The organism is Actinomycetospora sp. C-140 (genome assembly GCF_054796175.1).
In genome coordinates this window covers 1-226,927 of sequence record NZ_JBTWNF010000002.1, presented here as the reverse complement: position 1 = coordinate 226,927, position 226,927 = coordinate 1, and the positions used below count along the sequence as shown (strand labels likewise).

The window sequence follows — 226,927 nt, the reverse complement described above, 5'->3', positions numbered from 1 at the left end:
CACCGGCGGCCTCGGGTCGGGCCAGCCCCGCGCGTAGCGTGCGCGCCGTGGTGAACCCCGGTCCCGACCGCGCCGGCCGTCGCGGGCGTCTCGCGCTCAGCGCCGCCTTCAGCGGGATCCTCGGTGGCGCGGGCGTGATGTACGGGATCGTGAACTCGCAGACGGGGAGCACCGTCGTCGGCCTGATCCTGCTCGCGACGACGCTGTACTGCCTCATCGTGCTGCGTCGCCTGATGCGGAACGACCTCTAGCCGGTGCGTCGCCGCCGGTCCTCGACCTTGTCGGCGAGCAGGCCCAGCGGGATCGCCAGCGCCCAGCTGGCCCGCGCCCACTCGGGCGAGACGTAGGCGAGCGGCAGGGACGGCAGGAACCCGACGACCAGGGCCGCCGTCCCGAGGTACTTCGCGCGACCCCAGCGCCGGGCGCGCTCACCGTCGAGCAGACCCTGGCGCTCGGCGGTCCACCAGAGCCCCAGCGAGCTCACCGACGTCGCCATGATCGCCAGCGCGTAGACGATCGTCGCCGTCGTGCTGGTGCCGTCGCCGAGCAGGGCGGTCGGGAACGGCAACATGACCACGAAGAACAGGAACACCAGGTTGGCGATGAGCAACGGCCGGCTGACGGCCCGCATCGCCGCCAGGTCGTCGTGGTGCATCAGCCAGAAGCCGCCGATCACCGCGAAGCTCAGCAGGAGCGCGAGGAACTGGTGCCCGAGCGCCGTCAGGTCCTCGAGGACGTGGCCGTCGCGGATCGGGGCGTCGGTCAGCGGCAGGATCAGCAACGTGATCGCGATGGCGAACACGCCGTCGCTGAACGCCGAGACGCGGTCGAGGTTCGGCAGTGGCGGCCGGTCGTCCTCGTCCGCCACCGCCGCCTCCTGGTTCAGCCGCTGATCTCGTAGGTCGGGGTGATGATCGCGCGCCCGATGCTGTGGAAGAAGAGGTTGAACCCGAGGAACGCCGGCGTGGCGTCGGCGCCGACCCCGAGGTCCTCGACGTCGACGGCGTGGACGACGAAGAAGTAGCGGTGCTCGCCGTGCCCGGGCGGCGGCGCGGCGCCGATGTAGCGCTTGGCGCCGGCGTCGTTGGCCAGGGTGATCGCTCCCTGCGGCAGCAGGCCCTTGTCGGGGTCGCCGGCGTCGGTGTCCAGGCTCGTGGTGGACGCGGGGATGCCGGTGACGGCCCAGTGCCAGAACCCGCTGGCGGTGGGGGCGTCGGGGTCGAAGCAGGTCAGCGCGTAGCTCTTGGTGCCCTCGGGCGCGCCGGACCAGCTCAGCTGTGGTGTGACGTCCTGGCCCCCGGCGCCCATGATCCCGCTGACCTGCGCGTTCGGGAGCGTCTGCCCGTCGCTGACGTCGGTGCTGGTGACGGTGAACGATGCGACGTCGGGAAGGAACTCGTAGGGGTCGGGCGGCTGGTGGGACACGGTCGTGGCCTCCTTGGTGCGCGTGTCTTGCTCGCCGCGCCAGGTACCCCCGAGTCGCGGACGTCCATGCGTTCCGGACGGACGTCGAGCACGGGACTCACCCCCTCAATTCAGGGGCCACCGTGATCTGCCAGAGGGCGACGACGTGTTCACGGTCGTGGACGACGAAGAGGGCGAGACCGCGACCGTCGGGGCCGAACGTCGCCGTCTGCGACCCGCGTGGGTTGCTCGCGACGTAGGGACGTCCGGCGGCCCACGGATCGTCGCCGAGAGCCGCTCGCAGAGTCCGGAAGCCCGCGACGAACTCCGGCGGCAGCGACTCGATGGCCGCATCGATGTCGCTGCCGACCGTCTCGACCCGGTACACGGGCGCCCTACATGCCGGCGTGCGCTCGGGTGATCTCGAAGGGCTCGTCGTCCGGTACGGGCTCGCCGGTGATGAGCTCAGCGGCCCGGCGCACCGCGCGCCGGAAGGCGTCGGGGTCGGACTGCAGGACAGCACGGCGGCGCCACTCCTCGAGGACGTCGTGGACCGGTGCGAGGTGCAACGTCGACCGGGCCTTCTCGAGAGCGGCGTCGTACGCCGCGAGGAAGGCCGCGCGGTCCTCGGGGAAGAGACCGGAGTGGATCGCCGCCGGCGATGCCCCGAAGGCGAGCGAGCGGTCGTCCGGGTGCTCTCGAGGCGCCGGAGCGGTCATGCCGATGACGGTAGCGGGCCCGTCCGACATCGAGGGTCGGTATCGACCGGCCGCCGGTCTCGTTCAGCCCGGATGTGCGATCACCCGGTGCGGTCGAGATCGAGTTCCGTCTCCCCGGGCCTCGCGGTGCTCGCGGCCTCCTCGAGGTGCACCAGGAAGAGCTGCCACGCCGCGTCGACCGGCAGGATGGGTCCGAGGCATCCGACGCCACGGATCGCAGGTGGCGGCCGAAGCTCGCTGACGTGAGGTGGAGACGGAAGGGAGTCGCGAGAGGTCGGTGATCGAATTTGGTCAGAACCAGCAGACTGCCGTCGCTGTCCTCCTCTGAGCGCGAAGCCGACGCGTTACCCGGATGCTCGTCAGTCGTACGCCGAGGCGATGAGGGCGCCGAGCGCCGTTGCGAGCTTGACCGGAACGGCGTTTCCGATCTGACGCGCGATGGAGACCTTCGGCCCACACCATTGGTAGTCCATGGGGAACGTCTGGAGTACCGCCGCCTCGGCGTGAGTGAGCGGTCTCGGCTCACTGTAGTGCAGATAGCGTCCTTTCTCCGGCTTCACGAACTCGGTCCTGATGGTTACGGACGGGCGATCCTTTCGAAGTCGACCCATTACGTCCAGGGAACCAGAAGTGTGACCACGCCAGCAAGGCGCCTGTAGATGGAAGGGTATGTCGAGACGATTTCCGCCCTCCGGGATCGTCGCGATGCGGTCTTGTGAGATCTTCTCGAGGCGACGGGTGATGTGGAGTTCGGAGGTCTTAAACGCGCCCGGCAGATCGCCGTGGAAGTCGTAGACGCCCTCCGGGAGATCGATCTTCTCCTGGGGCACGTGCTCGGGTAGTTCGGCGAGCGCGGCTCCCACGGTCGGGAACCGTTCGGCCGGCTCGACACGTATCGAGGCCGGGTCCGGTAGGTGCGGCCGCCCGCGGCGGCGGCCGATGACGACGGCACGCTTGCGCACCTGCGGCACGCCGAACTCCGCCGCATTGAGGATGTGGGGGTACAACTCGTAGTCGTGCAGCGGGTTCCCGTCTTGCACCGCGAGCTGGAGAAGGCCCCACTGTGGCGACCTGAAAAACGCTGCCACGTTCTCGATGAGGAAGTAGTCGGGCTGGATCAGCTCGACCGTCCGTGCGTACTCTCGCCACAGCCGGTTCCGTTTGTCCATGGGATCGCGCTTGCCGAGATTGGAGAAACCTTGGCACGGCGGCCCGCCGACCACGACATCGGCATCTGGGATTTCTGCGGGCTTCCAATTCTCGATCTCGAGATTGAACAAATGGTCCCGGCCGAAATTGGCGGCGTACGTCGCCGCCGCCGCACGATCGGATTCGACGGAGGCGACGACGTCGAACTCGGAGGGGATCGACGCGTCGTGGTTGACGTCGAGAAATCCGCGCGTCAGACCGCCGCATCCCGCGAACAGGTCGACCAAGGCCAAGCGTGCCACGCTGGTAATTTAGCTCGGCGCCCCGACAGTCCGGTGGACCCGGGCCGGGGCAGGTGGCGAGGCGTCGCACGGTCTCACCGCCGACCTGCGCCGAAGGAAGAGCGAAGCTTGTCCGCTGACCGCCCGACGCCGTCCAGCGCAGGCGTGTCCGCCCGCATGAGTCGTGCGCGGCGCAGGGACACCGCGCCGGAGATGCTCATCCGTCGCGAGGCGCACCGTCGCGGCCTCAGATACAGGGTCGATGCACCCTTGCCCGGCCTGCCTCGCCGTCGCGCCGACCTTGTGTTCCCCCGCAGCCGGGTGGCGGTCTTCGTCGACGGATGCTTCTGGCATTCGTGTCCCGAGCACGTCAGCATCCCGCGGGCCAATCGGGAGTGGTGGGTCCGGAAGCTCGACACCAACAGGATGCGCGACCGTCAGACGGACGCCCACCTGGAGGCCCTGGGCTGGACCGTCCTGCGCTTCTGGGAGCACGAGGACCCGGACGAGGCCGTCGACCGACTCGAAAAGGTCGTGCGGGATCGTCAGGGCCGGCCTGGGCCGTCTGCTCCCGGCCCGTAGCCGCGCACGGCCAGCTCGTCGACCGACCTCTCGGCCTCTTGGCGGACGAGACCGCGAAGCTCGTCCCCGTCCAACGCGTCGAACTCGAGTACCGCCGCCACCCGCAGCAGTCGCTTCAGGAGATCACGCAGGACGAGTCGGCTCGGCAGGCCGCCCCGGTCGATGCTCGGCCAGATGTCGGCGACGGTTCGGATCAGGGACCGACTCCCGCCGAGGAGCGCACGGCGCGCGTAGATCTGATCGAAGTCGGCCTCGCCGAAGGTGTCGAGAAGGCGGTATCTGTCCCCTGGACCCTCGGGCAGCACGAGAAGGTGGGCCCGCCACCACAGACGGCCCCAGACGTGTCGGGTGATGTCGGTGGCGAGAACCCGATCCCCGGGGGGATCGGGGAACCTCCAGTAGGAGACGTCCGGAGTCACGACGAGGGCGAGGAAGGCCCAGATCGGACGAATCGCCGCCTCCGCGGCGACGAGACCGCACTTCTCGTGCAGTAGCCGCGCGACCCGTTTGTCGAAGTCGGAGTGATCACGGCGCCGACCGCCTCCGGGAAAGCCTTCTTCCTCGGCGGCGCCGACGATGCTCCCTCGCAACTCCTCGAGCTGCGGCACCGGGACACGGTGTCCTCCGGTCGCAGTGAACACCGCGGACGGATGTGTGAAGGCGAAGTGCCCGCGGAGTTCCTCGACCGCGAGCTTCGAGTACCGGGCGTGAAGATCCCTCGCCGCTCCGTCGAGCAGGCGCGGGTAGAGGACGCTGCTCAAGGCTCGGCCAGCAGCTCGGTCGCGTTCTGGACCCGGGTCGTGAAGAGGATCGGCTCGTGGGCCCGGTCCCGCCGCAGGGCCTCCAGCGGTCTGTCGGGGAAGGAGCGGCGAACGACCGCGGCGAGCAGAGCACCGATCGATCCGGTCGGGTAGTCCTCCTCGAGGTCGAAGTCCTCGTCCGTGACCGCCCTCTCGATCAATGCGCGTGTCACGTCGGTCCGGATCACGGACAGCACCCGCCGATCCGCGTCGGTGGGACTCGCGGCGGCCTCCAGGGCGCTCCTCACCATTTCCCGTCGTTTGTTCGCCAGCAGCAGGATGGAACCCAGCGCCTGTGCCTCGAGGTCGTGACCGAGTTCGAGGTGCCATGCCGCGCCGGTCGGGTAGGGCAGCTGCTCGAAGTCCACCAACGCCAGCGGGAAGAGCACGGCGTCGCCTTGGAGCAGCACCCCGCGGTTGTCACGCCACAACACGCTGCCCGGACGCCGTGGCGCACTGGCGCCTTCGGCGTTCCCCGGAGCGCGCAGGGTCACGACCGTCTCGAGATCGAGCCGCCCGCCGAGGTCTCCGCCCTCGAGCTCGAAGTCGATCTCGAGGTCGAGATCGTCCTCAGGGGGCACCTCCATGTGCCAGGCCCTCCCACGAAGCCCCGAAGTTGCTGCCGCCCACACCACGGAGACGGTCACTGCGGCGTCGTCGCCGAGCCCACACGAACGACGGGCTCGCAGGCCGTCGACCCGGAGCGGCCGGCGCAGGCGGAGGACGGACTCGTAGTCCCAGTCCGGCAGCTCTCCCGGGAGCTCACGGACCGAGGTCTCCCCGTTCTGAAGCCAGGGCCCGGTCACCACCACATCCGCCGCGGGCCTGCGATAGGGATAGGCACGGCTCATGGCGCCGTCGATTCCTCGTACAGCGTGCCGACGACCGAGATGTCGGTCATGGTGTCGGGAACGGGGAGCACGACGAGGTCGATCTCGACGGGCGGGTCGACCACGCAGGTGTCGCCGTCGATGTCGCCCGTCGGTGTCGACCAGACCAGGACGCGCGGGTGTTCTGCCCCCGCGGGCGCCTCGTCCTCCTTCGAGCGCTCACCGAGCCCGACGGAGAGTCTGGCCTCGAGGTGTGTGCGGTTCGATCCGCCGACCGCGAAACGTTGAACGAGAACGGCGTGACCGTCCCGTTCGTCGATGCCCGGCTCGGCGAGTGCCGCGACACGGACCCGGTTCGTCGACCCGGCGTTCCCGGTCCGGCGGGCCCCTGCGCCTGCGCCTGCGCGAGAGACTCCCTCGACCTCGCCGACGGGTACTCCACCGCGGGTCTCGGCGCCGGAGGCGAACGCTGCGGCCACAATGCCGCCGAGGAAGTTGCTCGCCGCTCCCAGCGAGACACCACTCTCCGCGCCCGTCGTCGAGATCTCGACCTTCTTCAGCTCGTCGACCTCGTCCTTGATGCGACGGAAGGTGACGCGGATGAACGTCTGGTCGTGACCGGTGAGCTGCTCGTGTACCCAGTTGTCGTGGGTGGGTGGCTCGGCGGCCGCGTAGACGTCATCGAGTTCATCGAGAGCGCGGAAGACACCCGCGTAGGCACGGTTGACCGAGCCGGTCTCGGCCTGACGCAGGTATCTCACGACGAGCTCGGGGGATCGCATCAGGCAGATGTGGTGGGGGTCGGCGGGCACTCCCGCGCAGGCGGCGGCGAGGGTCGCCGTGTCGGGGGCCATCGGGCTAACGAACTCCTGCTCCAGGGCGAAGCGGCCCAGCTCCCTCCGTGGACTCTTGCACCACAACGTGGTGCCGTTGCCGTCGCGCTGCGTCCGATACGCGGCCACGAACATCTCGAGCGGATACGTGGCCGCAGGATCGGGCACCGGGAAGGAGACCCCGCCCGCGTTGACCTCCGGAACGAGTCGATCATCGCCCCGCTCGGGCAACATGATCGGCCACAGTTGCCAGGCCATTGTCTGCGCGAGGTGGTCCGCCACCCGGTCCACATCGTCATCGAACTCGTCGAGGTCGGGATCGAGGACCGTCAATGTCGTCCCGGACTCGTGCTCCGCGAAGGGGCGCAGGCCCAGGCTGCCGGCGACGCTGTCGGCCTCGGCCCCTCGCAGCGGTTCGACATGGTCGTCGGCCACGTCTCCCCACCAGTGCCGGCCCGTGAACGGCCTGAAATCGGCGTCGACGCGATCGCCGCTCGTGAACGACTCGCCCAGGGCGATGCCGATCAGACGGGACGAGAGCCCGAGGCCCGGCTCCTCCGTGCGCGTGTAGACCAGGATCGTCCCGACCTTGGACATCCGGTAGAGCACGGCCTTGCCGTAGCCGTACGTGCCGCCGCCCTGGTCGGTGTCCCGCTTCTCCCCGACATTGAGCACGAACGAGACCCAGTCCCGCCGCTCGTCGGCCACCTCGTCGGCGCGTGTCGGGCCCCCGAGGCCTTTGGTTCCCCGGTCCACCACGGACAGGAGCCGGAGGTTGGGCGTTCGGACGACCCGTCCGACCCCGAGGTGCCTGTCGGTGCCGGCCGGCGGACTCAGCAGTCGTTGCCAGTTCGGTCGATGCGTCGGTGCGACGGTCGTCAGCTCGAGGCGGTAGGTCGTCGGTTCCACGCGCAGCCGCGCGTCCCACGAGTTCTGGGCCGTTTCCCGGACGAAGACCGTGAGCGGATCGACGGGAGGCCGGCCCAGCTGATTGCGGATGCCCTCCGACGCGATCGCCCCGGTGGGGGGAAACGGCTGGGACCACCATCGAGGGGGCGTCACGGGCGTTCCATGAAGGCTTGCGCGGGGTCCACCTCGATGAGCGCCGCGTGGGCGGGAGCACTGTCGAGGTCGAGGTCGTAGTGGATGTCGTCGACCCCCGCCATTCCTGCATCGCCGGTCAGGCCGGAGGGGGTGATGCGCGGGAATCCGGGTCCGACCTCGTATGTCCGCTGTTCGGCGACGTCGAAGGTCCGGAGGGTGTACGCGTCGCGCTCCGCCGTCCGATAGCCGGCGTCGAGGAGGGCGGTAAGGAAGCCGTGCTCGTCGTCGGTCGCGGCGAGAATCTCGTCCACCAGGTCCGGCACAGACCGACCGGAGCCGGGGCTCAGGCGAAACCAGGTCAAGAGGAGGCGCCCGGTGCCGGCGCCGTCGAGCTGGCCGACCCCGTGGATGCGAACCACGCGTCCCTCCGGCGAGGCCGTCGCCTTGACCTCCAGAGCGGTCGAGCCGCGGTGGAAGTCCTGGGCGGTGCGTGAGTGGCCGGTCCAGAAACCGACGGCCCCGGGGTCGAGCGCGACGAGCGTCTGGAGCACCGTCAGTTCGCCGAACAAGCCGGCGAGCTCGGAGGGGCCCAGGGTTCGGCCCGAGCCGGACAGCAGCGAACGCCAGTCGACGAGGGTCCTGCGGAGAGCTGAGACGGCACGCCGAGGTGTCTCGGTGATCCTGACGAGGACCTCGGAGCACAGCGCCGTGAAGAGCTCCTTCTGGTTCTCGTCGATCAGCGCGAGCGCCGCGTAGGTCCGGTAGCTGCCTTCGTCCTCGAGGACGCGCCTGCGCAATGTGACCGCTCGACCGTCGAGGTCTTCTCGGAGCGTGTGCTTGGCATCGATCGGGACGAGCAGGTGGCGCACGCCGTCGCTCTGTACCGCGGCGAGTACGGGTCCGTGCGGCGTCTCGACCCCCGTCGACGCGCTGCGGAACGTTGCGTCCGCAGGCCGCGCCTGCGCGGCCGACCAGAGTCCTTCGAGGTGGGAGCCGTTCGGAGTCACTCGTCGTCGTCCTGCTCGAGGATCGAGTCGTCCTCCTCCTCGACGGCGACCTTCGAGAGATCGGCGCTCCAGTACTCGACCTTGGAGTCGACGCCCTTGGGCTCGGGGAAGACGAGAGCGGCGCCCATGACGACGTCGTCCGTGTGCGCGGCGAGCGCCACACGGTTCTTGGTGCTCGGCTCCGACCGGGGTTCGATCGGGTAGAGCAGCAGAAGCCCTTCGGTCGGCCTCTGCGCTCGTCGAAGAGAGACAAGCTCCTTGCGGGTCAGGGAGCTGGCTCGGTCGGTGTCGAGGTCGAGTGCTTCGTCGCGGCGGCTGGTCAGCGTCTTGATGTCGGCGACCCCGTCGAACTGGCCCTCGGAGTCGTAGTTGAGGCGAGCGCGCCGAACCATTCGGACGTCGACTCCGTTCCCGAGGTCGCATCGCTTCGTGTCGGCGTTCGCGAGCGAGTTGCCGACGACGCCGACGCTCCAACGCCCGAGCGATCCGCTCCGGACCCGCTGTCGAATGTAGTCCGCCATTCGTCCTCCGCCGCCGTCGGACGAGCGATCGTGGAAGGAGTACGCCTCCAGGAACTCGAGCACGTCTTCGTGGGGGACCTGTGTGAAGAGCGCCGACTCGGAGTGGGACGGGACAGCGATGCCGTCGTTCGCCGCCCGAGCGACCAGGTGTCGCGCGGCTCGGGCGTTGTTCTCCAACCATCGACCGCCCTCGGGCGAGACGTCGAAGAAACGAGATTCCACCAGTTGGCCGCCGAAGGCCGCGGTGGCGCGCACCGCGCTCGTCATCTTTGCCTTGGTGGTGATGCTCATCTTCGGGTGGTCCCGCAGCCGGACGGCGAAGTTCAACGGTGTCACCGACGGATTCATGTATCTGTTGATGTCCTGTCGCATCTCCGCCTCGACGGTGGCCAAGTGGCTGAACCACTGCGCGAGCTCGTCGGTCATCCAGATACGGGGTAGGTCGCCGTAGTGGCTGCGGTAGCCGAACCATCGGCCCATCTGCAGGAGCGTGTCGTAGGCGGACACAGCACGCACGAAAAGGCTCGAGATGAGACCTTCGAGGGTGAGACCGCGGGACAACGTGTTGCCGCCCACGGCGATGGCGGTCACCGGTCCCGACTCGTAGTCGAGGCGGTCGGTGCTGCGATAGTTGTCGATCACGACCTTGGTGTCGTGAACCACGTCGTGCAGCTTCGGGAGTAGCTCGTCGAAGGTGACGGGCAGCTCGCCGAAATCGGCCGCGGGCACCCGGGCCGTCTCCTTCTCCCAGGTCGTGCGGAGCCGAGCCAGCAAGGTCGGGCCCTGGCGGTCGAGATCACGGAGGGCCCGGGACCGTAGGTCGAGGAGAGGGTCCTTGAACCGCTCGTGTGTCGTGGTGTCGGTCGTGGTGTGAACGAGCATCGTGGAGTGGCGGTTGCCGCCACCTCGTATTCTTCGGGCTGCGGTCGCCAGCCAGAACCATTCGACGGCCCGCCGGAGCGAGGGGGCCATGCCCGGATAGAAGTCGGCGGCCTCCTTCTTGCTGCGAGGCTTGAGCTCGTCGACCTCGTCGTCGGGGACGCTCCGGATCATGTCGTACCCGCCGTCGAGCATGGAGGCGTCCTCGCCCGGGAGGAGCTCGCGACCGAACAGGACTTCTGTGCCGTGGTAGCCCGTGGGCTGCGGCAGGTTGACGATGAAGTCCCGCGGGTAGAAGTCGTTGTCGTCGGCCGGGTTGATCAGGAGGTTGGCGAACGGCGTTGCGGTGTAGCCGATGTATCCGACCTTCGGGAACTTGTCGAGGACCCCGAAGAGGAGTGGGTTGATCTCGTTGGTGGCGACGGTCGACTGGTCGGCCTCGTCGTCGATGATCAGGGTGGGGCACTTCTCGAGGTATTCACCCGCCGACGACAGCCATGCAGAGAGTTTGCGCAACACCGGAGCATTCTTCTTCACGACGAGAAGGAGGTGCTGATCCTTCGATGCGAAGAACGCCTTCGCGTTTCCCTGGGGAACGAAGTCCTGCTTCTCGGTGGTGACCTCGTGCCACTTTCCCGGGTTCGCAAGAACGAGGTCCCCGGCGAGCCGAATCTGGGTCTGCCGCCGCAGGGTGTTGTGGATACCCGACAGTACGATGAACAGCTTGTAGCCGCGGTCGGCGGCTTTCGCCATGACGGCCGTGAAGTTGGTGGTCTTACCCGACTGGACGAATCCGACCACGAGCCCACGGGTGCGGAAATGGTCTTGCTTCGGATGGTCGAGCAGGGACACCACCTTGGTCGACGAGGCGTCGACGGACTCGATGTTGGCCGACCCGAAGCCCTTCTTCTCCATCGCCGACTTGATGGCGGGCCAGTTCTTGTCCTTGGCCATGTCTGGGCCGAGGTACCAGGTCACGCGACCGTCGCGCCAGACCGACGGCGGCTCTTCGAGGTTCCGGATGCGGATCGTCTCGGACTCGTGCTTCTCCCGGATCCGGTTGATCATCTCCGGTGGCTGCCCCATGAGCTGCAGGTCGTCCAGCGCCTCTTGTGGAGAGCTCGAGTCCGCGTACTTCAGGAAGACCTTGTAGATCTTCTCGACCTGCTCCTCGGTCACGCCGTCAGCCACACTGCGCCCTTCGCCACGCTGCTTCCGCGGTCTTGAGGCTACCGAGATCCGTCTGCGGTCCGTGACCGGGCCGCTCCTTCAGGTGACCGCCAGCCGGGTCGACAGTCGTGCTCGCATCACTCCCGTCGCCGTGATCAGGGAGAACGGTGGCGGGCCCGGTCGGAAGGCCGACGCATCACACGACGCTAGCGGAGCGAATCCGCTGGGGTCGGGGATCGAGCCGAGAGCGCTGCCCGGTCGGGCCGAGGGTTGTCGGCGGCCCGGCTTCTCCGTCGGGTCGGGAAGGGGGTGCGATCGTCGGGGTCCTCGCCGCGAGGGTTCGCTCCGTTGGAGCGTGACGCGCCCGCATCGGTCGTGCTGTACGTATAGCCAGAGCCAGCGGACAAGCGGGGTTCCCCCGGCGCAAGCGCCGACCCATGCCGCGCGACCCGCCGAGCGCGGGACCACCCGACACCGGCTGCGCCAAGAGGTGCAGAACCTCGAACCCTCCGCGCTTCGGGGCAATCACGAGACGGCTTGGTCGGAGGCCGTCCATCATGTTCGTCAGTGTTCTGCTCTGCGTCGGCGGCCGCTGTGCGGCTGGGCGTGCAGGCGGTTGGGGGAATCAGGCGGCGACGTCGCCCGCGCGCACGGCGCGGACGCCGCCGTCGACGAGCACGAGGTGGTCGTGCCCCGGCTCGCGGACCAGGATCGCCTCCTCGATCTGCGCGAGCAGCGACTGCAGCGAGGCGGCTTCGGCGTCGTCGAGCGCGTCGGGGTCGTCGTCGAGCGACGGGCGGGCGCTCGGGGCCACACCCTCGTCGTCGCTGACGTGCTCGGCGAGGCGGCGCGGGCAGACGTGCAGGCGCACAGCCGGGTCGACGGGCTCGCCGTCGAGGTCGGTCAGGTCCACGCCGTCGGCCGGGGCCGTCCCGTCCAGGTTGGCGCGGAAAGCAAGGGCGGAGAGGAATCGGTCGTAGCGTTCCTGGTCGTTCATCGGCGGTACCTCCTTGGTCGGGCCCCGATGGTGCGAGGAGGAAGCGGCACCCTGCCACATCGGAGAGGTGTGACCCTCGCCGGACGGGCAGTGACGTGCCTCGCTGATGCCGCTGCTCTCCTACTGATGGGGGAAGCGTTCCCCGACGGGAGCCAACTCGAACGGCTGGTGGGGCTCCGCTTGGTACCAGTAGGCGACCGACGACCAGTCGTCGCTGCGGCGGTTCGCGTGCCCGTGCTCGATGCTCACGCGGATCGAGCGCTGGAAGACCACCGGGTCCTCGATGTGGAAGCGGTACAGGCTCACCGGACCGCGCCAGTTCTTGCCGCCGGCCAGCGTGACGCCGTGGTACGGCGCCGAGTAGGTCTGGGTCGGGCACCAGGCGGTGTTGACGTAGTCCTCGGTGCCGGTCCCGTGCAGCGTCGGCGGCCAGACGTCGCCGTCGATGAAGATCATGTCGTCGCCCTCGCCGTACCAGTTCCAGCGGCGGGTGCGTCGCCGGTTCTGGATGTTGAGCACGCAGCCGACGTAGTGCCCGTGGCCCTCGGCTTCGAGGATCGTGTAGTTGTCATTTCCTGTCAGGTTGGTGCCGCCGAACTGGTAGTGCGCGTTGGACGGCCCCGGTCGGACGCCCTGGGTGAGCTGCCGGCGCCACTGCGCGTGGAAGCGCCCGACGTCGTCGGCGACCTCGTCCAGCTCCTCGTAGTCGACGTAGAAGTAGACGAGGACGTCGGCGTCCTCGACCTCGCTCGTGATCTCCATTCGCGCGCCGGCGCCGAACGGCATCGCGAACCAGCAGTTGAACGCCTTGCCGTCCTCCGGGCTCATCTGCAGCGGCAGCGAGACGAAGTTGGTGGTGCGGCCGTGCCCGACGCCGAAGAAGTCGCCGAGCGGCACGGCGACGCTCGGGTGCTCCTCGCCGTCCCACCAGGCCCGCAGGACGAGGCGGCGCAGGAGGTCGTCCGCCTTCCCGCGGGGGTTCCGGATGCCGCGCGACGCCGCGACCGTGACCCAGACGTGGGTGACGACGCCGGCGCCGGCGACGTCGAGCATCGTCGCGGTCTCGCCGGGGCGCAGCGTCGCGCGGTCGTCGTTGCCGCCGGTGCGGTCCCAGCTCGACTGCCGGCGGCGACGGGTGCGACGCAGCCGGGGCAGGTCGCGCAGGCTCGATCCGTGGGGGCCGTAGTCGACGGTCATGGGTTCAGCGTGCCCACCAGGTCGAGAGTCGATGGAACCGCTAGGCCTTCGAGGGAGTCAAAGCCTGATGACGACCCCGAGGGCGATGGGAGGCGGTGGAGATGTCGACGGCGGAAGAGCTGGACGAGACTCCCCTGCTCGGTCGGGTGAGGGCGCAGATCTTCGCGCTCGAACTGATGGAGGAGGGTCTGATTCCAGCGATGGCGGCGGGTGACGTGCGTGAGCTCGCCGTGTCGGTCGATGACTGGAACGTGGTGGAGGTCCCCGACAACGGCATGGAGTACCTGATCACGAAAGATGACTGCTGGTCGGTGACGCGAGGATTCCTCCGCCAACACTCGGGGGGCGGGCCACGGGACGGCCAGATGCGGGTCGACACCTGTGGCCAGGGCTTCCTGCTCAGCGGGAGCGCGAGGGAGTACCCGCCGCCCGATCGGCCGGTCTACATCGAGGGATTCCTGTATGTGGAGTCGATGAGGTTTCCGATGCTCGGCTTCGACAATCCGCAGGCCTGGCCGATGCGGCGCCCGTGGAAGGTCGTCGCGCTGCATCGCGAGATCCGGCCGCGTGGCGAGGAGGGAGGGCGAAAGCCGGCGACACCCATCGAGCGGCTGCCGGACCCTTCGGACGTCGACACGGGTAGCTACTACTTCGCGGACCTCGTCCTTGCCTGACGGTCAGCGACCTGCCGCAGTGATCCGGTCGAGCCACTCCCGAAGCACCCCAAGCTCAGCCGGGCTCAGGGCGTCGACGTCCGGCAGTGCCGCGCGCAGCGCCGAGGCCGCGGGTACCGGGCCGGGCGACGGGAGTGCGGGCGCGTCGGTGGTGATCGCGGCGATGACCGCCTCGCGGGCCGTGACCGCGAGCTGGGGGTCGCGGTGCTCCTCCGGCGTGGCGATGAGCGTCAGCGTGGTCCCCTCGCCGACGGCGCGGATCAGGGCGACGGCGCGCTCCTCGGGGACGCGGAGCCGGCCGGCCTCCGCGATCCGTCCGATGCGTTTGGCCAGGACGCTTGCGGCGGCCTCCATCGCCGGCGAGCCGGGGCGGGTGCGGGCGTACATGAGGTCGTAGAGCGCGGGGTGGGCGAGCCCCATCGCGATGTGCTCGTCCCAGCTCTCGCGCAGCTCCTCGACGGGGTCGGGGTGCGGGTCGCCCGCCGTCTTGCTGGCGGTGTAGGCCGCGAAGCCCCGGGTGGCGACGGCGTCGAGGAGGCCCTGCTTGTCGCCGAAGAGCCGATAGATGGTCGGTGCCTGGACGCCGGCGGCGGCGCTGACCGCGCGCGTCGACACCGCCTCCGCGCCGCCCTCCTCGAGCAGGCGCAGCGCGGCCGCGACGATCCGTCCGCGCGGCTCGTCCTCGCTAGCCATGTTCACGACGATAGCGCTGAGACGCTTCCACCGCTAACAACGGTGCTACCGTCGAGGCGTTACCACTGGAAACGGAGATGGCATGATCATCGTGACCGGGGCGAGCGGCCAGCTGGGCCGCGCCGTCCTCGAGCGGTTGGCCGACCGCCTACCCGCCGGGCAGGTCGGCGCGAGCGTCCGCGACCCGGAGAAGGTCCGGGACCTCGCCGAGCGCGGCGTGCGGGTGCGCCGCGGCGACTACACCGACCCGGCGAGCCTCGCCGAGGCGTTCGAGGGCGCGTCCCAGGTGCTGGTCATGTCCGCCAACGTGCTCGGCGAGGAGGCCCTGCGCCAGCACCGGACGGCGATCGAGGCGGCCGTCGCGGCCGGCGCCGACCGCGTGCTCTACACGGCGCACATGGGCGCGAGCCCGACCTCGCCGATGCCGCCGATGCCCGACCACTTCGCCACCGAGGCGATCCTCCGCGACTGCGGAGTCGCCTGGACGTCGTTGCGCAACGGCTTCTACGCCTCGACCGTGCCGATGCTGCTCCAGAGCGCCTGGCACACCGGCGAGTTCCGCACGCCCGAGGCCGGGACGGTCGCGTGGACCACCCACGGAGACCTCGCCGACATCACGGCCCTGGCGCTCACCACCGACACGTTCGACGGCCTCACCCCGCCGCTCACGGGGCCGGAGGCGCTGTCGATGGAACAGGTCGCGGCACTGGCGTCGGACGCGGCCGGGCGCACGATCCGGCACGTGACGGTGTCCGACGACGACTACCGCGCCGACCTCGTCGGGCACGGCGTGCCGGAGGTGGCGGCCGACATGCTGCTGACCATGTTCGCCGCGAGCCGCCGCGGCGACTTCGCGCCGGCCGACCCGACACTCGCCCGCCTGCTCGGCCGTCCGGCGACGCCGCTGTCGGCGGTGCTCGAGTCGGCGGTGCCGGCTCAGGCGTAGTCGTCGTTGGTGCGGCCGGTGAGCACCGAGGTGTTCTCGGTGGCGGCGGGGTCACGGTCCGGCTCGGCGGCGTCGTCGCGGGTCTTGACCAGGATCCAGTCGTCGCCGCCGGTGCGCGTGAGGGCGTAGCCACCGGTCAGCTTGACGCCGTCCAGCACGACGGAGAGGTGCCCGGCCGCGAGCGCCTCGGCAGCCGTGGTGTCGTCGTGGCGCATCGCGTAGGTGCCGGTGTCCCAGACGATCACGGTGCCGGAGCCGAGCCGGCCCTCGACGTCGATGTGGTCGAGGGCGTGGTCGTCCACGCGGCGGGCGAGTCGGCGCTGCGCCGGGTCGGTCGACGGGCCCTTGGGCACCGCCCACGACACGAGCACACCGTCGATCTCGAGCCGGAGGTCGAAGTGCAGCGTCGACGCGTGGTGGCGCTGGATGACGAACCGGTCGGGCACGGCGCCACCTCCTTCGGGGGTCCTGCCTACCCGCTCGGGCGGAGATCGGCGACGAGAGGCCGGTGGTCTGAGGCCGTGGTGTCCGGGGCGTCGGGCGGGTCAACGGGGGTCAGGCCGCGCAGGAAGACGTAATCGATCTTCCCCTCGGCGGTGGTGGTGTGCTCGGCGCCGGGGTCGACCTCGGTGAACCCCGCGCGCAGGGGCGCGAGCTCGGGATCGGTGGGGCCGATGTTGAGGTCGCCGAGGACCACCGCAGGTCGGGCGGTCGCCGCGTCCGCCAAGCGACGGACCTGGTCGACGCCGACGCCGTTCAGGCCGAGGTGGGTGTTGTAGACCGCGACCGTCGCGCCCGCGCTCGTGGTCACCCGCAGGCTCATGAACCCGCGCTGCTCGTCGCGGCGGTCCGGCGGGTAGGTCGTGATCCTCGGGTCGCTCACGGGGAGCCGGGAGAGCACGGCGAGCCCGAAGGCGACGTCGTCCGGGCCGGTGCCGCACGCCGGGCCGAGCGCCTCGTTGACCGGCGCGCGGGCCTCGTCGGCCGTCGGCGGTCGGATGGGGCCGGGCACCGACCGGTAGGCCAGGCCGTGGTCGCGCCGCAGGATCGCGGCGAGCTCGTCGGCCTCGCCGGCGCAGATCTCCTGGAGGGCGAGGACGTCGGGGTGCTGCTCGGCGATCACGTCGGCCCAGTCGGACGGGTCGTGGGCGTGCGTCTCGACGTTCCAGGTCATGACGCGCAGGGCGGCGGGGTCCGACGGGGGTGGCGCGGCCGGTGCCGAGCAAGCCCCCAGCACCACGAGGGCCAGGCCCAGCAGGACACGCCGCACGCCACCATCGTCGTCGCCGGCTCGGAGCCGTCGAGCGGCACCCTCACCCGAAGCGTTCGGTCGTGATGGCGCGGGCCGGCACGCCGAGGCCCACGAGCCCCTGCAGCGCCGCGCCGACGAGCGGCGGGGGCCCGCAGACGAAGTACTGGTGACTCGCCGGCACGCCTCCCGGCATGACGGCGCTGAGCATCGCCGGGTCGAGGCGCTGCCCGCCGGTGCGCAGCACGGCGAGGTCGAGGCGGTGGGACAGCGCGCGGATCTCGGACGAGAAGAGCGCCTCGCCCTCGGTCTCGGCGAGCAGGAGGGCGTGCGCCCTCGGGTCGGCGGCCGCGGCGTGGGCGCGCAGGATGCTCATGATCGGCGTGACGCCCACCCCGCCCGCGATCAGCACGAGGCCGCCGTCGCCGCGGACCGCGACCTCGGTGGGCACGAACGCGCCGTGCGGACCGTCCAGCCACACCGGTCGGCCGAGCGGGAGGTCGTGCAGACCGCCGCTGAACGGGCCCTGGTCGCGGACGGTCAGCTCGAGCAGCCCCGAGCGCGTCGACGCGGCGATGGTGAACGGGTGCTCCTCGATGAGCGGGACGCGGCGCAGGCGCAGCCAGACGAACTGGCCGGGCTCCGGCGGCGGGTCGAGCGCGCGCCCGCGCGGGCTCAGCACGACGGTCGAGGTGCTCGACGACTCCGGCCGCACGGCGCTGACGAGGTAGGCCCCGCGTCCGAGCAGCGGCGCGACGAGCCAGCGCCGGGCCAGCAGGGCGAGCACGACGGCGCCGAGGATCGCCAGCAGCACACCGATCAGCGGGTTCTCGGCGAGGTGGCCGAACAGCGCCACGTGGGCGGCGACGAGCACGGCCACGAGCGCCCCGAACACCGCGTGCACCCGCGCCACGAGCCCGTAGCGACGGACGGCCTTGCGCGGGAGCACGACGGCCGCGACGAGGATGACGCCCAGCGCGGCGATGCCCGCCTTGATCGGCGGGCCCACGGCGACGATGTTCAGCAGCCCCAGGCCCCGGGGCGAGTGCAGGGTCGCGGCCACGACGTGCGCCAGCACGAAGCCGGCCGCGGCGGCGCCGAGGCGGCGGTGGGTCCGCGTCCCGAGCTCGACACCGAGCAGCCGGGTCAGCCCGCGCACCCGGGAGGCGAGGACGACGGCCGCCGCCATCAGCACGGCGGCGATCAGCCCGAACGCGCTGGTCCAGCTCACGGTCTCGCCGAGCGCCGGCGACGCGAACGAGAGCGCCAGGGCCACGAGCGGCATCACCAGCACGAGTCCCAGGCCCATCAGCCACGCCCGTCCGCGCTCGGTCATGGCTGCGGACGCTAGGTAGGGCCAACGAGGTCGCGGTGGCGGTTCCGAGACGCCGTCACTCATTCGTTACCGTCGATCGGCACGCCGGTGACGAGGGGGATCACATGAGGGACGACGCGACCGTGCCGATGGCCGTCTCGGAGGGCCAAGTCGTGGCCTGGGCCGAGGATGGACGCTTCCTCATCACCGGCGACGACGCAGCGGTCGACCGATTCGTCGAGGAGCTCGAGCCGCGCCGCCGGCTCCGCCTGACCGACCTGCGTCCGGCGGCCGATGCGCTGGCGGTGCTCTCGTCGGTGATCGGGTTGCGGCACGCGGGCGGCACCTTCGTCCAGGTGGACCCGGTCAAGTGGTCGCAGCTGTTGCGACAGGGGGTGCCCGATGGCTCGGGAGCGTTCCTCCCAGCCCTGCGGGACGTGAACGGCCGCTTCGTGCACAACCTGCGCCTGCGTCCGGTCAATGGCATCCAGCTGGCCAGCATGCAGACCACTCTGATGATGTCTGCGCTGAGGCTTGCGATCGAGGAGACCCTCGAGGCCGTCGAGGCGATCGCCGCCGACGTCAGCGATCTCAAGCGGATGGCCGAGGCCGCCGACATCGGAGATCTCGCCGGGCTCTACCGCGTGCTGGCCAACACTCGTAGGCAGGTGGACGACGCAGGTTCGATCTCGCAGGCGGGATGGGATGCGATCGCCCCGCACGAGGTCACGGCGCAGCAGGCCGCCGACCGGCTCCGGGTGCTGCTGCATCGGCGTATTCAGGATCTCCCTCTCCACGAGGACGCGGCGACCCGGCTCGAGCAGGCGGAACGCCTGCTGGCCGACGAGTTCTTCAGCCGCAACCTGCGCCTGCTCGTCCTCGCTGAGCAGTGCCGCCTGCTGTGGCGGTCGCTCAAGCTCGATCAGGTTCGTCGGACTGAGCCGGACGCGCTGGTCGGCGAGGCGATGGCGGCCAAGTCTCTACTGGAGGAGAACGCGGCTTCAGATCAGCGGCTCATCGTCGACCTCCGTGATGCCCTGGTGCGGCTCGGCAAGCTCGGGCCCCTCGACGGTTTCCGCGTCTTCACCCGCAGCGGGCTGCCGGAGACCGTGAAGAAGCTCCGGGCTCATGTGGAGGACTTCGCGAGCACACGCCAGCAGCAGATCGACTCCTGGGTACCGGACCCGACCCCGACGATCGGCGACGCCTTCTCCGAGCTGGGAATGCGCGCGGGGGCGGCGGCGGTCGACGTTCGTCGGACCGTGGGCTCGTGGCTCGTCGACCTCGGCGGGGCGATGGCGAAGGAGCCGGAACCGCGCGTCAAGGAACCGGTCGACGCGGCGGACGTTCCCGACCTCGCAGCGGACAGCTCCGACGTCTCGGCCAATGCTGCGCAGACGGCGCCGGTCCAGGTCCGCGGGCGCTGACCGCCTTGGCGACCGACGACCCCGAAAAGCTCGCGACGCTGCTCTCCGCAGCGCAGGTCTTCGTCGACCGAGGACTCCGCTCCGACGACTCAGCCTTCGCGCCGGGTAGCTCCGTCTGGACGGCGGAGCACGCCGAGGAACTGATGCACCACTATGTCGGCGACCTAGACGCCGGCGGCCGCAGCTTCTTCGACAAACTCAAGGACCAGCTCGCTTCGGTCAGCGATGGCGCGGTCCAACTCATGGCCGAGCTCCTGTACCTGAACATGCTGCCGCTCGCCGACTTCCGGGCCACCACGAAAAAGGCGAACGTCGAACGCGTCCTTGCGATGATGGGACGTCCTGTCGACATTCCTTCGGAACTCCTTGACGCGATGGACGCAGGCGCCTTCGCCGGCGGTGTGGCGTTCAAGACGTCTCGATGGGCCCAGCTCGCGCTGCTCGTTCAATTCGTTGCGTGGTGGAAGGGTCAGGATGCGGCTCGCCGCGCGGCCCTGCTCGAGGACCCCTACGGTTTCCGCGACGCCGTGAGTGAGCTGCCCGGCCTAAGGGCCCAGTCGCAGCGGGCCGCGCTGGTCTACCTCTTGTTCCCAGAGACCTTCGAACCGATCGTCAGCGCCGATCACAAGCGATGGATCCGGAACGCGTTCGTCGATGAGATCGGCGGCTCGACCGGTGACCTTGACCGCGATCTTGTCGCCATCCGCGAGAGTCTGAGCGCCCGCGCGGGGGAGCGGATCGACTTCTATCGCCCGCCGTACCGAGAGCAGTGGAAGCCGACGGAGGCCCCGGGCAAGCCGGAGCCGGTCCGACGCGCGTGGTTCGTACGGTCCGGCGAAGGCGACGAGGTCGTCGAGCGATGGGTTGCGGAGGGCTGGGTCAGCCGGCCCGCGACGCACCTCGAGGGGCTCGACGCCGAGGCCGACCGCGAGAGCATCCGAATTGCGCTCGAAGCGGGCCACACTGCCGTGTCGGTATCCGCGCGGTCAGAGAAGGTCGACGAGGTCGAGGCGTTCCTCCATCGCGTCCGTCCCTCCGACCTCGTGGCCGCCCTCGTCGGCGACGTCGTACACCTCGGTGAGGTCAGCGGGCCGGCAACCATCGTGACGGAACGGGGGGATCGGACACGCCTGCGGCGCGAGGCGCAGTGGCGACACGCGGTGCCGCTCACTGCCCTCCCGCCTGCGCTCGCAGCTCGACTCGGCGCTCGCGGACTCCTTGACATCTCCGAATATCTCGACGCCATCGAGTCCCTGCTCGTCGGCGGTGACGAGGGCGCCGGCGAGGGCACCGCTGTTGTCCTGGATCCAGCATCCGACGAGCTTGCTGACCAACTACTGGTGCCGCGCGCCTGGCTGCAGGAGTGCATCGATCTTCTCGATGAACAACGCCAGTTGATTTTCTACGGCCCACCGGGCACCGGAAAGACCTACCTTGGCCGCGAGCTTGCCCATCACCTCGCTGGACGGGCTCGGACGACCCTTGTCCAGTTCCATCCGGCGTACAGCTACGAGGACTTCTTCGAGGGCTACCGCCCGAGCGAGCCACGCGAGGGCGTCGTCGGCTTCACCCTGACCGCAGGCCCTTTTCGGCGACTCGTCGATCAGGCACGGGAGAATCCAGCCGAGCCCCACGTCCTGATCATCGACGAGATCAATCGCGGGAACCTCGCGAAGATTTTCGGCGAGCTGTACTTTCTGCTCGAGTATCGCGGTGAGGCCATTGACTTGCTGTACGGCGGAGCCGAAGGCCAGTCGTTCACCCTGCCGCCCAACGTCTTCCTCATCGGCACGATGAACACGGCCGACCGGTCCATCGCCCTGGTCGACGCCGCTATGCGTCGTCGCTTCGCCTTCGTGCCGCTGCGTCCGTCTGAGGAGCCGACGGACGGCCTGCTACGGCGCTGGGTCACCCAGCGCGGCCTACCAGAGGGCGTCGCCGACCTGCATGAGCGGCTCAACGAGCTGATCGACGACCCCGATCTCGAGATCGGCCCGTCCTACTTCATGCGGCCGGCGGTTCACCGCGATCCGGCGGCACTGGAACGGGTGTGGCGAACGTCGATCCTGCCGTTGCTCGAGGAGCATCACTACGGCGACGGTGTCGACGTGCGGGAGCGCTACGGGCTCGAGGCGTTGCGAGGCACCACGGGGTGACGGTTCTCGATCTCGTCGAGAACGGGCCAGTCCAGGAAGTCGCGCTGCCCGACGCGGTCATCGCGGGTTTGGTCGAGAGCGGCGCAATCTCCGCAACGCCCACCCGGCGTCCTGGGCGATGGTTGGTGGCCGCCCGCCGAGTCGGGGTGGTCGCCGTTGATGGTGTCCAGGTCCGCGTCGAGCCCAAGGTCCCCGTTCGCCGACTCCTGTTCCTGCTCGGCTACGCGCGCGACCCGCGTGTCTGGCGCGACCCGTCGGTCGACCTGGGCACCGTCGATGAGCTCCTCCCGGCCCTCGCGCACGGTTTCGTCCACCAGACCGAGCGGGCGCTGCGCCGCGGAGTGCTGCACGGATACGTGGAGCGGCAGGACTCGCTGACGGTGCTTCGTGGCCGGCTGCGCACTGCAGACCAGCTCGCCCAGCGACACGGTCTGCCGTTGCCACTCGAGGTGCGCTACGACGAGTTCGTCGACGACATCGCCGAGAACCGACTGCTACGCACCGCGGCGCAAGTTCTGGCCGGCGTGCCTCGGGTCCCCCGCCCTCTTGTCGTGCGCTTGCGCCGTCTCGTATCGCGACTCGAGGGCGCCACCATCCTGAGCCGTCGAGAGGGCCGACCGTCCTGGAACCCGACTCGCTTGAACGCGCGCTATGTGCCCGCGCTGCGTCTCGCTGAGCTCGTCCTCGACGGGGCGTCGGTCGAGCACACTCGAGGCGGGACCGCCATCACCGGGTTCCTCGTCGAGCCCTGGCGGGTCTTCGAGGACTTCATGGGCGTCGCCCTTCGCGAGGCACTCGCCCCTGAGGGGGGCTCGCTTGATCTCCAGAGCACTCGCGATCACCTCGATGTCGCCCGCTGCGTGAACCTGAGACCCGACATGGTCTGGCGCCGCCGCGGCGAGACGCTGGCCGTCCTCGACGCGAAGTACAAGGTCGAGACCGTGCGCGGTGTGCCTGATGGCGACCTCTATCAGATGCTCGCCTACTGCACGGCCCTCGGACTCGACCGCGGCTACCTCCTCTACGCCCGAGGGCTCGGACCGACGCGCGAGCACGTCGTTCGCCGTGCGGGCGTTGTCCTTGCCTGCCGTGCGATCGACTTGGATCAGGAGCCGTCCTCGCTCTTGGCGGACATCGGCGGCTTCGCGGCGGGGTTGGCCGACGAGGTAGCCAGCAGGACGAGTGAATGACCGCCATCGAGGCCATCGCCCGCGCCGTCGTCCGTCGCGGGGACCACGTCCTGCTCGTGCAGGAGATCGCCGCGGGCTACTGGTTCTTCCCCGGCGGACACGTCGAGGCCGGGGCGAGCCCGCACGACGCGGCGGTGCGCGAGCTGCGGGAGGAGCTCGACGTCGGGGCCACGGTCGACGAGGTCCTCGGCGAGGTGCCGAACGTTTGGGTGCACGACGGCGTCGAGCACCGCGAGGTCAACCACGTTTTCGCCGTCCGCGTCGACGCCGCCGATCCCGTGAGCCAGGAGCCGCACCTCGCCGCGGGCTGGCACCGCCTCGACCAGTTGGCGACCACCGACGTGCGTCCTCGGGTGCTCGCGGAGCTCGTGGTGGGCCTGAGGCGCTGACCTCGGCGTGTCACGCCGGCGAGCGTGTGGCGATCCTGGCGTCTCACGCCAGCAAAGCCGCATTGCTCGAACAGGGCGCGAGGGTTTGTCCCCGCCGCGGTCGAGGCCAATGCTGGGGGCATGGCCGACCTGACCGTCGCCGGGGTGAAGGTGACCCACCCGGACAAGGTGCTGCTGCCCGCCCGCGAGGGCGGCGAGGACGTCACGAAGGCCGACCTCGCGCGGTACTGGGAGGCCGTCGCGGCGACGGTCCTGCCGCACCTGCGCGATCGACCCCTCACGCTGCAGCGCTTCCCCGACGGCCTCGACGCCGGCGGGTTCGTGCAGCAGGACGCCGGGCAGCGGGCGCCGAAGGGCCTGCACACCGTGGACACGCCGCGGCGCGACGCGAAGAAGGGCGCCGACGACGTCGTCCACCACCCCGAGGTCGAGGAGACCGCCGATCTCCTCCGGCTCGTCCAGTACGGGACCGTCACGCTGCACGGCTGGAACGCCGTCGCCGGATCGCTCGAGCGGCCCGACCGGCTCATCGTCGACATCGACCCCGGCGAGACCGCCGACCTCGCCGGCATCCGCGACGTCGCCCGCGCCGTGCGAGCGGCGGTCGAGGGGCGGGGGCTGGTCGCGTTCCTGCAGAGCACGGGCAGCCGCGGGTACCACGTCGTGGCCCCGCTCGACGGGTCCGCGAGCCACGACCAGGTCCGCGCCGCGGCTGAGGAGATCGCCGAGGCCGTCGCCGCCGACCACCCCGACGAGCTGACGACGGCGGTGCGCAAGGACGCCCGCGGCGGCCGGACCTTCCTCGACATCGGCCGCAACGCCTACGGCCAGACCGCGGTCATGCCCTACTCGCCGCGCGCCCGTCCCGGCGGCCCCACGGCGACGCCCCTCGACTGGGACGAGCTCGGCCGCGTCGGCCCCGACCAGCACGACGTCCGGTCGATCCCGCGCCGGCTCGCCCGCAAGACCGATCCCTGGGCCGACTTGCCGCAGCACGCTCGGGCGCTCTCCTGAGCCGCCGATCGCGGAGAGCCGAACAGGATGTTCCGGTCGGCGGATGAGCGAATCCTCAGTGACCGGAGCACCATCGGAGGGCGAGGCCCATCGCCGTCGACGGGAGGATCGCGATGACCGACCAGGTGACGCACGAGAGCCAGGCGTGGACCGGCGAGGTGGCCGCGCAGCGCGACGGGTTCACGCTGCTGCCCGAGGTCGAGGCGCTGCGCGCATCCGGGGAGACCGCGCGGGTGGCGACACCGTTCGGGCACGAGGCGACGATGTTCAGCCGCTACGCCGACGTCCGCGAGCTGCACGGCGACCCGTCGCGCTTCCGCCTGGACGGGGTCGGGGCCCCACCGGCGCTCATCGCGGCCGGCCGGGACAACGCCGAGTTCCGCCGCCGCCAGGCCGGCAACCTGCTCGGCCAGGACCCGCCCGACCACACCCGGCTGCGCCGCATGCTCACCGGCGAGTTCACCGTCAAGCGGATGAAGCGGCTGGCGCCGCGCGTCGAGGAGATCGTCACCGAGCACCTCGACGCGATGGAGCAGGCCGGGCGCGCCGAGCTCGTCACCGACTTCGCGCTCCCGGTGCCGTCGATGGTGATCTGCGAGCTCCTCGGCGTGCCCTACGACGACCGCGACGACTTCACCGAGCGCAGCGCCCTCTCCCTCGACAGCACGATCTCCGCGCCGGAGCGGATGCGGCTGGCCGACGAGTCCCGCGCGTACATGACCTCGCTGGTCGACCGCCACCGCGCCGACCCCGGCGAGGACCTGCTCGGCATGCTCATCCGCGAGCACTCCGACGACATCACCGACGACGAGCTCATCGGCATCGGCAACCTGCTGCTCGTCGCGGGCCACGAGACGACGTCGAACATGCTGTCGCTGGGCACGCTCGCGCTGCTCGAGCACCCCGACCAGCTCGCCCGCGTCCGCGACGACCCGTCCGCGGTCGACGGGGCGGTCGAGGAGCTGCTGCGCTGGCTGACGGTCGTGCACGGCGGCTTCCCGCGCGCGGTCGTCGAGGACACGACGATCGGCGGGCACCCGGTGGCGGCCGGCGAGCTGGTGATCTCCTCGCTCGCCGCGGCGAACCGCGACCCCGAGGCCGTCGACGACGGCGACCGCCTCGACATCACCCGCGCCCCGGCCCCGCACCTCGCCTTCGGCCACGGCATCCACCACTGCCTCGGCGCCCCGCTGGCCCGCATCGAGATGCGGGTGGCGTTCCCGGCCCTGCTCAACCGGTTCCCGGACCTGCACCTCGCCGGCGAGCCCGAGTTCCGCCACCGCACCCTGATCTACGGGCTGCACCGCTTGCCGCTGGCCTGGTGAGGTGCCCTCCGGGCATGTGAGCACTTCGGAGTGCTCCAGCACTCCGAACTGCTCACGAGCGCGGAGCGCACCGTGATCGGGCACGAGCTCCATCGCGGGGTCGCCGAGAACTACCGGCGGTTCGGCCTGCGCGAGGCCCGGGGACGCAGTCTGCTCTACGAGGCGCTGACGCTGGGCGTCGCCGGCGACCCGTCGCTGGTGGCGTTCCTCGAGGAGCTCCCGCCCGGCAAGCGCCAGCCGAACCTGCTGCTGGCGACGGTCCGGTTCCTCGCGGGCGTCCAGCCCGACTACCCGGCGTTCCGTGACGTGGTGCTGGACCGGCGGGACGAGGTCGCGGCGACGATGCTCGCCCGCCGGACGCAGACGAACGAGCCCGCCCGCTGCGCCACTCTCCTGCCGGCGTTGGCGCAGATCGACGGGCCGTTGGCGCTCCTCGAGGTCGGGGCGAGTGCTGGCCTGTGCCTCTACCCCGACCGCTACGGGTACCGCTTCCCGCCCACCGATGTCGTCCTGCCCGGCGAGCCGGTGCTGACCTGTGACGTCCGGGGTCCTGCGCCGCTGCCGAGGGTGCCGCCGACGGTCGTGTGGCGGGCCGGGATCGACCTCAACCCGCTCGACGTCGCCGACCCGGACGACCTGCGCTGGCTGCACTGCTTGATCTGGCCCGGCGAGGAGGGTCGCGCCGAGCGCCTCGACGCGGCCGCCGCGGTCGCCCGCGCCGACCCGCCGCGCATCGTGCGGGGCGACCTCGTCGACGACCTCCCCGCCCTGGCCGCCGAGGCACCGTCGGACGCGACGCTGGTGGTCGTCCACTCGGCGGTGCTGGCCTACGTGCCGGCGGAGCGTCGCGCGGCGTTCGCGGAGGTCGTGACGCAACTCGGTGCGGTGTGGCTGGGCAACGAGTCGACGACCGTCCTCGCCGACCTCCCCGCTCCGCCCCCGACCGACCTCCCGGCCCCGCCGTCCGGCCCGACGCCGTCGCTGCTGGTCCGCGACGGCCACCGCCCCCTGGCCTGGGTCGACGGGCACGGCACCTGGCTGGAGTGGATCGCCGCGAGCTGAGGGGAGGTCGCGAAGCCGAGCGGGATGCTTCGGATTTCGAAGCATCTCCACGAGATTCGACGGGTCGACTCCGCCGTCACTGCCGCCGGCGGACACCCCATACGACCGCTCCGGCCACGACCACTACCCCGACCGCACCCAGACCGATCGCCATCGTCTGCGGGGTCGGGCGACGCGCCGTGGCCGCCAGGTCGGGCCTGCTGCCCCACGGCGGGAGCGCGGGCTCGTCGGCCGCGATCTCGGCGGCGACATCGGCCACCGCGAGCTCGGCGGCGAGGTCCTCGGCGGCCAGCTCCTGCGCCGCGATCGCCGCCAGCTCGCCACCGACGACCTCGGACACCTCGGCCAGCTCCATCAGGCGCGTCCAGACCTCGGGCGGCACGGCGGCCGCGCCGCGGGAGAAGGACGACTTGAGCGCCGGCCACTCCGCCACGACCGGGTCGGCCTTGAGGTCCGCGAGAGGGATGGGGCGGTCGAAGCGCTCGAGCACCTCGACCGTGCAGGCATGGGTCTGACCAGGGCCGGGGCGCTCGTCCTCGGGCAGCTCGTAGGCGTCGCCGACGGCCCGGAGGCGGTAGGCGATGTCCTTGGCCTCGCGCGAGCGGTACAGCACGGCGAGGTCGCCGGCGCGGGTGTCGCGGTGACAGCTCCACGAGGTGCCACCGGAGGCCGGGTCGAGGTCGGGGTGCTCGCCGCCGTCCCCGGTGCCGTACCGATCGGGCGTCGCCACCCACACCCAGTACTGCCGTTCGTCCGTCCCGCTCATCTGCAGCCCCCGATCTCTGCGCAGTTCGGGTGAGGCTGTCACATCGTCGCAGCGCACCTATCGTCGGCAGTCGTGGCGCTCGTGCTCGGGATCGACATCGGGACGTCGTCGTCGAAGGGTGTGCTCGTCGACGACGAGGGACGGGTGGTGGCGCGCGCCGAGCGCGAGCACGCGACGTCGTTCCCGCACCCGGGGTGGGTGGAGCACGACGCCGAGGGCGTCTGGTGGGCGGACGTCGGCGCGATCACCGCCGAGCTCCTCGCCCACGGCACGCCCGACGCGGTCGGTGTCAGCGGGATCGGGCCGGTGCTGCTGCCCGCTGACGCCGAGGGCCGGCCGCTGCGTCCGGCGATCCTCTACGGCGTCGACACCCGGGCGACGCGCGAGATCGCGGAGCTGACCGACGAGCTCGGTGCGGACGCGATCGTCGCGCGCGGCGGGACACCGTTGTCGAGCCAGGCGGTCGGTCCCAAGTGGCGATGGCTGCAGCGCCACGAACCCGAGGTCTGGGCCGCCACGCGGCTGTTCCTCATGGCGAGCTCGTTCCTCGTGCACCGCCTGACCGGCGAGTACGTCCTCGACCACCACTCGGCGAGCCAGTGCGACCCGATGTACGACCTAGAGGCCGCCGACTGGGCGCCCGACTGGTCCGAGCTCGTCGCGCCCGGGCTCGCGCTGCCGCGGCTGCTCTGGCCGGGCGAGGTCGCCGGCACGGTGACCGCGGCGGCCGCCCGGACGACGGGCCTGCGCGAGGGCACGCCCGTCGTCGCCGGGACCGTCGACGCGTGGGCCGAGGCCGCGAGCGTCGGCGTCCGGGACACGGGCGACACGATGGTCATGTACGGCACGACGATGTTCCTGGTGCAGGTCACGGACGCGGCCGTGCGGCACCCGGCGCTGTGGGCCACCCGCGGCGTCGCGCCCGGCTCGTTCAGCACGGCCGCCGGGATGGCGACGTCGGGGGCGATCACCGGCTGGCTGCGCGACCTCGTCGGCGCCGACTACGCGACCCTCGTCGACGAGGCCGCGGACGTCCCGCCCGGCGCCCGCGGCCTGCTCCTGCTGCCCTACTTTGCCGGGGAGCGCACGCCGATCTTCGACCCCGACGCCCGTGGGCTCGTCCTCGGCCTGACCACGAGCCACGGGCGCGCCGACCTCTACCGCGCCGCGCTCGAGGGCATCGCCCACGGCGTGCGGCACAACCTCGAGGCGTTCCGCGACGCCGGCGGCCCGGAGCCCCGGCTGGTCGCCGTCGGCGGCGGCACGCGGGGCGGGCTGTGGACGCAGATCGTCAGCGACGTGACCGGCCACGAACAGCAGGTCCCCGCCGACACCACGGGCGCCGCGCTCGGCGACGCGCTGCTGGCGGCGCAGGCGATCGGGCTCGACGCCGACCCCCGCACGTGGAACCCGATCGTCGCCACCGTGACGCCCGACGCCGAGAAGACCGCCCGCTACGACGCCTTCCACGCGCACTACCGCGCGCTCTACCCCGCGACCGCCGACGCCGCCCACTTCCTGGCGCAGGAGCAGCGCACGGCGGACGGCTGACGGTCAGCGCGTCGGCACCGTGTCCTCGAAGTCCACATCCTTCGTCTCCGGCCCCGCCGCCGCGCCGACGGCGCCCAGGACTCCGCCGAACGCCAGCAGGACGAGGACCGCCGCGGCGTAGGGCATGACCCCGCCGAGGCCCTCGAGGAAGAACGCGTAGAACGACGGGATCACGACCGACACGCTGAAGCCGAGCCCGAAGCCCGAGGCCCGGACGTCCGTGCGGAACCGCTCGGTGATGTAGGGCAGCACGACGCCCCACGGCGCGGTCACGACCACCGAGAACACCGCCACGACCAGCACGATCAGCCCGAACGGCAGGCCCTTGCCGTTGACGAGCACCGCCATGAGCGCGACGCCGACCGTCGCGATGGCCGCGCCCCCGATCATGAAGAAGCGCCGCCGCCCGATGCGCTGACCTATCACGCCGGCGCCGATGTAGCTGCCGACGAGGCAGACGTACGCGACGAGCAGGGCGAGCGTGAGCTGGTTGTTCGAGAGCCCGACGAGGTTGCGCAGCACGGTGGTCGGGAGGAACAGCGTCACGAGGTTCTGGGTCAGCCAGAAGCCCGTCATCATCGCGAAGACCTGCAGGAACGTGGAGCTGCGCAGCACTGCGAGCAGTGGGCGTCCGGCGCCGCCCTGCGAGGTGCCCTCGGACTTCGCGGCGGCGGCCGCCTCCCAAATCTCCGACTCGGACACGCTGCGCACGTAGTAGATCGCCAGCACGAAGGCGAGCAGCGCGCCGAGCACGAACGGGACGCGCCAGCCCCACACCGCGTACGGGGAGTCCGCGCCGCTGAGCGGGAAGAGGGCGAACGACGCCAGCCCGAGCAGCGTGATCACGACGTAGGCCAGCGGGAACGCCGAGAGGATGATCCCGCCGAGCAGCCCGCGTCCGCTCTTGCGCGAGTACTCCATCGCCAGCGGGAGCGCGCCGGTGTAGCCGCCGCCGAGGCAGATCCCGTCGAGGAACCGCAGCAGGATCAGGATCCAGTACGACGCGATGCCGAGCGTCGCGTAGCCCGGGATCAGCGCGATGAGCAGCGTGATCACACCGAACCCGGTGACCGAGATGATCGTGCTGCGGCGTCGGCCGACCCGGTCGGCGAGCGCGCCGAACACCGCGGCGCCGATCGGCCGGCCCACCAGCGTCGTCGCGAACACGAGCGACGTGAAGATCGCGGCCGTGCCGGGGTCGAGCTTGCCCGGCGGCTGGAAGTAGAGCAGCGCCGGCGTGAGGATCACGGTCGGCAGGTAGATGTCGAACATGTCGACGAACTCGGCGAAGAACGCGCCGCGCGTCGCCGACCTCCGCTTCGCCGCGCGCTCCGGGCTCTCCGTCGCCGCGGCCGTGGTCACCGACCCGGCCTGCTCGGGGCTCGTCATCGAGACCACTCCTCATGTCTGGCTGTCAGACAATCGGCAACGTAGGGTCGGGCCGCAGCCGGTGTCAACGACGACCAGCCGACGACGAGGAGGCGCGGGATGGGTCCGGACGAGCAGCAGGTCACCGCGAGGCTCACCGACGACCTGCTCCGCGGCCTCCCGCCCGGCCCCGACTGGAGCCTGCTGCTGGAGATCGGATCGCGGCGCCACCTCGTCCGTGTCGTCGACGGCTCGCTCCAGCACGAGGGGGCGCCGGGGATCAACGCGACCTGGGACGTCGGGTTCGCGGTGTCCGAGCAGGAATGGGCGGAGTTCTGCGCCGACCCGCCGCCGCGCGGCGCGACGTCGGCGCAGGCGCTCGTCGCGACCCGCGGCGCGGAGCGCGTCACCGGCCGCCGCGAGGTGTGGGCACGGGCGGCGCCGGCGATCGACCGGTTCCTCGAGGCCCTGCGTCCCGGCGAGCGCAAGCCCCGCCCCGACCCGGCCCCACCACGGCCGGGCTTCGGACCGAGCGTGGGGCGCTACCTGCACCTCGACGACGGGCGACGCATCTTCGTCGAGACGGCGGGCGACGGCCCGCCGCTGCTCTGCCTGCACACCGCCGGGGCCGACTCGCGCCAGTTCCGCGGGCTGCTCGAGGACCCCCGCGTCACCGACCACCACCGGGTCGTCGCCTTCGACATGCCCTGGCACGGGCGCTCCGACCCGCCCGACGACTGGCAGCAGCGCACCTACCGCCTCGACACCGCGACCTACGCGTCGACGGTGCTCGCCGTCGCCGACGCGCTGGAGCTCGACCGGCCGGTGCTGCTCGGCTGCTCGATGGGCGGGGCGATCGCGCTCTACCTCGCCGCCGAGCACGGCGACCGCTTCGCCGGGGTCTGCGCGCTGGAGGGCGGGCTCGGTAGCCCGGGCCGATTCGTCGAGTGGACCCACCGCGCCGACGTCGACCACTCCGGCTTCCTGGCCAGCTGGGTCGGCGGGCTGATCGCACCGGCCAGCCCTGACGGCCCGCGCGCGCAGACGCTGTGGGGCTACGCCAGCAACGGCCCCGGCATCTACCAGGGCGACACGGCCTTCTACTCGATCGACTTCCCCCCGATCGCCGCCGGGCTCGGCCGCGCGACGTGCCCGCTCTACGTCTTCAGCGGCGAGTACGACTACTCGGCCACCACCGAGATGAGCCGCAACGCGGCCGACCGGCTCGGCGGCGAGCTGGTCGTCATGCCCGGCCGGGGCCACTTCCCGATGTCCGAGGACCCCGAGGGACTGCTCGAGTACCTGCTCCCCGTGCTGGAGGGACTCCGATGAACGAGGTGCTCGCCGTCCGCTACGGCACCCGCGTCACCACCCGGGGCGAGGCGTACCTCAACTGGCACGTCTACGGTGAGCCCGACGAGTCCTTCCGCATGGACTACTTCTTCTGGGTCGTCCGCGGCGGGGGACGTACGACGGTCGTCGACTGCGGCTTCGATCCCGAGGTGGGCGCGCGCCGCGGGCGCGAGACGCTCGTCGACCCGGTGGACGCCCTGCGCGCGCTCGGCGTCGAGCCCGCGACGGTCGACCGGCTGGTGGTCAGCCACGCGCACTACGACCACATCGGCAACCTCGCGCACTTCCCGGCCGCCGAGATCGTCCTGACGGCCCGCGAGCTCGCGTTCTGGACCGGACCGCACGCCGGGCGCGTCCAGTTCGCGCACTCCACCGAGGCCGCCGAGATCGCCGCGCTCGTGAAGGCCCGCGACGAGGGGCGGGTGACGACGTTCAGCGGGCGCTGCGAGGTGGGCGACGGGTTCGCGCTCGTCGAGGTCGGCGGACACACCCCGGGCCAGCTCATCGGCCGGGTCGCCGTCGAGGGCGGGGAGGTTGTGCTCGCCGCCGACGCGCTGCACTTCTACGACGAGCTCACCCGGGACCGCCCGTTCTTCGTGGTCGCCGACCTCGAGGCCATGTACGCGGGTTTCGACACGCTGCGCGAGCTCACGGAACGCCCGGGCCGCGCGCTCGTCGCCGGGCACGACGCCGACGTCGGCCGCCGCTTCCCCGGCCGCGCGGAGGGCACCGGCATCGATGACCTCGTCATCCGCCTCGACGTCCGGGAGGAGATCCGATGACACCGGTCGGCATGATCGGTCTGGGCAACATGGGCGGGCGCATGACCCGCCGGCTGGTCGACGCGGGGATCGAGGTCGTCGGCCACGACCCGGTCGCGGGCCGGGCCGAGGAGGCCGGCGCGGCGCCCGCGGCGTATCCGGCCGAGGTCGCGCGCCGCTGCCCGACCGTCCTGCTCTCGCTGCCGGACTCGACGGTCGTCGAGCCCGTGGTCCGCGACCTGCTGGGTGCCGCGCGCGCCGGGACGACGATCGTCGACCTGTCCACCGCCTCGCCCGAGTCCACGGTCGCGCTGGCCGCCGAGGCCGCCGCCCACGAGGTCACCTACCTCGACGCCGGCATCTCCGGCGGCGCCGCGGCCGCGGAGAAGGGCACGTTGACCATCATGGCGGGCGGGGACGCGGCGGCCGTCGACGCGATCCGTCCCGTCCTGGCGCCGATCGCCGCGACCGTGCACCACCTCGGTCCGGTCGGCGCGGGGCACACGGCGAAGCTGCTCAACAACTTCCTCAACGCGGTCACGCTCGCCGCGACCGCCGAGGTCATGGTGGCCGGGCAGCGGGCCGGGCTGGACCTGCGGACGCTGCTCGCGGCGGTCAACGGCGGCAGCGGGCAGTCGTTCGCGTCGAGCAACCGCTTCCCGCGCATCGTCGAGGGCGACTACCTCGAGGGCGGTCTCACCAGCCGCCTGATGACCAAGGACGTCACGCTCTACACCGAGCTGCTCGGGCGGCTCGGCGTGCCGTCGCTCAACGCGGCCGGCCCGCTGGCGTCGTTCGGCCTGGCCGCGCACCTCGGCTACGGCGACGTCATCTCCAACCGCGTCGTGGACGCCCTCGGCGACCTCGCCGGCGGGGTCCGGATCCAGCAGCCCACCAGCCAGGAGGTCTCGTGAAGATCGTCCACGGGCGCGCCGAGGGCGCGGTCACCGAGGCGCGCGGCGCCACGTTCACCGGCACCGTCTGGGGCGACCCGGTGCTGCCGACCACCGACGGCACCACGATCAACTCGGTGACGTTCACGCCGGGCGCGCGCACGTTCTGGCACCACCACGAGGGCGGGCAGATCCTCGTCGTGACCGCGGGCACCGGGTGGGTCTGCACCCATGGGGAGACGCCGCAGCCGCTGACCGTCGGCGACGTCGTCTGGGTGCCGCCGGGGGAGCGGCACTGGCACGGGGCCGGGCCCGGCTCGATCATGACGCATCTCGCGACGTCGCTGGGCACGACGACGTGGCTCGACGAGGTGTCCGCCGACGAGTACGGGCAGGTCGCGTCGTGAGCGGCACCAACGGGAGCGATCCGCGGTTCGAGCGTGGCCTCGCCGTGCGCAAGGAGGTCGTCGGCGAGGCGCACGTCGAGCGCTCGATGGCGAACGTCAGCGACTTCTCCCGCCCGATCCAGGAGTGGGTCACGCGGGCCTGCTGGGGCGAGGTCTGGGACCGGCCCGGCCTCGACCGGCGCACGCGGAGCCTGCTCAACCTCGTCATGCTCACCGCGCTGGGCCGCTCCCACGAGCTGGCGGTGCACGTCCGCGGCGCGGTGACCAACGGGTGCACGACCGAGGAGATCCAGGAGGCCCTGCTCCAGGCCGCCGTGTACTGCGGGGCGCCGGCGGGCCTGGAGGCGTTCCGGGTCGCGGAGAAGGTGCTGGACGAGGAGGGGGCCTCGTGATCGGCACCGTCGGGTTCGTCGGTCTCGGGCACATGGGCACGCCGATGGCGTCGCGTCTCGTCGACGCCGGCGTGACCGTCCGGGCCTACGACGCGGCGGCGGACGCGCGGGGGGCGTTCGCCGCCGCGGTGCCCGGCGCGGTGGTCGTCGACGACGCGGCCGACACCGCCGCCGGCGCCGACGCGGTGCTGCTGTGCCTGCCGAACTCGGACGTCGTCGAGTCCGTGGTGGCCGAGCTCGACGCCGCGCGCGTGATCGTCGACATGAGCTCGTCGGAGCCGCTGCGGACCCGCGCCCTCGCCGCCCAGCTGGCCGAGAACGGCCGCGTGCTGGTCGACGCGCCGGTCTCGGGCGGCGTCTCCGGCGCCCGGGCGGGGACGCTCGCGGTGATGGTCGGCGGGCCGGACGACGTCGTCGCCGACCTCGAGCCGGTGCTCGCCGCGATCGGGCGCCCGCGCCACGTCGGGCCGGTCGGCGCGGGGCACGCGCTCAAGGCGTTGAACAACCTCATGTCGGCCGCGCACCTCGTCGCGAGCTCCGAGGCCGTGCTCGTCGGCGAGGAGTTCGGGCTCGACCCGGCGGTGATGCTCGAGGTCGTCAACGGCTCGTCGGGACGCAGCGGCTCGACCGAGAACAAGTGGCCCAACCACATCCTGCCCGGCACCTACGGCGCCGGCTTCGGTATCGGGCTCATGGTCAAGGACATCCACATCGCCCTCGACCTCGCCGGGAGCACGAGCGTCCCCACCCGGCACGCCGCGGCGACCGTCGCGCTGTGGGACGAGGCCCTCGCCGCGCTGGGACCGGGCGCCGACCACACGGAGATCGCCCGCTGGCTGCGGGAGAAGGGGCCGTCATGACGCTCACCGACGAGCAGCAGGCGATCAAGGACGAGTTCGTGCGCGTGCGCGGGACGTGGGGCGAGTCCTGGCAGCACATGCTCGAGCTCGACCCCGCGTTCGTGCGCGCCTATCTCGACTTCTCCGCCGTGCCGTGGCGCCGCTCGCCCGGAGCCCTGAGCCCGAAGGTGCGCGAGCTGCTCTCCATCGCGGTCGACGCTGCCGCGACCCACCTCTACACGCCGGGCGTGCGCCAGCACGTCGCCGCCGCGCTCGACGCCGGGGCGACGCCAGGGGAGATCATGGAGGTCCTCGAGCTCACGAGCACGCTGGGCATCCACGCGGCCAACATCGGGGTCCCGCTGCTGGTCGAGGTGCTCGTCGAGGAGGGGCTGCGCGAGGGGCCGGCCCCCCTCGACGAGCGCCAGGAGCGGCTCAAGGCCGAGTTCACGGCGACCCGCGGGTACTGGCACTCGTTCTGGGACGAGATCCTCGAGCTGGACCCGGACCTGTTCGAGGCCTACGTCGCGTTCTCGTCCGTGCCGTGGCACACCGGCACGCTCGAGCCGAAGGTCAAGGAGCTCGTCTACTGCGCCTTCGACGCCTCGGCGACCCACCTGTACGTGCCGGGTCTCAAGCTGCACCTGCGCAACGCGCTGGGTCACGGCGCGACGGTCGCGGAGATCCTGGAGATGTTCGAGATCGCGAGCGTCGTCGGCATCCACGCCGCGACCACCGCGGCCCCGATCCTCGCCGAGCTGGCGGACGGTCGCTGATCGGCGCGGGTGGGACCATGGACGTCGTGTCGTCCTCCGTCTGGGGCCCGGAGCCGCTGCCGCGGGTCGCCGCGCCGTTGCGGGAGCAGGTGACCGACCGGGTGCGCGCGGCGATCCTCGACCTGCGGCTGCGCCCCGGCGAGCGGCTCATCGAGCGGGAGCTCACCGAGAACCTCGGGGTCTCCCGGGCCACGGTCCGCGAGGTGATCCGCCAGCTCGCGGCCGAGGGGCTGGTCACGGTCGTGCCGCAGCGCGGCGCCGAGGTGACATCGCTGTCGGCGTCCGACGCGGCCGACATCTACGAGATGCGGGCGTCGCTGGAAGCCCTGGCGGTCCGGCGCTTCGTCCAGCGTGCCGGCGACGACCAGGTCCACGCGCTGCGCGAGGCCGTCGACGAGATCGCGCGCAGCGCCGAGGCGGCCGGCGACCACCTCGCGGCGAAGGACCGCTTCTACGAGGTGCTCATGGAGGGCTCGGCGAGCGGGCCGCTCCAGCAGACCCTCGCCGGCCTGCAGGCGCGGGTGCGGCTGCTGCGCGCCACCTCGCTGTCCGCGCCGGGCCGGCCCGCGCAGGCCGCCCAGGAGCTGAGCGCCGTCGTCGACGCGGTCGAGGCCCGCGACGCCGAGGCCGCGGCCGACGCATGCGTGCTCCACATCAGGAACGCCGCCGCGACCGCGACCGCGCAGCTCGGTGCCTCCGGCATGTGAGCAGTTCGGAGTGCTGGGGCACTCCGAAGTGCTCACATGCGCCGGAGGCGCACCTCACGCGGTCGGCAGGGTCGGCGGGTCCTGGCGGGGGCCGGGGACGCTGCGGTCGCCGCCGCGGCGGGCGCGCTTGTTCTCGTACATCAGCGCGTCGGCGTCGGCGCAGGCGCCGGGGAAGCCGCCGCCGACCGTGAACGGTGCGGTGCCGATCGAGCACGGCACCCCGGCGGAGTCGAGGGCGTCGCGGAGCCGGACGACGAGCCGCTCGGCGTCCTCGGTGCCGACCTGCGCCACGAGCGCGAACTCGTCACCGCCGAGGCGGGCGAGCGGGTCGGTGCTGCGGATCGTCGAGCGCAGGACGGCGGCGCAGTGGCGCAGGTGGCGGTCGCCCGCGTCGTGGCCCTCGGTGTCGTTGACCTCCTTGAGCCCGTCGAGGTCGAGCGTCACCACCGAGGCCGGGTCGCCGAAGCGGCGGAAGCGGTCGTCCTCGCGCTCGAGCCAGCGCTCCCAGCCGCGGCGGTTGAGCAGGCCGGTCAGCGCGTCGGTCTCGGCGTCGCTGACCGCCCGCTCGAGGGCGCGCGCGGAGTCGACGGCGGCGGTGTCCGCCTCGAGGACCGACGACAGCAGGCTCGAGAGCAGGTCGAGCAGCGGCTCCTGGTCGACGAGACGCGGGTCGACCGGCTCGCGGTTCATGCCCACGACCGTGCCGAACAGCGCGCCGTCGCCGGTGACGATCGGCGTGCCGACGTAGGTCCCGACGTCCATGCCCTGGGCCGCCGCCTGGGAGGCGATGCGCTCGAGGTCGGGCACCTCGCGGGTGTTCGGCACGATCCGCGGCGCCGTGCCGGCCACCATGTACTGGCACATCGACGCCGTCCACGGCGCGCTGAGTCCCGGCGCGAGCCCGTAGCCCGCGTCGGCGGTGACCAGCATCGTCTGCTGCCCGTCGGCCACGCGCGTGACCGCCCAGGCGTCGAGCGGCACGACCTGCGCGAGGTAGTCGACGACCATCCGGCACGCGGCGTCGAACGCCCTCGGCGGCGCGAGCCCGGCCGCGACCCGCAGGTCCTGAGTCGTCGTCATGGTCCTCCCCCTGGGCAGCCCCTCGGTCCTCTCCACCGCTGCCGTCGGATCCAGTGTCGCCGCCCAGGATGTACTCGGGTCCATCAGGTCCTGGTTCATCACCCGACCTGAGGATCGAAACGGCCCCGGTCGGCGCGGATCTCACGCGTGGTGAGGTGGGTCGGTGCGCACGACACGGCTCCAGGTCCGGCTCGACGAGATCACGCCGACGCTGCTGCGGGTGCTCGACGTCCCCGCGACGTCGAGCCTCGCCGAGGTCCATCTCCTGCTGCAGGCGGCGCTCGGGTTCGTCGACACGCACCTCTACGAGTTCGGTGCCGGCGAGGCCCGGTACGGCCCGATCGACGAGGACGCGGACGAGGAGCTGGTCGACGCCACCGAGGTCCGCCTGAGCGCCGTGGCGCCGGAGCTCAGCTACGTCTACGACTTCGGGGACTGGTGGTCGTTCACGGCCACCGTCCTCGGTCCGGGCGACCACGAACCGGGCCTCGTGTCCGGGGAGGGCGACGAGCCGGTCGACGACATCGGCGGCGCGACCGGTTACGCCCGGGCCCGCGAGGCCGGCGAGCTGCGTCCGTTCGACGCCGACCGGATCGGCGCGCGCCTGCAGCGTGTCCTCGGCCGCGTTCCGACGGGGGTCCAGGTCGTGCTCGACGCCATCGCCGGCGGCGTGCAGCTGACCCCGCAGGGTCGGCTGCCACGGACGGTCGTGCGGCAGATCCAGCAGCGGTACCCGATGTGGCACCCCAGGGGTGACGAGGCGCCGCCGGCGCAACGGGAGGACGACCTGCATCCCCTCGTCGTCGTCCACGACCTGGTGCGCAGGAGCCGCCTCGCCCGCGCCCGGCACGGGGTCCTGTCCCCGACGAAGAGCGCGGCGGACACCGTCGAGTCCGTGCGTCGCCTGCGCGCCGCTTTCCCTGCGGGCAGCTTCCGGCGACTCCTCATCGAGACGGTGGTGGGGATCCTGCTGGTCGAGGGCCCGCAGCGGACCCAGGCTCTCGTGTCCGCGCTGTACGACGGGCTCGGGCTCTACTGGATCAGCCGGGGCGAGCCGCTCAGCGAGGAGGACATGATGATCGCCCTCCTCCGGGACGCGAACCTGCTCATGGCGCTCGGTCAGATCGAGCAGGAGGACCACCGGTCGGTGGACACCTGGCGCGCCGGGCCCGAGGCGGGGTGGTTGCTGCCGCGGACCGGCCTGTTCGCGCCGGAATCGTGAACTCTCGGGCCGTCTAGTGATGATGCGAGAGAGCGGCAGACGGCCGGATGCTCGGGATGTCTCACGATGTCTCCGGACGTCTCGTGATGACGCTAGACAGCAGCAGAAAGCCGGACACCCGACCGCCACACACCGCGGATGTCGCGGGTCGCGGTGATGTCGGCGACCGGGTCGCCGGCGACGAGCAGCAGGTCGGCGCGCTGTCCGACCACGATCCGCCCGCGGTCACCGAGCCCGAAGACGTCCGCGGGCGTCGCCGTCGCCGCCCGCAGCACGTCCCGCGGCGCCATCCCGGCGCGGACGAGCAGCTCCAGCTCGAGGTGCATCGAGGCGCCGTGCAGGACGGCCGCCGCGTGGCCCGGGACGTCGTTCGCGTCGGTGCCCGCCAGGATCGTCGCCCCGGCGTCGGCCAGGCGCGCGAGGTTCTCCGCCGCGTGCGCGTACGCGGTGCCGGGGCGGTCGCTGACGGGGAGGTGGCCCCGGTCCCCGGCACGCAGGGCGGCGACGACCTCGGGGTCGTGGCCCGCGAGCAGGCGCGGGTCGGCGAGCAGGTCGTCGGTGCTCCGGGCGTCGGCGCGCGCCCGCATCATCGCGAGGGTCGGTGAGACGACGAGCCGGGCGAGGTCGAGGTCGTCGTCGAGGGAGCCGTCGAGCGGCACGTGGGTGAGGACGTCGACCCCCGCCGCGATCGCCGTGCGGAACGCCCAGAGCGTCGGGGCGTGCGCGACGGTCATCAGTCCGTGCGACCGGGCCGCGGCGCACACCGCGGCGACGGTCTCGGGGCTCAGCACCGGACGGTCGACGTCGGCCGGGTTCTCGACGAAGACCTTGAGGTAGTCGGAGCCCTCGCGGACCCGGTCGGCCACGAACTGCTCGGCGTCCTCGGGTCCGGACAGCCCCGGCATCCGCCAGCCCGACGGATCCGGCGGCAGCATCACCGCGGGCCAGCCGTCGACCGCCCCGGCCATGAGCCCGGAGCTGCGCAGGTCGGACTCGTGGGTGTGCGCCGCGGCGCGCCCGCGCAGCATCGCGGTGAACTGCGGCGGTGCCGAGAACATGTCGAGCACGGTCGTGACCCCGTGCCGCAGGTCCTGGCCGAGGTTGCCGGCGCCGCGCAGGTGCACGTGGGCGTCGATCAGCCCGGGCAGCAGGGTCATGCCGCGGCCGTCGATGTCGCCGCCGTCCTCGGCGCCCGGCCGGACGTCGGTGATCACCGCGCCCTCGATCGTCACGCTCGCGGGGCCGAGCACCTCGGTCCCGTCGAACACCACCGCGCCGGAGATCGTCGTCATGCATCGCCTCCCTGACCGATGCGGCCAGGGTGACACCGCACGGGACGCCGTGTCGTGGTGACCGTCGATGGGTGGACGGCGACGGTGCCGGAGATGCTTCGGAAACCGAAGCGTCTCAGCGGGCCCCGGCGTCGAGGTCGAGCGGCACCGGTGCGCGAGTCGCCGACCGCGGTCCCGGTGTCAGGCGAAGCAGGTCAGCGGGCCGCCGTGGTAGGTGACCATGTCATCCAGCGCCGCGAAGACGTCGATCTGCCCGCCGCGGTCGAGCCCGTCGAGCTCGGCGTAGGCGCGGTGGAGGTTGCCGACGATGCGTTCGGCGTCCGGCCAGTCCGTGAAGCGCCCGAGGTCGGTGTCGCGCGCCGCCTGGAGCGGGCTGACGCCGGCCGCGCGGCCGCGCCCGGCGACGTCGAGGACGAAGCGCAGGTAGTCCAGCGTCGCGTCGAGCGGGGCCTGGTCGTGGTAGACGGGCCCGTGGCCGGGGACGGTGGTCTGCGGTGCGAGGGGCTTCAGGACGTTCTCGAGGACGTCGACGGCGCCCGCCACCGACCCCATCAGCAGGAACGGGGTGCCGCCGTTGAAGACGAGGTCGCCGCAGAAGAGCGTCGAGCGCTCCGGGAACCAGACGATCGTGTCGTTGGTCGTGTGCGCGGGGGTCCCGACGTGGACGACCTCGGCGCGCAGGTCGCCCGCGTGGACCGCGACGCGGTCGGTGAAGGTCACGAACGGCGGGTCGAGGGGGAGGTCGCCCCACTCGGGGTTCTGCCAGTAGGGCAGCTCGCGGGCCGGGCCGAAGGCGATCGCCTCGGCGCGGGCGCGCTCGTGCGCGACGATCGCGGCGCCACCGAACAGCGCGTTGCCGAAGGTGTGGTCGCCGTGGTGGTGGGTGTTCACCAGGGTGCGGACGGGACGGTCGGTGACCGAGGCGATGGTGTCGATGAACGCGCGCGTGCGCCGCTCGGTGGAGCACGCGTCGATCGCGAGCACGCCCTGCGGGCCCACCACGAAGCCGGTGTTGTTGATCCACCACGTGCCGTCGGGCTGGACGTAGGCGTGGATGCCGTCGGAGACCTCCTCGCGGCGCGGGGGACCCGGGACGGTGATGTCGTCGTGACGGGAGCTCACTACGTCTCCTTCAGCGGGATCGGGTCGACGCCCGGGACGATCCCGGCGTCGATCGCACCGAGACCGTCGGCCTCGAGGTGCACGCGGTCGCCGGCCTGCAGCCACGGGTAGGTCTCCGCGCCGTGCACCCGGGAGAGCTCGAGCAGGCAGCCGGTGCCGACCGTGCCCGAGCCGATGAGATCTCCCGGGACGACGCGGGTGCCGCGCGACGCGTAGGCGATCATCTGGGCGAAGCTCCAGTACAGGGAGTCGAGGCGCCCGGCGCTGCACTCCCGGTCGTTGACCGACGCGGACATCGCCGCGGACGGGACGAGCTCGTCGGGCGTGAGCATCCACGGCCCGCAGCTCGACGCGAAGTCCTTGCCCTTGGCCGGGCCGAGGTTCAGCTTCATCTCGGCGCCCTGCAGGTCGCGGGCGCTCCAGTCGCAGAACAGCACGTAGCCCGCGATGTACGCCCCGGCCGCGTCGGGCGCGAGGTCCCGGCCCTCGCGCCCGATGACCGCCGCGATCTCCAGCTCGTAGTCCAGCGCCTGGCTGCCGGGCGGGACCGCGACCTCGTCGTGCGGTCCCCGCAACGACGCCGGGTTGGTGAAGTAGAAGACCGGCTGCTCGTACCAGAGCGGGTCCACCGTCAGCCCGATCGCGGCGCTCGCCGTGACGACGTGCTCCTCGAACGCCATGAAGTCGCGGATCGACGGCGGGCGCGGGATCGGGGCGAGGAGGGTGACGGTGGCCGGGTCGACGCCCGGCTCGTCCGCCGCCTCCTGCGCGGCCGTGTCCAGCCGCTCCCGGGCGACCAGCTCGAGCAGCGACGAGGTGCTCCGGACGGGGTGCAGCAGGTCGCCCCGCCACACGCCCACCCGCTCGTCGCCGTCGGACGTACGGAACGTGCTCCAGCGCAAGAACCCTCCTCAGCCGAACTCGGCCCGCAGCAGCTCCGCGGCCTTGGCCATGGACACGAGCTTCCCGCGCGCCATCGGCCGCGCCAAGGAGAACAGCCCGCAGTCCGACGTCAGGTGCACGCGGTCGGGCGAGACGTGCTCGAGGGCCTTGCGCACGCCGGCCGCGATCGCCTCCGGGGTCTCGACGACCAGCCGCTTGATGTCGATGCAGCCGACCCCGATGCCCTTGTCGCTGGGGAAGCGCGACCACAGGGCGAAGTCGTCGTCGGGGAAGCCGGTCTCGGCGAACGCGTACTCGACGGCGTCGACCTGCAGGTCGTTCGCGACGAGCTCGTGGAAGCCCGCGTACGGGGTGATGCCGACCGGGACACCGCTGGCCAGGTGGCAGATGTGGAAGATCGTCAGGGCGTCGACGCCCTCGAGGGCCTGGTTGAGCGTCTCGACGACCAGCGGGTAGTCCTCGGGCTGGTGCAGCGTGAAGCCGACGTCGTCGAGCTGGAGAACCTCGACCCCGGCGGCGACCGCGTCCTTGAACTCGGCGTTGTAGGCGGCCGCGAGGTCGCGGTACAGGGCCTTCTTGTCGTGGTAGTGGCGGTCGGTCAGCCAGCCGCCGATGTTCGCCGGGCCCATGCCGCTGGCGAACTTCACGGTGCGGGGGCTGACGGCGCGCGCGGCGCTCCACAGGTCGGCGAGGTGCATCGTGCCGCGACCGATCGGCCCGTCGACGGCGACCTCGCTCCACGTGCCGGCGAACGGCGCCGCGGTCTCGGTGCCGAACATGTCGAACAGGTGGTTCGGCGCGGGCTCCACCGTGATGCCGTCGAGGTGGTAGGCGGGGTAGAGCAGGAACGAGGAGATGAAGCCCTCGTGGCGGTCGTACCAGAGGTGCCCGTCGGTCGGCAGGTCGATCCCGGCGTCGATCTGGTCGCCGATCATGGCGCGGACGCCGTCGGAGTAGGCCTCGGCGAAGTCACCGCGGCGCATCGCCACGCGGATGTCCTCGCCGCCGAGGTCGAAGGTGTTCCACTTGGGCCGCGGGTAGGAACCCACCGCGGTCGTCGGGAAGAGGTGGCCGAAGTGGTCGCTGAGCCGGCGGGGCATCGTGGGCCTCCCACGTCGTCGGGGTCGTGGAAGCCACCGTGGCGCGGATCCCGTCGCGGATCAGGTGCCGGTTCGGTTGCGATCCGGGCTTGACACGCCCACCAGGTCCGCCGCCTGGCGGAACGCGAGCGCCGTGCGCGAGGTGTCGTCGACGCGCGTGGCCACCGAGACGTGGCACTCCTCGCCCGCCAGCGGCACGAAGCGCACGTCGGGCCGGGCGAAGAACCGCCGCGCCGGGTCGCCGTGGATGCCGAGCATCCCCGACGTCGCGACGGCCGCCGGGATCGCGGCCGGGGTGCGCACCATCGGGCTGCGGCGCGACACCTGCGTCGCCGGTCCGGCCCAGCGTCCGAGACCGGGGTGCCGCCCGACCGGGCGCACCCACGGCGAGCCCGCGACGTCGTCCTCCTCGAGCCGCTCGGCGTCTGCGAACGGGGACGCGACCGGCACCACGGCGACCCGCCCGGCCCTCAGCACGTGGTCGAGACGCAGGCCGTCGACGGGTCCGACGTCGTGGACCACGGCGACGTCGACCTCGCCCTCGCGCACGGCGTCGAACTGCGAGTCCCAGTCCAGCTCGATGTGGACGAGGGTGCTGGTGGGGAGCTGGGCCTGGACGAGCCGGCGCAGCGCCGGCCAGCGGTCGGCGGCCCCGAAGCCGAGGACGCCGACGCGGACGACACCGTCGTCGTGCGCGGGCGGCGCGTCGCGGACGGCGGCCGCGAGGTCGTCGACACGGGCGAGGACGTCCCGGGCCCGCTCGACCAGCCGTGCTCCGGCGGGCGTGAGGTCGACCCGCCGGCTCGTGCGGTCGAACAGCCGCGCGCCGATCTCCTTCTCGAGGGCACGGACATGCCGCCCGAAGGCCTGCGGAGCGATGTAGTGCCGCTCGGCTGCCTTCCGGAAGTGCCGTTCCTCCGCCAGCGTCACCACGTAGCGGAGTTCCCGTATGTCCATGTCCCGTCCTCCGTGCCCGGCGACGCTACTGCGACGGGCCTCCCGGAGGAACGGCTCGATGCCCGGGGCTCGGGTGCTCGAGATGCTTCGACATCCGAAGCGTCTTCCACGGACCCGGGCTGTCCCGGCCGCGCAGCCTCGATCGCGCTGCGCGGAACCGGTGCTTGACCTCGACCTTTGTCCAGGTCGCACCGTCGAGCGCATGACCGAACACCGACCCACCGCACTCATCACCGGCGCGTCCCGCGGACTCGGACGAGCCCTGACCGCCGACCTCGCGACCGACGGCTGGCGGGTCGTCGTCGACGCCCGGCACGGCGACGAGCTCGCCGCCGCGGTCGCGGGGCTGCCCGACGTGGTGCCCGTGCCCGGCGACGTCGCCGACCCCGCCCACCGCGCGGAGCTCGCCGAGACCGTCGACGACCTCGGCGGCCTGGACGTCCTCGTCCTCAACGCGAGCCTGCTCGGGCCGAGCCCGCAGCCGCAGCTCGCCGACTACCCCCTCGACGTGCTCGAACAGGTCATGCGCGTCAACGTCGTCGCCCCGCTCGGGCTGGTCCAGGCGCTGCGCGGGCTCCTGCGGCCCGGTGCGCGGATCGTCGCGATCACGTCCGACGCCGGCGCCGAGCCGATGGACGGCTGGGGCGGCTACGGCACGTCGAAGGCGGCGCTGGAGTTCCTCGGCGCCGTCCTCGCCGTCGAGAACCCGCAGTGGCGCGTCCTGGTCGTCGACCCCGGCGACATGCGCACCGTCATGCACCAGGAGGCGTTCCCGGACGAGGACATCAGCGACCGCCCCGAGCCCGAGACCGTCGTCCCCGCGCTGCGCGTCCTCATCGACGGCGATCACCCGAGCGGCCGCTACCGCGCCGCCGACCTGGCCCCGGCGGTGACGTCGTGATCGTCATCCCGTCCACCCGCTTCCTCCTGCCGCCCGGAGCCGAGGCCCACGAGCCGCCCGAGCACCGCGGCCTCGCCCGCGACGGTGTGCGGCTGCTCGTCGCCCGACCCGACCGCGTCGAGCACCGGCGGTTCGGCGAGCTCGCGGCCGTCCTCGAGCCGGGCGACCTGCTCGTCGTCAACACCTCCGCGACGCTGCCGGCCGCGCTCGACGTCCGGCACCACGACGGGCGGCCGATGACGCTGCACGTCGCGACGGCGCTCGACGACGGCGACTGGGTCGTCGAGCCGCGCCGTCCCGACGGCCCCGAGCGCGACGTCGCCCCCGGCGACCGGCTCGGGCTGCCCGGCGTCGTGCTGACGCTGGTCGCGCCGTATCCCGACGAGCTCGCCCCGCGGCGGCTGTGGCGGGCGCGCCCGTGGCCGCTGGTCGGGCTGGCCGGGTACCTCGCGACGTACGGGCGCCCGATCGCGTACGGGCACCTCGAGGGCCGCTTCCCGCTCGCCGACCACCAGACCGTCTACGCCACCGAGCCCGGCAGCGCCGAGATGCCGAGCGCCGGGCGCCCGCTCTCGGAGCAGCTGCTCGTGCGGCTGATGGCCCGCGGCGTGACGGTGGCGCCGCTCGTCCTGCACGCGGGGGTGTCGAGCCCGGAGAAGCACGAGCCGCCGACGCCCGAGCGGTACACGGTGCCGCGGGCGACCGCGCGGCTGGTCAACTCGGCGCACGCGGTCGGGTCGCGGGTCGTCGCGGTCGGGACGACGGTCGTGCGGGCGCTGGAGACGGTGGCCGCACCCGATGGCACCGTGTCCCCGGGACACGGGTGGACCGACCTCGTCCTCGGCGCCCACCGTCCCGCGCGCACGATCACCGGGCTGATCTCGGGGCTGCACGAACCCGAGGCGAGCCACCTCGCGCTGCTCGAGGCCGTGGCCGGCCCGGAGCTCGTCGGGCGCACCTACGAGGCCGCGGTGGCCGAGCGCTACCTGTGGCACGAGTTCGGTGACTCGACACTCCTCCTGCCGTGAGGTCGTTCCCGGCCACGGTCACCCGGGTACGCGAAGCGCATGCAGACGACGCGATTGGGCAAGACCGACCTGCAGGTGTCGCGGATCGCGTTCGGCACCTGGCAGGTCTCGGGCGAGTGGGGCTCCTACGACGCCGACGCCGCGCAGCGGGCGATCCGGCACGCGCTGGACCTCGGCGTGAACTTCTTCGACACCGCCCAGGCCTACGGCTTCGGCGAGTCCGAGGAGGTCCTCGCCAACGCCCTGCGCAACGAGCTGGACCGTGACCGGGACTCCGTCGTCATCGCCACCAAGGGCGGCATCAACCCCGGCACCGACCGTCCGCGCGACTCCCGCCGGGAGTGGCTGCGCTCGGGTGTCGAGTCGTCCCTGAAGGCGATGAAGATCGACCACATCGACCTCTACCAGGTGCACTGGCCCGACGAGCAGACACCGTTCGAGGACACGGCGGGCTACCTGCAGGAGCTGGTCGACGAGGGCAAGATCCGGCACGTCGGGGTGTCGAACTACTCCGCCGAGCAGATGGCCGCGTTCGACCGTCGCCGGCCGGTGGAGACGCTGCAGCCGCCGTACCATCTGTTCCGCCGCGGGATCGAGGACGACGTGCTCCCGTACGTGCGCCAGCACGACATCGGCACCCTCGTCTACAGCCCGCTCGGCTCGGGCCTGCTGACGGGCACGATGGACTCCTCGACCACCTTCGAGGACTCCGACTGGCGCGCGCAGGCCTCCGCCTTCAACGGCGAGAAGTTCCGGACGAACCTCGAGGTCGTCGAGCGGCTGAAGTCGTTCGCCGCCGACAAGGGCTGCGAGGTCTCCCAGCTCGCGATCGCGTGGGTGCTGGCCCAGGACGGCATCGACGTCGCGATCGTCGGGGCGCGGTCGGACAAGAACATCGAGCGCTCGCTGGCCGCGGTCGACGTCTCGCTGTCCGCCGACGACCTCGCCGAGATCGAGAAGATCACCGCCGACGGCGTCCAGGTGAGCGGCGCCTCGCCCGAAGGCGTCGCCTGACGCGACACTTGACCCTCACGCGACGAGAGGGCCGAGGGTGGTTCCCATGACCGAGACGGCACCGGGGACCACCCAGCCGGTGACACAGTGGACGGTCGGCCAGGTGGCCGAGCGTTCCGGGGTGACGGTCCGGACCCTGCACCACTACGACGAGATCGGGCTCCTGCGCCCGAGCCGCCGCAGTGCGTCGGGGTACCGGATCTACATCGACGACGACCTCGTGCGCCTGCAGCACGTGGTCGTCTACCGGCGGCTGGGGTTCTCGCTCGAGGAGGTCGCCGTCCTCCTCGACGACCCCGACGCCGACGTCGCCGGGCACCTGCGCCGGCAACGGGCCGCGGTCATGTCCCGGCTGGGCGAGCTCACCGAGCTCGTCACGGCCATCGATCGAGCCCTGGAGGCAGCAGTGTCCGGCATCCAGCTGACGCGTGAGGAGCAGCGGGAGCTGTTCGGCGAGGGGTACTCGGAGGAGTACCAGGAGGAGGCGCAGGAGCGCTGGGGCGACACGGAGGCGTGGCGCCAGTCCCAGGAGCGCACCACGCGCTACACGAAGGCCGACTGGGAGACGATCAAGGCCGAGACGGACGACGTCAACGCCCGCTTCGTCGCCGCCCTGCAGGCCGGCGAGCCCGCCGACGGCGAACGCGCCATGGACGTCGCGGAGGCCCACCGACAGCACATGGCGCGGTGGTTCTTCGACTGCTCGCCGGAGTTCCACGCCTGCATCTCCCGGATGTACGTCGACGACGAGCGGTTCCGGAAGACCTACGAGGACCAGGCGACGGGCCTGGCGCAGTACGTCCACGACGCCGTGCACGCCAACGCGATGCGTCCGGAGTGAACGGCGGCTCGACTTTCGTCTGATGTGCGCGCGGTCGACCGCCGCCTACGCTCCGCGACATGGAGGCAGGCCGTCGGGAGCAGCGCTGGGCGACGGTGACCGTGCTCCTCGTCGTCGCCGTCCTCGGCGGCCTGTCGGTGATCAGCCGCACCGACACCCGCGCGTCGCTCCCCGCCACCGTCACCGACATCGCGGCGACGCTCCTCGCGTGTGCGCTGGTCCCGGTGCTGATCCGCCGGCCGGTGCCCGGGGCGCTCGGCATGGCCGTGCTCGCGACGTTCTCGCCGGCGGCCACCCCGGCCGCCACGATCGCGGTGCTGCGGGTCGCGTCGCAGCGGCCGCTGTCCGTCGCGGTGTGGGTGGGTCTCGCGAGCACGGTCGCCCACGCGATCCAGGGCGTCGTCCGCCCGATCCCCGGCCTGCCGTACGGCTGGTTGCTGGTGATCGACGTGGCCGTGCACGCCGCCCTCGTCGCGTGGGGGGCGCTCGTCCGGCAACGGGAGGCAGCGCGGGTCGACCGCGAGCAGCGCGACCGGGAGGAGCAGGCCGAGCGCATCGCGGCGGCCCGCCGGCACGAGCGCGCGACGATCGCGCGGGAGATGCACGACGTCCTCGGCCACCGGCTCTCGCTGGTCGCGGCGTCGGCGGGAGCCCTGGAGTACCGCCCGGACGCCTCCGCCGAGCAGGTCGCCCGTGCCGCGAGCGTCGTGCGGGCGGGCGCGCACCAGGCGCTCGAGGAGCTGCGGGAGGTGATCGGCGTGCTGCGGGCCGACGACCTCGTGGGCGTCTCCGACAGCCAGGCGCCGCCGCAGCCGACGCTCGCCGACCTCCCCACGCTGATCGCGGAGTCGCGGGACGCGGGGGCGACGGTGGAGCTGGACGACCAGGTCACCGAGGTCCCCGACACCCTGGGCCGCACCGCGTACCGGATCGTGCAGGAGGGGCTGACGAACGCGCGGAAGCACGCGGCGGGGGAGACGGTGCGCGTCGCGGTCTCGGGTTCGCCGGGGTCGATGCTCCGGATCGAGGTCCGCAACCGGGTGCCGGACCCGCGGTCGTCGTCCGACGGGCGCGGCACCGGGCTCGTCGGGCTCGGTGAGCGCGCGGCGTCCGTGGGTGGGCGTCTCGAGCACGGCGAGACGCCCGACGGCGACTTCCGGGTGATCGCCGAACTACCGTGGCCGGCGTGAGCTCCGAGGACGGGATCCGCGTGCTCGTCGTCGACGACGACGCCCTCGTCCGCGGCGCCCTGACGATGATGCTCGACGGCGCCGACGGCATCCGCGTCGTCGGCGAGGCGTCGGACGGCGACGAGGTGCCGGGCTTCGTCGACGCCCACGCCCCGCACGTCGTCCTGATGGACCTGCGCATGCCCCGCGTCGGCGGACTGGCTGCGACGAAGCGGCTGCGCGAGCGCCCGAACCCGCCCGAGGTCGTCGTGCTCACGACCTTCGACAGCAACGAGAACGTGCTCCACGCCCTGCGCGCCGGCGCCAGCGGCTTCCTGCTCAAGGACACGCCGCCGGCGCAGATCGTCGATGCGGTGAAGCGGGTCGCTCTCGGTGACCCCATCCTGTCGCCGACCGTCACCCGCCGGCTGATGGAGCGCGCCGGAGCGGAGGAGGGCACGCGGGAGAAGGCCCGGGCTTCTCTGCGGTCTCTCAGTGATCGGGAGCGCGACGTCGCCGACGCCATCGCCCGCGGCTGCTCCAACGCCGAGATCGCCGCCGAGGCGTACATGAGCGTCGCGACCGTGAAGGCGCACGTCTCGCACGTGCTCTCGAAGCTCGACCTCGACAACCGCACCCAGATCGCCCTGCTGGTGCACGACGCGGAGCGGTGATCGCTGCCCGGGTGACGAGCGGTGTCACATCTGACCGGGATCGTCACCGGGCTGGCGATCTCAGCCGAACGGCACCCGCGTCGGGCCCTCGATCGCTAGCGTGAGATCCGCTCGACGAGCCGGAGGAGGACCGCGCCATGACCGAACCCGGTGGGTTGGGTGACAAGGGGTCCTTCAGCGTCGACATCTCCCAGGCGCCGGGAGCGATCCGGGAGTTGGAGCAGGCGCGCCGGGAACTCGTGTCCATTCGAAGCGAAGCGCAGACCCTCGGTCAGGTGAACCCGCCGTCCCGAGACCAGGTCAGTCTCGATGCTGCGCAAGCACTCGGATTGGCGGGTGTCGGATCGCCTGCCTCATTCATGCAGGCGCTCGACGGCGGAATCCAAGAGCTCTCCCGGATGATCGATGCACTTCGCGCGAGCTTCGAGAACTACCGAGCCGGCGATGAGCAAGCGCGTTCTGCGCTCAGCCAACAGCCATGATGCGCGCTGGGATGCTGATGGCTCTTCTCCTACTCGTCGCCGCATGCGCATCTCGACCGGAGCCCACGAGTCAGCCGCTGACCACCGATCGATTCGGTGCACCCGCCGTCACGGAGCCGAGAGATGTCGCGCCATACGGGGCGCGACCCTGCGCCGGGCCGCTCACCGGGTCGGATTGGGCCGCTCTCGGCTTCGGGGAGAGCGGTCGGCCGAGGACTCTGATGACCGGGGAGGAGTCGTGCGACCTCGAGGGTCCTGCCAACGAACGGTCGGCCTCCTTCATCGTCGTTCCCGGACGCGACGTCCTGGTCGACACCTACCGGGCACGGCAGTTCGCCCTCTTTCGACCAACGACCATCGGTGGACTGCCCGCAACGGTTGAGCAAAGCTTTCGAGGAGCCCTGACCTGCTCCGTCACCGTTGGTACGGCGAATGGGCAGGGGTTCATCGTGAACTACTCGGAGTTCGGCGCGGCTTCGGCTTCGTCCGGCTCTGATCCGTGTGCCCGCGGGCAGCAGGTCGCCGAGCGCATCGTCGCCGCTCTCCCTCCCCTCCCCGGCAAGTAGTTCCAGCAACCCGTGTCCTCAGGACACGGTTGCTCGCGACCACCCCACCCCCGGGGTCGGGTTCGAGCGAAGCGACCCCACGACCACGTCGCGCTCGCTAGCGTTTCACTGATCGACGGCAGGAGGAGGGACGACGCCCATGACCCAGCCCGGGGGCCTGGACGCCAAGGGGTCCTTCAGCGTCGACATCACTCAGGCACCCCGCGCGATCCAGGAGCTGGAGGCCGCCCGCCGAGAACTCCGCAGCATCCGTGATGAGGCGCTCTCCCTGACCGACGTCCGTCCAGGGGCTGCGGACCAGGTCAGCATCGATGCTGCGACGGCACTGAGTAGGCGAGCGAACGGTTCGCCCGCGTCCCTGATGGAGTCGCTCGATCAAGGCATCGCCGAGCTCACCCGCATGATCGATGCGCTCCGAGCTGGCTTCGCGGACTACGAGCACGCTGATGACGGCGCGAGACGGAGTTTCGCTCAACGGCGATGATCAAGCGACTGTTGTGCCTGCTCACCCTCGCGCTGGTGGCTTCGTGTGGCCAGGCGGCTCCCCAACCGCCGAGCGACCAGCGCTTCGGGGCGCCGCTTCCCGGGACGACGCGAGACCTTGGAGTGGCCGCGAACGACCCATGTCGGCTACTCGACCGAGGGGCCTGGTCGCGTCTCGGCTTCAACCCCACGGGGGAGCTGCGGCTGCTCAGCACCGGAGAGCGATCGTGCTGGTGGACGGCCCCGAGCGACGATCAATTCGTCAGCGTGATCGTTTCGCCGGCCCGCGACGTACTCGTCGATGCGTACCGCCTTCGCAAGTTTGCGATCTTGCAGCCGATCACCATCGGGGGACTTCCGGGGACACGGGAGCAGGCGTCTGCAGATTCGTTCTCGTGCACGGTCACCGTTGGTACGGCGGTGGGTCAGGGTCTCATCGCGACGTATGACGATCAGGCCGCTGCTTCGGGCCGACACGCTGTGAGGGCGTGCCCGCAGGCGGAAGCCGTCGCTACAGAGATCGTCGGATCGTTGGCCGTCCCGCCTGGGAAGTGACGGCTCACGGGATCAGGAGCGTCTTCCCCACCGTCTCCCGCGCCGCGATCGCCGCGTGCGCGTCGGCAGCCCGAGCCAGCGGGAAGGTCTGGCCGATGACGGGCCGGTACCGCCCGGCTGCGGCTTCCTCCAGCGTCCGTTCCACCAGCGCACGGCGCCGCGCCCGGTCCAGTCGCGGGAGGTCGGTCAGACCTGTCACCGCGATCCCGCGCCGAGCGGCGTCCGATGCGTCCGGAACAGCGAACTCCCCGCCCGCCGTCCCGTACGACACGAACCGACCGCCGTCCGAGACCAGCGAGAACGCCGTACGACCGAGCGCGCTCCCGGCCCCGTCCAGCACCGTGTCGACGGTCCCGACCCGGTCAGACCAGTCGGGCTCCCCGTAGTCCACGACCTGGGCCGCGCCGAGCGACCGAAGTACTTCGGCTTTCGAAGCACCACGAGCGGCAGCGACGACCTCCACCCCGCGGCGGGTCAGCTCCTGCACGAGCAGCACCCCCGCCCCGCCGGCCGCCGCCATCACGAGCACCCGCGAACCCGCCGCCGCCGATACGGCCTCCAGCAGCAACTGGACCGTCGGGCCGTCGTGGAGGAGCGCGACCGAGGAATGGTCACCGAGACCCGAGGGCACCGGGATCAGCTCCGACAAAGCCACCACGGCCCGGGAGGCGTAGCCGCCGACCGGGATCTCCGCGCCGCCCACGTCCTGCTTCGTGTCGGCCACGACGCGACGGCCGGAGGCGTGCCCGACGACCCCGCTCCCCGGCACGTACGGCAGCGAGAGCGGGAAGAAGCCCGAACCCCAACCCGAGCGCAGCAGGGTGTCCAGGAACATCACGTCGGCGGCGGTCACCTCGATCACCGCCTCGCCGAGACCGGCCACCGGGTCGGCCACCGTCGCCGGCCGCAACACCGAGGGTCCACCGAATCTCTCGACCTGCACCACGTCCATGCCGGGAGGGTCGACGCTGAAGGAAGGTCGAGGTCAAGAGACACGCGCGCCCCCGGAGACCGGGGCTGTCGGGACCCTCGTCTAGCGTCGTCGGGAAGCGGGAGGGGGAGGTGTCGGGCGTGCTGCACGTGCACCGGGCGGAGCGGGCCGACCACCTCGTCGAGGCCCTCGCCGACGTGCTGGCCGACCCGCTCGACGACCCCTTCCAGGCCGAGCTCGTGTCCGTCCCGACGCGCGGGATCGAGCGGTGGCTCGCGCAGCGCCTGGCCCACCGGCTCGGGACGACGGGCGGCGACGACGGGGTGTGCGCCAACGTCGTGTTCCCCTCGCCGGCCGAGGTGGTCGGGCGGGTGCTCGGGGTGCCCGACGACGACCCGTGGCGCCCGGAACGCCTCGTCTGGCCGCTGCTCGAGACGATCGACCAGTGCGCCGAGGAACCCTGGTGCGCCCCGCTCGGCGCGTTCCTCGGCGTCGGCGACCCGAGCGGCACGCGCAAGGGGCGTCGGTTCGCGGCCGCGAGGCACCTCGCCCGGCTGTTCACGAGGTACGCCGATCACCGGCCCGCCCTCGTCCGCGCCTGGGCCGCCGGCGACGACTCGGGCACGCCGGTCGATCTCCGCTGGCAGCCCGAGCTCTGGCGGCGGCTCCGGGCCCGCCTCGACACCACGAGCCCCGCCGAGACGGTCGCCGACGTCCGGGTTCCGCCGGGACGGTTCCCCCACCGCCTCTCCCTCTTCGGCGCCACGCGGCTCTCGGCCACCGAGCTGACGGTCCTCGACGCCGTGGCGGTCGACCACGACGTGCACCTCTGGCTGCCGCACCCGTCACCCGCGCTGTGGAAGCGCCTCGAGGGCCACGAGGCCGAGCGCCGCGCCGACGACACCAGCGCCCGCTCCGTCGCCCACCCGCTGCTCGCGAGCCTCGGCCGCGACGTCCGGGAGCTCCAGCTGCGCCTCGCGCGCCCGCGCCGCGCCGAGCGCGCCGACCACCACCACGGGCGCGACGAGGCGCCCACGACGCTGCTCGAGCAGCTCCAGGACGACCTGCGTCACGACCGCGCACCGTCGGGCCGGCCCGCCACCGACGACGGCAGCATCCACATCCACCGCTGCCACGGGCCGGACCGCCAGGTCGAGGTCCTGCGCGAGACGATCCTCGGCCTCCTGAGCGCCGACCCGACGCTCGAGCCGCGCGACGTGATCGTGCTGTGCCCCGACATCGAGACGTTCGCGCCACTGGTCACCGCGTGCTTCGGGCCCGGCGACGGCGAGGGCGCCACGCACCCCGGGCACCGGCTACGGGTCCGGCTCGCCGACCGGTCGCTGCGCGAGGTCAACCCACTGTTCGGCACCCTCGCGACCCTGCTCGACCTCGCCGACGCGCGGATCACCGCGTCGCAGCTGCTCGACCTCGCCGAGTCCGACCCCGTCCGGCGGCGGTTCCGGTTCGACGACGAGGACCTCCCGCGGCTGCGCGAGCTCGCCGAGCGCGCCGGGGTGCGCTGGGGCCTCGACGCGCCGCACCGGCAGGCGTTCTCGCTCGCGCGGTTCCCCGACAACACCTGGTCGCAGGGCCTCGACCGCCTGCTCGTCGGCGTCGCCATGTCCGCCGACGGCGGCGACTGGCTGGGCGACGCGCTGCCCCTGGACGAGGTCGACTCCAGCGACGTCGAGCTGGTCGGGCGCCTCGGCGAGCTGGTCGACCGGGTCGGCGCGGTCGTCGAGGAGCTGCGGGGCGAGCAGCCGCTCACGGCGTGGATCGAGGCGCTGCGGCGCGGCCTCGACGGCCTCACCGCCACCGTCCCGGCCGACGCCTGGCAGCTCGCGCAGGCCCGGGCCGAGCTGACCGCGGTGCTCGAGAGCGCCCCGCACGACCCGGTGATGACGCTGCACGACGTCCGCGCGGTGCTCGGCGACCGTCTGGCCGGGCGCCCGACCCGCGCCAACTTCCGCACCGGCACGCTCACCGTCGCGACGCTGATGCCGATGCGCTCGGTGCCCCACCGCGTGGTCTGCCTGCTCGGCATGGACGACCAGGTCTTCCCCCGCGAGACCCGCGCGGACGGCGACGACGTGCTCGCCCGCGATCCGCGCGTCGGCGAGCGCGACCCCGCCGCCGAGGACCGCCAGCTCCTGCTCGACGCGATCGTGGCCGCGACCGACCACCTCGTCGTCGTCTACTCGGGCGCCGACGAGCGCACCGGCGTCGACCGACCGCCCGCGGTGCCGATCGGCGAGCTGCTCGACACCCTCGACGCGAGCTTCGCCTTCTCCGACGGGGAGCGCGCCCGCGACCACCTCACCCGCCGCAACCCGCTCCAGCCGTTCGACGAGGACGACTTCGACGCGAGCGGCCCCTTCTCCTTCGACGGCGCGGCCCTCGCCGGCACCCGCGCGCTGCGGCGGGAGCGCTCGGGACCCGTCGCGTTCCTGCCGGGCCCGCTGCCCGCCCGCGCGCACGGTCCGCTCGACCTCGAGGACCTCGCCCGCTTCGTCGAGCACCCGGTGCGCGCGTTCCTGCGCCAGCGTCTCGGCGTGTTCGCGCGCGGCGACGAGGAGGAGACCGTCGAGGCGATCCCGGTCGAGCCCGACGGCCTCGCGCGCTGGGCGATCGGCGAGCGCCTGCTGCGCGACCGCCTCGACGGGCGCGACCCCGCGGCGTGCATCGCCGCCGAGCGCCGCCGCGGCGAGCTCCCGCCGGGCCCGCTGGGCGACAAGCTCGTGCGCGAGGTCGGCCGCCTGGTCGAGCCGCTGACGCAGGCCGTCGCCGGGTTCCGCACGACGGCGGCGGTCGACCTCGACGTCACCACCGACACGCTCGTCGGCTCGGTCGCCGGCGTGCACGACACGACGCTGGTGACGGTGACGTTCTCGCGGCTGGCGCCCAAGCACCGGCTGCGGGCCTGGGTGAACCTCCTCGCCGTCGCGGCCGCGCACCCCGACCGCCCGTGGCGGGCGGTCACGGTCGGGCGCGGGGGCGGGCGGGACGACCCGATCGCCGTGTCGACCCTCGGCCCGCTCGAGCCCGCGGTGGCGCGGACGGTCCTGGACGACCTCCTCGCCGTGCACGCCGAAGGGATGCTCGAGCCGCTGCCGCTGATGTGCCGCACGTCGGAGGCCTACGCGCAGGCGCGCGCGACCAAGGGCGAGATCGCGGCGATGAACCGCGCCCGCGACCGGTGGACCGACCGCTACGGCGCCGAGCAGGACGACCCCGCGCACGTGCTGGTCTGGGGCCGCCGCCGAAGCCTCGACGACCTCGTCGGACCCGCCACCGGCCCGCCCGAGAACCAGGCCCCGAGCCGTTTCGGCGCGCTCGCGACACGCCTGTGGACCCCGGTGCGCGAGGCGGAGGGCATCCAGTGACCGCGCTCCTCGAGGCGCCGACCTCGTTCGACCTCGGCGGCCCCCTGCCCACCGGCACCACGGTGCTCGAGGCCAGCGCCGGCACCGGCAAGACGTACACGATCGCCGCGCTCGCGGCCCGCTACGTCGCCGAGGGCCGGGCGACGCTGCCGCAGGTCATGCTCGTGACGTTCGGGCGCGAGGCGACCCGTGAACTGCGCGAACGCGTCCGCGAGCGTTTCGTCCGCACCGAGCGCGGGCTCGCGGATCCCGAGGCGGCACGGCGCAACGGCGACGACCCCGTCACGCAGCTCCTGGCGCAGGCCGACGACGCCGAGGTCGCGGCCCGCCGCGCCCGGCTGACGGCCGCGCTCGCCGGCTTCGACGCCGCCACGATCGCCACCACCCATCAGTTCTGCCAGGACATGCTCACCGGCCTCGGGATCGCCGGTGACACCGATCCCGACGGCACCTTCGTCGAGCGCATCGACGACGTGGTCACCGAGGTCGTCGACGACTTCTACCTGCGCAAGTACGCGGTGCCCGGGGCCGGGGCGCCCGACTTCGACCGGGCCGAGGCGCTGGAGATCGGGCGCGCCGTGGTCGGTGACCCGTCGGCCGGGATCGCGCCCGGCCCGGACGCCGAGGGCCCCGCCGGCGCGCGGGCCTCCTTCGCGCGCGCCGTGCGTGCCGAGGTCGAGCGGCGCAAGCGTCGGCGGCGCCTGTTCACGTTCGACGACATGCTCACCCGGCTGCGCAACGCCCTCGTCGACGCCCGGCTCGGGGACGCGGCGTGCGCCCGGCTGCGCGCGCGGTTCTCGGTGGTGCTGGTCGACGAGTTCCAGGACACCGACCCGATCCAGTGGGAGATCCTGCGCGTCGCGTTCCACGGCCACAGCGCCCTGACCTTCATCGGCGACCCGAAGCAGGCGATCTACGCCTTCCGCGGGGCCGACGTGGTCAGCTACCTCGCGGCCGTCGAGTCCGCGGGCACCAAGTCCGGGCTCGCGACCAACTGGCGCAGCGACGCGCCGCTGGTCCGCGCGCTGGAGAAGATCTTCAACAACGCTGCGCTGGGCGACGAGAAGATCGTCGTCCCGCACGTCGAGGCGGCCCACGAGGGCCGCCGGCTCGTCGGCGCCCCGCGTCCGGCGCCGTTCCGCCTGCGCGTCCTGCCCCGGGAGGGCCTGCGCAGCCGGTTCGCCACCGGCCTGCCGATCGTCGCGGGCGTGCGCGAGAAGGTCGCCGCCGACCTCGCCGCCGACATCGCGGAGCTGGTCGCCGCCGCGTCGCGGTGGGAGGAGGCCGGGCGCGTCGACCCCACGCTCGGCCCCGGCGACGTCGCCGTGCTCGTGCGCACCAACGCGCAGGCCGGGCTGGTCCGGGAGGCCCTCACCGCGGCCGGCGTGCCGTCGGTGCTCGCCGGTGCCACCAGCGTCTTCGCCACCGAGAGCGCCGAGGAGTGGCGGACCCTCCTCGAGGCCGTCGAGCAGCCCGGCCGTCCCGCGCGGGTGCGGGCGGCCGCGCTCACGGTGTTCCTCGGCCACGCCGCCGCCGACCTCGACGCCCACGCCGACGCGGTGCTGCCCGAGGTCGGCGCCTCGTTGCGACGCTGGGGCGCGGTGCTCCACGACCGCGGGGTGGCGGCGTTCCTCGAGGCCGTGGCCGCCGAGACGGGGCTCGCGGCCCGCGTGCTCGCCCGCGTCGACGGCGAGCGGCGGATCACCGACATCCGCCACCTCGGCCAGGTGCTGCACGCGGCGGCGGCCGAGTCCCGGCTGGGCGTCGTCGCGCTCGTCGAATGGCTGCGGGCGCGCATGGCCGAGGCCGCGGCCGGCACCGGCGAGCTGCGCCCCGAGCGCAGCCGGCGCCTCGAGTCCGACGCCAGCGCGGTCCAGGTGCTCACGATCCACAAGTGCAAGGGCCTCGAGTACCCCGTGGTCTACGTGCCCTTCGGGTGGGACCGGTGGGTCGCCGACGAGCCGAAGGTCGTCACCCACCACGACGCGTCCGGGCAGCGGGTGCGCGCGGTCGGTGGCGTCACCGACCCCGCGTGGCGCGACCACGTCACGGCGGCCCGCGAGGAGGACGACGGCGAGGACCTGCGGCTGCTCTACGTCGCGCTGACCCGGGCCCAGGGCCAGGTCGTGTGCTGGTGGGCGCCGTCGACGACCACCAAGCCGTCCGCGGTCCACCGCCTGCTCATCGGCCGGCCCGCCCCGGGCACGGGCCCGGACCGGCTCTACCCGGTGTGGGAGGACGCGCGGGTCCTCGCGCACCTCGAGGCCCTGGCCGACGACGACGTCGCCGTCGAACGCGTCGAGCCACGCCGCCCGGTGCCCTACGTCCCGGACGCCGGCGACCACCACCCCCTGGCTGCGGCGCCGTTCGACCGCGCGCTCGACCTCGCATGGCGGCGGTCGTCGTACTCCTCGCTGACCGCCGGCGCCCACGCCGGGAGCCCGGCGGCGAGCGAGCCGGAGGACCGCACGCTCGCCGACGAGACCGACCCCGAGGACGCGCCGCCGGCCGAGGCCGACGAGGTCGAGCCGCTGCCCTCGCCGATGGCCGACCTGCCGGTGGGACCGTCCTTCGGCACACTGGTCCACGCGGTGCTCGAGACCGTCGACACCGCTACCGGCGACCTGCACGCGGCCCTCCTCGACGCCGCGCGCACCGAGCTGACCCATCGCCCGCACGCCGAGGTCGACGCCGCGACGCTCGCCGACGCGCTGCTGCCGGTGATGCGCACGCCGCTGCCCGCCGGGGGCGGACCGGCGACGCTCGCCGACGTGGCCCCGCGCGACCGTCTCGCCGAGCTCGACTTCGAGCTCCCGCTGGCCGGCGGCGACCGCGTCCGCCCGGGCGCGCCGCCGGTGACGCTGCTCGAGGTCGCCGCGCTCCTGCGCCGGCACCTGCCCGCCGACGACCCCCTCGCCGACTATCCCGACGCCGTCGAGCACCCGGGGGCGCACGGCGTCGGCGACCAGGTCCTGCGCGGCTACCTCACCGGCAGCATCGACGGCGTGCTGCGCGGGCCGGACGGGCGGTTCGTCGTCGTCGACTACAAGACCAACTGGCTCGGGCCGATCGGACCGACGGGGCGGGCGCCGCTGACGGCCGCGCACTACGGACCGCGGGCGATGGCCTCCGCGATGATCGCGTCGCACTATCCCCTGCAGGCGGTGCTGTACGCCGTCGCGCTGCACCGGTTCCTGCGCTGGCGGCTGCGTGGCTACGACCCGGCCACGCACCTCGGCGGCGTGCTCTACCTGTTCCTGCGCGGCATGTGCGGGCCCGACACCCCGGTCGTCGACGGGACGGCGTGCGGGGTGTTCGCGTGGAACCCGTCGCCGGCGCTGGTCGTCGAGCTCTCCGCGCTCCTCGACGGAGGTGGGCGGTGACGGCGGAGCTGCTCGCCGAGGACGGCATCCGGTTCGCGACCCGCGCCACCGGGCTGCTCGCCGCGTTCAACGAGCGCGGCGTCCTGGCGGCCACCGACGTCCACGTCGCCCGCCGCCTGGGTCGCCTCGGGGGCGAGGCCGACGAGCAGGTGCTGCTCGCCGCCGCGCTGGTGGTGCGCGCCCTGCGCACCGGCTCCGTGTGCCTCGACCTCGCCACCGTCGACCGCACCGTGCTCGTCGAGGGTGACGAGGTCGACGACACCTCCGACCTCCCCTGGCCCGACCCGGCGCCGTGGACCGCGACCGTCGCGGCGTCGCCGCTCGTGGCCGACGACGCGGCCGACGCGACGGGCCACCCGCTGCGCCTGGTCGACGGGCTGCTCTACCTCGACCGGTACTGGCGCCAGGAGGAGCAGGTCCGCGACACCCTCGCGCGCCGGGCCGCCGCCCCGCCCCCGAGCGTCGACACCGACCGGCTGCGGGCCGCGCTCGACCGTCTCTTCCCGCAGCACGGGGGCGCCCAGCGCCGTGCGGTCGCCGTGTCCGCCCTGCGCTGGACCAGCGTGCTCGCCGGCGGCCCGGGCACCGGCAAGACCACCACCATCGCGACGCTTCTCGCGGTGCTGCGCGACCAGGACCCCTTCCTGCGCGTCGCCCTCGCCGCGCCGACCGGCAAGGCGGCGGCGCGGATGCAGGAGGCGCTCGGCGAGGTCGAGCTCCCCGCGGCCGACCGCGCGCACGTCACCGGGCTCTCGGCGTCGACCATCCACCGGCTGCTCGGCGCGCGGGCGGGCACCTCGCGGTTCCGCCACGACCGCCACCGGCACCTGCCCTACGACGTGGTCGTCGTGGACGAGACGTCGATGGTGTCGCTGACGCTCATGGCCCGGCTGCTCGAGGCGATCCGCCCCGACGCGCGCCTCGTGCTCGTCGGCGACCCGGACCAGCTCGCGTCGGTCGAGGCCGGCGCCGTGCTCGGCGACCTCGTCGGGGCGCCCGCCGACCCGGAGCCGCTGCTGGACGAGGCCCTCGACCGCGTCGACGCCCCCGGGCCGCCGGTCCGCGGGGGCGTCACGGTGCTCGACCGCACCTGGCGGTTCCACGGCACGATCGCCACGCTCGCGGCCGCCATCCGGGCGGGCGACGCCGACACCGCGATCGCGGCGCTGCGGGCCGGCGAGCACGACGTCGTCTTCGTCGAGGACGCCGACCTCACCACCCGCGACCCGGGCGGGCTGCGGGAGCTGCGCGAGGACGTCGTCGGGACCGCGGGCGAGACCGAACTGGCCGCGCTCGACGGCGACGCGCCGCTCGCGCTGGAACGCCTCGATGAGCACCGGCTGCTCTGCGCGCACCGGCGGGGGCCCTACGGCGTCACCCGGTGGGCCGGCGACGTCGAGCGCTGGCTCGTCGAGGCCGGGCCCGTCGCCGACCGCGACGAGGAGTGGTACCCCGGCCGTCCGCTGCTCGTGACGGCCAACGACCACGACCGCGGCATCTACAACGGCGACACCGGCGTCGTGATCGAGACGGCTCGCGGGCCGCGGGCGGTGTTCGCCCGCGGCGGGGCACCGGTCGAGATCGCGCCGAGCCTGCTGGACGGCATCGCGACGGTGTACGCCATGACGGTCCACCGGGCGCAGGGCAGCCAGTTCGCGCGGGTCTCGGTGGTCCTCCCGCCGGCGGAGTCGCCGCTGCTGACGCGCGAGCTGCTCTACACCGCAGTCACCCGGGCGAGGGTGCGCGTCCGGCTCGTGGGCAGCGAGGACGCCGTGCGCGCGGCGATCGCCCGCCCGATCGGGCGGGCGTCGGGGCTGCGCCGCCGACGATGAGCACACGCCGGACCGGGTAGTCCTCTGCGCATGACCGAGGACCCCGCCCGCCGCGTCCGCAACACGACCTCACCGGACAGCACGTCGGAGAAGCAGAGCGAGCTGAAGCTCAACGTCGGGATCGGCACGATCGGGACGATCCTGTCGGCCGCCGTGGCGGTGATCTTCTTCTTCATCCTCGACGAGATCGTGCTCGGCGTCGTCTTCGTCGTGGTCGCGCTCGTCTCCCTGGCGATCACGCTGTACGCGGCGGGCCGGAAGCGCCGCGCCGCGTCACCGGATCAGGCGTAGCCCCGGAAACCGCGCCACGCGAGCCGGCGCTCGCGGCGGGGGTCGGCCTCGATGCGGTCGGTGCGGTCGAGGATCTTCGTCAGCCGCTCCCCGGCGTCGTACTGCGGCCAGAACGTCGTCGGCGTCCCGCGGTGGGCGAAGTGGATCCAGTCGCGCTGCACGCGGTCCTGCATGGCACGCAGGGCCCGGCGGCCGCCGAGCGCGGTGAGCCACCGGGCGGCGCCGGAGCCGGCCAGCCCGAACACCGGGTAGAGCTCCATGCCGTGGGTCGCGCGCACGCCCATGAGGTTGAGCACCGGCGTCGTGAGGTCGTAGCGGTACGCCCACACCGGCCCGCGGTGGGCCTGCATGACGCGCACCGACGGGTACCAGAACATGTAGTCGCCGCCGAGGTCCCTGCGGTGCGGCGTGCCCTCGTAGGCGGCGAGCACCTGCTCCCGGAGCTCGGGCTGGGTGAGCTCGAACATCCGCGTGGCCTGCTGCTCGCTGACCAGGACGTCGAGGCGCAGCCGCGGCAGCTCGAACAGCCGGCCCTCGGTGTCGTTGGTCCCGATGATCAGCGGGACGTCCGACGCGCGCCCGCCCTCGAACGCGTCGAGCGGGGACTCGGGGAGCAGGTCGCCGTCGACCACGGGCGCGGTGGGGATGGTGCCGGGCGTGTCGCCGAGGCGCTCGCGCAGCACGCGGGCGGCGCCGAGCAGCTGGTCCTCGGTGGCGCCGGTCAGGCCGGCGAGGGGGTCGCCGTCGGCCCCGAGGGCGCTGACGAACCCCGCCGCCCAGGCGCGGGCGCGCTCCTGACCGAAGACCATGCCCGGCGCCGAGCTCTCCGCGATGGCGCGGTGGAACAGGCCGTGGGCCGACGGCGTCGCCATCAGCGTCGTCACCGAGATCGCGCCGGCCGACTCACCGAAGATCGTCACCTGGTCCGGGTCGCCGCCGAAGGCCGCGATGTTGTCGCGGACCCACTCCAGCGCGGCGATCTGGTCGCGCAGCCCGAGGTTCGACTCGATCGGGCGTTCGGGCGTGCCGTAGCCGGAGAAGTCGAGGTAGCCGAGCGCCCCGAGGCGGTAGTTGACGCTGACGAACACGACCTCGCCGCGGCGCACGAAGTCGTAGCCGCGGTAGGTCGGGGCCGACGACGCCCCGACGACGAAGGCCCCGCCGTAGAACCAGACCATCACCGGGCACGGCTCGTCGGAGTCAGTGGTCGGGGCGCTGACGTTGAGCGTCAGGCAGTCCTCGCCCATCGGGGTGTCCTTGCCGGCCCCGATGAACTCGCCGATGCGCTCCTGGATCGGCACCGGCCCGTACCGGGAGCCGTCGCGCACGCCCTCCCAGGGCACCACCGGGTGCGGCGCGCGCAGGCGCAGGTCGCCGGTCGGGGGCGCCGCGTAGGGGATGCCGCGCCACGCGTGCACCCCGTGGGTGGTGATGCCGCGGACGACCCCTCCGGTCGTCTTGATCTCGGGGCCCGGAGCCGGGGCCTGGTCGCGGGAGCGCATACCCCGAGTCTGTTCGACGCGGCACGCGGCCGCCCGCCGATGTGATCGAGCAGCCCGTCCCGGGCGTGTCGCGACCATCCGAGCACCCCCTCGACGACAGGACGAGTGGACGTGCCGACACGCTCGGCGGTACGCAGCGCGACGCTCGGTCACACATGCAGGTCATATTCGCTCTATCGGCCCAGCGTGTCGCATTGCAAGGACCAAGATTTCTGTCGATGGACGTGCAGACAGACGCGGGGGTCGATGCCGCGCTGTGGGGACTGGAGGCCGCCTTCGTGGCGCACCCGCCCCCGCGGACGCTGGCCGGCTGCCCCCACTGCCACGGGGAGATGCGGGTCGCCGACGCCGACCCGCTGACCCTCGCGCTCGCCCTCGGCAACACGCTCGGCACCCCCGAGGACCTGCGCGCGCTCACCCCGTTCCTGCTGCGCCGCGCCCTGACCGACGACCGCGTCGACCTGCGCACCGTGCTCGGGCGCATCGCCGAGAACTGGGCGGGCTGGAGCGACCTGGAGCGCGACGCCGTCCGCGACGTCGCCGACGCCGTCTGGGCGGCGCTGCTCGACCTGCACCCCGACGACCCGGCCGGCGCGACCGCCGTGGCGATGCTCGACGGGCTCGGCGCCCTCGGCGAGCGGCCGGAGCGGCTGCTGGCCATCTGGGAGTACAAGGAGCTCTCGAGCGCCGACCACCACCTGGCCGAGCTCGTCATCGACGCCTTCTACGGCGCCCGCGTCGACCCGGTGGTCCTGACCTGGGCGCACGCCGCGACCCAGCGCGAGCGACTCGTGCGGGCCCGTGACCGCGACCGCGGCGAGCGCTGGGGCGGCACGATCGCGGCGGCGTGCGATCTCGTGAGCTGATCCGGAGCCGCCGGGGTCGGGCTCGCTGCCCGCGACCGGCATGGGCGAGGCTGTCCCGGTGGCGAGCTCGCGCGGTCTGCCCGACACCCTGGTCGACCAGCTGTGGCGCCGCGCGGTCGGCGGGGTGGGCCCGTTCGTCGGGGCCGCGTCGGTCGCCACGGACGCGCTCGGGGCGACCGACGACGACGTGGACGCCGCCGTGCGCCGGGTGGTCGGCTCGCACGTCCGGCTCGCGGCGAGCTCGGGGCTGCTGACCAGCCTGGGCGGCGCGGCGACGCTCGTGGTCACCGCGCCCGCCGGGACCACCGGGCTCTACCTGCTCGGGACGCGGCTGTCCGCAGCCGTCGCCCACCTGCGCGGGCGCGACCTCGCCGACCCGGTGATCCGCACGGCCTCGCTCGTCTGCGTCCTCGGCGCGGACGGGATCGAGCTCGCCGAGCACACGGGTCTCGACCTGGTCAACGCCTCGCTGCTGCACGGCCTGCGGCGCCTGCCACCCGAGGTCCTCGCCCAGCTCGACACCCGGATCGGGTTCCGGCTGACCTCGCGGTTCACGCGCCGTGGCGCCCTCAACGTCACCAAGCTCATCCCCGTCGTGGCCGGGCCGATCGGGGCCGGCGCGGACGCGATGGCGATGCGGACGGTGGCGACGTTCGCGCAGGCACACCTGTAGATCAGAAGTCACCCGACCGGGCGGCTTTCTGCGCGTGGTGTGGCGAATGGTGCGCATGTGGGGGTCATCGTGATCGCGTCGGCGGAGATCATCCGGATCCCGCCGCGCGAGCGGAGGTGCGTGCGCGATGGCCGGGTCCGGGGGCCGCAGGGGACGTGCGGGGCGTGCCCGCGGGTCGGTGCGGGCGGGGGCGGCGCTGACGACGGCGCTCACGGCGATCGTCGCGGCCGTGCTCGCCTCGGGGCCCGCCGCGGCGGCGGAGCCGGGGGTGCCCACCGACCCCGCGACGGCGACCGCGGAGCCCGCCGTGCCCACCGACGCCGCCGCCCTGGCGCCCACGGGCGTCGCGCAGCTGGACCCGGCGCACGCCGTCATGCCGCCGGCCGGCCTGCCGCCCGCCGCGCCGGTGGCCTCGGGCATCCAGCCCGTGACCTACGCGCCCGGCGCCCGCGACGCGTCCGGCGGACGCGAGGCGCGCAGCGACACCCCGCTGCGCCTCGTCGCCGTCACCTGGAACGGGCCCGCGCCGGACGCGGTGTCCCTGCGCTCCACCGACGCCGCGGGGAACTGGGGCACCTGGAGCGACCTCGACCCTGCGGGCAGCGAGAAGGAGTCCCCCACCCCGACGGGCGCGCCGGACCACGGCGGCACCGACCCGATCTGGGTGGGCGACCGCACGGGTGTCGAGGTCCGTGCGATGCGCGCGGGGCAGCCCGTCACCGACCAGGTCCAGGTGGTGCGCATCGACCCGGGCGTGGGCAGCAACGACGAGGCGATCGGGTCGCTGGGCGCGGCGCGCGGCCCGGCGGCCCCCAAGTACGTCACCCGGGCCCAGTGGGGCGCCGACGAGTCGAAGATGACCTGGCCGCCGCAGACGACCCCGGCCGTCCGCGCGGTGACGATCCACCACACCAGCGAGTCGAACGACTACAGCCCGGCCGAGTCCGCGGCCATCGTGCGCGGCATCTACGCCTACCACGCGGAGAAGCAGGGCTGGGGCGACGTCGGCTACAACGCCCTCGTCGACAAGTACGGGACGATCTTCGAGGGTCGCGCGGGCGGACTCGACCGCAACGTCGTCGCCGCGCACGCCGGCGGGTTCAACCGCGAGACCTTCGGCATCGCGATGATGGGCAACTACACGACGGTGCAGCCGACGCCGGCCCAGATGAACTCGGTCGCCGCGCTGGCGGCCTGGAAGCTGGGCGGGCTCTACCAGGACCCGCGCCAGCAGGTCACGCTCACGTCGTCGGGCGGGGGCACCTCGCGCATCCCGAAGGGCCAGTCGACGACGGTGCCGGCACTCTTCGCGCACCGCGACGTCGGCCGCACGTCGTGCCCGGGCGACGCGGCGTACGCGATGATGGACCCGCTGCGCGTGAAGGTGCAGGAGCTGATCGCGCAGGCGGCGGGCGACGTCCGCACGGCGTGGTCCGCCGACCGGGCGCTGCTGGGCGAACCGACCCGCGTCGAGGCGCCGACCGCCGACGGTCAGGGCCGCAGCACCGACTTCGAGCGCGGCACCGTCATCTGGTCGCCGCGGACGGGCGCCTGGCCGGTGACCGGCGCGATCGCCGAGCACTGGCGGGCCGCCGGCGCCGAGCGCTCGCCGCTCGGCTACCCCACCAGCGGCGAGTACGACGTCCCGACCGGGCGCCAGCAGAACTTCGAGCACGGGGCGCTGACCTGGGCCCGGACGACCGGGACCGTCGGCGCGCCCGCCTGACCACCCGGCGGGTCGCCGCGCGGACGGGCAGGATGCCCGCGTGGACGACGACGCGGCCCGCCGCGCGGCGATCGACGACGCCGTGGAGCAGTTCCTCGCCCTCGTGGGGGCGGGCGAGCCCGACCTGCTCGAGGGCGCCCTCGTCATCGCCCGCGCCGCCGATCCGGCGGCCGACGCCGACGCCGCCCGCGCCGAGCTCGACCGGCTCGCCGCGGGCGTCGCCGACCTCGACGGCCTCGTGCACCGCCTCTACGTCGAGGAGGGCTTCCACGGCGACCGCGAGGACTACTACGACCCGCGCAACTCGTCGCTGACCGAGGTCCTGGCCCGGCGGACCGGCATCCCGATCACGCTGGCGGTCGTGTGCCTCGAGGTCGGGCGGCGGGTCGGCGTGGCGCTCGAGCCGGTCGGGATGCCGGGTCACTTCCTCGTGCACCCGGTCGGCTCACCGCTGCACCTCGACCCGTTCTCCGGCGAGCTGCTCGACCGCGACGCCTGCGTGCGGCGGTTCCGCGAGGCGACCGGGCTGGGGCGCGACGTGCCGTTCGACGACTCCCTGCTCGCCCCGATCAGCACCGAGGCGGTCCTCGTGCGCATGCTGGCCAACCTTCGCGGCATCCACCGCTCGCGCGGCGACCTCGCCGAGCTGGGCTGGGTGCTGCGCATGCGCCTCGGGCTGCCAGGCGTGACGGCGGTCGAGGTCGCGGAGCTCGCCGAGATCCGGGGCCGGCGCGCCGCCTACCGCGAGGCCGCCGACCTGCTCGAGGACTGGGCCGAGGCGCTCCCCCGCGACGCCGAACCCCTGCGCCGCCACGCCCGCCAGTGGCGCGCCCACCTCAACTGACCCCTACGTGAGCGAACTTTGGGGCTATAGGCCCAAAGTTCGCTCACGTGGGGTCGGGGAACCAGGAACCGTGGAAGCCGGTGGGGACGCCGCGGGGGAGGGTGACGGCGGCGACGGGGGCGCCGGCGACGTCGGTCGCGTCGAGCACCAGTAGCTGCGAGGCGGCGCCGTCGCGGGTGGCGGTGATCGTGACCAGCCAGCCCTCGTCCTCGGCGCGGTCGGGGGCCGCGGACGGCACGAACACCGCCTCGCCGGCCGTGACGTCCGGCCCCAGCTCGTGGGCGACCGTGCTCCCGTCGGCGTCGACCTTGACCACCGCGCCCGCCCGCTTCCCGTCGACCCCCCGGTCGGCGATCGCGTAGCACCAGCGCGCCTCGCGGCCGACCAGCGACTCGTCGATCGTCGGGAACTCCACGCCCCGGTCCTCGAGCGGCGTGCCCGTCGACGACCCGTCGCGCGGGTCGAGCGTCCAGCGGTACATCCGGGCGACGCCGGTCGCCGCCGCGCGCCCGGCGGGGTCGGAGCTGGGCGTGGGGTCCTCCCACATCGCCGCGGCGTCGGCGCCCGCGTAGCGCGCCGCGTCGAGCACCACGCACCCGCCCGCGTCGGTGTGCGCGCCGCCGACGTGGAAGACGTAGCAGGGGTCGATCTCGAACCACGTCACCGCGCACGCCGGGTCGTCCTGGCGCATCACGCCGATCCGCGCGCCGTAGCCCTCGTCCCACCCGAACGGCATGCCCGACGCCAGGCGCTCCCACTGGAACGTCATCGGCAGGTCCAGCCACAGGACGTGCTCGGCGGTGATGGCGAAGTCGTGCATCATCGTCGGCCCGGCGACCTCGACGGGCCTGCTGACGAGGTCGGTGCCGTCGGCCGAGAGCCGGTGGTAGGTCAGGAACGGCGGGATCGGGGAGTAGCCGAAGAAGTGCAGGTCGCCCGTGACCGGGTCGGTCTTCGGGTGCGCGGTCATCGCCGTCGTCAGGCGCCCGTCGAAGTCGCACGGCCCGACCGTCGCGAGGTCGCGGTCCACCTCGTACGGGAAACCGTTCTCCACCAGCGCGAACAGCCGGCCGCCGTGCTCGATGACGTGGGTGTTCGCCGGGACCGCGGTGTAGTCGATGCCCTCGTCGGTCAGGTACGGACGCCCCTCGAGCGCGCCGGTGCGCACCCAGCGGTTGCGGTACCACTCCGCGCGGCCGTCGCGCAGCCGCACGCCGTGCAGCATCCCGTGCCCGGTGAACAGGTGGCCGGGCTCCTCGCCCGGCAGCGGGTTCGGCCCGTTGCGCACGTAGCGGCCCGTCAGCTCCGGCGGCAGCGTCCCCTCGACGGGCAGGTCGACCCCGTCGATCTCGTCCGGCACCGGGGCGAACCGGCCGCCGAGGGTGGACCGGCGGCCGAGCGGGGTGGGAGTCGTGGTCGAACGAGTCATGCGAGCCCTCCTGACGACGTGCCGCCACCCTCGACCACCCCACAGGGACCTGTCAACATGGACATGTCAGAACGGACTGGTACTGTCCGGTTCATGTCGCTGCGCCACGCTCTGCTGGGGCTGCTGGCCCACGGTCCGGCCAGCGGGTACGACCTCACCCGCGCGTTCGAGGGCGGCATCGGCCAGTACGCCTGGCAGGCCGGCCACAGCCGCATCTACCCGGAGCTGGGGAAGATGGCGGAGGCGGAGCAGGTCGTCGTCGACGAGACGGGCCCGCGCGGCCGCAAGACCTACACGCTCACCGACGCGGGGCGCACCGAGCTGCGGCGCTGGATGCTGCACTGGCCCGAGCAGGCGACCGTGCGCGACGAGACGGTGCTGCGGATGTTCCTCGTCCAGTCGCTCGAGCCGGACGACGCCCGCCGCCTGCTCGAGGGCATCGCGGAGCACTGCGCCACCGAGATCGCACGCCTCCGGCCCGTCATGGAGGCCGAGGACGCCGAGCACCGCCCGGGCGACCCGCTGCCGTTCGGCCGCCTCGCCGGCGAGTACGGGCTGCGCCAGTACGAGGCCGTGCACGGCTGGGCGCTGTGGTCGCTGGAGCGGATGGCGGCCGTGGGGTGCCCTGCGGGCACGTGAGCAGTTCGGCGTGCCAGGGCACTCCGAAGTGCTCACGAGCGCGGAGCGCACCTCACGCGACCTCGGCCTGCGGCTCCTGGCGGATCACCTCGCCGTCGCGGAAGCGGACGCCGTCCGCGCAGCGCGCCTCGATCTGCCCGGCGCCGAACTGCTCGGCGTAGAGCTTCGCGTAGAGCCCGTCACGTGCCAGCAGCTCGGCGTGCGTGCCGTGCTCGACCAACCGCCCGCCGTCCAGCGCGAAGATCACGTCGGCGGCGAGCACCGTGGAGAGCCGGTGCGCGATCGCGATCGTCGTGCGCCCGGACATCACCGTCTGCAGCGCGTGCTGGACCAGCCGCTCGCTCACGGTGTCGAGCGCGGATGTCGCCTCGTCGAGGATGAGGACGCGGGGGTCGGCGAGGATCACCCGCGCGATGGCCAGGCGCTGCTTCTCGCCGCCGGAGAGCCGGTAGCCCCGTTCGCCGACCACGGTCCGGTACCCGAGGTCGAAGCTCATGATCCGGTCGTGGATGTTCGCCGCCCGGGCCGCCGCCTCGAGCTCGGCGTCCGTGGCGTCCGGCGCCGCGTAGCGCAGGTTCTCGGCGATCGTGGCGTGGAAGAGGTAGGTGTCCTGGGTGACCATGCCGATGACGTCGGCCAGGGAGGCCAGGGTCAGCTCCCGCACGTCGGTGTCGTCCAGGCACACCGCGCCCCGGTCGACGTCGTAGAGGCGGGGCACGAGGTACGACAGGCTGGTCTTCCCGGCACCGCTGGGTCCGACGACGGCGGCGAGCTGCCCGGGTTCGATGCGCAGCGACAGCTCCTGGAGCGCCCAGGTCGGCGTCGCCGGCGGCGCGTCGCCGTCCCCGTCCTCCTCCGACGGCGGGTAGCGGAACCAGACGTCGCGGAACTCCACCGAGCCCGCCGCGTGCTCCTTGTCGAGGGTCCGCGCGCCCGGCGGATCGGTGATCGCGGGGACGAGGTCGAGGTAGGCGAAGATGCGGCTGAACAGCGCCAGGGACGTCTGGACGTCGAGCGAGACGCGCAGCAGCTGGACGGCGGGGAAGAGCAGCCGGCTCTGCAGGGTCGTGAACGCGACGAGGGTGCCCGCCGACAGCAGCGCCCCGCCCGTCCCGGTCCCGACGTAGCCGGCGACGAGGTAGACCGCGGCCGGTGTGATGGCGAAGAAGGCCTGGACCACGGCGAAGAACGACTGACCGGTCATGGTCTGGCGGACCTGCAGGTCGGTCTGCCGGGCGTTCTCGGTCCGGTAGCGGTCGACCTCGTGCTCCTGTCGCCCGAACACCTTCGCCAGCAGCACCCCGGACACCGACAGCGACTCCTGCGTGATCGCCGACATGTCGGACAGGGACGCCTGGGTGCTCGCCGCGACCCGCCGTCGCACCCGCCCCACCCGGATCTGCAGCAGGATGAACACCGGCATCAGCACGAACGCCACCAGCGACAGCTGCCACGACAGCGCCAGCATGGCGATGACCGACGCCACGACCGTCACGACGTTGCCCAGGATCGAGGACGCCGTCTCGGTGACGACGGACTGGACGCCGGCGACGTCGTTGTCCAGCCGCGACTGGATCACGCCGGTCTTCGTCTGGGTGAAGAACCCCAGGTGCATCCGCTGCAGGTGCGCGAACAGCCGGTCCCGCAGGTTCTGCATGACGCGGTTGCCCACGACCGTCGTCAGGTAGGTCTGGCCGACCCCGATCAGCCCGGAGACCAGCGCGATGACGACCATCGCCGCGACGAGGGCGCCGAGCAGGCCCAGCCGCGCCCCGCCCGGCGCGAACAGCGCGTCGTCGAACACGGCCTGCGTGAGGAACGGGTTGACGATCCCGAGGCCCGCCGTCACGAGGATGGCGAGGCCGATCAGCAGCAGGCGGGCGCGGTAGGGCCGGAACAGGCCGACGACCCGCCGGCCCAGCCGCGCGTCGCCGGAGGCCGCCCCGTCCGCCTCGGATGTGCTCATCGCGTGCCCCTCCGCTCGATCCCGGCGACAGCCTCCTCCGTCGCCGGGCGCGCGGCAGGGCGTCAGGACGTGGCGGCCCGCTGCTCGTCGTCGGAGGGCAGGTGCTCGGCGGCCCAGGCGCGCGCCTTCTTGCCGGCGCGCTGGCCGTACCAGCCGTTCCAGACCGACAGGCCGACGATGACCGCGACCATCATCCCGGTGGACAGCCCGACCATGACGTCGATCGGCAGCAGGTAGATCAGCGGGATGCGGACGGTCGCCTCGAGCAGCAGCCCGACACCCCAGACGATCGCGCTGCGCCGGAACATCCGCCGGATCGGCGGCAGGGTCCGGTAGTACCCCTCCATCTCCTGTGCCTGCCGCGGCTGCCAGGTCTGGAACGCCGAGAGCGTCAGCGGCTTGCCGAAGAACAGGCTCGCGAGGAACACGATGCCGACCAGCGCGGTGCCGAACGAGTCCTTGACCAGCAGGAACCGCGGATCGCCCCCGACGAACGCCAGCGCCAGGCCGAGGCCGAACACCCCGAGCATCACCGCGGCGAACCACGTGATCTCGCGGGTGCGCACCGCGACCCACACCAGGCGCAGCCCGGCGGCGAGCGTCGCCACGAGGAGCGCGACCCAGTCCGTCGCCCCCAGGGCGTGCAGGACGTAGTAGGCGATCAGCGGCGCCCCGACGTCGTAGAGCAGCGCGGTGAGCATCTGACGCGTGGGCTTGCCGTGCCCCTGTCCGCCCGCGTCCTGGTCCTCCACGGCACTACCGGTCTCTCGCTCCACGTCGCGGCCCTCCCTCGGCGATGGGCCCACCTTGACGTGTCAGCACTGACATGTCAATTCAGACATGTCAGTCGTCGGCGTCCAGCCCGCGCTCGATGGCGTAGCGGGTGAGCTCCACCCGGTTGGTCAGCTGGAGCTTGCGCAGGGAGTTCTGCACGTGGTTCTCGACCGTCCGGTGGGAGAGGACCAGGCGCTCGGCGATCGCCCGGGCGGTGAGCCCTTTGGCGACCAGCCGCAGGACCTCGGTCTCGCGGGGTGTCAGGCGCGGCTCGTCGGGCCCCTCGGACTCCAGGCGGCGGTACTCGCCGAGCACGAGCCCGGCGAGGCCGGGGGAGAACACGGCGTGGCCCGCGGCGGTGCGCGTGACGGCCTCGACCAGCTCGTCGAGCGCGGCGGACTTGAGCAGGTAGCCCGACGCGCCCGCCCGCACGGCGCCCAGGACGTCGCCGTGCTCGGTGCTCGCCGAGAGCACGAGCACCCGGGTGTCGGGCAGCGCCTCGCGGATGCGTGCCGTCGCCTCGGCGCCCGAGAGCTCGGGGAGCTGGAGGTCCATGAGCACGACATCGGGGCGCGCGGCCGGCGCGATGCGGACGGCGGCGGCGCCGTCCGGGGCGGTGGCGACGATCTCGAGACCCCGCTCGGCGAGGTCCCGGGCGACGCCCTCGCGCCAGATCGGGTGGTCGTCGACGACCATGACGCGGACCATTCAGGCGTTCCTTCCGGTGCGGGGGACGACGATCTCCCATTCCGTGCCCTCGCCGGGCGCGGTGTGCAGCGCGATCGTGCCGCCGAGCCCCTCCACACGACCCCGCATCGATCCCGCGACGCCCAGGTGCCCCTCGGCGGCGGCCTCCTCGAGGCGCCCGGCGGGGATGCCGGCACCGTCGTCGCGCAGGCTCACGGTGACCGCGGCGCCGTCGTCCTCGACCAGCACCCACAGCCCTGCGCCCGGACCCGCGTGCGCGCGGGCGTTCGCGGCGCCCTCCCGCAGGACGGCCGCGAGCTCGTCGACCACCGCGGCGGGCAGCAGGACGGGCTCGGCCGGCACCGCGAGCGAGGCACGGGCGGGCAGCGCCGTGGCCAGGCGGGCCCCGAGGTCGACCGTGCCGTCCGGGCCGGGCACGGGCGCCGAGGTGATCAGGCGGCGCAGCGCGACCTCCTGCTCGCCGGCGAGGCGGGCGATCTCGACGGCGGGAGCGTCGGCCTCGGGGTCCCGCGCCAGCTCGTCGCCCCGGCGCCGGACGAGCGCGAGCACCTGGAGCACCCCGTCGTGGATGTCGCGCGCCAGCCGTTCCCGTTCCGCGGTGGCGGCTTCGAGCGCGGTGGCGGTGCGCAGCTGCTCGGCGGAGCGGCGCATCGTGTCGGCGGCGAGCCCGACCGCGAGGCCGGCGACGAGCAGCAGCTGGGCGTCGTAGAGCAGGTCGGTGTCCAGGGTCCGGCGCACCGCGAACAGCACGCCAACCGTGACCAGCCCGCCCGTGAGCCCGCCGCGCCACCCCAGGGCGACGGCCAGCGCCAGCACCGGGCCCGCCGACCACACCGTGGTGATCACCGGGTCGCCCGCGGCGACCTGCTCCGGACTCTCCACCAGGAGCGTCGAGAGGGTCGCGAGCGCGGTGACCACGAGGTCGACGACCGCGGTGGGCGGGTCGCCGCGGTGCAGGTAGCGCAGCGACGACAGCGCCGTCCACACCGCCATCGCGGCGACCACCAGCAGGCCGAGGACCGGGCGGGCCCACCCGTCGCCGTAGCGGACGAGGTTGACGATCGCGGCGACGAGCGCCACCACCCGGTAGACCACCAGGCCGCGCCACAGCGGCACGAGGTGCGGGTGGGCGCGGTCCCGGCGCACGACACCTCCCCGACCTGCCCCGAAACGGGTTCCGAGCCTATCCGGCACGGGCGCCACGCTGGCGCGGATCGGGCGCGGACGGATCCGGGGAACTACTCGGAACCGCACCCGCGGCGATCGTCGAACGGGCAGCATCGATCGCCGTGACCGACGGCTTCGGGGTGGACCCGGCGATGCTCGCGCGCACCGCCCAGGGCATCCGTGGGGTGGTCGACACCCTCGGCGAGGTGGGCCACGGGTACCTCGCCGAGTCCGGGCGCGGCCTCGAGTTCCTCGCGCTCGGCGGCGAGGAGGCGGGGCACCCGCTGGTCGGCGAGGCGTTCGACGGCTTCCTCGGCCGGTGGGCGTGGGGCCTCCGCGCGCTGGTCCGGGACGGGCAGGCCGTCGCGGAGGCGCTGGACGCGGCGGGGATCGACTACGACGACACGGACACCTCGGCGTCGGGCGTGCTGCGGCGGCTGGTGACGCTGGGCGTCGGCGACCCCTCCGCCGACCTCGACGCGGCCCAGGACGGCACGTGGGGCGAGGTCGGCGAGGGCCTCCTCCCCGACGTCTCCCCCGAATCGGCGCAGCAGGCGGGCGCCGCGGCCGGGGAGCAGTGGTCCGAGACCGGCCAGGACCTCGTTGACCGGTCGCTGCCCGGCCGGATCGGGCGCGCTCTTGACGGCGAGAACCCGCTCGCCGGCGACCTCGAGGACCTCCGCGGTCTCGGGGAGATCGTCGAGTGACGGCGCGCTGATGGAGGCCGCGCTCGGGCAGAGCGCCGACCCGGGCGACCTCGTCGGGGGCGATCCGGCCGCGCTCGCCGACCGGGCGGGCGCCCTGCGCCGGTTCGCCGACCACCTAGGCGCCGCGGCCGACGGTCTCGAGCGCATCGACCTGCGGCAGTGGACCGGGCAGGCCGCCGACGTCTTCCGCGAGCGCTTCGGGGAGTCCCCGCGCGGCTGGCGGGACGCGGCCACGGCGTTCGACCGCGCCGCGCGGGCGCTCGGCGACTTCGGCAGCGCCGTCGCCGCGGCCCAGGACCGGGTCCGGGAGGCGATCGACGTCCACGCCCGCGCCGTCGCCGCATCGGAGGCCGCGCGGGCCGGCTACAACCGGCGGGTCGACGCGCACAATTCGGCGCTCGCCGCCGGGCAGGCGCCGCCGGTGGTGGAGCCGTTCACCGACCCGGCGCAGGGCGATCTCGCGCGCGCCGAGGAGATCCTCGCCGACGCCCGCCGCGGTCGCGACGAGGCCGCCGCCCGGGCCGCGGGCGAGGTGCGCGGGGCGGGGGAGCTGACGGCCCCGCCGCCGTCGGTCGTCGCCCAGCTCGGCGCCGCCGCCGTCGACGCGGCGGGCGTCGTGGACACCGCGCAGGACCGCCTGGTGGCCGGTGTCGGCCGCGGGGTCGAGGGTCTCGTCCAGTTCGGGCGCACGATCAACCCGCTCGACCCCTACACCCTCACCCACCCCGCGCAGGCGATGACCAACGTCTCCTCCCTCGGCGCCGGGCTCGTCCGCGGGATCGCGCACCCCACCGAGCTGGTCAAGGGCGCGGTCGGCACCGGGTGGGGCAGCGACCCGGCCGGCGCCCTCGGCGAGCTGCTGCCGAACGCCGCCCTGACCGCCGCGACGGGCGGGGGCGGCGCCGCGGGACGGCTGGGACGCCTGGCGCGGGCCGCCGGGCGCAGCGAGAACCGGCCGCTCGAGCGGCTCGCCACCCGCGCCGACCCGGTCGACGTCGTCAGCGGCGCCCAGATCCTCCGCCACGTCGACCTGGCGATCGACGCCCCGCTGCCGCTGGTCCTCACGCGCACGCACGTCTCGAGCTGGGAGCTCGGGCGCCACTTCGGGCCGCGGTGGGCCTCGACGCTCGACCAGCGGCTGGAGTTCGTCGCCGGCGCGGTGTGGTTCGTGCGCGAGGACGCGGTGGTCGTCGTCTACCCCGCTCCCGACGCCGAGGAGACGGTGCTCCCCGCGGCGCCCGACCACGCGCCGCGCTGGCCGCTCGCCCGCGACCGCGACGGCTGGGCGCTCACCGACCCGGCCACCGGACTGCGCCGCAGCTTCGCCGCGAGCGGCGCGATCACCGGCTGGTCGGTGCCCGGCGGCGACCACATCGCCGTCGACCGCGACGACGCCGGCCGTCCCCTCGCCGTCCGGCACTCCGGCGGGCACCACGTGGAGGTCGCCACCGATCCGGCCGGCCTGATCACCGGGTTCGGCACGGTGGTGTCCTTCGGCCACGCGGACGGGCAGCTCGCCGAGGTCGTCAACTCCTCCGGGCGCCCGCTGCGCTTCACCTACGACGACGCCGGGCGCATGGCGTCGTGGACCGACCGCAACGGCGTCACCTTCCGCTCCACCTACGACACCGCGGGCCGCTGCGTGCACGGCGCCGCGGACGACGGCGTGATGGCGTGGTCGTTCCGCTACGGGCGTGGCGTCACCGAGTCCACCGACGCGCTGGGGCACACCGAACGCTTCGAGTTCGACGCCGGCGGGCGGATCGTGCGCGCTGTCGATCCCCTCGGCGCCGTGACCCGCTCGGTGTGGGGCGACGGGGACCGGCTCCTCTCCTCCGTCGACGCCGCCGGTGCGGTGACTCGCTTCGTCCATGACGACGCCGGCGACGTCGTCGGTGTCGCGCACCCCGACGGCACGTCCGAGACCGTGGAGCGGGACACGGCGGGGCGGGTGGTGGCCGCGGTAGACGCCACCGGCGCGGTGACCCGCTGGGAGCGCGACGCCGCGGGCCGGATCGTCGCCGACGTGGATCCCACCGGTGCCGTGACCCGGTGGGAGCGGGATCTGCGCGGGCACGTCATCGCCGTCGTCGACTCCCTGGGAGTGCGGACGGTGGTCGAGAACGACGCCGCCGGCCGCCCGCTGGTGATCACCGACCCGACCGGCGCGGTGACCCGCGTCGAGCGGGACGGGTTCGGGCGGGTGGTGGCGCGCACCGACCCCGTCGGGGCCCGGACGGCGTTCGCGTGGACCGTCGAGGGATTGCTCGCCGGCCGGACCGCCGCCGACGGCGCCACGTGGAGCTGGGAGTACGACGGCGAGGGCAACGAGGTCGCCGCCCGCGACCCGCTCGGTGCGGTCACGCGGCGCGAGTACGGCGCGTTCGACGTGGTCACCGCCGTCGTCGCCCCCGACGGCGCCCGCACCGAGCTCGCTCACGATCCCCTGCGCCGCGTCGTCGCCTTCCACGACGCCGGCGGCCGGACCTGGACCACGAGTTACGACCGGGCCGGGCGCGTCGTCGCCGAGACCGACTTCGACGGGCGGACCGTCGCCCTCGAACGGGACGCCCTCGGCCACGTCGTCCGGCGGGTCAACGCCTCCGGGCAGGAGGTCCGCTGGGCCTACGACGCGCTCGGGCGGGTGACGACGCGGTGGGTCGACGGGGAGCCCGAGCGGTTCACCCACGACGCCGCCGGACGGCTCCTCGCGGTGTCGTCACCGGACGGCACGCTGCGGATCGAGCGCGACGCCGCCGGACGTGTCGTCGCCGAGAGCGTCGACGGGCGCACCGTCACCACCACCCGGGACGCCGCCGGCCGCGTCGTCGGACGCGGCGTGCCCTCGGGCGTGCAGAGCCGCTGGTCGTTCGACGACGCCGGACGCGTCGCCGGCCTCGACCTCGACGACCGGACGATGACGTTCGCCGTCGACCCCGCCGGGCGCGAGATCGGCCGGTCCTGGGGCGCGGCAGCACTGACGCAGGACTGGGACGAGCACCGCCTCGTCGGGCAGCGCCTGGACCGGCCCGCCGGCCGCGTCTCGTCCCGGGCCTGGACCTACCGCGCCGACGACCTCCTCGTCGCGGCCTCTGGCCCCGACGGCACGCGGACCTACGGCCTCGACCCGAACGGCCGCGTGACCTCGGTCGGCGACGAGTCCTACCGCTACGACGCGGCGGGCACGCTGGCGGCCTCGGGCTCCGGCGAGCCGCACGTCCTCGACGGGACCCGGGTGCGCCGCGCCGGCTCCCTCGTCGTGCGCCACGACGCCGACGGCCGCATCGTCCTGCGCCAGCGTCGCCGCCTCGGTGGTCGTCCGCTGACCTGGCACTTCCGCTGGGACGCCCTCGACCGCCTCGTCGGCGTCACGACCCCCGACGGCACCCGCTGGCGCTACCGCTACGACGCGCTCGGCCGGCGCGTCGCCCGGGAGCGCCTCGACGCCGCGGGCGCCGTGGTCGAGCGGATCCTCGCGGCCTGGGACGGGACCGTGCTGGCCGAGGAGACCCGGTTCGTCGACGGCACCGAGTCCTCGACCGTCTGGGAGTGCGCGCCCGGCACTCACCGCCCCGTCGCCCAGCTCACCCGCACCCTCACCGACGAGCAGGTCGACGAGCGCTTCCGCGCGATCGTCACCGACCTCGTCGGCACCCCGACCGAGCTCGTGACGCTCGACGGCGAGATCGTCGGCGCCGCCCGTGCCTCGCTGTGGGGACGCACGGTCTGGGCGGGCGAATCCACGCCCCTGCGCTTCCCCGGCCAGCACCACGACCCCGAGACGGGGCTCGCCTACAACCTCCACCGGTACTACGACCCCGAGACCGGCCAGTACGCCTCCGTCGACCCCTTGGGCCTGGCACCGTCACCCCACCCGCGTGCGTACGTGCCCAACCCGACGGCGGAGATCGACCCGTTGGGGTTGCAGGGATGCGAGCCGGTTCGAGGGGATCCTCGACAGCGAATCGAACCGCTCGGGCCCGAGCTGTCCCATGCGCCTCTACCGCGCGTGTTCAACCTCGACGTCGACGGTCGCATGATCCACGTGCACCCGAATGTCACGAAGCACATCGAGGAGCTCGCCCGCGGGCTGGTTCGGCGGGGTCAGGCTGACGCTGTGCCGCGCGCCGTCCAGAAGCAGCTGGAGGGCCTGGACGCGGCGTTGTCCGAGGCGATCAGGACGAGGCTGCCGTTGTACGAAAGACTCGAGGTCGGTGACTGGCAGCTCGAGCTGCGCCAGGGACCGGCAGACCAGTATCCGGCGTTGATTCACGGACGGAAGTTCCGATGAGCCACTCACTGATCGTGACGGGCGGGCGGGACGTGGACAGGGTCGAGATGAACGCCGACGAGTACGTCTCTGGCGCCATCTCGATCCTGCCGACATCCGAGGAACGCCTTGTTCTCACGGTGGATGGTGACGCCGGGGGCTGGCTCGAGCTCGTGCTGAATGCGCACGACGGCGCGGTCGAGGAGATCACGATCACCTCGCCCCTTCCGCCCTACCAACCGGCTCCGCACAGTGCGTCGCTCCGGTCGGTCCCGCAGCTCCCTTGCCTCGCTGTCGGGCCGCTGATCGCCGACAGCCGGAAGGTCAACTTTGATCGGCTCGTACGGGTTCTGGCTCCGTTGGCGGAAGGACGCCGTGACGCCGACCGGTGCGTCCGAGTCCGCGAGGGAACGGCCGAGGTTCGGTACGAGAGCTACGGTCTCGCCTTCCTCGTGGGAGGGAACGGCGAGTTGCTGGAGTTCGTGATCTGCCACGACCTCGCTGAACGTGCACGCCCCTTCGCCTGACGGCTCGCCGTACTCCGCCCTGACCCCGAGCTGCGTCTGTTCCGCAGCTTGTCTGCGCACGCACCGGTCGTCACGATCAATCGGTGAACGGTCTACCGCGGTGTACGCCGTGTGGTGAAGATCCCGGGGTCGGCTAACACAGAGCGATCGTACGCCGAACAGGCTAGGAAGAAGGCGCCTGTTCGGGCTACATCAGCACCACCGAAGGGGGAGACGTGGATCGGTGGACGATGGTGCTGGAGGCGGTCGCGGGCTCGCTCGCGGCGATCAGGGTGGACGAGGACGAGTACCGGCGCGTCGATGCTGAGCTGAAGGACGGCTACGCCACGGCGCTGAGTGCCGCGCTCACCACGGTGGTGGAGACCGAGGGCAGCGACCCCGAGCACCTCGTGCTCGTCGTCCCGGGGGATCTCGAGAGCGGGCGGTTCGCCGACCTCACCGAAGCGGTCAGCCTCGCCGGCCTGCCCGACCCCTCGTGGCTCCCCGACGCCGTGGCCTGGGCGGGTCCGCAGTTGGCCGCGCGCGAGGCGGGCACCGCGGTGATCGTCCTCGACGCCCGCCGCGACCAGGTCGCGGCGTGGTCGGTCCGCACGGCCGACGACGGTGTCGAGATCGGCCGCGACGGGCCGATCGACCTGACCAGCCGTCTCGACGCGCTGCTCTCGGGGGTCGTCTACTCGAAGCTGGCGGTGGTGGCGCCGGAGATCGCCGACGCGCTCCGCGAGCGCGCCGACGCCGCCGGTCGGCGCGACGCCGCCCACCTGGCCCGCGAGCTGCGCGAGGCGCGGCACATCATGTGCACCACCGACGGCGAGGAACTGATCGTCGCCGCGGGCGAGGCGGAGGTGTACCTGACCCGCGACGAGTTCACCGGCCTCGTCGAGCACGCCCTGCGCGACACCGTGACCCTGATCCTCGGCGCCGAGGAGGCGTCGGCGGACACGATCCTCGTCGCGGGCTGCGCCACGCCGATCGTCGAGCACCTCGCTGGCGTCACCGACGCGACCGTGCTGCCCGCTCCGGTCGGGAAGAGCTCCCTCGACGGCGCCGCGGCGCTCGTCCTGCCGCGGCCGGTGCGCGGCGAGGAGCCCGTCGCCGAGGCAGCGGACGACCCGGACCCGACCGACGGTGTCCCCTTCCTCGCGACCGCGCTGCCGCAGCCGACGGGCTCCGACCTCGTCCGCGTGCCGTACCAGCCCGCGGCGCACCACGGTCCGCCGCGCTGGGCGGTGCCGGCGCTGTCGACCCTGCTCGTGCTGAGCCTCGCCGGTGCCGGGGCCGTGCTCGTCACGCAACCGTCGCCGGAGGCTACCGCCACCGACGCCGGGACCGTCTCGCCGACGGTGCCGGTCGTCCCGGTCGGCCTGGATCTCCCGGCCGACCCGGGACGGTGACCGTCAGGACGTGACGGCCTCGACGTACTTCTCGGGGTCCTTCTCCTCGAACGACAGCCCGTGACCACCCGCGTGCTCGACCTTGAACTGCTCGAACTTCGCGCCGAGCTCCTGACGGAACGCGAGCGAGGTCGCCTTCCGGAACGGAGCGAGGTCGTCGCGCTCCTCCTCGGCCATGTGGTGGTTGTTCGCCTGGTCGGTCTCGTCGATGGCGTCCCACCACTCCTGGCTACCGACCTTCGCCTTGCGCGCCTTCTCCGTGCCCTCACGGATCTCGTCGTGGTCGCCGATCGCGTCCTCGGTCGCCGAGGCGTCGTCGTCGTCGGCGCGGCGCGCCATCGACGGGTAGAAGTGCTGCTCCTCGGCCGAGGCGTGCACCTCGAGGTAGATCGCCAGCTCGTCCCAGACCTTCTCCGCCTCGTCGGTCTCCTCCCGGAGATCGGCGAGCCGCAGGAACTGGCGCCGGAACCAGTCGTGGTCGTCGAGGATCATTTCGGTGATGTCGGCGGACATGGAGACCTTCCGTTCGCGTGGTGGCCTCCGGGACCTACCCGGGCTCCGTCGACACGAACCGGTAGGCGAGCCTCACCTCGCGTGGACGGCGCCCGCCGGGTCCACGAACCACACCTCGGCCCGCGTCCCCGCCAGCGACGCCGAGCGCTGCTCGGTCAGGGCCCGGTAGCGGCGGGTGTCGGGCAGGGCGATGACGATCCGCGCCTGCGGGTGCGCCCGCCGCCGCTGGACCGCTGCCTGCTCGGCCGCGCTGAACCAGTCACCCGCGATCGTCGTCGGGTGGGTCCGCGCCCCGTCGGCCGGCCAGCCCGTCACCTCGACGTGCACGTCGTGGCCGTCCAGCGACGCCACGAGGTCCCGCGCGGGTCCGTTCCCGTCGGCGGACGCCGACCGCAGCGTCCCGCCCGAGCGCACCAGCCATCCCGCCACGAGCGCCTGGACGTTGACCACCCGCGACCACGCCTGGAGGACGTCGTACTCCGGCGGACCGAGGGTCGCGTCGATCGCGTCCGCCGCTTCGGTGCCCGGCGCCTCGGTGTCCGGCGTGCTCGCGGGAACGTCGGACGCCTTCTCGTGCCCGGGGTCGACCGGCGTCGTGGCGTTGGTGGTGACGGCGCCGTCGGTGGCCTTCTTCCGGCCGCCGCTCTTCCGGCTCCGTGACGCCGACGCCCTGCCGTTCGCGGTGGGGGAGGCCGCGGTCTCCGGTGATGCTTCGGTTTCCGAAGAGTCGGCCGTGACGTCGACGACGTCGGGTGCGGCACCGGCCGATGTCGCGGCATCGCCCGCGGGTTCCGCGGGGGTTCCCGGATCGGCTGTGCGGCGCCGCGACGTCGACCCGGCCTTGCTCTTCGCGGAGGTGCCGCTCGTCGACGACGACACCGCCGCCGGGGTCGGCTCAGGGCCGGGAGATGCTTCGATTTTCGAAGCGTTCTGGTCGGAGTCGGCCGGTGCTGCCGGCTCGGCGGGCCTCCCGCCATCCCTCACGGTCGTCGCGCGCGACGTCGCCGCGGACCGGGTGCGGCGTCCGTGGGTCGCCTTCTGCGGCGCGAGGGTTGGCTCGACGACGCTGGTCGGCTCGGGGCCGGGAGATGCTTCGGTTTTCGAAGCGTCCTGGTCGGAGTCGGCCGTCGCTGCCGGCTCGTTCGGCGCCTCCACGGCCTTCGCACGCGACATGGAGCCCCGCCGCCGCGAGGCGGACGCCGGCGCCTTCGCGTCACCCGAACGCGTCGACTTCGTCGCGGCGGCCCCGCCCGCGACCTTGCGCGAGCGGCGCTTCGGAGCGGGGAGGCGGTTGAGGATCGGGCGCGTGTCGGTGCGCTCGAGCTCGCCCTCGGCGACGAGCTTGCGGCAGAGCTGGTTGACGGTCTGCGGGCGGACGTCGTCGCCGAGCTCGCGGGCCAGGGCGGCATCGCTCAGCCCATCCGGTGACGCACTGAGCATTCGGAGCACCGCGACGCGCCGATCGGTGGGGTCAGTGCTCACCGGGAGGGCCATCCTCTTGTTCCCCTCCGTGTTCAGCCGTGGAGCTGGGGATTTCCGTGGCGTGACGGCACGCGCATCCACGTGCGTGACCATTCCGTGACCCGTATGGTAACGAGGCATGCTGGCACTGACGGAGACGGCGGCCGAGGCCATCTCGTCCATCCTCGAGTCCAACGAGATGCCCGAGGGGTCGGGTCTGCGCATCGCGGCCACCCCGAACATGGCCGAGGAGGGCCTCGAGCTCTCCGTGGCTCCGACGCCCGCCGCGGACGACACCGTGCTCGAGGGCGGCGGCGCCGTCATCTTCCTCGAGCCCCAGGCCGCGTCGGCCCTCGACGACAAGGTGCTCGACGTCGAGCGGGTGCCCGACGCCGAGCGGGGCGAGGGCGACGAGTTCCGTTTCGCGATCACCCCGCAGTCCGAGCTCCAGGACTGATCCCGCGACCCGCTCGGCGCGCGTCATCCCTGCGCCGGGTCGTGGGTCAGCGGCCGCCCCTCGCTCTCCGAGCTTGCTGAGGCCGGCCGCGGTACGTGACGTCGCCACCCCTCCAGGTGAGGGTGGGCGGGCTCCAGCTCCTCGCACTGCCGCAGCGCCAGTTCCAGCGACGACCGGTACTCCCGGGTGAGCGCCCAGGACGGCGGTTCGGCCGCCGCCGCCAGCGCCTCGGTCACCGCCGACTTCGCCCCCAGCACAGCGGGGTCGCCGTAGCGCGCGAGCACCTCCCGGGCCCGGCGATGGCGCTCGGGCCGCGGCGGGATGCGCCGGCCGTCGACGGCCCGTGTCGGGTGCGGCAGGTGGATGGTCGCGCCCGGCGCCCGACCCGGCGGGATCGGGTCGGTCGCCGCGTGCGTGCGCCCGTGGGCAAGCAGGTGCGGCAACAGGTGGGTGTGCGGCCCGTCGGGGCTGGCACCGCTCGGCGGCGGGATCGGCGTGTAGACCTCCAGCCGCGCGGCCGCCGTCCGGAACACCCGGTGTGGTCCGGCCTCGACCAGGGCCGCTGCCACGGAGCCGGCCTCCGCGAGCGGTCGTCCGGCGACGGCGCGCAACGACGCCAGCAGCGCCGGATCGCTGGTCCGGACACACGCCGCGAGGTGTGGTGCGCCGACACCCAGGTCGACGAGCACGTCCTCCCGGTCCTCGGCGCGCAGCGCGTCGACGTCGGGACCGAGCTCGGTGATCACCGAGCGACCACCCGCCCCGATCGGCACGCACAGCGCGACAGCCTGGCTCCAGGCGTCGCCGGACCGTCGTTCCCACGCCACCGGGACGACGTCCCCGTTCAGGTGGACGTCGACGGCCCCGCGGGCGGTGACCGCGGTGGCCCGCGCCGGTCCGCGGGTGACGTCGGCGGGCTCGTCGGGATCGCGCAGGAACTCCGCGAGCGCGCCGAACGTGCCGACGCTCCAGCCGGCGTCGGGGTCGTCGACCCAGGCGAGGAGGTCCTCCATGCCGACGGAGCTCAGACCGTGGGGCCGCCGACGGTGGTGACCAGCTCGCCGTCCGCGGAGACGACCAGCTCGACGTCGCGCACCCGCCCCGCGGCGCGCACGTCGCCGAGCGCCTCGCGCAGCGCCTCGAGCGCCGACGACGACGCCTGCACCGACAGGCTCTCGACCTCGGTGCGGATCGACAGCTTCTGCTCGGACTTCGCCCGGCGGATGCCGCCGATGACGTCCGAGGCCACGACGAGGACCTGCGGGTCCACCTCCGCCGACGTGGCCAGCTCGTGGATGTCCGGCCAGGCGGCCCGGTGCACCGAGCCCTCCTGCCACCACGACCAGACCTCCTCGGCGACGAACGGCAGCACCGGGGCGAACAGCCGCTGCAGCACCCGCAGCGCGGCCGCGAGCGTCGCGCGGGCCGAGTCGCGCCCGGCGTCGTCGAACTCGCCGTACGCCCGCGACTTGACCAGCTCGAGGTAGTCGTCGCAGAAGAACCAGAAGAACTGCTCGGTCAGCTCGAGCGCGACGGCGTAGTCGTAGCCCTCGAGCGCGGCCGTCGCCTTCTGCACGACCTCGGTGAGGCGGGCGAGCAGCGCGCGGTCGAGCGGCGTCGACACCGCGGACACGTCGGGCTCCCCGGCCGGGACCCCGACGCCGAGGATGAACTTCGAGGCGTTCAGCAGCTTCATCGCGAGCCGGCGGCCGACCTTCATCTGGCCGCGGTCGAAGGCCGTGTCGACGCCGGGCCGCCCGCCCGCGGCCCAGTAGCGCACCGCGTCGGAGCCGAACTCGACGAGCAGATCCATGGGCGTCACGACGTTGCCCTTGGACTTCGACATCTTCTTGCGGTCCGGGTCGAGGATCCATCCGGACAGCGCCGCGTGCGCCCAGGGCAGGCTGTCGTGGTCGAGGTGGCTGCGCAGCACCGTCGAGAACAGCCACGTGCGGATGATGTCGTGGCCCTGCGGACGCAGGTCCATCGGGAAGACGCGCGCGAACAGGTCGTCGTCGACGCTCCACAGACCCGCGATCTGGGGTGTCAGCGACGAGGTCGCCCAGGTGTCGAGGACGTCGGGGTCGCCGGTGAAGCCCCCGGGGACGTCGCGCTGCTCGGCGGTGAAGCCGGGCGGGACGTCGGTGGTGGGGTCGATCGGCAGCGCGCTGTCGTCCGGCGTCAGCGGCTTGTCGGGAACGACCTCGCCCTCGTCGTCGAGCGGGTACCAGACCGGCACCGGGACGCCGAAGAACCGCTGGCGGCTGACCAGCCAGTCGCCGTTGAGGCCGCGCACCCAGTCCTCGTAGCGGTGCCGCATGTACTCGGGGTGCCACTGCAGCTCGCGGCCGCGGGCGAGCATCTCCTCGCGGACGGTCGCCTCGCGCCCGCCGTTGCGGATGTACCACTGACGGCTGGAGACGATCTCGAGCGGCTTGTCGCCCTTCTCGTAGAACTTCACCGGGCGCGTGACGGGGCGGACGTCGCCGGAGAGCTCGCCGGTCTCCTGCAGCATCGCGACGATCCGCTCCTTGGCGGTGTGCACCGTCGCGCCGGCGACCTCCTCGTACCGCTGCCGCCCGGTCTCCGAGGTGATCCAGTCCGGGATGTCGCGCATCAGGCGACCGTCCCGGTTGATCACCGTGCGGTTGGGCAGGTCGAGCTCGCGCCACCACTGGACGTCGGTGAGGTCACCGAAGGTGCAGCACATCGCGATGCCGGCGCCGCGGTCCATCTCCGCCGCCGGGTGCGCGAGGACCGGGACCTCGACGTCGAACAGCGGCGAGCGCACCGTGGTGCCGAAGAGCGCCTGGTAGCGCTCGTCGTCGGGGTGCGCGACGAGCGCGACGCACGCGGGGATCAGCTCGGGCCGCGTCGTCTCGATGAAGATGTCGGCGTCCTGCCCAGAGGAGTCGACACCGTGGTAGGCGATCCGGTGCCAGGCGCCGGTGTGCTCGCGGTCCTCGAGCTCGGCCTGCGCGACTGCCGTGCGGAACGTGACGTCCCAGAGCGTCGGCGCCATGGAGACGTAGGCCTGGCCGCGCTCGACGTTGCGCAGGAACGCGCGCTGGCTGATCGCGCGGGCCCGGGCGTCGATGGTCTGGTAGCCGTGGGACCAGTCGACCGAGAGTCCGTTGCGGCGCCACAGCGCCTCGAACGCCTTCTCGTCGTCGGCGGTCAGCGTCTCGCAGAGCTCGACGAAGTTCTTGCGCGAGACCGGGATCTGCTGCTTGCCGGGCTTGTCCGGCGGGGTGAAGTCCGGGTCGTACGGCAGGCTCGGCTCGCAGCGCACGCCGTAGTAGTTCTGCACGCGGCGCTCGGTGGGCAGGCCGTTGTCGTCCCAGCCCATCGGGTAGAAGACCTGCTTGCCGCGCATGCGCTGGAAGCGGGCGACGATGTCGGTGTGGGTGTAGCTGAACACGTGCCCGACGTGCAGCGACCCGGACACCGTCGGCGGCGGGGTGTCGACGGAGTACACCTGCTCGCGCGTGGCAGAACGGTCGAACGCGTAGGTGCCCTCGTCCTCCCATACGCGCGCCCACCGGTCCTCGAGGCCGTCGAGGGTCGGCTTCTCGGGCACGCGGGTGCCGGGGTCGGACTGCGCCATGACGCCCAGTTTACCGAGGGGTCCCGAGCGACTTCCGGCCTGCTCGCGACGCACGCAGCGGAGCGGAGCTGGGCAGACGGGGTGTGCGTCCAGGGGTGGCGGGGGACTCGGGGCAGATGCGACGGATCACCCAGGACACCGCCGGCGGACCCGAGGTCCTGCACCTCACCGAGGCGCCGGTCCCCGAGCCGATCCCGACCGAGATCCGGGTGCGGGTGACCGCCGCCGGCGTGAACCCGGTCGACACGAAGGTGCGCGCGGGCGGGGCCGGACTCGCCTCCGCCGGCGGGGACATGTCGGCCCCGCCGTTCACCGTCGGGTGGGACGTCGCCGGGGTCGTCGACGCCGTGGGCATGGGCGTCACCCGCTTCGCGGTGGGCGACCGCGTCTTCGGGATGCCGTGGTTCCCGCGCGAGGCCGGCGGCTACGCCGAGTATGTCACCGCGCCCTCCCGGCAGTTCGCGCACATCCCCGACGACGTCGACGACGTCACCGCCGCGGCCACCCCGCTCGCGGCCCTCACCGCCTGGCAGATCCTCGTGGACACCGCCGACGTGCAGCGCGACCAGCGGGTGCTGATCCACGCCGCCGGCGGGGGCGTCGGCCACCTGGCGGTGCAGATCGCCAAGGCCCGCGGCGCGTACGTGGTCGGCACGGCGTCGGCCGCCAAGCACGCCGACCTCGTCGCCCTCGGCCTCGACGAGGCGATCGACCACCGGACCGAGGACGTCACCGAGGCCACCCGGGACATCGATGTCGCGGTCGACCTGACCGAGGTGAACGGGCCCTCCTCGCTGGCCGTGCTGCGCCCCGGTGGGCTCGTGGTGTGCGTGCCGTCCGGCGTACCCGAGGGACTCGCCGAGCAGGCGCATGCCGAGGGCAAGCGGGTCACCGACTTCCTCGTCGAGCCCGACGGTGTCGCGCTCACCGGGATCGCCCGGCTCCTGGACGAGGACGTGATGACGGTCCGGATCGCCGGCACGCTCGCGCTGGAGGACGCCGCGGCGGCCCACCGTGAGCTCGAGAAGGGATCGACGTTCGGCAAGCTCGTGCTCACGGTCTGAATTCGGAGGAACAATTCCTCGAAGGGCGTGGACACATCGTGTCCACGCCCTCTAATGTCTCCCTCGTACACGGAGAGGAGGTTCCGATGATCTACTCATTCACCGACGGCGTCCGACGCGTCGCGATCCTCGGTACCGGCCCCGTGTCCGCGGCCTGCTGAGGCTCTGCCCGCTCCGCGCCCTTCCCGGACCTCGGTCACCCGACGTCCGCGCTGCTCATCGGTCCCGCTGCCGATCAGGTCGTCCTGATCCCCGGCAGCGACGGACGCGCATTCCGCGCCATTCCCGCGGCTTTCTCTGCCGTTCTCGGTGCACTTCTCGTGTGCTGATTCTCTGCGCCCGGAAGGAGGGCGACATGAGCTGGATTTTCCGTACCGTGTCCTTCCCGCTGGCGCCCTCGTTCCGCGGGCGCGGCGAGTCCCGGCGCCGTGAGGCCGTCGAGCGCGCGTTCGAGGCCGACCTGCGGCGGGAGTTCCGGGCGGCCTGCGAGTTCGTCGGGGTCCGCACCAGGACCCACGTGCCGGCCGGCGTGACGATCACGACCCCGCGCATCGGCGAGATCCGGCAGGGCCCTCCGACAGTCTTCACGGTCGAGCTGATGGCCGGGATGGTCCCGTCGGACCTGCTGCCGCCCGCCCGCCGGGTGGCCGAGGCCCTGGGCGGCCGCGGCGTGCGGCTCGAGCCGCTGGCCGGCCGCTGGTTGCGCGTGGTGGTGCTGGACGACCCGGGCCCGCCCGCGGACCGTGACGACCCTGCTCGTCCCGGCCCGCGGCGGGTCCGGAGCCGGCCGCTGGTCGTGCCGTGCACGACGGAAGGCTCCACCCACTCGATCCGGTGAGCGGTGCTAACGGTTCGCGACCCCCGACGACATGAGCGGCAAGTCCGCCGCACGGCGGACACCACGCATCTCGTCGGGGGATCGCCACCATGACCACTGTCCAGCCGCCCCGCCACCGCGCTCCCGCCGGAGCCCAGGGCTTCGGCCACGAGCCGCACCCGTCGGGGCCGATCACGGTCGCCCCGCGTCGCTCCCGTGGCGGGGCCGAGGCCGCGGACCTCGCCACCGACGCCCCGACCGTCCCGATCTCGCGGGCCGCCCTGGACGCCGCCCGCGCCGCCGCCCCGGCGCCGATGCCGATGCCCGCACCCGGGATGCCGATGCCCGCACCCGGGATGCCGATGGCCGCTCCGATGATGCCGATGGCTCCGGCCGCCCAGGCGGCGCCGGCTCCGAAGCGCCGTCGCCGCTGGCCCTGGGTGGTCGGTGCGCTTCTCCTGCTGCTGATCATCATCGCGTCGACCTCGAACGGCACGGCCACCACCACGCCGACGGCGGCAGCTCCCGTCGCGGCGCCGGCCTCGAGCGTGGCCTCGCCGAGCGCGGCCGAGCCGGTTCCCGCGAGCTCCGGCCCGGCCACGAGCTTCGGCGACGGCACCCACGTCGTCGGCCAGGACATCGAGCCGGGCACCTACCGCACCGGCGGTCCGGCCGCAGGCGGGATGGGGATGTGCTACTGGTCGCGCCTGCGCAACACCAGCGGCGAGTTCGACGCGATCATCGCCAACGGCGTCCCGACCGGTCCCTCGACCGTGACCATCCGCTCCGGGGACGGTGCCTTCGAGACGACCGGCTGCGGGACCTGGACCAAGACGAACTGATCAGACCGCCCCGTGCTCGCGCCAGAGCGTGAGCAGCTCGCCCGCCCCGAGGACGTCGACACCGGCGTCCTCGGGGCGTTCGCGGCTCGTCAGCACGGTCAGCAGGGCGCGGGCCGGGCCCCGGACGGCGACGTCGCTCTTGCGGTGCGCGTGCTCGACGACCGGACCGTCGGCGCCGAGTGTCACGACCCACTCGCCCACGCCCTCGGGCAGCCCCTCGTCGGTCGCGTGCAGGTGCAGCGTCGCGCCGTCCGCGCGCAGGCCCGTCCGGTACTTCGCCCCCATGGCCACCATGGACAGGTGCTCGTCGACCGCGTCCGCGGCGATCACGGGGTCGACGTCGGCCAGCACGGGCCGGCGCGCGGCGAGCTCGGCGTCGGCGCGGTGCACCAGGGTCTCGTGGCACTGCCGCCGCGCCCAGAACGACACCGGCACCATCCGGCCGAACCCACCGACCTCGGTGTCCTGGCCCGCGTCGCGGATGGCCTGCACGAGCCCCACGGCGCCCTCGCGGAGCCAGAGCGAGACCTCGCCCTCGTGGTCGGGCAGCGGCGGGGAGGTGGGCCCGCGGCGCTTGAGCTTCTTGCCCGGGTTGCCGACGGTCGCCGTGCACCAGCGGTGGACCCCGCCGAGGTGGTCGGCGAGGTCGTGCACCGTCCACTCCGGGCACGACGGCACCAGGGTGTCGTGGTCGACGGCGCGCGTGGCGTCCGCGAACGCCGTGGTGTGGGCGGTGATCTCGTCGAGGAAGCGGGGCACCGTCGGCATGCACCCATCCTCGCGCCCATGGTCATGTGAGCGAAATCAGAGCAGGCGGACCACCAGTTCGCCGTCCTCCTCGGCCGCGCTGTAGGCCGCGACGTCGTCGGTCCCGGTCGCGCAGGTGCCGTCGACCAGCGAGAACTGGTGGTTGTGCAGCGGGCACATCACGACGTCGCCGTCGACGAGCCCGTCGGCGAGCGGGCCGCCGCGGTGGGGACAGATCGCCCGCAGCGCGTGCAGTCCGCCCGAGCGCGGACGGAACACCGCCACCGGCTCGTCACCGACGAGGAACGCGCGCCCCTCGCCGACCGGGATCTGGTCGACCGGTCCGAGGCGCACCTCGACGCTCGTCATCGCGCGGGCACCTGGGGCAGCGGCACGAGCGGCAGCGCGTCGTGGAACTGGCCGGGTGTCCGCTCGGTCTGGTCGGCGGCCCAGGGGTCGACGTACGCGTCGACCGCTTCCTGCATGCGGGCGTCCAGGTCGGCGGCGATCCCCTCGCTGTCGTCCACGATCACGGCCCGCAGGTACTCCAGGCCCGTGCGGGGCACGAAGTCGTAGGTGCGCTCCAGCCAGTTCGCGTTCTCGCGGTAGTACTGGAGGAACCGGCCGGTGAGCGTCATGGCCTCCTCGTGCGAGTCGACCGTCGCCAGGATGTCGCCCTTCCGGATCGTCGCGCCCGCGGCGCCGCCGACGTAGATCTGCCACCGCGTCGATCCCTCTGGCCGCCCCTCGACGGCCACCAGCCCCACGTCCTTGACCATCGACTCCGCGCAGTTCCGCGGGCAGCCGGAGACGGCGAGCTTCATCTTCGCCGGGCCCTCGATGCCCTTGTAGCGCTCCTCGATGTCGATCCCGAGCTGCGTGGAGTCGCCCAGCCCGAACCGGCAGAAGTCGGTGCCCACGCACGTCTTCACGGTGCGGAAGCTCTTGCCGTAGGCCCAGCCCGAGGGCATGTCGAGGTCGGCCCAGACCTCCTGGAGCTTCTCCTTCGGCACGCCGAGCAGGTCGATGCGCTGCCCGCCGGTCAGCTTGACCATGGGGATGTCGTGCTTCTCGGCGACGTCCGCGATGCGCCGCAGCTGGTCGGGCGAGGTCACGCCGCCCGACATGCGCGGGACCACCGAGAACGTGCCGTCGCGCTGGATGTTGGCGTGCACCCGGTCGTTGATGAACCGGCCGTCGCGCTCGTCCACGAAGTCGTCCGGCCACATCATCCGCAGCAGCGCGGTGAGGCCCATCTTGGAGCCGACGTGGTCCTTGCCGTCCGGGACGAGCGCGTCGAAGACCGCGGAGACGCTCTTCAGCTCTCGAGATCGGATCTCCCGCATCAGCGTCGGCTTGTCCAGCGGGATGCCCGGGACGTAGTACGAGTCGGCGGGGTCCTCGGCGCCCGCCCCGCCGAGCGCCGCTTCGACGACCTGGGTGACGAGCCCCTTGCAGGAGCCGCAGCCCTTGCCGGCCCGGGTGGCCGCCATGCAGGCCGACACCGTCTCGGCGCCGTCGTGCACGCAGCCCACCAGGTCGCCCTTGGACACCCCGTTGCAGTTGCAGATCTGCGTGTCGTCGGGCAGGTCCGCCGCGGACGTCGCGTCGTCGGCCGACCCGAGGTCGAACAGCAGCTTGATGCGCTCCTCGGGCAGCGCCGAGCGGCTGTCGAAGGCCTGGGTCAGCGCCGCGACCTTGCTGACGTCGCCGACCAGCGTCGCGCCGATCAGCGTCCCGTCGCGGATGACGACGGTCTGGTAGACGCCGCGTCCGGTCTCGGAGAACTGCACGAACTCGTCGGACGACCGCTCGGGGGTCTTCACGCCCATCTGCGCGACGTCGACGCCCGCGACCTTGAGCTTCGTGGCCAGCCGCGAGCCGTGGTACCGCGCGTCGGGGTTCGTCCCCGTGACCACGTCGGCGAGCACGGCGGCCTGCTCCCACAGCGGCCCGACGACCCCGTAGACCTCGCCGCGGTGCTGGGCGCACTCGCCGACCACGTAGATGTCGTCGTCGTCGACCGAGCGCATCGTGTCGTCGACGACGATCGCGCGCTGGGTCTCCAGCCCGGACACCATCGCCAGCCCGATGTTGGGCCGGATGCCGGCGGTGACGACGACCATGTCGCAGGCGAGGTCCGACCCGTCGGTGAACCGGACCCCGGAGACGCGGCCGTCCTCGACGAGGATCTCCGACGTCTTCACCCCGAGGTGCATGTGCATGCCCATGTCCTGCAGCTTCGAGCGCAGCACCTTCGACGCCTCGGCCTCGAGCTGCTGGTTCATCAGCACCTCGGTGGGGTGCACGACGTGCACCGCGACACCGTGCGCCTGCAGGCCCGCCGCCGCCTCGAGCCCGAGCAGCCCGCCCCCGATGACGACCGCCGTCCGGTGCTCGCGCACGTGCTCGAGCATCCCCGTCGCGTCGTCGAGCGAACGGAACCCGAAGACGCCCGGGGTCAGCTGCGTCGTGGAGGCCCACATGCCGTCCATCGGCGGGAAGAACGAGCGGCTGCCGGTGGCGAGCACGAGCGTGTCGTACGGCGTCACCGACCCGTCGTCGCCGTACACGACCTTGGACGGCCGGTCGATGCGCACGATCCGCACGCCGGCGTGCAGCGTGATCCCGTTCTCGGCGTACCAGTCGAGCGGGTTGAGGTAGATCTCCTCGTCGGCGTCCTCGTTGTCCACCGCCTCGCCCGCGGCGTTCGCCAGCACCTCCGAGAGCAGGATGCGGTTGTAGTTGCCGTAGGGCTCCTCGCCGAAGACGGTGATCGCGAACGTGTCGCCGCCGCCGCGCGCGAGGATCTCCTCCAACGCGCGGGCGCCGGACATGCCGTTGCCGACGACGACGAGGCGGGCGCGCGACGGCGCCTCCTGATCGGTGCCGGGCCGGGGAGCTGTCTGCGTCACCCCTAGACCTCCACCAGGCCGCAGTCGACGACGAGCGTGCCGGACGTGCCGGCGGGCGCGGTGTAGTGCACCTCGACGGTGGTGCCCGCGAGGAGGTCCTCGACGACGCGCAGCGAGACGTGCATGTCGCCCTTGGCCCCGACCGGCAGCCAGCGGGCCGGCGCGCCGTCGAACACCAGCACGACCGTCGCCAGCTCGTCGGACGAGTTGCCGGCGCGCACGTAGAGGACCTGGCCGGTGACGCCCTCCGGGACGGTGTAGGCCAGCGACGGGTGCAGGGGCGCCGGCTTGTCCAGGCCCTGCCCCTCGAACGCGAACGCGCCCTGCAGGAAGCGCGGTGTGGTCATCATGTGGAGGAGTCCTCTCCTGGGGCGAGCGGAGCGACGGGGATCGACTCAGCGGTCGGTGGTGGTGGGGACGGCCGTGAGCTCGACCGCGCAGACCTTGAACTCCGGCATCCGCGAGGCCGGGTCGAGCGCCGGGTTGGTGAGGTCGTTGATCGTCTGCTCCCCGGCCCAGTGGAAGGGGGCGAAGACGGTGTCGGGGCGGATGGTGCTGGTCAGCCGCACCCGCATCCGCGCGCTGCCCCGACGGGTGCGCAGCAGCAGGTCGCCGCCCTCGGCGACGCCGAGGCGCGCGGCGAGATCCGGGTGGACCTCGACGGCGGGCTCCGGCTCGGCGTCGAGGAGCGCCTTGGTCCGCCGGGTCTGGGTGCCGGACTGGTAGTGCGCGCGGCTGCGGCCGGTCGTCAGGCGGTACGGGTACTCGTCGTCGGGTGTCTCCGCCGCGTCGCGGTGGTGCACGACGTGGAAGCGGGCGCGCCCGTCCGGGGTCGGGAACCCGTCACGGAACAGGCGCGGGGTGCCCTCGTGGTCCTCCGTGGGGCACGGCCAGAACACCCCGCGCTCGGCCTCGATGCGCTCCCAGGTGATGCCGGCGTAGTCGGCCTTGCCACCCGCGCTGGCGCGGCGCAGCTCGTCGAAGACGGTGCGCGGGTCGTCGTCGAAGAACCGCCCGCGACCCAGACGTGCCGCGAGATCGGCGAGGACCGCGAGGTCGCTGCGCGCGCCGTCGGGGGCGTCGACGGCGCGCCGCCGGCGCAGCACACGGCCCTCGACGTTGGTCATCGTCCCGTCCTCCTCGGCCCACTGGGTGGTGGGCAGGACGACGTCGGCGAGCTCGGCGGTCTCGGACAGGAAGATGTCGGAGACCGCGAGGAAGTCCAGGGACCGGAGGCGCTCGCGGACGTGGGCGGCGCGCGGCGCGGACACGGCGACGTTGGACGCCATGACCATCAGGGCGCGGACGCCGCCGTCGGTGCCGAGGCGGTCGAGCATCTCGTACGCGGAGACCCCGGGCTGCGGAAGCTCGTCGGGATCGACGCCCCACACACCGGCGACGTGCTCGCGGGCGGCGGGGTCGGCGAGCATCCGGTAGCCGGGCAGCTGGTCGGCCTTCTGCCCGTGCTCGCGGCCGCCCTGACCGTTGCCCTGGCCGGTCATCGTCGCCCAGCCGGCGTTCGGGCGGCCCGGCAGACCCAGCGCGAGCGCGAGGTTGATCCAGGCCAGCGCGGTGTCCGAGCCCGAGGCGTGCTGCTCGGCGCCGCGGCCGGACAGGATGATCGTGGCGCGGGACGCGGCGAGCATGCGCACCGCGCGCTCCATCACGCGCACCGGGACGCCCGTGATGCGCTCGACGCGGTCGGGCCAGTACTGCCGCAGCGCCCGCTGGAGGGCGGGCCAGCCGGTGGTGCGCTCGGCGATGTAGGCGGTGTCGACCAGGCGGTGCTTCACCGCGAGGTGCAGCAGCCCGTGGGCGAGCGCCAGGTCGGTGCCCGGCACCGGCTGCAGGTGGACGTCGGACGCGGCCGCGGTGGCGGTGTAGCGGGGGTCGACGACGAGGTGCTGCGCGCCGCGCTCGCGGCCGGCGGCGAACCAGCGCATCGCCGGGGGCATGACGTCGGCGGGGTTGGAGCCGACGAGCAGGACGGTGTCCGCGCGGGCGATGTCGGAGAGCGGGAACGGCATCCCGCGGTCGACGCCGAAGGCCTTGGTCGCGGCCGCGGCGGCCGAGGACATGCAGAAGCGGCCGTTGTAGTCGATCGAGGCGCTGCGCAGGGCGACGCGGACGAACTTGCCGGCCTGGTAGGCCTTCTCGTTGGTCATGCCCCCGCCGCCGAAGAGCCCGGCGGCGTCCGGGCCGAACCGCTCCTGGGCGACGGTGAGGCCGTCGGCGATCCGCTGGAGCGCCTCGTCCCAGGTCGCCGCCCGGAACGGGTCGTTCCGCGCGTCCCGCACCAGCGGGGTCGTCAGGCGGTCGGGGTGGGTGAGCAGCTCGGCCGCGGAGAGGCCCTTCTCGCACAGCCCGCCGCGGTTGGTGGGGAACGGCGCGCCCGCCACCTCGAGCACCGGCCCCGCGCCGTGCTCGCGCGGGGTCAGCGTCATCGCACACTGCAGCGAGCAGTACGGGCAGTGGGTGCTGACGCCCTGCTCGGGCGCCGATCCGGAGATCGGCAGGTGGGGCCCGGCCATGCCCCCACGCTGCGGGCGCGCCGTTTCCGGGCTGTTACGCGGGCGCTACGTCATGTCGGGGGTGGCGGGATCGACACCGCGCAGGAGGAGCCCGTCGCCTCGGCGGTGGTGTCGTCGACGTCGGTGTGCACCGTCGCGTGGAAGCGGCTGACCAGCTGGTCCAGCCCGACGGTGAACGAGATCTCGACGATCTGCTTCGTGTCGAAGTGCGCCCGGAGGTCGGCCCACATCTCGTCGGTGATCGTCTGCATCCACGTGGACGCGCGGGCGTAGCGGATCACCGCCTCCTCGGCGGCGGAGAACATCCCCGCCGGCAGCGGGTCGTCGAGGAGACGCGACATCTCGTCGTCGGTCAGTCCGGATGCTCGACCGAGCACCACGTGCGTCGGCGTTCAATAGAAGCACCGGTTGGCGACCGCGCTGGTCAGGTACGGCAGCTCGCGCAGCCGGTCGGTCGGCAGCGAGTTCCGGAAGTACACCGTGTCGGCGAGAGCGTAGAACTGCTCCATCGCTTGCGGGTGGTTGGCCATCGCCCGCTGCACGTTGCGCAGCGCGGGCATGTCCCGGCGCTCCTTCAACGCGGCGAGCGCCTCGCGGGCCTCGGGGTCGGCGTCCGGGTCGTCGGGGTCCGGCAGCGGGATGCGGGCCATGCAGGCCGGGTGCCCCGGTGCCGGGGCGCTACACCTGGGCGAGCGACGCCGCGGCGCCCTGCGGGCTGGACAGGCCGAACTCCCGGGCGATCAGCTCGTAGGACCGGCGCCGCTCCGCGGCGTCGTGGATCGGCGTCACGATCATGATCTCGTCGGCGTCGGCATCCCGGGCCCGCCGCTCGAGGGCGTCGCGGACCTCCGCGGGCGTGCCGGCGGTCATCTTCGGGGCCATCGCCTGCTCGACCTGGCGCTCCACCGGGCTCCAGTCGTGCGCGGTGGCCTCCTCGGGGCTCGGCAGCGGCCCGGGGTTGCCGGTGCGCAGGCGCGCCATCGACAGGGCGTGGGCGCGGCCCATCGCGCGGGCGCGTTCCGGGTCCTCGTGGCACATCACGGCCGCCGCGAGGATGACGTGCGGGTCCTGGGCGCCGGCGGCGTCGCTGGGGCGGAACTGCTGGCGGTAGATGCGGGTGGCCTCGGCCGGGTCGGCGCCACCGAAGTGCCCGGCGTAGGCGAACCCGGTGCCGAACGCCGCCGCGGCCTGCCCGCCGTAGTAGCTCGAGGCGAGGATCCACACCGGCGGCAGCGGGATGTCGTCGGGGATCGCGACGATGCCGGCGAACGGGTGGTCGGCGGGCAGGCCGTCGACGTAGCCGCGGAGCTCGGCGAACTGCTCGGGGAAGTCGTCCGCGGTCAGGGCCTCGCGGCTGCGGCGCAGCGCGATCGCCGTGCGCGGATCGGTCCCGGGAGCGCGGCCGAGGCCGAGGTCGATGCGGTCCGGATAGAGGCCCGCCAGCGCCCGGAACGTCTCGGCGACCTTGAGCGGCGAGTGGTTCGGCAGCATGATCCCGCCGGAGCCGACGCGCAGCGTGCTCGTGGCGCCGGCGACCGCGCCGATGAGGATCTCGGGGCTGGAGCTCGCGACGCTCGGGATGCCGTGGTGCTCGGCGAGCCACATGCGGCGGTACCCGGCGCGCTCGACGGTCTGCCCGAGCTCCACGGTCTCGCGCAGGGCCGCCGAGGTCGGCGTACCGGAGGGCACCGGGGAGAGGTCGAGGACCGAGAGGTCGAGATCGCGCATGTCCGGAGCAACGTTCCGTCGGCCGCGCGTGATTCCGGGTGGTGTCAGCGAAGTGCCGTTACGGACACTGAGCGTCCGTGACGGCACTTCGCTGACACACCGCGCACCCGGACCTGACGCGGATCACACTCCGTCTCAGGGTGAGACAGCCCACTCCCGAGCGGACTCACCCGCCGGGACTAAGGTTCACTGCGACCGGTCAGCGGGCGAGCCCCGACCGGCGGTTCCGGCGATGGCGCCGGTCGGGAGAGGGAGCACGACGGTGCGGATCGGCGTGCCCCGGGAGTCCGGGGACCACGAGACCCGCGTGGCGGCGACGCCGGCCACGGTGGTGGGTCTGACCAACCTGGGGGCGACGGTCGTCGTTGAGCCGGGCGCGGGGGAGCGGGCGAGCTTCACCGACACCGCGTACGCGGAGGCCGGGGCCGAGATCGGCGACCCCTGGTCGGCCGACGTGGTGCTCGCGCTGCGCACGCCCGACACGGAGAATCTCGACCGGATGGCCGCGGGCACGACGCTCATCGCGATGGTCGGCCCGGCCCGGAACCCGGACCTGCTCGCGGACCTCGCGCGCCGCGGCATCACCGTCCTCGCGACGGATGCGGTCCCGCGCATCTCCCGGGCCCAGTCGCTCGACGTGCTCAGCTCGATGGCCAACATCGCCGGCTACCGCGCCGTCGTCGAGGCCGCGCACCGCTTCGGCCGCTTCTTCACCGGACAGGTCACGGCCGCGGGCAAGGTGCCGCCGGCGACGGTCCTGGTCGCCGGCGCGGGTGTCGCCGGGCTGGCCGCGGTCGGCGCCGCCTCGAGCCTGGGCGCGGTCGTGCGCGCCACCGACCCGCGGCCCGAGGTCGCCGAGCAGGTCCGCTCCCTGGGCGGCGAGTTCCTCGCCGTCGAGGTCGAGCAGGAGGCGAGCACCGACGGGTACGCGCGCGCCACCTCCGAGGCCTACGACGCCCGGGCGGCGGAGATCTACAGCGAGCAGGCCGCCGACGTCGACGTCGTCATCACCACCGCCCTGATCCCGGGCCGGCAGGCGCCGCGCCTGCTCACCGCGGCCGACGTCGCGAGCATGAAGCCGGGCAGCGTCGTCGTCGACATGGCCGCGGGCCAGGGCGGCAACGTCGAGGGCTCGGTCGCCGATGAGGTGGTCGTGACGGAGAACGGCGTGACGATCGTCGGCGACACCGACCTCGCCGCGCGCCTGCCCACGCAGGCCTCGCAGCTCTACGGCACCAACCTCGTCAACCTCCTCAAGCTGCTGGTGCCCGAGAAGGACGGCGTCCTCGCCCTCGATCTCGACGACGTCGTCATCCGCTCGGTCACGGTGACCCACCACGGCGACGTGCTCTGGCCGCCCCCGCCGATCCCGGTGTCCGCGGCTCCGGCGGCGCCGGTCGAGCCCGAGGCCGCGACGCCGGTCGCCGAGCCGAAGCGGCCCGCCTCCCCGGCCCGCCGCTACGCCGCGATCGCGGTCGCGTTCGCCGTGCTCTTCGTCGCCACGGCCTTCGCGCCGGCGGAGCTCGCGACCAACCTCACGGTGTTCGTGCTCGCCGTGGTGATCGGCTACTACGTCATCGGCAAGGTGCACCACGCTCTGCACACGCCGCTGATGTCGGTGACCAACGCGATCTCCGGCGTCGTCATCGTCGGCGCGCTGCTGCAGTTCGGGCAGCACGGCGTCGTGGTCTCGGTGCTCGCCGGGGTCGCCGTGCTGCTCGCGAGCATCAACATCGTCGGCGGGTTCGCCGTCACGCGACGGATGCTGGCCATGTTCACGAAGGGCCCCGCCCAGGAGAGGACGGCCCCGTGAGTGCCGAGGCCGCGGCGACCGCCGCCTACATCGTCGCCGCGCTGCTCACCGTGATGAGCCTCGCGGGCCTGTCGAAGCACGAGACGGCACGTTCCGGCGTCGCCTACGGCATCGCGGGGATGGCCGTCGCCCTCGTCGCGACCGTGGTGCTCGCCGCCCAGTCGCTGACCGCCGGCGCCATCGCGCTGCTCGCCGTGGCCATGGTCATCGGCGGCGGCATCGGGCTCTGGCGCGCGCGGGTCGTCGAGATGACCGGCATGCCGGAGCTCATCGCCCTGCTCCACAGCTTCGTCGGTCTGGCCGCGGTGCTGGTCGGCTGGAACGGCTACCTCGAGGTCGAGGCCGAGGGTGCGGCGCAGACGACGGTCGCGCCCGAGCTGCTCGGCATCCACTCCGTCGAGGTCGGCGTCGGCGTCTTCATCGGCGCGGTCACCTTCACCGGCTCGATCGTCGCCTACGGCAAGCTCTCCGGGCGGATGAAGTCCCGCCCGCTGACGCTGCCGGGCAAGAACGCGCTGAACCTGGGCGCGCTCGTGGCCTTCGCCGCCCTGACCGTCGGGTTCACGATCGCGCCCTCGCTCGGGCTGATGATCGCCATCACCGCGGTGGCCCTGGCGCTGGGCTGGCACCTCGTCGCCTCGATCGGCGGCGGGGACATGCCCGTCGTCGTCTCGATGCTCAACAGCTACTCCGGCTGGGCCGCCGCCGCCTCGGGCTTCCTGCTCGACAACACCCTGCTGATCGTCACCGGCGCGCTCGTCGGCTCCTCCGGTGCGTACCTCTCGTACGTCATGTGCCAGGCGATGAACCGCTCGTTCCTGTCGGTGATCGCCGGCGGCTTCGGCGTCGAGTCCGGGACGTCGGCCGCCGTCGAGGGCGAGCACCGCGAGGTGCAGGCCGACGACGTCGCCGAGATGCTCGCCGACGCCTCGTCGGTCGTCATCGTCCCCGGTTACGGGATGGCGGTGGCCCAGGCGCAGTACCCCGTCGCCGACCTCACCCGCCGGCTCACCGAGCGCGGCGTCGAGGTCCGCTTCGGCATCCACCCCGTCGCGGGACGCCTGCCCGGGCACATGAACGTGCTGCTCGCCGAGGCCAAGGTCCCCTACGACATCGTGCTCGAGATGGACGAGATCAACGACGACCTCGCCGCGACGAGCGTCGTCCTGGTCATCGGCGCCAACGACACCGTGAACCCGGCAGCGATGGAGGACCCGGCCAGCCCCATCGCCGGGATGCCGGTGCTGCGCGTGTGGGAGGCCAAGGACGTCGTCGTGTTCAAGCGCTCGATGGCCGTGGGCTACGCGGGCGTGCAGAACCCGCTGTTCTTCCGCGACAACACGTCGATGATCTTCGGCGACGCCAAGACGCGGGTCGAGGACATCCTCAAGGCGCTCTAGTCGCGCCAAGGAGATGCGCACGTCAGCGCTCCTCCGTCGCGCTGCCCTGCGACCTCCGGCGCGGCGTGCGCCTCAGGCCCCGAGGAGCGAGAGCAGATCCTGACGGCCGAACATCTGCGCGGTGTCGATCGCCGTCGGGTGACCCGCCCGCGGGTCGGCGCCGCCGGCGAGGAGAGCCCGCACGACGGCGTCCTCGCCCTTGAACACCGCCCCGGCGACCGGGGACTGCCCCCGGTCGTTGAGTCGGTTGACGTCGGCGCCCCGCGCGACGAGCGTGGCCACGGCGTCGGCGTGACCGTGGTACGCGGCGAGCATGACGAGCGTGTTGCCGCTGTCGTTCGTCAGGTTCACCGGCACCCCGGCGTCGACGTACTGCGCGAGCGACGCGGCGTCGCCCTCGCGGGCCATGTCGAACACCCGCGTCGCGAGCTCGCGGACCCCGTCCTCGGGTGGCGTCTCACTCATCGCGCCCGACCCTAGGTGCGCTTCGCGCTCGTGAGCACTTCGGAGTGCCCAGGCACTCCGAAGTGCTCACGTGCCGTGAGGCACCGGCGTGCGCGCCCGGCTCATCATCAGGACGACGGCGATGATCGTGAGGACGACGACCGCGGCGCCCGCGGCGACGAAGGGCGGCGGCACGTCGGGCTCGAAGAACGCGGGCACGGCCGTGAGCCCCGAGAGGATCCGCGCGACGGCCATGACCCGCAGGGCCGGCCGGCTGCCGGACCGCGCGACGACGATCGCGGCCACCAGCGTGATCACGCCCATCACCGCGGAGAAGACGGTGACCTCCCACGGCGGTCCCTGCCCGTCGGGCTGCTGGGGCACGAGGAGGAAGGCGACGTCGACGACGCCGAGGACGACGGCGAGCCAGTAGCCGATCTTGGCTCGGGTGGTGAGTGCGCTCATGACGACCCCCTGGGGATGCGCGGCCCTCCGCCGGGCGGCGCGACGTCACGAGCGTGCGCTCCGGGCACGCCCGGTCACAACGGCCGGTGTCCCGGCCGGGCCGGGCGTCTTCCCGGGTGAACCGGGACCGCCGGAACGGGGACACGGTGACCACGAGGTGTCACGATCGGGGCCGTGACAAGCCCGCCGATCCGCGTGGTGCTCGCCGACGACCACCCGGTGGTCCGGCGCGGGCTCGCCGCGCTGCTCGAGTCGGTCGAGGGCATCGACGTCGTCGGGCAGGCCGCCACCGGTCGAGAGGCGGTGCGCGAGGCCCAGCTGCTCGCGCCGGACGTCGTGCTCATGGACATCCAGATGCCCGACCTCGACGGGGTGGAGGCGAGCCGCCGCCTCGCCACCGCCAGCCCCGGGGTGGCGGTTCTCGTGCTCACGATGCACGACGACGACGAGACCGTGGTGGCGGCGCTGCGCGCGGGTGCCCGCGGCTACCTGCTCAAGGGCGCCGACCAGGACGAGATCCGGCGCGCGGTGCACGCGGTCGTGGCCGGGGAGATGATCGTGGCGCCCACCGCGGCCGCGCACGTCCTCGCCCGGCTGTCCGCGACGCCCCCCGAGCCCTTCACCGAGCTCACCCCCCGCGAGCGCGAGGTCCTCTCGGCCCTGGCGCGGGGACGGCGCAACGGGGCGATCGCCACGGAGCTCGGCCTCGCCGCCAAGACCGTCGGCAACCACGTGTCGGCGATCCTCGCGAAGCTGGGCGTCGAGACGCGGGCCGAGGCCGCCGCGGCCGCCCGCGCCGCCGGTCTGGGCGGCCCCGGGTGACCGGCGCCGCGGTGCTGCGTCGGTCCCTCGCTCGCCCGAGCGCCGTCGACGTGGTCGGCGTCCTCGCGGCGGTCGTGGCGACCGTGCTGGTCGTGGTGCGGCCGCCGGTGACGGTGGTCGGCGCGGCGTGGTCGGTCGGCGCGCTGGTGCTGGGCGGGGCGTGCGTGGCGGCGGCCGTGGTGGTGCGGCGCGGCGGCGGGAACCGGCGCGCCGCCGGGTGGACGGCGGCGACGGGCGTCTCGCTGCTGGCGCTCGCCCTGCTCGAGGCCTCGGCCGACCGCGACCCGGCGCTCCTGCCGCTCGAGCAACGCGGGCTGGCCGTGCTCCTGACGCTGGTGCTGCCCGGGTTCGCGCTGACGTTCCCGTCCGGGCGTCTCGAGCACCTCGTCGGCCGGGTGGCCGCCGGCGTCGTGGTGGTCGGGGGCGCCGTCCTCGTCGCCGACCCCGACGGCCCGGCCGGGCTCCCGGCGGCCATCGTGGTCCTCGTGGCGGTCACGGCCGCGGTGTGGGTGCGCAGTGACCGGGCCCGGGACGTCGACCGCGAGCGCATCCTCTGGCTCCTGCTCGGCGCGGGGGCGGCGGCCGTCGTCGGGGGCCACCTCGTCTTCGCCGCCCAGGAGGTCGTCGGCACCGTCGCGGACACGGTCCTGCTGACGCTCACGCTGCTCTGCGGGCTGGCCGTGCCCGTGACGGTGGTCGTGGCGCTCCTCGCTCCCCGCGCGGTCGACGTGCGCGCCCTGATCGCGAAGGTGGCGGCGTCGGTCGTCATGGTCGACCTCGCCCTCGGCGTCTTCGTCGGGGGCCAAGCGGTCCTCGCGCTGCTGACGGGCGCGCCGCCGTCGCGGCTCGTGACCTCCGTGCTCTGCGTCGCGGTCGCGGCCGGCTTCCACCCGGCCTGGCTCCAGGTCCGCGACACCCTGGACCAGGTGCTCTTCGGGGGACGCCCCGACCCGGTCGGTGTCGTCACGACGCTGGGCGACGAGTTCCGGCGCGGCGGCGGCCCGCAGCAGTGGCTGGACGCGCTGCGGTCCTCGGTCGACCTCCCGTCGGTCGCCCTCCAGCACGGCGGCGAGGTCGTGGCGTCGTCCGGAGCAGCGGACGGCGCCGTCACGACGATCCCGCTGCACGCCGGCGACGACCACGTCGGCGACCTCGTCGTCGGCCTCCCCGAGCACCACCGCGAGCTGCCGCGGCCCACGGACGCCGTGCTGCGGCTCGTGGCCGGGCCCCTCGCGCGCGCCCTGCAGAGCGCGCGGCTCGCCGAGGAGCTGCAGGAGTCCCGCCGGCTCGTCGTGCTCGCCGCGGAGGAGGAACGGCGGAGGCTGCGGCGCGACCTCCACGACGGGCTGGGCCCGGTGCTCGCCGGCGTCGCCTACACCGCCGACGCCGCCCGCAACGTCGTCGCGTCGCGCCCGAAGCGGTCGGCGGAGCTGCTCGCCGCGCTGCGCGAGGACGTCGCCGGCGCGATCGGGGAGGTCCGCCGCCTCGTGCACGACCTGCGGCCCCCGGTGCTCGACCAGCTCGGGCTCGTCGCCGCCGTCCGCCAGCAGGCCGAGCGGGTCACGCAGGACGCCGACGGTCCGACCGTCACCGTCCGTGCCGACGCCGTCGGCGCGCTCCCCGCCGCCGTCGAGGTCGCGGCGTACCGGGTCGTGTCGGAGGCGGTGCTGAACGTCGTGCGCCACGCCGGGGCGCGGACGGCCGCGGTGACGGTGCGCCGGGAGGGCGGGGTCCTCGACCTGCTCGTCGCCGACGACGGGCGCTCCGAGGCGCCGTGGACGCCCGGGGTCGGGCTGACCTCGATGCGGGAGCGGCTCGCCGAGCTCGGCGGCACGCCGGCCGGCGGCCGGGTCCACGCGCGGATCCCGGTGCCTGATGGCACGTGAGCACTTCGGAGTGCTCAGGCACTCCGAAGTGCTCACAAGCCGTCAGGCACCTCGGGCGAGGAGGAGGGGCACCTTCTGTTCGGCGTCGGTGAGCGATCCGTGGTGCCCGACCAGCGCGGTCTCCATCGGCTCGATCCGCGAGCGGACCAGCGTCCAGTTCCCCTGTGCCGCGGCGACGACGTCCCCGATCCGTCCGCGGGCGGCGTCGGTGACCTTCGGGCCGAACCAGCCGTCGTCGATGGCCTCGTCCCGCGTGCGGACCCACGCCGCGTCGCCGAGCTCGGCGCGCCAGGCCGCGGTCACGTCGTCGAGTGCGCCGTCGGCGACGAAGACGTGCCGGACCCGCGCCTCGCCGGCCAGGCGACGCACGCCGGCGAGCAGGGCCGGGGTGGTGTCGAGGTCGATGCGCCAGCCCGCGTCGGTGCCGACCATGCCGTGGTCGGCGACGACCGCGAGGACGGTGTCGGCGGGCAGGTCCTCGGCGATCGCCGCGACGAGCCGGTCGACCACCGCCAGCTGGAGCAGCCACGGCCGCGAGCCCGGCCCGAACGCGTGGCCGATCATGTCGAGGTCGCCGTGGTAGGCGTAGCAGAACGTCCGCTCCTCGGCGGATTCCGTGGCGAGCCCGTCCAGGACCTCCGCGCCGAGATCGCCCAGCGCCGACACCCCGTGGAACCGCCCGCCCCGCAGGGCGGCCCGCGTGAGCCCCGAGCGGCGCTGGATCTCCGGGGCGACCGTCGCGACCGCCACCCCCGCCCGGGCCGCCCGTTGCAGGACCGTCGGTGCGGCCTGCACGAGCTCCGGCGGCAGCTCCCGGCGCAGGTCGACCGGGTCGGTGGCGCCGTGGGCGCACCAGCGCAGGGTGTTGAGGACGACGTCGGCCGGAGCGGTCGGGTCGTCCAGCGGCGGCACGCCCATGCTGTAGCCGACGATGCCGTGCTCGCCCGAGGGCAGGCCGGTGCCCAGGCTCGTGACGCTGACGGCGGTCGTCGCCGGAAACCCCGCGTCGAGGACGCGCCCGCGCGCCGCGAGCTCGGCGAGCGCCGGGGCGCGCTCCGCGTGGGCGTCGAGCAGCGTCGCGCCCAGCCCGTCGACGAGCAGCAGCGCGACGCCGCGGGCCGCGCCGACGCCGAGGGTGTCGTCGAACCCCTCGACGCCGAGCGCGGCCGCCAGCGAGGGCGAGACGTCGGCGAGGGTGCCGGCGGACTCGGTCATGCGGCCGGAGTGTATGGCCTGATCTATACGCTCGAGACCGTCTCCGGCGCCGTGGACTCCGGGACGCGTGTCGCGTGGTAGTCCGACACGGCGGTGTGGTCGCGGCCCTCGGCCGTCTTCGCGGCGCGGAGCACGAGCGTGGCGACGACGGCCACGACGATGTTGAGGATCAGGGCCACGAACCCGACGTAGATCTGCACCTTCGAGCCGTCCCACGGCGCCCAGCCGAAGAACGACAGCTTGTCCAGCGCGAGCGCCGAGCCGCCGAAGTGCTGCTTGCCGTTCGACGGGTTGGGGATCTGGTAGAGCAGGTACATCCCCCACGCCATGCCGGCGACCCACCCGGCGACCAGGGCCCAGCGGTGGAACCAGCGCGTGTAGAGCGCGATCGCCACGGCCGGCAGCGTCATCAGGATGATCACGCCGCCGATCAGCTGGAGGTCGACCGAGAACTGCGGGTCGATCAGCACGATGAACAGCACCGCGCCGACCTTGACCACCAGCGACGCGAGCTTGGCCTGGCGGGCCTCCTCGCGCGGGGTGGCGTCGCGGCGGAGGAACTCCTTGTAGATGTTGCGGGTCCACAGGTTCGCCGCGGCGATCGACATGATCGCGGCGGGCACGAGTGCCCCGATGCCGATCGCGGCGAACGCGATGCCCGCGAACCACGACGGGAACTGGGAGTCGAACAGGACCGGCACGATGGTGTTCGAGTCCGCCCGCCCGGTGGAGCCGTTGACGATCGGCTTCACCCCGGCCGCGATCGCGACGTAGCCGAGCAGGGCGAGCAGGGCCAGCAGGAACGAGTACGCCGGCAGCGCGGCCATGTTGCGCCGGATCGTGCCGCGGCTCTGGCTGGAGAGCACGCCGGTCACCGAGTGCGGGTACAGGAACAGCGCCAGCGCGCTGCCGAGGGCGAGCGTCGCGTACTGGAGCTGGTTGTTCGCGGTGAGCAGGATCGAGCCGGCGGGCTGACCCGTGGCGGGCGAGGGCTGCGAGAGCTTCGCCTGGCCGGCGTCGAAGATCGTCGCCCAGCCGCCGAGCTTCAGCGGTAGGTAGATGATCGCGACGAGGATGACGATGTAGATCAGCAGGTCCTTGACCACCGCGATCAGCGCCGGCGCCCGCAGCCCGGACTGGTAGGTGTAGGCGGCGAGCACCACGAACGCGACGAACAGCGGCGCGTGGCCCCAGAACCCGCTGCCGTTGAGGCCGATGGTGCGCAGCACGGCCTCGAGCCCGGCGAGCTGCAGGGCGATGTAGGGCATCGTCGCGACGATCCCGGTGATCGCGATGAGCAGCGCCAGCAGCGGGGAGTCGTAGCGCCCGCGCACGAAGTCCGCCGGCGTCACGTAGCCGTGCACCCGCGAGACCGACCACAGCCGCAGCAGCGGCAGCATGACCAGCGGGAACGCGATGATCGTGTAGGGCACGGCGTAGAAGCCGAGCGCGCCCGACGAGAACAGCAGCGCCGGGATCGCGACGAACGTGTAGGCCGTGTAGAGGTCCCCGCCGAGCAGGAACCACGTCACCCACGAGCCGAACTTCCGTCCGCCCAGGCCCCACTCGTCGAGGTGGTTGATGTCGTCCGCCCGACGCCACCGGCTCGCCAGGAAGCCCATGGCGGCGACGGCGAGGAAGAGCAGGGTGAAGATGACCAGCTCGACGGTCTGCGTGCCGCTCACTGCTCGCCCTCCTCGTCGACGTGCCGGGTGAGGCGGTGGACCGCGACCGTGCAGAGGATGCCGATCGGGATCACGAGCAGCTGGAACCAGTAGAAGAACGGCATCCCCGCGAGCGTCGGCTCCTCGCTGTTGAACAGGAACGGCAGGATCGAGATCAGCGGGATGAGCAGCAGCAGGTTGACGGGCCGGAAGCGCACGTCGGTCCAGCCCCGTGGCGGAGACTCCTCCGCGGCGTTCGGGGACTCCCCGGGTGGTGGGGCGGACGTCGTCATCGCCGGGCCTCCTCGTCGTGGCTCCTCACGCAGAGCGCAGGGATGGTAAGCCGAATGTGACGCGAACGTGAAGCACGGATACTGCGCTGTGTGCGCAATCGTGCGCTGTTCGTTCATCCGTTCGGGTTGCGCGGCCTTGCTGCACGCCGATCGTCGGCCATGACTACGCCGAGTGCGCGCACCCCGGACGAACGAACGGCGCTCCCGCTGCTTCGGAAGCAGCGAGAGCGCCGTTCGTGTCGTTCGGGCGGGGCCCGCCGGCCTAGCCGACGCCGAGACGCTGCTTGAGCGCCGCGAACTCGTCGCGCATCGAAGTCGGCAGCGCGTCGCCGATCTTCTCGAACCACTCCTCGATGAGCGGCACCTCCTCGCGCCACTCGTCCTGGTCGAAGCGCAGGGATGCCTCGATGTCCTCCAGCGGCTCGCTGAGGCCCTCGATGTCGATCTGGTCGGCGCTCGGGATGTGCCCGATCGGGGTCTCCGTCGCGGCCGCCTTGCCCTCCAGCCGCTGGATGATCCACTTCAGGACGCGGCTGTTCTCGCCGAATCCGGGCCACAGGAAGCGGTTGTCCTCGCCGCGCCGGAACCAGTTGACGTAGAAGATCTTCGGCAGCTTGGTGGCGTCGGCGCTCTTGCCCACGTTCACCCAGTGCGCGAAGTAGTCGCCGACGTTGTAGCCGAGGAAGGGCAGCATCGCCATCGGGTCGCGGCGGACCTGGCCCTTGCCGCCCTTGGCGGCGGCCGTCATCTCGCTCGACATGGTGGCGCCCATGAAGGTGCCGTGCTGCCAGTCGAACGACTCCGTGACCAGCGGGATCGTCGTCTTGCGGCGGCCGCCGAACAGGATGGCCGAGATCGGCACGCCCTGCGGGTCGTCCCACTCGGGAGCGACGACGGGGCACTGCGAGATCGGCACGGTGTACCGCGAGTTGGGGTGGGCGGCCGGCTTGGCCGAGCCCGGCGTCCAGTCGTCCCCGGTCCACGCGGTGAGGTGCTGGGGGTCGCCCTCCAGGCCCTCCCACCAGACGTCGCCGTCGTCGGTGAGCGCGACGTTCGTGAACAGGGCGTTGCCGTGCTCGATCGTGCGCATCGCGTTCGGGTTGGTGTTCCAGTTGGTGCCGGGGGCCACCCCGAAGAACCCGTACTCCGGGTTCACGGCGTAGAGCCTGCCGTCGTCGCCGAAGCGCATCCAGGCGATGTCGTCACCGACCGTCTCGGCGCGCCACCCCGGGATGGTGGGCTGCAGCATCGCGAGGTTCGTCTTACCGCACGCCGACGGGAACGCGGCCGCGACGTAGTACGCCTTCTCCTCCGGGCTGATCAGCTTGAGGATCAGCATGTGCTCGGCGAGCCAGCCCTCGTCGCGTGCCATCGCCGAGGCGATGCGCAGCGAGTAACACTTCTTGCCCAGCAGCGCGTTGCCGCCGTACCCGGAGCCGAAGCTCCAGATCTCGCGGCTCTCAGGGAAGTGGCTGATGTACTTCGTGTCGTTGCAGGGCCACTTCACGTCCTGCTGGCCGGGCTCGAGCGGCGCGCCGATCGAGTGCAGCGCGGGGACCCATTCCGAGTCCTCCGCCTCGAGACGCTCGTTCACCGCGGGACCCATGCGGGTCATGATGTGCATCGACGTGACCACGTAGGCGCTGTCGGAGATCTCGACGCCGAGCTTCGGGTGCTCGGCGTTCACCGGGCCCATGCAGAACGGGATGACGTACATCGTCCGCCCGCGCATGCAGCCCCGGTACAGCTCGGTCATGGTGGCCTTCATCTCGGCCGGGTCCATCCAGTTGTTGGTGACCCCCGCGTCGGCCGGATCGACCGAGCAGATGAAGGTGCGCTCCTCGACCCGCGCGACGTCGTCGGGGTCGGAGGCGGCGTAGAACGAGTTCGGCTTCTTGTCCGGGTCGAGCTGCACGTACGTCCCGGCCTCGACGAGCTCGGCGGTGAGCCGGTTCCATTCCTCCTGGGACCCGTCGCACCAGACGACGCGGTCCGGCGTGGTGAGGTCCGCGACCTCGGCCACCCAGTCGAGTACCTCGCGGCGGCTGATCGGCGGGTTCTCGAGTCCTTGGATGGTCGGAACGGCAGTCATGCGTCTCCTCGGTCGGTCGTTCGCTCACTCGCCGAACACCGCGACCGCGAAGGCGGCCCCGGTCGCCTCGGGGAAAGAGGCAGCGGGGGCACGACGCCGTGCCCCTGGAGCCTCCATCGGGATGGCACGACGTTAACGAGACTTCTTCCGCAGGACACCGCCGAGGGCTGTCGGGGGACTCACTTCCACGATCAAGCTGAACGATTCAGGCGCGATCGAGCAAACCCAGCGTGTCCAACACCTCCGGCAGGACCTCGCCCAGTGCACCCGTCAGACGAACGTCGGCGACCGCGTCGGCGCGGCTGGGTCCGCTGGTCACGACCGCGACGGGCAGGTCACGGCGCGACGCGGCGTGGACGAAGCGCAGACCGGACATCACGGTGAGCGACGAGCCCAGGACCACCAGGGACCGCGCACGGCGGACCAGATCGAAGCAGTGGTCGACGCGTGGACGGGGGACCGACTCGTCGAAGAACACGACGTCGGGCTTGAGCGGGCCGTCCCCGCAGGCCGGGCAGGCGGTCATCGTGAACCGGTCGAGCTCGGCGTCGGCGAGCTCGGCGTCGCCGTCGGGGTTGATCGCGGTCGCCCGGGCGTCGAAGCCGGGGTTGAGGGCGGCCAGCCGCGCCTGGATGTCGCCGCGCGGCAGGGTCGCGGCGCAACCCAGGCACGTCACACGTCCCAGGGCGCCGTGCAGCTCGACGACGTCGCGGGCGCCGGCGGCCTGGTGTAGCCCGTCGACGTTCTGGGTGATCACGTCCGGCACGAGGCCCGCGCGCTGGAGCGCGGCGACGGCGCGGTGCCCGTCGTTCGGGCGCGCACCCGCGATCTGGGGCCAGCCGACGTGGCTGCGCGCCCAGTACCGGTGCCGTGCGACGGGGTCGCCGACGAACGCGTCGTAGGTCATCGGGGCGTGGCGCCGGGCCGCGCTCGTGGGGCCGCGGTAGTCGGGGATGCCGGAGTCGGTGGAGATGCCGGCGCCGGTGAGGACCAGCGCCCCGCCCTCGGCGATCAGCGTCGCGAGCGCGTTGACGTCGCCGCGGACCGGGACGTCGGCCTCCCACGCGTCCTGCGGCGCCGTGTACCGCATCACCGACCGGACCATCGCCCTCCAGTGTGCGCCCCTACGTGAGCGAACTTCGGGGCTATGGGCCCAAAGTTCGCTCACGTATCTCAGCGGCCCGGGGACACCGAGGTCATGTGGAAGTCGGGGATGCGCAGCGGGGGCATGGCGGCGCGGGTGAACCAGTCCTTCCACTCGCGCGGCAGCGTGCGCTCGGTGGTGCCGGCCTCGGTGACGCGGCGCAGGAGGTCGAGCGGCGACTCGTTGAAGCGGAAGTTGTTGACCTCGCCCACGATCTCGCCCCGCTCGACCAGGTAGACGCCGTCGCGGGTCAGGCCCGTGAGCAGCAGCGTCGCCGGGTTGACCTCGCGGATGTACCAGAGGCACGTCAGCAGCAGGCCACGGTCGGTCGAGGCGACCATCTCCTCGAGCGTCGCCTCCTCGCCCCCGGTGAGCACGAGGTTGTCGGTGGGCGCGGCGAACGGCGCGTCGTACTCCGCCGCCGCCGCGCGCGGGTAGGCCAGCGTCGCGACCTCGCCGTCGCGGACCCACTCCACCCGCCCGGTGGTGGCGCCGTTGTCGAACACCGACAGCTCGTCGCCGGAGTAGGTCGTCGCGAGCACCGGGGTGTAGGCGAGGTCTCCGAAGCCGGGCGCGGCCGGGTCGCCGGCCAGGGTCAGCGGGATGTTCCCGAGCTTCTCGCCGACCCGGGTGCCGCCGGCCCGGGAGAACGCCGAGCGGCCCTCCTGCGCCGGGCGCCCGCCCATCGACCACGCCAGGTAGATCATCAGGTCGGATACCGCCGACGGCGGCAGGATCGTCTCGTGGCGGCCCGCGGGCAGGTCGATCCGCCGGGCGCCCCACGGCAGCCGGTCGCGCAGCCGCCCCACGAGCGCGGCGACGTCGACGGTGCTGACGTCGGTGGCGCCCTCGCCGCCCCAGACCGAGGTGCCGGTCGCCGGGTCCTTCAGGTTGAGCTCGACGGACCCGGTCGGCTCGACCCAGCGGCGCCGCAGCCCCGTCGAGGTCCCGAGCCACGTCGTGGTGACGCGCTCCTCGCCGAACCCGAACGACGTCTCGCCGGGGCGGAAGGAGGCGCCGAGCTCCTCGGCCAGCCGGGCGAACACGGCGGGGGAGGTCTCGGCGGCGGCGTCGGCCCAGTCCCGGTCGGCGTCCCCGGTCGGCGTGGGCAGCGGCGCGGCGTCCCGCGCGGGGCCGCCGCGCCGGGCGGCCTGCACCGCACCCGACACGGCCTCGCCGATCACCGCGTCGCCCTCGGGCCCGGCGGCGAGAGCGGTGGGCGCGGGCACCGTGGCCACGCCCGCGCCGGTGCCGCCGTCCAGCGGCACGAGCAGGATCACCGACAGGCGCCGCTCGACGGTGTGGCCGTTGGTGGTCAGCGTGGAGTTCGCCCACCGGACCACGGCCTCGGAGACCTCGCGGACGAGGGCCACGGCGCCGGCCTCGGGCACCTGGCGGGCGGCGATCTGAAGGGCCCGCTCCACGAGCGTCGCGCCGGGCGCGCTCACGACCCGCTCCCGGTGTTGAGCACGGTCACACCGCGCAGCAACGCCGACGGGCAGCCGTGGCTGACCGGCGCGACCTGCCCCGGCTGCGCCTTACCGCAGTTGAACGCCCCGCCGAGCCGCCAGGTCGAGCGGCCGCCGACGGCCTCGAGCGAGCCCCAGAAGTCGGTGGTCGTGGCCTGGTAGGCGACGTCGCGGACCTGGCCGGCGAGCCTGCCGTTGCGGATCCGGTGGAAGCGCTGGCCCGTGAACTGGAAGTTGTAGCGCTGCATGTCGATCGACCAGGAGCGGTCGCCGACGATGTAGAGGCCGTCGGACACCCCGTCGATCAGCGCCGCCGTGGAGCGGTCGGTGTCCGGGTCCGGGCGCAGCGACACGTTCGCCATCCGCTGCAGGGGCACGTGCTCGGCGGAGTCGGCGTACGCGCAGCCGTTGGAGCGGTCCAGCCCCAGGCGCGGCGCGAACGACCGGTCGACCTGGTAGCCGACGAGCACGCCGTCCCGCACGAGGTCGAACTCCTGCGCCGCGACCCCGTCGTCGTCGTAGCCGACGCTGGCCAGCCCGTGCGGCACGGTGCGGTCGCCGGTGACGGTGAGGACGTCGCTGCCGTAGCGCAGCGTGCCGAGCTGGTCGGGGGTGGCGAAGCTGGTGCCGGCGTAGGCGGCCTCGTAGCCGATGGCCCGGTCGTACTCCGTCGCGTGCCCGATCGACTCGTGGATCACCAGCCACAGGTTGGTGGGGTCGATGACGAGGTCGGTCGGACCGGCGTCGACGGTGGGCGCCCGCACCTTCTCGGCGAGAAGCGTCGGCAGCTCCGCGAGCTCGGCGTCCCAGTCCCAGCCGGTGCCCGTGAGGTACTCCCACCCCCGCCCGGCCGGCGGCGCGAGCGTGCGCAGGGTCTCGAAGCCGCCGCCGGCGCGGTCGACGGTGGTGATCGTGATGTCCGGGTCGACGCGCACCCGCTGCTGCGTGGTGGTCGTGCCCGCGGTGTCGGCGTAGAACGTCTGCTCCTTGACCTGCACGCAGCTCGCGGCGACGTGGTCGACGCCGGTCGCGGCGAGCAGGCCGGTGGAGCGCTCGGTCAGCAGTGCGATCTTGTCGGCGACGTCCACGGTCCAGGGATCGACGTCGTACGGCGAGACCCACGAGACGCCGGCGTGCACGGGCTCGTCGGCGAGGGTGACCCGCTCGGTCGCGAGCGCGGCGAGGGTCCCGGCGACGTCGAGGGCCCGGCGGGCGGTGGCCGCGGCGGTCTCGGGCGTGAGGTCGACGTGCGCGGCGAACCCCCAGACGCCGTCGCGCAGCACCCGGACCGCGAGGCCGCGGGTGTCCTGGTCCGCGGCGACGACGACGCGGCCGTCGCGCAGCTCGAGGTGCTGGGTGCGCAGCCGGTGCACGCGCAGGTCGGCGTGCTGGGCACCGCCGCGGCGGGCGGCGTCGAGCGCGGCGTCCGCCAGCGCGGCGCGGGGCAGCGCGAGGAAGTCCTGGTCGACCGCGTGCCCGACCGCGTGCCCGGCGGAACCCCCCATGCCGCCGAACCTACCGGTGCCCGTCGACCGGGTTGCGGATCAACCGCCGCGGACCCAGCCGCCGGTGACCGGGTCGATCGTCGGCGCGGGTGGCGCCGGCCCCTCGTCCCAGGGCCCTCCCTCCCCGAGCGCAGGGCCCGGATCGGGCAGCTCCGCCGTGGTGGCCGAGCCGTCGCCGTGCACCTGCGTGAGGACGTCGACGTGGCCGTCGCCGTCGACGTCGGTGCCGAGGACCAGCGCGTCGGGGCCGGGCACGACGGCGGTGTCGGCCCGGCCGTCGGCGTCGCTGTCGACCGTCGGGGGACCGAGCGTGTGGGCGCCGTCGGGTGCGGTGACGAGCAGCTCGGCGGGCGCGCCCGGATCGATGTGGGTGTCGGGGTGCAGCCCGGGGTCCAGCTCGACCATGTCCCGGAGGCTAGGTCGCGGGCGCCGGGCGTGGGTGCGGTTCGGCGACATCGGTGCCGTCGACCCGGTCCCGCAGCGCGGCGAGGCGCCGCAGGAGGGTCTCGGCGCGATCGCGTCCGTCCCGTGCCTCGGCCGCGACGCGGGCGGCCGCCCGGTCGGCCTCCGCGCGGTCGGCACCGGCGCGGCGCAGCGCGCGCTCGGCGTCGGTGAGGGCGTTGTCGAGCTCGCCCGCCCGGTCGGCGAGCGCGGCGTCGAGCGCGAGGGTCACCTCCCGCTCGGTCGTGATCATGGCGTCGGTGAGCACCCGGTCGAGGTCGCCGCGCACCTCGGCGAGTGCCTCGGCCGACCACTGCCGCAGGTGCGCGCGGTCCGCCGCGAGCCGCCGCGCCCGGGCCACCCACCCGGCGGCGCCGAGCCCGAGCCCCACCGACACCGGGACGAGCGCGGCACCCAGCGCCGCCGGGGCGAGCGGCACCGCGATCAGGGGCAGCAGCGCGAGGCGGGAGAGACCGAGCCCGCCCGAGGCGCCGGCGACGACGAGCAGGCGGTCCTCGGCGGGCCGGGACCGCGGCGGGGGGACGAGGGCGGGCTCGGCGGGCTCGGTGACCCGGAGGGCCGGGAGCTCCGCGGCCGGGACGAGGTCGGCGAGCGTCGCGGCCACGAGGTCCCGCAGCCGCGCGCCGAGGGCCTCGAGCACGCCCGCCGCGAGGGCCTCGACCTCGCCGGCCAGCTCGCGCGGGAGCGCGGCGAGCCCGGTGCGGTCGGCGGTGTCGATGCGGGCGCGCACCGCGACGCCGAGCGCGCGCACCCGCCCGGCGAGGTCGTCGGCGGCGGCCACCCGCGCGGCGGCGAGGTCGGCGCGCCACCGGGTGTGGTGGTCGCGGCGCAGCGCGGCCCGCGCGGCGTGGAGCTCGTCGCGGCGGCGGGCGAGGTCGCCGTCACCCGGTGCCCGCAGGGCCGCCCGCGTCGCCGCCGCCCGTGCGGCCACGCCCTCGAGCTCCGCGGCGAGCAGCCGCAGCGCGTTGGCCTCGGCGAGCATCCGGCGGCGCCGGGCGACGAGCCGGTGCAGCTCCCGCTGCAGCGCGGCGAGCCCGGAGCGGCGGCGCAGGGCCTCGGCGGCGTCGCGCGGCACCTCCTCGGCGCGCCGCGCGAGCGCGGCGGCGACCGGGAACCAGGGCGCGTCGGCCAGCCGCGGGACGTGCTCGGCGACCAGGGCCCGGTCGGCCTCGAGCACCGTGCGCCACCCCCGGTGGGCCTCGGTGCGGGTCAGGGCGAAGACCACGGTGTCGACGCGGTCGGCGGCGCGCCGCAGGGCGTCGAGCTCCTCGGCGCCGAGCGGGGCGGCGGCGTCGGCGAGGACGAGCGCGGCGGTCGCCCCGTCGACCGGCCACGTCCCCGGGTCGGGGGCACGGGCCGGCAGCACGAGGTCCAGCTCCTCCAGCAGCGGGACCGGCGCGCGGTCGTGGGTGAGGTGCAGAGCGCCGCCCGCACCGCGCCCGGGCACGGCGTGCAGGCCCAGGAGCGCGGCGAGCAGCTCCCCGCGGCCCCGCCCCGGTGCGCCGACGAGCACGACGGTCGGGCGGGCCGGGGGCGGCGGGGCGGCGGCACGGGCGGCGGCCTCGGGGTCGAGCCGGGCGAGCAGGGTCGTCAGGTCCTCGCGGGTGCGGGCGACCTGCGCCGGGACGTCCTTCACGGGTCGAGCTCCGCTCTGGTTCGTCTCCCGCTCACGCCGCCCGCCCCGACGTCAGCTCCCGCCAGAGCCCCAGGTAGGTGCGGTGCACGACGTGGGCGAGGTCGGCGATCCGCCGGGGCGAGCCCCAGGCGCCGTAGGCCCGCCACCAGGCCGCCCGCCGCGCCGCGTGGCCGGCGAGCTCGACCGGGCCCGCTCCGGGGCGGCCCAGGCGGACGTCGGGCGGCGCGGCGGTGGCGAGACGGTCGACCTCCTCGAGCAGCTCGACGGGCAGCCCCAGCGCCCCGGCCCACAGCCGAGCGCGGGCCGCGAGCAGCGACCGCTCGGTGAACGCCTCCCGGCGAGCCAGCGCGGCCGTGGCGTCGGCGATCCGCGTGCCCTCGCCGGTGGGGGTCCCGTCACGCGCCTCGGCGCGCGCGCGGTCGTCGGCGAGCGCCGCGAGGTCGCGGACGCCGGCGGTCGCGGCGAGCAGATCGGTCCGCGCGCGGACCTCGTCCTGCAGCCGGGACACCAGCGTCGCGAGCCCGGACGCGGCGAGCAGCGCGTCGCAGAGCTCGCCGACCCCGGCGGCCGCGTCCGCGCGCAGCAGCGCGAGACCGAGTGCCAGACCCCGCAGGTCGAGGAGGTCGAGCAGCCTGCGGCGCGTGTCGACGGGCACGGGCAGGTCGGCGGTGGCGAACAGCTCGGCGTCGAGCATCGCCACCTCGAGCACCGCGGGGTCCGCCCCGGCGAGGACCCGCAGGGCCCCCACGTCCTCCGTGCGCAGCGCCCCGGTGACGGCGGTCTCGGCGAGCAGGCCGATCGCCGGGGTCACCGGACCGACGCGGTCGCCGAGCCGGCGTCCGAGCTCGACCGCCTGCTCGCGCCCGTCGTCGGGGCCCACGGTGTCGGCCCGCCCGAGCACGGCGATCACCCCGGCGGGCCCGTGCGCGGCGGGGCCGGGCAGGACGTCGAGGTCACCGGGGTGCGCCGTCGCCGGGAGCACGACGAGCGCGGCGTCCGCGTGGGCGCCGCCGGCCACGCCGTCCGGGCGGCGCGCCGACCCCGTCCCGGGTGTGTCGATCACCGTCAGGGCATCGAGCGCCGCGCTGGTGAGCGTGACGACGAGGTGGTCGACGTCGTCGGGCCGCACGCCCAGCCGGTCGCCCACCGCCGCGGGCACCCGGCCGCCGGCGGCGAGCGGCAGCGGCCGCCGGGACCCGTCGACGAGCACGACGTCGAGGCGGTCCGCGGGGCCGCGCACGTAATGGGCGGTCAGGCCGGTGCACTCGCCCGCGCCGGTCGGGGCGACACGACGTCCGACCAGCGCGTTGACCAGCGTGGACTTGCCCGACGAGACCGGGCCCGCCACGACGAGCGAGGGCGTCGCGAGCATCCGGGCGGCGACGGCCTCCACCGCGTCGGCCGTCGGCAACGACACCCGCGGGCCGAGCGCGCGGCATGTCGCCACGACGGCGCTGCGCAAGGGGCCCACAGTGGTCGCACAGTAGGCGCCCCACCCGTCACGCAGGTCCCGGTCCACACACGTCGCCGAGGGTTTCGCGTGATCGCCCGTCAGGGGAGACTGCTCACGAACCGTCACCCGGGAGGGGAAGCGCCTGTGCTCGACACCGGCACGTACATCTTCATCGTCGTGACCGGCGCGATCCTCACCATCGTCGTCGGCCAGATCCTCATGCGCTCGGGCATCGGTTTCCTGCGTGACGTCTTCGACTCCGAAGAGGTCGCGGTGTCGACCAACCGCCTCCTCGGGGTGCTGTTCCACCTGGTCGCGCTGGGCTTCCTGGCCCTCATCTCGACGTTCCGGCCGTTCGACGTCCAGGGCACCGTGCAGATCGTCGTCACGCAGCTCGGCGGCGTCATGCTGGTGCTCGGCGTCCTGCACGGGCTGACGCTGCTGCTCCTCTCCCGGGTCCGCAGCCGGCGCCGCAGCGAGACCCTCGAGTCGGAGATGAGCGCCCAGTACGAGGAGTCGCGCCGCGCCCGGCAGAGTCCGCGACAGCAGGTGATCGAGGGCGGTCCCCCGTCCGGCGGCACCGCGCACTGAGCACCCGTCACCGTGGGGGCCTTCCGGGCGGTCCGATCGCCCGACCGGGTCATCCGGGGTCGAACGGCTAACCCACGGCGAGACCGCAACGATGGACGGGTGTGACCCTCGTCCCCTTGACCCGGCGCCCGGCACGTGTCGCCGAGCCGCTGACCCTGCCGTTGCCGCGTCTGTCCGACGTCGTGCACCCGGTGACGGCCACCTTCGGCTCCGCCGGCTGGACGCTGCGCTTCGGCGCGTCCGGTCAGCAGGTCGTCGTCGATCGCCTCGCCGACGCCGCCGGGGCGGCCCGCCGGCTCGTCGCCTCGGTGCTGGGCGTCCCGGCCGGATCCGTCCGGACCCGCATCACCCCCGACCGAACCACCCTCACCTCGCTGCGACGTCACTGAGTTCGTCGCGCCGTCCCGGCACGGTCCCGACCGCGAATCCCGTGTGAAGATCGGGGGATGCCCCCCGAGCACGACACGCTGCCGACGCCCGACGGTGACGTCGTCGAGGGGACGGTCCCGCGGCGCTCGGTGGTGAGCTTCACCGACCGCGGCGGGCGGATGACCGCCGGCCAGCAACGGGCGTGGGACCGCCTCTGGCCGCGCCTCGGCGCCGCGGGCCCCGGCTTCGAGCGGGACGGCTCCGCCCCTCCGCCGCGCGACGGCGACGGCCGGCTCGACGCCCGGGCGTGGTTCGGGCGCGTGGCCCCGCTGCGTCTCGAGATCGGCTCCGGGATGGGCGAGACGACCGCGGCCCTCGCCGCGGCGGAGCCCGACACCGATCACGTCGCCGTCGAGGTCTACCCGCCCGGGCTCGCCCAGCTGCTCATGCGCGTCGAGGAGCGCGGGCTGGGCAACCTCCGGCTCCTGCGCGGCGACGCGGTGACCGTGCTCGAGGACCTCGTCGCGCCCGACTCCCTCGCCGGGCTGCGGGTGTTCTACCCCGACCCTTGGCCCAAGCGCCGCCACCACAAACGCCGCCTCGTCCAGCCCGCCACGGTCGCGCTGATGGCCTCCCGGCTGGCGCCCGGAGCGACCCTGCACCTCGCCACCGACGTCGCCGACTACGCCGACCGGATGCGCGAGGTCACCGACGCCGAACCCCTGCTGGAGAACCCGCACGGGGGGTTCGCGCCGCGCCCGCCGTGGCGTCCCCGCACCAAGTTCGAGGCCCGCGCCGAGCAGGAGGGCCGGCCCAGCCGCGACCTCCTGCTGGTGCGGCGCACTCCCGAGGGAGGCGAGTCCTGAGCACGCGTCGCGTCCGCCGCCGGGCGGTTAGAGTCGGGCCCGTGTCGCCGTCCCCCTCGCCCGCCGATCTGGCCACCCCGCCCGCTGCCCTCTCGGGCGGGATCGAGGACGCCGGCGACCTCGCCGCGACGGACGCCCCGCCGGCGCGCACCCTGCTGGTCTGGGACGCGCCCAACATCGACATGAGCCTCGGCTCGCTGCTCGGCACCCGCCCCACGTCGGCGTTCCGCCCGCGCTTCGACGCCGTCGGCCGCTGGCTTCTCGGCGAGGCCGGCCCCGAGGGCGTCGCCGAGGCCACGGTGTTCACCAACGTCGTCCCGGGCTCCACCGAGATCGTCCGGCCGTGGGTCGAGGCGCTGCGCAACGTCGGCTTCGCCGTGTTCGCCAAGCCGAAGGTCGTCGAGGACTCCGACGTCGACGAGGACATGCTCGCCCACATCGAGCTGCGGCGGACCGAGGGCGGGCTCGCGCACGTCGTCGTGGCCTCGGGGGACGGGCGCGCGTTCCGCGAGCCGCTCGAGGATCTCGTGGCGCAGGGCATCACGGTCACGGTGATCGGCTTTCGGGAGTACGCCGCGTTCGCGGTGGCCTCCGAGATCGTCGACTTCCTCGACCTCGAGGACATCGACGGCGTGTTCCGCGAGCCGCTGCCGCGCGTCAGCCTTGACACCCTGCCCGACGACGGCGCCTGGCTGCCGCCGCTGCGGTCCCTGCGCTCGCTGCTGGAGCGCTGAGTCCGCGCCGAGCACTGGGGGACGACGCCCGAGGAGCGGGCGCGGCACACCCCGGCCGACGCGCTCGTCCCCGCGCCGCGTGCCCGGTGGACGCGGGGCGTCACGTCCACGGCGCCGCCCGCGACGCTGTGGCGCTGGGTCTGCCAGCTCACCGTCGCGCCGTACAGCTACGACGTCCTCGACAACATCGCATGGTCGAGCGCCACGCCGTTCGTCTCCCGCACGTCCGCCGCAGCCCGCGGACCCTGACCCCGGGCGCCGACGAGCTCCGCGTCGGGCAGCGGCTGCTCGTCCTGTTCCTCGTCGACTCGTTCGCGCCGGGCGAGCACCTCACCCTGCGGCGGGCCCGCCCGGGACGGGGCCCGGTCGCCGAGTTCGCGATCACCTACGCGGTGACGCCGGACCCATGCGGCTCCCGTCTGGTGGCGACGGTGGTCATCGGCGGCACCCGCCGTGGCGCGCTGCTGCGTCGGCTGCTCGCCATGGGCGACCTGGTGATGATGCAACGACAGCTCCGGACGTTGGCCGCCCTCGCCTCACGATCGTGACGACCGGAAGAACGCGTTCGCCGCCGGACGGAACATGAGCACCAGCGCGACGACGACGGCGGCGAGGTGCGCGGTCCGCAGCACGACCACCGCGATCTCGGCGCCGCCCGCCCCGGCGAGGTACTCGACGGGGGAGGCGCCCGTCGAGAGCCACGTGATCGGCTCGACGACCAGTGACGCGGTCCCCACCACCCCGAGCAGCACGGCGAGCGTCCACCGCACGGCGTTGCGGCCGGTCGGCAGGGCGAGCACGAGGGCGACCACCCCGGCGTAGACCAGGGCGCGCTTGACCAGCGCGTCGGGACCGGGAGGGTCCGGCAGGGCGAGGTGGACCAGGGTCTCGGCGACCCCGGCGCCGACGGCCAGCAGCCAGACGACGACCGCGGCGCGCACGGGACGGGGGACGGGAGGTGCGGCGGTGAGGCTCGACATGCCGGCCACGCTCCGCCGCGCCCGGCGCCCCGGACAGCCGGCAGGCGCCCCGTTCGCGGTGGGGTTGTCCCTACCCTGACCCGGAGGAGCACCGGCTGGGGGCGGCCGGGCGGGGCGAGCAGGGTCCGGAGGCATGACCGAGATGACGCTCGCCGGACCGCCCGTCGAGGACGCCGCCCGCCCGCACGACGATCCCGCTCCCGGCTTCTGGCCCCGCGTCGGCTACCTGCTGGCGGGGCTGCCGCTGGGCGTCGCGGCGTTCGCGGTGGCGGTCGCGGGGTTCGTCCTGGGCGTGTCGACGCTCGTGGTGTGGCTCGGCGTCCCCGTCCTCGCCGCGACGCTCTGGGCCTGCCGGGGTCTCAGCACCGTGGAGCGCCGCAGCACCGAGCGCGTCACCGGCCGCGACCTGCCGCCCCACCACTACCGGGTCGCCGTCCCCGGTGCGGGCCGCCCGGCGGTGTCGCTCGCGATGGTCCGCGACCCGCAGGCCTGGCGCGACGTCCTGCACGCCGTCATCGCCTTCCCGGTGCGGCTCGCGGCGGCCGTGCTCGTCGTCGCGTGGGGCGTCGGCGGGCTCGGCGGGCTGTTCTTCGTCGCCTGGGAGTGGGCGCTGCCCGACGACCGCCACGGCCTGTCCTGGCTGGTCACCGGCACCACCTCGCGGCCGGCGGAGATCGTCGTCAACACGGTGCTCGGCGCGGTCGCGCTCGCCCTGCTCCCGTGGCTGGTCCGCGCGCTGGTCGCGCTCCGGGCCGGGCTCGCGCGAGGCCTGCTGACCAACCAGACGGCGGCCCTGCGCGCCCGCGCCGATGAGCTCGCGGCCGGACGCCGCGCCGCCGTGGCCGCCGAGGCGACCACGTTGCGCCGCCTCGAGCGCGACCTGCACGACGGGCCGCAGCAGCGGCTCGTGCGGATGACGATTGACCTGGAGGCCACGTCGCGCCGCCTCGACGACGACCCGGAGCGGGCCCGCCCCCTGCTCGACGAGGCGATCACCCAGAGCCGTGAGGCCCTCGCCGAGCTGCGCGCGCTGTCCCGCGGGATCGCGCCGCCCGTCCTGGCCGACCGGGGCCTCGACGCCGCGCTCGGCGCGGCCGCCGCCCGCAGCCCGCTGCCGGTGACGCTCCACGTCGCCGTCCCCGCCCGGTTGCCCGCCGCCGTCGAGACCACCGCGTACTACGTCGTCACCGAGGCGCTGACCAACGTGGCCAAGCACGCCGACGCGTCGCAGGCGACGGTGACGGCGGTCGTCGACGACGACCGGCTCGTCGTCTCGGTGGCCGACGACGGCCGCGGCGGCGCGCACTCCGGCAAGGGCCACGGCCTGGCCGGGCTCGCCGACCGCGTCGCGACCGTCGACGGGACGCTGGCGATCACCAGCCCGGCCGGCGGGCCGACGGTGCTCACCGCGAGCCTGCCGGTGCGGGAGGGCTGATGCGCGTCGTGCTCGCCGAGGACTCCGTCCTCCTGCGGGAGGGGTTGGTCCGGCTGCTCGGGGAGTACGGGGCCGAGGTCGTGGCGGCGGTCGGGGACGGCGGGGCGCTGGTCGACGCCGTCGTGGCGCACCGCCCGGACGTCGCCGTCGTCGACGTGCGGATGCCGCCGGACTTCACCGACGAGGGGCTGCGCGCGGCCCTGCGCGCCCGCCGGGAGGTGCCCGGCACGGCGGTGCTCGTCCTGTCGCAGTACGTCGAGATGTCCTACGCGGCGGATCTCCTCCGGGACGGCGGCGGCGTCGGTTACCTGCTCAAGGACCGGGTCACCCGCCTGGAGGACCTCGCCGACGCCCTGGCGCGGATCACGGCCGGCGGCAGCGTGCTCGATCCCGAGGTGGTCTCGGCGCTCTTCGCCCGGCAGGACCCCCTCGCGGCGCTCACGGCGCGGGAGCGCGAGGTGCTGGCGCTGGTGGCGGAGGGGCGTTCCAACACGGCGATCGCCCGGGGCCTGACCCTGTCGCAGGGCGCGGTCGAGAAGCACGTGTCGTCGATCTTCGACAAGCTCGGTCTCGCCCGCGACGCCGCGGACGACCACCGCCGCGTCCTGGCCGTCCTGGCGTGGTTCGGTCTGGGGCGCTGAGAGACTGGGTCCCGTGAGCCAGCGTCTCCACGCCCCCGTGGTCCTGCCCTGCGACGAGCGCATGACCGTCCTGCGCGACGCGGTGGTCGACGTCGACGACGCCGGGCGGATCGTGCACGTCGGCCCCCTCGCCGCGGCTCCGGCCACCGACGCGCCGACGACGCGGGTCAACGGCCTGCTCATGCCGGGCCTGGTCAACACCCACGCCCACACCCCGCTCGCCGTCCTGCGCGGCATGGGCGGCGACCTGCCGCTGATGCGCTGGCTCATGGAGGTCATCTGGCCGGCCGAGGCCAAGCTCGACGGCGGCGACGTGCGCGCGGGGATGCTCGCGGGCTCCGCCGAGATGCTGCGCGGCGGGGTCACGACGTCGGCCGAGATGTACTTCCAGTGCGAGCACGTCGTCGAGGCCGTGCTCGAGATCGGGTCCCGGGTGGTGCTGACGCCGGGGATCATCACCGCGCCGGGGATGGAACGCCTCGGCACCTGGCAGCAGATGCGCGACGCGATCAGCCGGTGGATCGACGCCGATGGGCTGCGCTTCGGGCCCGGCGAGCGGGTCGAGCTCGGCTACGGGCCGCACGCGGCGTACACGCTGCCCACCGAGGCGATCGTGACCACCGCGGGACTCGCGAAGGAGCGCGGCGCGCTGATGCACCTCCACGTCGCCGAGGCGCCGGGCGAGGACGACGCCGTCCGCGCCGAGTTCGGGTCGGTGCCGGCGATGCTCGAGTCGACGGGCTCGCTGGGGGGACGGGTGCTCGCCGCGCACGCCATCCAGCTCTCCGACGCCGACATCGCGATCCTCGCCCGCCACGACGTCGCCGTCGCCCACTGCCCCGGCTCCAACGCCAAGCTCGCGGCCGGCGTCGCCCGTGTCGCCGACCTGCGCGCGGCGGGCGTCCGGATGGGCCTGGGCACCGACTCGCCCGCGTCGAACGACGACCTCGACCTCTGGGAGGAGCAGCGCCTCGCCTCGCTGTTCGCCCGCCAGCGCGGCGCCGACGCCACCGCGCTGACCGCCGGGACCGCGCTGGCGCTGGCGACGCGGGAGGGTGCGAAGGCCCTGGGCCGCGACGACCTCGGGGTGCTGGAGCCGGGCGCCTGGGCCGACCTCGTGCACGTCTCGCTCGACGACGCCGCCTTCGTCGACCCGGACGACGACGAGCAGCTGATCTCCAACCTCGTCTGGGCCAGCGGCGCCCGCGGGGTGCGCGATGTGTGGGTGGCGGGCGAGCCGGTGCTCGCCGACGGCGCCCTGACGCGCGTGGCCCCCGGCGAGGTGCTCGCCGGGGCCCGCCGCGTGGCCGCCAAGGTCAAGGCCTGATGTGAGCAGTTGGCGCCCCTACCGGGGCGCCAACTGCTCACGTAGGCCGAATGCCACCACCAGGGCGGCGGCGAGGACGAGGGCACCGGCGACGAGGTAGGCGGCGCGGAAGCCCTCGGCCTGCGCCAGGAGCGGGGCGACACCCTCCGACGCCGGTGCCCGGGCGCGTCCCGACGCCACGGCCGCGAGCACCGCGATCCCGATCGCGCCGCCGACCTGCTGGCCGGTGTTGGCGAGCCCCGAGGTCAGCCCGGCGGTGTCGGCGTCCGCGTCGCTCATGACCACCGAGGTCACCGACGGCATCACGAGCCCCGCGCCGAGCCCGAGGAGCAGCAGCGCCGGCAGGAGGTCGGTGAGGTAGTCGGCGCCGGGGACGAGCACGAGCACCGCGAAGCCGGCGAGCAGGAGCCCCAGCCCCGCGAGCAGCACGCGGCGGGCGGTCCACCGTGCGATCAGGGGCCCGGCGGCCCGCAGCGCGACGACCCCGATCACGGCGGCGACCGGCACCATCGCGAGCCCGGTGGCGGCCGGCGAGTAGCCGAGCACCTGCTGCAGGAACAGCGCGGTGGCGAACTGGAAGCCCATCATCGCGGCGATCGTCAGCACCTGGGCGAGGTTGCCCAGCGACACCGACCGCGAGCGCAGCACCCGCGGCGGGACGAGCGGGGCGGCGCCGAGGGCCTGGCGGGCGCCGAAGCCCGCGAGCAGCACGAGCGCCGCCACCCCGGCGATCCACGAGACCTCCACGATCGCGAACACGAGCGCGGCCAGCCCGAGGGTCACGAGCACGGCGCCGAGCAGGTCCGGGCGGGTCCCGTCGCGGCGCGGGGGGTCCGCGGCCACGTACCGCAGCACCAGCACCGTCGCCGCCACGCCGATCGGCACGTTGATGATGAAGATCGCGCGCCACCCGACGGCCTCGGTGAGCACCCCGCCGAGCAGCAGGCCCAGCGAGGCGCCCGCGGCGCCGACGAACGCGTAGGCGCCGAGCGCCCGGGCGCGGGCGGCGTCGTCGTCGTCGAACAGCGACACCACCATCCCCAGCACCACCGACGACGCCAGCGCGGCGGCGACGCCCTGGACCGCGCGGGCCGCCACGAGCACGGCGGGGCCCGTGGCCAGCCCGCAGGCGAGCGAGGCGAGGACGAAGAGCACGAGGCCCGCCACGAGCATCCGGCGGCGACCCACCAGGTCGCCGAGACGCCCGGCGAGCAGGAGCAGCCCGCCGAGCGGGACGAGGTAGGCGTTGACGGTCCACGACAGCCCGACCTCGGTGAAGCCCAGGTCGTCGCGGAGGGCGGGCAGGGCGACGCTGACGATCGTCCCGTCCAAGATGATCATGAGCATGGACGTGCTGAGTGCCGCGAGCGCGATCCAGGGGGACGCGGTGCGGCGGTCGGCGAGCAGCATGGTCCGACCGTAGCAGAACGTCTATTTCGGAACTATCCTCAAAGGGACCTTCACGCCCGGGACGACCGGCGTGGCGGGCGGACGTCCGCGCCCCCGCGCAGCGGCCCCTCGACGAGCCGGGTCAGCCCGTCGACGACGACGTCGCGATCCGCGCCGAGCGCCCCGAGGACCTCGTCGTACAGGCCCTGGATGACGGTCGCGGCCTTCTCCACGAGCGCCTCGCCCTCGGCGGTGGTCTCGACCAGCCGGGCCCGGCGGTCGGTGGGCGAGGGCACGCGGCGGGCGAGACCGGCGCGCTCGAGGCCGTCGAGCGTGGTGACCATCGTGGTCTTGTCGAGCAGGGCCTCCTCGGCGATCTGGCCCTGGGTGCGGTCGGCCCAGGAGGCCTTGTCGAGCACGCAGTACTGCCGCGCAGTGAGCCCGAGGTCCGCGAGCGCCGTGGTCATCCGCGCGGCCAGCGACTCGCTCGTCCTGTCGAGGAGGAAGCTCAGGTCCGGGGTCACGCGCGCCATGTCGTCACATTACGGGACGATCCAGAACGGGACGATCTGCCGGCCCGTTCGGGCAGTGCGCCGGGTCCGGGGCCGTGGCTAGTGTCCGGGCCATGAGTGGCGAGTACCGGCAGGCCTACGACCGCAGCATGACCGACCCCGACGGCTTCTGGCGCGAGGCCGCCGGTCTCATCGACTGGTACCGCGAGCCCGACACGATCATGGACGCGTCGCGCCTGCCGTTCTCGAAGTGGTTCGCCGGCGGCGAGCTCAACACCTGCCACAACGCCCTCGACCGCCACGTCGACGCCGGCCGCGCCGACCAGGTCGCGCTGGTCCACGACTCGCCGGTCACCGACAGCCGCCAGCGCTACACCTACCGCGAACTGCGCGACCGTGTCGCCGCGTTCGCGGGCGTCCTGCGCTCGGTGGGCGTCGACAAGGGCGACCGCGTGATCATCTACATGCCGATGATCCCCGAGGCCGCCGTCGCGATGCTGGCCTGCGCGCGTCTCGGCGCGGTCCACTCGGTGGTCTTCGGCGGCTTCGCCGCCCGCGAGCTCGCGGTGCGCATCGACGACGCGCAGCCCTCGGCGATCGTCAGCGCATCGTGCGGCATCGAGGGCAAGCGCGTCATCGAGTACAAGCCCTTGCTGGACAAGGCCATCGAGCTGGCCTCGCACGACCCGGGCCGCTCGATCGTCTTCCAGCGCCCGCAGTACACCGCCGAGATGACCGAGCGCGATGTCGACTGGGCCGAGGCGGTCCAGGGCGCCGAGCCGGCCGAGTGCGTGCCGGTCCAGGCCACCGATCCGCTCTACGTCCTCTACACCTCCGGCACCACCGGCAAGCCCAAGGGCGTCCAGCGCGACAACGGCGGTCACGCGGTCGCGCTGGCCTGGTCGATGACCAACGTCTACGACGTGGGGCCGGGCGAGGTCATGTTCACCGCGTCCGACGTCGGCTGGGTCGTCGGGCACTCCTACATCGTCTACGCGCCGCTGCTCATCGGGGCGACCACGGTGCTCTACGAGGGCAAGCCGATCGGGACCCCCGACGCGGGCCAGTTCTGGCGCGTGGTCCAGGAGCACCGGGTGAAGGCGCTGTTCACCGCGCCGACCGCGTTCCGGGGCATCAAGAAGGAGGACCCGGACGCGGTCCTGCTGCGCGACTACGACATCTCGACGCTGGAGACGCTCTTCCTCGCCGGCGAGCGCCTCGACCCGGAGACCTGGACGTGGGCGTCGGAGAAGCTCGGCGTGCCGGTGGTCGACCACTGGTGGCAGACCGAGACGGGCTGGCCGATCGCGGCGAACCTGCGCGGCCTCGAGCCGATGGAGCTCAAGGCCGGCTCACCGTCGGTGCCCGTCCCCGGCTACCAGGTGGAGATCCTCGACGTCGACGGCACCGTGCTGCCGCACGGCGACGAGGGCGCCATCACCATCAAGCTGCCGCTGCCGCCGGGCTGCCTGCAGACGCTGTGGAACGACGACGAGCGCTTCCGCGAGTCGTACATGTCGCGCTACGAGGGCTACTACCTCACCGGCGACGGCGGCTACCTCGACGAGGACGGCTACCTCTACGTCATGGGCCGCACCGACGACGTCATCAACGTCGCCGGGCACCGCCTGTCCACCGGGTCGATGGAGGAGGTCCTCTCCGGGCACCAGGACGTCGCCGAGTGCGCCGTCATCGGGGTCTACGACTCGATGAAGGGCCAGGTCCCGCGCGGCTTCGTCGTGCTCAAGGCCGGCGTCGAGCGCGACGAGGCCGAGCTCTCCGCCGAGCTCGTCGCGATGGTCCGCGACGAGGTCGGCGCCGTCGCGTCGTTCAAGAACGTCGCGGTGGTGCCGGCCCTGCCCAAGACCCGCTCGGGCAAGGTCCTGCGCAAGACCATGCGCGGCATCGCCGACGGCAAGGACGAGGCCGTCCCGTCGACGATCGACGACGCGAGCGTGCTGGACACCCTGCGCCCGGTGCTCCAGAAGGGCCCGGGTGCCTGACGGCACGTGAGCACTTCGGAGTGCCGGAGCACTCCGAAGTGCTCACGTGCGCGGAGCGCACCTACGACGGGAAGTCGGCGCCGACGGCCGTCTCCCGCCAGGCCGCGGCCTCGTCGATGCGCTGCTGCCAGAGCTTCGGCGCCAGGTCGGCGGCCAGCGCGCCGAGCAGGAGGCGCCGGGGCGGGTCCTGTGTGGAGACGACGCGGATCATCGCCTCGCCCGCGCGGCGCGGGTCGCCGGGCTGCGTGAACGCCTGCGAGCCGTCCATCGCCGCCCGCCGCGGTCCGAGCACCTCGTCGTAGGCGTGCATCGGGGTCGCGCGGACCATGCTGCCGCCGTTCCAGTCGGTGCGGAACGGGCCCGGCTCGACGATCGTGACCTTGATGTCGAAGGGCTCGACCTCCTGGGCCAGCGACTCCGCCATGCCCTCGAGGCCCCACTTCGTGGCGTGGTACAGGCCGGTGTTGGGGAACGCGCCGACGCCGCCGATGCTCGAGATGGGCAGGATGTGGCCGCGACGCTGGGCGCGCATGGTCGGCAGCACGGCCTGCATCGACCACAGCGCGCCGAACAGGTTCACCTCGACCTGGCGCCGCGCCTCGTCCTCGCCGACCTCCTCGACACCGCCGGCCAGCCCGTAACCGGCGTTGGCGACGAGCACATCGATGCGTCCGGTCTCGGCGGCGACCTCGTCGGTCACCGCGAACACCGCGTGGCGGTCGGTGACGTCGAGGTCGCGGGCGAGCAGCCGGTCGCCGTACTTCGTGGCGAGGTCGTCGAGGGCGCCCGCGTCCCGGGCGGTCGCGACGACGCGGTCGCCGGACTCCAGCACGGTCTCGACCAGGGCACGGCCCAGACCGCGGGACGCGCCGGTCACGAGCCAGGTTCGTTCGCTCATGTCCCCGGCGTACCCCGCCGGAGCCGCCGACGCCGCTGACGGTGCCGGAGGACTCAGCCCGCGCGGCCGAGACCGTCGTCCGGCAGGGCCGAGCCGCCGTAGCCGACGTAGTTGCCCGAGGAGTTGCGCAGCCCGCCGTTGGCGAGGTCCTCGATGCTGTGGTTCGCGATCATCGTGCGGACGCCGGCGGTGATGTTCGCGACCGGGTCGAAGATGCCGCGGTCGGCGAGCGAGGGCAGCACCGCGTTGCGGAACGTCGTGTCGATGAGCTGCATCAGGCCCTTCGACGGGGTGCCCGCCGAGGCGTTCGAGTCCCAGTCGTTCACGGCGTCGGCGTTGCCGGTCGACTCCCGCATGATGATCTTCTTGACGCCGGGCGCGAGGCGCTGCGGCAGGCCCAGGAGGCCGAGGGCCTTGGCGATCTGGCCGTCGAGGGTCCGCTCGTTCCCGGCGTCGTAGGCCCGCCCGAACTCCAGCGGCCCGTTCTCCCGCTCGACGCTCATCGACTTCATCAGCGCGGAGACGTCGGTCTGGTCGCCGGCGCTGGGCTCGTCGTCCGACGACGAGGAGGACGACGACGGGGACGTCGCCGCCGACACGGGCATCGTGATCGGGCTGACGCCGGCCACGGCGCCGCCCACACCGCCGGGCGCGGCCCGGTGCTGCGAGGCGAGGGAGAGCGCGGCGGTGGTCGCGGCGGGGTCGACGGCCGCGACGTTCGTGGCCTGCGGCGCCTCGGCGTCGGCGACATGGGTGTCGAGCGTCTGCACGGCCGGGAGGACGGCACCGGCGGCGACGGCCGCGACGAGGACGGAGCCCGTGGTCGACGAGGAACGGAGGGTTGAACGGCGGCCGTTCGGGATAGCCCCGAGCGAGAAGGGAGTGGTCTCCGGCTCGTCGTCGCGCCCGCTGCGCCCATGTCGCGCCACGCGTCGTCACCTCAGCTCGTCGTCGGGAAGCGGTCCGCGGCGCGAAGAGGGGGAGCGTGCCGTCGTGACCATTCCGTGATCGGACTGGTCGGAAACATAGCGACCCGCGGGAGCGGCTCGCGACCCCTCCCCCGTCTGGGGTGGGCTCGCGACAGCCGTTTCCGCCTGGTCGGGGCGGTGAGAGGTCCGACGGGCGGCCGCGCGGGCCGGAGCCGGTCCCGTGCCCGCCCGTGGGCGGACGATCACGCACGCCGAACGGTCCTGCGCGGGACGGACGGTCGGGCCGGGCTCGACCTCACCGTGCCGGATCCGGCGGCCGACCCTTCACCGCAGCGGGCCGCCGTTCCTCGGTTCGCGCGTGTCGGGACCTCAACCACCGAGCAGCTCGGCCAGCGCGTCGAGGGCCCGGTCGCCCTCGACGCGCGCCGCCGACGAGGCCGCGGCCAGCCCGAAGTACCCGTGCACGAGCCCGTCGCCGGCGAGTCGACGCACCGGAACACCGGCGGCCTCGAGTGCCTCGGCGTAGGCGCGGCCCTCGTCGCGCAAGGGGTCGAGCTCCGCGGTCGCGACGACGGCGGGTGCGACGCCGTCGAGGCCGCCGGGCTCGTCGACGGCCCGCAGCGTGTTCAGCGAGGGGTCCGCGTGCAGCGCCGGATCGGGCGCGTAGCGCTCCCAGAACCAGGCCATGTCGGCGCGCGTGAGGAACGGGCCGGCGGCGTTCCGGTCGACCGACGCCGCGGACATCGTCGGGTCGAGGCCGGGATAGAGGAGCAGCTGGGCGTCGAGCCGCGGACCGAAGTCCCGCGCGAGCAGGGCCGTGCCCGCGGCCAGACCGGCGCCCGCGCTGTCGCCGGCCACCACCAGCCGGTCCGAGGGCCGTCGCGCCGCTGCCCACCGCAGTCCCGCGTAGGCGTCGGTGACCGGCGCCGGGTGCGGGTGCTCGGGGGCGAGGCGGTAGTCGACGGACACGACGGTCACGCCGAGGTGGGCACACACCCGCCGCGCGGCGCCGTCGCCGGTGTCCAGGTCGCCGAGCACCCACCCGCCGCCGTGCAACCACACGACCGTGACCGGCCGCCGCTCGCCCGCCGGCTCGTAGACGCGGACCGCCACGTCGGCGTCCGTCCCGGTCATCCCGATCACCACGTCGTCGTGCACCGACCCGACGGCCGCCGCGTCCCCGCGCCGGATCAGCGCCAGTTCGCGGTAGTTGCGGCGCGCCTCGGCGACGTCGTCGCGGGTCAGCGGCAGCCAGCCGTCGGCGCCGAGCCGGTCGATCGCGGTCGCGAGCTCGGGATCGAGCCGGGTGTCGGTCATGGCCGCATCCTCGCCCCCGCCCCACGGCCGCGCTCGCTAGCGTGCGACCCGATGACCTCCACGCCGGCGGGGCGCCGTGCCGCGCGCTCGCGCGACGCCCGGAACGCCGCCCTGACCGTCGCCCGCGGATTCGGCCTACCGGTCGACGACCCCGCCGAGCTGGGGGACCAGTTCTCGGTCGTGCTGCACCTGCGCCCGGCGCCGGTGGTCGTGCGGGTGCCGACCTGGACCGCCGAGGTCCGCGACCCCGGGCCCCACGTCGCGAGCGACCTCGCGGTCGGGACCTGGTTGCACGAGCAGGGGGTGCCGGTGGCGCCGCCGAGTGCCGAGGTGCCGCCCGGGCCCCACGAGCAGGACGGGCACCACCTCAGCTTCTGGGCCTGGGTCCGCCCCGATCCGGCCGCGGAGCCCGTCACGCCGACGGTCCAGGCGGGGATGCTGCGCGAGCTGCACGAGGTGTTCGCCGCGTACCCCGGCCCGCTGCCCGGGCTCGAGCCCGTCGCCACGGACATCGAGCACGGGCTCGCCGCGCTCGACCGGCATCCCGGGGTGCTGTCGGCCGACGAGGAGGCGCTCCTGCGTGATGCGGCCGCCGAGCTCCTCCCGGAGGCCCGCGTCCCGTCGGTGCCGGCGCAGCCCTTGCACGGCGACGTGCACGCGAACAACCTCGTCGTGGGCGCCCATGGTCCCGTGTGGATCGACTTCGAGGAGGCGTGCCACGGCCCGCTGGGCTGGGACCTCGGGATGTTCGGCTGGGACGCCGAGGGTCGCGCGGCGGCGGCCGCGGGCTACGGGGACGTCCCGGCGTTCCGGACGTTCTCCCGGCTGCGGGCGCTGCACCTCGCGGCGTTCCTGCTCGGCCTGCGCGACCACTTCGCCGACACCGAGGGGTGGGACCCGGCCATCCACTGGTTCCTCTCCCACCTCTGAGCTTAACTGAGGGGTTGAACAGGGTCCTGCCCCGCGCTACGGTTTGCTCAACCGCAAGGTTGAACAAGGAGTCAGCGTGGACGACCAGCTGAACCGGGTGTTCTCGGCGCTCGCCGACCCCATCCGGCGCGACATGGTGGCCCGTCTCGCCGTGGCGGACGCCGGCGTCAACGAGCTCGCGGAGCCCTACGACGTCAGCGTCCAGGCGGTCTCCAAGCACCTCAAGGTGCTCGAGGAGGCGGGACTCGTCAGTCGCTCCCGCCAGGCACAGCGCCGGCCGGTCCACCTGGAGGCGGAGGTCTTCGACCTGATGACCAAGTGGATCGAGCGCTACCGGCGCCAGGCCGAGGAGCGCTACCGCCGTCTCGACGACGTCCTCGCCGAGATGGACACCGAGAAGGACCCCCGGACCGACACCGCACGAGGAGCATCCTGATGAGCACCACAACCCGCGAGACCACGATCACCGCTGACCCGGCCGCCCCGACCGTCGTCATCACCCGCGAGTTCGACGCGCCGGTCGCGAACGTCTTCCGCGCCCACGTCGAGCCCGACCTCGTCCGGCGATGGCTCGGCCCGCGCGACCTCACGATGGAGATCGACAAGTTCGACGCCGCGACCGGCGGCTCGTACCGCTACACCCACCGCGACGACGACGGGGCGTACGTCTTCTTCGGCTCGTTCCACGAGGTCCGGCCGAACGAGCGGATCGTCCAGACCTTCACCTTCGAGGGCTTCCCTGACTCCGTGAGCCTGGAGACCATGATCTTCACCGACCTCGGTGACGGACGGAGCCGCATCGAGGGGACGTCGCTGTTCGAGTCGGTCGAGGCCCGCGACGCGATGGTCGCGAGCGGCATGGAGGTCGGCGTGCGCGAGGGCTACGAGCAGCTGGACGAGCTGCTGGCGGGCTGAGTCAGAGCTCGTCGAACGGCGCGGCGTAGCGGAACGGGCCCCGCGGGGGGTCGGCGCCCAGCACGCGGACTTGGAAGAAGCGGCCCCACGCCGCGTCCGGCGTCTCGACGCCGTGCACCGCGGCGGGCCGGAAGCCGAAGCGTCCGTAGAACGCCGGCTCGCCCAGCAGCGCGACCAGGCTCTCTTCCCGGGCCTCGGCCGCCGCGAGCACGGCGTGCATGAGCGCCGAGCCGACGCCGCGGCCCTGGTGGTCCGGCCGGACCGCAACGGGGCCGACGCCGAGGGCGGGCCGGTCGCCGACGTGGCCGCGGGTCGCGACGACGTGGCCGACGACGTCACCGCCGTCCTCGGCGACCAGCGAGAACGCGGGCAGCCACCCGTCGTCGTCGCGGAGCCGGTCGAGCAGCCCGACCTCGATCGGCTCGGCACCGTCGTCGCCGGCGAACGCGGCGGCGACCACGGCGCGCACCGCGGGGATGTCGGCGGGGCGTTCGCGGCGGACGAGCACCTCCGCATGCTCGCGGGCGGCGCAAGGGAGAACCGCCGCCGTCGACCGGCGTCACGGCTCACCCGGCGGGGGTGAGGCACCAGGTCCCCGGTCGCGGAGACTGCGGACGGGCGCGGTCCGCGGGGCGCGAGGCGGGATGACCGGCGGACGTTCGCCGCCTCTGCCCTCGCTCGTCCCGCCCGAGGCCGGGAGGACCCGCGATGCCGCCGTTGATCATCGTGATCGTGACCTGCGGGCTGGCGTTCGTCGTGTTCGCCGCGCTCGCGGCGGGACTGACGACCGAGCTCTCGTCCGTGGTCACGCCGCTGCGCGGACGAGGGCGCTCGGTCCTGGGTGTGCTCGTCGCCAACTTCGTGGTCGTCCCGGTGCTGGTCGGGCTGTCGCTCGCCGCCTTCGGGTTCGTGGCGCAGGCGACGATGGCCTTCGCGCTGCTCTCGGTGGTGGCGGGCGCGCCGTTCGTCGCCATGTTCACCGGGCTCGGGCGGGGAGACGCGGCCTACGCGACCAGCGTGTCCCTGCTCCAGGTCCTCCTGACCATCCCGTTCCTGCCGCTGGTGCTGCCGTGGATGCTCGACGTGCTGGCCGTGCCGCACGCCGGGGTCACGACGTGGCACCTGTTGAAGCCGCTGCTGTGGTTCATCCTGCTGCCGCTGGCCCTCGGCCTGGTGGTCCGGTGGCGCTATCCCGCCGTCGCCCGGGCGCTCGCCCCGCACCTCGGCCAGGTCGGCCTCGTCGCGATCGTCCTGCACATCATCCTGATGTTCGTCGCGTTCTGGGACGACGTGGTCACCGAGCTCGGCACGGGCGAGTACGTGTACTCGGTCCTGCTGCCCTTCGGGTGCCTGGCCGTCGGGTACGGGGTGTGCCTGCTGGCGGCCGGCGGCCCGGCACGGGCCCACGGCGTCCTGCTGGCGGGATCGCTCGCCACGGCACAGAAGGGCTCGCAGGCCCTCATCTGCAGCCTGATCTTCGCGATGGGCACCTACTCGGTGGCCGGCGTCGTCGCCCTCGGCTCCTCGGTGATCACGGTCGTCGTGCTCGTCGTCGTGGCGGCCGAGGTCGGGCGACACCGTGACCGGCAGGCCGCGCGGGCCGGTGCCACGGCGACGGGAGACGGCGTGAGCCCACCCGAGCGAGCCGGGGCCGCGCCGCGGGGGTGATCCGGATTCAGAGCTCTGACCTGCGATGACAGGTGTGGAGCGAGTGACGGGAATCGAACCCGCGTTCTCAGCTTGGGAAGCTGATGTTCTACCATTGAACTACACTCGCGCGATGCTCTCCGAGCCTACACGGCGCCTCCGTGGCCGGGAGGGACCCACCCGGGCCTGCCGCCCAGCGTGACTACATCGGTGTGGTTCACCGCTCGATCACGGGGACATCACGGGTTGGGCGCGATCCTTCTCCACGGTGCGTGATGGGGCGTTAGGTCGTCGGGGTAGATCCGCGAGGATGCCCTGCTGCTGGGCCCACAGTTCGTGTTGGCTGGTCAGCGACAGGGAGCTCCAGGCGCCGACGGAGGGGGGCAGCCATGACCGCGCGTGAGCAGGCCGACCGCCAGCCTGAGGTGTTCGTCATCGTCGCGTCCCGCGAGGACGCCGGGGCGCTGGCGCCGCTCGCCGAGCGCGATCCCGAGGTCGTCCCGGTGCTCGTGGCCACCGGTCCCGACCCGATGGCCGTCGACGAGGCCCTCGACGACCTCGGCGCCCTGGCCGGGCGCGTGCTGCTGGTCGAGGACACCGCGCCGGGGCCGGTCCCCGAGCTCGCCGCGCTGCTGCCGCGGCTCGACGCGCTCGTCGCCGACGACCGTCCCGCCGCCGTCCTCGTCCGCGGCGGCTCGCCCACCGCGCTCGCGGCCACCCAGGCGGCGGTGTGGCGCGGGGTGCCGGTCGTGGCAGTGCCGAACGACGACGGCGACGCCGTCGAGGTCGCCAACCAGGCGGCGATCGGGGCGCTCGTCGCGTCCCAGGAGGCGCCCGACGCCGAACCGTCCGACGTCCGCGCCGCGGCGGCCGCGCACCGCCTGTGGCGGGAGCGTCTCGCGGGCAGCGACAGCCCGCGGGTCGTACGGCTGCCGACGCACCGGACGCTGTCCGCCTGACGAACGTCACCCACAGCGATCGTGGACGACGAAAGCATCACTCAGTGATGACGGGAGCACGAAAAGTAGAGCAAGTACCCGCTCGCGGCTAACGTCATGCCCCGCAAGCCTGATGGACCTGGTGGACACAGGGCGCACCAGGGAGGCGGGGGACCGGTGAGGCGAGCACCGCGGCTGATCCATGAGGTCCAGCGATTGGGCCTCACGGTGTCGGTGGCTGCCCTCCTCATCGTCGTGCTGGTGGTGTTCCGGCTCGTCTGGTCGGTCGCCGTCAACACCCCGACCGACAACCGTCTGCAGGACGGCCTGCTCGCGATCGAGGACTCGCACCAGGCGATGCTCGACATGGATGCTTCGCTGCGCGGCTACCTCGCCACCGGCGACCAGTTCTTCGCCGACGCCGCGACGAACGCCTCGCCCGCGCTCGCGGCCGCCGACACCCAGATGGTCACCCTGCTCGAAGAGCCGCAGCTGCGACAGGACGTGCTGGCGCTGCTCCTGGCCCAGCAGCGGTGGCGCACCGAGTGGGCCGACCAGGCGCGCCGGCTGCCCCCGCCCGGCGGCGCCGAGACCTTCCTCAAGCAGGGCACGGCGCTGTTCGACGACTACCGGGCGCGCAAGGACGCGACTCGCGCGGACACGCTGACCGCGATCGAGGCGGCGGACCGCAGCGCCGTGGCCACCCAGTGGATCGTCGGCGTGTGCATCGCCGCGGTCGGCGTCGCCACGCTCGTCGTCGCCCTGCGCGGCCGGCGTCGGCTGCAGCAGCACGTCGTCACGCCTGTCGACGGGCTGCTCGCCTCTGTGCGCGGGATCGGCGAGGGCCGACTGACGCCGCCCGAGCCGGTCTCCGGATCCGCCGAGCTGGTGGCCCTGCGCGACGGGCTCGCCGACATGACGGTCGCCCTGCGCCGGCAGCGCGAGGAGGCCGCCGCGCAGGCCGAGCGGCTGCAGGCCCAGACCGATCGGCTGCGTACCATCCTGATCATGACCCGCGAGATCGCGGGCAGTCTGAACACCCGCTACGTGATCGACTCCACCGTCCAGGCCGCCGTCGCGGTCACCGACGGGCGGGTGCTGCTGTGGCTGCTCGAGGAGGACGGCAACGGCCTCGAGCTCGCCTACGACTCCGACCGCGGCGCCGTCTCGCCCATGGAGACCCACTGCCACCTCGGCGTCGGGGTCGTCGGCCGCTCGGCGCGCTACGGGCAGATCTCGCGCGGCGACCCCGACACCGGCGAGGACGCCGCCGTCGCGGTGCCGCTCGTCGTCGGTGCGCGCGTGATCGGCATCCTCGAGTGCTACGACTCGCCCGAGGGCGAGGTCGACGGCCAGCGGCTGTCCGCGGTCGAGATGCTGGCGACGCTTTCCGGGTCCGCGATCGAGGCCAGCCGCCTGCACGCGGCCACCGAGCGGCTCTCGCAGTTCGACCCGCTGACCCAGCTCGCCAACCGCCGCCGCCTCGGCGCCGACCTCGACTCCGCGGTGGCCAACGCCAAGCGGCACTCCGCGCCGATGTCGGTGATCATGCTCGACCTCGACCACTTCAAGGAGCTCAACGACCGCTACGGCCACCAGCAGGGCGACGTGGTGCTCCAGGAGGTCGCGAGCACGCTGCGCACGGCGATGCGGGACGGTGAGACCGCCTACCGCTACGGCGGCGAGGAGTTCGCCATCCTGGTCACCCGCGGCGGGCCCGACGACGCCGCGAAGCTCGCCGAGCGCCTGCGCACCCGCGTCGAGGCCGACTTCCGGCGCGGGGACAAGCAGCTGGTCACCGCGTCGTTCGGCGTCGCCGGGCTGCCCGAGCACGCCGGCGACGGCGAGGCCCTGCTCAGCGAGGCCGACCGGGCGCTGTACTCGGCGAAGAACGCCGGCCGCAACCGCGTCCACCGCGCGGGCGGGCTCGTCGACTAGGTCATCCCGGCGGCAGGCCGCGCCGGAAGTTGACGTACGAGCGCGAGGGCGTCGGCCCCCGCTGGTCCTGGTAGCGCGACCCGTAGACCGGCGAGCCGTACGGGTGCTCGGCGGGCGACGAGAGCCGGAACAGGCACAGCTGCCCGACCTTCATCCCGGGCCACAGCCGGATCGGCAGGTTCGCGACGTTCGAGAGCTCGAGCGTCACGTGGCCCGAGAAGCCGGGGTCGATGAAGCCGGCCGTAGAATGGGTCAAAAGCCCCAAACGCCCCAAACTTGACTTTCCCTCGAGGCGCCCGGCCACGTCGTCGGGCAGCGTGATGACCTCGTACGTGGAGCCGAGCACGAACTCGCCGGGGTGCAGGACGAACGCCTCGTCATCCGCGGGCTCGACCATCCGCGTCAGGTCGTCCTGCTGCAGCGACGGGTCGATGTGCGTGTAGGCGTGGTTGTTGAACGTGCGGAAGTGCCGGTCGAGGCGCAGGTCGACGCTCGAGGGCTGCAGCAGCGTGGCGTCGAACGGGTCGAGCCCGACGCGCCCGGCCGCGATCTCGGCGCGGATGTCGCCGTCGGAGAGCAGCACGCGCGGACCCTATCGGGCACCGCGAACGGGGACTTCGCGCGCATAGAAGCAGCGAGATACCCGTTCGCTGCAACAGAAGGCGAGCCCCGGAGACGCGAAGGGCGCCCTCGCTGCTCCGGGAGCAGCGAGGGCGCCCCTCGCTCAGGCGGCCCTGCCCGTCAGTTCTCCGTCGACGGGTTCTGCACGTTGGCCGAGGTCGAGGCGGTCTCGGGGTCCGAGTCGCCGGGTCCGTCGGTCTCGGCGTCCGGGGCCGGGTCGCCCGCGGCCTCGGGCGTCTCCGCCGGCTGACCGCGCTTCACGGCCGCGAGGAGCATCTGCGAGACGTCCATGACCTCGGTGCCGACGGCCTTGGACTCGCTCTGGCGCTCGGTGAGGCCGTCGGTGAGCATCACGCGGCAGAACGGGCAGCCGGTCGCGATCGTCTCGGACTCGGTGGAGATGGCCTCGTCGACGCGCTCCATGTTGATGCGCTTGCCGATGTTCTCTTCCATCCACATCCGCGCGCCGCCGGCGCCGCAGCACAGCGCGCGGTCGGCGTGGCGGGGCATCTCCTTGAGCTCGGCGCCCGCGGCCTCGACCAGCTCGCGCGGCGGGCTGTAGACCTCGTTGTGCCGGCCCAGGTAGCAGGGGTCGTGGTACGTGACGGTCTTGCGGGCCGCACCGTTCGAGCCGGCGTGCCCGTTCCCGTTCGACCCCGCGTGCCCGTTCGAGCCCGACTCCTTCTCGGCCAGCGCGACCGCGGCGGGCGCGGCCTGGTCGCCGTCGTGGCCCGGCGTGCCGTGGCCGTTGGCCGGGATGAGTCCGCGTTCGGTGCCGTCGTTGTGCGGCCCGTGGTACTGCAGGCCGGTGGCCGGGTTGATGTCGATCTTCTGCGCGCTCGGCACGGGCGAGGCCTCGGGGGCCACCGGCACCAGCTTCTTCTCGCGCACGAGCTGGTTGAGCAGCTGGGTGTGGTGGACGACCTCGTAGTGGCCGTCGAGCTGCGGGTACTCGCGCCCGAGCGTGTTCATGCAGTGCGGGCAGGTGGTGACGATCTTGCGCGTGCCCGGCTCGCGGCCCTCGAAGACGGCGTCGAGCATCTCCTTGGTCTGCGCGGCCATCATCTGGAAGAGGAACTCGTTGCCCGAGCGCCGCGCCGGGTCGCCGGTGCAGCTCTCCTCCTTGCCGAGCACGACGTAGTCCACGTCGGCGATGTGCAGCAGCTCCGCCGTCGCACGGACCGTCTTCTTCGCGTTGTCGTCGAACGCGCCGGCGCAGCCGACGAAGAACAGGTACTCGGTCTCGGGCCGCAGCTCGCCGTCGAACTCGGGCACGTCGAAGGGCAGGTCCTTCGCCCACTCCATGCGCGCCGAGTTGTTCTGGCCCCAGGGGTTGCCCTTGTTCTCCAGGTTCTTGAACAGCGTGCCGAGCTCGGTGGGGAACTCGGACTCGATCAGCACCTGGTAGCGGCGCATGTCCATGATGTGGTCGACGTGCTCGATGTCGACGGGGCACTGCTCGACGCACGCCCCGCACGAGGTGCAGGACCACAGGACCTCGGGGTCGATGACGCCGAGGTCCTCGGCGGTCCCGACCAGCGGGCGGGAGGCCTGGACGTCGTCGCTCGCGCGGTAGCGCTCGTAGCCCGACTCCGGCACGCCGTGGCCGTCGTGCACGGGCTCGCCCGGGTTGTTCGCGCCGGCCTGCGTGGCGGCGCCCTCCTCGGGCATGTCCTTGCCGCCGATCATGTACGGCGCCTTCGCGAACATGTGGTCGCGCAGGTCCATGATCAGGAGCTTCGGCGAGAGCGGCTTGCCGGTGTTCCACGCCGGGCACTGGCTCTGGCAGCGGCCGCACTCGGTGCAGGTCGCGAAGTCGAGCATGCCCTTCCAGGTGAAGTCCTCGATCTTGCCGCGGCCGAACGAGGCCTCCTCGGGCGGGTCCTCGAAGTCGATGGGCTCGCCCTCGTGCTCCAGCGGCAGCATCGGGCCCAGCGCCTTCGGGTAGCGCTTGGCCGAGACGTTGATCGGCGCGATGAAGATGTGGAGGTGCTTGGAGTAGAGCACGACCACCAGGAAGACGAGCGCGACCGCGATGTGGATCAGCAGGAAGATCGTCTCGAGCACGAACAGCGTCGTCTCCGACAGGCCGGAGAACAGGTAGCCCACGCCGATCGAGGCCCAGGCGCCCGAGTCGTAGGGCAGGTTGCCGGCCGCGGAGGACGTGCCGCGGAAGGCGAAGAGCGACCAGACGACGTTGAAGATCAGGAAGAGGATCAGCCAGGCGCCGCCGGTGTGGCTGCCGTAGAAGCGGGACGTGCGGGCGCGGCGCTCCGGCGCCTGCTGGATGCGCATGATCCCGAAGGCGATGATCGAGACCAGCACCATGATCGCGATGAAGTCCTGCAGGAAGCCCAGGACGGCCCAGTGCCCGATCAGCGGGATGTGGAAGTCCTCGACGAACAGGGCGCCGTAGGCCTCGATGTAGACCGTCAGCAGGATGATGAAGCCCCACATCGTGAAGAGGTGGGCGAGGCCGGGGATCGACCAGCGCAGCAGCTTGCGCTGCCCGAACACCTCCACGAACTGCGTGCGCACGCGGGCGCCGAGACCGTCGGCGCGCTTCGCGTCGGGCTGGCCGGAGGTGATCAGGGTGTAGAGCCACCAGGCCCGGCGCGCGGCCACGACCGCCACGACCAGGGTCAGGGCGAGCCCCAGGACCAAACGGACGACCACGACGGGACCTCCCCGTGAGCCGGGTCGTGGTGGAGACCCGGTGAGACAACTGAGACAACGAGGTGCAACGAACCGCAACGACGGTGTGGGCGGCACTGTAACGGCCGGTAGCACCGTCGGCGCTGCGAGAGGTGATTGATGCTACTCACCGGTAACCGCAGCAGGACGGTCGCCTCCGCGGGCTCGGTCGGCTCCGCTCCGTACGCGCCCGGACGCCGCGTCCGGGGTGTCCCGGCGTGTCCGCGTCCCCCATCGGGCGATGCTTTGCGATCGCGAATTCGATCGCGCCGCGCCGGAGTGTGATGACCGCCCGTGCCGTGTGGATCACGATAGGCTCATCCGGACCAGGAGAGCGGGCTGCGGCGGCCCGCCGGTCGCGGAGGGTGGACGATGCGTCGACGCCTGTGGGGGAAGGAGACCGAGAGGGGTGCCCGGACGCCGCGGCGGGCCCCCGCGCGCCGCACGCCGAGGTGGTTTGAATCCCTGCGACCGCCGTGTTTACTCGACCGGTCGAGATCGGCTCCCGGCACTTCGACCAGCACGTCCGCAGGAGGACCGCCATGACCGTCACGTTCCTCGGCGCCGAGGTGGTCGCGCAGGCTCCGGGGACCGGCGGGCTCCAGGGATGGATCCAGGACAACATCGTCCCGCTGATCCTCCTGGGCATCGCGATCATCATGCTGTGGATCGGCGGCCGCGGTGACAACGCCGGCGTGGCCCGCCGCAGCATCGGCCTGATCATCGGCCTGATCGCGCTGGGGATCGCCCTCACGCCGGGTGCCGGCGCACGCGTCGGGGCGTTCTTCGCACAGCTCATCACGGGGTGACGCGGGTGCACATCCGCACCGACGACGAGGTGTACCGCGTCGACGCCGTCTGGCTCGGCCCGCCGCGCGCGACGTTCCCGTGGCGCGCCCGGTACTCGGCCTACGGCGTGGGCCTGCTCGTCATGCTCGCCGTGATGTTCGTCCAGCGCCGCCTCGGTATCGACCTCGGCTTCTTCTCCGTGGCGTGGGCCCTGCTCATCACCGTCGGGATCACGCGCTTCGTGTCGCGGCGCATCAACGACGAGCGGCCCCTCCTCGAGTGGCTCACGCTGTTCGTGCACGAGCTGCGCGGGCCCCGGGCCAGGACCCGGGTCACCGGCGGCGCGCTCACCACCGGGCACGTCACCGTGCACCGCGACCGGCCGAAGCTCACCGGGGCGCCGACGGCCGTCGCCCTCCCGCGCGGCAGCGACCCCGCCGACGCGACCGACGGCCCGCGGGCCCGGCGGGTCGCCGCCGCGCCGGCCGAGGACGTGTGGGGACCGCCGCCTCGCGACGACGAGGTCGTGGAGACCCGCGCGTCGGCCGCGACGACGACCACGGACCCCTCGGGGGCCACGGACCCCTCGGACGGCTCGGACACCTCGGACCCCTCCGAGCCCGAGGCACCGGCTCCCGCGACCCCGGCGACGGCACCGTCGGCGACACCCGACGAGCCGACCCGCCGCGCGGGCGCCCACCTCACCCCCGGGGTCGAGGACACGCGGGCGTCCCACCGGCGCCGGGCGCGGGGCACCACGCCGGCCCACCCGTCCGGGGACGCCCCGGAGCGCCGGCGCCGCGGCACCGCGCGCACCTCCACGCGGACCTCGACCTGCAACTCGACGACGGCCGGCGACGGCTTCGGTCCGCCGTCGGCGGCCGAGGTCGGCGACCCGGTCGAGCCCACCACCGCCGCGCCCGCCGCACCGGATGGGCCCCGACCCGAGCTGCCCCCGGTGCCCGACCCGCGGTCGGCGGAGGCGGACATGGCGGCCTGGACGGGCGCCGGGGCGCACCGCGAGCCGGTCTCCGCGCGGCGGGCCCAGCGCCCCCGTGCCACCGGGTCCGCGGCCGACCCCGACCCCGACCGCACGCAGCGGCGACCGGCCCGCCCGCGGCGTCGTGCCGGCTGGCCGATGTCGAACGAGCCGGCGACCCCGGAGGCGCCGTTCGGTCCCGGCACGCGCGCGCGGAGGTACGGCCCCAGCAGCCCGCAGGGCGGGCGAGGGGGCGACGGTGCTGCGCCGGAGTAGGTCCCCCAAGGCCGTCGAGGCCGGCCCGGCCCCGGAGGCGATCGAGGCGGGCCCGAGCGGCGGCGGGCTGCGCCCGGCCCGTGCGACGTCGTCGAACGGCTCGGGGGCCCGCCGCGGTCGCGGTCTGACCGGCGAGTCGCCGGCCGCCGGCTACCGGCCCGCGATCGCGCTGCGCGCCATCGACGGCAACCTGGCGCGCACCGCGTCGAGCGTCACCGCCTGGTACCGGCTCGCCCCGCAGCCCTGGAGCTTCCGCAGCGACTCCCAGCGCGAGACGCTGATCCGCCAGATCGCGACGCAGCTCGGCGAGCTGCAGGGCCGGTGGCTGCACGTCCGCGTCACCTCGCGCCCGTACCCGGTGGCGCTGTGGGCCGAGGCGTTCGACCACAACGCGCCGGGCCGGCTCCCCGACGTCTCGGGGGCGCTGACCTGGGAGGGGTTCCTCGAGGGCGAGCAGCGCCACCTGATGGGGCTGTCGATGTCGGACAAGGAGGTCTTCCTCGGGGTCGAGGTCTCCGGCCGGTCGGTCGTCGACCGGTGGCTCGAGGGTGCCGCCCCGATCCTCGGGCGCCTCGTCCCGTCGGCGGCGACCGCCGAGCTGGCGGCGCTCGAGTCCGAGATCGCGCACGTCGAGGCCTTGGTGTCGCGCGCCGGGCTGGACGCGGTGCCGGCGACCGCCGAGGACATGGCGTGGCTGATGCACCGCTCGTGCTCGCTGGGCCTGCCGGCCCCGCGCACGGTCACCCCCGCCTCGGGCGAGCACTGGGAGTCCGAGGACCTCGCCGCGTTCACCGACGGGGTCGCCCTGCAGCAGGAGCCGTACGCCCCGACAGTCCAGGTGCTGGGGCGGTTCGGCACCCAGCCGGTGCAGCGCCACGTCGCGGTGCTCTCGGTGGGCCTCATGGACGCGCTGCGGATCCCCGAGGCCGACGACCCCTGGATGCAGCGCAGCGACCGCCTGCCGTTCCCCGTCGAGTGGTCGGCGCGGATCTACGTGCGCAAGCCGGAGGAGGTCGCCGGCGAGCTGCAGCGCCAGATGGGCAAGGTGCGCAGCCAGATCCGGCACTACACGCACGACCACGACCTCGACCCGCCGATGTCGCTCTCGCGCCAGGCCGACCGCGTGCTGCAGATCGAGGACGAGCTCTCGGGAGGCCTCACCCAGCTCAACACCCGGGTCTACGGGTGGTGGCGGGTCGCGGTGTCCGGCCGCGACGAGGGCGAGGCCCTGACACGGGCCCAGCAGGTGCTCGACCTCTACCGCCCGCGGGTCGCGATGGAGCACCCCGAGGCGCAGTACGCCTACGCCCGCGAGTTCATCCCCGGCGAGCCCCTGGCGTCCACCGCCTACCGCCGGCGCGGCTCGGTGACGTGGGTGGCCGCGGGGGTGCCGGCCGCGTCGGCGTCGGTGGGCGACCGGCGCGGGATCATGCTCGGCGAGACCTGCACGGCCACCCGCCGCCCGGTGGCGTGGGACCCGTGGATGGCGCAGGAGGTCCGGCGGGCCTCGGGCCTGACGGCCGTCGTGGGCGGCCTCGGCTCGGGGAAGTCGTTCCTCACCGGACTGCTCGTCTACAAGACGCTGCGCGCCGGGGCCCGTTGGACCGTGCTCGACCCCTCGGGCCCGCTCGCCGAGCTGACCAAGCTCCCGGAGCTCGCGCCGTTCTCGCGCCACATCCACCTGCTCGGCGCCGACCCCGGCATCCTCAACCCGTACCGGGTGGTGGCCGAGCCCCGCCGCGACCACTTCCTCGACGAGGACGACCCGGACAAGGCGTGGCGCCGCGAGCGCTCCCTGGCCGCGGCCACCCGGCGCCGTCTCGTGCTCGACGTGCTGACCGGGCTGCTGCCCTTCGACGTGGCGCGCATGCCCCACACCCGGATCGTGCTGCTGCGCGCGGTGCGCGAGGTCGGCGGCGCCCCCGACCGCGACCCCGGCCAGGTCATCGCCGTCCTGCGCCGGCACGCCCGGGAGGGCGAGGAGCACGCCGACGTCGTCGCCGACTTCCTCGAGGAGCGCCGCGAGCTGCCGCAGGCCGCGCTGCTGTTCCCCGACCGGAACGCCGACCCGCGCGACGACCCGTGGCGGGGCGAGCAGGACTACCGGCTCACCGTCCTGACCATGCAGGGCATGGCGCTGCCGCGCCCGGGCAGCCCGCGCGAGGAGTGGACCGACGGCGAGTCGCTGGCGGTCGAGCTGCTGAACCTCGCGTCCTGGCTGACCCAGCGAACGATCTACACGTCGGACCGGAACCTGCGGAAGGGCGTCGCGCTCGACGAGACCCACTTCCTGTCGCAGATCCCCACCGGCAAGGTGCTCATCGACCGGCTCGCGCGCGACTCGCGCAAGTTCAACGTGCGCGCGATGTTCGCCTCCCAGCTCGCGGGCGACCTGCTGCGGGTGCCGGGGTTCGCGTCGCTGGTCAACGCCGTGTTCGTCGGGCGCACCGACGACGAGGAGGCGCAGGCCGAGGCGCTGCGCCTGCTCCGCGTGCCCACCGACGTCGGCTACGAGGAGATGCTGGGCACGCTCTCGCCGCGGCCGCGCCACGACGACCGGCCCGACGACACCCCGCGCCAGTTCGTCTTCGCCGACGGCCACGGCGGCGTCGAGAAGATCCGCATCGACCTCGAGGGCCCGCACCTCGAGCACCTGCGCGACACCCTCGACACGAACCCTGACGTCCGCCGGGTGCGGACCCTGCCCGCCGGGGCGCCCGCCGACCGCCCTTCCGCGCCGCCCGAGACCGACGCCGAGCGCACCGGCCCGGTGCCGGTCGTGCCCACGGCCGGGCCCCCGCCGGGCGCGTCTTCGGCCCCGTCTGCCCCGTCCGCCCCGTCCGCCCCGTCCGCGCCCACGTCGGCCCGGCCGTCCGGCCCCACCGTCGGCGCGGGGCCCGCGTCACCGCCGTTCCCGCCGCGCTCGGTCCCGACCCCGCCGCCGGGCACGGCGCGCGTGTCGCCGGTGACGCCGCCGCGCGACCCGCTCGTGGAGCGCACGGTCGTCGAGGGGACGGTCCTCGACGAGCGGCACGACGACCGCGACGGCGCCGGGGTCCTGCCGCCCGGCCTCGACGACCTCACCCCGGACCTCGACGACGACCTGGACGACCTCGACCGCACCCCGGCGCCGGCGGCCACCGCGGCGGGCGACGACGAGTGGGCCGACGCCTGGGTGATGGACGAGAGCGAGGCGACGGGCGACGCGGTCGGCGAGCTCGCCGACGACGCGACGGTGACGACCCCCGCCGATCGGGCGCCGGGCTGGCGGGAGGGGCACGACGCGACCGACCCCGCCCGCCGGGTGGGCGCCGGGCGGCGAGGGCCCGGGGCACCGGGGTGATCCTCGCCGTCGCGATCCTCGTCGCCGCCCTCGTCGTCGGGTGGCGGCGGTCGCGACGCGCGCCGGAGGCCCGCGAGGGGTGCGAGGGCGTCCCTCGCTGCTCCCCACGCAGCGAAGGCGTCCCTCGCTCCGATAAGGCCCCGGTCGTCGCGGGGAGCGAGGGCGTCCCTCGCTGCTCCCCACGCAGCGAAGGCGTCCCTCGCTCCGATAAGGCCCCGGTCGTCGCGGGGAGCGAGGGCGTCCCTCGCTGCTCCCCACGCAGCCAGGGCGCCCCTCGCTCCGCACCGCGGGGGCGGCGGCGCGCCGCGGTGCTCGTCACGTCGCTGCTCACCGGGCTCGTGCTCTTCGCGCTGCCCGCGTCGGCGGCGCCGCTGGACTGCAAGGCCGCGCCCGATCCCGACCGGCCGGGCACCGGGCTCGTCGGCTCGCTCGACCCCGCGCCGCTCGGGGTGGGCGCACCCGGGAGCGTGTACGACGAGGTCGGGTACGCCGGGCAGATCTGGTGGACCTACGACCTCGGCTGCGGCCCGGGCGCCGCGCGCGACCCCGCGGCGGCGACCGACACGTGGCTGGGCAACCAGTTCTTCAACCTCGCCAAGCTCGTCGTCGGCGGCGTCAACTGGTCGCACTACCTCATCGAGCGCGGCTCGGGGCTGCTCCAGCCCCTCGACGGCGTGGTCCAGGCCGGGACGCAGGCGATGTACGGCGCGGTGTTCACGACGTGGGTCGGGCTCGCGCTCATCGTGCTCGCCGCGATCCTGCTGGTGCTGGCGATGCGCGGCGACCTCTCGCGCCAGGCCCAGCGGGCGGGCATCGCGGTGATCGCCCTCGCCGTGGCGGCGGCGGCCTACGCAGCGCCCGTGCGCTGGTCGAGCATGCTCGACGGCGTCCTGCTCGACGGCGTGACAGCGATGCAGCGCGGGTTCCTGTCGCAGGTCGGGGTGGGTGACGCGAACACCCTGCCGACGGTGCTGACCGACCAGATCGTCTACAACAACTGGCTGCGCGGCGAGTTCGGCTCCGCGGACGTGCCGCAGGCGCGCGACATGGGCCGGGAGCTGCTGCGGGCGCAGACGTTCACCAAGCAGGAGATCGCCGCCGGCCAGGACACCCAGGCCACGGCCGACGCGAAGAAGCAGCAGTACACCGCGGTCGCCGACCGCGCGGGCGACCGCTACAGCTACTTCCAGGGCCGGCAGGGCTCGCGCACGGGCGCCGGGATGCTGGCGCTGATCCAGGCCGTGTGCATCGGGCTGTTCCAGTTGATGAGCAAGCTGCTCATCCTCGTCTCGATGCTGATCATCCGATTGCTCGTGATGATCGCGCCGGCGCTCGCCGTGCTCGCCCTGCTCAAACCTGAGGTGCTGCCCGCGACCCTGCGGATCGGGGGCGCGGCGCTCGTCAACACCCTGCTCGTGGGCGCGATGGCCGGGCTGCACTCGCTGATGGTGATCGCGCTGTTCCGCCCCGGGTCCGGCGTCGACACGTGGCTGGGGCTGCTGGTCACGGGCGTCGTCACGATCGTGCTGTGGGCGCTCGCACGCCCGTTCCGGCGGCTCTCGGCGATGGTCACGCTGACCCGCGACCAGATGAGCGGCTTCCTCCCGCCCGCGGGCTCCGGAGCACTCTCGCGGTTCCTGCCGCGGTCGCCGCAGCGCCAGGACGACTGGTGGTCGGAGCGCCGGGGCGCGGCGACCGCAGGCGACGGGTGGCGCCCGGAGAGCACCGGTCCCACGCGCGCCGACCCCGCGACCGCCGACGTGGCCACCGTGGCCGGCCCGATGCGGGTCGACAGCGAACGGGTCGGCGCGGGCGGCGCCCCGGCCCACGACGCGGACCCGGCGGCCGCGCTGGCCTCGCGGAGGGCCGCCCAGCGGGCGTTGCCCGCGGGTGCCGCGACCACCGGCACGACCGCGGTCCCGGGCGGCACGCCCCGCGGGGACCGCGACCCCACCCCGGCCCGCGCCGCGGTGAGCGACGCCGATCGCAGCCTCTACCGCAGTGTCGCCGCCCGCAGCGGCGATGCCGGGGGTCCCCAGCGTCCGGTGCAGGCCGAGCTGGTCGACGGCGCGCCCGTCTACCGCATCTACCGCCCCAGCCGCCCTGTCGGCGCCGGGTCCTCGCGCCGCTCGACGCGGACGAGCGCCCCGCGGCCCGCCGAGGGAGGCCCGCGTGCCGATCCGGACTAGGCGCGGACGCGCGGCGGCCTACCGCGCGCTCTGGGAGTGGCCGCTGCACTCCCCGGCGCGCCTGATCGGCGTGCTGGTCGTGATCGTCGCCGTCGCGATCGGCATCTCCTCCCTCGCCGGGGGCTCCGACGGGGGTGCCGGGTCCGGGCGGGCCCTCGGGCCGGCGCCGGGCCCGGCACCCGCCACCGCCCCCGCCGCCCCGCAGGTCACCGAGCTCAGTCCCCGCACGCTGCCCCTCGACCAGGCGCCCCCGGTCGCGCTCGCGGTGGCGCAGCGCTGGACGCAGGCGTGGGCCACGCACCCGGCCGGGACGACCCCGGCCCAGTGGAGCGCCGGACTCGCGCCGTACACGACCGACGAGTACCTCGCGGTGCTCGCGTCGGTCGACCCGTCGAACGTCCCCGGCTCGCGGGTCACGGGGCCGCCGCAGGCGGTCGAGGTGCGGCCCGAGGCCGTGCGCGTGCAGGTGCCCACCGACGCGGTGCGCCTCGAGCTGCTCCTGGTGCAGGTCGGGCCGGGTGACTGGCGCGTCTCCGGCTACGACCGGGCGTCCTGAGGGCTCCCGTGATCACCCCGCCCCGGCTGCCGCCCGGCTTCCGGATCCTGCGCCTGCTGCTGCCGGTGGCGGCGCTCGCGGGCTTCCTGGTCGTCGTGCTGGCCGCGGGGCTGCTCGTCGTCGGCCAGTTCGTCCCCGGCGGCGGCGAGGACGCCGACGCCGGACGCTGCGAGGCGGGCACCGGGGCGCCGTCGGGGAGCGCGCCGCAGACCTCGGCCGAGCTCGACGCCGTCCAGCGCCAGACCGCGTCGACGATCATCGGGGTGGCCAAGGGCATGGCGGTGCCGCCGCGCGGCTGGGTCGTCGCGCTGGCCACGGCGATGCAGGAGTCCCAGATGGGCACGGTCGGCATGGACATCGCGGTCGACCACGACTCGCTCGGGGTGTTCCAGCAGCGCCCGAGCCAGGGCTGGGGGAGCCCCGAGCAGGTGCGTGACCCCGTCTACGCCACCCGGACCTTCCTCGAGCGCCTGCTCGCGGTGCCCGGGTGGGACACGATGCCCGTCACGCAGGCCGCCCAGATCGTGCAGCGCTCGGCGTTCCCCAACGCCTACGCCAAGTGGGAGTCGCTGGCCAACAGCCTGGTCACCGACCTCGCCGGGATCACCGGCGCCATCCAGGAGTGCGTGCCCGCGGCGGACGCGGGACCGGGCCCGGCGGCCGCGCTGCCGCCCGGCGTCGCGCGCACGGCGATCGAGTTCGCGACCGCGGAGACCGGCAAGCCCTACGTGTGGGGGGCGACGGGGCCGAGCAGCTACGACTGCTCGGGGCTGATGCTGCGGGCCTACGAGCGTGCCGGGATCGTGCTGCCCCGCGTGTCGCGTGACCAGTACCACGCCGGCGCGCACGTCCCCGTCGACCAGGCGCAGCCCGGGGATCTGTTGTTCTGGGCGTACGACAAGTCGGACCCGGACACCATCCACCACGTGGCCATGTACCTCGGGAACGGGCAGATGATGGAGGCGCAGCAGACCGGGGTGCCGCTCGCGACCCGGGCCGTGAGCTGGGACGAGGGCGAGCTGCTGCCGCTCGCGACCCGCCCCGGCACCGGTTCGGACCGGGCCTGACCAGGGCCGGACCGGCTTCTTCGGCGAAGTTGAGCCGCCCGGGAACAACCTCGTGCCATGCTCCGTTGGTCGGAATGACACACTTGAGTGCAGGTGGCTCAGGTCTGGTTTGCGGACACCGCTCCGTGGGCCAATACTTGAGCGCAGAGCACTCAACGGAACACCCGGATCCCACGGGTCTCGAGAGGAGACACGAGCATGGCGCGAGCGGTCGGCATCGACCTCGGCACGACCAACTCCGTGGTCGCCGTCCTGGAGGGCGGCGAGCCGACGGTCATCGCGAACTCCGAAGGCAGCCGCACCACCCCCTCGGTGGTCGCGTTCGCCCGGAACGGCGACGTCCTGGTCGGCCAGTCGGCCAAGAACCAGGCGGTGACCAACGTGGATCGCACGATCCGGTCGGTCAAGCGGCACATGGGCACCGACTGGTCCGTCGAGATCGACGACAAGAAGTACAGCGCGCAGGAGATCAGCGCCCGCACGCTGCAGAAGCTGAAGCGGGACGCCGAGGCGTACCTGGGCGAGGACGTCACCGACGCGGTGATCACCGTCCCGGCCTACTTCGAGGACGCCCAGCGGCAGGCCACCAAGGAGGCCGGCCAGATCGCGGGCCTCAACGTCCTCCGCATCGTGAACGAGCCCACCGCGGCCGCCCTCGCGTACGGCCTCGAGAAGGGCGAGCACGAGCAGACCATCCTGGTCTTCGACCTCGGTGGCGGCACGTTCGACGTGTCCCTGCTCGAGATCGGCGACGGCGTGGTCGAGGTCAAGGCCACCAACGGCGACAACAACCTCGGCGGCGACGACTGGGACGAGCGGATCATCAACTGGCTCGTCGAGAAGTTCAAGAGCTCGCAGGGCATCGACCTGTCCAAGGACAAGATGGCGATGCAGCGCCTGCGTGAGGCGGCCGAGAAGGCGAAGATCGAGCTCTCCAGCTCGTCCAGCGCCGGCATCAACCTGCCCTACATCACCGTCGACGCCGAGAAGAACCCGCTGTTCCTCGACGAGACGCTCTCGCGGGCCGAGTTCCAGCGGATCACCTCCGACCTGCTCGACCGCTGCCGCAAGCCCTTCAACCAGGTGATCAAGGACGCCGGCATCTCCGTCGGCCAGATCAACCACGTCGTGCTGGTCGGCGGCTCGACCCGCATGCCCGCGGTGCACGACCTGGTGAAGGAGCTCACCGGCGGCAAGGAGCCCAACAAGGGCGTCAACCCGGACGAGGTCGTGGCGGTCGGCGCCACCCTGCAGGCCGGCGTGCTGCGCGGCGACGTCAAGGACGTCCTGCTGCTCGACGTCACCCCGCTGTCCCTCGGCATCGAGACCAAGGGCGGCGTGATGACGCGGCTGATCGAGAAGAACACGACGATCCCGACCAAGAAGTCCGAGGTCTTCACGACGGCGGAGAACAACCAGCCGTCCGTGCAGATCCAGGTCTTCCAGGGCGAGCGTGAGATCGCCGCCTACAACAAGAAGCTCGGCATGTTCGAGCTCACCGACCTGCCGCCCGCCCCGCAGGGCGTGCCGCAGATCGAGGTCAGCTTCGACATCGACGCCAACGGCATCGTCAACGTCTCGGCGGTCGACAAGGGCACCGGCAAGTCCCAGCAGATGACCATCACCGGCGGCTCGGCCCTCTCGAAGGACGAGATCGACCGCATGGTCGCCGACGCCGAGGCCCACGCCGACGAGGACCGCAAGCGCCGCGAGGCGGCGGAGGTCCGCAACCAGGCCGAGACGCTGGTCTACCAGACCGAGAAGTTCATCACCGACAACGACGAGAAGCTCCCGTCGGACGTCAAGGAGAAGGTCCAGGGCTCGGTCGCCGAGCTGAAGACCGCGCTCCAGGGTGAGGACAACACCGAGGAGATCAAGGCCGCCTCGGAGAAGGTCGCCACCGAGTCCCAGGAGCTCGGTCAGGCGCTGTACGCCCAGCAGCAGTCCGAGGGCGGTGCCGGTGCGGCCGGTGCGGCCGGTGGCGCTGCCGCGGGCGGTGCGGACGACCAGGCCGACGACGTGGTCGACGCCGAGATCGTCGACGACGACAAGAAGGACTGACGCGCCTCGGGTGGGGCCGCCGGTGTCCCGGCCGGCGGCCCCTCCGCTCGCGGTTCCCCCAGACCACACCGTCCCGGCGCCAGGCGCCGGGTCCTCCCGAGGAGGTCACAGTGCAGGATCCGGTCGTCGGGCAGGACTCCCCCGACTCGAGCACCGACTCGAGCGTCGGCGGGGTGCCCACCTCCGGTCAGGACGCTCCGGCCGGCACGGCCCAGCCGGACGGCGCCACCGACGGCGGGGAGACCGCCGCGCCCGAGGGCGCCCACACCATCGCCGGCGAGGCCCGCGCGGCGGAGTTCGCCGCGGCCGCGTCGGCCGCGGGGCTGTCCGAGGGCGGCGACGCCGTCGGTGACGGTCAGGCCGCCGACCCGGAGCTCGAGCGCGTGCGCTCCGAGCTGGCCGAGCGCACCGCCGACCTGCAGCGCGTGTCGGCCGAGTTCACCAACTTCCGGCGGCGCACCGAGCGCGAGAAGGAGTCGACCGTCGCGGCGGCGAAGGCCTCGGTGGCCGGCGAGCTGCTCACGGTGCTCGACGACGTGGAGCGCGCCGCGAGCCACGGCGACCTGACCGGCCCGTTCAAGCTCGTCGCCGACCGTCTCACCGAGACGCTCCAGCGCGCGGGCCTCACGCCGTTCGGTGCCGAGGGCGACGCCTTCGACCCCTCGGTGCACGAGGCCGTGGCCCACGAGACCTCGCCCGAGGTGTCGGGCCCGACGGTCACCACCGTCATGCGCCGCGGCTACCGCTTCGGTGACCGCGTGCTGCGCGCCGCGATGGTCGGGGTCACCGACTCCGACGGCTCCGCCCCGGCGGACACCACCTCCCAGCCGGCCGACGCCGGCACCTCCTGACGAGGCGTCCTGATCACCCCACCCCCCACACCGCGGAAGGAGCAGTCCCGCCATGAGCGCCCGTGACTGGGTCGAGAAGGACTACTACCGCGAGCTGGGCGTGGCCAAGGACGCCTCCGCGGACGACATCAAGAAGGCCTACCGCAAGATCGCCCGGGAGAACCACCCCGACGCCAAGCCCGGCGACGCCAAGGCGGAGGCCCGCTTCAAGGCCGCCGGCGAAGCGTACGGCGTGCTCTCCGACGCCGAGAAGCGCCAGCAGTACGACGAGGCGCGCACGCTGTTCGCCGGCGGGCGCTTCGGCGGTTTCGGCGGCGGCCGGGGGGGCGGCGCGGGCGCCGGTGCCGGGGCCGGTGGCACCGGCTTCTCCGGCGGCTTCGACGTCGGCGACCTCTTCGGTGGTCGCGGCGGCGGCGCCCAGGGCGCGGGCGGCCTCGGCGACCTGCTCGGCGGGCTGTTCGGGGGTGGCGTCGGCGGTGCCGGCACCACGACCGGCCCGACCCCGGGCATGGGCGGCACCCGCCCGCGCGAGCAGCGCGGTGCTGACGTCGAGACCGACGTGCGGATCGACTTCGCCGAGGCGGTCGGCGGCACCACCCTGCCGCTGCGCCTCGCGTCCCCGGCGCGCTGCAACACCTGCGGCGGCAACGGCGCCAAGCCCGGCACCAGCCCCCGCACGTGTCTGACCTGCGGCGGCGCCGGCGTCGTCTCGCGCAGCCAGGGCGCCTTCGCCTTCAGCGAGCCGTGCCGCGACTGCTCGGGCACCGGCTCGATCGTCGACGACCCCTGCCCCGAGTGCGGCGGCGACGGCGTGAGCACCCGCTCGCGCACGCTCACCGTGCGCATCCCGCCGGGCGTCGACGACGGCCAGCGCATCCGCCTCGCCGGCCAGGGTCAGCCCGGCAGCCGCGGCGGGCCCGCCGGCGACCTGTTCGTCGTCGTCCACGTCAACGCCGACGACCTCTTCGGCCGCTCGGAGCGCAACGCCGACGACCTGACGCTCACCGTGCCGGTGACGTTCCCCGAGCTCGTCGACGGCACGACGATCACCGTCCCGACCATGGACGGCAAGGTCTCGCTCAAGGTCCCCGCCGGCAGCCAGAGCGGCCGCACGCTGCGGGTCCGCGGGCGCGGGGTGCACCGCAAGGACGGGCGCACCGGCGACCTGCTCGTCACCGTCGAGCTCTCCGTGCCGCAGCGGCTGAGCTCGGCCGCCCGCGAGGCACTCGACGCCTACGTCGCCGCCACCTCCGACCACGACCCGCGCGCCGACCTCACCCGGCGCGCCGAGGCCGCCGCACGGAGGGAGACGGCGTCATGAGCGGGCGCGGCGCAGGCGGCGAACGGGGGCCCTGGCCGTCCCCGCTCGGCGCCGCGTCCGCCTCCATCCCCTCGCTGCCGGCGTGGGCCGACGAGGACACCCCCGTCTTCGTGATCTCCGTGGCCGCCCAGATCGCCGGCATGCACGCGCAGACCCTGCGCAGCTACGACCGCATCGGCCTCGTCACCCCGGGCCGTGCCAGCGGCGGCGGGCGGCGCTACTCGGTGCGCGACATCGCCGTGCTCCGCGAGGTCCAGCGGCTCTCGCAGGAGGACGGCGTCAACCTCGCCGGCATCAAGCGGATCATCGAGCTCGAGCGGGAGGTCGGCGCGCTGACCGACCGGCTCCGCGAGGTCACCGAAGAGCTCGCCCGCTGGCGCGCCGCGGCCGAGCAGGCGGCCCAGAACGCGGAGAATCCCTCCCGCGGCGACCGTCTGCCGGCGCGACGCACCCAGTCGGTCGTCGTGTGGCAGCCGGGCCCGCGCCCGCGCGAGTGACGCCCCGACTATTCCGCGAAGGGGTCGTAGTGGATGCGGTCCAGCGGCACGCCGTCGACCAGCAGGGCCTGCGCCGAGGCGCGGATCATGGCCGGTGAGCCCGAGAGCAGCACGTCGTGCTGCGACCAGTCGCCGCTGCGCACCACCGCGTCCGGCAGCGTGCCGGGCAGCGTGTGCTCGTCGAGCGGATCGTCCTCGCAGACCACGGCCAGCTCGAGCCACGGGTGCCGGTCGGCCAGCGCGCGCAGGCGGTCGAGCACCGTGAGGTCCTCGGCGACCCGCCCGCCCAGGAACACCGTGCACGGGCGCGGCCGCGTCCAGCGGGCCAGGTCCTCGCACAGCGCCAGCACGGGCGTGCCGCCGGTGCCGCCGGCGACCATGAGCACCGGCGCGGTGCTGCGCGGGTCGAGTCCGAGTCGCCCGGACGCCGGCCCGAGACGCCACCGGTCGCCGGGTGACGCGTGCGCCACCATCGCCCGGCTCACCCAGCCGCCCTCGACGGCGCGGACGTGGAACTCCAGCAGACCGTCGGGACGCGGCGCGGTCGCCGGGCTCAGCGGCCGCCACATCCGGGGCCGCTGGGGGATCTCGACGGTGAGGTACTGGCCCGCGCGGTGCGGCACCGGGGTGTCCGGCGCCACGTGCAGCACGGCCAGGTCCCAGCTCAGCCGGCGGTGCGACACCACCGTGCCCTCGGCGACCGCGGGGTCGGCGGCGGCGCGGACGGCGTGCTCCATCGGGCCCGCCGCCAGCGAGAACGCGCGCACCCAGGCGTGCTCGGTGCCCTCGTCCCACGCCGGCGCGAAGCGGCGCATCGCCCCGATCATCGCGACGCCGAGCGCCTCGTACTGCTCGGCGTGCAGCCCCAGCGCGCGGTGCTCGCGCACCAGCGGCTCGAGCACCGTGCGCAGCTGGTCGGGCCGGTCGACGGTCGTCATCGGCAGCACCAGCGAGCGCAGCAGCCGCCGGGCGGGCTCGGTGATGCGCGCGGGGAACAGGCCGCGGACGTCGGGCGCCAGGCTGAACAGGAGCGCGGCGAACCACTCGGCGAGCTCGTCGACCTGCGGCTCGACGTCCGCCCAGGTCTCCCGCACCCGCCGGGCGGCCTGCGCCTCGGGGGTCTCGAACACCGACGCCGGGGCCGGGCCCGGTGCGGGCTCCGGGAGTGCGCCGGGCTCCGGGGGTGCGGCGGGCTCCGGGCGCGTGGCGGGCGTCGCCTCGGTGCTCTCGTCCGGGGGCGCCCCGTCCTCCGCGGCGGCGTGCCGGCCGGGGACGACGATGGGTGTGGTCGGCGGCGGCGGCACCGTGCGCACGGCCGCGAGGCGGCGGACGGGCCTGCCGGAGGACGGCGCGGGCGCAGGACGGTCGGGGCCCGGGTCCTCCGGGTCGCCTCCCGACAGCGGCTCCGCCGACATCCTGGTCGCTCCTCCCCGGCCCCCCGCCGCGGGAACCAGGTACCCGCGTGACCGGACCACTATGGCAGCCCGCGCGACATCGTCACGCAGGGTCCCCGAGGAGCCCGCGTCGTCCGGGCCGCCAGGTGCGCCGGACGGTGCTCGCGACCACCGTGAGCAGCGACGACGACTCGATCCGGTGCCGTTCGTCGTCGTCGCTGTGGGTGACCGGTCGGGGATTCGGTGATTCGGGAAGAAACGCCGCACAGCCAGAGTTGAGCCAAGTAGACTCAAGAACAGGGCGGCTGGTGGGCCGCCCGCCCGCGCCCCAGGAGGATCGATGGACTTCAGCCCCACCACCCGCACCCAGCAGGCGGTGTCGAACGCCGTCCGCGCGGCCACCGTCGACGGCCATCCGCAGGTCTCGCCGGCCCACCTCGCGGCCGCGCTGCTCGACCAGACCGACGGGCTGACCGAGCCGCTGCTGCGCGCGGTCGGGGTGGACCCGTCGGCCGTGCGCTCGGACGTCGGCAAGGTCCTCACGGGCCTGCCGAGCGCCAGCGGCTCCAGCGTCGCGGCGCCGCAGTTCGACCGTGAGATGGCCCGCGTCCTGCAGCACGCCCAGCAGCTCGCCGCCGACATGGGCGACGAGTACGTCTCCACCGAGCACCTGCTCGTCGGGCTGGCCGCGGCCGGCGGACGCACCGCCGAGGTGCTCACCCGCCACGGCGCGACGCCCGAGGCGCTCAAGGAGGCGTTCACCAAGGTGCGCGGCTCGGGACGCGTGACGTCCGCCGACCCGGAGGGCACCTTCCAGGCGCTGGAGAAGTACGGCCAGGACCTCACCGAGCGGGCCCGCTCCGGCGACCTCGACCCGGTGGTCGGCCGCGACGCCGAGATTCGCCGCGTCGTCCAGGTCCTGTCCCGGCGCACCAAGAACAACCCCGTGCTCATCGGCGAGCCCGGCGTCGGCAAGACCGCGATCGTCGAGGGCCTCGCCCAGCGCATCGTCGCGGGCGACGTCCCCGAGTCGCTGCGCAACAAGCGCGTCGTCTCGCTCGACCTCGGCTCGATGGTCGCGGGCGCGAAGTACCGCGGCGAGTTCGAGGAGCGGCTCAAGGCCGTCCTGCAGGAGATCACCGACTCCGCGGGGCAGGTCATCACCTTCATCGACGAGCTGCACACGATCGTCGGCGCCGGCGCGACCGGCGAGTCGGCGATGGACGCCGGCAACATGATCAAGCCGATGCTCGCCCGCGGCGAGCTGCGCATGGTCGGCGCGACGACGCTCGACGAGTACCGCCAGCACATCGAGTCCGACCCGGCGCTCGAGCGCCGGTTCCAGCAGGTGCTGGTGGGCGAGCCCACCGTCGACGACACCGTCGGCATCCTGCGCGGGCTCAAGGAGCGCTACGAGGTGCACCACGGCGTGCGCATCACCGACGCCGCCCTCGTCGCCGCCGCCACGCTGTCGGACCGCTACATCACCGCGCGCTTCCTGCCCGACAAGGCCATCGACCTCGTCGACGAGGCCAGCTCGCGGCTGCGCATGGAGATCGACTCCCGGCCCGTCGAGATCGACGAGGTCGAGCGGGGCGTGCGCCGCCTCGAGATCGAGGAGATGGCGCTGGAGAAGGAGTCCGACGCCGCCTCGGCCGAGCGCCTGCGCGCGCTGCGCGCCGAGCTCGCCGAGCGCCGCGAGGAGCTCGACGCCCTGACCGCGCGGTGGCAGGGCGAGAAGGACTCGATCGACGCCAGCCGCGGGCTCAAGGAGCAGCTCGAGACGCTGCGCGGCGAGGCCGAGCGCGCCACCCGCGACGGCGACCTCGGCCGCGCCGCGGAGCTCATCCACGGGCGCATCCCCGCGCTCGAGAAGGAGCTCGAGGCCGCCGACGCCGCGGCCGTCGTGCCCGAGATGCTCAAGGAGGAGGTCGGCCCCGACGACGTCGCGGACGTGGTCTCGGCCTGGACCGGCATCCCCGCCGGCCGCCTGCTCGAGGGCGAGACGGCGAAGCTCCTGCGCATGGAGGACGAGCTCGGCCACCGGGTCGTCGGCCAGGCCGAGGCGGTCCGCGCGGTGTCCGACGCCGTGCGGCGCGCCCGCGCCGGGATCTCCGAGGAGGACCGTCCCACCGGGTCGTTCCTGTTCCTCGGCCCCACCGGCGTCGGCAAGACCGAGCTGGCCAAGGCGCTGGCCGCGTTCCTGTTCGACGACGAGCGGGCGATGATCCGCATCGACATGAGCGAGTACGGCGAGAAGCACTCGGTGGCCCGCCTCGTCGGCGCGCCGCCCGGGTACGTCGGCTACGACCAGGGTGGCCAGCTCACCGAGGCCGTCCGGCGCCGCCCGTACTCGGTGGTGCTGCTCGACGAGGTCGAAAAAGCCCACCCGGACGTCTTCGACGTGCTGCTGCAGGTCCTCGACGACGGGCGCCTCACCGACGGCCAGGGCCGCACGGTCGACTTCCGCAACACGATCCTCGTGCTGACCTCGAACCTCGGCTCCGCCGCGCTCGTCGACACCTCGCTCGACGACGACGGGCGCCGGGAGAAGGTCATGGAGGTCGTGCGGCGCTCGTTCAAGCCGGAGTTCCTCAACCGGCTCGACGACGTCGTGGTCTTCCACGCGCTGTCGACCGAGGAGCTGACGTCGATCGTCGACATCCAGCTCGAGCGGCTCGGCGCCCGCCTGGCCGCCCGCCGCCTCACGCTCGCTGTCAGCGACGCGGCCCGCGAGTGGCTCGCGCTGCAGGGCTTCGACCCGATCTTCGGGGCGCGGCCCCTGCGCCGGCTCGTGCAGTCGGCCATCGGCGACCAGCTCGCCAAGGCCCTGCTGGCCGGCGAGGTGCGCGAGGGCGACACGGTCCAGGTCGACCTCGACGAGTCCGCCGACCACGGCACCGGCGGCCTCGTGGTCTCCCGCGCCGCCTGAGGTCCGGTCGGCTCACGGCGCTGAGCCGACTGCGCGCTCCCTCGAGGAACGAACGGCGAGCTCGCTGCATCGCAAGCAGCGAGCTCGCCGTTCGTGTCTCCACGGGAAGGGGCAGCCCGCGCCGGCAGCACTCAGCGGCGCAGGGTGCCGGCGACGAGGTGGTCGACCGGCAGGAAGATCCAGCCGGCGCGGAAGCGCTCGAGATCGACCTCGGCGAACCCGGCGCCGGCGAGCAGCTCACCGGTGTAGCGCTGCAGCTCGCAGCCCTCGAACGCCCACCGCCACCCGGTCTCCAGGGCCCGCTGGAGCCGGGCCAGTGCGCTGCCCTCCGGGGCGGCGACGTGCTCGAGGACGATCAGGCGCCCGCCCGGTCGCAGGACGCGCCGCGCCTCGGCGACCGCTGCGGCCGGGTCGGCGACGGTGCAGAGCACGAGGGTGCTCACCACCGCGTCGACGCTCGCGTCGGCCAGGCCCGTGTCCTCGGCGACGGCCGCCCGGATCTCCAGGTCCACGCCGTGGCGGGCCGCGGCCGCCCGCAGCCGGGCGTGCATCGCCGGGTTCGGCTCGATCGCGATCACCCGCGTGCCGGCGGGGTAGTGGCGCAGGTTGGCGCCGGTCCCCGCACCCAGCTCCACGACGGTGCGCGGGAGGTCGGCGAACAGGGCGGCCTTGCGCTCGCCGAGGATGCGGTGGCCGTAGCCGTCGACGAGCCGGAAGAACGCGGCGTTGAGCGGGCCGCGCACGGGGTGGGGCGTGGGGAGTGAGACATCGGTGCTGGTCATGGCATCAGCACACCGCGCGGCGGGGTGCGGGCGCTTCGCTCGTCCCGGCCATCACCGGGGATGGCCGGATCGGGCCACTACCCGAGCAGGTGGTGGCGCGCGGCGTACGCGGTGGCCGCCGCCCGGGAGGGCAGGCCCAGCTTCGTGCGGATGTTCGCGAGGTGCCGGTGCACGGTGTGCGGGCTGAGGTCCAGCCGCCGGGCGATCTCGCGGTCCGCCAGGCCCTGGGCCACCAGCCGCAGCACCTCGAGCTCGCGCGCGGACAGGACGCTCGCCGGGGTGGCGGCGGAGGCAGCGGGCGCGGGGACGGCCGCGCCGGGCAGGACGTCCGACCATGCCCGCAGCACCGCCGACGCGTCCCCGCGCCAGGGGAGGTGGTCGTTCCCCTCGAGGGCGACGAAGGTCGCGTCCGGGATCGCGGCGGCGACCTCGCGGCCGAGGTCGAAGCCGATGGCGCGGTCGTCGCGGCGGTGCACCACCAGGGTCGGCGCCGTGATCCGCCCGAGCTCGGTCCGCACGTCGAAGGCGTAGGTGGCGGCGAGCGAGGCGGCGGCGTCGCCGGCGCTCGCCGAGGTCCGCTGGTAGCGCGCGAAGTCGTCGCGCTCCTCGGCGCTCGCGCCGGGCAGGAACAGGTCGGCGAGCACCCGCGAGCCCAGCCCCCAGTGGGCGCCGACGAGGGCGACGAGCTGCTCGCGCACTGCGGGCGGCGCGACCCGGGCACCGTCGGCGTAGGTGCCGTAGAGCAGGAGGCGCTCGACGAGCTCGGGGCGCCGCGCGGCCAGCGCCGCCGCCACGGGACCGGCCGCGGACCCCCCGAGCAGCGTCACCGGCCCGGCGCCCACGGCCTCGACGACCTGGGCGAGCACCGCGACCTCGCCGTCGAGCGACCGCTCGGGAGCCCCGGGGGAGAGCCCCGTGCCCGGCCGGTCGTAGCGCACCACGGTGTGGTGCTCGGCCAGCGCCGTGACGAAGGCCCGGAAGCCCGGGTCCGCCCAGTTCAGCTCGAGGTGGCCCATCCACCACCCGCCGACCACGAGCGGCGGGCCCGTCCCGACCGCGGCCCACGCCACCGTGCGTGCCTCCGACCGCGCGAACCGGATGGTCTGCCGCGTCGGCCCGTCCGGCGAGCCCATGGAGCGAGTATGGGCCCGCGGCCACCGGCAGCGGGACGGCAGCGATCTGACAGCGCCGCGCGCCACCGTCGGCCCATGACGACGCTCGAGACCGATGTCCCCTCTGATGGCCGGACCACCGAGGCGTGTGCGGAGACCGTGTTCGCCGGCATCCTCGGGATGGAGCAGACGACCGCGCTGTACCTGGGCGACCGCCTCGGCTGGTACCGCTCGCTGGCCCAGGACGGCCCGGCGACGGCCCCGGAGCTGGCCGCCCGCACGGGCACCGCCGCCCGCTACGCCCGCGAGTGGCTGGAGTACCAGGCGGTGTGCGGTCTGCTCACCGTCGACGACCCGGCGGCCGCGCCCGACGAGCGCCGCTTCGCCATGCCCGCGGCGCACGTGCCAGTGCTCGCCGATCTCGACAGCGAGACGGTGCTGACCCCGTTCGCCCGCATCCTCGTCGCGTCCCTGCGCCGGATCGACGACCTGCTCGAGGCCTACCGCACCGGCGGCGGCGTGAGCTGGGAGACCTTCGGCGACGACGCGCGCGAGGGCCAGTCGGCCCAGAACCGCCCGCTGCTGCGCGACGCGCTGGCCCGCGACCACCTGCCCCTGCTCGGCGACGTCGACGCGGCCCTGCGTGCCGGTGGGCGGGTGGCCGACGTGGGGTGCGGCGAGGGCTGGTCGCCGATCGGGATCGCCCGGGCGTACCCGACCGCGACCGTCGACGGGTTCGACGTGGACGCCGCGTCGGTGGCGGCCGCGCGCCGGTACGCGGCGACCGAGGGCGTCGCCGACCGCGTCGCGGTGCACCACACCGGGATCGAGTCCGCCGAGGCCGGCGCGTACGACCTCGTCTGCGCCTTCGAGTGCGTCCACGACATGCCCGACCCGGTCGCCGTGCTCGCCGGGATGCGCCGGGCCGTCGCGCCGGGCGGCACCGTACTGATCATGGACGAGAAGGTCGCCGACGCCTTCGCGCCCGACGGCGACGAGGTCGAGCAGCTCTTCTACGGCTTCTCGCTGATGTGCTGCCTGCCGGACGGGCTCTCGACGCCGGGCTCGGTCGGCACCGGCACCGTCATGCGCCGCGGCACGCTCGAGGCCTACGCCCGCGCGGCCGGCTTCGCCACGGTCGAGGTGCTCGACGAGCTGGACACCGACATCTTCCGGTTCTACCGGCTGCTCGTCTGAACGGGCTCGACGCGACCGGCGGTGCCGTCGACGCGGACCTCGTCGACGCCGGTCAGGCGCGCGACGGCGTCGCGGACACCGACCACGGCGGGCAGGCCGTACTCGCGGGCCACCACGGCACCGTGGGAGTTCGACCCGCCCATCTCCATCACGAGCCCGCCCGCGGTGAGGAACAGCGGCGTCCACCCGGGATCGGTCGACGGGCACACGAGCACGTCGCCGGGGTCGAGGTGGGCGCCCTGGGGGTCGGTGATCACCCGGACCCGGCCGGTGACGACGCCCGCCGAGGCCGGGACGCCGGTGAGCGCGCCGTCCGGGGCGGCGTCCGCCGGGCCCAGCGCCTCGGGCTCCGTGCCGTCGGAGAACACGAGCCGCGGGACGTGGCGGCGGCGCAGCTCGCGGGCGTAGGTGGCCCGGCGTGCCGCGACCAGGGCCCGGCGGTCCCGGTCCTCGCGGGCCTCGGACAGGCTCAGGAAGAAGACGTCGTCGGCGTGCTCGATCCGGCCGCGGGCGGCCAGGTCGGCGCCCACGGTCCCGAGCTCGGCCCGGGCCGCCCCGAGCACCGTGACCAGCCAGTACTTCGGCAGCTCCCGCAGGCCGACGAGGTCCCGCGCGCGGTGCAGGGCGAGCGCCACGACCCGGCCGCGGACGCCGCCGGCCCGCCGGGCGAGCTCCGCGATCGTCGCCTCGGCCTCGGCGGTGCTGCGCGCGAACACCGCGTCCGGCGCCCGCTCGGTGTCGTCGAGACGGACGTAGTTGGCCAGCACGCCGAGCAGGTGGGTCGGGTCCTCGGACCACCGCGGCAGCCCGAGGTCGATCTCGGCGACGGCCCGGCGGCCGTGCACGGCGAGGAAGGCGCCGAGCCCCGAGGTGAGGGCGGCCGGCCAGGTGTCCCGTCGGGCCGCGAGCTCGGCCGGCGCGTTCCCGGTGAGCGCGGCGACGCTGGCGGGGTCGGCGCGGAGCCGGACCGCGAGGTCCCACAGGGCGAGGTCCATCTCGGTGGTCACGTTGTGCGGCAGGCCGCGCAGGACGGTGCCGAGCTCGCCGGGGCGGGCGCGGTCGCCGAGCAGCTTCGCGGCGAGGCCGAGGGCGAGGAACCCGGCGGCCGGGGCGGGCGCGATCCGCGGCGCCATCGGCGCGAACCCGTCGGCGAGCAGGCGCCGGACGTGGTCGACGCGCTGCGCCGGCGTCGCGCCCGCGGGCGCCGGCAGCGTCGCCTCGGCCTCGCGGACCAGCGCGAGTGCCCGGTCGCGGGCGCGGGCCGGCCGCAGCCACGCACCGACCACCGCCGGCGGGATGCGGTAGCGCAGGGCCACGCGCCCCACCCGGCGGATCGCGGGGAGCGGCGAGCGCCGGGTGATGCCGAGCTCGGGGCGGTCGAGCTGGGTGGCGATGACCTCCGCCGAGCGCGTCTCCATGACGCCGAGCATGCCGCGGATCCCGGCGCGGCCCACGCGGCTGCGCAGGATGTCGGTGACGTCGACGAACGCGCGTTCCCCGGCGTCGGAGAGCATCGGCGGGCCGTGCTCGGGGTCGTCGACGGGCGTCGAGAGGAGGCGGGCCACGCCGGTGGCGAGGTGCCGGGCCGCCGAGAGCCCGGACGGGGTGAACGGGCGGAACACGCCCTGGGCGACGTTGGCGGACAGGAACAGGCGCAGGCCGGGACGGCCCGGGACGAGCGGGTAGAGCGTGGTGATCGGGCGCGACTGCGTCAGCCAGGCCGTCCCCGCGCCGTCGACGGCCCACTCGATGTCCTGCGGCGCGCCGAACAGGGCCTCCACCCGGCGGCCGAGCGCGACCAGCGTGGGCACGTCGGCGTCGTCCAGCGCCGCGCCGCCGTGCTGCTCGAGGTCGGTGCCGCCGCCCGGCCGGGCGCGCACCACGGTGCCGCCGGCGCCCGCGCGGCGCTCGGCGATCGTGCCGTCGGGGTCGACGACGAGGTGCTCGGGGTCGACCGACCCGGACACCACCGACTCGCCGAGCCCCGGCGCGGCGTCGATCACGGCCTGCCCGCGCCGGCCCGTCACCGGGTTCGCGGTGAACAGCACGCCCGCCCACCGGGCGTCGACCATCTCCTGCACGACGACGGCGAGGGCGACCGCGGCGTGGTCGATGCCCTGGGCGGCGCGGTAGGCGACCGCACGGTCGGTCCACAGCGAGGCCCAGCACCGGCGGACCGCGTCGAGGACCGCGTCGACGCCGACGACGCCCAGGAACGTGTCCTGCTGGCCCGCGAAGCTCGCGTCGGGCAGGTCCTCGGCCGTCGCCGACGAGCGCACCGCGACCGGCCCCTCCGGGCACGCGGCGCGGACGGCCGCGGCGACGTCGGCCGGGACCTCGACCGCCAGCACCGCGGCGCGGGCCTTCTCGGCGAGCACGGCGGGATCGAGGCCGTCCGCGTCGGCGAGCAGGGCGTCGAGCGCCGACCCGACGGCGTGCCGGTAGGCCGCCGTCGTGACGCAGACGCCCGCGGGCACCGCCAGCCCGGCACGCACCAGCGCGGCGAGGTTGCCCGCCTTGCCGCCGACGTGACCGAGGGTCTCCGCGGCGGCGGGATCGATCGCGGCAAGGGGCAGGACGTACGTGTCGAGGGTCATCAGGGGCTCCCCTCCTGCCGGGCGGCGTCGCCGAGCAGGGCCATCGCGCGGGTCACCAGGGCCCGGTCCGCGGGGCCGAGGCGGTTCATGATCTGGAGCTGGGCGTCGGCCCGGGTGCGCTCGAGGCGGCGGAGCAGGGCCCCGCCGTCCTTGCTGATCGCCACCCGGCGGACCCGCCGGTCGCCCGGGTGCTCCTGGCGCTCGACGAGGCCGCGGCGGACCAGGCCGTCGACGAGCCGGCTCGCGGCCGACACCGAGCGCCCGACCTCGTCGGCGAGGACACCGAGGGAGACCGGCTCGCCGGCGTCGAGGACGTAGAGGGTGGCGAGCTGGGTGAGCGAGAGCTCGTCACCGCCGTCGACGGCGGCGAGCAGGTCCAGCAGGAACGCGGGGATCATCGCCCGCCGCATGTGACCGAAGCTCGCGGCCAGGTCCTCGCGCTCGTCCATCACTGATCCTTGCAGTCATGCAATGAATGCAGATATGCAAGCATCGGGGTGCCGTGGCGTCAAGGCCGTCTACGCTCCGGGCGCGGGTGGTGACCGTGATGCGGCTGCGGATGCGGGTGCTGGGTGCGATCGCGGTCGACGACGCCCCGGTCCGGTCGGCCCGCGTGCGTCGCCTCCTCGCGGTCCTGGCCCTCGACCCGGGCCGGGTGGTCGCGGCCGACCGGCTCGTCGACGACGTGTGGCCCGATCGGCCGCCTGCGCACGGCGAGGCCGCGCTGCACAGCGCCGTCGCGCGGGCCCGGCGGGTGGTCGGCGACGGGGTCCTGCTCGCCCGCCCGCCCGGCTACGTCCTCGACCTGCCGCCCGACGCCCTCGACGCCGGCGTCGCCGCGGACCTGCGCGAGCGGGCGCGGTCGGTGGACCCGGTGCGCGCCGCGGCGCTGCTCGACGAGGCGCTGGCGCTGTGGCGCGGCCCGCCGCTGGCTGAGTTCGCCGACGAGGAGCCGTTCCGCCCCGTCGCGGCCCGCCTCGCGGAGCTGCGCGCGGACACCGAGGACGCCCGGGCGCGCGCCGACCTCGACCTCGGGCGCCCCGAGGCCGCCGTCGCCCGGCTCGAGGAGATCGTCGCGGCCGCGCCGTTCCGCGAGCGGCGGCGGGAGCTGCTCGTCGAGGCGCTGCACCGGGCGGGACGCAGCGCCGACGCGCTCGCCGCGGTCGCCGCCTACCGCCGCCTCGTCGCCGACGAGCTGGGTCTCGATCCGGGCCCGGAGCTCCGGCGTCTCGAAGCCGTGGTGCTGGCGGGCGTCCCGGCGCCCTCGGGTGGTGCAGCGAACGGGCCGTTCGCTGCTTCCGGCGCAGCGAACGGCGCGTTCGCTGCGGACCCGGCGCCGATGGTGGGGCGGGACGCGGCGCTGGCGGGCGTGCTCGGGGTGCTCGGGAGCGGTCCGGTGACGCTGGTCGGGCCCGGCGGGGTCGGCAAGACGACGCTCGCCCGGCACGTCGCGGCCGCGAGCACCGCCCCGGACGGGGTCGTCGTGGCCGAGCTGGCGACGGTCTCGCGCGGGGACGAGGTGGCCGCCGCGGTCGTCGCGGCCGTCGGCGCGCCGGGGGCGTCGGCCGGGGACGCCGACCCGGCCGACCGGGTCGCGGCGGTGCTGCGCGGCCGGCGGCTGCTGCTGGTGCTCGACAACGCCGAGCACGTGGTCGACGCGGTCGCCGCGCTGGTGACGACGCTCGCCGGTGCGTGCCCGACCGTCGCGGTCCTCACCACCAGCCGGGAGCCGCTCGGCGTCCCCGGCGAGCGTGTCCGGCCCGTCCCGCCGCTCGACGAGGCCGCGGCCGTCGCCCTGTTCGCCGAGCGGGCGGGCGCGGCCGACCCGGCGTTCGCGGTGTCGGACGCCAACCGGGCCGCCGTGGCCGAGGCCTGCCGGCGGCTCGACCGCCTGCCGCTCGCGCTCGAGCTGGCCGCGGCGCGGATGCGGGTGCTCTCGCCGGCCGAGCTCGTCGCCGGCCTGCCGGCCCACCTGCGGATCCTGCGCAGCCCGCACCGCGTCGCCGACCGGCGGCACCGGACCCTGCACGCCGTGGTCGCGTGGTCCTACCGCCTGCTCGACGAGCGCGAGCGCGCCCTGCTCGACCGGCTCGGCGTCTTCGCCGGCGACTTCACGCTCGGCGCCGCGCGGGCCGTCGCGGGCGAGGACGCGGACGCCGTGCTCGCCGACCTCGTCGACAAGTCCCTCGTGACCGCGTCCGTCGACCACGCCCGCCCCGGCCCGTCGCGCTACGCGCTGCTGGAGACGGTGCGGGCCTTCGCCCGCGAGCGGCTCGCCGAGCGCGGCGAGACCGCGACGCTGCGCCGCCGGCACGCCGAGGAGGCGCTCGGCTTCCTGCGGCGCACCGGGTCGCCGGCCGGGCCCGACGCCGCCCGCCGTCTCGCCGCGGTCGAGGCCGAGTGGGACGAGCTGCGCGCCGCGGTGGCCTGGGCGTCCACCGAGGACCCGGCGCTCGCCGCCGCGCTGGTCGCCGCCCTCGTCGACGTCGGTGAGGTGCGGATGACCCCGGAGCTCTTCGCCTGGGCGGAGGCGCTCCTGGCCGGCGGTGCCGATCTCGGCGGGTCGCGGGCGATGGTGCACGCGGTCGCCGCCGAAGGGGCCCGGTTCGCCGGCGACCTCGCGCGGGCGGAGGAGCACGTCGCCGCCGGTCGGCGGGCGCTCTCCGACGGTGACAGGGCGGCATCCGTCCTGGCCTACCTGCAGTCCGAGGTGGCGGGGTTCGCCGGGCGGGGCGCGGAATCGGCGCGGGCCGCGGCGGACGCCGAGCGCCTGGCCACGGCCGTCGGGGACGAGCGTGTGCGGGTCCTCGCCGCGTGCTGTCGCGTCCTCGCGGTGGCCTACGACGGGGACCACGACGCGGCGCTCGCCGAGGCGGACGCCCTGGACGTCGCGGTCCGCGACGCCGGCGACACGCTGATGCGGCCCTGGAGCGTCTACGTCCGCGGCGAGGTGCGCGTCGAGCGCGACCCGACCACGGCGCTGGAGCTGGTGGAGGACGCGGTGCGGAGGGCGCGGGCGGTCGGCGAGCAGTACGCGCTCGGCGTCGCGCTCGTGACCGTGACGTCCCTGCGGGCGCGCCGGGGTGACGTCGCCGCCGCGGCGCGCGCGGCGGCCGAGTCGCTCGAGCACTGGCGGGGCACGGGCAACCGCACGCACCAGTGGGTCGGGCTGCGCGCGGTCGTCGAGCTGCTCGGCCAGGCCGGTCGGGACGACGCCGCCGCCGAGCTGCTCGGGGGCCTGGCGGCGCGGCGTTCGGGGGGCGCGGTGTTCGGTGCCGACGCCGCCCGCCTCGCCGACCTGGGGGTGACCCTGCGGGCGCGCCTCGGCGACGCCGCCGCCGACCGCGCGGCACGCCGCGGCGCCGCCCGCGACGACGACGGCCTCGTCGACCTGGCCCGGGGTGCGCTGGCGCGCCTGTGAGCTCGCGTCAGCGCACGAGTCCCGCGTCGACGTGCCATTGCCGGGTCGTCGCGACGCCGGCGAGCAGTCGGCGGTCGTGGGAGACGAGCAGCAGCGTGCCCTCGAACGCCGCGAGCGCCGACTCGAGCTGCTCGATCGCGGGCAGGTCGAGGTGGTTGGTGGGCTCGTCGAGCACGAGCAGGTTCACCCCGCGGGCCTGGAGCAGCGCGAGCGCCGCGCGGGTGCGCTCACCGGGCGAGAGCGTGTCGGCCCCGCGGTGCACGTGCTCGGCGCCGAGCCCGAACTTGGCCAGCAGCGTCCGGACCTCCGCGGTGGGCCACCGGTCGATCTCGGGCTCGCGCGAGAAGACGTCGAGCAGCGAGGTGCGCCCGGTCAGGAGCCCGCGGGCCTGGTCGACCTCCCCGACCACCACCCCGGAGCCGAGCGCCGCCCGGCCCTCGTCGGGGGCGAGGCGCCCGAGCAGCAGCGCGAGCAGCGTCGACTTGCCCGCGCCGTTCGCCCCGGTGATCGCGACGCGGTCGGCCCAGTCGAGCTGGAGCGTCACGGGGCCCAGGGTGAAGTCGCCCCGCCGCACGACCGCGCCGTCGAGGGTCGCCACGACCGTGCCCGACCGCGGGGCGGCCGCGATGGACAGGCGCAGCTCCCACTCCTTGCGGGGCTCCTCGACGACCTCCATGCGCTCGAGCCGCCGCTCGGTCTGCGCGATCTTCGCGGCCTGCTTCTCCGCGGTCGCCGCGTTGTGGTGCTTGATGAACTTGTCCTTGTCGGTGGCCTTCTTGCGGGCGTTGCGCACGCCCTTCTCGACCCACTGCTTCTGGGTCTGCATCCGCGCGGTCAGCTCGCCGCGCTTCTCGGCGTACTCCTCGTACGCCTCGCGGGCGTGCCGGCGGGCGGTCTCCCGCTCGGCGAGGTAGGCCTCGTAGCCGCCGCCGTACTGGGTGACCTGCTGCTGGGCGAGGTCGAGCTCGAGGACCGAGGTGACGGTGCGCGCGAGGAACTCGCGGTCGTGGCTGACGAGCACTGTGCCCGCGCGCAGCTCGCGGACCCAGCGCTCGAGGCGTTCGAGGCCGGCGAGGTCGAGGTCGTTGGTGGGCTCGTCGAGCAGGAAGACGTCGAAGCGGGCGAGCAGCAGCGAGGCGAGGTTGGCGCGCGCCGCCTGCCCACCGGACAGCGAGGTCATGGGGGCGTCGAGGAGGTGCGCGGGGAACCCGAGGTCGTCGGCGACCTCCCCGGTGCGCTCGTCGAGGTCGGCGCCGCCGAGGTCCAGCCACCGTTCGAGGGCGACGGCGTAGGCGTCCTCGGCTCCGGGCACGCCGTCGGACAGGGCCGTCGTGGCCGTCTCGAGCGTGGCGGCCGCGGTCGTGACGCCGGTGCGGCGGCCGAGGAAGGCGCGCACGGTCTCGCCCGGCACCCGGGCGGTCTCCTGGGGCAGGTGGCCGATGGTGGCGGTGGGCGGGGTGACCGCGATCGACCCCTGGTCCGGCGCGGCCAGGCCGGCGAGCAGGCGCAGCAGCGTCGACTTCCCGGCGCCGTTGACCCCGACCAGCCCGATGACGTCGCCGGGCGCGACCACGAGGTCGAGACCGGAGAACAGCACCCGGGCGCCGTGCGCGGCGGCGAGGTCCCGCGCGACCAGCGTGGCGCTCACGATCACCGAGCCTAACCACGCCCCGCGACCCGGTTGCCGCACGTACGTGAGCGAACTTCCGGGCTATGGCCCGGAAGTTCGCTCACATAGGAACGGCGCGCCGGTGACGGCCTGCACGAAGGGGGGACGCGGGCGTCGTACCCTGCAGGACGTGCCTGCCTGGGTCTGGTTCGTCATCGCGGCGCTGGCCGCGGGCGGCGGGGCGCTGCTCCTGCTCTCCGACCGCGCGCGCACCGGCGGGCACCGGCGCGACCGACGCCGGTGGGCCGAGCAGAAGAGCTGGGAGTTCGTCGACGTCGACCCCGTGCTGCCCAGCCGCTGGCGCTACGGCGCGGTGCACCAGGGCGGCCACGGGCGCGCGCTCGACCTCGCGACCGGCGCGGTCCCCGGCCCCGGCGGCCGGCGGCTCGCCCACGTCTTCGACCACGAGCAGGCCGGGCAGATCACCGGGATCGTCGCCGCCGTGCGCGGCGTGGCGACGCTGCCGGTCGCCCTCGAGCTGCGCCTGCCCTCGGCCCCGCTGCCCGACGACGCCGGGCTCGACTCGCTCGGCCAGGTCGGCGAGCGCTACGCCTTCGTCACCTCGGTCGCGCAGGCCCGCCCGCTGATCACTCCGGACGTCGCCCGCGTCGCGGACCTCGTCGGCGACGACGTGCCACTGCTCTGGGCCGAGGACACCTGGGTGCTCGCGACGATCGACGCGGGCGCCGACCCCGAGCGCGTCCAGACGCTGCTGCAGGCGCTCGTCGAGGTGTCGGTCGCGCTGGAGGACGCGGCGGTCGGCACCGACGACGAGGGCTACGAGGCGGCGGCGCCCGAGGGCCACGACGGCACCGAGGACGTGGACGACCACGACGATCCGCGGCCCACCCACCGCGACAGTCCGGCGGACATCCCCTACGACGTCGAGGACGACGAGTTCGGGCCCGGCGCCCGGAGCAGCTCCTCCTCGGGGCGGTGAGCGGCCCGACCCCGCGTCGGACCCTGGTGACGTCCGCGGACACCGATCTCGGGCGCGCCTTCGTCCGGCGCCTGCACGCCCTCGGTGACGAGCTCGTGCTGGCCGGCGGCGAGCGCGGGGCCCTCGAGGCCCTGGCCGCCGAGCTCGACGCCACGAGCGAGGACCCGCGGCCCGAGGTCCTGCCCGGCGACCTCGCCGACGTCGACGACCTCGACCTGGTCGTGCGCCGCCTGGAGACCGACGTCCGCCCGATCGACCTGCTCGTCGTCGGGCCGGCGGCCCCGAGCCCGGACGGGTTGCCCGGCGCCGACCCGGAAGAGGTGCGCGCCGCGCTCGACCGCAGCGCCGGCGCCGCGCTGGGTCTGGTGCGCGCGGCCCTGCCCGGCATGATCGCCCGCGGCCACCCGGGCCCCGGCGGAGTGATCACCGTGGCCGGCCCCGCCGCCTACCTGTCCGCGCCCGGCGCCGCCGGGATCGACGGCGCCGCGCAGGCGTACGTCGCGATGCTCACCGAGTCGCTGGCCCAGGCGCTCGCGCGCGACGGGCTCACGCTCACCACCGTCTGCCCGACCCCGCCGCAGCCCGGGACGGGGCACGGCGAGCACACGGTGCTCGACGCCGTGCCCCTGCGCGTGGCCCCGCCCGACGCCGACGCCGTGGTGGCGGCCGCGCTCGCCGACCACGCCGCGGGCCGTGCGCTCTCGGTGCCCGGCGTCGGCGCGAAGACGGTCGTGGGGGTGTCCCGCCTCGTGCCGTTCCCCGCGCTGCGGGCGGCCGCCGGGTTCCGGCGCTCCTCGCCGGTCGCCGCGTGGCGGGGGCGGCGCGGACCGCGGGGCCCGCGCGAGGGCACGGCCCTGGTGACCGGGGCGAGCTCGGGCATCGGGGCGACGTTCGCCGAGCACCTGGCCGTCGCCGGGCACGACCTCGTCCTCGTCGCCCGCGACACCCAGCGTCTCGACGCCACGGCCGAGCGGCTGCGCGAGCGGTACGGGATCGAGGTCGAGGTGCTCGTCGCCGACCTGGCCGCCGCGGCCGGGCGCCGCAAGGTCGCCGACCGGCTGGCCCTCCCCGAGCGACCGATCGGGCTGCTGGTCAACAACGCCGGCTACGCGACGGCCGGCGAGTTCCTCGACACCGACCCGGCCGTCCTGCGGGCGAACTACGAGGTCAACATGGGTGCCGTGCTGGAGCTGACCGCCGCCGCGCTGCCCGGGATGGTCGCCCGGGGCCGCGGCGACGTCGTCAACGTCTCGAGCGTGGCGGGGTTCCTGCCCGGCCGCGGCTCGGTCTACAGCGCGGGCAAGACCTACGTGACGGCGCTGTCGCGCAACGTCGCCCTGTCGGTCGACGGCACCGGGGTGCGGGTGATGGCCCTGTGCCCGGGCTTCACGCGCACCGAGTTCCACGCCCGCCTCGGCGAGGACCGCTGGGGGCCGGAGTGGCTGTGGCTCGACGCGGACCAGGTGGTCACCGAGGGCATGGCGGACCTCGAGGCGGGGAAGGCGGTGTCCGTGCCGGGAGCGGTGTACAAGGCGATCGTCGGGGTGGCGCGGGTCGTGCCGCGGGCGCTGCTGCGCGCGCTCGCCGCCAGGACGGCGACGGGGCGCGGATGATCGCCCCGATCGTCGACGCGCAGGCGCGGGCCCGCCTGGCCGCCCTGGTCACCGAGCTCGCGGTGGTGCACGGGCGCGTGACGCTGTCGTCGGGCCGCGAGGCCGACTACTACGTCGATCTGCGCCGCGCGACCCTGCACCACGAGGCGGGCCCGCTGATCGGGCGCCTCGTGCGCGAGCTGACCGCCGACTGGTCCTACGACGCGGCCGGCGGGCTCACCCTCGGCGCCGACCCGGTCGCCCTCGCCGTCATGCACGCCCCCGGGGCTCCGGTGGACGCCTGCGTGGTGCGCTCGGCCGCGAAGACCCACGGGATGCAGCGGCGGATCGAGGGTCCCGACGTCGCCGGGCGCCGGGTCCTGGCCGTCGAGGACACCTCGACCACCGGGGGCAGCGTGCTCACCGCGGTCGACGCGCTGGTCGAGGCCGGCGCGGAGGTCGTCGGCGTCGTCACGGTCGTCGACCGCGGGACCGGCGCCACCGAGGCCGTCGAGGCCCGCGGCCTGGCCTGCCGGTCGCTGCTGGGCCTGGCCGACCTGGGGCTGTGAGCTCGTCGGACGGCCACGCCCACCCGGACGACGAGCCCGGCCCCACCGAGTGGCGCACCGGGCCCGAACCGGTCGGCGTCGGTCCCTGGCCGGGCGGGGCCGCCGCGTGGCCCGACGATCCCCGGTACGACCCCGAGCTCCTCGCCGGCGGGGACCGGCGCAACGTCGTCGACCGCTACCGCTACTGGCGGCGCGAGGCGGTCGTCGCCGACCTCGACGCGCGGCGCCACCCGTTCCACGTCGCCATCGAGAACCTCCACCACGACGCGAACATCGGCACGATCGTCCGCACCGCCAACGCGTTCGCCGCGGCCGCGGTGCACATCGTGGGGCGGCGGCGCTGGAACCGGCGCGGCGCGATGGTCACCGACCGGTACCAGCACGTGCACCACCACGCCGACGTCGCCGCCCTGCTGGCGTGGGCCCGCGGCGAGGGGCTGGGCGTCGTCGCGGTCGACAACGGCCCCGGCGCCGTCCCGCTGGAGACCGCGGCCCTGCCGCGTCGCTGCGTGCTGCTGTTCGGTCAGGAGGGCGTCGGGCTGACCCCCGAGGCCGCGGCCGGGGCGGACGCCGTGCTCGCGATCGCGCAGTTCGGGTCGACGCGGTCGATCAACGCCGGCGTCGCGGCCGGGATCGCCATGCACGCGTGGATCCGCGCGCACGCGACCCCTTAGCGCTCGAGGTTGCGGGTGTCGATGACCTGCGTGGGCTCGTCGGTGGCGCCGTCGAGGACGTCCTCCGCGAGGCCCTGCGCACCGAGCTTCCTCTCCCGCCTCGCCTTGATCATCTCGATCGCGATGGGGATCAGCGAGAGCGCCACCACGAGGATCAGCATCGCCTCGATGTTGTTCTTGACGAACTCGAACTGCCCCAGCACGGCCCCCAGCAGCGTGACGCCGGCCGCCCAGGCCACGCCGCCGATGAGCGAGAACGTCAGGTAGCGGCGTGCGTCCATGCGCCCGACACCGGCCATGACCGTGATGAACGTGCGCACGATCGGCACGAAGCGCCCGAGGACGATCGCCCGGTTGCCGTACTTGTCGAAGAACTTCTGCGTGCGCTCCACGTTCTCGCGCTTGAACAGCCGCGAGTTCGGGCGGTCGAAGATGGCCGGCCCCGCCTTGAGCCCGATGAAGTAGCCCAGGGCGTTGCCGGCGAAGGCGCAGACCACCAGCAGGAGGCAGACCAGCCACAGCGGGGCCTGGATCAGCCCGGTGACCGTCGCGAGCCCGGTGATGAACAGCAACGAGTCGCCGGGGAGGAAGAACCCGACCAGCAGGCCGCACTCGGCGAAGATGATCAGGCAGACGCCGGCGAGGGCCCAGGGCCCGAGGCTCTGGATGATGTACTGCGGGTCCAGCCACTCGGGACCGAGGGCCTGGACCGTCGTCGTGGCGGCGCTGAGCGTGGGCGACACGCCTGTGAACCGTACGCGGCGCGCCTGGGCGCGGGCTCCGGGGTCACCCCGAAACGCCTGAGGGTGGGACGGTGTGAGGTCCGGGTCAGCTGGGGAGCCCGAGCGTCCCGACGGCGGCGAGCGCACCCGCGACGGCCCCGGCGAGCAGGGCCATGCCCGACCACCACGCGATCCGCGCGGGCGTCCACGGCGCGGGGGCGTCACGGTCGGTGCCGCCGGGGCGGGCTGCCGGGATCGCGCCGGTCGGCCCGGCGCCCGGGGCGGGACGGGGATGCGGGACGTTGGCGGTGCCGGGCCGGGGACCCGGCCCCACGGGCGGTCCGGGGCGCGCGGGCTGGGGCGGGCCGGTCCGGGGCCAGGGGCGCTCCCCGGTGCCCGCTGTGCCCGCTGTGCCCGCCGCCGTGCCCGCCGCCGGGCGCGGAGCCGGGCGGGCGGGCGACGGTCCGGGACGGCCCGCGGCCGGGAAGCCCGGAGCGGGGGTCGGCCCCGTCGGGCGCGGCGGTGCGGGGGGCACGACGGACGGGTCGGGACGTGCCGTGGTCTGGGTGACGTCGGACGCGGCGTCCTCCGGACCACGGCCGGCCTCGTCGGCGCCTTTCCGGTTCCGCGTGAGCGGCCGGAAGCGGTCCCGCAGGCGGGAGCCGCCGGAGTCGGCGTCGGCCTCCTCGTCGGTCTGCTCGGTGGACGGCGGGGTCGACGTGCCACCGGGCGAGGACACCCCGCCGGCGGCGTGCGCGCGCAGAGCCTCGGCGAGCAGCCGTTCGTCGTCCATCCCGGGCGATGGTAGACGCGCACCCGGAGTCACCCCAGGGCCCGTCCGGTGACGTCGGCGGGACTCGATCGGCGGTGGAGGAGTGCTCAGACGCCGCCGACGAGCTTGCCGATGGCCTCGAGGCCCCGGCTCGCCGTCGACTTGACCGTTCCCTTGCTGATGCCGGTGGCCTCGGCGATCTCGGCCTCGGACAGACCGCCGTAGTAGCGCAGGACCAGCACCTCGCGCTGCCGGCGCGGCAGCTTGCTCAGGGCGGACACCACGGCCTGGTGCTCCGCGGAGAGCATCGCGAGCGACTCGGCCGAGCGGGCGTCCGCGGTGTGCGGCGGCGTGTACTCCCGGGCCGTACGGCGGCGCCGCAGCACCGACCGGGACCCGTTGACCACCGCCGTGCGCAGGTAGCCCAGCGCCGCGTGCTCGTCACGCAGGCGGCCCCAGTGCCGGTGCAGCCCCGTGAAGGCCTCCTGGACGACGTCCTCGGCGGTCGCCGGGTCGTCGACGAGCAGCACGGCGAGGCGGACGAACCGCATCCGGTGCTCGCGGTAGAGATCCTCCAGCGTGCGCGGCGCCTCGTCGGGCCGGGTGGCCACCGGGCCGCCCGCCGGGGCCGGGCCCGGGAACCCGTCGGGTCGCGGGGGTGCCATGGGCGGCGCGGAGGGGTGCGCCACCGACGCATCGGCGGGAGCGACCGCGTCGATCGCCCGCAGGCTGCCGAGCGTGCGCTCGACGGCGCTCTCGCCGGGGTGGGCCACGTCCTCGACGATAGCCCTTCACGACCTGTGGTCCCGGTGGGGACGGGGCCCCGGTCCGGCTCGGGATCACTGTCACCCGCGTGGCCCAGCCCGCCACCCGATCCGCACCCGCACCCCTGCACGGGTCACACCCCGACGACGCAGCGGCCGGACGGGCGGCTGCGTCATACTGCGCCGCAGCCCGCCGCCCGCACCCTGCGGTGACCGGCCGTGTCGAGGAGCTCCTGGGAGGCACGACGATGCCCATCGCGACCCCCGAGGTCTACAACGAGATGCTGGACCGGGCGAAGGCGAACGCCTTCGCCTTCCCGGCGATCAACTGCACGTCCTCCGAGACGATCAACGCCGCGCTGCGCGGCTTCGCCGAGGCCGAGAGCGACGGGATCATCCAGTTCTCGACGGGCGGGGCCGAGTTCGGCTCGGGCCAGTCGGTGAAGGAGATGGTCACCGGCGCGAGCGCGCTGGCCGAGTTCGCGCACGTCGTGGCCGAGAAGTACTCGATCAACGTCGCGCTGCACACCGACCACTGCCCCAAGGACAAGCTCGACACCTACGTCCGTCCGCTGATCGCGATCAGCCAGGAGCGTGTCGACCGCGGGCAGAACCCGCTGTTCCAGTCGCACATGTGGGACGGCTCGGCGGTCGAGCTCACCGAGAACCTCGAGATCGCCCAGGAGCTGCTCGAGAAGGCCGGCAAGGCGAAGATCATCCTCGAGGTCGAGATCGGCGTCGTCGGCGGCGAGGAGGACGGCATCTCCGCCGACATCGACGAGAAGCTCTACACCGCGCCGGGCGACTACGAGCGCACCGTCAAGGCCCTCGGCGGCGGCGAGAAGGGCCGCTACCTGCTGGCCGCGACGTTCGGCAACGTGCACGGCGTCTACAAGCCGGGCAACGTCAAGCTCCGCCCTGACGTGCTGAAGAAGGGCCAGGAGGTCGCCGCGAAGGAGCTCGGGCTCCCCGACGGCTCGAAGCCGTTCGACCTCGTCTTCCACGGCGGGTCGGGCTCGCTGCTCGAGGAGATCCACGAGGCCCTCGACTACGGCGTGGTCAAGATGAACGTCGACACCGACACGCAGTACGCGTTCACCCGTCCGATCGCCGCGCACATGTTCTCGAACTACGACGGCGTGCTGAAGATCGACGGCGAGGTCGGCGACAAGAAGGCCTACGACCCGCGCAGCTACAACAAGAAGGCCGAGGTCGCCATGGCCGAGCGGGTCACGACCGCGTGCGAGAACCTGCGCTCCACCGGGCAGTCGCTGAGCCGGTGACGCCCGGGAGAATGTCGGTATGACGATCCCGATGGGACCCGGTGCCGGGCACGGGCACAACCTGCTCGGACCGCAACCGACCTACCTCCCGGAGACGCCCGAGCCGGCGCGGCGGCTGGAGGACGGCGAGGACCCCGCGACGGTCGTCGCCGACCACCCGACGTACTCGGCGGGGTGGGCGACCCTCGCCGAGCGGGCCGAGCAGGCGGGCGAGCACGTCACGGCCTACGCCTACGCCCGCACCGGCTACCACCGGGGGCTCGACCAGCTGCGCCGCAACGGCTGGAAGGGCTTCGGCCCGGTGCCGTGGGACCACGTGCCCAACCAGGGGTTCCTGCGGGCCGTGGCCGCGCTCGCCAAGGCCGCGCGGGCGATCGGCGAGACCGACGAGGTCGAACGCTGCGTCCAGTTGCTCGACGACTGCGACCCGAAGGCCGTCGAGGCGCTCGGGCTCGCCTGAGCCCCGCAGGAGCATGAACGCCGGGGAGCGGCTGCGCGGGATCGCCCGGTCCCGGGCCCGGCGCCTGCGCGACTCCGGTGTGCCGGTGCTGCAGTGCGCGCTCGCGGCCGGGCTCGCCTACCTCGTGGCGCGCGACGTCGTCGGCCACACCCAGCCGTTCTTCGCGCCGATCGCGTGCGTGCTCGTCCTCGGCGTCTCGCTGACCAACCGGCTGCGGCGCTCGGTGGAGCTCGCCGTCGGGGTGAGCGTCGGCGTCGGGGTCGGCGACCTCATCGTCGTGCTGATCGGTCCCGGCTGGTGGCAGATCAGCGTCGTCGTCGGGCTCGCGCTGCTGGCGGCGCTCCTGTTCGACGTCGGTGCCCTGCTGCTCAACCAGGCCGCGGTTTCGGCGGTGCTGGTCGCGACGCTGCAGCCGCCCGGCACGACGGCGGCGTTCTCCCGGTGGATCGACACGCTGATCGGGGCCGCGATCGGCCTGGCGATGGCCGCCACGCTGCCGTCGCACCCGCTCACCCGCGCCCGCCGCGGGCTCTCGGCGCTGCTCACCGAGCTCGAGGCCGCGCTGACGGGCACCGCCGACGCGCTCGACGCGGGCGACGTCGACGCCGCGGCGGCGGTCCTCGAGCGGGCCCGCGCCACGCAGGGACGGGTCGACGCCCTGGTCGACGCGGTCGACGCGGGCTTCGAGATCACGGCGATCGCGCCCCTGCGGCGCCGGCACCGCGGCGAGCTGGCCCGCATCCGGGCCGCGGTCCGGCCGGTGGACCTCGCGCTGCGCAACGCCCGCGTCCTGGCGCGCCGCGCGCACGCCGCCGTACGGGACGGAGAGCAGCCGGACCCGGACCTGGTCGCCGTGCTGCGGAACGTCGCGATGGGCGTCGCGGAGCTGCGGGGCGAGCTGACGCGGGGCGAGTCGACCGACGGGGCGCGCAGCGCGCTGCTCGACGCCGTCGGGCTGGTGCCGGCCCACGGTGGCGGCTACTCGGCGGACGTGGTGCTCGCCCAGGTCCGCTCGCTGCTCGTGGATCTCCTCAACGCCGCGGGGATGGACCGTGACGAGGCCGTGGCGGCGACGACCAGCACGCGGCGGGGCCGGGACGAGGGGTGACGGCCGCTCAGGACGCGCGGGGCAGCCGGAGGGTGTCGGGGTCGTCGAGCGTGGTCGCGGCGGCGGCGGGTGCGTCGGTGCCCGGCTGGTCGGTCCCGGGGACGAGGGCGAGGGCCGGGCCGGGCGTGGTGCCCGGGGCCGGGCTCGCCGGCCGGGGCGTGCGGGCGCGGACCTCGGGCCGGACGTGGGTGGCGTGTGCCTCGAACCGCTCGAGCAGACACGCAGCGATCATGAGCACGATCGGGACGAGCACCACCACCGCGAGCATGGAAGTGGCGTACCCCGGTGGCGTGGAGCCATGCGTGATCGTCGACGGAGAGGCACGGACGGTGGCTGAGTGGTCGCACTGTGCAGTCGACCGGCCGACCGTCGGGCCGGGCGCCGTCGATCGTACGGAGCCGTCCGGTCACCGCACGCGGCGCACACCGGAGATCACGGTCGAGCGAGCAGCCAGTCCTCGGTGTGCCGGTACCAGCTGCGGCGGGGCACCGGGCGGTCGCCGGGCACGCCGTCGCGCGTGATCGTCACGGGCGGCCGGCACCCCAGCTGCACCGCGCGGCCCGACCGCGTCGCGACCCGTCCCGGCCGCAGCCCCGCCAGCCGACGGGGGCCGGTGACGGCGACGGCGACCCCGCCCGCCGGGTCCGGGGCGACGACCACGCCGGCGGCGTCGCCGCGGAGCACGCGCTGCTCGTCGCAGTAGACCTCGCCGTGGAGCGCCCCGGCCTCGTGACGCCCGACGACCAGCCCGCCGTGGTCGTCGCGCACGAGCGGACCGGGACGCGCCGCGGCGTCGCGGGCGACGGCCAGCGCGGCCCCGGGCTCGGTCGGCACGCCCCACACCGCCGCCGCCGGCGAGCCGGGCGCGGGCAGCAGGGCGAGCTCGACGCCGAGACGCTCGCGGCGCAGCAGGCGCACGAGCACGGCGGCCAGCGCGGCGTCGTCGCCGGCCACGACGAGGCGGGCGCCGTCGGGGAGCCCGTCGAGCAGGGGATCGACGTCGCCGCGGGCGGGCAGCGCGGGCAGGGCCAGGGCCCCGAGATCGTCGAGACGGGACGCCCACCGCGACCGGGCGACGTCCCCGCAGGTCACCACGTGCATCGCGACCCCCGGTGACGACGAGACGGCGGACACGCGTGGACTACCCTTCCGTTGCACGGGGCGAGCCCGTCCTCCCTGTGCGCGTCTTTCGGTGTCGAGGTCAGGGAGTGTCACATGCCGGCCATCGTCCTCATCGGCGCCCAGTGGGGCGACGAGGGCAAGGGCAAGGCCACCGACATCCTCGGTGAGCAGGTCCAGTGGGTCGTGCGCTACCAGGGTGGCAACAACGCCGGGCACACCGTCGTGCTCCCCGACGGTCAGAACTTCGCGCTGCACCTCATCCCGTCCGGGATCCTGACGCCGGGCGTCACCAACGTGATCGGCAACGGCGTGGTGGTCGACCCCGGCGTGCTGCTCGAGGAGCTCGCGGGCCTGGAGGCCAAGGGCGTCGACACGGCCAAGCTGCTGATCTCCGCGGACGCGCACGTGATCATGCCGTACCACGTGGCCATCGACAAAGTCACCGAGCGCTTCCTGGGCAAGTCCCGGATCGGCACGACCGGGCGCGGCATCGGCCCCGCCTACCAGGACAAGGTGGCGCGGGTCGGCGTGCGCATGCAGGACCTGCTCGACGAGAAGCTGCTGCGCGAGAAGGTCGAGGCCGCGCTCGAGCTCAAGAACCAGGTGCTCGTCAAGATCTACAACCGGCGGGCGCTCGACGTCGACGAGGTGGCCGACACCGTGCTGGGCCACGCCGAGGGCTTCGCCCACCGCATCGCGGACACACGCCTGGCGCTGCACCACGCCCTCGAGCGCGGCGAGACCGTCCTGCTCGAGGGGTCGCAGGGCACGCTGCTCGACGTCGACCACGGCACCTACCCGTACGTGACCTCCTCGAGCCCGACGGCGGGCGGGGCGGCCGCCGGCTCCGGGATCGGCCCGACGCGCATCGGGCGGGTCATCGGCATCCTCAAGGCCTACACCACCCGCGTCGGCTCCGGCCCGTTCCCGACCGAGCTGTTCGACTCCGACGGCGAGTACCTGCGCAAGGCCGGCGGCGAGTTCGGCGTCACCACCGGGCGCAGCCGCCGCTGCGGCTGGTTCGACGCGGTGATCGCGCGCTACGCCGTGCGCGTCAACGGCCTCACCGACCTGTTCCTCACCAAGCTCGACGTGCTCTCCGGGCTCGAGAACGTGCCGCTGTGCGTCGGTTACGAGGTCGGCGGGCAGCGGGTCGACGAGATGCCGATGCGGCAGTCGGACCTCACCGAGGCCACGCCGGTGTACGAGACGATGCCCGGCTGGTTCGAGGACATCTCGGGGGCGCGCAGCTTCGCCGACCTGCCGCAGCGGGCGCGCGACTACGTCGAGCGGATCGAGGAGCTCGCGGGCGCGCCCGTCTCGGCGATCGGGGTCGGGCCGGGCCGGGACGCCACCGTCGTTCGCTGACGGGTGCCAGCGACGACCCGGAGCCCTCCTCCGTCGGGCTCCGGGCAGTCGCGGACCCTCGGACGCGGGAGGTCGGGGTGTGATCCCCCGGTAGAGTGGTGGAGGTGGGCGCCTGCGAACACCTCCTCGTCATCGGCACCGAGGGTGCCGCGACCGACCCGAAGCCCGACGCCGTCGCCCGTGACGGCGAGACCCTGATCTGCCCGGACTGCCGCGCCGAGGGCTACACGGCCTGGGCCCACCTCCGGATGTGCCTGGACTGCGGCCACGTCGCGTGCTGCGACTCGAGCCCCTACCGGCACGCGTCGAAGCACCACGAGGACACCGGCCACGCCGTGATGCGCTCGCACGAGCCGAACGAGACGTGGCGCTGGTGCTACGTCGACCGGCGGCTGGCGCCGTAGGTCAGGACGGGGGCGTCACCGCGGCGAGTGCGGTGTCGGGGTCGTCGCTGAACACCGCGTCGACGCCGAGCCCCACGTACTGCGTGTACTCGGCGAACGCGTCGCCGTAGGTGTCGGCGGGCGCTCCTGCCCCGTTCCCACCCGCCCCGCCGCGCCGCAGGCCGGCGGGCAGGAACTCGTTCTCGTTGCGGAACGTGAAGGGCATGACGCGCAGGTTCACCGCGTGCGCGTCCCGCAGCAGCGCGGTCGGCGGGCCCGCCGTGTCGTCGGGGCCGAGCGGCACGATCCACTCCTTGCTCGGGCCCAGCCAGGTCGCGTAGCCGGCGACGTCCCGCAGGCCCTCCGGGGTGAGCAGGGCGTCGGAGGTGCGCGGGTCGCCGGCCGCGACGAGGTCGGCGGGCCGGGTCCCGGCCGCGTCGACGAGCTGGAGCAGCCGGCAGCCGACCTGGGCCTTCAGGGCCCGCAGGTTGGCCGTCTCGAACGACTGGATGATCACGCCCGAGTCGACGCGGTCCCGCCCGCGGCGGCGCAGCGTCTCGACCATCGGGGGTTCGACGGGCAGCCCGAGGCTCGCGAAGTACGTCGAGTGCTTGACCTCGGGCAGCACCCCCACCGGCCGGTGCAGTTCGGCGGCGAGCCGGTCGAGGAGGTCGAGGACCTCGTCGAACGTGAGGATCCCGTACCGGCCGTCGTAGAGCGTGTTGTGCGGGCGGGTCTGCGGGATGCGCTCGACCGCGCGCAGCGTGCGCAGCTCGGCGAGCGTGAAGTCGGTGGTGAACCACCCGGTCGCCGGCGTCCCGTCGATCACCTTCGTGGTGCGCCGCGCGGCGAACTCGGGGCGACGGGCGACGTCGGTGGTGCCGCCGATCTCGGGCTCGTGGCGGGCGACGAGCGCGCCGTCGCGGGTGGGCACGAGGTCGACGTCGACGGCGTCGGCGCCCATCCGGACGGCGAGCTCGTACGACGCCGCCGTGTGCTCCGGGCGGTAGCCGGACGCGCCGCGGTGCCCGACGACCAGGATCCGCGCCGGCTCGGTCGGCGCCGTCCCGGCGGGACCCGGGGAGGGGGTCGGCCGCGGGGTACCGGGCGTCGTCGTCGGCCCCGCCGGCGCCGCCGCGGGCGGAGGTGTGTCGGCGCACCCGGCGGCGAACGCCCCGGCCGCGGCCAGACCGCCCCACAGCGCCGAGCGACGGGACAACGCGAACGGAACCGACCCCGGCATCGTCATCGGCCGCAATATCCCGGGTCCTCCTCGGCTCCGCCACCGGTGCTCCCCGACGCCGGGGTGAACGGCGGGGGTCGTTCGCCGTGGTCCGGGGTGGGCGTTGTCAGCGTGGCGTCCACGCTGACGTTCAGTGTCAGGAAAGCCACCAGCTCGGCGCGGTGGCGGGTCCCCGTAGCGTGTCGGGCGTGCGCGTCCTGGTCATCGGCTCCGGAGCCCGCGAACACGCCCTGCTGCTCGTCCTCGCGGGCGACCCGCAGGTGACCGCCCTCGCCGCGGCCCCGGGCAACGCGGGCACGGCGGCGCTGGCGGAGCACCCCGGGCTCGCCGACCCCACCTCGGGCGAGCAGGTCGTCGCCCTCGCGCGGTCCTGGCGCGCCGACCTCGTCGTCGTCGGCCCCGAGGCCCCGCTGGTCGCGGGCGTCGGCGACGCCCTGCGCGACGCCGGCATCCCCTGCTTCGGCCCGACCGCCGCCGGGGCGCGCATCGAGGGCTCCAAGGCGTTCGCGAAGGACGTCATGGCCGCGGCCGGCGTGCCGACCGCCCGCAGCGAGGCCGTCGACAACCCGGGTGACCTCGACGCCGCGCTCGCCCGCTTCGACGCGCCCTGGGTGGTCAAGGACGACGGGCTCGCGGCGGGGAAGGGCGTGCTCGTCACCTCCGACGTCGAGGCCGCCCGGCGCCACGCCGCCGCCGTGCTCGAGAACGGCCACCCGGTGCTGCTCGAGTCGTTCCTCGACGGTCCCGAGGCCTCGCTGTTCTGCGTCGTCGACGGCACCTCCGTCGTCCCCCTGCTCCCGGCGCAGGACTTCAAGCGCCTCGGCGACGAGGACGCCGGCCCCAACACCGGCGGGATGGGCGCCTACGCCCCGCTGCCCTGGGCGCCGGCGGGCCTCGTGGACGAGGTCGTCGACACGATCGTCACGCCGGTCGTCACCGAGCTCGCGGCCCGGGGCACCCCGTTCTCGGGCCTGCTCTACGCCGGGCTCGCGCTCACGTCGTCCGGGCCGCAGGTGATCGAGTTCAACTGCCGTTTCGGTGACCCCGAGACCCAGGTGGTGCTCGCCCTGCTGCGCAGCTCGCCGTCCTCGCTGTTCCTGGCCGCCGCGACCGGGCGCCTCGGCGAGGAGCCCACGCCGAGCTGGTCGGAAGGCGCCGCGGTCACCGTCGTCGTCGCCGCCGAGGGCTACCCGGGAGCCGTCCGGACCGGCGACGTGATCCAGGGCGCCGACGGGCCCGGTGTCCTGCACGCGGGCACGCGCCGGCGTGACGACGGGGCGGTGGTGTCGAGCGGCGGTCGCGTGCTGTCGGTCGTCGGCACGGGAGCGGATCTCGACGCCGCCCGCGCCGACGCCTACCAGCGCCTCGCGACGGTCCACCTCCCCGGCGGGCACCACCGCACCGACATCGCCCGCGACGCGGCGGCGGGGCTCGTCGCGATGCCCGTGCGGGCCTGAGCGCGAGTTCTCCGGAACCGCACCACCGGCGCCCCGCGCCGACCTACTCTCGCCGGCATGCCCGACCTCGTCCTCGGCGCGGCGGCCCTCGAGCAGGCGCGCACCGGTTTCGCCACCGAGGCCCGCCGTGTGCCGGCGTTGACGGACCACCTCGCCGCGCCCGCAGGCGGCCTCGGCGACCTGGACGCGGCCCGCGCGATGCTGGGGGCGCTCGACGAGGTCGTCCGGGTGCTCGGCGGGGAGCTCGGATCGGCGGGCGCCCGTCTCGAGGGTCTCGACCGCGCCCTCGACGCCGCGATCACCGCGATCCGGTCGGGCGACCGCGACGCCGCCGCCGGCCTGTCCGCGGCGTGAGTCCGTGGCCGCCTTCGACGCTGTCGGTGCCCTGGCCGCCGAGCCCGGGGGGCGGGAGCTCGGCGAGCTCCTCGCCCGCGTGCAGCGGATCGATCCCGAGGTGCTCCTCGGGACGGGGCGCGGGCTCGCGACGATGGCCGACGGGATGCAGGGGTCGCTGCGCGCGCTCGACCGCCACGGCGACGACGTGCGCGGTGCGTGGCAGGGGCGCGGCGCGGACGCGCTGACCGGTTACCTGGACGAGTTCGGGCGCGCGGGCACCCGGACCCTCGACACCACGGGACGGATCCGCGCGCGCGTCGACGGCGCCGGTCAGGAGCTCGCCGGCCTGCGCCGCGAGGTCGACGCGCAGGTCTCCCGCGCTCTCGACGCTGCCCGCAACGCCCGCGCCGAGGCCCTCGCCGACCCTGCGCGCGCCCCGATGGCCGACCAGCTCGCCGCCGCCGCGATGGCCGAGCCGACCGCGGCGGCCCGCGCGGCGCTCGCCCGCGCCGAGACCTTGCTCGGCGACGCCGCGACGGCGCTGCGCCAGTTGGCGACCGAGGCCCCCGCCTTCTCCCGTCTCGGCACGCCGGACGCGAGGCCCATCGCCCCGGCGGGTGCGGATCGCTCGGGCTGGACCCCCGTCGAGCCCGGCTCCGGTCGTGGGATCGCGACGGTCCCGGCGGCGGAGACGGGCGGCGGTCAAGGGATCGACCTCGCCGGTGGTGACGATTCCGGCGACTTCACCGACACCTCGTCGCTGGACGGTTCGTCCTCCGGCTCGGGGTCCGATTCCGGCTCGGACTCGGGCGCGTCGTCCGGGGACTGCGGCGACTCGGGAAGCGGCTCCCAGGGTGGAGATGTCTCGGATTCCGGAGCGTCGGGGTCGGGGGACGGCGGCTCGTCGGGCGGGGACTCGACAGGGGCGGACTCGACAGGGGCGGACTCGACGGGCGCGGACTCGACGGGCGCGGACTCGACGGGCGCGGACTCGACGGGCGCGGACTCGACGGGCGCGGACTCGACGGGCGCGGACTCGACGGGCGCGGACTCGACGGGCGCGGACTCGACCGGCTCCAGCGACGGAGATGCTTCGGATTCCGAAGCATCTGGCGCAGGAGCCGAGTCCACTGACTCCGGCGAGACTGCGGGTGGCTCGGCAGATTCCGGCTCTGACGACGCGGCAGGTACTGCCGATTCGGGTTCGGACGCTTCGAGCCAGGACTCCGGCCCGGATGCGGGCTCGGACTCGGACTCGGGCTCGAACGCGGACTCGGGCTCGAACGCGGACTCGGGCTCGAACGCGGACTCGGGCTCGAACGCGGATTCCGGCTCGAACGCGGATTCCGGTTCGGACGCGTCGGACGGCTCGAGCGCGTCGGACGGCTCGAACTCCGGCTCGGACTCGGACTCCGGCTCGGACTCGGACTCGGGCTCGGACTCGGGCTCGGACTCCGGCCCGCCTTCGGGCTCGGACGACTCGAACGACTCGGACGACTCGGACGGCGGCGCCGCCGATGACGGCGATGCGGGCGACTCCGACGCGGGCGCCGGCGACGCGGGCGACGGCGACTCGGATTCCGGAGACTCGAACGACGGTTCGGACGGCGGGTCCGACGAGGATTCCGGAGGCGATCGGGGCTCCGATGACCGACAGAAGGACGACGACGCCGGAGGCGCGGTGACGGGTGCATCGACCGACGGCGACGCCGGAGGATCAGCGGCCACGCCGACCGGTGGCCCGCAGGGTCAGGTCGGGGACTGGATCCGCGAGGCGCAGGCCGTCCTGCAGGCGGAGGGCGTCCCGATGGACAAGATGAACCCCGACGACATCGCGACGATCATCGATCACGAGTCCGGCGGCGACCCCGAAGCGATCAACAACACCGACTCCAACGCCGCGAAGGGCACGCCGTCCCAGGGCCTCATGCAGACGATCGGGCCGACGTTCGACTCCTACAAGCTCGACGGGCACGGCGAGATCACCGATCCGATCGACAACATCATCGCGGGGGTCCGGTACGCGATCGACCGGTACGGCTCGGTATCGGAGGTGCCGGGGGTCGAGGCGGTCGCGCGGGGCGACGCGTACGTCGGCTACTGAGCGCGTGTCAGGGTGGAGCGGTGACGACTCTGGCGCGGCTCGGGCCCGCGGCGCGGGCGATGGTTCCCCCGTTCCACGTGATGGACGTCTGGGCGGCGGCCGGGGAACGTGCCCGCACGCACGGCGACCTCGTCAACCTCTCGGCCGGCCAGCCCTCCACGCCCGCGCCCGTCGACGTCCGCCACGCCGCGGCGCGCGCCCTCGACGAACAGATCCTCGGGTACTCCGGCTCGCTCGGGACCCCGGAGCTGCGTGAGGCGATCGCCGCGCACCACCGCGCCCGATACGGCGACGAGACGGTGCGCGCGGAGGACGTCGTCGTCACCACCGGCGGGTCGGGCGGCTTCCTGCTCGCGTTCCTGGCGGCGTTCGACGCCGGCGACACCGTCGTCCTCGCCCGGCCCGGCTACCCCTGCTACCGGAACATCCTCGCCGCCCTGGGGTGCGAGGTCGTCGAGCTGCCGTGCGGGGAGGAGACGCGCTTCCAGCCGACGGTGGCGATGCTCGAGGAGCTCGACAGCGTGCCGAAGGGCGTCGTCGTCGCGAGCCCGGCGAACCCGACCGGCAGCGTCATCGAGCCCGACGAGCTGGCTCACCTCGCCCGGTGGTGCGACGAGCACGGCGTCCAGCTGATCAGCGACGAGATCTACCACGGGATCGAGTACGGGGGCGCGCCGCCGACGGCGAGCGCCTGGAGCACCTCGCACGAGGCGGTCGTCGTCACCTCGTTCTCGAAGTACTGGTCGATGACCGGCTGGCGGCTGGGCTGGCTGATCGTGCCCGAGCGGCTGCGGCGGGCCGTGGACGTGATCGCGGGGAACTTCACGGTCTGCCCACCGGTACCGGCGCAGTACGCGGCGCTCGCGGCATTCACCCCGGCCTCGATCGCCGAGGCCGACGGCCACGTCGAGCGCTACGCGCTCAACCGCCGCCTGCTGCTCGACGGGCTCCCCGACCTCGGGCTGACGCGCCTGGCGCCCGCCGACGGCGCCTTCTACGTCTACGCCGACGTCGCCCACCTCACCGACGACACCCTCGCGTTCGGGAAGCGGATCCTCGACGAGACGGGCGTGGCGGTGGCGCCGGGCATCGACTTCGACCCGATCGACGGGCACACCTGGATCCGGCTGTCGTTCGCCGGCGCGACCGAGGACCTGCGCGAGGGCCTCGACCGGCTCGGCCGCTGGATCCCGACGCTCTGAGGCACCTGGCCGCGGCGAGCACTACGTTCCGCCCATGGAACCCGAGGGCGAGGCCCGGCTGGAGGCCTGGGAGCGCCGCACCGACTACCCGCTCACCGGCCTCGCCGTGCTCTACCTCGGGGTCTATGCCGTGCAGGTGCTCGCCACCCGCCCCGGCCAGCTCGGGTGGTGGTGGCTCGACGTCGCGCTGTGGGGGCTGTGGGCGCTGTTCGTCGTCGACTACGTGGTGCGGATCGTGCTGGCCCGGCGCCGGGTCCGGTTCGTCGTGCGCCACCCGCTCGACCTGCTCGTGGCCCTCGCGCCGTTCTTCCGCTTCCTGCGCCTGCTGCGCCTCGTGGCCGCGATCTCCGTGCTCGGGAGGGTGCTGCGCGACGACTTCCGGGGGCGGGTCGGGAGCTACCTGATCGTCTCGGTGTCGCTGCTCAGCGTCGTCGCCGCGCTCGGCGTGTTCGAGGCGGAGCGGGACGCCCCCGACGCGACGATCGTGACGTTCGGGGACTCGCTCTGGTGGGTGCTGACGACGATCACGACGGTCGGCTACGGCGACCTGTCGCCGGTGACGACCGAGGGCCGCCTCGTCGCGGCCGGGCTCATGCTCGCGGGGATCGCGGTGCTCGGCACGGTGACCGCGGCGATCGCCACGTGGTTCCTCGAGCAGGTGGGCGCGCGCGACGCGTCGGAGGCGGTGGCGGGTCCTGAGGCGGACCCGGCGGGGGCTCGGCACGACGAACTCCTGGCCGAGCTGCGCCATCTGCGGGGCCGCCTCGACGCCCTCGAGGCCGAACGGCGCGCGGAGTCGTCGGGGGCGGCGCCCGGCTGAGCCCAACGCGAGCTGGTGGATTTCCTGACCTTGGACGTCAGCGTGGACGCCAGGCTGACACGACCACGCGAGCCTCGAGGACCTCAGCCGGCGGCGGCCGGGGCGGGGATCGCGGCGGCGCGGTCGAGGGCGGTCTCGATCATGGTGTCGTCGACGTCGCGGTGGGTCACGAAGCGCACGCCGGGGCCGAAGGGCACCGCGCGGACGCCGGTGTCGGCGAGGGCGGCGACGAGCGGGCCCGGAGCGGTGGTCGGCACGAGGACGATGTTCGTGTCGGGCGCGATCACCGGCCAGCCCAGCGCCTGCAGGCCCGCGGCGAGACGGGCGGCGCGGCGGTGGTCGTCGGCGAGGTCCTTGCGCTGGTCGAGCGCCACGAGCCCCGCGGCACCGAGGACGCCGCCCTGGCGGATGCCGCCGCCGAGCATCTTGCGCAGGCGCCAGGCCCCGTCCACGAAGGCCGCCGAGCCCGCCACCAGCGAGCCGACCGGCGCCCCCAGCCCCTTCGACAGGCAGACGCTGACCGTGTCCACGCCCGCGACCAGCTCCGAGGGCGCGACGTCGAGCGCGGCCGCGGCGTGCCAGAGCCGCGCCCCGTCGAGGTGCACGGCGAGCCCGGCGTCGCGGGCGGCGGCGACGAGCGCGCGGTGCTCGGCGACCGGGGTGACCGCCCCGCCGGCGCCGTTGTGGGTGTTCTCCAGGCACAGCAGCGAGGTCCGCAGCCCGAAGTAGGGCCCCGCCCCGCCAGCGGCGCGCACCACGTCAGCGGGCGTCGGACGTCCCGGCCCGGCGCTGTGCTCGAGCGGAGCGGGCAGCCCGCCGGCGAGCCAGGCGGACGTCCCGAGCTCCGCCTCCAGCACGTGCGCGCCCACCGGCGCCAGGAACCTGTCACCGCGCGTCAGGTGGTGCATGAGCGCGATGGCGTTGGCCATCGAGCCGGTCGGCGTCCACAGCGCGGCCTCGACGCCGAGGAGGTCGGCCACGTGGTCCTGCAGCGCGGCGAGGGTGGGGTCGCCGTCGAGGACGTCGTCGCCGACCTCGGCGCCCGCCATCGCCTCGCGCATCGCCGCCGACGGCCGGGTGACGGTGTCGGAGCGCAGGTCGATCGTCACTTCGGGAGCTTCACCACCGAGACGAAGAAGTCGTCGATCTGGCGGATCACCTGGATGAACCGCTCGAAGTCAACCGGCTTCGCGACGTAGGCGTTGGCGTGCAGGTTGTAGCTGCGCAAGATGTCCTCCTCGGCCTGCGACGTGGTCAGCACGACGATCGGGATGCTGCGCAGCGACTCGTCGTTCTTGACCTCCTCGAGCACCTCCCGCCCGTCCTTCCGCGGCAGGTTGAGGTCGAGCAGGATCAGGCCCGGGCGCGGGGCGTCGGCGTGCTCACCCTCGCGGCGCAGGAAGGCGAGCGCCTCGACGCCGTCGGAGACCACGTGCAGCTGATTGCGCAGCTTGTGGTGCTCGAAGGCCTCCTGGGTCATGAGGACGTCGCCGGCGTCGTCCTCGACGAGCAGGACGTCGATCTCGGTGATCGGGTCGGTGTCGGTCACGGGGACTCCTCGGCGGGGCCGGTGGACGCGGTGGTCGGGGACGGGTCGGGCATGTCGGTCAGGGCCGGGAGGGCCACGACGAACGTGGTGCCCGGTGGCGCGTGCGGCTCCAGCCACATCCCGCCGCCGTGGTGCTCGACGATCTTGCGGCACATCGCCAGCCCGATCCCGGTGCCGGGGTACGCGTTGCGGGCGTGCAGCCGCTGGAAGATGACGAAGATCCGCTCGGCGTACTCGGGGTCGATCCCGATGCCGTTGTCGGCGAACCGCAGCAGCCAGCGGTCCGGGTTCTCCGGGTCGCGCTCGGCGTCGACGCGCAGCCGGGGCGGCTCGTCGCCGCGGAACTTCAGCGAGTTGCCCAGCAGGTTCTGGAACACCGTGGTGAGCAGGGCCGGCGCGCCGAGCACCGACGGCAGCGTGCCGTGCTCGACGACGGCGCCGCTCTCCTCGAGGGCGCCCGCGACGTTCTCGGTGGCGCGGTCCACGAGACGGTCGAGGTCCACGACCTCCATCGAGTCGCCCTGGCGCCCGACGCGGGAGAACGCGAGCAGGTCGTTGATCAGCACCTGCATGCGCTTGGCGCCGTCGGAGGCGAACTCGATGTACTGGTCGGCGCGCTCGTCGAGCTGGCCCGCGTACCGGCGCTGCAGCAGCTGGCAGAAGCTCGCCACCTTGCGCAGGGGCTCCTGGAGGTCGTGCGAGGCGACGTAGGCGAACTGCTCGAGGTCGGAGTTGGAGCGGGCGAGCTCCTGGCTCCGCAGGTCCAGCTCCTGACGGGCCCGTTCGGTGTCGGCGAGCTCGCGGACGATCAGCACGCGCATCGCCTCGACGTCCTCGGCGAGCTCGGTGATCTCCTTCGGCCCGGCGGCGAGGACGTGGTGCTCGAGGTCGCCGTCGACCACCTCGCGCACCTCGCGGGCCAGCCGGTGCGTCGGGACCACCACCACGCGGCGCAGCCACAGCAGCAGGGCCGCGACGCCGAGCGCGAGGCCGATGACGGTGACGACGCCGAGGACGGTCAGCGTGGTCGCCGCGCCGCCGAGGGCGCTGCGGGCCTCGTCGCGCAGGGCGAGCAGGCGTCCCCGCTGGGCGTCGAGGGCGCCCCGGACCCGGTCGAAGGCGGCCTTGCCGACCTCCGGGGGCGGCGGTGCCGCGCCCCGCGCGAGCGCGTCGACGGTCGGGTCCGCGTAGACCGCCCGCCAGTTCGCGGTCGCCGACTCCACCGCGGCGAGGTCGGCGAGCGCCTCGGGCTGGGAGGCCTCGAGGGCCCGGACCGCCGGGATCAGGCGCGCCTCCTCGGCGCGGCCCTGCTCGTAGGGCACGAGGAAGTCCGGGGACCGCGCCAGGGCGTAGCCGCGGATGCCGGTCTCCTGGTCGACGGTGGCCGCGTCGAGCTGTTGCGCGGCGACGAGGGCGGGGCCGATCTCGTCGACCAGCGCGACGCGGCGGTCGTCGAGGACCGAGAGCCCGATCGCGCCGACGATCGCCGCGACCACGAGCAGCACCGCCAGCACGGCGCCGGTGACCGCGAGGATCCGGTCCAGGGACCAGCGCCCGAGGCCCGTCCGGACCCGGCTGCGGGGCCGCGGCCCGGGGCGGTGTGCCGGTCCGGGAGATCCGTCCCCGCCGGTGACGGCCGGGGCGGCGTCCGAGCTGGTCGTCGGCGCGCTCACCGGTCGGACACCAGCAGGACGGCGGCCACGTCATCGGTGCGCGCGGTCGACAGCGCCCGCACCTGCTCCATCACGCCGTCCAGCATCGCCCCCGGGTCCTCGCGCCAGGGCGGCGGGCCCGCGGTGGCCTCCTGGAGGAGCGTCTGCAGGCCGTCGGTCCACAGCACGTCGCCCGACGCCTGCCGTCCCTCGATCAGCCCGTCGGTGTAGAGCAGCAGCGCCCACTTCGACGGGAGCTCGACCTCCAGCGGCCGCCACCCGTGCTCGGCGCCGATCCCGATCGGCAGGCCGAGCCGCTCGGTGGACAGCATGCGGGTGTCGTGGCCCTCGCCGACCAGGACGGGCGGCGGGTGGCCGGCCAGCCGCAGGGTCAGCCGCCGGCGGGTGGGGTCGATCGTCGCGGCGGCGAGCGTGGTGAACAGCGTCGGGTGGTCGCGCTCGCTGACGAGCAGCTCGTGCATCGTCGGCAGGACCCGGTCGGGGTCGATCCCGCTGAGCACGAGCGTCCGCCAGGCGATGCGCAGGCTGACCCCGAGCGCGGCCTCGTCCGGCCCGTGCCCGCAGACGTCGCCGATCACCGCGTGCAGCGAGCCGTCGGGGCCCTCGACGACGTCGTAGAAGTCGCCGCCGAGCAGCGTCTGCTCGGTGCCCGGTTCGTAGCGGGCGAGGATCCGGATCTCCGGGTCCTCGAGCAGCGGCGAGGGCAGCAGGCCCCGCTCCAGGCGGGCGTTCTCGTCGGCGCGCAGCTGGGCGTCGCGCAGCGCCCGGCGCACCCGGTCGCTGCGGCGGCGCTCGACGGCGTAGCGCACGGCGCGGGCGAGCGCCGGGCCGTCGACGGCGTCCTTGACGAGGTAGTCCTGGGCGCCGACGGCCACGGCGCCGGCGCCGAGCTGCTCGTCGCGGCGGCCGGTGAGGACGAGGACGGCCGGGCCGTCGACGTGGAGCAGACGGCGCAGGCCGTCGAAGTCGTGGGCGTCGGGCAGGGCGAGGTCGAGCAGGACGCAGTCGGGCGCCGGGACGCCGTCGGGGTCGAGGCGCGCGCCGTCGAGCGAGATCTCGGCCTCGGCGAGGGAGTGCGCCCGGTGGAGATCGACGGCGAGGTCGGCGTCGGCGAAGTGCTCGGTGACGAGGACGGCGTCGGCGTCGTCGTCCTCGACGAGCAGCACCCGCAGGGGCGCGGACGTGTCCGGGTCGACCGGTTCCATGCGCCCCCTCCCCTGCTCCGGGCCTGCTCACGGCTCACCCGAACCGTAGTAGGGGGCCCCACCCGAGCCGGGCGGTGGCACGAGGTCGTGCGCCGATCGTGCCCGTAGGCTCGGCCAGGTGAGTGCTCCGACGGTCCCGAACGTGCTCGCGGCGCGGTACGCCTCACCCGAGCTCACCGCGCTGTGGTCGCCCGAGCGCAAGGTGTCGCTGGAGCGGGAGCTCTGGATCGCGGTCCTCACGGCGCAGCGCGAGCTCGGGGTGGACGTGCCCGACGGCGTCGTCGACGACTACCGCGCCGTCGTCGACGACGTCGACCTCGCCTCGATCGCCGCGCGGGAGCGCGTGACGCGCCACGACGTGAAGGCGCGCATCGAGGAGTTCGACGCCCTAGCCGGGCACCAGCACGCCCACAAGGGCATGACCAGCCGCGACCTCACCGAGAACGTCGAGCAGCTGCAGGTGCGCGAGTCGCTGCGCCTCGTCGCGGACAAGACCGTGGCGGTGCTGGCCCGTCTCGCCCGTCGCGCCGGCGAGTACGGCGAGCTGGTCATGGCCGGCCGCAGCCACAACGTCGCCGCCCAGGCGACGACCCTCGGCAAGCGCTTCGCCACCGCCGCCGACGAGACGCTCGTGGCGCACCGCCGGGTCACCGAGCTGATCGACCGCTACCCCTTGCGCGGGATCAAGGGCCCGGTGGGCACCGCCCAGGACATGCTGGGCCTGCTCGGCGGGGACGAGGGGCGGCTCGCCGAGCTCGAACGTCGCGTCGCCGACCACCTCGGCTTCGGCGAGGTCCTCACCAGCGTGGGGCAGGTCTACCCGCGCTCGCTCGACCACGACGTGCTCTCCGCGCTGGTCCAGCTGGCGGCGGGGCCGAGCAGCCTCGCCACCACCATCCGGCTCATGGCGGGCCAGGAGCTGGTCACCGAGGGCTTCCGTCCCGGCCAGGTCGGGTCCAGCGCGATGCCGCACAAGATGAACACCCGCTCGTGCGAGCGCGTCAACGGGCTCGCCGTGGTGCTGCGCGGCAACGCCGCGATGGTCGCCGAGCTCGCCGGCGCGCAGTGGAACGAGGGCGACGTCTCCGACTCCGTCGTGCGCCGCGTCGCCCTGCCCGACGCGTTCTTCGCGATCGACGGGCTGCTCGAGACGATCCTGACCGTCCTCGACGAGTTCGGCGCCTACCCGGCCGTCATCGCCCGTGAGCTCGACCGCTACCTGCCGTTCCTGGCGACGACGGCCGTGCTCATGGCGGCCGTGCGCGCCGGCGTCGGCCGGGAGACCGGCCACGAGATCATCTCCGAGCACGCCCGCGCCGTCGCCCTGGACATGCGCGAGAAGGGTGCCGAGGGCAACGACCTGCTCGCCCGGCTCGGCGGCGACGCCCGCCTCGGGCTCTCCGCCGCCGACCTCGACGCCGCCGTCGGCGACCCGCAGGCCTTCGTCGGCGCCGCGGGCGCGCAGATCGCCGAGGTCACCCGGCAGGTGGACGCGCTCGTCGCCGCCCGCCCCGACGCGGCGGCGTACACGCCCGCCCCGATCCTCTAGCCTGCCCGCCCGTGGTCTCGCTGAACTCGTACCGGCACCTGGCCTCCGGCAAGGTCCGGGACCTCTACGAGGTCGACGACGAGACGCTGCTGCTCGTCGCGTCCGACCGCATCTCGGCGTTCGACCACGTCCTGTCCACGCCGATCCCCGACAAGGGGCGCGTCCTCACGGCGATGAGCGTGTTCTGGTTCGAGCTGTTGGGCGGGGCCGACGTCGCCGCGCCGCCGGTCGCGAACCACCTGATCGCCGCGCGGGACGAGCGCATCCCCGCCGAGGTCCGCGGTCGCGCGCTGCTGGTGCGCCGCCTCGAGATGATCCCGGTCGAGTGCGTCGCCCGCGGCTACCTGGCGGGCTCCGGCACCGCCGACTACCGCCGCGACGGCGCGGTGTGCGGGGTGCCGCTGCCCGACGGGCTCACCGAGGCGAGCATGCTGCCCGGCCCGATCTTCACCCCGGCGACGAAGGCGGCGCTGGGCGAGCACGACGAGAACGTCAGCTTCGACACCGTCGCGGAGACCGTCGGCCGCGAGCTCGCCGGCGCGCTGCGCGACCAGACCCTGGCGATCTACGCCCGCGGCTCGGCCTACGCCGCCTCGCGCGGCCTCATCCTCGCCGACACGAAGCTCGAGTTCGGGCTCTCGCCCGAGGGGGCCCTGGTGCTCGGCGACGAGGTGCTCACCCCCGACTCGTCGCGGTTCTGGCCGGCCGAGGGCTACGCGCCGGGCAGCGTGCAGCCGAGCTTCGACAAGCAGTTCGTGCGCGAGTGGCTCACGTCGGAGGCCTCCGGCTGGGACCGTCACTCCGGCGAGGCGCCGCCACCCCTGCCCGACGACGTGATCGAGGCCACCCGGCAGCGCTACATCGAGGCCTACACGCGCCTGACCGGCCGGGAATGGCCGCCCGCGATGTGACGGCTGACCTGCGACGACGCCCGGCGTGAGCCCGTCGCCGACCCGAGCCGCGGTGTTCACCCCCCGGTCGCACGGACGGCATCTCCGGCTGGCCTCATGGGGACGTGATCGTGACGCAGCCGCACGCCGCCGGCGTGACCGCCCGCCTCCTGGTCTCCGTGTCCGGGCTCGCTCCCGGTGCTCCCCTCGACGCCGCCGTCGCGCTCGCCGACGCCCTCGACGCCCGCCGGGTCCCGGCGACCCTGCTCGTCGGACCGCGCCCGCACCCCGAGGTCGTCGCGTGGGCGACCGCCCGCCGCCACGTCGGCGACACCGTGCTCCTGCACGGCACCCGGTCCGACGCCGCCGACGCCCGACGGCCCTACCGGCGGTTGCCCGCCCACGAGGCGGGGCTGCGCCTGACGGCCGCGCTGCGCAGCCGTGACGCCCTCGGCATCGCGGTCGACGGGTTCGCGGCGCCGGGCTGGGCGGTCTCCGCCGGCACCCGCACCGCTCTCGCGGCGGCCGGCCTCGGGCTGCTCGTCGACGACGCGGGCGTCCACCGCCTCGACGCCGACGGCGCGCCGACCACCTCCTGGCGCGGCCCGGTCACCGGCCCGGGCGCGCCGCAGCGTCGCGTCACCCGCCGTCGCGGGGACTCCTCGCTCGTGCACCTCGCCCTGCGCGCCGACGTCGACCCGACGGTGGCGGGCGAGCTGGTCGACGACGTCCTCGCGGCCGGGGCGACACCGCTCGGCGCGGGCGAGCTCGTGGCGCGCCGCGGCCCGCGCCGGGCCCCGGTCAGCGGCGACCCCGAACACTGGTCGATCACGGCATAGGTGCGCTCCGCGCTCGTGAGCACTTCCGAGTGCTCCAGCACTCCGAACTGCTCACACGGCGAGAGCCACCCCGCGCGGGGCGATCCGGACCTCGGTGCCCTGGGGCTTGAGGTTCGAGAACATCCCGTAGTGCAGATCCGGGTTGGCCAGGACCGCCTCGTGGATCGGCACGGCCAGCGGCGGCGCCACGGCGCGCAGGTAGTCGACGGCCTCCGAGACCTTGAGCCAGGGCGCCGCGGTCGGCAGGAGCAGCACGTCGGGGGTCCGCTCGGGCACGGTGAACGCGTCGCCGGGATGCAGCACGGTGCCGTCGAGCAGGTAGCCGTTGTTGCGGATCACCGGGATGTCCGGGTGGATCACGGCGTGGTCGTGGCCGACGACGTCGACGGTCGCGCCGCCGACCGTGAAGGTCTCGCCGGGCTCGCGGACCGTGTGCGCGATCTCCCGCTCGCGCAGCTGCTCGGCGGTGCCGGGGTCGACGACCAGCTCCGCGTCGGGGTTCTGCTCGAGCAGGGCGGGGAGCTTGTCGAGGTCCAGGTGGTCGAAGTGCTGGTGCGTGATCAGCACCGCGTCGAGGCCCTCGAGGGTCTCGTAGCCCTGCGAGAAGGCGCCGGGGTCGAACAGGATGCGGGCCGAGCCGGTGTCGGCGACGACGCACGCGTGGCCGAGGTGCACGAGTTCCACGCCACCCGAGTTCCCCCTCGCCCGCCCGGTAACCTGGCGGGCGTGGCTCGCGTGATCGTCGACGTCCTGCCGAAGGCCGAGATCCTCGACCCGCAGGGCCAGGCCGTGGCTCGTGCGATGGGTCGGCTCGGGGTGGCCGGGGTGGCGGACGTCCGCCAGGGCAAGCACTTCGAGCTGGAGGTCGACGACACCGTCGGCGACGCCGAGCTCGAGAACATCGCGGCGACGCTGCTGGCCAACCCGGTGATCGAGGAGTGGGTCGTGCGGAGGGTGTCGTGACGGGTGCCTCGGAGACGGAGCGCAGCGGAGCTCGACCATGAGCAGAGTCGGGGTGATCACGTTCCCGGGCACGCTCGACGACGTCGACGCCGCCCGGGCCGTGCGCTACGCCGGGGGCGAGGCCGTCGCGCTGTGGCACGACGACGCCGACCTGCGCGGCGTCGACGCCGTGGTGGTGCCCGGCGGGTTCTCCTACGGCGACTACCTGCGCGCCGGCGCCATCGCCGCGCGCTCGCCGGTGATGGGCCCGGTCGTCGAGGCCGGGCGCGCCGGCATGCCGGTGCTCGGCATCTGCAACGGGTTCCAGATCCTCTGCGAGGCCGGTCTGCTGCCGGGGGCGCTGGTGCGCAACCAGGGCCTGCGGTTCGTCTGCCGCGAGGTCGGGCTGCGCGTCGAGGCCGACACCGCCTGGACCGCGGGGTTCACCGTCGGCCAGGACATCCGGGTGCCGCTGAAGTCCGGCGAGGGGCGCTACGTCGCCGACACCGCGACCCTGGACGCCCTCGAGGCCGAGGGCCGCGTGGTGTTCCGCTACACCGAGCCCGCGCCCAACGGCGCGCTGCGCGACATCGCGGGCATCAGCTCGGCCGACGGCCGCGTCGTCGGCCTCATGCCGCACCCCGAGCACGCGATCGACGCGCTCACCGGGCCGGGCACCGACGGCCTCGGCCTGTTCACCTCCGTGCTGACGCGGCTCACGGCACCTCCCCCGGCGACGGCGGCGCGGGCGTGACGGAGGAGCGACCGCGGGGCCGGTCGTTCCGGGGGTCTACGGAAGCAGCGTGACCCGCAGCTCCCACAGGTCGGCGTAGACCATCAGCATCCGCCCGCCGAGGTGCAGCACCAGCGCGCGCATCTCGTCGGGACGCTCGACGTGGGTCAGCAGGCGCGAGACGTCCTCGACGGCCTCGCCCACCACCTCGTCGAACGGCTCGTGCGCCGAGACGTCGCGACCGCCCGGCTCCGCCGGCTGCGTCGCGGGCAGCAGCGGGACCACGGTGTCGCCCCGCGCGCCGGGCGCCAGCGCCAGCACCACGACGCCGCCGGCGCCGTCGTCGATCAGGAACTCGAGCATGCCGGCGGCGGTGTCGACGTGCGGGCGGACGCTCTCGGGGACACGGCCGGCGAGCTCGAGATCGTGACGGCGGACGCCGATCAGGTCGCGGTCGAGCACGAGGTGGAGCCCGGCGAGAGCGTCGGCTGCCCCCGGCGCGGGCGGGTCCCCGGCCGTGTCACCGGAGGCCGAACCGGTCGCCGTGGAGACGGAGGCGGTGGTCATGGCTCCATGATGTATCGAGGGTCCGACACCCCCGGGTATTGCCCGACACGCCCGTGCCGTGTCGCGACGAAACGACCGTGTTGGCCCATGAGCGGCCATCCGATCGAGCGAACGGGGTAGCACGCTGGAACATGTGGCGGTGCACACGGTGGGCGTGTGGCGAACGTCGGTCGATGGAAGTGGTGAGGCGGTCGTTCGAGGGTTTGTCGACCGCACGTCGTGGGTAGCGACGCGCTCACCGTGCGCGACCGACAGGTGAGCCCCGTCCCGGGCCCCGCCGGACGGTCCACGAGAGCGCCTACCCTCGTCGTCGTGACCGTCCCCCCGGGTCCGGCCCCCGTGCACCCCGTGATCCCCGACACACCCGCGGCGCCCCCGCCCCCCGACTCCGTCGACAGTGTCGATCGGGCCGCCGCGACGCCCGACGAACCGCAGCCGCACGCCGCGCTCGGTCTGCGCGACGAGGAGTACGCGCGCATCCGCGCGATCCTCGGGCGGCGCCCGACCGAGGCCGAGCTCGCCATGTACTCGGTCATGTGGTCCGAGCACTGCTCGTACAAGTCCTCGAAGGTCCACCTGCGGCGCTTCGGCGAGACGACCACCGAGGCCATGCGGGCGCGGCTGCTCGCGGGCATCGGCGAGAACGCGGGCGTGGTGGACGTCGGCGACGGGTGGGCCGTCACGTTCAAGATCGAGTCACACAACCACCCGTCCTACGTCGAGCCGCACCAGGGCGCGGCCACCGGCGTCGGCGGGATCGTGCGCGACATCATGGCCATGGGCGCGCGGCCGGTCGCGGTGATGGACGGGCTGCGGGTCGGCCCGCTCGACGCTCCGGACACCGCGCGGGTCCTGCCCGGGGTGGTCTCCGGCGTCGGCTTCTACGGCAACTGCCTGGGGCTGCCCAACATCGGCGGCGAGGTCGTCTTCGACCCGAGCTACGCGGGCAACCCGCTGGTCAACGCCCTGTGCGTGGGCGTCCTGCGCCACGAGGACCTGCACCTCGCGTTCGCCTCGGGCGCCGGCAACAAGATCGTGCTGTTCGGGGCTCGCACGGGCCTCGACGGCATCGGCGGGGTGTCCGTGCTGGCCTCGGAGACGTTCGAGGACAACACCGGCCGCAAGAAGCTGCCGAGCGTCCAGGTCGGCGACCCCTTCGCCGAGAAGGTGCTCATCGAGTGCTGCCTCGACCTGTTCTCCGCCGGCCTCGTCGTCGGCATCCAGGACCTCGGCGGCGCGGGGCTGTCGTGCGCGACGAGCGAGCTCGCCAGCGCCGGCGACGGCGGCATGCACGTCGACCTCGACGCGGTGCCCCTGCGCGCCGAGAACATGACGGCCGCCGAGATCCTCTCCAGCGAGTCGCAGGAGCGGATGTGCGCCGTGGTCACGCCGGAGAACGTCGACGCGTTCATGGCCGTGTGCCGGCGCTGGGACGTCACCGCGACCGTGATCGGCGAGGTCACCGACGGCGAGCACCTGCAGATCACCCACCGCGGCGAGACCGTCGTCGACGTCCCGCCGCGCACCGTCGCCCACGACGGGCCGGTCTACGAGCGCCCCTACGCCCGCCCGGCCTGGCAGGACGCGCTGCAGGCCGACACCGTCGCCGGGCGACCGCGGCCCACCGCACCCGACGAGATCGCCGCGCAGATCCGCACCCTCGTGGCCTCGCCCGCCCTCGCGGCGCGGACCTGGGTCACCGAGCAGTACGACCGCTACGTCCGCGGCAACACCACCGCGGCCACGCCCGCCGACGCCGGGATCGTGCGCGTCGACGAGGACGGCGGCCGGGGCGTCGCGGTGTCGATCGACGCCAACGCCCGGTTCTGCCAGCTCGACCCGCGCGCCGGCGCCCAGCTCGCCCTCGCCGAGTCGGTGCGCAACGTGGCGTCGAGCGGCGCGGTGCCGGTGGCCGTCACCGATTGCCTGAACTTCGGCTCGCCCGAGGACCCGGCGGTGATGTGGCAGTTCGCCGAGGCCGTGGGCGGCCTGGCCGAGGCGTGCGCGGCCCTGGCCCTGCCCGTCACCGGCGGCAACGTCAGCTTCTACAACCAGACGGGCACCGCGGCGATCCTGCCGACGCCGGTGGTCGGGGTGCTCGGAATCCTCGCCGACGTCGCCCGGGCCGTCCCCCACGGCCTCGGACCCGAGGGCCACGCCGTCTGGCTGCTCGGCGAGACCCGCGACGAGCTCGACGGCTCGACCTGGGCCGGCGTGCTGCACGACCACCTCGGCGGCACCCCGCCCCGCGTGGACCTCGCCGCCGAGGCCCGGCTCGCCGCGCTCATGGCCGCCGCCGGCGCGGACGGCCTGCTCTCCGGCGCGCACGACCTCTCCGACGGTGGCCTCGCCCAGGCCCTCGTCGAGGCGGCGCTGGCGACGGGTCGCGGTGCGACGGTCACCGGTCCGCCGGCCCCCGGGCTGGACCTCGCGACCGTGCTCTTCTCCGAGACCGGCGCGCGGATGCTCGTCACGGTCGCCCCGGGCGACGAGCCGGAGCTGGCCCGCCGCTGCACCGAGGCCGGTCAGCCCGCCGCCCGGCTCGGCGAGGTCGGCGGCGACGCGCTGCGCATCGAGGGCGTCGACGCCCTCCCGCTCGCGGAGCTCCGCGCCCTCGGCGAGGCCACCCTCCCCGCCGCCCTCGACTGACCTCGGCTGTTGCAGCGAACGCGCTGCTCGCTGCTTCTATGCGCGCGAAGTCCCCGTTGATCAAGGGCGGTGGCGGCGCGCCGGAGGTGCGGGCGCCGCGAGCCGCACGCTGCGCATGATCGTCGGCACCCGACGCCTCCGGAACGTGCCGGTCGGGTCGGCCACCGGGTGGCGTCCGAGATCAAGAAGCGGGTCGGACACCGTCGGGCGCCCGCGGACGGGCACGGCGCGCCCCTGACCTCCGCGCGTTCGAGCGTGTGGCGCTACGGACACTCGGTGTCAACGGTGGCCCACCGCTGACACCTCCGGTGATCGAAGTACCGATACGGACGCTCTGAGTGTCGATGAGGGGAGCACGCCGATAGGGGCACTTCGCTGACACGTCACCCCAGCGCCGCAGCGAAGGCGGCGCCGTAGCGCCGGTAGCCCCGGCCGTTGGGGTGGGCGAAGTCGGGGCCGGAGTCGAGGACGCGGTTGATGTCGTGGGTCGCGGCTTCGAGCGCGACGGGGCGCAGACCCGGGTGGGCGGCGACGACCTCGCGGACGACCTCGGCGAGCACGATCCCGCGCTCGCGCACCACGCCGCGCTGGAGGTCGGGCACGTCGGCGACGAGCGACCCGGCGGGCAGCGCCGCGCACAGGGTCTCCAGGTCGCGGCGGAAGGCGTCGACGGGCGTGTCCTGCGCGGCGTCGTTGGTGCCGACGGCGAGCGCGATCAGCGCGGTGGGGTCGGTGAAGGCCTCCGGCGGCACGGCGGGGAGCTGGTCGGCGACGACGTCGGCGGCCGTGGCGCCGCAGACGCCGAGGTTCACCACGCGGACCCGCACGCCGTCGCGGGCCTCGATCGCGTCGGCGAGCCGGCCGGCCCAGGACCGCTCGGGGTGCACCGCGCCCAGCCCCTGCGCCAGCGAGTCGCCGAGCGCCACGAGCAGCACGTCCCCGGGGCTGCGCCGGCGGCGGCGCCAGTAGGCGGCGTGGTCGGGCTCCATCGTCGCCGCGCCCCACAGCCGCCAGGCCTGCCACGCGAACGGTGCGAGGACGCCGAGCAGGACGAGGGAGCGGATGCGCGGCACGCCCCTATCCTGGACGACCGTGCCCCGCCGAGCCCCCGACCCCGCCCAGGTGCGGGAGGACCTCCTGGCCGTGGTGCCGTGGGTCCGGGACCCGGACGCCGTGGAGCGTCCGCCGCGCCCCGTGCTCGCGGCCGCGGTGCGCTCGTCACTGCGGAGCCTGGAGCACTCCGCCCCCGGGCACTCCGTGGAGGTGCGGGTCCCGCCGTTCGGGGCCGTCCAGTGCGTGGAGGGGCCGCGGCACACGCGGGGCACCCCGCCCAACGTCGTCGAGACCGACGCGGCGACGTGGCTGGCCCTCGCGCTCGGCCTGCTGAGCTGGGAGGGCGCGACCGACCGGGTCTCGGTCTCCGGGCACCGTGCGCCCGAGATCGCCCGATGGCTCCCGGTGGTGGATGTTCATCGAACGAGTGAGAACGGCTGAGCCGTCCCGGTAGCGCCCGTACTATCGCCATGACCGGACCGTGACCGCACAGCTGGTCCAGGGGAGGGGAGGCCCGGTTGGAGCGGCCGAGCTGGGTTCCCGACGGCGTCGACGTCGACCGACCGAGCGCCGCGCGCGTGTACGACCACTACCTGGGCGGGCTGCACAACTTCGCGGCCGACCGGGCCATGGCGGCCGCCGCGGTCGCCGACTGGCCCGAGCTGCCGCGGATCATGCAGGCGAACCGCGCCTTCCTGCGCCGCGCCGTGCGCCACCTCGCCGACCAGGGCATCGACCAGTTCCTCGACATCGGTTCGGGCATCCCGACGGTCGGCAACGTCCACGAGGTCGCCCAGGCCGTGCGGCCCGATGCCCGGGTGGTCTATGTCGACATCGACCCGGTGGCCGTCGCCCACTCGCGCGCCCTGCTCGCCGACGACCCGCGGACCGGCGTCGTCCAGGCGGACCTGGTGGACGTCGACGCGGTGCTCGACGCGCCGGCGACGCGGTCGCTGCTCGACCTGTCGCGGCCGATCGGGCTCCTCGTCGTCGCCCTCCTGCACTTCGTGGGCGACGAGCGCCGGCCTGCCGAGGTCCTCGCGCGCTACCGGGAGGCGCTGGCGCCGGGCAGCCACCTGGTGATCAGCCACGCGAGCGCGGACGGCGCCCCCGACCGCGCCGGCGAGCACCAGTCGCTCTACCGCCGCACGGCCACCCCGATGACGATGCGCACGCGCGACGAGGTCGCCGGGCTGCTCGACGGCTTCACGCTCGTCGAGCCGGGCCTGGTGTTCCTGCCGCAGTGGCGCCCCGACGACCCGTCCGCGCCGCTCACGGCGCCCGAGCGCTTCACCGGCTACGCCGCCGTGGGCCGTCGTGACTGAGCGCGTGCCCGCCGCTCCCGGGACCGGCCGCCGGCCGGGAGCCGACCCCGTCGACGTCCTGGCCGCCGCGTGGGCCGACGAGGTCGAGGGCACCAGTTACGTGCCGATGGCGTCCGACGAGCTGCAGGCGCACCTGCGCGACCTCGCCGTCACGGTGGTCGACGCCGTCCTCGCCGACCCGCCGCGCCCCGAGGACGGCGCGGAGGTCGGGCGCCGCCTCGTCGCGGCCCACTTCACCGGCACGGCGACCGTCGAGCGGACGCTGGTGATGCTGGCCGAGCAGATCCCCGCGCTGTACGGGGCCGGGACGGCCCCCGCCGTCCACGCCGTCACCGCGGCGCTCGCCGCGGGGTACGCCGCGACGCTGCGCGACCGCACCCTCGACGAGCAGGAGGCCATCCGGCGGGCGGTGCTCGTCGCGCGCCACCACACCGAGCAGGCCCTGCACGCCAGCGAGGCCCGGTTCCGCGCGATGTTCCACGAGGCCGCGATCGGGATCGGGCTCGGCGACATGGAGGGCCGCATCCTCGAGGTCAACCCGTCGATGACGCGGATCTTCGGGCACACCGCCGAGGAGTTCCGCCGGCTGCGGGTCAGCGACCTCGCGCACCGGGACGACGCCGGGTCGGTCTGGGAGCTCTACGAGCGCCTGGTGCGCGGCGAGATCGACAACTTCCGGATCGAGAAGCGGTTCTACCGGCGCACCGGCGAGGAGATCGTCGGGCACCTGACGCTGTCGCTCGTGCGTGACGAGGAGGGCAGGCCCGCCTACCAGCTGGCGATGCTCGAGGACGTCACCGACCGGCACCGCCTGCAGGAGCACCTCGCCTACCAGGCCTATCACGACCCGCTCACGACGCTGGCCAACCGCGCCCGCTTCACCGAACGCCTCGAGCGGGTGTTCGCGGAGGCCGGTCCGGACTCCACGCGGCGGGTCGGCGTGTGCTTCCTCGACCTCGACGGCTTCAAGACCATCAACGACAGCCTCGGCCACGGCGTCGGCGACCTCATGCTCCAGGAGGTCGCCCGCCGTCTCGAGAACTGCGTCCGCGAGGGCGAGCTGGTCGCGCGCTCGGGCGGCGACGAGTTCGTGGTGCTCGTCGACGACTCCCACGGTGTCGACCGCCTCGTGACCCTCGCCGACCGGCTGCTGGCCGCCCTCGCGCCGCCGCTGCCACTGGCCGGGCAGGAGCTCTCGGTCGGCGCGAGCATCGGCGTCGTCGAGCAGGCCGTCCGCGAGACCAACGCCGTCGACCTCATGCGGGCCGCGGACATCACGCTCTACACGGCCAAGGCCGAGGGCCGCGGACGCTGGGCCGTGCACGACCCGGGCCGCGACGAGGCCGAGACCGCCCGGTTCACGCTCTCCGCCGCCCTGCCCTCGGCCGTGGCGCACGGCGAGTTCTTCGTGCTCTACCAGCCGCTGGTGTCGCTGGCCGACCACCGCGTCCGCGGCGTGGAGGCGCTGGTGCGCTGGCAGCACCCGCGCCTCGGCGTCCTCTCGCCGTCGCTGTTCATCGGGCCCGCGGAGGAGACCGGCGTCATCGTGGCCCTCGGGCGGGCGGTGCTGGAGATGGCGTGCCGTGACGCGCGCGACTGGTACGCCGAGTTCGGTGACGGCGCCCCGTTCGTCAGCGTCAACGTCGCGCCGCGCCAGCTCCACGAGCCCGGACTGGTGGCCGAGGTGGCCGCGCTGCTCGACCGCACCGGCCTGCCGTCGCACCGCCTGCAGGTCGAGCTGACCGAGCGCGCGCTCACCACCGACGAGGGCGCCCCGCTCAAGGCCCTCGACGGCCTGCGGGCGATGGGCGTGCGCATCGCCGTCGACGACTTCGGCACCGGCTACTCGAACCTCTCCTACCTGCGGAAACTCCCCGTCGACGTGATCAAGCTCGACGGCTCGTTCGGCGAGGGGCTGCGCGAGGAGGAGCTCTCGGACGAGGTCGACGAGCGCATCGTCGGCACCCTCGTCTCGCTCGGCCACGCCCTCGACCTGACCGTCACCGCCGAGGGCGTCGAGACCGCGGCGCAGGCGACCCGGCTGCGGGCGCTCGGGTGCGACGAGGGACAGGGCTGGCTCTTCGCGCCCGCGCTGCCCGCCGCCGACGTCGCCGACCTGGTGCGCCGGGGCGCGCCGCTGGCCGGCACGACCGGCCGCTGAGAGCCGCGTCGCGGTCCCCGGGCACGGGCGGTGCGCGTAGGCTGGGCCACGGCACGACTCGTGGCATCTCCGTCGACAAGGAGCCGTCCCGGTGGACCCAGCCGGATCCGATCCACGGCCCACGCCATCCACCACTCCGCCTCCCGGCCCGCCTCCCGAGGCCCCGTCGTTCGACGACGGCCCGAAGGAGGAGTGCGGCGTCTTCGGCGTCTGGGCGCCCGGCGAGGAGGTCGCGAAGCTCACCTACTTCGGGCTCTTCGCGCTCCAGCACCGCGGCCAGGAGGCCGCCGGGATGGCCGTCAGCGACGGCCGCCAGATCGTCGTGTTCAAGGACCTCGGGCTGGTCAGCCAGGTCTTCGACGAGCAGACGCTGTCGTCCCTGCGCGGCCACCTCGCGGTCGGCCACACGCGCTACTCCACCACGGGCTCGCCCACCTGGGAGAACGCCCAGCCGACCTTCCGCACCACCGCGGCGGGCACCGGGCTGGCGCTGGGGCACAATGGCAACCTGGTCAACACCGCCGAGCTGGTGCGTCGCCGGGACGGCGCCGCGGCCGGCAACGGGCACGCGCACCGCGCGCCCCGCGGGCGCTCGGCGCTCGACGGCGCGACCACCGACTCCGACGTCGTCACCGGGCTGCTCGCCGACTCCGCGGCCGACCTCGGGGTCGAGGAGGCGGCGCTGCGGCTGCTGCCCGACCTGCAGGGCGCGTTCAGCCTCGCCTTCTGCGACGAGACCACGCTCTACGCAGCCCGCGACCGCCACGGCGTGCGCCCGCTGGTGCTGGGCCGCCTCGACCGGGGCTGGGTCGTGGCCTCCGAGACCGCGGCGCTGGACATCGTCGGCGCCTCGTTCGTCCGCGAGGTCGAGCCCGGTGAGCTGATCGCCATCGACGCCGAGGGCCTGCGCAGCTCCCGCTTCGCCGCGCCGGAGCCCAAGGGCTGCATCTTCGAGTACGTCTACCTCGCCCGCCCCGACACCTCGATCGCCGGCCGGGGCGTGCACTCCGCGCGGGTCGAGATCGGGCGCCGGCTCGCCGGCGAGCACCCCGCCGAGGCCGACCTCGTCATCCCCGTGCCGGAGTCGGGCACGCCCGCCGCGATCGGCTACGCCGAGGGCTCGGGCATCCCCTACGGCCAGGGGCTGGTCAAGAACGCCTACGTGGGCCGCACCTTCATCCAGCCCTCGCAGACCATCCGCCAGCTGGGCATCCGGCTCAAGCTCAACCCGCTGCGCGAGATCATCCGCGGCAAGCGCCTCGTGGTCGTCGACGACTCGATCGTCCGCGGCAACACCCAGCGCTCGCTGGTCCGGATGCTGCGCGAGGCGGGCGCGGTCGAGGTGCACGTGCGCATCGCGAGCCCGCCGGTGCGCTGGCCGTGCTTCTACGGCATCGACTTCGCGTCGCGGGCCGAGCTCATCGCCAACGGTCTCGACGACGAGGGCGTGCGGCGGTCGGTCGGGGCGGACAGCCTCGGCTACATCTCCCAGGACGGTCTCGTCGCGGCGACCGACCAGCCGCGCTCGCGGCTGTGCACGGCGTGCTTCTCGGGCGAGTACCCGATCCCGCTGCCCACGGACGCGATGGTCGGCAAGCACCTGCTCGAGGACGTCACCGGCGCCAGCTGTGGCGACGGCGACTCCGGCGGGCCCGTGGTGCACGCCGGGCGGACGACCGGCGAGCTGCTCGGCAGCCCGGGATACGGTGCCGAGGACGCCCTGAGCCGTCCCTGACGCCCCTCCCACCCGCCCTGCGAGGTACCCGAACGATGACCCACGCCCCCGAGGACCCGGCGCGCGGATCCGATCCGCACGGCACCGGCGCCAGCTACGCCGCGGCCGGGGTGGACGTCGAGGCGGGGGACCGTGCGGTCGACCGGCTCAAGCCGCTGGCGGCGTCGACGTCGCGCGCGGAGGTCCTGGGCGGCATCGGGGGGTTCGCGGGGCTGTTCGCGCTGCGCACCGGGCGTTACCGGGAGCCGGTGCTGGCGGCGTCCACCGACGGCGTCGGCACCAAGCTCGCGGTCGCGCAGGCCGCCGACAAGCACGACACCGTGGGCCGTGACCTGGTGGCGATGGTGGTCGACGACCTCGTCGTCTGCGGCGCGGAACCCCTGTTCCTCCAGGACTACCTGGCCATCGGCAAGCTCGTGCCGGAGAAGGTCGAGAAGATCGTCTCCGGCATCGCCGAGGGCTGCAAGCTCGCCGGGTGCGCCCTGCTCGGCGGCGAGACGGCCGAGCACCCGGGCGTCATGGAGCCCCACCACTACGACCTGTCGGCCACGGGCGTCGGCGTCGTCGAGGCGGACGGGATGCTGGGACCGGACCGCGTCCGACCCGGCGACACCGTGGTCGCGATGGCCGCGTCGGGCCTGCACTCCAACGGCTACTCGCTGGCCCGCCAGGTGCTCCTGGAGATCGGGCGGATGTCGCTCGACGGCCACGTCGAGGAGTTCGGCCGCACGCTGGGCGAGGAGCTGCTCGAGCCCACCCGCATCTACGCCCGCGACTGCCTGGCCGTGGCCGCCGAGACCGACGTGCGCACCTTCGCCCACGTCACCGGCGGCGGCCTGTGCGCCAACCTCGCGCGGGTGCTTCCGGCCGGCGTCACCGCCGAGCTCGACCGCACCACGTGGACCCCGGCTCCGGTGTTCAAGCTCATCGCCTCCCGCGGCCGGGTGACCCGCGAGGAGATGGAGCGCACCTTCAACATGGGCGTCGGGATGGTGGTCGTGCTGCCGCCCGACGACGTCGACCGCGCCATGGCGGTGCTGACGGCCAAGCACGTGCCGTCCTGGGTGCTCGGCGAGGTCCGGGCCACCGCCGACGACGACGAGGCCGGCAAGAAGCACGGCCACGCGGTCCTGCGGGGCGACCACCCCCGCTTCTGAGCCCTAGTCGTCGGGCATGAGCTCCGAGTGGAGCTTGAGCACCCGCTGGCCGTCGGACTGCTCCAGCACGTAGGCCGGGTTGTCGTCCGAGCCGTTGCGGGTCTTCTTCTTGCCGTCGATGGTGCGCTCGACGCGATCGGTGTGGACTTCCTTCACCGTGGCCTCGGCCTGGCCGGGACCCCAGTTCCACTTCACGTCGTCGCCCTTGCTGAACGCCTTGGTCACGAGGCGCGGTTACCCGCCCGGAGGGCGGCGAAGCACGCCGCTCCCGGGAGGGATCCGTGTCAGCGAAGGAGAGCGGAGGTCACCGCTCGTCGTAGCTGTACTCACCCCAGCGCGCGTCGACCTGCTCGTCGTCGTCGGAGCGTCGCGTGAACCGGTCGTCGCCGCTGCCCAACTCCTGCTGCAGCGCGTCGAAGTCCGTGTTCGGGGAGCTGTACTTGAGCTCTCGGGCCACCTTCGTCTGCTTGGCCTTGGCTCGTCCGCGTCCCATGGCTGGACCCCCTCGCACAGGGCGGGGGCGGCCGGACTGTTCCGGCGGCCCCCTGAAATCTGAGGTAACTCTCGTGCCCACGACAATACCGTGTGTCCGATCGGGGTCGCGACGTGACATGGCACGATCGGCGCCCGTGCCCGCTCCCTTCGTCTGCTACCTGCGCGTCTACGAACCCCTCGGTGCGCTGCAGGGACCGCTGGCAGCGCGGGTACGGGCCGGTCTGAGCCGCGGTGCGGTGCCGGTGGTCGACGCCGGACGCCGCGATCGTGATGTGTGTCTCCGCGCACAGCTGGGCGCCCCGCCGCGGCTGCTCCCCGGGGAGCGCAGCGACGGCACGTCGTACGACGGCCCGGCCGACGTGCTCCTGGCCGAGGGGCCGGGCGGGACATCCGGGCAGGAGCCGGTCGGGCCGAAGACGCTCGTGTGCCCGCTGGAGACCCGCCCGCGCGCCGCGGCGGCCCTGGTCGGGTTCCTCAGCGGCGAGACGCCCGTGCTGCGCAGCGCGGCGCTGCCGGTGGAGGAGTCGGTGGTGCGGTCCCGCGCGGAGGCCGTCGTCGCCGAGCTCGGCGACTCGGCCACGCACATCGTCTCGGCGACGTGGACCGTCCCCCTGCCGTGGTTCGCCCTCGTCGACCCGGCCGAGCGCATCCTGGTGCTGCCGAGCGACGACGCGGTCACCGCGCCCGAGGCGCCGGCCCGCCGCTGCTACTGGCGCATGTCGATGGCCGACGCGCTCGCGCGCGCCGACCAGGGCGCCGACCTCCTCACCGAGACCCTCGGCGAGGACGGGCCCTCGGACGTGCTGCGCGACACGGCACGGTGGCTGCGCCACTTCGACGCCGGCGCGCTCGTCGAGCTCGACTACGGCGGTCTCGTGCAGCTGATGGACGACCAGACGCTCGCGGCCGACACCTCCGCCGAGGACGTCGCCGAGGCGCTCGAGGCCCTGCGTGCCGGCGACGCCGAGCGGGCGATGGGGAGCTACCGGCGCCTGCGCGACTTCTGGGCCGGCGTCGCGGCCCACCAGCGGGCGAACTAGGTGCCCTATCGGCGTGCTGTGCTGAATAGCGCAGGTAGGAGCACCTCGGAGTGCTCCAGCACTCCGAGGTGCTCACATGCCGTCAGGCACCCTCGCGCTCCTTGCGCAGGAGGTCGTCGACCGAGGCCGAGCCGTCGCGGTAGCGCCGGCCCATCTCGTCGTTGCAGGCGTCCATCACCTGCTGGACGCGGCCGCGGTGCTCGGAGACGGCGCCCTCCTCCTCGGCGTAGGCGGTCGCCGCGGCGGTGAGGTCGGTCTCGGAGAGGCCGGCGACGTCGGAGAGGCCGGTGTCGGCGAGGAGGGCCTCGACGTGGCGGCGGTGCGACTCGGCGCGGGAGGGCTGCACGGTGTGGTGCCGTCCGCGGCCGGCGGACGGGCCGAGGGCGTTGTCGGCGAGGATGCGCGGCAGCTCGTCGACCAGCGAGGGGGCGTCCTCGCCCCGGTCGGCGGCGACGCGGCGGCGCTGCTCGAACCGCACGATGTCCATGCGCGCGTGCAGCAGCCGGCGCAGGTAGGACAGGTCGGTCTCCTCCTGGGCCGCGTCGTCCCGCTTGGCGCGGACGTCGTCCATCGGACACGTCGTCAGGTCGGCGAGGAAGGCGGGGTCGAGCACGCGGTCGAGGCGCCGACGACCGCCCTGCCGGAACTCGATCATGCACGCCATGGTGCGTGACCAACGTGGGGGATGTCATCCCGCACCCGGGTCGACGCGTCGAGAGGTGCGTGCCGCGCGCGCGCCGGTCGCTCGACGGTGGGCGTGTCACCCGGATGTCGGCACGGGCCTCCCACCGCGTCCCAGCACCCGTGCGAGCCACGCGGGGTCGACGTTGCCGCCGCTGACCACCGCGACCGTGCGCCGCGCGCGGTCCCGCGACGGCATCGCCCGCCAGGCGGCCGTGGCCACCGCGCCGCTGGCCTCGCAGGGCACGCCGGCGCGGTGCAGGCGCCGGGTGGCCTCGGCGATCGCCTCCTCGTCGACGGTCACCACCTCGTCGACGAGGTCCCGGACGTGCGGCCAGGTGAGCTCCCCGAGCACGGTGGCGCGCAGGCCGTCCGCGGCCGTCGCCGCGACCTCCTCGCGGGGCCAGCGGACCCGCTGTCCGGCCCGCTTGCTCGCCGCCGCGTCCCCGGCCAGGGCGGGCTCGGCGCCGACGACCCGCACCGCGGAGCCGCGCAGCGCCGCCGCGATCCCGCTGATCAGCCCGCCCCCGCCGATCGGGACGACGACCTGCTCGACGTCCGGACGGTCAGCGAGGATCTCGGCGCCGACGGTGCCCTGTCCCGCGATGACGTCACGGTGGTCGTAGGGCGGGACCAAGGTCGCGCCGGTCTCGGCGACGACGGCGTCGGCCGCGGATTCCCGCCGGTCGGCGGTGACGCGCACCAGCCGGGCGCCGAGGTCGGTCATCGCGGCGACCTTGGCGGCCACGGCGTCGTCGGGGGCCACGACCGTGCACGGGACGCCGAGCCGCCGGGCGACCCACGCGAGGGCGCGCCCGTGGTTGCCCGAGGAGTGGGTGACGAGCCCGGCCGCGCGGCGGTCGGGCGTCAGGCGGCTCGCGGCGTGGAAGGCGCCGCGCAGCTTGAACGCGCCGATCGGCTGCAGGTCCTCGCGCTTGACCGCGAGACCGGCGAGGTCTCCGGGGAGGTCCTGGACGGGGGTGCGTCCGGCGACCCCGGCGAGCACCGCCGCGGCCGCGGCGACGTCGTCGGGGCTCAGCAAGGTCGACGGGTCGAGCTCGGCTCCGCTCCGTCTCCCCGGCAGGGTCACCCCTTCAGCCGCCGCATCGCCGCGCGCCCGGGCGGCTCGCCGGTGTCCGGCGGGATCGAGTCGGGGTCGACGGTGGCCGGGCCCGGCACGAAGCCCTCGCCCTCCGGCGCCACCCACAGCTCGGCGCCCTCCGCGGACGCGATCGCCAAGCGCTTGAGCAGGGCGAGCGCGACCGTCCCCAGCTCGTGGTGGCGCACCGCGCTCCCGATCCGGCCGACCGCGCGCCCGCCCTCGGCGGCGAGCACGGGCGTGCCCGGCAGCGGCAGCGGGTCGTCCCCGGACTGCAGGTGCAGCAGCACGAGCTGGCGCGGGGGGCGTCCCAGGTTGGCGACGCGCGAGACCGTCTCCTGGCCGCGGTAGCAGCCCTTCTGCAGGTGCACGGCCGCGCCGATCCAGCCCATCTCGTGCGGGATGGCGCGCTCGTCGGTGTCGAGGCCGAGACGCGGCTTCAGCGACGCGACCCGCAGGGCCTCGAACGCGTCGTGGCCGGCGGGACGCGCGCCGGCGCCGCGCAACCGCGACCACCAGGACGCGAGCCCGTCGCGCGGCACGATCAAGTCGACCGCGCCCTCCGCGTCCGGACCGGGCCAGGGCATGCGCCGCACGACTCCGCCGGAAGGCAGCGGTGCCGCCGCGTGGTCGCCGTGGGGGGCGTCGACGCCGGCGGCGGTGAGCACCTCGTCCACGGCGGGCCCGACGAGCGAGAGCAGGGCCCACTCCCCGGTGGCGTCGGCCACCTCGACCTGGGACCAGAAGCGCATCCGGTCGAGGTAGTCGGCCAGCCCGGCGGCCCGGCCGGGCTCGACGTCGAGCCACACCGTGTCGTCGACGTGGGCCAGCACGGCGTGGTGCTCGATGCGGCCCTGGGCGTCGAGGACGAGGCCCTCGGTGCCTGCGCCGTCGGGCAGGTCGGCGACCTGCTGGGACAGCAGCAGGTGCAGCCAGCTCAGCCGCTCGGGCCCGGTGACACGCACGATCCCGCGCTGGGAGCGGTCGACGACGCCGGCGCGACGGTTCAGCGCGCGCTGCTCGCCGAACGGGTCGCCGTAGTGGGCGGGGACGGCGGCGTCGAGCTCGGGCTCCGTGCCGTCGTCCGCGGGCTGGGGGGCGACGGCCCCCGGTTCGTCGAAGGAGGGGGAAGAGGTCACGGGGCGTCCTCCGCGAGCTCGGCGTCGGCGCGGTCCGCGCAGTCGCGGCAGGTGCCCGACAGCGCGACGTGCGTGGCGTCCAGGCGGAAGCCGTGCGACTCCCGCAGGGCGCCGGCCAGGTCGTCGAGAGCCGAGGCCTCGATCTCGTCGACCCGGCCGCAGTGGTGACAGACGAGGTGGACGTGCTCGTGCTCGGACGTCGCGTACGTCGGCGCGCCGTGCCCGAGGTGCGTGTGCTTGACGACCCCGAGCTGCTCGAGCAGGTCCAGCGTCCGGTAGACCGTGGTGATGTTCACCGCGGGCGCGATCTCCTGCACCCGGGTGCAGATCGTCTCCGGTGTCGCGTGACCGAGCTCCGCGACCGCGTCGAGCACCAACTGGCGCTGCGGGGTCATGCGCAGGCCGCGACGGTGCAGCGTCTGCCGCAGTTCGGTGTCCACCCCGCTCATGGTATGCCTCGTCGGCGGTCCTCCGACGGGTGCACGCGGCGCGTCCGGCCCCCGCCGCTCCGTGCACGGGGCTGCCGTGGTCCCTACGATCGGGAGGGTTCCGCGCCCACAGCAGGCGCTCCGCCGTTCCCGGCCCCAGGCAGGTGATGATGACGACCGGTGAGCAGGGACGCACACCGCCCGACGCGGAGCACTACCTGGACCTCTCGGGCATCGAGGAGGACAGCCCGGGTCCGCACTTCGACGTGGTGCTGCGGGGCTACGACCGCCGCCAGGTCGACGAGCACGTGGCCGGCCTGCGCCGGATGAACGCCCAGCTCCGCGCCCAGCTCGCCGTCCGTGAACGCCGGCGCTCCGCCTCCGGCCCGGACGCGGCCGCCCTCGAGGGGCGGCTGTCCGACACGATCCCCGAGGCGCGCCGCACGCCGCCCGCCGAGGAGGAGGAGGCCGCGGGCAACCCGGACATGGTGGGCGCCTTCAACGACCGCCTGCGCGGCATCCTGCAGGCCGCCGAGCAGGAGGCGCAGCTCGTGCGCAGCAAGGCCGCGGAGTCCCTGCTGGCCGAGCACGCCGAGTCCCGCGCGGCGCTCGCCGAGCTGCGGGCCCAGCGCGACGCCGTCGTCGACGAGCTCGTCCGTCTGCGCGGCCGTCTCGACGACATCGTCTCCGGGCCGGTGCGCCCGTCCGCGGGTCCGCCCGCACCGCCCGCACCGCCCCGGCCCGCGGCGCCGGGCGCACCGGGGCCCCAGCCCGGCCCATGGCGGGGCCCGGGACGTCCACCCGCACCGCCCGGACCCGGGCCGCGTCCGCCCTACGGCGCGGGGCGGCCCGTCCCGCCCGGGGCGCCGGCGCCCATGGCCGTACCGGCCGGCGACGGCCGCGCCCACGGGCAGGACCCGACCCTCGCGGCGCCCCGCGACCAGATCGACGCGGCGGGGGTCGAGGACACCCTGACCGTCCATGCCACCCCGGCCCCCGAGGACGCGACGGAGACCGCGGCGGGCGCCGGGACCGACGCCGGGACCGACGCCGACGCCGACACCGGGTCCGCGGACGCGGTCGAGGTCGAGGTGACCGAGGGCGCCCACCCCTCGACGGCGGCGACCCGTCCGGCCCCCTCGACGCCGGAGCGTGCGGCAGACGGGTGACCCGTCCGACGGTCAGTGACCGTTCGACCCGCCGTGACGCGCCCGGACGGCGTACCGTCTGCGGGCATGCGCGTGCTCGAGTCCCCGATCACGTGGATCGTGGTGGCTGCCGTCCTCCTGGTCATCGCCCTGGTGCTGATCATCGTGTCCGGCGTGCGCCGCCGCCGCGCCCGGCGGGCCGCGGCCGCCGCGGCCTGGCCGCCGCCGGCGCTCGAGGCGGGACGGGTCGACCCGGAGGCCGCGTGGACCGGCCCGCCGGGCGAGGCCGCGCCCCGGCACGTGACGCGCAAGCCCGTGTCCAACCTGGGTGGCACCCCGGACGAGGCGTCGCGTGCGGACTACGCCGACCCGTCGACCGATCCGCTCGACGTCGACGCCGTGCGGGCGGGACTCGCGGGGGATGACCCCGAGGCGGCGGCGACCGGCGCGTCGCCCGCCGACGGCGCCGAGGAGCCGTCGGACGGCACGGCGGTCGAGGCGGCCACGATGGTCACGGACGTCACGGCGGCCACGGCCCACGACGCCGACGAGACCGGCACCGCGGCGGCGGACGCCCCCGCGACCTCGAGCGGGATCACCCCGGCGGCCCCGAGCGAGAGCAGTCCGACGGCCGACGACGCTCCGTCCACCCCGGCCGCGGACCGCGCGGTCGCGCCGCTCTTCCGGCCGTACGCCGTGAGCCTCGCGACCGCCGCCGCCGCGCCGGACACCCCCGACCGTCGCGGCACCGACGAGGCCCCCGGCTCGGCCGCGCACCGTCCCCGCCACGCCGCGGCCGAGACGGAGATCCCCGACGGCGGGACGGACGCCGGGGCGGCGGACCGGCCGTCCCCGACCCCGCGCGCCTCCTCGCCGGCGGCTCCGGTCGGCGGTGCGACCGAGGCGGCCAAGGACCGGCTGCTCGCCGTGCTCCTGCGGGACCCGGGCGCCGCGGTCGCGGCGCTGGCGGCCGCCGAGGGCGGCGCGAACGGCTCCGGCGGCGGGCCGGGGGAGAAGGACGTCACCGCGCTGCTGCGCGCCGGGCTGAGCCCGGCCCAGGTGGCCGGTCTCGTGGGCGTCGACGAGGACCGGCTCGCGACCGTCGTCGCGCGCGGCCTCGGCCTCCTCCCCGGGGATCAGGCATCCGGCGGCGGTGCCGCCACCGGCGAGAACCGCACCGACGATCCGGGTCGCAGCTGGGCGAACACCGCCAGCTCGGCGGGGTCGACGACGCCGACGACGGGATAGCCGCCCGTCGTCGGGTGATCGGCGAGGAAGACCACGGGCTGCCCGTCGGGCGGGACCTGGACGGCACCGCCGACCAGACCTTCGCTGCGCAGCTCCACGCCGCGGCGGTCCGCCGCGCGCTCGAGCGGCGGGCCCTCGAGTCGCACGCCCACACGGTCACCGGTCGGGGCCACCGTCCAGGTCCCGGCGCGCAGGCGCGCGGCGGCCCCGTCGACCCAGTCCGTCCGCGGCCCCAGGTGCAGGCGCAGCACGGCCGCGTCCGGGGCGACCGACACACCGATCGCGCCGGTACCGACGGGCGGCACGGACGGCGGCGGGCCGAGCGGGAGCCGGGTGCCGACCTCCAGCGCCGACGGTCCGAGCCCCGAGAGCGTGTCCGCGCTGCGGCTGCCGAGCACCGGGTCGACCGTGATGCCCCCGCCGACGGCCAGGTAGCCGCGCAGCCCCGTCGGCGGCGGCGGGACCGCCACGACGTCCCCGGCGAGCAGGTGCACGGGCTGGTGGGACGCGAGCGTGCGGTCCGGGGCGCCGTCGCGTCGTCGCCGCAGACCGCCGGGCGGGCCGGTGAGCGCGACCGTGGTCGCCGCCGTCGCGCGGAGGGCGAGTCCACCGAGGAGCACCTCCAGCCCGGCGGCGTCCGGCGGGTTGCCGACGAGGCGTTGGGCCAGCGCGTGGGCGGGGTGGTCGAGCGCGCCGGCCGGGGGCACGCCGATGTGGGCCCAGCCGGGCCGTCCGCGGTCGACGACGAGGGCCTGCGGGCCGACCTCGGTGACCACGAGCTCGCGGGTCACGCGGACCCCGCGTCCCGGAACCGGACGGTCGTGCCCGGCACGAGCAGCGCCGGCGGGTCGCGGTCGGGGTCGAAGAGGACGGGCGCGTCGTCGGTGAGCCGCCCGATCAGCCGCCACCCGCCGGGCGAGGTGCGCGGGTACACGCCGCCGAACTCCCCGGCGACGCCGACGGAGCCGGCCGGGATGCGGGGCCGGGGGGTGTCGAGGCGGGGCTGCTGGAGGGGCTCGGGCAGCCCCGTGAGATAGGCGAAGCCCGGCGCGAAGCCCCCGAAGGCGACCGTCAGCGTCGCCCCGGTGTGCGCCGTGACGACCTCGGCGGCCGACCAGCCCGCGTCCCGGGCCACGAGCCCGAGGTCCTCGCCGTCGTAGACCACCGGCAGCTCGACGGTGCCCGCGTCGTCCCGGTCCGGCACGGCGGTGGTGTCGACGTCGTCGAGCAGCGTCCGGACGGCGCGCAGCGCTTCGCGGTCGCCCGGCGCGGTCACCAGCACCGTGCGGGCGGCGGGCACGACGTCGACGACCCCGGGCAGCTCGCCGCGGTCGAGGGCGTGGCGCAGCGCGGTCCCGACCGCGGCCACCTGGTCGAGCCCGTCGAGGTCGACCAGGAGGGCCTCCGGGCCGGCCGGGCGGACCTCCACGGTGGACGCGTCAGCCGACGACGCGGTGCAGGCGGGCGGAGGTGTGCGGCTGCAGCGGCTGGCCCTCCATGGCGCGCTCCTCGACGTAGGCGAGGTCGCCGTCCTCGACGATGCCGTAGAGGCGCGTCGCGCCGTTGACCTCCTTGGCCGTGGAGGTGCGGGCGATCGCGTCGGTCTGCAGCTCCCAGGACGTCTGCGTGCGGCTCGCGCCGTAGTACAGCTCGATGATCCCGGTGTGGTGGGCGAGCAGGAGCTCGATCGTGCCGTCCTCCTGCGCGCGCCACCAGCCGACCTCGCGGGCGGCGGGGCGCACGACCGCGCCCCCGGGCCCGTCGAGGATCCAGCTGCGCGCCTCCCAGGACAGGAACGGGCGACCGTCGTGGGCCACGGTGATCTGCTGACCGAAGTGGAACGGGCCGTCGATCGTCGGGTAGACGACCTCGCCCTCGCCGCGCCACACCCCGACCAGCGGCAGCAGGCCGAGCAGCGCGTCGTTCAGCTCGGGGCCGAGGCGCAGGTTGGCGGTGTCGTTCTCGATCGGGAGATCGGGCCAGGCCGGGAGGTTCGCGTCGCGCGTGTGCTCGGCGCGCTCCGCCGCGGCCCGGATCGCCTCGTTGCCGCTGCTGCCCTCGGGCAGGTCGGCGTCGTCGGGGGTCGGGGGCGTGCTCATCGCTCCTCCTCGCCGGTGAGGGCCTCGTCGCGGAAGAGTCGCCGCGTCAGCGCGACGCCGACGGTCAGGATCCCGGCGCTGCACGCGGCGAGCAGGACGGTGTAGAACCACGCCACCGGCCCACCCTAACGAAACGACACCGCCCGCCCGCCGCGCCCGGTGCGGGCGTGGCGAGCGGGCGGCTCGGTGATCGAAGTACCGATACGGACGCTGAGTGTCTGCGACGGCACTTCGCTGACACGACGTCAGGCGACGGCGACCTCGGTGGTGAAGAGGCCCGGGCCGCCGACGGCGACCTCGGACTGGCCGTTGCCCGAGCGCGAGAGCGCGCGGACGGTCCAGGTCCCGGGGGCCGCGAAGAACCGGTAGTCGCCGGAGGCGGACGAGACGACCTCGGCGGTGAACTCGCCGGTGCCGTCGAGGAGGCGGACGTAGGCGCCGCTGACGGGCGAGCCGCCGGAGGTCACCTTGCCGACGACGACCGACTCCTTGCTCAGGTCGGTGCCGGCGGGCAGGTCGGCGTTCTGGTCAGGTGCGCTGCACATCAGGACTTACCGTCCCCCGTCTCGACCGGCACACCGACGAGCGAGCCGTACTCGGTCCAGCTGCCGTCGTAGTTCTTCACGTCGGTCTCGCCGAGCAGCTCGTGCAGGGCGAACCAGGTGTGCGAGCTGCGCTCGCCGATGCGGCAGTAGGCGATGGTCGGGCGCGAGGAGTCCAGGCCCTGCTCCTCGTAGAGCTTCCGGAGCTCGTCGTCCGACTTGAAGGTGCCGTCCTCGTTGGCGGCCTTCGACCACGGCACGTTCAGCGCCGAGGGGATGTGGCCGCCGCGCTGCGCCTGCTCCTGCGGGAGGTGCGCCGGGGCGAGGAGCTTGCCGGAGAACTCGTCGGGCGAGCGGACGTCGACGAGGTTCTTGGTGCCGATGGCGTTGACGACCTCGTCGCGGAACGCGCGGATGGAGCTGTCCTGCTCCTGCGCGGTGAACTGCGTCGCCGGGCGCTGCGGGACCTCGGTGTCGAGCTTGCGCCCGTCGAGCTCCCACTTCTTGCGGCCGCCGTCGAGGAGCTTCACGGCCTGGTGGCCGTAGAGCTTGAAGTACCAGTACGCGTAGGCCGCGAACCAGTTGTTGTTCCCGCCGTAGAGCACGACGGTGTCGTCGTTCGCGATGCCCTTCGAGGAGAGCAGCTTCTCGAAGCCGGCCTTGTCGACGAAGTCGCGGCGCACCGGGTCCTGCAGCTCGGTCTTCCAGTCGAGCTTCACCGCGCCGGGGATGTGCCCCCCGTCGTACGCGGTGGTGTCCTCGTCGACCTCGACGAAGACGGTGTTCGGGGCGTCGAGGTTCTGCTCGGCCCAGTCGGCACTGACCAGGGCGTCCTGGCGGCTCATGTGTGTCCTGCTCCTCGGGATTGCTCGGGTGTTTCGGACGGTGCGGACGGGCGACGCACACGGCCGGGACCAGCGGACACACTGCGATGACTCAGGTGAACGGTCTCCGGGCGGACGTCGTCCGGGGAGGGGTCAGCGACAGAGGCTGGAGTCGACGCGGCACAGATCGACCGCGCGGCGCTGGGTGAGCCCTCCGTTCACGGCCGCCACGCTACCGAAGATTCGGCCCTCGACCGAGGGTGATCTCACTCGTCCGTCGTCGGTGTCTCAGCCCGTGCGCCGCAGCGGGGCGAGCGTGGTCAGCAGATCGGCCCGCCGCGGCACCCCGACGGTGCGGGCGAGCTCGACGCCGCGGGGATCGACGACCAGCGTCGTCGGGGTGCGATCGATGCGCAGGAGCCGCACCAGCTCGGGCCGCATCGCCACGTCCACCTCGCGGACGGTCACCCCGGGGTGCTCCGAGGCGACGTCGGTGAGCACGGCACGCGAGGCGCGGCAGTCGGCGCTGAACTGCGAGGACAGCTGCAGCAGCGCGAGGCCCCAGGGGGGTGCGGCGAGGTCGTGGGGCAGGACGCCGCGGACCGGGACGCCGGGGTGCGGCGAGACTGCACGCAGGTCGCGGCGGGTGCCCTCCGGTCCGGGGTCGTCGACCGGGGCGGGCGGCGGCAGCGGGCGCGCGGCCCGGCGACGTCGGAGCCGCAGCAGCGCGAGGACGAGGCCGGCGACGAGCACGACCACCAGCGCGACGACGGCCACCACGAGCACCCAGCCCGGCACCGCACCCCTCCCCCCGTCGCCGTGACGACGCCCCGCGAGCACCCGTCGAGGTGACGCCCCGGGCGTTGCTCACCCACCGTAGCCCGCTCACGGTCCTGCCCGGTCGACGGCCCGCGGGCCGCTCGGGCCCGCCCGGGACCGGGCGACGTGACATGGAACGCGCGGGCGGGTGACAGCGCGGTGAACTGGTCTATCGTTCGACGCACGATCGCGGAGGGAGACAAGCGTGGAGCTCCTACTGCTCACCGCCGACCCCGAGCCGACGTCAGTGTTGCCGTCGCTGGCCCTGCTACCCCATGGACTCCGGACCGCGGCCCCCGAGGTCGCGGCCCTGCTCGACGCAGGCCCGCACGACGCCGTGCTGGTCGACGCCCGCCACGACCTCGCCGCCGCCCGCAGCCTGTGCCGCCTGCTCGGCTCCACCGGCCTGGACGTGCCCGTCATCGCCATCCTCACCGAGGGCGGCCTCGTCGCCGTGTCCCTCGAGTGGGGCGTCGACGAGGTGCTGCTGCCCGGCGCCGGGCCCGCCGAGATCGACGCCCGCCTGCGCCTGCTGCGGGCCCGGCGCGCCTCCGACGGTGCCGGGGCCGACGGCGCCCTGGTCCTCGGTGAGCTGGTCATCGACGAGGCCACCTACACCGCGCGGCTGCGCGGGCGCCCGCTCGACCTCACCTACAAGGAGTTCGAGCTCCTCAAGTACCTCGCCCAGCACGCCGGTCGGGTCTTCACCCGCGCCCAGCTGCTGCAGGAGGTCTGGGGCTACGACTTCTTCGGCGGCACGCGCACCGTCGACGTCCACGTGCGGCGCCTGCGCGCCAAGCTCGGCCCCGAGCACGAGCAGCTCATCGGCACCGTGCGCAACGTCGGCTACAAGTTCGTGCGCCCGATGCGCGGGGTGCTGGGCACGAGCCGGTCGGAGACCGCCGACGAGACCGCCGAGCACGCCGAGGTCGACGACAAGGACGCCCCCGGGCCTGCCGGGCCGTCCGGACCATCAGGACGAGGCCTGCCCGCGACGCCGATGCCGCGATCCTCGGTGCCCACCGGATCGTGGGACGACGCCCGGGTGGTCCGGCCCGCCGCGTGGGCCCGGGGCGTGTGACGCGACGTCGGTGACGCACGTCGGCCGGTCGTCCCCGCTACGGTCCGGCCCGTGCTCATGACGCGGTGGGTGTCGACGGCCACCCCGCAGGACGGATCGCCGGACGGGGACGACGTGCGGGCGCTCGCTGCCGCCGTCGCGGCCGCGGACGCCGTCGACGCCTACGCCGAGCCGGCCCGGCGCGACATCGCGGCCCTCGGCATCGGGACGGGCCACGCGCGTCCCACGTCCCGGCACCTGTTGGTGCACGAGGGAGACGAGCTCGTGGGCCACGCCCTGCTCGACGAGGAGAACCCCGACGACCCGGTGGCCGAGCTCGCGGTCCTGCCCGCCCGGCGACGGCACCGCGTCGGCGCGACCCTCGTCGACGCGGTCGTCGAGGCCGCGCCCGCGGTCCGCTTCTGGGCCCACGGCGACCACCCCGGTGCCGCGCGCCTGGCCGAGCGCGCGGGACGCAGGCGGGCCCGCGAGCTGTGGCGCATGCGCCGTCCCGCGCCCGGGCACGAGGCGCCGCCGCTGCCGGAGCTCGTGGTCCCCGACGGCGTCGCGATCCGTCCGCTGCGGGTCGGCCGGGACGAGGACGCCGTCGTCGCCGTGAACAACCGCGCGTTCTCGTGGCACCCCGAGCAGAGCGGCTGGACCCGCGCCGACGTCGCCGAGATCGAGGCCGAGCCCTGGTTCGACGCCGACGGCGTGCTGCTCGCGTGGGACACCGCGACCGGGCAGCTGCTCGGCTTCCACTTCACCAAGGTCCACGACGTCCTCCCGGAACGGCTCGGCGAGGTCTACGTCGTCGGCGTCGACCCGGGCGCCCAGGGCCGCGGTCTGGGCCGCGCCCTGACCCTCGCGGGGCTCCACCACCTGGCCGGTCGCGGCCTGCGCACGACCATCCTCTACGTGGAGGGCGACAACGCCGCGGCGATCGCCACCTACCGTCGGCTCGGCTTCGAGCGGGACGCGGTGGACGTCTCCTACCAGCGCTGATCGCTGGCTGTGATTGGTGCCGCACCTGATCACTCTTCCGGGTGGCGTCCGGTGTGCCCGTTCATCTCCCGTTCACTCCGCTAGCTCCATGCGTCCACCCGGCCTCCCTAACCTCCGGGTCGTGGCGCGATCTCGCGCCGCGCCACGCCCACGTGGAGGTGGGCACGACGGACACGGAGGACGTTCTGTGAGGTATCAGCGGCGCGCGGCGGCGGTCGGCCTGATCGCTGCCACGGCGCTCCTGCTCGCCGCCTGCGGCAGCGACGACAACGCAGCCGGCGGGGGAGTCTCCGCCGCGCCGGGCGTGACGTGCGGCGGCAAGCCCGACCTGCGGGCCAGTGGTTCGTCGGCCCAGAACAACGCGATGACGCGCTTCGTCTCGACCTACCAGCAGACCTGCCAGGGCCAGACGCTGAACTACACCCCGAGTGGTTCCGGCGCCGGCCGCAACGAGTTCCTCGGCGGCCAGACCGACTTCGCCGGCTCGGACTCCGCGCTCAAGACGGGCGACGAGACCAACCGCGCCCAGCAGCGCTGCGCCTCGCCGGCGTGGAACCTGCCGCTGGTGTTCGGCCCGGTCGCGATCGCCTACAACCTCCCCGGCGTGACCGACCTCGTGCTCGACGGCACGACGGCTGCGAAGATCTTCAACGGCCAGATCACGACGTGGAACGACCCGGCGATCGCCGCCCTCAACCAAGGCAAGGCGCTGCCGGCCGCGCCGATCGTCGTGAACTTCCGCTCCGACGAGTCGGGCACCACCGAGAACTTCCAGAAGTACCTGGTCACGGCCTCGAACAACGCCTACGGCAAGCCGGCCGCGCAGACCTTCAACGGCGGCGTGGGCGCCGGTGCCCGCGGCAGCCAGGGCGTCGCCGACGCCACCAAGAACACCCCGAACTCGATCAGCTACGTGGAGGCGTCGTTCGCCCAGCGTGGAGGCCTGGGTATCGCCCAGGTCATCAACGCCGGCGGCGGCCAGCCCGTGCCGCTCACCACCGAGTCGGTCGCGACGGCCGTGAACAACGTCCAGATCACGGGCCAGGGTAACGACCTGACCCTCGACCTGAACAGCCTCTACGGCACCCGGGCCCCGGGCGCGTACCCGATCGCGCTCGCGACCTACGAGATCGTCTGCTCGAACTACCAGGACGACCAGACCGCCGCGGCGGTCCGGGCCTTCCTGCAGACGGCGCTGTCGCCGAACGCGCAGCAGGCGCTGCCGGACGCGGGCTACGTCCCGCTGCCCGACCAGTTCAAGCAGCGTGTGACGACCGCGGTCAACGCGATCCAGTAGGGACCGGCCACACCGATTGACCAGCGACGACGAGGCGGACGGAAACCGGGCTGTGACCGAACGCACCACGGCGCAGGCCCCGTCGCCGGGTCCTCAGGACGAGGACCCGGCGGCCGGGTCGGCCACTCTTGACACCGTGACCGACTCCGACCCTGCTCCCGACGGGAGGTCCCAGGGGTCCTCGCCCCGGGGACGCGGTGAACGCGTCTTCCGGGGGCTGACCTCCGGGTCCGGCCTCCTCGTCGTCGTGGCCGTCGCCGCGATCGGCCTCTTCCTGCTCGTGCAGGCGGTGCCGTCGCTGATGGCCAACAACGCGAACTTCTTCACGTCGCCGGAGTTCAACACCCGCGACGCCGCGAACCTCAGCTTCGGCATCCGCGACCTGCTCGCGGTCACCCTGCTGTCCTCGCTGTTCGCCCTCGCCATCGCGATGCCCGTCTCGCTGGGCATCGCCCTGTTCCTGACCCAGTACGCGCCCAAGCGGGTCGCCCGGCCCTTCGCCTACGTGATCGACCTCCTGGCCGCCGTGCCGTCGATCATCTACGGCCTCTGGGGCATCGCGGTGCTCGCGCCGGCCCTGCTGCCGATCGCGACGTGGCTGCAGGGCAACCTGGGCTGGTTGTTCCTCTTCGCGCCGGGCAACCTGCCGGTGCTCACCGGGACGATCTTCACCGGCGGCGTCGTGCTCGCGGTGATGATCCTGCCGATCACCACCGCGGTCACCCGCGAGGTGTTCTCCCAGACCCCGCGCTTCCAGATGGAGGCCGCCCAGGCGCTGGGGGCCACCCGCTGGGAGGTCATCCGCATGGCCGTCCTGCCCTACGGGCGCAGCGGCTACATCGCGGGGTCCATGCTCGGCCTCGGGCGCGCGCTCGGCGAGACGATCGCGGTCCTCATCGTCATCCGTGCGGCCACCTCCCCGTCGCACCTCAGCCTCTTCGACGGCGGCTACACGTTCGCGTCGCTCATCGCGTCGGCGGCCTCGGAGTTCAGCCAGCCGCTGCCGACCGGCGCGTACATCGCCGCCGGTCTGGTCCTGTTCGTCCTGACGTTCGTGGTCAACGCGATCGCGCGCGTCGTCGCCGGCGGGAAGGTGAACGGCTGATGGCCACCGACACGGGCCTCGAGCGCCCCGACCGCCCCGCCACCGCTCCGGCGTTCCAGCCGCTGAGCACCGGGCGGAAGATCAAGGACAAGCTCGCGACGGTGCTGGTGAGCCTCGCGTTCCTCATCGCCGTCGTGCCCCTGGTGTGGGTGATCGTCACCGTCGTCGGTCGCGGCATCGGCGCGATCGTGTCGGCCGACTGGTGGGGCAAGTCGCTGTCCGGCGTGCTGCCCGAGTCGTTCGCCGGCGGCGTCTACCACGCCATCTACGGCACGCTGATCCAGGCGCTGATCGCCGGCGTCATCGCGGTGCCGATCGGCATCCTCGCCGCGGTCTACCTCGTCGAGTACGGCCGCGGCCGGCTCGCGAGGACCACCAGCTTCATGGTCGACATCCTCGCGGGCGTGCCCTCGATCGTCGCCGCGCTGTTCATCTTCGCGGCCTTCATCTCGATCCTGGGCGCACAGCAGAGCGCCTTCATGGTGTCGCTGGCCCTGGTGCTGCTCATGCTCCCGGTGGTCATCCGCAACACCGAGGAGATGCTGCGCCTGGTGCCCGACGAGCTCCGCGAGGCGTCCTACGCCCTGGGCATCCCGAAGTGGAAGACGATCCTGCGGATCGTGCTGCCCACGGCCCTGTCGGGCACCGTCACCGGGATCATGCTGGCGCTCGCCCGCGTCATGGGCGAGACCGCCCCGGTGCTCGTGCTGGTCGGCTACTCGCAGTCGATCAACTTCGACCCGTTCTCCGGGAACATGGCCTCGCTGCCGCTGCTGATGTTCTCGGAGCTGTCGAACCCGGAGCCGGCCGGTCAGTTCCGCATCTGGGGCGCGGCGCTGACGCTGATCCTGATCATCATGATCCTGCAGCTCGGGGCGAGCGTCGTGTCCCGCTTCTCCGCCATCTCGAAGTAGAGGAATCCCGTGGCCAAGCGTCTCGACCTCAAGGCCGTCGACATCTACTACGGCGACTTCCACGCCGTCCAGGACGTCAACCTGTCGGTGGCGCCGCGCAGCGTCACCTCGTTCATCGGGCCCTCGGGCTGCGGCAAGTCGACGGTGCTGCGCACGCTCAACCGCATGCACGAGGAGATCCCCGGTGCCCGCGTCGACGGGGAGGTGCTCCTCGACGGGGAGGACATCTACCAACGCGGCTCCGACGCCGTCGCCGTCCGCCGCACCATCGGCATGGTCTTCCAGCGCCCGAACCCGTTCCCCACGATGTCCATCCGCGACAACGTCGTGGCCGGGCTCAAGCTCCAGGGCGTCCGCGACAAGAAGAAGCTCGACGAGGTCTGCGAGGCCTCGCTGCGCGGCGCCAACCTGTGGAAGGAGGTCTCCGGCCGGCTCGACAAGCCGGGCGGCGGCCTCTCCGGCGGTCAGCAGCAGCGCCTGTGCATCGCCCGCGCGATCGCGGTGGCACCGGACGTGCTGCTCATGGACGAGCCGTGCTCGGCGCTCGACCCGATCTCGACGCTGGCGATCGAGGACCTGATCGCCGACCTCAAGAAGGACTACACGATCGTCATCGTCACCCACAACATGCAGCAGGCGGCGCGGGTGAGCGACCAGACGGCGTTCTTCAACCTCGAGGCGACCGGCAAGCCCGGCAAGCTCGTCGAGATCGACGACACTGCGACGATCTTCTCGAACCCCACCGAGCAGGCCACCGAGGACTACATCTCCGGCCGCTTCGGCTGAGCTCGCCCGGTGTCGCAGCGAACGGGTATC

Annotated in this window: 210 protein-coding genes, 1 tRNA gene and 1 pseudogene; 115 read left to right on the top strand and 97 right to left on the bottom strand. The window is 74.1% G+C overall.

Going from position 1 to position 226,927, the window contains the following annotated elements:
• Positions 1-47 precede the first annotated feature (47 nt).
• Positions 48-251: a hypothetical protein gene (locus ACR9E3_RS04080; protein WP_460378763.1), complete on the top strand. Its 204-nt coding sequence runs from the start codon at positions 48-50 to the stop codon at positions 249-251.
• On the opposite strand, the gene ACR9E3_RS04075 is transcribed toward ACR9E3_RS04080, so the two are convergent.
• The 5 genes from ACR9E3_RS04075 to ACR9E3_RS04055 all read right to left on the bottom strand — a co-directional run bounded on the left by ACR9E3_RS04075 (position 248) and on the right by ACR9E3_RS04055 (position 3,565).
• Entirely contained in the window at positions 248-868 is a 621-nt protein-coding gene (locus tag ACR9E3_RS04075) for a TMEM175 family protein (protein WP_460378761.1), read from the bottom strand. The two genes, ACR9E3_RS04080 and ACR9E3_RS04075, sit on opposite strands and share 4 nt — an antisense overlap.
• 14 nt (positions 869-882) lie before the next feature.
• Entirely contained in the window at positions 883-1,425 is a 543-nt protein-coding gene (locus tag ACR9E3_RS04070; RefSeq protein ID WP_460378759.1) for a YbhB/YbcL family Raf kinase inhibitor-like protein, read from the bottom strand.
• A gap of 97 nt (positions 1,426-1,522) precedes the next feature.
• Positions 1,523-1,792, bottom strand: coding sequence for a hypothetical protein (locus ACR9E3_RS04065; protein ID WP_460378757.1), 270 nt, complete (start codon positions 1,790-1,792; stop codon positions 1,523-1,525).
• A 7-nt stretch (positions 1,793-1,799) separates the two neighbouring features.
• Positions 1,800-2,123, bottom strand: coding sequence for a DUF6247 family protein (locus ACR9E3_RS04060; RefSeq protein WP_460378755.1), 324 nt, complete (start codon positions 2,121-2,123; stop codon positions 1,800-1,802).
• 359 nt (positions 2,124-2,482) lie between these two features.
• Positions 2,483-3,565: a DNA cytosine methyltransferase gene (locus tag ACR9E3_RS04055; RefSeq protein WP_460378753.1), complete on the bottom strand. Its 1,083-nt coding sequence runs from the start codon at positions 3,563-3,565 to the stop codon at positions 2,483-2,485.
• Here ACR9E3_RS04055 and ACR9E3_RS04050 point away from each other — a divergent pair.
• Positions 3,500-4,135, top strand: a complete 636-nt coding sequence (locus ACR9E3_RS04050) for a very short patch repair endonuclease (protein WP_460378751.1) — start codon at positions 3,500-3,502, stop codon at positions 4,133-4,135. The genes ACR9E3_RS04055 and ACR9E3_RS04050 overlap by 66 nt on opposite strands.
• Here the strand turns inward: ACR9E3_RS04050 and ACR9E3_RS04045 are convergent.
• The 7 genes from ACR9E3_RS04045 to ACR9E3_RS04015 form a co-directional block, all read right to left on the bottom strand.
• On the bottom strand, positions 4,099-4,743 hold the full coding sequence (locus ACR9E3_RS04045; RefSeq protein WP_460378749.1) for a DUF6339 family protein: 645 nt from the start codon (positions 4,741-4,743) through the stop codon (positions 4,099-4,101). The two genes, ACR9E3_RS04050 and ACR9E3_RS04045, sit on opposite strands and share 37 nt — an antisense overlap.
• 149 nt (positions 4,744-4,892) lie before the next feature.
• Positions 4,893-5,786, bottom strand: a complete 894-nt coding sequence (locus tag ACR9E3_RS04040; protein WP_460378747.1) for a hypothetical protein — start codon at positions 5,784-5,786, stop codon at positions 4,893-4,895.
• Positions 5,783-7,660: a hypothetical protein gene (locus ACR9E3_RS04035; RefSeq protein ID WP_460378746.1), complete on the bottom strand. Its 1,878-nt coding sequence runs from the start codon at positions 7,658-7,660 to the stop codon at positions 5,783-5,785. Before ACR9E3_RS04035 ends, ACR9E3_RS04040 begins: the two co-directional genes overlap by 4 nt.
• Entirely contained in the window at positions 7,657-8,649 is a 993-nt protein-coding gene (locus ACR9E3_RS04030; RefSeq protein ID WP_460378744.1) for a PD-(D/E)XK motif protein, read from the bottom strand. The genes ACR9E3_RS04035 and ACR9E3_RS04030 overlap by 4 nt, the downstream gene beginning before the upstream one ends.
• Positions 8,646-11,228: a Z1 domain-containing protein gene (locus ACR9E3_RS04025; RefSeq protein ID WP_460378742.1), complete on the bottom strand. Its 2,583-nt coding sequence runs from the start codon at positions 11,226-11,228 to the stop codon at positions 8,646-8,648. Before ACR9E3_RS04025 ends, ACR9E3_RS04030 begins: the two co-directional genes overlap by 4 nt.
• A 616-nt stretch (positions 11,229-11,844) precedes the next feature.
• Positions 11,845-12,216 (bottom strand): hypothetical protein, encoded by a 372-nt coding sequence (locus tag ACR9E3_RS04020; protein WP_460378740.1) that lies wholly within the window; start codon positions 12,214-12,216, stop codon positions 11,845-11,847.
• Between the two features lie 120 nt (positions 12,217-12,336).
• Positions 12,337-13,413, bottom strand: coding sequence for a glycoside hydrolase family 172 protein (locus ACR9E3_RS04015; protein ID WP_460378738.1), 1,077 nt, complete (start codon positions 13,411-13,413; stop codon positions 12,337-12,339).
• A 95-nt stretch (positions 13,414-13,508) separates the two neighbouring features.
• On the opposite strand from ACR9E3_RS04015, the gene ACR9E3_RS04010 reads away from it, so the two are divergent.
• Positions 13,509-14,087 (top strand): hypothetical protein, encoded by a 579-nt coding sequence (locus tag ACR9E3_RS04010; RefSeq protein WP_460378736.1) that lies wholly within the window; start codon positions 13,509-13,511, stop codon positions 14,085-14,087.
• Between the two features lie 3 nt (positions 14,088-14,090).
• Here ACR9E3_RS04010 and ACR9E3_RS04005 read toward each other — a convergent pair whose 3' ends face one another.
• Positions 14,091-14,780, bottom strand: a complete 690-nt coding sequence (locus ACR9E3_RS04005) for a TetR/AcrR family transcriptional regulator (RefSeq protein WP_460378734.1) — start codon at positions 14,778-14,780, stop codon at positions 14,091-14,093.
• 82 nt (positions 14,781-14,862) lie between these two features.
• Between ACR9E3_RS04005 and ACR9E3_RS04000 the strand changes: the two genes are divergently transcribed.
• Positions 14,863-15,726 carry an NmrA family NAD(P)-binding protein gene (locus ACR9E3_RS04000; protein WP_460378733.1) on the top strand — a complete coding sequence of 288 codons (864 nt, stop codon included), beginning with the start codon at positions 14,863-14,865 and terminating at the stop codon, positions 15,724-15,726.
• On the opposite strand, the gene ACR9E3_RS03995 is transcribed toward ACR9E3_RS04000, so the two are convergent.
• From ACR9E3_RS03995 to ACR9E3_RS03985, 3 genes are read right to left on the bottom strand one after another with little or no spacing between them, the layout of a single operon-like run.
• The gene (locus tag ACR9E3_RS03995) at positions 15,717-16,172 is read right to left on the bottom strand and encodes a DNA polymerase ligase N-terminal domain-containing protein (protein ID WP_460378732.1); all 456 of its coding nucleotides are present in this window, start codon (positions 16,170-16,172) and stop codon (positions 15,717-15,719) included. The genes ACR9E3_RS04000 and ACR9E3_RS03995 overlap by 10 nt on opposite strands.
• Positions 16,173-16,198: 26 nt before the next feature.
• A complete protein-coding gene (locus ACR9E3_RS03990) occupies positions 16,199-16,996 on the bottom strand; it encodes an endonuclease/exonuclease/phosphatase family protein (RefSeq protein WP_460378730.1) in 798 nt (265 codons plus the stop codon).
• 43 nt (positions 16,997-17,039) lie between these two features.
• The gene (locus ACR9E3_RS03985; RefSeq protein WP_460378728.1) at positions 17,040-18,311 is read right to left on the bottom strand and encodes a ferric reductase-like transmembrane domain-containing protein; all 1,272 of its coding nucleotides are present in this window, start codon (positions 18,309-18,311) and stop codon (positions 17,040-17,042) included.
• Between the two features lie 104 nt (positions 18,312-18,415).
• On the opposite strand from ACR9E3_RS03985, the gene ACR9E3_RS03980 reads away from it, so the two are divergent.
• The 7 genes from ACR9E3_RS03980 to ACR9E3_RS03950 all read left to right on the top strand — a co-directional run bounded on the left by ACR9E3_RS03980 (position 18,416) and on the right by ACR9E3_RS03950 (position 26,853).
• Positions 18,416-19,717 carry a hypothetical protein gene (locus tag ACR9E3_RS03980; RefSeq protein WP_460378727.1) on the top strand — a complete coding sequence of 434 codons (1,302 nt, stop codon included), beginning with the start codon at positions 18,416-18,418 and terminating at the stop codon, positions 19,715-19,717.
• A gap of 5 nt (positions 19,718-19,722) precedes the next feature.
• The gene (locus tag ACR9E3_RS03975) at positions 19,723-21,873 is read left to right on the top strand and encodes an McrB family protein (RefSeq protein ID WP_460378725.1); all 2,151 of its coding nucleotides are present in this window, start codon (positions 19,723-19,725) and stop codon (positions 21,871-21,873) included.
• Positions 21,870-23,063 (top strand): McrC family protein, encoded by a 1,194-nt coding sequence (locus ACR9E3_RS03970; protein WP_460378724.1) that lies wholly within the window; start codon positions 21,870-21,872, stop codon positions 23,061-23,063. Before ACR9E3_RS03975 ends, ACR9E3_RS03970 begins: the two co-directional genes overlap by 4 nt.
• On the top strand, positions 23,060-23,452 hold the full coding sequence (locus ACR9E3_RS03965; protein ID WP_460378722.1) for an NUDIX domain-containing protein: 393 nt from the start codon (positions 23,060-23,062) through the stop codon (positions 23,450-23,452). The genes ACR9E3_RS03970 and ACR9E3_RS03965 overlap by 4 nt, the downstream gene beginning before the upstream one ends.
• 120 nt (positions 23,453-23,572) lie before the next feature.
• Positions 23,573-24,466: a non-homologous end-joining DNA ligase gene (gene ligD / locus ACR9E3_RS03960; protein WP_460378720.1), complete on the top strand. Its 894-nt coding sequence runs from the start codon at positions 23,573-23,575 to the stop codon at positions 24,464-24,466.
• Between the two features lie 113 nt (positions 24,467-24,579).
• Complete coding sequence (locus tag ACR9E3_RS03955; protein WP_460378718.1) at positions 24,580-25,791, top strand: cytochrome P450; 1,212 nt, start codon at positions 24,580-24,582, stop codon at positions 25,789-25,791.
• Positions 25,792-25,821: 30 nt separating this feature from the next.
• Positions 25,822-26,853, top strand: coding sequence for a DUF2332 domain-containing protein (locus ACR9E3_RS03950; RefSeq protein ID WP_460378717.1), 1,032 nt, complete (start codon positions 25,822-25,824; stop codon positions 26,851-26,853).
• Positions 26,854-26,929: 76 nt separating this feature from the next.
• Here the strand turns inward: ACR9E3_RS03950 and ACR9E3_RS03945 are convergent, their stop codons facing one another.
• A complete protein-coding gene (locus ACR9E3_RS03945; RefSeq protein WP_460378715.1) occupies positions 26,930-27,619 on the bottom strand; it encodes an EVE domain-containing protein in 690 nt (229 codons plus the stop codon).
• A 72-nt stretch (positions 27,620-27,691) separates the two neighbouring features.
• Here ACR9E3_RS03945 and ACR9E3_RS03940 point away from each other — a divergent pair, with 72 nt between their 5' ends.
• The gene (locus ACR9E3_RS03940) at positions 27,692-29,170 is read left to right on the top strand and encodes an FGGY-family carbohydrate kinase (protein ID WP_460378713.1); all 1,479 of its coding nucleotides are present in this window, start codon (positions 27,692-27,694) and stop codon (positions 29,168-29,170) included.
• Between the two features lie 3 nt (positions 29,171-29,173).
• Here ACR9E3_RS03940 and ACR9E3_RS03935 read toward each other — a convergent pair whose 3' ends face one another.
• Positions 29,174-30,559, bottom strand: a complete 1,386-nt coding sequence (locus ACR9E3_RS03935) for an MFS transporter (RefSeq protein ID WP_460378711.1) — start codon at positions 30,557-30,559, stop codon at positions 29,174-29,176.
• 99 nt (positions 30,560-30,658) lie between these two features.
• Between ACR9E3_RS03935 and ACR9E3_RS03930 the strand changes: the two genes are divergently transcribed.
• From ACR9E3_RS03930 to ACR9E3_RS03895, 8 genes are read left to right on the top strand one after another with little or no spacing between them, the layout of a single operon-like run.
• Positions 30,659-31,870, top strand: coding sequence for an alpha/beta fold hydrolase (locus ACR9E3_RS03930; RefSeq protein ID WP_460378710.1), 1,212 nt, complete (start codon positions 30,659-30,661; stop codon positions 31,868-31,870).
• Positions 31,867-32,673 carry an N-acyl homoserine lactonase family protein gene (locus tag ACR9E3_RS03925; RefSeq protein ID WP_460378708.1) on the top strand — a complete coding sequence of 269 codons (807 nt, stop codon included), beginning with the start codon at positions 31,867-31,869 and terminating at the stop codon, positions 32,671-32,673. Before ACR9E3_RS03930 ends, ACR9E3_RS03925 begins: the two co-directional genes overlap by 4 nt.
• A complete protein-coding gene (locus tag ACR9E3_RS03920) occupies positions 32,670-33,566 on the top strand; it encodes an NAD(P)-dependent oxidoreductase (RefSeq protein WP_460378706.1) in 897 nt (298 codons plus the stop codon). The genes ACR9E3_RS03925 and ACR9E3_RS03920 overlap by 4 nt, the downstream gene beginning before the upstream one ends.
• Complete coding sequence (locus ACR9E3_RS03915; RefSeq protein ID WP_460378704.1) at positions 33,563-33,952, top strand: cupin domain-containing protein; 390 nt, start codon at positions 33,563-33,565, stop codon at positions 33,950-33,952. The genes ACR9E3_RS03920 and ACR9E3_RS03915 overlap by 4 nt, the downstream gene beginning before the upstream one ends.
• Entirely contained in the window at positions 33,949-34,344 is a 396-nt protein-coding gene (locus ACR9E3_RS03910) for a carboxymuconolactone decarboxylase family protein (RefSeq protein WP_460378702.1), read from the top strand. The genes ACR9E3_RS03915 and ACR9E3_RS03910 overlap by 4 nt, the downstream gene beginning before the upstream one ends.
• A complete protein-coding gene (locus ACR9E3_RS03905; protein WP_460378700.1) occupies positions 34,341-35,204 on the top strand; it encodes an NAD(P)-dependent oxidoreductase in 864 nt (287 codons plus the stop codon). Before ACR9E3_RS03910 ends, ACR9E3_RS03905 begins: the two co-directional genes overlap by 4 nt.
• Positions 35,201-35,959: a carboxymuconolactone decarboxylase family protein gene (locus ACR9E3_RS03900; RefSeq protein ID WP_460378698.1), complete on the top strand. Its 759-nt coding sequence runs from the start codon at positions 35,201-35,203 to the stop codon at positions 35,957-35,959. The genes ACR9E3_RS03905 and ACR9E3_RS03900 overlap by 4 nt, the downstream gene beginning before the upstream one ends.
• Before the next feature lie 26 nt (positions 35,960-35,985).
• Positions 35,986-36,666, top strand: coding sequence for a GntR family transcriptional regulator (locus tag ACR9E3_RS03895; RefSeq protein WP_460378696.1), 681 nt, complete (start codon positions 35,986-35,988; stop codon positions 36,664-36,666).
• 54 nt (positions 36,667-36,720) lie between these two features.
• Here the strand turns inward: ACR9E3_RS03895 and ACR9E3_RS03890 are convergent, their stop codons facing one another.
• Positions 36,721-37,746: a GGDEF domain-containing protein gene (locus ACR9E3_RS03890; RefSeq protein ID WP_460378694.1), complete on the bottom strand. Its 1,026-nt coding sequence runs from the start codon at positions 37,744-37,746 to the stop codon at positions 36,721-36,723.
• A gap of 163 nt (positions 37,747-37,909) precedes the next feature.
• Between ACR9E3_RS03890 and ACR9E3_RS03885 the strand changes: the two genes are divergently transcribed.
• On the top strand, positions 37,910-38,968 hold the full coding sequence (locus ACR9E3_RS03885; protein WP_460378692.1) for a plasmid pRiA4b ORF-3 family protein: 1,059 nt from the start codon (positions 37,910-37,912) through the stop codon (positions 38,966-38,968).
• Between the two features lie 92 nt (positions 38,969-39,060).
• Here the strand turns inward: ACR9E3_RS03885 and ACR9E3_RS03880 are convergent, their stop codons facing one another.
• The 5 genes from ACR9E3_RS03880 to ACR9E3_RS03860 form a co-directional block, all read right to left on the bottom strand.
• A complete protein-coding gene (locus ACR9E3_RS03880; protein WP_460378690.1) occupies positions 39,061-40,260 on the bottom strand; it encodes an amidohydrolase family protein in 1,200 nt (399 codons plus the stop codon).
• A 180-nt stretch (positions 40,261-40,440) separates the two neighbouring features.
• Positions 40,441-41,382 carry an MBL fold metallo-hydrolase gene (locus tag ACR9E3_RS03875; protein ID WP_460378688.1) on the bottom strand — a complete coding sequence of 314 codons (942 nt, stop codon included), beginning with the start codon at positions 41,380-41,382 and terminating at the stop codon, positions 40,441-40,443.
• Complete coding sequence (locus tag ACR9E3_RS03870) at positions 41,382-42,284, bottom strand: fumarylacetoacetate hydrolase family protein (protein WP_460378687.1); 903 nt, start codon at positions 42,282-42,284, stop codon at positions 41,382-41,384. The genes ACR9E3_RS03875 and ACR9E3_RS03870 overlap by 1 nt, the downstream gene beginning before the upstream one ends.
• A 9-nt stretch (positions 42,285-42,293) precedes the next feature.
• Entirely contained in the window at positions 42,294-43,385 is a 1,092-nt protein-coding gene (locus tag ACR9E3_RS03865) for a hypothetical protein (RefSeq protein WP_460378686.1), read from the bottom strand.
• Positions 43,386-43,445: 60 nt separating this feature from the next.
• Complete coding sequence (locus ACR9E3_RS03860; protein ID WP_460378684.1) at positions 43,446-44,342, bottom strand: LysR family transcriptional regulator; 897 nt, start codon at positions 44,340-44,342, stop codon at positions 43,446-43,448.
• Between the two features lie 202 nt (positions 44,343-44,544).
• Here ACR9E3_RS03860 and ACR9E3_RS03855 point away from each other — a divergent pair, with 202 nt between their 5' ends.
• From ACR9E3_RS03855 to ACR9E3_RS03810, 10 genes are all read left to right on the top strand, one after another.
• Positions 44,545-45,243 carry an SDR family NAD(P)-dependent oxidoreductase gene (locus tag ACR9E3_RS03855; RefSeq protein ID WP_460378682.1) on the top strand — a complete coding sequence of 233 codons (699 nt, stop codon included), beginning with the start codon at positions 44,545-44,547 and terminating at the stop codon, positions 45,241-45,243.
• The gene (locus tag ACR9E3_RS03850; protein WP_460378680.1) at positions 45,240-46,271 is read left to right on the top strand and encodes an S-adenosylmethionine:tRNA ribosyltransferase-isomerase; all 1,032 of its coding nucleotides are present in this window, start codon (positions 45,240-45,242) and stop codon (positions 46,269-46,271) included. Before ACR9E3_RS03855 ends, ACR9E3_RS03850 begins: the two co-directional genes overlap by 4 nt.
• A 39-nt stretch (positions 46,272-46,310) precedes the next feature.
• Entirely contained in the window at positions 46,311-47,285 is a 975-nt protein-coding gene (locus ACR9E3_RS03845) for an aldo/keto reductase (protein ID WP_460378677.1), read from the top strand.
• Positions 47,286-47,331: 46 nt separating this feature from the next.
• A complete protein-coding gene (locus ACR9E3_RS03840) occupies positions 47,332-48,126 on the top strand; it encodes a MerR family transcriptional regulator (protein WP_460378676.1) in 795 nt (264 codons plus the stop codon).
• Between the two features lie 59 nt (positions 48,127-48,185).
• Positions 48,186-49,316: a sensor histidine kinase gene (locus ACR9E3_RS03835; protein WP_460378673.1), complete on the top strand. Its 1,131-nt coding sequence runs from the start codon at positions 48,186-48,188 to the stop codon at positions 49,314-49,316.
• Positions 49,304-49,969 carry a response regulator gene (locus ACR9E3_RS03830; protein WP_460378671.1) on the top strand — a complete coding sequence of 222 codons (666 nt, stop codon included), beginning with the start codon at positions 49,304-49,306 and terminating at the stop codon, positions 49,967-49,969. The genes ACR9E3_RS03835 and ACR9E3_RS03830 overlap by 13 nt, the downstream gene beginning before the upstream one ends.
• 137 nt (positions 49,970-50,106) lie before the next feature.
• On the top strand, positions 50,107-50,451 hold the full coding sequence (locus ACR9E3_RS03825; RefSeq protein ID WP_460378668.1) for a hypothetical protein: 345 nt from the start codon (positions 50,107-50,109) through the stop codon (positions 50,449-50,451).
• Positions 50,448-51,017 (top strand): DUF3558 family protein, encoded by a 570-nt coding sequence (locus ACR9E3_RS03820; RefSeq protein ID WP_460378666.1) that lies wholly within the window; start codon positions 50,448-50,450, stop codon positions 51,015-51,017. Before ACR9E3_RS03825 ends, ACR9E3_RS03820 begins: the two co-directional genes overlap by 4 nt.
• A 139-nt stretch (positions 51,018-51,156) precedes the next feature.
• A complete protein-coding gene (locus ACR9E3_RS03815; RefSeq protein WP_460378664.1) occupies positions 51,157-51,501 on the top strand; it encodes a PE domain-containing protein in 345 nt (114 codons plus the stop codon).
• On the top strand, positions 51,498-52,055 hold the full coding sequence (locus ACR9E3_RS03810; protein ID WP_460378661.1) for a DUF3558 family protein: 558 nt from the start codon (positions 51,498-51,500) through the stop codon (positions 52,053-52,055). Before ACR9E3_RS03815 ends, ACR9E3_RS03810 begins: the two co-directional genes overlap by 4 nt.
• 4 nt (positions 52,056-52,059) lie before the next feature.
• On the opposite strand, the gene ACR9E3_RS03805 is transcribed toward ACR9E3_RS03810, so the two are convergent.
• Positions 52,060-53,007, bottom strand: coding sequence for a zinc-binding dehydrogenase (locus tag ACR9E3_RS03805; protein WP_460378658.1), 948 nt, complete (start codon positions 53,005-53,007; stop codon positions 52,060-52,062).
• 119 nt (positions 53,008-53,126) lie between these two features.
• Here ACR9E3_RS03805 and recC point away from each other — a divergent pair, with 119 nt between their 5' ends.
• From recC to ACR9E3_RS03785, 4 genes are read left to right on the top strand one after another with little or no spacing between them, the layout of a single operon-like run.
• A complete protein-coding gene (gene recC / locus ACR9E3_RS03800; protein ID WP_460378654.1) occupies positions 53,127-56,372 on the top strand; it encodes an exodeoxyribonuclease V subunit gamma in 3,246 nt (1,081 codons plus the stop codon).
• Entirely contained in the window at positions 56,369-59,755 is a 3,387-nt protein-coding gene (locus ACR9E3_RS03795; RefSeq protein WP_460378652.1) for a UvrD-helicase domain-containing protein, read from the top strand. The genes recC and ACR9E3_RS03795 overlap by 4 nt, the downstream gene beginning before the upstream one ends.
• Positions 59,752-61,587, top strand: coding sequence for an exodeoxyribonuclease V subunit alpha (recD, locus tag ACR9E3_RS03790; protein ID WP_460378649.1), 1,836 nt, complete (start codon positions 59,752-59,754; stop codon positions 61,585-61,587). Before ACR9E3_RS03795 ends, recD begins: the two co-directional genes overlap by 4 nt.
• Before the next feature lie 30 nt (positions 61,588-61,617).
• Positions 61,618-61,878 (top strand): hypothetical protein, encoded by a 261-nt coding sequence (locus ACR9E3_RS03785; RefSeq protein ID WP_460378646.1) that lies wholly within the window; start codon positions 61,618-61,620, stop codon positions 61,876-61,878.
• Here ACR9E3_RS03785 and ACR9E3_RS03780 read toward each other — a convergent pair.
• Positions 61,869-63,380: a carboxylesterase/lipase family protein gene (locus ACR9E3_RS03780; RefSeq protein ID WP_460378643.1), complete on the bottom strand. Its 1,512-nt coding sequence runs from the start codon at positions 63,378-63,380 to the stop codon at positions 61,869-61,871. The genes ACR9E3_RS03785 and ACR9E3_RS03780 overlap by 10 nt on opposite strands.
• Positions 63,381-63,598: 218 nt before the next feature.
• Between ACR9E3_RS03780 and ACR9E3_RS03775 the strand changes: the two genes are divergently transcribed.
• The 4 genes from ACR9E3_RS03775 to ACR9E3_RS03760 all read left to right on the top strand — a co-directional run bounded on the left by ACR9E3_RS03775 (position 63,599) and on the right by ACR9E3_RS03760 (position 67,489).
• Positions 63,599-64,246, top strand: a complete 648-nt coding sequence (locus tag ACR9E3_RS03775; RefSeq protein WP_460378641.1) for a hypothetical protein — start codon at positions 63,599-63,601, stop codon at positions 64,244-64,246.
• 58 nt (positions 64,247-64,304) lie between these two features.
• A complete protein-coding gene (locus ACR9E3_RS03770) occupies positions 64,305-64,919 on the top strand; it encodes a hypothetical protein (RefSeq protein WP_460378638.1) in 615 nt (204 codons plus the stop codon).
• 127 nt (positions 64,920-65,046) lie between these two features.
• Positions 65,047-66,645 (top strand): N-acetylmuramoyl-L-alanine amidase, encoded by a 1,599-nt coding sequence (locus tag ACR9E3_RS03765; protein WP_460378637.1) that lies wholly within the window; start codon positions 65,047-65,049, stop codon positions 66,643-66,645.
• A 40-nt stretch (positions 66,646-66,685) separates the two neighbouring features.
• Positions 66,686-67,489 (top strand): transglutaminase family protein, encoded by an 804-nt coding sequence (locus ACR9E3_RS03760; protein WP_460378634.1) that lies wholly within the window; start codon positions 66,686-66,688, stop codon positions 67,487-67,489.
• 43 nt (positions 67,490-67,532) lie between these two features.
• On the opposite strand, the gene ACR9E3_RS03755 is transcribed toward ACR9E3_RS03760, so the two are convergent.
• Positions 67,533-68,918: a carotenoid oxygenase family protein gene (locus tag ACR9E3_RS03755; protein ID WP_460378632.1), complete on the bottom strand. Its 1,386-nt coding sequence runs from the start codon at positions 68,916-68,918 to the stop codon at positions 67,533-67,535.
• A 93-nt stretch (positions 68,919-69,011) separates the two neighbouring features.
• On the opposite strand from ACR9E3_RS03755, the gene ACR9E3_RS03750 reads away from it, so the two are divergent.
• The gene (locus ACR9E3_RS03750; protein ID WP_460378629.1) at positions 69,012-69,557 is read left to right on the top strand and encodes a PadR family transcriptional regulator; all 546 of its coding nucleotides are present in this window, start codon (positions 69,012-69,014) and stop codon (positions 69,555-69,557) included.
• Positions 69,558-69,609: 52 nt separating this feature from the next.
• Here the strand turns inward: ACR9E3_RS03750 and ACR9E3_RS03745 are convergent, their stop codons facing one another.
• The 4 genes from ACR9E3_RS03745 to macS all read right to left on the bottom strand — a co-directional run bounded on the left by ACR9E3_RS03745 (position 69,610) and on the right by macS (position 74,151).
• The gene (locus ACR9E3_RS03745) at positions 69,610-71,523 is read right to left on the bottom strand and encodes an ABC transporter ATP-binding protein (RefSeq protein WP_460378627.1); all 1,914 of its coding nucleotides are present in this window, start codon (positions 71,521-71,523) and stop codon (positions 69,610-69,612) included.
• A 62-nt stretch (positions 71,524-71,585) separates the two neighbouring features.
• On the bottom strand, positions 71,586-72,299 hold the full coding sequence (locus ACR9E3_RS03740; RefSeq protein ID WP_460378625.1) for a VC0807 family protein: 714 nt from the start codon (positions 72,297-72,299) through the stop codon (positions 71,586-71,588).
• 67 nt (positions 72,300-72,366) lie between these two features.
• Complete coding sequence (locus ACR9E3_RS03735) at positions 72,367-73,005, bottom strand: response regulator (RefSeq protein WP_460378622.1); 639 nt, start codon at positions 73,003-73,005, stop codon at positions 72,367-72,369.
• Positions 73,006-74,151, bottom strand: coding sequence for a MacS family sensor histidine kinase (gene macS, locus ACR9E3_RS03730; protein WP_460378620.1), 1,146 nt, complete (start codon positions 74,149-74,151; stop codon positions 73,006-73,008).
• A gap of 143 nt (positions 74,152-74,294) precedes the next feature.
• On the opposite strand from macS, the gene ACR9E3_RS03725 reads away from it, so the two are divergent.
• The 4 genes from ACR9E3_RS03725 (at position 74,295) to ACR9E3_RS03710 (ending at position 81,070) form a co-directional block, all read left to right on the top strand.
• Positions 74,295-74,879: a hypothetical protein gene (locus ACR9E3_RS03725; protein ID WP_460378618.1), complete on the top strand. Its 585-nt coding sequence runs from the start codon at positions 74,295-74,297 to the stop codon at positions 74,877-74,879.
• A 10-nt stretch (positions 74,880-74,889) separates the two neighbouring features.
• The gene (locus ACR9E3_RS03720) at positions 74,890-79,170 is read left to right on the top strand and encodes a putative T7SS-secreted protein (protein WP_460378616.1); all 4,281 of its coding nucleotides are present in this window, start codon (positions 74,890-74,892) and stop codon (positions 79,168-79,170) included.
• Positions 79,167-79,676 (top strand): hypothetical protein, encoded by a 510-nt coding sequence (locus ACR9E3_RS03715; protein ID WP_460378614.1) that lies wholly within the window; start codon positions 79,167-79,169, stop codon positions 79,674-79,676. The genes ACR9E3_RS03720 and ACR9E3_RS03715 overlap by 4 nt, the downstream gene beginning before the upstream one ends.
• Before the next feature lie 215 nt (positions 79,677-79,891).
• The gene (locus ACR9E3_RS03710; protein WP_460378612.1) at positions 79,892-81,070 is read left to right on the top strand and encodes a hypothetical protein; all 1,179 of its coding nucleotides are present in this window, start codon (positions 79,892-79,894) and stop codon (positions 81,068-81,070) included.
• A 3-nt stretch (positions 81,071-81,073) separates the two neighbouring features.
• Here the strand turns inward: ACR9E3_RS03710 and ACR9E3_RS03705 are convergent, their stop codons facing one another.
• Together ACR9E3_RS03705 and ACR9E3_RS03700 are read right to left on the bottom strand one after the other, a co-directional pair.
• Positions 81,074-81,583: a hemerythrin domain-containing protein gene (locus ACR9E3_RS03705; RefSeq protein ID WP_460378610.1), complete on the bottom strand. Its 510-nt coding sequence runs from the start codon at positions 81,581-81,583 to the stop codon at positions 81,074-81,076.
• Between the two features lie 72 nt (positions 81,584-81,655).
• Positions 81,656-82,033 (bottom strand): hypothetical protein, encoded by a 378-nt coding sequence (locus tag ACR9E3_RS03700; RefSeq protein WP_460378609.1) that lies wholly within the window; start codon positions 82,031-82,033, stop codon positions 81,656-81,658.
• On the opposite strand from ACR9E3_RS03700, the gene ACR9E3_RS03695 reads away from it, so the two are divergent.
• Positions 82,026-83,165 carry a hypothetical protein gene (locus tag ACR9E3_RS03695; RefSeq protein ID WP_460378607.1) on the top strand — a complete coding sequence of 380 codons (1,140 nt, stop codon included), beginning with the start codon at positions 82,026-82,028 and terminating at the stop codon, positions 83,163-83,165. The two genes, ACR9E3_RS03700 and ACR9E3_RS03695, sit on opposite strands and share 8 nt — an antisense overlap.
• A gap of 18 nt (positions 83,166-83,183) precedes the next feature.
• A complete protein-coding gene (locus ACR9E3_RS03690; RefSeq protein ID WP_133827011.1) occupies positions 83,184-83,501 on the top strand; it encodes an adhesin in 318 nt (105 codons plus the stop codon).
• 23 nt (positions 83,502-83,524) lie between these two features.
• Here ACR9E3_RS03690 and ACR9E3_RS03685 read toward each other — a convergent pair whose 3' ends face one another.
• Both ACR9E3_RS03685 and valS read right to left on the bottom strand, forming a co-directional pair.
• A complete protein-coding gene (locus tag ACR9E3_RS03685; protein ID WP_460378604.1) occupies positions 83,525-84,514 on the bottom strand; it encodes a DUF6925 family protein in 990 nt (329 codons plus the stop codon).
• Positions 84,515-84,525: 11 nt separating this feature from the next.
• Positions 84,526-87,108, bottom strand: a complete 2,583-nt coding sequence (gene valS / locus ACR9E3_RS03680; RefSeq protein WP_460378603.1) for a valine--tRNA ligase — start codon at positions 87,106-87,108, stop codon at positions 84,526-84,528.
• A 116-nt stretch (positions 87,109-87,224) separates the two neighbouring features.
• On the opposite strand from valS, the gene ACR9E3_RS03675 reads away from it, so the two are divergent.
• From ACR9E3_RS03675 to ACR9E3_RS03665, 3 genes are all read left to right on the top strand, one after another.
• On the top strand, positions 87,225-88,172 hold the full coding sequence (locus ACR9E3_RS03675; RefSeq protein WP_460378602.1) for an NADP-dependent oxidoreductase: 948 nt from the start codon (positions 87,225-87,227) through the stop codon (positions 88,170-88,172).
• Between the two features lie 355 nt (positions 88,173-88,527).
• Positions 88,528-89,010 carry a hypothetical protein gene (locus tag ACR9E3_RS03670; RefSeq protein WP_460378600.1) on the top strand — a complete coding sequence of 161 codons (483 nt, stop codon included), beginning with the start codon at positions 88,528-88,530 and terminating at the stop codon, positions 89,008-89,010.
• 89 nt (positions 89,011-89,099) lie between these two features.
• On the top strand, positions 89,100-89,831 hold the full coding sequence (locus ACR9E3_RS03665; RefSeq protein ID WP_460378597.1) for a hypothetical protein: 732 nt from the start codon (positions 89,100-89,102) through the stop codon (positions 89,829-89,831).
• Here ACR9E3_RS03665 and ACR9E3_RS03660 read toward each other — a convergent pair whose 3' ends face one another.
• From ACR9E3_RS03660 to ACR9E3_RS03625, 8 genes are read right to left on the bottom strand one after another with little or no spacing between them, the layout of a single operon-like run.
• A complete protein-coding gene (locus tag ACR9E3_RS03660; protein ID WP_460378594.1) occupies positions 89,832-90,599 on the bottom strand; it encodes a maleylpyruvate isomerase family mycothiol-dependent enzyme in 768 nt (255 codons plus the stop codon).
• 36 nt (positions 90,600-90,635) lie between these two features.
• Positions 90,636-90,947 (bottom strand): Rieske (2Fe-2S) protein, encoded by a 312-nt coding sequence (locus ACR9E3_RS03655; RefSeq protein ID WP_460378592.1) that lies wholly within the window; start codon positions 90,945-90,947, stop codon positions 90,636-90,638.
• Positions 90,944-93,493, bottom strand: a complete 2,550-nt coding sequence (nirB, locus tag ACR9E3_RS03650; protein WP_460378591.1) for a nitrite reductase large subunit NirB — start codon at positions 93,491-93,493, stop codon at positions 90,944-90,946. The genes ACR9E3_RS03655 and nirB overlap by 4 nt, the downstream gene beginning before the upstream one ends.
• Positions 93,494-93,495: 2 nt before the next feature.
• The gene (locus tag ACR9E3_RS03645) at positions 93,496-93,840 is read right to left on the bottom strand and encodes a molybdopterin oxidoreductase (RefSeq protein ID WP_460378589.1); all 345 of its coding nucleotides are present in this window, start codon (positions 93,838-93,840) and stop codon (positions 93,496-93,498) included.
• 48 nt (positions 93,841-93,888) lie between these two features.
• Positions 93,889-96,024: a molybdopterin oxidoreductase family protein gene (locus ACR9E3_RS03640; RefSeq protein WP_460378586.1), complete on the bottom strand. Its 2,136-nt coding sequence runs from the start codon at positions 96,022-96,024 to the stop codon at positions 93,889-93,891.
• A gap of 50 nt (positions 96,025-96,074) precedes the next feature.
• On the bottom strand, positions 96,075-96,365 hold the full coding sequence (locus tag ACR9E3_RS03635) for a carboxymuconolactone decarboxylase family protein (RefSeq protein ID WP_460378584.1): 291 nt from the start codon (positions 96,363-96,365) through the stop codon (positions 96,075-96,077).
• A 51-nt stretch (positions 96,366-96,416) separates the two neighbouring features.
• Positions 96,417-96,674, bottom strand: a complete 258-nt coding sequence (locus ACR9E3_RS03630; RefSeq protein WP_460378583.1) for a hypothetical protein — start codon at positions 96,672-96,674, stop codon at positions 96,417-96,419.
• Positions 96,675-96,702: 28 nt separating this feature from the next.
• Entirely contained in the window at positions 96,703-97,752 is a 1,050-nt protein-coding gene (locus ACR9E3_RS03625; protein WP_460378581.1) for an LLM class flavin-dependent oxidoreductase, read from the bottom strand.
• Positions 97,753-98,014: 262 nt separating this feature from the next.
• Here ACR9E3_RS03625 and ACR9E3_RS03620 point away from each other — a divergent pair, with 262 nt between their 5' ends.
• Complete coding sequence (locus ACR9E3_RS03620; RefSeq protein ID WP_460378579.1) at positions 98,015-99,565, top strand: Re/Si-specific NAD(P)(+) transhydrogenase subunit alpha; 1,551 nt, start codon at positions 98,015-98,017, stop codon at positions 99,563-99,565.
• Entirely contained in the window at positions 99,562-100,965 is a 1,404-nt protein-coding gene (pntB, locus tag ACR9E3_RS03615; RefSeq protein ID WP_460378577.1) for a Re/Si-specific NAD(P)(+) transhydrogenase subunit beta, read from the top strand. Before ACR9E3_RS03620 ends, pntB begins: the two co-directional genes overlap by 4 nt.
• Positions 100,966-101,037: 72 nt before the next feature.
• Here pntB and ACR9E3_RS03610 read toward each other — a convergent pair whose 3' ends face one another.
• A complete protein-coding gene (locus ACR9E3_RS03610) occupies positions 101,038-101,430 on the bottom strand; it encodes an ankyrin repeat domain-containing protein (RefSeq protein WP_460378575.1) in 393 nt (130 codons plus the stop codon).
• A 66-nt stretch (positions 101,431-101,496) separates the two neighbouring features.
• Positions 101,497-101,874: a hypothetical protein gene (locus ACR9E3_RS03605; protein WP_460378573.1), complete on the bottom strand. Its 378-nt coding sequence runs from the start codon at positions 101,872-101,874 to the stop codon at positions 101,497-101,499.
• Between the two features lie 174 nt (positions 101,875-102,048).
• Between ACR9E3_RS03605 and ACR9E3_RS03600 the strand changes: the two genes are divergently transcribed.
• Both ACR9E3_RS03600 and ACR9E3_RS03595 read left to right on the top strand, forming a co-directional pair.
• Positions 102,049-102,696: a response regulator transcription factor gene (locus ACR9E3_RS03600; RefSeq protein WP_460378572.1), complete on the top strand. Its 648-nt coding sequence runs from the start codon at positions 102,049-102,051 to the stop codon at positions 102,694-102,696.
• Positions 102,693-104,582, top strand: a complete 1,890-nt coding sequence (locus ACR9E3_RS03595) for a sensor histidine kinase (RefSeq protein WP_460378570.1) — start codon at positions 102,693-102,695, stop codon at positions 104,580-104,582. The genes ACR9E3_RS03600 and ACR9E3_RS03595 overlap by 4 nt, the downstream gene beginning before the upstream one ends.
• A 42-nt stretch (positions 104,583-104,624) precedes the next feature.
• On the opposite strand, the gene ACR9E3_RS03590 is transcribed toward ACR9E3_RS03595, so the two are convergent.
• The 10 genes from ACR9E3_RS03590 to ACR9E3_RS03545 form a co-directional block, all read right to left on the bottom strand.
• Entirely contained in the window at positions 104,625-105,797 is a 1,173-nt protein-coding gene (locus ACR9E3_RS03590; RefSeq protein WP_460378568.1) for an alkaline phosphatase family protein, read from the bottom strand.
• A 23-nt stretch (positions 105,798-105,820) separates the two neighbouring features.
• Positions 105,821-107,482 (bottom strand): monocarboxylate uptake permease MctP, encoded by a 1,662-nt coding sequence (gene mctP, locus ACR9E3_RS03585; protein WP_460378566.1) that lies wholly within the window; start codon positions 107,480-107,482, stop codon positions 105,821-105,823.
• Complete coding sequence (locus tag ACR9E3_RS03580) at positions 107,479-107,754, bottom strand: DUF3311 domain-containing protein (RefSeq protein ID WP_460378564.1); 276 nt, start codon at positions 107,752-107,754, stop codon at positions 107,479-107,481. Before ACR9E3_RS03580 ends, mctP begins: the two co-directional genes overlap by 4 nt.
• A gap of 262 nt (positions 107,755-108,016) precedes the next feature.
• Positions 108,017-109,846, bottom strand: coding sequence for a phosphoenolpyruvate carboxykinase (GTP) (locus ACR9E3_RS03575; RefSeq protein ID WP_460378562.1), 1,830 nt, complete (start codon positions 109,844-109,846; stop codon positions 108,017-108,019).
• Between the two features lie 205 nt (positions 109,847-110,051).
• Positions 110,052-110,951, bottom strand: a complete 900-nt coding sequence (locus ACR9E3_RS03570; protein ID WP_460378561.1) for an NAD-dependent protein deacetylase — start codon at positions 110,949-110,951, stop codon at positions 110,052-110,054.
• A 68-nt stretch (positions 110,952-111,019) separates the two neighbouring features.
• Positions 111,020-112,438, bottom strand: coding sequence for a metallopeptidase TldD-related protein (locus ACR9E3_RS03565; RefSeq protein WP_460378559.1), 1,419 nt, complete (start codon positions 112,436-112,438; stop codon positions 111,020-111,022).
• Positions 112,435-113,964 carry a TldD/PmbA family protein gene (locus ACR9E3_RS03560; RefSeq protein ID WP_460378558.1) on the bottom strand — a complete coding sequence of 510 codons (1,530 nt, stop codon included), beginning with the start codon at positions 113,962-113,964 and terminating at the stop codon, positions 112,435-112,437. Before ACR9E3_RS03560 ends, ACR9E3_RS03565 begins: the two co-directional genes overlap by 4 nt.
• Positions 113,965-114,003: 39 nt before the next feature.
• Positions 114,004-114,369, bottom strand: coding sequence for a DUF6802 family protein (locus ACR9E3_RS03555; RefSeq protein WP_460378556.1), 366 nt, complete (start codon positions 114,367-114,369; stop codon positions 114,004-114,006).
• A 10-nt stretch (positions 114,370-114,379) separates the two neighbouring features.
• Positions 114,380-116,062: a hypothetical protein gene (locus ACR9E3_RS03550; protein ID WP_460378554.1), complete on the bottom strand. Its 1,683-nt coding sequence runs from the start codon at positions 116,060-116,062 to the stop codon at positions 114,380-114,382.
• Positions 116,063-116,093: 31 nt separating this feature from the next.
• Entirely contained in the window at positions 116,094-117,524 is a 1,431-nt protein-coding gene (locus ACR9E3_RS03545) for a dynamin family protein (protein ID WP_460378552.1), read from the bottom strand.
• Positions 117,525-117,659: 135 nt separating this feature from the next.
• On the opposite strand from ACR9E3_RS03545, the gene ACR9E3_RS03540 reads away from it, so the two are divergent.
• The 5 genes from ACR9E3_RS03540 (at position 117,660) to ACR9E3_RS03520 (ending at position 120,623) form a co-directional block, all read left to right on the top strand.
• Complete coding sequence (locus ACR9E3_RS03540) at positions 117,660-118,106, top strand: hypothetical protein (protein ID WP_285651424.1); 447 nt, start codon at positions 117,660-117,662, stop codon at positions 118,104-118,106.
• Between the two features lie 101 nt (positions 118,107-118,207).
• Positions 118,208-118,495, top strand: a complete 288-nt coding sequence (locus ACR9E3_RS03535) for a hypothetical protein (RefSeq protein ID WP_460378550.1) — start codon at positions 118,208-118,210, stop codon at positions 118,493-118,495.
• A 159-nt stretch (positions 118,496-118,654) separates the two neighbouring features.
• Positions 118,655-119,341 (top strand): tRNA (guanosine(46)-N7)-methyltransferase TrmB, encoded by a 687-nt coding sequence (gene trmB / locus ACR9E3_RS03530; RefSeq protein WP_460379065.1) that lies wholly within the window; start codon positions 118,655-118,657, stop codon positions 119,339-119,341.
• A gap of 41 nt (positions 119,342-119,382) precedes the next feature.
• On the top strand, positions 119,383-120,075 hold the full coding sequence (locus tag ACR9E3_RS03525) for an NYN domain-containing protein (protein WP_460378548.1): 693 nt from the start codon (positions 119,383-119,385) through the stop codon (positions 120,073-120,075).
• A gap of 191 nt (positions 120,076-120,266) precedes the next feature.
• A complete protein-coding gene (locus ACR9E3_RS03520) occupies positions 120,267-120,623 on the top strand; it encodes a hypothetical protein (protein ID WP_460378546.1) in 357 nt (118 codons plus the stop codon).
• Here the strand turns inward: ACR9E3_RS03520 and ACR9E3_RS03515 are convergent.
• Positions 120,612-121,055 carry a hypothetical protein gene (locus ACR9E3_RS03515; protein WP_460378544.1) on the bottom strand — a complete coding sequence of 148 codons (444 nt, stop codon included), beginning with the start codon at positions 121,053-121,055 and terminating at the stop codon, positions 120,612-120,614. The two genes, ACR9E3_RS03520 and ACR9E3_RS03515, sit on opposite strands and share 12 nt — an antisense overlap.
• 133 nt (positions 121,056-121,188) lie before the next feature.
• On the opposite strand from ACR9E3_RS03515, the gene ACR9E3_RS03510 reads away from it, so the two are divergent.
• Genes ACR9E3_RS03510 through ACR9E3_RS03500 form a run of 3 tightly spaced genes read left to right on the top strand, consistent with a single transcriptional unit; the run spans position 121,189 to position 124,458 of the window.
• A complete protein-coding gene (locus ACR9E3_RS03510; protein ID WP_460378542.1) occupies positions 121,189-122,490 on the top strand; it encodes a sensor histidine kinase in 1,302 nt (433 codons plus the stop codon).
• Positions 122,490-123,131, top strand: a complete 642-nt coding sequence (locus ACR9E3_RS03505; protein ID WP_460378540.1) for a response regulator transcription factor — start codon at positions 122,490-122,492, stop codon at positions 123,129-123,131. The genes ACR9E3_RS03510 and ACR9E3_RS03505 overlap by 1 nt, the downstream gene beginning before the upstream one ends.
• Before the next feature lie 13 nt (positions 123,132-123,144).
• Positions 123,145-124,458, top strand: coding sequence for an amidohydrolase family protein (locus ACR9E3_RS03500; RefSeq protein WP_460378538.1), 1,314 nt, complete (start codon positions 123,145-123,147; stop codon positions 124,456-124,458).
• 18 nt (positions 124,459-124,476) lie between these two features.
• Here ACR9E3_RS03500 and ACR9E3_RS03495 read toward each other — a convergent pair whose 3' ends face one another.
• Both ACR9E3_RS03495 and ACR9E3_RS03490 read right to left on the bottom strand, forming a co-directional pair.
• On the bottom strand, positions 124,477-125,868 hold the full coding sequence (locus ACR9E3_RS03495; protein WP_460378536.1) for an MFS transporter: 1,392 nt from the start codon (positions 125,866-125,868) through the stop codon (positions 124,477-124,479).
• Positions 125,869-125,918: 50 nt separating this feature from the next.
• Positions 125,919-126,380 (bottom strand): MarR family winged helix-turn-helix transcriptional regulator, encoded by a 462-nt coding sequence (locus ACR9E3_RS03490; protein WP_460378534.1) that lies wholly within the window; start codon positions 126,378-126,380, stop codon positions 125,919-125,921.
• Positions 126,381-126,472: 92 nt separating this feature from the next.
• Here ACR9E3_RS03490 and ACR9E3_RS03485 point away from each other — a divergent pair, with 92 nt between their 5' ends.
• Positions 126,473-128,362, top strand: coding sequence for a propionyl-CoA synthetase (locus ACR9E3_RS03485; protein ID WP_460378531.1), 1,890 nt, complete (start codon positions 126,473-126,475; stop codon positions 128,360-128,362).
• A gap of 61 nt (positions 128,363-128,423) precedes the next feature.
• Here the strand turns inward: ACR9E3_RS03485 and ACR9E3_RS03480 are convergent, their stop codons facing one another.
• The 3 genes from ACR9E3_RS03480 to ACR9E3_RS03470 form a co-directional block, all read right to left on the bottom strand.
• Positions 128,424-129,260: an oxidoreductase gene (locus tag ACR9E3_RS03480; protein WP_460378529.1), complete on the bottom strand. Its 837-nt coding sequence runs from the start codon at positions 129,258-129,260 to the stop codon at positions 128,424-128,426.
• 53 nt (positions 129,261-129,313) lie between these two features.
• A complete protein-coding gene (locus tag ACR9E3_RS03475; RefSeq protein ID WP_460378527.1) occupies positions 129,314-130,030 on the bottom strand; it encodes a transglycosylase SLT domain-containing protein in 717 nt (238 codons plus the stop codon).
• A gap of 528 nt (positions 130,031-130,558) precedes the next feature.
• Positions 130,559-131,506, bottom strand: a complete 948-nt coding sequence (locus ACR9E3_RS03470; protein WP_460378525.1) for an alpha/beta hydrolase — start codon at positions 131,504-131,506, stop codon at positions 130,559-130,561.
• A 51-nt stretch (positions 131,507-131,557) separates the two neighbouring features.
• On the opposite strand from ACR9E3_RS03470, the gene ACR9E3_RS03465 reads away from it, so the two are divergent.
• The 3 genes from ACR9E3_RS03465 (at position 131,558) to ACR9E3_RS03455 (ending at position 133,351) form a co-directional block, all read left to right on the top strand.
• A complete protein-coding gene (locus ACR9E3_RS03465) occupies positions 131,558-132,436 on the top strand; it encodes an aminoglycoside phosphotransferase family protein (protein WP_460378524.1) in 879 nt (292 codons plus the stop codon).
• A 76-nt stretch (positions 132,437-132,512) separates the two neighbouring features.
• Positions 132,513-132,872 carry an ArsR/SmtB family transcription factor gene (locus ACR9E3_RS03460; protein ID WP_460378523.1) on the top strand — a complete coding sequence of 120 codons (360 nt, stop codon included), beginning with the start codon at positions 132,513-132,515 and terminating at the stop codon, positions 132,870-132,872.
• Complete coding sequence (locus tag ACR9E3_RS03455) at positions 132,872-133,351, top strand: SRPBCC family protein (RefSeq protein WP_460378521.1); 480 nt, start codon at positions 132,872-132,874, stop codon at positions 133,349-133,351. The genes ACR9E3_RS03460 and ACR9E3_RS03455 overlap by 1 nt, the downstream gene beginning before the upstream one ends.
• A 1-nt stretch (position 133,352) precedes the next feature.
• On the opposite strand, the gene ACR9E3_RS03450 is transcribed toward ACR9E3_RS03455, so the two are convergent.
• Positions 133,353-133,859, bottom strand: a complete 507-nt coding sequence (locus ACR9E3_RS03450) for a GNAT family N-acetyltransferase (protein ID WP_460378519.1) — start codon at positions 133,857-133,859, stop codon at positions 133,353-133,355.
• A 200-nt stretch (positions 133,860-134,059) separates the two neighbouring features.
• Between ACR9E3_RS03450 and ACR9E3_RS03445 the strand changes: the two genes are divergently transcribed.
• The gene (locus ACR9E3_RS03445; protein WP_460378517.1) at positions 134,060-135,019 is read left to right on the top strand and encodes a bile acid:sodium symporter family protein; all 960 of its coding nucleotides are present in this window, start codon (positions 134,060-134,062) and stop codon (positions 135,017-135,019) included.
• A gap of 35 nt (positions 135,020-135,054) precedes the next feature.
• Here ACR9E3_RS03445 and ACR9E3_RS03440 read toward each other — a convergent pair.
• Positions 135,055-135,128 (bottom strand) — tRNA-Gly (locus ACR9E3_RS03440).
• A gap of 259 nt (positions 135,129-135,387) precedes the next feature.
• On the opposite strand from ACR9E3_RS03440, the gene ACR9E3_RS03435 reads away from it, so the two are divergent.
• A complete protein-coding gene (locus ACR9E3_RS03435; RefSeq protein WP_460378515.1) occupies positions 135,388-135,957 on the top strand; it encodes a hypothetical protein in 570 nt (189 codons plus the stop codon).
• A 213-nt stretch (positions 135,958-136,170) separates the two neighbouring features.
• Entirely contained in the window at positions 136,171-137,874 is a 1,704-nt protein-coding gene (locus ACR9E3_RS03430; protein WP_460378513.1) for a diguanylate cyclase domain-containing protein, read from the top strand.
• Position 137,875: 1 nt separating this feature from the next.
• On the opposite strand, the gene dcd is transcribed toward ACR9E3_RS03430, so the two are convergent.
• Both dcd and ACR9E3_RS03420 read right to left on the bottom strand, forming a co-directional pair.
• Positions 137,876-138,457, bottom strand: a complete 582-nt coding sequence (gene dcd, locus ACR9E3_RS03425) for a dCTP deaminase (RefSeq protein ID WP_460378512.1) — start codon at positions 138,455-138,457, stop codon at positions 137,876-137,878.
• 158 nt (positions 138,458-138,615) lie between these two features.
• Positions 138,616-141,171 carry a (Fe-S)-binding protein gene (locus ACR9E3_RS03420; protein ID WP_460378510.1) on the bottom strand — a complete coding sequence of 852 codons (2,556 nt, stop codon included), beginning with the start codon at positions 141,169-141,171 and terminating at the stop codon, positions 138,616-138,618.
• A gap of 560 nt (positions 141,172-141,731) precedes the next feature.
• Between ACR9E3_RS03420 and ACR9E3_RS03415 the strand changes: the two genes are divergently transcribed.
• The 10 genes from ACR9E3_RS03415 to ACR9E3_RS03370 all read left to right on the top strand — a co-directional run bounded on the left by ACR9E3_RS03415 (position 141,732) and on the right by ACR9E3_RS03370 (position 155,118).
• On the top strand, positions 141,732-141,998 hold the full coding sequence (locus ACR9E3_RS03415; protein WP_285651479.1) for a hypothetical protein: 267 nt from the start codon (positions 141,732-141,734) through the stop codon (positions 141,996-141,998).
• A gap of 5 nt (positions 141,999-142,003) precedes the next feature.
• The gene (locus ACR9E3_RS03410) at positions 142,004-143,233 is read left to right on the top strand and encodes a hypothetical protein (RefSeq protein WP_460378508.1); all 1,230 of its coding nucleotides are present in this window, start codon (positions 142,004-142,006) and stop codon (positions 143,231-143,233) included.
• 67 nt (positions 143,234-143,300) lie between these two features.
• Positions 143,301-146,576 carry an ATP-binding protein gene (locus ACR9E3_RS03405; protein WP_460379064.1) on the top strand — a complete coding sequence of 1,092 codons (3,276 nt, stop codon included), beginning with the start codon at positions 143,301-143,303 and terminating at the stop codon, positions 146,574-146,576.
• Between the two features lie 308 nt (positions 146,577-146,884).
• Positions 146,885-148,765: a hypothetical protein gene (locus ACR9E3_RS03400; RefSeq protein ID WP_460378506.1), complete on the top strand. Its 1,881-nt coding sequence runs from the start codon at positions 146,885-146,887 to the stop codon at positions 148,763-148,765.
• Positions 148,749-149,321 (top strand): hypothetical protein, encoded by a 573-nt coding sequence (locus ACR9E3_RS03395; protein WP_460378504.1) that lies wholly within the window; start codon positions 148,749-148,751, stop codon positions 149,319-149,321. Before ACR9E3_RS03400 ends, ACR9E3_RS03395 begins: the two co-directional genes overlap by 17 nt.
• A gap of 59 nt (positions 149,322-149,380) precedes the next feature.
• Complete coding sequence (locus ACR9E3_RS03390) at positions 149,381-150,388, top strand: C40 family peptidase (protein ID WP_460379063.1); 1,008 nt, start codon at positions 149,381-149,383, stop codon at positions 150,386-150,388.
• Positions 150,389-150,586: 198 nt separating this feature from the next.
• Positions 150,587-152,449, top strand: a complete 1,863-nt coding sequence (dnaK, locus tag ACR9E3_RS03385; RefSeq protein ID WP_460378503.1) for a molecular chaperone DnaK — start codon at positions 150,587-150,589, stop codon at positions 152,447-152,449.
• 110 nt (positions 152,450-152,559) lie between these two features.
• On the top strand, positions 152,560-153,300 hold the full coding sequence (grpE, locus tag ACR9E3_RS03380; protein WP_460378501.1) for a nucleotide exchange factor GrpE: 741 nt from the start codon (positions 152,560-152,562) through the stop codon (positions 153,298-153,300).
• A 52-nt stretch (positions 153,301-153,352) separates the two neighbouring features.
• The gene (locus ACR9E3_RS03375; protein WP_460378500.1) at positions 153,353-154,621 is read left to right on the top strand and encodes a DnaJ C-terminal domain-containing protein; all 1,269 of its coding nucleotides are present in this window, start codon (positions 153,353-153,355) and stop codon (positions 154,619-154,621) included.
• On the top strand, positions 154,618-155,118 hold the full coding sequence (locus ACR9E3_RS03370) for a heat shock protein transcriptional repressor HspR (RefSeq protein ID WP_460378498.1): 501 nt from the start codon (positions 154,618-154,620) through the stop codon (positions 155,116-155,118). Before ACR9E3_RS03375 ends, ACR9E3_RS03370 begins: the two co-directional genes overlap by 4 nt.
• Positions 155,119-155,126: 8 nt before the next feature.
• Here the strand turns inward: ACR9E3_RS03370 and ACR9E3_RS03365 are convergent, their stop codons facing one another.
• Positions 155,127-156,533, bottom strand: a complete 1,407-nt coding sequence (locus tag ACR9E3_RS03365) for an FAD-binding oxidoreductase (RefSeq protein ID WP_460378497.1) — start codon at positions 156,531-156,533, stop codon at positions 155,127-155,129.
• Between the two features lie 319 nt (positions 156,534-156,852).
• Here ACR9E3_RS03365 and clpB point away from each other — a divergent pair, with 319 nt between their 5' ends.
• Complete coding sequence (clpB, locus tag ACR9E3_RS03360; protein ID WP_460378495.1) at positions 156,853-159,444, top strand: ATP-dependent chaperone ClpB; 2,592 nt, start codon at positions 156,853-156,855, stop codon at positions 159,442-159,444.
• A 131-nt stretch (positions 159,445-159,575) separates the two neighbouring features.
• Here the strand turns inward: clpB and ACR9E3_RS03355 are convergent, their stop codons facing one another.
• Both ACR9E3_RS03355 and ACR9E3_RS03350 read right to left on the bottom strand, forming a co-directional pair.
• Positions 159,576-160,226, bottom strand: coding sequence for a class I SAM-dependent methyltransferase (locus tag ACR9E3_RS03355; RefSeq protein ID WP_460378493.1), 651 nt, complete (start codon positions 160,224-160,226; stop codon positions 159,576-159,578).
• 77 nt (positions 160,227-160,303) lie between these two features.
• Positions 160,304-161,359, bottom strand: coding sequence for an alpha/beta fold hydrolase (locus ACR9E3_RS03350; protein ID WP_460378491.1), 1,056 nt, complete (start codon positions 161,357-161,359; stop codon positions 160,304-160,306).
• Positions 161,360-161,434: 75 nt separating this feature from the next.
• On the opposite strand from ACR9E3_RS03350, the gene ACR9E3_RS03345 reads away from it, so the two are divergent.
• Positions 161,435-162,535: a class I SAM-dependent methyltransferase gene (locus ACR9E3_RS03345; RefSeq protein ID WP_460378490.1), complete on the top strand. Its 1,101-nt coding sequence runs from the start codon at positions 161,435-161,437 to the stop codon at positions 162,533-162,535.
• Here the strand turns inward: ACR9E3_RS03345 and ACR9E3_RS03340 are convergent.
• Together ACR9E3_RS03340 and ACR9E3_RS03335 are read right to left on the bottom strand one after the other, a co-directional pair.
• Positions 162,517-165,132, bottom strand: coding sequence for a PEP/pyruvate-binding domain-containing protein (locus tag ACR9E3_RS03340; protein WP_460378489.1), 2,616 nt, complete (start codon positions 165,130-165,132; stop codon positions 162,517-162,519). The two genes, ACR9E3_RS03345 and ACR9E3_RS03340, sit on opposite strands and share 19 nt — an antisense overlap.
• Complete coding sequence (locus ACR9E3_RS03335) at positions 165,132-165,581, bottom strand: MarR family winged helix-turn-helix transcriptional regulator (RefSeq protein ID WP_460378487.1); 450 nt, start codon at positions 165,579-165,581, stop codon at positions 165,132-165,134. The genes ACR9E3_RS03340 and ACR9E3_RS03335 overlap by 1 nt, the downstream gene beginning before the upstream one ends.
• An 86-nt stretch (positions 165,582-165,667) precedes the next feature.
• Here ACR9E3_RS03335 and ACR9E3_RS03330 point away from each other — a divergent pair, with 86 nt between their 5' ends.
• Complete coding sequence (locus ACR9E3_RS03330; protein WP_460378484.1) at positions 165,668-168,553, top strand: BTAD domain-containing putative transcriptional regulator; 2,886 nt, start codon at positions 165,668-165,670, stop codon at positions 168,551-168,553.
• A 7-nt stretch (positions 168,554-168,560) separates the two neighbouring features.
• Here the strand turns inward: ACR9E3_RS03330 and ACR9E3_RS03325 are convergent, their stop codons facing one another.
• The gene (locus tag ACR9E3_RS03325) at positions 168,561-170,201 is read right to left on the bottom strand and encodes an ABC-F family ATP-binding cassette domain-containing protein (RefSeq protein WP_460378482.1); all 1,641 of its coding nucleotides are present in this window, start codon (positions 170,199-170,201) and stop codon (positions 168,561-168,563) included.
• A gap of 151 nt (positions 170,202-170,352) precedes the next feature.
• Between ACR9E3_RS03325 and ACR9E3_RS03320 the strand changes: the two genes are divergently transcribed.
• Genes ACR9E3_RS03320 through ACR9E3_RS03305 form a run of 4 tightly spaced genes read left to right on the top strand, consistent with a single transcriptional unit; the run spans position 170,353 to position 173,997 of the window.
• Positions 170,353-171,162: a type III secretion system chaperone family protein gene (locus ACR9E3_RS03320; RefSeq protein ID WP_460378480.1), complete on the top strand. Its 810-nt coding sequence runs from the start codon at positions 170,353-170,355 to the stop codon at positions 171,160-171,162.
• A complete protein-coding gene (locus tag ACR9E3_RS03315; RefSeq protein ID WP_460378478.1) occupies positions 171,159-172,775 on the top strand; it encodes an SDR family NAD(P)-dependent oxidoreductase in 1,617 nt (538 codons plus the stop codon). Before ACR9E3_RS03320 ends, ACR9E3_RS03315 begins: the two co-directional genes overlap by 4 nt.
• On the top strand, positions 172,772-173,323 hold the full coding sequence (gene pyrE / locus ACR9E3_RS03310; protein WP_460378475.1) for an orotate phosphoribosyltransferase: 552 nt from the start codon (positions 172,772-172,774) through the stop codon (positions 173,321-173,323). Before ACR9E3_RS03315 ends, pyrE begins: the two co-directional genes overlap by 4 nt.
• Positions 173,320-173,997: a TrmH family RNA methyltransferase gene (locus tag ACR9E3_RS03305; RefSeq protein WP_460378473.1), complete on the top strand. Its 678-nt coding sequence runs from the start codon at positions 173,320-173,322 to the stop codon at positions 173,995-173,997. Before pyrE ends, ACR9E3_RS03305 begins: the two co-directional genes overlap by 4 nt.
• Here ACR9E3_RS03305 and ACR9E3_RS03300 read toward each other — a convergent pair.
• The 3 genes from ACR9E3_RS03300 to ACR9E3_RS03290 all read right to left on the bottom strand — a co-directional run bounded on the left by ACR9E3_RS03300 (position 173,994) and on the right by ACR9E3_RS03290 (position 176,156).
• Complete coding sequence (locus ACR9E3_RS03300; RefSeq protein WP_460378472.1) at positions 173,994-174,740, bottom strand: DedA family protein; 747 nt, start codon at positions 174,738-174,740, stop codon at positions 173,994-173,996. The two genes, ACR9E3_RS03305 and ACR9E3_RS03300, sit on opposite strands and share 4 nt — an antisense overlap.
• Before the next feature lie 85 nt (positions 174,741-174,825).
• Positions 174,826-175,512 (bottom strand): hypothetical protein, encoded by a 687-nt coding sequence (locus ACR9E3_RS03295; protein ID WP_460378470.1) that lies wholly within the window; start codon positions 175,510-175,512, stop codon positions 174,826-174,828.
• An 86-nt stretch (positions 175,513-175,598) separates the two neighbouring features.
• Complete coding sequence (locus ACR9E3_RS03290; protein WP_460379062.1) at positions 175,599-176,156, bottom strand: SigE family RNA polymerase sigma factor; 558 nt, start codon at positions 176,154-176,156, stop codon at positions 175,599-175,601.
• A gap of 347 nt (positions 176,157-176,503) precedes the next feature.
• Here ACR9E3_RS03290 and fbaA point away from each other — a divergent pair, with 347 nt between their 5' ends.
• Genes fbaA through ACR9E3_RS03275 form a run of 3 tightly spaced genes read left to right on the top strand, consistent with a single transcriptional unit; the run spans position 176,504 to position 179,106 of the window.
• Positions 176,504-177,538 carry a class II fructose-bisphosphate aldolase gene (gene fbaA / locus ACR9E3_RS03285; protein ID WP_460378468.1) on the top strand — a complete coding sequence of 345 codons (1,035 nt, stop codon included), beginning with the start codon at positions 176,504-176,506 and terminating at the stop codon, positions 177,536-177,538.
• Between the two features lie 19 nt (positions 177,539-177,557).
• Entirely contained in the window at positions 177,558-177,998 is a 441-nt protein-coding gene (locus ACR9E3_RS03280; RefSeq protein ID WP_460378466.1) for a DUF3151 domain-containing protein, read from the top strand.
• A 13-nt stretch (positions 177,999-178,011) separates the two neighbouring features.
• Complete coding sequence (locus tag ACR9E3_RS03275) at positions 178,012-179,106, top strand: FUSC family protein (RefSeq protein ID WP_460378465.1); 1,095 nt, start codon at positions 178,012-178,014, stop codon at positions 179,104-179,106.
• A gap of 7 nt (positions 179,107-179,113) precedes the next feature.
• Here the strand turns inward: ACR9E3_RS03275 and ACR9E3_RS03270 are convergent, their stop codons facing one another.
• Positions 179,114-179,374, bottom strand: a complete 261-nt coding sequence (locus ACR9E3_RS03270) for a hypothetical protein (RefSeq protein ID WP_460378463.1) — start codon at positions 179,372-179,374, stop codon at positions 179,114-179,116.
• Positions 179,375-179,538: 164 nt separating this feature from the next.
• Complete coding sequence (locus ACR9E3_RS03265) at positions 179,539-180,240, bottom strand: hypothetical protein (protein ID WP_460378462.1); 702 nt, start codon at positions 180,238-180,240, stop codon at positions 179,539-179,541.
• An 81-nt stretch (positions 180,241-180,321) separates the two neighbouring features.
• Here ACR9E3_RS03265 and ACR9E3_RS03260 point away from each other — a divergent pair, with 81 nt between their 5' ends.
• Together ACR9E3_RS03260 and ACR9E3_RS03255 are read left to right on the top strand one after the other, a co-directional pair.
• Positions 180,322-181,596, top strand: coding sequence for an adenylosuccinate synthase (locus ACR9E3_RS03260; RefSeq protein WP_460378460.1), 1,275 nt, complete (start codon positions 180,322-180,324; stop codon positions 181,594-181,596).
• A 104-nt stretch (positions 181,597-181,700) separates the two neighbouring features.
• A complete protein-coding gene (locus ACR9E3_RS03255; RefSeq protein ID WP_460378458.1) occupies positions 181,701-182,000 on the top strand; it encodes a UBP-type zinc finger domain-containing protein in 300 nt (99 codons plus the stop codon).
• Between the two features lies 1 nt (position 182,001).
• On the opposite strand, the gene ACR9E3_RS03250 is transcribed toward ACR9E3_RS03255, so the two are convergent.
• Positions 182,002-183,228 (bottom strand): glycerophosphodiester phosphodiesterase family protein, encoded by a 1,227-nt coding sequence (locus ACR9E3_RS03250; protein WP_460378456.1) that lies wholly within the window; start codon positions 183,226-183,228, stop codon positions 182,002-182,004.
• 182 nt (positions 183,229-183,410) lie between these two features.
• Here ACR9E3_RS03250 and purD point away from each other — a divergent pair, with 182 nt between their 5' ends.
• The 5 genes from purD to ACR9E3_RS03225 are packed head-to-tail and all read left to right on the top strand — an operon-like array spanning position 183,411 to position 189,141.
• Positions 183,411-184,679 carry a phosphoribosylamine--glycine ligase gene (gene purD / locus ACR9E3_RS03245; protein ID WP_460378455.1) on the top strand — a complete coding sequence of 423 codons (1,269 nt, stop codon included), beginning with the start codon at positions 183,411-183,413 and terminating at the stop codon, positions 184,677-184,679.
• 57 nt (positions 184,680-184,736) lie between these two features.
• Positions 184,737-185,033 carry a hypothetical protein gene (locus tag ACR9E3_RS03240; RefSeq protein WP_460378454.1) on the top strand — a complete coding sequence of 99 codons (297 nt, stop codon included), beginning with the start codon at positions 184,737-184,739 and terminating at the stop codon, positions 185,031-185,033.
• A 4-nt stretch (positions 185,034-185,037) separates the two neighbouring features.
• Positions 185,038-187,119 carry a transglycosylase SLT domain-containing protein gene (locus tag ACR9E3_RS03235; RefSeq protein ID WP_460378453.1) on the top strand — a complete coding sequence of 694 codons (2,082 nt, stop codon included), beginning with the start codon at positions 185,038-185,040 and terminating at the stop codon, positions 187,117-187,119.
• A 59-nt stretch (positions 187,120-187,178) separates the two neighbouring features.
• Positions 187,179-188,321 carry a pyridoxal phosphate-dependent aminotransferase gene (locus ACR9E3_RS03230; protein ID WP_460379061.1) on the top strand — a complete coding sequence of 381 codons (1,143 nt, stop codon included), beginning with the start codon at positions 187,179-187,181 and terminating at the stop codon, positions 188,319-188,321.
• A 34-nt stretch (positions 188,322-188,355) separates the two neighbouring features.
• The gene (locus ACR9E3_RS03225) at positions 188,356-189,141 is read left to right on the top strand and encodes a potassium channel family protein (protein WP_460378451.1); all 786 of its coding nucleotides are present in this window, start codon (positions 188,356-188,358) and stop codon (positions 189,139-189,141) included.
• Positions 189,142-189,224: 83 nt separating this feature from the next.
• Here ACR9E3_RS03225 and ACR9E3_RS03220 read toward each other — a convergent pair whose 3' ends face one another.
• The 4 genes from ACR9E3_RS03220 to ACR9E3_RS03205 are packed head-to-tail and all read right to left on the bottom strand — an operon-like array spanning position 189,225 to position 193,568.
• Positions 189,225-190,250, bottom strand: coding sequence for a threonine aldolase family protein (locus ACR9E3_RS03220; RefSeq protein ID WP_460378449.1), 1,026 nt, complete (start codon positions 190,248-190,250; stop codon positions 189,225-189,227).
• Entirely contained in the window at positions 190,247-190,690 is a 444-nt protein-coding gene (locus tag ACR9E3_RS03215; protein ID WP_285651576.1) for a response regulator, read from the bottom strand. Before ACR9E3_RS03215 ends, ACR9E3_RS03220 begins: the two co-directional genes overlap by 4 nt.
• Positions 190,687-192,363 carry a sensor histidine kinase gene (locus ACR9E3_RS03210; protein ID WP_460378447.1) on the bottom strand — a complete coding sequence of 559 codons (1,677 nt, stop codon included), beginning with the start codon at positions 192,361-192,363 and terminating at the stop codon, positions 190,687-190,689. Before ACR9E3_RS03210 ends, ACR9E3_RS03215 begins: the two co-directional genes overlap by 4 nt.
• Positions 192,360-193,568 carry a PP2C family protein-serine/threonine phosphatase gene (locus ACR9E3_RS03205; RefSeq protein WP_460378446.1) on the bottom strand — a complete coding sequence of 403 codons (1,209 nt, stop codon included), beginning with the start codon at positions 193,566-193,568 and terminating at the stop codon, positions 192,360-192,362. The genes ACR9E3_RS03210 and ACR9E3_RS03205 overlap by 4 nt, the downstream gene beginning before the upstream one ends.
• A 118-nt stretch (positions 193,569-193,686) precedes the next feature.
• On the opposite strand from ACR9E3_RS03205, the gene purB reads away from it, so the two are divergent.
• The 3 genes from purB (at position 193,687) to ACR9E3_RS03190 (ending at position 196,846) form a co-directional block, all read left to right on the top strand.
• Positions 193,687-195,117 carry an adenylosuccinate lyase gene (purB, locus tag ACR9E3_RS03200; RefSeq protein ID WP_460378444.1) on the top strand — a complete coding sequence of 477 codons (1,431 nt, stop codon included), beginning with the start codon at positions 193,687-193,689 and terminating at the stop codon, positions 195,115-195,117.
• 11 nt (positions 195,118-195,128) lie between these two features.
• Positions 195,129-196,028, top strand: a complete 900-nt coding sequence (locus tag ACR9E3_RS03195) for a phosphoribosylaminoimidazolesuccinocarboxamide synthase (protein WP_460378443.1) — start codon at positions 195,129-195,131, stop codon at positions 196,026-196,028.
• Between the two features lie 110 nt (positions 196,029-196,138).
• A complete protein-coding gene (locus ACR9E3_RS03190) occupies positions 196,139-196,846 on the top strand; it encodes a DUF2334 domain-containing protein (protein ID WP_460378441.1) in 708 nt (235 codons plus the stop codon).
• Between the two features lie 51 nt (positions 196,847-196,897).
• On the opposite strand, the gene ACR9E3_RS03185 is transcribed toward ACR9E3_RS03190, so the two are convergent.
• Complete coding sequence (locus ACR9E3_RS03185) at positions 196,898-197,530, bottom strand: MBL fold metallo-hydrolase (RefSeq protein WP_460378440.1); 633 nt, start codon at positions 197,528-197,530, stop codon at positions 196,898-196,900.
• A 42-nt stretch (positions 197,531-197,572) separates the two neighbouring features.
• On the opposite strand from ACR9E3_RS03185, the gene purS reads away from it, so the two are divergent.
• Positions 197,573-197,809 (top strand): phosphoribosylformylglycinamidine synthase subunit PurS, encoded by a 237-nt coding sequence (gene purS, locus ACR9E3_RS03180; RefSeq protein WP_285651594.1) that lies wholly within the window; start codon positions 197,573-197,575, stop codon positions 197,807-197,809.
• Positions 197,810-197,846: 37 nt separating this feature from the next.
• The gene (purQ, locus tag ACR9E3_RS03175) at positions 197,847-198,542 is read left to right on the top strand and encodes a phosphoribosylformylglycinamidine synthase subunit PurQ (protein WP_460378438.1); all 696 of its coding nucleotides are present in this window, start codon (positions 197,847-197,849) and stop codon (positions 198,540-198,542) included.
• 36 nt (positions 198,543-198,578) lie between these two features.
• Here the strand turns inward: purQ and ACR9E3_RS03170 are convergent, their stop codons facing one another.
• Entirely contained in the window at positions 198,579-199,088 is a 510-nt protein-coding gene (locus tag ACR9E3_RS03170) for a hypothetical protein (protein WP_460378436.1), read from the bottom strand.
• Between the two features lie 348 nt (positions 199,089-199,436).
• On the opposite strand from ACR9E3_RS03170, the gene purL reads away from it, so the two are divergent.
• Positions 199,437-201,737, top strand: a complete 2,301-nt coding sequence (gene purL / locus ACR9E3_RS03165; RefSeq protein WP_460379060.1) for a phosphoribosylformylglycinamidine synthase subunit PurL — start codon at positions 199,437-199,439, stop codon at positions 201,735-201,737.
• Positions 201,738-202,120: 383 nt separating this feature from the next.
• On the opposite strand, the gene ACR9E3_RS03160 is transcribed toward purL, so the two are convergent.
• The gene (locus ACR9E3_RS03160; RefSeq protein ID WP_460378435.1) at positions 202,121-202,810 is read right to left on the bottom strand and encodes an SGNH/GDSL hydrolase family protein; all 690 of its coding nucleotides are present in this window, start codon (positions 202,808-202,810) and stop codon (positions 202,121-202,123) included.
• Between the two features lie 19 nt (positions 202,811-202,829).
• On the opposite strand from ACR9E3_RS03160, the gene ACR9E3_RS03155 reads away from it, so the two are divergent.
• The 5 genes from ACR9E3_RS03155 to purM all read left to right on the top strand — a co-directional run bounded on the left by ACR9E3_RS03155 (position 202,830) and on the right by purM (position 209,168).
• The gene (locus ACR9E3_RS03155; protein ID WP_460378433.1) at positions 202,830-203,231 is read left to right on the top strand and encodes a sterol carrier family protein; all 402 of its coding nucleotides are present in this window, start codon (positions 202,830-202,832) and stop codon (positions 203,229-203,231) included.
• A 77-nt stretch (positions 203,232-203,308) separates the two neighbouring features.
• Positions 203,309-204,115 carry an SAM-dependent methyltransferase gene (locus ACR9E3_RS03150; RefSeq protein ID WP_460378431.1) on the top strand — a complete coding sequence of 269 codons (807 nt, stop codon included), beginning with the start codon at positions 203,309-203,311 and terminating at the stop codon, positions 204,113-204,115.
• Positions 204,108-206,276: a putative bifunctional diguanylate cyclase/phosphodiesterase gene (locus ACR9E3_RS03145; RefSeq protein ID WP_460378429.1), complete on the top strand. Its 2,169-nt coding sequence runs from the start codon at positions 204,108-204,110 to the stop codon at positions 206,274-206,276. Before ACR9E3_RS03150 ends, ACR9E3_RS03145 begins: the two co-directional genes overlap by 8 nt.
• Before the next feature lie 91 nt (positions 206,277-206,367).
• The gene (purF, locus tag ACR9E3_RS03140) at positions 206,368-208,011 is read left to right on the top strand and encodes an amidophosphoribosyltransferase (RefSeq protein ID WP_460378428.1); all 1,644 of its coding nucleotides are present in this window, start codon (positions 206,368-206,370) and stop codon (positions 208,009-208,011) included.
• Between the two features lie 35 nt (positions 208,012-208,046).
• Positions 208,047-209,168, top strand: a complete 1,122-nt coding sequence (purM, locus tag ACR9E3_RS03135) for a phosphoribosylformylglycinamidine cyclo-ligase (RefSeq protein WP_460378426.1) — start codon at positions 208,047-208,049, stop codon at positions 209,166-209,168.
• A 3-nt stretch (positions 209,169-209,171) separates the two neighbouring features.
• Here purM and ACR9E3_RS03130 read toward each other — a convergent pair whose 3' ends face one another.
• The gene (locus tag ACR9E3_RS03130; RefSeq protein ID WP_285651617.1) at positions 209,172-209,393 is read right to left on the bottom strand and encodes a hypervirulence associated TUDOR domain-containing protein; all 222 of its coding nucleotides are present in this window, start codon (positions 209,391-209,393) and stop codon (positions 209,172-209,174) included.
• Between the two features lie 79 nt (positions 209,394-209,472).
• Entirely contained in the window at positions 209,473-209,661 is a 189-nt protein-coding gene (locus ACR9E3_RS03125; protein ID WP_285651620.1) for a DUF3073 domain-containing protein, read from the bottom strand.
• A 136-nt stretch (positions 209,662-209,797) separates the two neighbouring features.
• Here ACR9E3_RS03125 and ACR9E3_RS03120 point away from each other — a divergent pair, with 136 nt between their 5' ends.
• A complete protein-coding gene (locus tag ACR9E3_RS03120) occupies positions 209,798-210,703 on the top strand; it encodes a hypothetical protein (RefSeq protein WP_460378424.1) in 906 nt (301 codons plus the stop codon).
• Positions 210,704-210,785: 82 nt separating this feature from the next.
• Here the strand turns inward: ACR9E3_RS03120 and ACR9E3_RS03115 are convergent, their stop codons facing one another.
• The 4 genes from ACR9E3_RS03115 to ACR9E3_RS03100 all read right to left on the bottom strand — a co-directional run bounded on the left by ACR9E3_RS03115 (position 210,786) and on the right by ACR9E3_RS03100 (position 214,071).
• Positions 210,786-211,358: an RsiG family protein gene (locus ACR9E3_RS03115; protein ID WP_460378422.1), complete on the bottom strand. Its 573-nt coding sequence runs from the start codon at positions 211,356-211,358 to the stop codon at positions 210,786-210,788.
• A gap of 105 nt (positions 211,359-211,463) precedes the next feature.
• Complete coding sequence (locus ACR9E3_RS03110) at positions 211,464-212,426, bottom strand: threonine ammonia-lyase (protein WP_460378420.1); 963 nt, start codon at positions 212,424-212,426, stop codon at positions 211,464-211,466.
• Between the two features lie 44 nt (positions 212,427-212,470).
• A complete protein-coding gene (ygfZ, locus tag ACR9E3_RS03105) occupies positions 212,471-213,622 on the bottom strand; it encodes a CAF17-like 4Fe-4S cluster assembly/insertion protein YgfZ (protein WP_460378418.1) in 1,152 nt (383 codons plus the stop codon).
• A complete protein-coding gene (locus ACR9E3_RS03100) occupies positions 213,619-214,071 on the bottom strand; it encodes a Fur family transcriptional regulator (protein ID WP_460378416.1) in 453 nt (150 codons plus the stop codon). The genes ygfZ and ACR9E3_RS03100 overlap by 4 nt, the downstream gene beginning before the upstream one ends.
• Positions 214,072-214,220: 149 nt before the next feature.
• Between ACR9E3_RS03100 and ACR9E3_RS03095 the strand changes: the two genes are divergently transcribed.
• Positions 214,221-215,219, top strand: coding sequence for a DivIVA domain-containing protein (locus tag ACR9E3_RS03095; RefSeq protein WP_460378415.1), 999 nt, complete (start codon positions 214,221-214,223; stop codon positions 215,217-215,219).
• Positions 215,220-215,285: 66 nt separating this feature from the next.
• Complete coding sequence (locus tag ACR9E3_RS03090) at positions 215,286-216,446, top strand: hypothetical protein (protein ID WP_460378413.1); 1,161 nt, start codon at positions 215,286-215,288, stop codon at positions 216,444-216,446.
• On the opposite strand, the gene ACR9E3_RS03085 is transcribed toward ACR9E3_RS03090, so the two are convergent.
• The 7 genes from ACR9E3_RS03085 to ACR9E3_RS03055 form a co-directional block, all read right to left on the bottom strand.
• Positions 216,335-217,237: a 5-oxoprolinase subunit C family protein gene (locus ACR9E3_RS03085; protein WP_460378411.1), complete on the bottom strand. Its 903-nt coding sequence runs from the start codon at positions 217,235-217,237 to the stop codon at positions 216,335-216,337. The two genes, ACR9E3_RS03090 and ACR9E3_RS03085, sit on opposite strands and share 112 nt — an antisense overlap.
• A complete protein-coding gene (locus ACR9E3_RS03080; protein WP_460378410.1) occupies positions 217,234-217,875 on the bottom strand; it encodes a 5-oxoprolinase subunit B family protein in 642 nt (213 codons plus the stop codon). Before ACR9E3_RS03080 ends, ACR9E3_RS03085 begins: the two co-directional genes overlap by 4 nt.
• 10 nt (positions 217,876-217,885) lie before the next feature.
• Positions 217,886-218,545, bottom strand: a complete 660-nt coding sequence (locus ACR9E3_RS03075) for a heme-binding beta-barrel domain-containing protein (RefSeq protein ID WP_285651643.1) — start codon at positions 218,543-218,545, stop codon at positions 217,886-217,888.
• Between the two features lie 245 nt (positions 218,546-218,790).
• Positions 218,791-219,090, bottom strand: a complete 300-nt coding sequence (locus tag ACR9E3_RS03070) for a DUF1416 domain-containing protein (protein WP_460378408.1) — start codon at positions 219,088-219,090, stop codon at positions 218,791-218,793.
• A complete protein-coding gene (locus ACR9E3_RS03065; RefSeq protein ID WP_460378407.1) occupies positions 219,090-219,932 on the bottom strand; it encodes a sulfurtransferase in 843 nt (280 codons plus the stop codon). The genes ACR9E3_RS03070 and ACR9E3_RS03065 overlap by 1 nt, the downstream gene beginning before the upstream one ends.
• A 132-nt stretch (positions 219,933-220,064) precedes the next feature.
• Positions 220,065-220,133, bottom strand: a complete 69-nt coding sequence (locus ACR9E3_RS03060; RefSeq protein ID WP_460379059.1) for a putative leader peptide — start codon at positions 220,131-220,133, stop codon at positions 220,065-220,067.
• Between the two features lie 66 nt (positions 220,134-220,199).
• Positions 220,200-220,709, bottom strand: a complete 510-nt coding sequence (locus ACR9E3_RS03055; protein WP_460378405.1) for a TlpA family protein disulfide reductase — start codon at positions 220,707-220,709, stop codon at positions 220,200-220,202.
• 226 nt (positions 220,710-220,935) lie between these two features.
• Here ACR9E3_RS03055 and ACR9E3_RS03050 point away from each other — a divergent pair.
• The 6 genes and pseudogenes from ACR9E3_RS03050 to pstB form a co-directional block, all read left to right on the top strand.
• Positions 220,936-221,611: pseudogene (locus ACR9E3_RS03050) on the top strand (winged helix-turn-helix transcriptional regulator); the annotation flags it as partial.
• A gap of 257 nt (positions 221,612-221,868) precedes the next feature.
• Positions 221,869-222,795, top strand: coding sequence for a mycothiol synthase (mshD, locus tag ACR9E3_RS03045; protein ID WP_460379058.1), 927 nt, complete (start codon positions 221,869-221,871; stop codon positions 222,793-222,795).
• A 187-nt stretch (positions 222,796-222,982) separates the two neighbouring features.
• Positions 222,983-224,092, top strand: a complete 1,110-nt coding sequence (gene pstS / locus ACR9E3_RS03040; RefSeq protein WP_460378403.1) for a phosphate ABC transporter substrate-binding protein PstS — start codon at positions 222,983-222,985, stop codon at positions 224,090-224,092.
• A 136-nt stretch (positions 224,093-224,228) separates the two neighbouring features.
• Positions 224,229-225,197 (top strand): phosphate ABC transporter permease subunit PstC, encoded by a 969-nt coding sequence (gene pstC / locus ACR9E3_RS03035; RefSeq protein ID WP_460378401.1) that lies wholly within the window; start codon positions 224,229-224,231, stop codon positions 225,195-225,197.
• Positions 225,197-226,111, top strand: a complete 915-nt coding sequence (gene pstA / locus ACR9E3_RS03030; RefSeq protein ID WP_460378399.1) for a phosphate ABC transporter permease PstA — start codon at positions 225,197-225,199, stop codon at positions 226,109-226,111. The genes pstC and pstA overlap by 1 nt, the downstream gene beginning before the upstream one ends.
• 9 nt (positions 226,112-226,120) lie before the next feature.
• Positions 226,121-226,897, top strand: a complete 777-nt coding sequence (pstB, locus tag ACR9E3_RS03025; protein ID WP_460378397.1) for a phosphate ABC transporter ATP-binding protein PstB — start codon at positions 226,121-226,123, stop codon at positions 226,895-226,897.
• Positions 226,898-226,927: the final 30 nt, after the last annotated feature.

Coding starts and splice junctions, on each gene's coding strand:
- ACR9E3_RS03260 (WP_460378460.1), top strand. CDS start 180,322: ATGCCGGCCATCGTCCTCATCGGCGCCCAGTGGGGCGACGAGGGCAAG.
- ACR9E3_RS03225 (WP_460378451.1), top strand. CDS start 188,356: ATGGAACCCGAGGGCGAGGCCCGGCTGGAGGCCTGGGAGCGCCGCACC.
- ACR9E3_RS03660 (WP_460378594.1), bottom strand. CDS start 90,599: ATGCCGACGGTGCCCCGCTTCCTCGACGAGATCACCGCCCACACCACG.
- ACR9E3_RS03890 (WP_460378694.1), bottom strand. CDS start 37,746: ATGACGACGACTCAGGACCTGCGGGTCGCGGCCGGGCTCGCGCCGCCG.
- ACR9E3_RS04015 (WP_460378738.1), bottom strand. CDS start 13,413: ATGACCGTCGACTACGGCCCCCACGGATCGAGCCTGCGCGACCTGCCC.
- ACR9E3_RS03930 (WP_460378710.1), top strand. CDS start 30,659: ATGGGTCCGGACGAGCAGCAGGTCACCGCGAGGCTCACCGACGACCTG.
- ACR9E3_RS03670 (WP_460378600.1), top strand. CDS start 88,528: ATGAGCTGGATTTTCCGTACCGTGTCCTTCCCGCTGGCGCCCTCGTTC.
- ACR9E3_RS03820 (WP_460378666.1), top strand. CDS start 50,448: ATGATGCGCGCTGGGATGCTGATGGCTCTTCTCCTACTCGTCGCCGCA.
- ACR9E3_RS03570 (WP_460378561.1), bottom strand. CDS start 110,951: ATGGTCCGGTCGGTGATGCGGTACACGGCGCCGCAGGACGCGTGGGAG.
- ACR9E3_RS03860 (WP_460378684.1), bottom strand. CDS start 44,342: ATGGACATACGGGAACTCCGCTACGTGGTGACGCTGGCGGAGGAACGG.
- ACR9E3_RS03355 (WP_460378493.1), bottom strand. CDS start 160,226: ATGACCAGCACCGATGTCTCACTCCCCACGCCCCACCCCGTGCGCGGC.
- ACR9E3_RS03075 (WP_285651643.1), bottom strand. CDS start 218,545: ATGAGCACGCCCCCGACCCCCGACGACGCCGACCTGCCCGAGGGCAGC.
- ACR9E3_RS03295 (WP_460378470.1), bottom strand. CDS start 175,512: ATGGACGACGAACGGCTGCTCGCCGAGGCTCTGCGCGCGCACGCCGCC.
- ACR9E3_RS03340 (WP_460378489.1), bottom strand. CDS start 165,132: ATGACCCTCGACACGTACGTCCTGCCCCTTGCCGCGATCGATCCCGCC.
- ACR9E3_RS03635 (WP_460378584.1), bottom strand. CDS start 96,365: ATGTCGCGTCTCCTCGACGACCCGCTGCCGGCGGGGATGTTCTCCGCC.
- ACR9E3_RS03275 (WP_460378465.1), top strand. CDS start 178,012: ATGAACGCCGGGGAGCGGCTGCGCGGGATCGCCCGGTCCCGGGCCCGG.
- ACR9E3_RS03690 (WP_133827011.1), top strand. CDS start 83,184: ATGCTGGCACTGACGGAGACGGCGGCCGAGGCCATCTCGTCCATCCTC.
- ACR9E3_RS03280 (WP_460378466.1), top strand. CDS start 177,558: ATGACGATCCCGATGGGACCCGGTGCCGGGCACGGGCACAACCTGCTC.
- ACR9E3_RS03675 (WP_460378602.1), top strand. CDS start 87,225: ATGCGACGGATCACCCAGGACACCGCCGGCGGACCCGAGGTCCTGCAC.
- ACR9E3_RS03095 (WP_460378415.1), top strand. CDS start 214,221: ATGACGACCGGTGAGCAGGGACGCACACCGCCCGACGCGGAGCACTAC.
- ACR9E3_RS03480 (WP_460378529.1), bottom strand. CDS start 129,260: ATGAGCGAACGAACCTGGCTCGTGACCGGCGCGTCCCGCGGTCTGGGC.
- pyrE (WP_460378475.1), top strand. CDS start 172,772: ATGATCGCCCCGATCGTCGACGCGCAGGCGCGGGCCCGCCTGGCCGCC.
- ACR9E3_RS03455 (WP_460378521.1), top strand. CDS start 132,872: ATGAGCACCACAACCCGCGAGACCACGATCACCGCTGACCCGGCCGCC.
- ACR9E3_RS03435 (WP_460378515.1), top strand. CDS start 135,388: ATGACCGCGCGTGAGCAGGCCGACCGCCAGCCTGAGGTGTTCGTCATC.
- ACR9E3_RS03785 (WP_460378646.1), top strand. CDS start 61,618: ATGACCGAGGACCCCGCCCGCCGCGTCCGCAACACGACCTCACCGGAC.
- ACR9E3_RS03840 (WP_460378676.1), top strand. CDS start 47,332: ATGACCGAGACGGCACCGGGGACCACCCAGCCGGTGACACAGTGGACG.
- ACR9E3_RS03825 (WP_460378668.1), top strand. CDS start 50,107: ATGACCGAACCCGGTGGGTTGGGTGACAAGGGGTCCTTCAGCGTCGAC.
- ACR9E3_RS03835 (WP_460378673.1), top strand. CDS start 48,186: ATGGAGGCAGGCCGTCGGGAGCAGCGCTGGGCGACGGTGACCGTGCTC.
- ACR9E3_RS03610 (WP_460378575.1), bottom strand. CDS start 101,430: ATGAGTGAGACGCCACCCGAGGACGGGGTCCGCGAGCTCGCGACGCGG.
- ACR9E3_RS03645 (WP_460378589.1), bottom strand. CDS start 93,840: ATGACCACACCGCGCTTCCTGCAGGGCGCGTTCGCGTTCGAGGGGCAG.
- valS (WP_460378603.1), bottom strand. CDS start 87,108: ATGGCGCAGTCCGACCCCGGCACCCGCGTGCCCGAGAAGCCGACCCTC.
- ACR9E3_RS04060 (WP_460378755.1), bottom strand. CDS start 2,123: ATGACCGCTCCGGCGCCTCGAGAGCACCCGGACGACCGCTCGCTCGCC.
- ACR9E3_RS03745 (WP_460378627.1), bottom strand. CDS start 71,523: ATGAGCACATCCGAGGCGGACGGGGCGGCCTCCGGCGACGCGCGGCTG.
- dnaK (WP_460378503.1), top strand. CDS start 150,587: ATGGCGCGAGCGGTCGGCATCGACCTCGGCACGACCAACTCCGTGGTC.
- ligD (WP_460378720.1), top strand. CDS start 23,573: ATGGCCGACCTGACCGTCGCCGGGGTGAAGGTGACCCACCCGGACAAG.
- ACR9E3_RS03205 (WP_460378446.1), bottom strand. CDS start 193,568: ATGGAACCGGTCGACCCGGACACGTCCGCGCCCCTGCGGGTGCTGCTC.
- ACR9E3_RS03560 (WP_460378558.1), bottom strand. CDS start 113,964: ATGGGGGGTTCCGCCGGGCACGCGGTCGGGCACGCGGTCGACCAGGAC.
- ACR9E3_RS03580 (WP_460378564.1), bottom strand. CDS start 107,754: ATGACGACGTCCGCCCCACCACCCGGGGAGTCCCCGAACGCCGCGGAG.
- ACR9E3_RS03350 (WP_460378491.1), bottom strand. CDS start 161,359: ATGGGCTCGCCGGACGGGCCGACGCGGCAGACCATCCGGTTCGCGCGG.
- ACR9E3_RS03490 (WP_460378534.1), bottom strand. CDS start 126,380: ATGGCGCGCGTGACCCCGGACCTGAGCTTCCTCCTCGACAGGACGAGC.
- ACR9E3_RS03880 (WP_460378690.1), bottom strand. CDS start 40,260: ATGACGACGATCTCCGGCGCGGTGGTGTTCGACGGGACCGAGGTGCTC.
- ACR9E3_RS03640 (WP_460378586.1), bottom strand. CDS start 96,024: ATGGCCGGGCCCCACCTGCCGATCTCCGGATCGGCGCCCGAGCAGGGC.
- ACR9E3_RS03375 (WP_460378500.1), top strand. CDS start 153,353: ATGAGCGCCCGTGACTGGGTCGAGAAGGACTACTACCGCGAGCTGGGC.
- ACR9E3_RS03465 (WP_460378524.1), top strand. CDS start 131,558: ATGACCTCCACGCCGGCGGGGCGCCGTGCCGCGCGCTCGCGCGACGCC.
- ACR9E3_RS03925 (WP_460378708.1), top strand. CDS start 31,867: ATGAACGAGGTGCTCGCCGTCCGCTACGGCACCCGCGTCACCACCCGG.
- ACR9E3_RS03240 (WP_460378454.1), top strand. CDS start 184,737: ATGCCCGACCTCGTCCTCGGCGCGGCGGCCCTCGAGCAGGCGCGCACC.
- ACR9E3_RS04040 (WP_460378747.1), bottom strand. CDS start 5,786: ATGAGCCGTGCCTATCCCTATCGCAGGCCCGCGGCGGATGTGGTGGTG.
- ACR9E3_RS03750 (WP_460378629.1), top strand. CDS start 69,012: ATGTCGCTGCGCCACGCTCTGCTGGGGCTGCTGGCCCACGGTCCGGCC.
- ACR9E3_RS04005 (WP_460378734.1), bottom strand. CDS start 14,780: ATGGCTAGCGAGGACGAGCCGCGCGGACGGATCGTCGCGGCCGCGCTG.
- ACR9E3_RS03335 (WP_460378487.1), bottom strand. CDS start 165,581: ATGGACGAGCGCGAGGACCTGGCCGCGAGCTTCGGTCACATGCGGCGG.
- trmB (WP_460379065.1), top strand. CDS start 118,655: ATGACCGCCGGCCAGCAACGGGCGTGGGACCGCCTCTGGCCGCGCCTC.
- ACR9E3_RS03665 (WP_460378597.1), top strand. CDS start 89,100: ATGACCACTGTCCAGCCGCCCCGCCACCGCGCTCCCGCCGGAGCCCAG.
- ACR9E3_RS03345 (WP_460378490.1), top strand. CDS start 161,435: ATGACGACGCTCGAGACCGATGTCCCCTCTGATGGCCGGACCACCGAG.
- ACR9E3_RS03985 (WP_460378728.1), bottom strand. CDS start 18,311: ATGACCGAGCGCGGACGGGCGTGGCTGATGGGCCTGGGACTCGTGCTG.
- ACR9E3_RS03170 (WP_460378436.1), bottom strand. CDS start 199,088: ATGACCACCGCCTCCGTCTCCACGGCGACCGGTTCGGCCTCCGGTGAC.
- ACR9E3_RS03980 (WP_460378727.1), top strand. CDS start 18,416: ATGAGGGACGACGCGACCGTGCCGATGGCCGTCTCGGAGGGCCAAGTC.
- ACR9E3_RS03115 (WP_460378422.1), bottom strand. CDS start 211,358: ATGATCGAGTTCCGGCAGGGCGGTCGTCGGCGCCTCGACCGCGTGCTC.
- ACR9E3_RS03470 (WP_460378525.1), bottom strand. CDS start 131,506: ATGACCGACACCCGGCTCGATCCCGAGCTCGCGACCGCGATCGACCGG.
- clpB (WP_460378495.1), top strand. CDS start 156,853: ATGGACTTCAGCCCCACCACCCGCACCCAGCAGGCGGTGTCGAACGCC.
- ACR9E3_RS03845 (WP_460378677.1), top strand. CDS start 46,311: ATGCAGACGACGCGATTGGGCAAGACCGACCTGCAGGTGTCGCGGATC.
- ACR9E3_RS03965 (WP_460378722.1), top strand. CDS start 23,060: ATGACCGCCATCGAGGCCATCGCCCGCGCCGTCGTCCGTCGCGGGGAC.
- ACR9E3_RS03520 (WP_460378546.1), top strand. CDS start 120,267: ATGGTCGAGCGCCACGCCGTTCGTCTCCCGCACGTCCGCCGCAGCCCG.
- ACR9E3_RS03090 (WP_460378413.1), top strand. CDS start 215,286: ATGCGCGTGCTCGAGTCCCCGATCACGTGGATCGTGGTGGCTGCCGTC.
- purM (WP_460378426.1), top strand. CDS start 208,047: ATGACCCACGCCCCCGAGGACCCGGCGCGCGGATCCGATCCGCACGGC.
- ACR9E3_RS03625 (WP_460378581.1), bottom strand. CDS start 97,752: ATGCGCGATCTCGACCTCTCGGTCCTCGACCTCTCCCCGGTGCCCTCC.
- pstA (WP_460378399.1), top strand. CDS start 225,197: ATGGCCACCGACACGGGCCTCGAGCGCCCCGACCGCCCCGCCACCGCT.
- ACR9E3_RS03230 (WP_460379061.1), top strand. CDS start 187,179: ATGGTTCCCCCGTTCCACGTGATGGACGTCTGGGCGGCGGCCGGGGAA.
- ACR9E3_RS03505 (WP_460378540.1), top strand. CDS start 122,490: ATGCGCGTCGTGCTCGCCGAGGACTCCGTCCTCCTGCGGGAGGGGTTG.
- ACR9E3_RS03510 (WP_460378542.1), top strand. CDS start 121,189: ATGACCGAGATGACGCTCGCCGGACCGCCCGTCGAGGACGCCGCCCGC.
- ACR9E3_RS03270 (WP_460378463.1), bottom strand. CDS start 179,374: ATGCTCGCGGTGGTGGTGCTCGTCCCGATCGTGCTCATGATCGCTGCG.
- ACR9E3_RS03250 (WP_460378456.1), bottom strand. CDS start 183,228: ATGACGATGCCGGGGTCGGTTCCGTTCGCGTTGTCCCGTCGCTCGGCG.
- fbaA (WP_460378468.1), top strand. CDS start 176,504: ATGCCCATCGCGACCCCCGAGGTCTACAACGAGATGCTGGACCGGGCG.
- ACR9E3_RS03515 (WP_460378544.1), bottom strand. CDS start 121,055: ATGTCGAGCCTCACCGCCGCACCTCCCGTCCCCCGTCCCGTGCGCGCC.
- ACR9E3_RS03780 (WP_460378643.1), bottom strand. CDS start 63,380: ATGCGCTCCCGCGACCAGGCCCCGGCTCCGGGCCCCGAGATCAAGACG.
- ACR9E3_RS03575 (WP_460378562.1), bottom strand. CDS start 109,846: ATGACTGCCGTTCCGACCATCCAAGGACTCGAGAACCCGCCGATCAGC.
- ACR9E3_RS03415 (WP_285651479.1), top strand. CDS start 141,732: ATGACCGTCACGTTCCTCGGCGCCGAGGTGGTCGCGCAGGCTCCGGGG.
- ACR9E3_RS03365 (WP_460378497.1), bottom strand. CDS start 156,533: ATGTCGGCGGAGCCGCTGTCGGGAGGCGACCCGGAGGACCCGGGCCCC.
- ACR9E3_RS03100 (WP_460378416.1), bottom strand. CDS start 214,071: ATGAGCGGGGTGGACACCGAACTGCGGCAGACGCTGCACCGTCGCGGC.
- purQ (WP_460378438.1), top strand. CDS start 197,847: ATGAGCAGAGTCGGGGTGATCACGTTCCCGGGCACGCTCGACGACGTC.
- ACR9E3_RS03705 (WP_460378610.1), bottom strand. CDS start 81,583: ATGTCCGCCGACATCACCGAAATGATCCTCGACGACCACGACTGGTTC.
- ACR9E3_RS03290 (WP_460379062.1), bottom strand. CDS start 176,156: ATGGCACCCCCGCGACCCGACGGGTTCCCGGGCCCGGCCCCGGCGGGC.
- ACR9E3_RS03735 (WP_460378622.1), bottom strand. CDS start 73,005: ATGGTCCGCGTCATGGTCGTCGACGACCACCCGATCTGGCGCGAGGGC.
- ACR9E3_RS03065 (WP_460378407.1), bottom strand. CDS start 219,932: ATGAGCCGCCAGGACGCCCTGGTCAGTGCCGACTGGGCCGAGCAGAAC.
- ACR9E3_RS03655 (WP_460378592.1), bottom strand. CDS start 90,947: ATGACGAGCGTCGAGGTGCGCCTCGGACCGGTCGACCAGATCCCGGTC.
- ACR9E3_RS03805 (WP_460378658.1), bottom strand. CDS start 53,007: ATGGACGTGGTGCAGGTCGAGAGATTCGGTGGACCCTCGGTGTTGCGG.
- ACR9E3_RS04000 (WP_460378733.1), top strand. CDS start 14,863: ATGATCATCGTGACCGGGGCGAGCGGCCAGCTGGGCCGCGCCGTCCTC.
- ACR9E3_RS03485 (WP_460378531.1), top strand. CDS start 126,473: ATGAGTGGCGAGTACCGGCAGGCCTACGACCGCAGCATGACCGACCCC.
- ACR9E3_RS03630 (WP_460378583.1), bottom strand. CDS start 96,674: ATGGCCCGCATCCCGCTGCCGGACCCCGACGACCCGGACGCCGACCCC.
- ACR9E3_RS03605 (WP_460378573.1), bottom strand. CDS start 101,874: ATGAGCGCACTCACCACCCGAGCCAAGATCGGCTACTGGCTCGCCGTC.
- ACR9E3_RS03920 (WP_460378706.1), top strand. CDS start 32,670: ATGACACCGGTCGGCATGATCGGTCTGGGCAACATGGGCGGGCGCATG.
- ACR9E3_RS03720 (WP_460378616.1), top strand. CDS start 74,890: ATGGAGGCCGCGCTCGGGCAGAGCGCCGACCCGGGCGACCTCGTCGGG.
- ACR9E3_RS03445 (WP_460378517.1), top strand. CDS start 134,060: ATGCCGCCGTTGATCATCGTGATCGTGACCTGCGGGCTGGCGTTCGTC.
- ACR9E3_RS03775 (WP_460378641.1), top strand. CDS start 63,599: ATGGACGTGCAGACAGACGCGGGGGTCGATGCCGCGCTGTGGGGACTG.
- ACR9E3_RS03765 (WP_460378637.1), top strand. CDS start 65,047: ATGGCCGGGTCCGGGGGCCGCAGGGGACGTGCGGGGCGTGCCCGCGGG.
- ACR9E3_RS03935 (WP_460378711.1), bottom strand. CDS start 30,559: ATGACGAGCCCCGAGCAGGCCGGGTCGGTGACCACGGCCGCGGCGACG.
- ACR9E3_RS03125 (WP_285651620.1), bottom strand. CDS start 209,661: ATGGGACGCGGACGAGCCAAGGCCAAGCAGACGAAGGTGGCCCGAGAG.
- ACR9E3_RS03555 (WP_460378556.1), bottom strand. CDS start 114,369: ATGGTCGAGCTGGACCCCGGGCTGCACCCCGACACCCACATCGATCCG.
- ACR9E3_RS03685 (WP_460378604.1), bottom strand. CDS start 84,514: ATGGAGGACCTCCTCGCCTGGGTCGACGACCCCGACGCCGGCTGGAGC.
- ACR9E3_RS03855 (WP_460378682.1), top strand. CDS start 44,545: ATGACCGAACACCGACCCACCGCACTCATCACCGGCGCGTCCCGCGGA.
- ACR9E3_RS03755 (WP_460378632.1), bottom strand. CDS start 68,918: ATGACTCGTTCGACCACGACTCCCACCCCGCTCGGCCGCCGGTCCACC.
- ACR9E3_RS03810 (WP_460378661.1), top strand. CDS start 51,498: ATGATCAAGCGACTGTTGTGCCTGCTCACCCTCGCGCTGGTGGCTTCG.
- ACR9E3_RS03070 (WP_460378408.1), bottom strand. CDS start 219,090: ATGTGCAGCGCACCTGACCAGAACGCCGACCTGCCCGCCGGCACCGAC.
- ACR9E3_RS03815 (WP_460378664.1), top strand. CDS start 51,157: ATGACCCAGCCCGGGGGCCTGGACGCCAAGGGGTCCTTCAGCGTCGAC.
- ACR9E3_RS03715 (WP_460378614.1), top strand. CDS start 79,167: ATGAGCCACTCACTGATCGTGACGGGCGGGCGGGACGTGGACAGGGTC.
- ACR9E3_RS03495 (WP_460378536.1), bottom strand. CDS start 125,868: ATGCTGCTCGCCGACCGCCGCACCGCGTCCCCCTGGATCGCGCTCGCG.
- ACR9E3_RS03590 (WP_460378568.1), bottom strand. CDS start 105,797: ATGACCGAGTCCGCCGGCACCCTCGCCGACGTCTCGCCCTCGCTGGCG.
- mshD (WP_460379058.1), top strand. CDS start 221,869: ATGACGCGGTGGGTGTCGACGGCCACCCCGCAGGACGGATCGCCGGAC.
- ACR9E3_RS03955 (WP_460378718.1), top strand. CDS start 24,580: ATGACCGACCAGGTGACGCACGAGAGCCAGGCGTGGACCGGCGAGGTG.
- ACR9E3_RS03370 (WP_460378498.1), top strand. CDS start 154,618: ATGAGCGGGCGCGGCGCAGGCGGCGAACGGGGGCCCTGGCCGTCCCCG.
- ACR9E3_RS04020 (WP_460378740.1), bottom strand. CDS start 12,216: ATGAACGACCAGGAACGCTACGACCGATTCCTCTCCGCCCTTGCTTTC.
- ACR9E3_RS03865 (WP_460378686.1), bottom strand. CDS start 43,385: ATGCCCCGCCGGCTCAGCGACCACTTCGGCCACCTCTTCCCGACGACC.
- ACR9E3_RS03945 (WP_460378715.1), bottom strand. CDS start 27,619: ATGAGCGGGACGGACGAACGGCAGTACTGGGTGTGGGTGGCGACGCCC.
- ACR9E3_RS03900 (WP_460378698.1), top strand. CDS start 35,201: ATGACGCTCACCGACGAGCAGCAGGCGATCAAGGACGAGTTCGTGCGC.